The organism is Actinomycetospora chibensis (assembly GCF_028737215.1).
Classification (GTDB): Bacteria; Actinomycetota; Actinomycetes; order Mycobacteriales; family Pseudonocardiaceae; genus Actinomycetospora; species Actinomycetospora chibensis.
Genome location: NZ_JAQZAM010000009.1, coordinates 1 through 225,557, shown reverse-complemented (window position 1 = coordinate 225,557; position 225,557 = coordinate 1). Strand labels below are relative to the sequence as shown.

Annotated in this window: 221 protein-coding genes, 2 tRNA genes and 3 pseudogenes (1 of these 226 running past the window's edge); 117 read left to right on the top strand and 109 right to left on the bottom strand. The window is 73.5% G+C overall.

Annotation, left to right across the window (positions count from 1 at the left end; all coding sequences use genetic code 11):
* From PH189_RS16010 to PH189_RS15990, 5 genes are all read left to right on the top strand, one after another.
* Window positions 1-107, top strand: partial view of a cytochrome P450 gene (locus tag PH189_RS16010; protein WP_274189799.1) — the final stretch only. It extends 1,165 nt beyond the left edge of the window; 107 of the gene's 1,272 nt are visible here — the last part of the coding sequence; the start codon falls outside the window, past its left edge; the stop codon is at window positions 105-107.
* 30 nt (window positions 108-137) lie between these two features.
* Window positions 138-332 (top strand): ferredoxin, encoded by a 195-nt coding sequence (locus tag PH189_RS16005; RefSeq protein ID WP_274189798.1) that lies wholly within the window; start codon window positions 138-140, stop codon window positions 330-332.
* 4 nt (window positions 333-336) lie between these two features.
* A complete protein-coding gene (locus PH189_RS16000; protein WP_274189797.1) occupies window positions 337-1,602 on the top strand; it encodes an NAD(P)/FAD-dependent oxidoreductase in 1,266 nt (421 codons plus the stop codon).
* Window positions 1,603-1,646: 44 nt separating this feature from the next.
* The gene (locus PH189_RS15995) at window positions 1,647-2,456 is read left to right on the top strand and encodes an enoyl-CoA hydratase/isomerase family protein (protein ID WP_274189796.1); all 810 of its coding nucleotides are present in this window, start codon (window positions 1,647-1,649) and stop codon (window positions 2,454-2,456) included.
* A 105-nt stretch (window positions 2,457-2,561) separates the two neighbouring features.
* Window positions 2,562-4,109: an acyl-CoA synthetase gene (locus PH189_RS15990; RefSeq protein ID WP_274189795.1), complete on the top strand. Its 1,548-nt coding sequence runs from the start codon at window positions 2,562-2,564 to the stop codon at window positions 4,107-4,109.
* Here PH189_RS15990 and PH189_RS15985 read toward each other — a convergent pair.
* The 5 genes from PH189_RS15985 to PH189_RS15965 form a co-directional block, all read right to left on the bottom strand.
* On the bottom strand, window positions 4,079-4,762 hold the full coding sequence (locus PH189_RS15985) for a TetR/AcrR family transcriptional regulator (protein ID WP_274189794.1): 684 nt from the start codon (window positions 4,760-4,762) through the stop codon (window positions 4,079-4,081). The genes PH189_RS15990 and PH189_RS15985 overlap by 31 nt on opposite strands.
* A 104-nt stretch (window positions 4,763-4,866) precedes the next feature.
* A complete protein-coding gene (locus PH189_RS15980; protein ID WP_274189793.1) occupies window positions 4,867-5,148 on the bottom strand; it encodes a hypothetical protein in 282 nt (93 codons plus the stop codon).
* Between the two features lie 12 nt (window positions 5,149-5,160).
* Window positions 5,161-5,703 carry an aromatic-ring-hydroxylating dioxygenase subunit beta gene (locus PH189_RS15975; RefSeq protein ID WP_274189792.1) on the bottom strand — a complete coding sequence of 181 codons (543 nt, stop codon included), beginning with the start codon at window positions 5,701-5,703 and terminating at the stop codon, window positions 5,161-5,163.
* The gene (locus PH189_RS15970; protein WP_274189791.1) at window positions 5,700-6,995 is read right to left on the bottom strand and encodes an aromatic ring-hydroxylating oxygenase subunit alpha; all 1,296 of its coding nucleotides are present in this window, start codon (window positions 6,993-6,995) and stop codon (window positions 5,700-5,702) included. The genes PH189_RS15975 and PH189_RS15970 overlap by 4 nt, the downstream gene beginning before the upstream one ends.
* Window positions 6,996-7,006: 11 nt before the next feature.
* Window positions 7,007-7,732 carry a TetR/AcrR family transcriptional regulator gene (locus PH189_RS15965; RefSeq protein WP_274189790.1) on the bottom strand — a complete coding sequence of 242 codons (726 nt, stop codon included), beginning with the start codon at window positions 7,730-7,732 and terminating at the stop codon, window positions 7,007-7,009.
* 67 nt (window positions 7,733-7,799) lie between these two features.
* Between PH189_RS15965 and PH189_RS15960 the strand changes: the two genes are divergently transcribed.
* The 6 genes from PH189_RS15960 to PH189_RS15935 are packed head-to-tail and all read left to right on the top strand — an operon-like array spanning window position 7,800 to window position 11,597.
* A complete protein-coding gene (locus PH189_RS15960; RefSeq protein ID WP_274189789.1) occupies window positions 7,800-8,591 on the top strand; it encodes an enoyl-CoA hydratase/isomerase family protein in 792 nt (263 codons plus the stop codon).
* A 22-nt stretch (window positions 8,592-8,613) separates the two neighbouring features.
* The gene (locus PH189_RS15955) at window positions 8,614-9,066 is read left to right on the top strand and encodes a MaoC family dehydratase (RefSeq protein ID WP_274189788.1); all 453 of its coding nucleotides are present in this window, start codon (window positions 8,614-8,616) and stop codon (window positions 9,064-9,066) included.
* 41 nt (window positions 9,067-9,107) lie between these two features.
* Window positions 9,108-9,971 (top strand): SDR family NAD(P)-dependent oxidoreductase, encoded by an 864-nt coding sequence (locus tag PH189_RS15950; protein ID WP_274189787.1) that lies wholly within the window; start codon window positions 9,108-9,110, stop codon window positions 9,969-9,971.
* 2 nt (window positions 9,972-9,973) lie between these two features.
* A complete protein-coding gene (locus PH189_RS15945) occupies window positions 9,974-10,738 on the top strand; it encodes a hypothetical protein (RefSeq protein WP_274189786.1) in 765 nt (254 codons plus the stop codon).
* Window positions 10,735-11,334 carry a cytochrome c oxidase subunit 3 gene (locus tag PH189_RS15940; RefSeq protein WP_274189785.1) on the top strand — a complete coding sequence of 200 codons (600 nt, stop codon included), beginning with the start codon at window positions 10,735-10,737 and terminating at the stop codon, window positions 11,332-11,334. The genes PH189_RS15945 and PH189_RS15940 overlap by 4 nt, the downstream gene beginning before the upstream one ends.
* A gap of 5 nt (window positions 11,335-11,339) precedes the next feature.
* The gene (locus PH189_RS15935) at window positions 11,340-11,597 is read left to right on the top strand and encodes a cytochrome C oxidase subunit IV family protein (RefSeq protein WP_274189784.1); all 258 of its coding nucleotides are present in this window, start codon (window positions 11,340-11,342) and stop codon (window positions 11,595-11,597) included.
* Window positions 11,598-11,601: 4 nt separating this feature from the next.
* Here PH189_RS15935 and PH189_RS15930 read toward each other — a convergent pair whose 3' ends face one another.
* From PH189_RS15930 to PH189_RS15920, 3 genes are read right to left on the bottom strand one after another with little or no spacing between them, the layout of a single operon-like run.
* Window positions 11,602-13,323 (bottom strand): AMP-binding protein, encoded by a 1,722-nt coding sequence (locus tag PH189_RS15930; protein ID WP_274189783.1) that lies wholly within the window; start codon window positions 13,321-13,323, stop codon window positions 11,602-11,604.
* A gap of 55 nt (window positions 13,324-13,378) precedes the next feature.
* Entirely contained in the window at window positions 13,379-14,020 is a 642-nt protein-coding gene (locus PH189_RS15925; protein ID WP_274189782.1) for a TetR/AcrR family transcriptional regulator, read from the bottom strand.
* A 38-nt stretch (window positions 14,021-14,058) separates the two neighbouring features.
* Entirely contained in the window at window positions 14,059-14,829 is a 771-nt protein-coding gene (locus PH189_RS15920; RefSeq protein WP_274189781.1) for an SDR family NAD(P)-dependent oxidoreductase, read from the bottom strand.
* 56 nt (window positions 14,830-14,885) lie between these two features.
* Here PH189_RS15920 and PH189_RS15915 point away from each other — a divergent pair, with 56 nt between their 5' ends.
* The 6 genes from PH189_RS15915 (at window position 14,886) to PH189_RS15890 (ending at window position 22,031) form a co-directional block, all read left to right on the top strand.
* Entirely contained in the window at window positions 14,886-16,013 is a 1,128-nt protein-coding gene (locus PH189_RS15915) for an LLM class flavin-dependent oxidoreductase (protein ID WP_274189780.1), read from the top strand.
* The gene (locus PH189_RS15910) at window positions 16,010-17,260 is read left to right on the top strand and encodes an enoyl-CoA hydratase-related protein (protein ID WP_274189779.1); all 1,251 of its coding nucleotides are present in this window, start codon (window positions 16,010-16,012) and stop codon (window positions 17,258-17,260) included. The genes PH189_RS15915 and PH189_RS15910 overlap by 4 nt, the downstream gene beginning before the upstream one ends.
* Window positions 17,257-18,429: an acyl-CoA dehydrogenase family protein gene (locus PH189_RS15905; RefSeq protein WP_274189778.1), complete on the top strand. Its 1,173-nt coding sequence runs from the start codon at window positions 17,257-17,259 to the stop codon at window positions 18,427-18,429. The genes PH189_RS15910 and PH189_RS15905 overlap by 4 nt, the downstream gene beginning before the upstream one ends.
* Before the next feature lie 29 nt (window positions 18,430-18,458).
* Window positions 18,459-19,805, top strand: a complete 1,347-nt coding sequence (locus PH189_RS15900) for a phytoene desaturase family protein (RefSeq protein ID WP_274189777.1) — start codon at window positions 18,459-18,461, stop codon at window positions 19,803-19,805.
* A gap of 78 nt (window positions 19,806-19,883) precedes the next feature.
* Window positions 19,884-21,284 carry a WS/DGAT/MGAT family O-acyltransferase gene (locus tag PH189_RS15895; RefSeq protein WP_274189776.1) on the top strand — a complete coding sequence of 467 codons (1,401 nt, stop codon included), beginning with the start codon at window positions 19,884-19,886 and terminating at the stop codon, window positions 21,282-21,284.
* A 66-nt stretch (window positions 21,285-21,350) separates the two neighbouring features.
* Window positions 21,351-22,031: a TetR/AcrR family transcriptional regulator gene (locus PH189_RS15890; protein ID WP_274189775.1), complete on the top strand. Its 681-nt coding sequence runs from the start codon at window positions 21,351-21,353 to the stop codon at window positions 22,029-22,031.
* A gap of 3 nt (window positions 22,032-22,034) precedes the next feature.
* Here the strand turns inward: PH189_RS15890 and PH189_RS15885 are convergent, their stop codons facing one another.
* A complete protein-coding gene (locus PH189_RS15885) occupies window positions 22,035-23,672 on the bottom strand; it encodes a class I adenylate-forming enzyme family protein (protein ID WP_274189774.1) in 1,638 nt (545 codons plus the stop codon).
* Window positions 23,672-24,079, bottom strand: coding sequence for an SCP2 sterol-binding domain-containing protein (locus PH189_RS15880; protein WP_274189773.1), 408 nt, complete (start codon window positions 24,077-24,079; stop codon window positions 23,672-23,674). Before PH189_RS15880 ends, PH189_RS15885 begins: the two co-directional genes overlap by 1 nt.
* A 158-nt stretch (window positions 24,080-24,237) precedes the next feature.
* Here PH189_RS15880 and PH189_RS15875 point away from each other — a divergent pair, with 158 nt between their 5' ends.
* Both PH189_RS15875 and PH189_RS15870 read left to right on the top strand, forming a co-directional pair.
* Entirely contained in the window at window positions 24,238-25,407 is a 1,170-nt protein-coding gene (locus PH189_RS15875) for an acyl-CoA dehydrogenase family protein (RefSeq protein ID WP_274189772.1), read from the top strand.
* Window positions 25,391-26,368, top strand: a complete 978-nt coding sequence (locus PH189_RS15870; protein WP_274189771.1) for a MaoC family dehydratase — start codon at window positions 25,391-25,393, stop codon at window positions 26,366-26,368. Before PH189_RS15875 ends, PH189_RS15870 begins: the two co-directional genes overlap by 17 nt.
* 55 nt (window positions 26,369-26,423) lie before the next feature.
* Here the strand turns inward: PH189_RS15870 and PH189_RS15865 are convergent, their stop codons facing one another.
* The 3 genes from PH189_RS15865 to PH189_RS15855 all read right to left on the bottom strand — a co-directional run bounded on the left by PH189_RS15865 (window position 26,424) and on the right by PH189_RS15855 (window position 28,844).
* Window positions 26,424-27,578 (bottom strand): acetyl-CoA C-acetyltransferase, encoded by a 1,155-nt coding sequence (locus PH189_RS15865; protein ID WP_274189770.1) that lies wholly within the window; start codon window positions 27,576-27,578, stop codon window positions 26,424-26,426.
* Between the two features lie 78 nt (window positions 27,579-27,656).
* Window positions 27,657-28,451, bottom strand: a complete 795-nt coding sequence (locus PH189_RS15860; protein ID WP_274189769.1) for an enoyl-CoA hydratase-related protein — start codon at window positions 28,449-28,451, stop codon at window positions 27,657-27,659.
* 18 nt (window positions 28,452-28,469) lie between these two features.
* Window positions 28,470-28,844, bottom strand: coding sequence for a hypothetical protein (locus PH189_RS15855; RefSeq protein WP_274189768.1), 375 nt, complete (start codon window positions 28,842-28,844; stop codon window positions 28,470-28,472).
* Between the two features lie 115 nt (window positions 28,845-28,959).
* Here PH189_RS15855 and PH189_RS15850 point away from each other — a divergent pair, with 115 nt between their 5' ends.
* From PH189_RS15850 to PH189_RS15835, 4 genes are read left to right on the top strand one after another with little or no spacing between them, the layout of a single operon-like run.
* A complete protein-coding gene (locus PH189_RS15850; protein ID WP_274189767.1) occupies window positions 28,960-30,180 on the top strand; it encodes an acetyl-CoA C-acetyltransferase in 1,221 nt (406 codons plus the stop codon).
* Between the two features lie 30 nt (window positions 30,181-30,210).
* Window positions 30,211-31,383: a thiolase family protein gene (locus PH189_RS15845; RefSeq protein WP_274189766.1), complete on the top strand. Its 1,173-nt coding sequence runs from the start codon at window positions 30,211-30,213 to the stop codon at window positions 31,381-31,383.
* A 2-nt stretch (window positions 31,384-31,385) separates the two neighbouring features.
* Entirely contained in the window at window positions 31,386-32,522 is a 1,137-nt protein-coding gene (locus PH189_RS15840; RefSeq protein WP_274189765.1) for a CaiB/BaiF CoA transferase family protein, read from the top strand.
* Window positions 32,523-32,561: 39 nt separating this feature from the next.
* Window positions 32,562-32,726: a hypothetical protein gene (locus PH189_RS15835; protein ID WP_274189764.1), complete on the top strand. Its 165-nt coding sequence runs from the start codon at window positions 32,562-32,564 to the stop codon at window positions 32,724-32,726.
* A 10-nt stretch (window positions 32,727-32,736) separates the two neighbouring features.
* Here the strand turns inward: PH189_RS15835 and PH189_RS15830 are convergent, their stop codons facing one another.
* Both PH189_RS15830 and PH189_RS30520 read right to left on the bottom strand, forming a co-directional pair.
* Window positions 32,737-32,982, bottom strand: coding sequence for a hypothetical protein (locus PH189_RS15830; RefSeq protein WP_274189763.1), 246 nt, complete (start codon window positions 32,980-32,982; stop codon window positions 32,737-32,739).
* A 63-nt stretch (window positions 32,983-33,045) separates the two neighbouring features.
* Window positions 33,046-33,639: an alpha/beta fold hydrolase gene (locus tag PH189_RS30520; protein WP_378014902.1), complete on the bottom strand. Its 594-nt coding sequence runs from the start codon at window positions 33,637-33,639 to the stop codon at window positions 33,046-33,048.
* Window positions 33,640-33,685: 46 nt separating this feature from the next.
* Between PH189_RS30520 and PH189_RS30515 the strand changes: the two genes are divergently transcribed.
* Together PH189_RS30515 and PH189_RS30510 are read left to right on the top strand one after the other, a co-directional pair.
* Entirely contained in the window at window positions 33,686-34,201 is a 516-nt protein-coding gene (locus PH189_RS30515) for an IS5 family transposase (RefSeq protein WP_420791497.1), read from the top strand.
* Entirely contained in the window at window positions 34,198-34,653 is a 456-nt protein-coding gene (locus tag PH189_RS30510; RefSeq protein WP_420791496.1) for an IS5 family transposase, read from the top strand. The genes PH189_RS30515 and PH189_RS30510 overlap by 4 nt, the downstream gene beginning before the upstream one ends.
* On the opposite strand, the gene PH189_RS30505 is transcribed toward PH189_RS30510, so the two are convergent.
* Both PH189_RS30505 and PH189_RS15820 read right to left on the bottom strand, forming a co-directional pair.
* Window positions 34,601-34,891 carry an alpha/beta fold hydrolase gene (locus PH189_RS30505; RefSeq protein WP_378014903.1) on the bottom strand — a complete coding sequence of 97 codons (291 nt, stop codon included), beginning with the start codon at window positions 34,889-34,891 and terminating at the stop codon, window positions 34,601-34,603. The genes PH189_RS30510 and PH189_RS30505 overlap by 53 nt on opposite strands.
* Before the next feature lie 52 nt (window positions 34,892-34,943).
* The gene (locus tag PH189_RS15820; RefSeq protein ID WP_274189762.1) at window positions 34,944-36,428 is read right to left on the bottom strand and encodes a wax ester/triacylglycerol synthase family O-acyltransferase; all 1,485 of its coding nucleotides are present in this window, start codon (window positions 36,426-36,428) and stop codon (window positions 34,944-34,946) included.
* 273 nt (window positions 36,429-36,701) lie between these two features.
* On the opposite strand from PH189_RS15820, the gene PH189_RS15815 reads away from it, so the two are divergent.
* From PH189_RS15815 to mobF, 5 genes are all read left to right on the top strand, one after another.
* A complete protein-coding gene (locus PH189_RS15815) occupies window positions 36,702-37,874 on the top strand; it encodes an acyl-CoA dehydrogenase family protein (protein ID WP_274189761.1) in 1,173 nt (390 codons plus the stop codon).
* 1,041 nt (window positions 37,875-38,915) lie between these two features.
* A complete protein-coding gene (locus tag PH189_RS15810) occupies window positions 38,916-39,179 on the top strand; it encodes a hypothetical protein (RefSeq protein WP_274189760.1) in 264 nt (87 codons plus the stop codon).
* 370 nt (window positions 39,180-39,549) lie between these two features.
* The gene (locus PH189_RS15805; protein ID WP_274189759.1) at window positions 39,550-40,122 is read left to right on the top strand and encodes an RNA polymerase sigma factor; all 573 of its coding nucleotides are present in this window, start codon (window positions 39,550-39,552) and stop codon (window positions 40,120-40,122) included.
* A 17-nt stretch (window positions 40,123-40,139) separates the two neighbouring features.
* Entirely contained in the window at window positions 40,140-40,508 is a 369-nt protein-coding gene (locus PH189_RS15800; protein ID WP_274189758.1) for a DUF2742 domain-containing protein, read from the top strand.
* A 131-nt stretch (window positions 40,509-40,639) separates the two neighbouring features.
* Window positions 40,640-44,845, top strand: a complete 4,206-nt coding sequence (gene mobF / locus PH189_RS15795; RefSeq protein WP_274189757.1) for a MobF family relaxase — start codon at window positions 40,640-40,642, stop codon at window positions 44,843-44,845.
* A gap of 136 nt (window positions 44,846-44,981) precedes the next feature.
* On the opposite strand, the gene PH189_RS15790 is transcribed toward mobF, so the two are convergent.
* From PH189_RS15790 to PH189_RS15780, 3 genes are all read right to left on the bottom strand, one after another.
* Window positions 44,982-45,629 (bottom strand): DUF4190 domain-containing protein, encoded by a 648-nt coding sequence (locus PH189_RS15790; protein WP_274189756.1) that lies wholly within the window; start codon window positions 45,627-45,629, stop codon window positions 44,982-44,984.
* Window positions 45,630-45,962: 333 nt separating this feature from the next.
* Window positions 45,963-46,613, bottom strand: coding sequence for an HAD family hydrolase (locus tag PH189_RS15785; protein ID WP_274189755.1), 651 nt, complete (start codon window positions 46,611-46,613; stop codon window positions 45,963-45,965).
* 11 nt (window positions 46,614-46,624) lie between these two features.
* Window positions 46,625-47,947, bottom strand: coding sequence for a helix-turn-helix domain-containing protein (locus PH189_RS15780; protein WP_274189754.1), 1,323 nt, complete (start codon window positions 47,945-47,947; stop codon window positions 46,625-46,627).
* A 192-nt stretch (window positions 47,948-48,139) separates the two neighbouring features.
* On the opposite strand from PH189_RS15780, the gene PH189_RS15775 reads away from it, so the two are divergent.
* Window positions 48,140-48,379: a hypothetical protein gene (locus PH189_RS15775; RefSeq protein ID WP_274189753.1), complete on the top strand. Its 240-nt coding sequence runs from the start codon at window positions 48,140-48,142 to the stop codon at window positions 48,377-48,379.
* A gap of 115 nt (window positions 48,380-48,494) precedes the next feature.
* Here the strand turns inward: PH189_RS15775 and PH189_RS15770 are convergent, their stop codons facing one another.
* The 7 genes from PH189_RS15770 to PH189_RS15740 form a co-directional block, all read right to left on the bottom strand.
* Window positions 48,495-49,028: a hypothetical protein gene (locus PH189_RS15770; protein ID WP_274189752.1), complete on the bottom strand. Its 534-nt coding sequence runs from the start codon at window positions 49,026-49,028 to the stop codon at window positions 48,495-48,497.
* 27 nt (window positions 49,029-49,055) lie between these two features.
* The gene (locus PH189_RS15765) at window positions 49,056-49,352 is read right to left on the bottom strand and encodes a hypothetical protein (protein ID WP_274189751.1); all 297 of its coding nucleotides are present in this window, start codon (window positions 49,350-49,352) and stop codon (window positions 49,056-49,058) included.
* Window positions 49,349-50,017 (bottom strand): hypothetical protein, encoded by a 669-nt coding sequence (locus tag PH189_RS15760; RefSeq protein ID WP_274189750.1) that lies wholly within the window; start codon window positions 50,015-50,017, stop codon window positions 49,349-49,351. Before PH189_RS15760 ends, PH189_RS15765 begins: the two co-directional genes overlap by 4 nt.
* Window positions 50,014-51,639, bottom strand: coding sequence for a type IV secretory system conjugative DNA transfer family protein (locus PH189_RS15755; RefSeq protein WP_274189749.1), 1,626 nt, complete (start codon window positions 51,637-51,639; stop codon window positions 50,014-50,016). Before PH189_RS15755 ends, PH189_RS15760 begins: the two co-directional genes overlap by 4 nt.
* Window positions 51,640-51,752: 113 nt before the next feature.
* On the bottom strand, window positions 51,753-52,154 hold the full coding sequence (locus PH189_RS15750; RefSeq protein ID WP_274189748.1) for a hypothetical protein: 402 nt from the start codon (window positions 52,152-52,154) through the stop codon (window positions 51,753-51,755).
* Entirely contained in the window at window positions 52,154-52,372 is a 219-nt protein-coding gene (locus tag PH189_RS15745) for a hypothetical protein (RefSeq protein ID WP_274189747.1), read from the bottom strand. Before PH189_RS15745 ends, PH189_RS15750 begins: the two co-directional genes overlap by 1 nt.
* Window positions 52,372-52,674, bottom strand: a complete 303-nt coding sequence (locus tag PH189_RS15740) for a helix-turn-helix domain-containing protein (protein WP_274189746.1) — start codon at window positions 52,672-52,674, stop codon at window positions 52,372-52,374. The genes PH189_RS15745 and PH189_RS15740 overlap by 1 nt, the downstream gene beginning before the upstream one ends.
* Before the next feature lie 144 nt (window positions 52,675-52,818).
* Here PH189_RS15740 and PH189_RS15735 point away from each other — a divergent pair, with 144 nt between their 5' ends.
* Together PH189_RS15735 and PH189_RS15730 are read left to right on the top strand one after the other, a co-directional pair.
* Complete coding sequence (locus PH189_RS15735; protein ID WP_274189745.1) at window positions 52,819-53,205, top strand: XRE family transcriptional regulator; 387 nt, start codon at window positions 52,819-52,821, stop codon at window positions 53,203-53,205.
* Window positions 53,206-53,372: 167 nt separating this feature from the next.
* On the top strand, window positions 53,373-54,497 hold the full coding sequence (locus PH189_RS15730) for an NsdA family TPR-like regulatory protein (RefSeq protein ID WP_274189744.1): 1,125 nt from the start codon (window positions 53,373-53,375) through the stop codon (window positions 54,495-54,497).
* Here PH189_RS15730 and PH189_RS15725 read toward each other — a convergent pair.
* The 3 genes and pseudogenes from PH189_RS15725 to PH189_RS15715 form a co-directional block, all read right to left on the bottom strand.
* Entirely contained in the window at window positions 54,486-55,040 is a 555-nt protein-coding gene (locus PH189_RS15725) for an NUDIX hydrolase (protein WP_378014904.1), read from the bottom strand. The genes PH189_RS15730 and PH189_RS15725 overlap by 12 nt on opposite strands.
* Window positions 55,041-55,242: 202 nt before the next feature.
* Window positions 55,243-55,356, bottom strand: a pseudogene (locus PH189_RS30500) (TadA family conjugal transfer-associated ATPase); the annotation flags it as partial.
* Between the two features lie 534 nt (window positions 55,357-55,890).
* Window positions 55,891-56,163, bottom strand: a complete 273-nt coding sequence (locus PH189_RS15715) for a hypothetical protein (protein ID WP_274189742.1) — start codon at window positions 56,161-56,163, stop codon at window positions 55,891-55,893.
* An 832-nt stretch (window positions 56,164-56,995) separates the two neighbouring features.
* Here PH189_RS15715 and PH189_RS15710 point away from each other — a divergent pair.
* From PH189_RS15710 to PH189_RS15685, 6 genes and pseudogenes are all read left to right on the top strand, one after another.
* Window positions 56,996-57,730: a hypothetical protein gene (locus PH189_RS15710; RefSeq protein WP_274189741.1), complete on the top strand. Its 735-nt coding sequence runs from the start codon at window positions 56,996-56,998 to the stop codon at window positions 57,728-57,730.
* Between the two features lie 46 nt (window positions 57,731-57,776).
* On the top strand, window positions 57,777-58,325 hold the full coding sequence (locus tag PH189_RS15705; RefSeq protein WP_274189740.1) for a hypothetical protein: 549 nt from the start codon (window positions 57,777-57,779) through the stop codon (window positions 58,323-58,325).
* 83 nt (window positions 58,326-58,408) lie between these two features.
* A complete protein-coding gene (locus PH189_RS15700; RefSeq protein WP_274189739.1) occupies window positions 58,409-58,987 on the top strand; it encodes a hypothetical protein in 579 nt (192 codons plus the stop codon).
* A 79-nt stretch (window positions 58,988-59,066) separates the two neighbouring features.
* Window positions 59,067-59,900: pseudogene (locus tag PH189_RS15695) on the top strand (recombinase family protein); the annotation flags it as partial.
* Entirely contained in the window at window positions 59,901-60,635 is a 735-nt protein-coding gene (locus PH189_RS15690) for a recombinase zinc ribbon domain-containing protein (protein WP_274189844.1), read from the top strand. It begins immediately after the preceding pseudogene.
* 347 nt (window positions 60,636-60,982) lie between these two features.
* The gene (locus PH189_RS15685) at window positions 60,983-61,450 is read left to right on the top strand and encodes a hypothetical protein (RefSeq protein WP_274189738.1); all 468 of its coding nucleotides are present in this window, start codon (window positions 60,983-60,985) and stop codon (window positions 61,448-61,450) included.
* Between the two features lie 45 nt (window positions 61,451-61,495).
* Here PH189_RS15685 and PH189_RS15680 read toward each other — a convergent pair whose 3' ends face one another.
* Together PH189_RS15680 and PH189_RS15675 are read right to left on the bottom strand one after the other, a co-directional pair.
* Window positions 61,496-61,918 (bottom strand): hypothetical protein, encoded by a 423-nt coding sequence (locus tag PH189_RS15680; RefSeq protein WP_274189737.1) that lies wholly within the window; start codon window positions 61,916-61,918, stop codon window positions 61,496-61,498.
* A gap of 88 nt (window positions 61,919-62,006) precedes the next feature.
* Window positions 62,007-62,564 (bottom strand): hypothetical protein, encoded by a 558-nt coding sequence (locus PH189_RS15675; protein ID WP_274189736.1) that lies wholly within the window; start codon window positions 62,562-62,564, stop codon window positions 62,007-62,009.
* An 862-nt stretch (window positions 62,565-63,426) separates the two neighbouring features.
* Here PH189_RS15675 and PH189_RS15670 point away from each other — a divergent pair.
* The gene (locus PH189_RS15670) at window positions 63,427-64,320 is read left to right on the top strand and encodes a hypothetical protein (protein ID WP_274189735.1); all 894 of its coding nucleotides are present in this window, start codon (window positions 63,427-63,429) and stop codon (window positions 64,318-64,320) included.
* Between the two features lie 809 nt (window positions 64,321-65,129).
* Here the strand turns inward: PH189_RS15670 and PH189_RS15665 are convergent.
* The 5 genes from PH189_RS15665 to PH189_RS15645 form a co-directional block, all read right to left on the bottom strand.
* Window positions 65,130-65,402, bottom strand: a complete 273-nt coding sequence (locus tag PH189_RS15665; protein WP_274189734.1) for a hypothetical protein — start codon at window positions 65,400-65,402, stop codon at window positions 65,130-65,132.
* An 834-nt stretch (window positions 65,403-66,236) separates the two neighbouring features.
* Complete coding sequence (locus tag PH189_RS15660; protein WP_274189733.1) at window positions 66,237-66,512, bottom strand: hypothetical protein; 276 nt, start codon at window positions 66,510-66,512, stop codon at window positions 66,237-66,239.
* Window positions 66,509-66,712: a hypothetical protein gene (locus PH189_RS15655; protein ID WP_274189732.1), complete on the bottom strand. Its 204-nt coding sequence runs from the start codon at window positions 66,710-66,712 to the stop codon at window positions 66,509-66,511. The genes PH189_RS15660 and PH189_RS15655 overlap by 4 nt, the downstream gene beginning before the upstream one ends.
* Window positions 66,709-67,020 (bottom strand): hypothetical protein, encoded by a 312-nt coding sequence (locus PH189_RS15650; protein WP_274189731.1) that lies wholly within the window; start codon window positions 67,018-67,020, stop codon window positions 66,709-66,711. The genes PH189_RS15655 and PH189_RS15650 overlap by 4 nt, the downstream gene beginning before the upstream one ends.
* 1,449 nt (window positions 67,021-68,469) lie before the next feature.
* Window positions 68,470-69,072: a hypothetical protein gene (locus PH189_RS15645; protein ID WP_274189730.1), complete on the bottom strand. Its 603-nt coding sequence runs from the start codon at window positions 69,070-69,072 to the stop codon at window positions 68,470-68,472.
* A gap of 505 nt (window positions 69,073-69,577) precedes the next feature.
* Between PH189_RS15645 and PH189_RS15640 the strand changes: the two genes are divergently transcribed.
* Window positions 69,578-69,775, top strand: a complete 198-nt coding sequence (locus PH189_RS15640; protein ID WP_274189729.1) for a MerR family transcriptional regulator — start codon at window positions 69,578-69,580, stop codon at window positions 69,773-69,775.
* Here PH189_RS15640 and PH189_RS15635 read toward each other — a convergent pair.
* The 4 genes from PH189_RS15635 to PH189_RS15620 all read right to left on the bottom strand — a co-directional run bounded on the left by PH189_RS15635 (window position 69,772) and on the right by PH189_RS15620 (window position 73,434).
* Window positions 69,772-70,062, bottom strand: a complete 291-nt coding sequence (locus PH189_RS15635) for a hypothetical protein (protein ID WP_274189728.1) — start codon at window positions 70,060-70,062, stop codon at window positions 69,772-69,774. The genes PH189_RS15640 and PH189_RS15635 overlap by 4 nt on opposite strands.
* 286 nt (window positions 70,063-70,348) lie before the next feature.
* Window positions 70,349-71,743 carry a tyrosine-type recombinase/integrase gene (locus PH189_RS15630; protein WP_274189727.1) on the bottom strand — a complete coding sequence of 465 codons (1,395 nt, stop codon included), beginning with the start codon at window positions 71,741-71,743 and terminating at the stop codon, window positions 70,349-70,351.
* A 92-nt stretch (window positions 71,744-71,835) separates the two neighbouring features.
* Window positions 71,836-71,908 (bottom strand) — tRNA-Arg (locus PH189_RS15625).
* 221 nt (window positions 71,909-72,129) lie between these two features.
* Entirely contained in the window at window positions 72,130-73,434 is a 1,305-nt protein-coding gene (locus tag PH189_RS15620; RefSeq protein ID WP_274189726.1) for a cation:proton antiporter domain-containing protein, read from the bottom strand.
* 458 nt (window positions 73,435-73,892) lie between these two features.
* On the opposite strand from PH189_RS15620, the gene PH189_RS15615 reads away from it, so the two are divergent.
* Complete coding sequence (locus tag PH189_RS15615; RefSeq protein WP_274189725.1) at window positions 73,893-74,096, top strand: hypothetical protein; 204 nt, start codon at window positions 73,893-73,895, stop codon at window positions 74,094-74,096.
* On the opposite strand, the gene PH189_RS15610 is transcribed toward PH189_RS15615, so the two are convergent.
* Window positions 74,072-74,974: an EamA family transporter gene (locus PH189_RS15610; RefSeq protein WP_274189724.1), complete on the bottom strand. Its 903-nt coding sequence runs from the start codon at window positions 74,972-74,974 to the stop codon at window positions 74,072-74,074. The two genes, PH189_RS15615 and PH189_RS15610, sit on opposite strands and share 25 nt — an antisense overlap.
* Window positions 74,975-75,049: 75 nt before the next feature.
* Here PH189_RS15610 and PH189_RS15605 point away from each other — a divergent pair, with 75 nt between their 5' ends.
* From PH189_RS15605 to PH189_RS15595, 3 genes are all read left to right on the top strand, one after another.
* A complete protein-coding gene (locus tag PH189_RS15605) occupies window positions 75,050-75,961 on the top strand; it encodes a LysR family transcriptional regulator (RefSeq protein ID WP_274189723.1) in 912 nt (303 codons plus the stop codon).
* A gap of 151 nt (window positions 75,962-76,112) precedes the next feature.
* Window positions 76,113-76,472: a hypothetical protein gene (locus PH189_RS15600; RefSeq protein WP_274189722.1), complete on the top strand. Its 360-nt coding sequence runs from the start codon at window positions 76,113-76,115 to the stop codon at window positions 76,470-76,472.
* On the top strand, window positions 76,469-76,891 hold the full coding sequence (locus PH189_RS15595; protein ID WP_274189721.1) for a hypothetical protein: 423 nt from the start codon (window positions 76,469-76,471) through the stop codon (window positions 76,889-76,891). The genes PH189_RS15600 and PH189_RS15595 overlap by 4 nt, the downstream gene beginning before the upstream one ends.
* A 74-nt stretch (window positions 76,892-76,965) precedes the next feature.
* On the opposite strand, the gene PH189_RS15590 is transcribed toward PH189_RS15595, so the two are convergent.
* Entirely contained in the window at window positions 76,966-77,484 is a 519-nt protein-coding gene (locus PH189_RS15590) for a hypothetical protein (protein WP_274189720.1), read from the bottom strand.
* Window positions 77,485-77,661: 177 nt separating this feature from the next.
* Between PH189_RS15590 and PH189_RS15585 the strand changes: the two genes are divergently transcribed.
* Window positions 77,662-78,438: an SIR2 family NAD-dependent protein deacylase gene (locus PH189_RS15585; protein ID WP_274189719.1), complete on the top strand. Its 777-nt coding sequence runs from the start codon at window positions 77,662-77,664 to the stop codon at window positions 78,436-78,438.
* Between the two features lie 3 nt (window positions 78,439-78,441).
* Here PH189_RS15585 and PH189_RS15580 read toward each other — a convergent pair whose 3' ends face one another.
* Window positions 78,442-79,212 (bottom strand): bestrophin-like domain, encoded by a 771-nt coding sequence (locus PH189_RS15580; protein ID WP_274189718.1) that lies wholly within the window; start codon window positions 79,210-79,212, stop codon window positions 78,442-78,444.
* Window positions 79,213-79,304: 92 nt separating this feature from the next.
* Here PH189_RS15580 and PH189_RS15575 point away from each other — a divergent pair, with 92 nt between their 5' ends.
* The 4 genes from PH189_RS15575 (at window position 79,305) to PH189_RS15560 (ending at window position 82,734) form a co-directional block, all read left to right on the top strand.
* Window positions 79,305-79,829: a hypothetical protein gene (locus PH189_RS15575; RefSeq protein WP_274189717.1), complete on the top strand. Its 525-nt coding sequence runs from the start codon at window positions 79,305-79,307 to the stop codon at window positions 79,827-79,829.
* Window positions 79,830-79,913: 84 nt separating this feature from the next.
* On the top strand, window positions 79,914-80,744 hold the full coding sequence (locus tag PH189_RS15570; RefSeq protein ID WP_274189716.1) for an oxygenase MpaB family protein: 831 nt from the start codon (window positions 79,914-79,916) through the stop codon (window positions 80,742-80,744).
* A 59-nt stretch (window positions 80,745-80,803) separates the two neighbouring features.
* Complete coding sequence (locus PH189_RS15565) at window positions 80,804-81,970, top strand: acetyl-CoA C-acetyltransferase (RefSeq protein WP_274189715.1); 1,167 nt, start codon at window positions 80,804-80,806, stop codon at window positions 81,968-81,970.
* On the top strand, window positions 81,970-82,734 hold the full coding sequence (locus tag PH189_RS15560; RefSeq protein WP_274189714.1) for an SDR family oxidoreductase: 765 nt from the start codon (window positions 81,970-81,972) through the stop codon (window positions 82,732-82,734). The genes PH189_RS15565 and PH189_RS15560 overlap by 1 nt, the downstream gene beginning before the upstream one ends.
* On the opposite strand, the gene PH189_RS15555 is transcribed toward PH189_RS15560, so the two are convergent.
* A complete protein-coding gene (locus tag PH189_RS15555; RefSeq protein WP_274189713.1) occupies window positions 82,731-83,030 on the bottom strand; it encodes a DUF1330 domain-containing protein in 300 nt (99 codons plus the stop codon). The genes PH189_RS15560 and PH189_RS15555 overlap by 4 nt on opposite strands.
* Window positions 83,031-83,075: 45 nt before the next feature.
* On the opposite strand from PH189_RS15555, the gene PH189_RS15550 reads away from it, so the two are divergent.
* The 3 genes from PH189_RS15550 to PH189_RS15540 all read left to right on the top strand — a co-directional run bounded on the left by PH189_RS15550 (window position 83,076) and on the right by PH189_RS15540 (window position 85,292).
* Window positions 83,076-83,711, top strand: coding sequence for a maleylpyruvate isomerase family mycothiol-dependent enzyme (locus tag PH189_RS15550; protein WP_274189712.1), 636 nt, complete (start codon window positions 83,076-83,078; stop codon window positions 83,709-83,711).
* A 374-nt stretch (window positions 83,712-84,085) separates the two neighbouring features.
* Entirely contained in the window at window positions 84,086-84,499 is a 414-nt protein-coding gene (locus tag PH189_RS15545; protein WP_274189711.1) for a superantigen-like protein SSL4, read from the top strand.
* Window positions 84,500-84,572: 73 nt separating this feature from the next.
* Window positions 84,573-85,292, top strand: a complete 720-nt coding sequence (locus PH189_RS15540) for a DsbA family protein (protein WP_274189710.1) — start codon at window positions 84,573-84,575, stop codon at window positions 85,290-85,292.
* A gap of 74 nt (window positions 85,293-85,366) precedes the next feature.
* Here the strand turns inward: PH189_RS15540 and PH189_RS15535 are convergent, their stop codons facing one another.
* Window positions 85,367-86,467: an NYN domain-containing protein gene (locus PH189_RS15535; RefSeq protein WP_274189709.1), complete on the bottom strand. Its 1,101-nt coding sequence runs from the start codon at window positions 86,465-86,467 to the stop codon at window positions 85,367-85,369.
* 135 nt (window positions 86,468-86,602) lie between these two features.
* Between PH189_RS15535 and PH189_RS15530 the strand changes: the two genes are divergently transcribed.
* Together PH189_RS15530 and PH189_RS15525 are read left to right on the top strand one after the other, a co-directional pair.
* Entirely contained in the window at window positions 86,603-87,634 is a 1,032-nt protein-coding gene (locus PH189_RS15530) for a 2,5-dihydroxypyridine 5,6-dioxygenase NicX family protein (protein ID WP_274189708.1), read from the top strand.
* Entirely contained in the window at window positions 87,631-88,413 is a 783-nt protein-coding gene (locus tag PH189_RS15525) for a maleate cis-trans isomerase family protein (protein WP_274189707.1), read from the top strand. Before PH189_RS15530 ends, PH189_RS15525 begins: the two co-directional genes overlap by 4 nt.
* 62 nt (window positions 88,414-88,475) lie before the next feature.
* On the opposite strand, the gene PH189_RS15520 is transcribed toward PH189_RS15525, so the two are convergent.
* From PH189_RS15520 to PH189_RS15470, 11 genes are all read right to left on the bottom strand, one after another.
* The gene (locus PH189_RS15520; protein ID WP_274189706.1) at window positions 88,476-89,336 is read right to left on the bottom strand and encodes an alpha/beta fold hydrolase; all 861 of its coding nucleotides are present in this window, start codon (window positions 89,334-89,336) and stop codon (window positions 88,476-88,478) included.
* Window positions 89,333-90,016, bottom strand: coding sequence for an isochorismatase family protein (locus PH189_RS15515; RefSeq protein WP_274189705.1), 684 nt, complete (start codon window positions 90,014-90,016; stop codon window positions 89,333-89,335). The genes PH189_RS15520 and PH189_RS15515 overlap by 4 nt, the downstream gene beginning before the upstream one ends.
* Window positions 90,003-90,695, bottom strand: coding sequence for an SRPBCC family protein (locus PH189_RS15510; protein ID WP_274189704.1), 693 nt, complete (start codon window positions 90,693-90,695; stop codon window positions 90,003-90,005). Before PH189_RS15510 ends, PH189_RS15515 begins: the two co-directional genes overlap by 14 nt.
* A complete protein-coding gene (locus tag PH189_RS15505) occupies window positions 90,692-91,177 on the bottom strand; it encodes a (2Fe-2S)-binding protein (RefSeq protein WP_274189703.1) in 486 nt (161 codons plus the stop codon). Before PH189_RS15505 ends, PH189_RS15510 begins: the two co-directional genes overlap by 4 nt.
* Entirely contained in the window at window positions 91,174-93,627 is a 2,454-nt protein-coding gene (locus tag PH189_RS15500; RefSeq protein WP_274189702.1) for a xanthine dehydrogenase family protein molybdopterin-binding subunit, read from the bottom strand. Before PH189_RS15500 ends, PH189_RS15505 begins: the two co-directional genes overlap by 4 nt.
* Window positions 93,624-94,499: an FAD binding domain-containing protein gene (locus PH189_RS15495; protein WP_274189701.1), complete on the bottom strand. Its 876-nt coding sequence runs from the start codon at window positions 94,497-94,499 to the stop codon at window positions 93,624-93,626. Before PH189_RS15495 ends, PH189_RS15500 begins: the two co-directional genes overlap by 4 nt.
* Before the next feature lie 132 nt (window positions 94,500-94,631).
* On the bottom strand, window positions 94,632-96,029 hold the full coding sequence (locus PH189_RS15490; protein ID WP_274189700.1) for an MFS transporter: 1,398 nt from the start codon (window positions 96,027-96,029) through the stop codon (window positions 94,632-94,634).
* A 44-nt stretch (window positions 96,030-96,073) separates the two neighbouring features.
* Window positions 96,074-97,342, bottom strand: coding sequence for an FAD-dependent monooxygenase (locus PH189_RS15485; protein ID WP_274189699.1), 1,269 nt, complete (start codon window positions 97,340-97,342; stop codon window positions 96,074-96,076).
* A 172-nt stretch (window positions 97,343-97,514) separates the two neighbouring features.
* On the bottom strand, window positions 97,515-98,024 hold the full coding sequence (locus tag PH189_RS15480; RefSeq protein WP_378014905.1) for a MarR family winged helix-turn-helix transcriptional regulator: 510 nt from the start codon (window positions 98,022-98,024) through the stop codon (window positions 97,515-97,517).
* 156 nt (window positions 98,025-98,180) lie between these two features.
* A complete protein-coding gene (locus tag PH189_RS15475; protein WP_274189698.1) occupies window positions 98,181-98,798 on the bottom strand; it encodes a TIGR03086 family metal-binding protein in 618 nt (205 codons plus the stop codon).
* A 24-nt stretch (window positions 98,799-98,822) separates the two neighbouring features.
* Window positions 98,823-99,749 carry a DNA-3-methyladenine glycosylase family protein gene (locus tag PH189_RS15470; RefSeq protein WP_274189697.1) on the bottom strand — a complete coding sequence of 309 codons (927 nt, stop codon included), beginning with the start codon at window positions 99,747-99,749 and terminating at the stop codon, window positions 98,823-98,825.
* Here PH189_RS15470 and PH189_RS15465 point away from each other — a divergent pair.
* Complete coding sequence (locus PH189_RS15465; protein WP_274189696.1) at window positions 99,717-100,790, top strand: helix-turn-helix transcriptional regulator; 1,074 nt, start codon at window positions 99,717-99,719, stop codon at window positions 100,788-100,790. The genes PH189_RS15470 and PH189_RS15465 overlap by 33 nt on opposite strands.
* Window positions 100,791-100,801: 11 nt before the next feature.
* Window positions 100,802-101,377: a hypothetical protein gene (locus PH189_RS15460; RefSeq protein ID WP_274189695.1), complete on the top strand. Its 576-nt coding sequence runs from the start codon at window positions 100,802-100,804 to the stop codon at window positions 101,375-101,377.
* Between the two features lie 39 nt (window positions 101,378-101,416).
* Here the strand turns inward: PH189_RS15460 and PH189_RS15455 are convergent, their stop codons facing one another.
* A complete protein-coding gene (locus PH189_RS15455) occupies window positions 101,417-102,556 on the bottom strand; it encodes a L,D-transpeptidase (protein ID WP_274189694.1) in 1,140 nt (379 codons plus the stop codon).
* A 300-nt stretch (window positions 102,557-102,856) separates the two neighbouring features.
* On the opposite strand from PH189_RS15455, the gene PH189_RS15450 reads away from it, so the two are divergent.
* Window positions 102,857-103,558 (top strand): response regulator transcription factor, encoded by a 702-nt coding sequence (locus tag PH189_RS15450; protein WP_274189693.1) that lies wholly within the window; start codon window positions 102,857-102,859, stop codon window positions 103,556-103,558.
* Window positions 103,559-103,602: 44 nt separating this feature from the next.
* Here the strand turns inward: PH189_RS15450 and PH189_RS15445 are convergent, their stop codons facing one another.
* Window positions 103,603-105,147, bottom strand: a complete 1,545-nt coding sequence (locus PH189_RS15445; RefSeq protein WP_274189692.1) for a HAMP domain-containing sensor histidine kinase — start codon at window positions 105,145-105,147, stop codon at window positions 103,603-103,605.
* Between the two features lie 74 nt (window positions 105,148-105,221).
* On the opposite strand from PH189_RS15445, the gene PH189_RS15440 reads away from it, so the two are divergent.
* Window positions 105,222-106,952, top strand: a complete 1,731-nt coding sequence (locus PH189_RS15440) for a trypsin-like peptidase domain-containing protein (protein WP_274189691.1) — start codon at window positions 105,222-105,224, stop codon at window positions 106,950-106,952.
* A 38-nt stretch (window positions 106,953-106,990) separates the two neighbouring features.
* Here PH189_RS15440 and PH189_RS15435 read toward each other — a convergent pair whose 3' ends face one another.
* The 3 genes from PH189_RS15435 to PH189_RS15425 form a co-directional block, all read right to left on the bottom strand.
* Window positions 106,991-107,713 carry a class I SAM-dependent methyltransferase gene (locus PH189_RS15435; protein WP_378015051.1) on the bottom strand — a complete coding sequence of 241 codons (723 nt, stop codon included), beginning with the start codon at window positions 107,711-107,713 and terminating at the stop codon, window positions 106,991-106,993.
* The gene (locus tag PH189_RS15430; RefSeq protein WP_274189689.1) at window positions 107,710-108,408 is read right to left on the bottom strand and encodes a TIGR04282 family arsenosugar biosynthesis glycosyltransferase; all 699 of its coding nucleotides are present in this window, start codon (window positions 108,406-108,408) and stop codon (window positions 107,710-107,712) included. Before PH189_RS15430 ends, PH189_RS15435 begins: the two co-directional genes overlap by 4 nt.
* 65 nt (window positions 108,409-108,473) lie before the next feature.
* Window positions 108,474-109,166, bottom strand: a complete 693-nt coding sequence (locus PH189_RS15425) for a glycosyltransferase family 2 protein (RefSeq protein WP_274189842.1) — start codon at window positions 109,164-109,166, stop codon at window positions 108,474-108,476.
* Window positions 109,167-109,336: 170 nt separating this feature from the next.
* Between PH189_RS15425 and PH189_RS15420 the strand changes: the two genes are divergently transcribed.
* A complete protein-coding gene (locus tag PH189_RS15420) occupies window positions 109,337-110,716 on the top strand; it encodes a hypothetical protein (protein ID WP_274189688.1) in 1,380 nt (459 codons plus the stop codon).
* 96 nt (window positions 110,717-110,812) lie between these two features.
* Here the strand turns inward: PH189_RS15420 and PH189_RS15415 are convergent, their stop codons facing one another.
* On the bottom strand, window positions 110,813-111,871 hold the full coding sequence (locus PH189_RS15415) for an NAD-dependent epimerase/dehydratase family protein (protein WP_274189687.1): 1,059 nt from the start codon (window positions 111,869-111,871) through the stop codon (window positions 110,813-110,815).
* A 59-nt stretch (window positions 111,872-111,930) separates the two neighbouring features.
* Between PH189_RS15415 and PH189_RS15410 the strand changes: the two genes are divergently transcribed.
* Window positions 111,931-112,449 (top strand): MogA/MoaB family molybdenum cofactor biosynthesis protein, encoded by a 519-nt coding sequence (locus PH189_RS15410; RefSeq protein WP_274189686.1) that lies wholly within the window; start codon window positions 111,931-111,933, stop codon window positions 112,447-112,449.
* A 183-nt stretch (window positions 112,450-112,632) separates the two neighbouring features.
* Here PH189_RS15410 and PH189_RS15405 read toward each other — a convergent pair whose 3' ends face one another.
* Window positions 112,633-113,289, bottom strand: coding sequence for an SAF domain-containing protein (locus PH189_RS15405; RefSeq protein WP_274189685.1), 657 nt, complete (start codon window positions 113,287-113,289; stop codon window positions 112,633-112,635).
* 231 nt (window positions 113,290-113,520) lie between these two features.
* On the opposite strand from PH189_RS15405, the gene PH189_RS15400 reads away from it, so the two are divergent.
* Window positions 113,521-114,423: a DMT family transporter gene (locus tag PH189_RS15400; RefSeq protein ID WP_274189684.1), complete on the top strand. Its 903-nt coding sequence runs from the start codon at window positions 113,521-113,523 to the stop codon at window positions 114,421-114,423.
* Window positions 114,424-114,555: 132 nt separating this feature from the next.
* Entirely contained in the window at window positions 114,556-114,858 is a 303-nt protein-coding gene (locus PH189_RS30325) for a hypothetical protein (RefSeq protein ID WP_337994161.1), read from the top strand.
* Between the two features lie 62 nt (window positions 114,859-114,920).
* On the opposite strand, the pseudogene PH189_RS30320 reads toward PH189_RS30325, so the two are convergent.
* The 3 genes and pseudogenes from PH189_RS30320 to PH189_RS15385 all read right to left on the bottom strand — a co-directional run.
* Window positions 114,921-115,013, bottom strand: a pseudogene (locus PH189_RS30320) (FmdB family zinc ribbon protein); the annotation flags it as partial.
* A 202-nt stretch (window positions 115,014-115,215) separates the two neighbouring features.
* Complete coding sequence (locus tag PH189_RS15390) at window positions 115,216-115,854, bottom strand: 5-formyltetrahydrofolate cyclo-ligase (protein WP_274189682.1); 639 nt, start codon at window positions 115,852-115,854, stop codon at window positions 115,216-115,218.
* Window positions 115,851-117,212, bottom strand: a complete 1,362-nt coding sequence (locus PH189_RS15385; RefSeq protein WP_274189681.1) for a UTP--glucose-1-phosphate uridylyltransferase — start codon at window positions 117,210-117,212, stop codon at window positions 115,851-115,853. The genes PH189_RS15390 and PH189_RS15385 overlap by 4 nt, the downstream gene beginning before the upstream one ends.
* 125 nt (window positions 117,213-117,337) lie before the next feature.
* On the opposite strand from PH189_RS15385, the gene glp reads away from it, so the two are divergent.
* The 4 genes from glp (at window position 117,338) to PH189_RS15365 (ending at window position 120,751) form a co-directional block, all read left to right on the top strand.
* Window positions 117,338-118,591 carry a molybdotransferase-like divisome protein Glp gene (gene glp / locus PH189_RS15380; protein WP_274189680.1) on the top strand — a complete coding sequence of 418 codons (1,254 nt, stop codon included), beginning with the start codon at window positions 117,338-117,340 and terminating at the stop codon, window positions 118,589-118,591.
* A gap of 5 nt (window positions 118,592-118,596) precedes the next feature.
* Window positions 118,597-119,271: a GNAT family N-acetyltransferase gene (locus PH189_RS15375; RefSeq protein WP_274189679.1), complete on the top strand. Its 675-nt coding sequence runs from the start codon at window positions 118,597-118,599 to the stop codon at window positions 119,269-119,271.
* Between the two features lie 223 nt (window positions 119,272-119,494).
* Entirely contained in the window at window positions 119,495-120,628 is a 1,134-nt protein-coding gene (gene sepX / locus PH189_RS15370; protein ID WP_274189678.1) for a divisome protein SepX/GlpR, read from the top strand.
* 50 nt (window positions 120,629-120,678) lie between these two features.
* Window positions 120,679-120,751: transfer RNA gene (locus PH189_RS15365), tRNA-Ala, on the top strand.
* A gap of 53 nt (window positions 120,752-120,804) precedes the next feature.
* Here PH189_RS15365 and PH189_RS15360 read toward each other — a convergent pair.
* A complete protein-coding gene (locus tag PH189_RS15360; protein ID WP_274189677.1) occupies window positions 120,805-123,849 on the bottom strand; it encodes an ATP-binding protein in 3,045 nt (1,014 codons plus the stop codon).
* 96 nt (window positions 123,850-123,945) lie between these two features.
* On the opposite strand from PH189_RS15360, the gene PH189_RS15355 reads away from it, so the two are divergent.
* Window positions 123,946-124,557 (top strand): hypothetical protein, encoded by a 612-nt coding sequence (locus PH189_RS15355; protein WP_274189676.1) that lies wholly within the window; start codon window positions 123,946-123,948, stop codon window positions 124,555-124,557.
* Here PH189_RS15355 and PH189_RS15350 read toward each other — a convergent pair.
* Complete coding sequence (locus PH189_RS15350) at window positions 124,540-126,105, bottom strand: dolichyl-phosphate-mannose--protein mannosyltransferase (protein WP_378015052.1); 1,566 nt, start codon at window positions 126,103-126,105, stop codon at window positions 124,540-124,542. The genes PH189_RS15355 and PH189_RS15350 overlap by 18 nt on opposite strands.
* Before the next feature lie 25 nt (window positions 126,106-126,130).
* On the opposite strand from PH189_RS15350, the gene rsmI reads away from it, so the two are divergent.
* On the top strand, window positions 126,131-126,988 hold the full coding sequence (gene rsmI, locus PH189_RS15345; RefSeq protein ID WP_274189675.1) for a 16S rRNA (cytidine(1402)-2'-O)-methyltransferase: 858 nt from the start codon (window positions 126,131-126,133) through the stop codon (window positions 126,986-126,988).
* Here rsmI and PH189_RS15340 read toward each other — a convergent pair.
* From PH189_RS15340 to PH189_RS15325, 4 genes are read right to left on the bottom strand one after another with little or no spacing between them, the layout of a single operon-like run.
* On the bottom strand, window positions 126,977-127,912 hold the full coding sequence (locus PH189_RS15340) for an NADP-dependent oxidoreductase (protein ID WP_274189674.1): 936 nt from the start codon (window positions 127,910-127,912) through the stop codon (window positions 126,977-126,979). The two genes, rsmI and PH189_RS15340, sit on opposite strands and share 12 nt — an antisense overlap.
* A gap of 60 nt (window positions 127,913-127,972) precedes the next feature.
* Window positions 127,973-128,449, bottom strand: coding sequence for a flavodoxin family protein (locus PH189_RS15335; protein WP_274189673.1), 477 nt, complete (start codon window positions 128,447-128,449; stop codon window positions 127,973-127,975).
* Window positions 128,450-128,501: 52 nt separating this feature from the next.
* A complete protein-coding gene (locus PH189_RS15330) occupies window positions 128,502-129,335 on the bottom strand; it encodes a purine-nucleoside phosphorylase (RefSeq protein WP_274189672.1) in 834 nt (277 codons plus the stop codon).
* 11 nt (window positions 129,336-129,346) lie between these two features.
* Window positions 129,347-132,271, bottom strand: coding sequence for a serine/threonine-protein kinase (locus PH189_RS15325; protein ID WP_274189671.1), 2,925 nt, complete (start codon window positions 132,269-132,271; stop codon window positions 129,347-129,349).
* A 287-nt stretch (window positions 132,272-132,558) separates the two neighbouring features.
* On the opposite strand from PH189_RS15325, the gene PH189_RS15320 reads away from it, so the two are divergent.
* A complete protein-coding gene (locus PH189_RS15320) occupies window positions 132,559-133,782 on the top strand; it encodes an amidohydrolase (protein ID WP_274189670.1) in 1,224 nt (407 codons plus the stop codon).
* A gap of 65 nt (window positions 133,783-133,847) precedes the next feature.
* Window positions 133,848-136,631 (top strand): Tex family protein, encoded by a 2,784-nt coding sequence (locus PH189_RS15315; RefSeq protein ID WP_274189840.1) that lies wholly within the window; start codon window positions 133,848-133,850, stop codon window positions 136,629-136,631.
* A gap of 59 nt (window positions 136,632-136,690) precedes the next feature.
* Here the strand turns inward: PH189_RS15315 and PH189_RS15310 are convergent, their stop codons facing one another.
* A complete protein-coding gene (locus tag PH189_RS15310; RefSeq protein WP_274189669.1) occupies window positions 136,691-137,161 on the bottom strand; it encodes a gamma-glutamylcyclotransferase family protein in 471 nt (156 codons plus the stop codon).
* Window positions 137,162-137,297: 136 nt separating this feature from the next.
* Here PH189_RS15310 and PH189_RS15305 point away from each other — a divergent pair, with 136 nt between their 5' ends.
* Window positions 137,298-138,695 (top strand): NAD(P)H-quinone dehydrogenase, encoded by a 1,398-nt coding sequence (locus PH189_RS15305; RefSeq protein WP_274189668.1) that lies wholly within the window; start codon window positions 137,298-137,300, stop codon window positions 138,693-138,695.
* Window positions 138,696-138,813: 118 nt separating this feature from the next.
* Here the strand turns inward: PH189_RS15305 and glpK are convergent, their stop codons facing one another.
* Both glpK and PH189_RS15295 read right to left on the bottom strand, forming a co-directional pair.
* Entirely contained in the window at window positions 138,814-140,316 is a 1,503-nt protein-coding gene (gene glpK / locus PH189_RS15300) for a glycerol kinase GlpK (protein WP_274189667.1), read from the bottom strand.
* An 84-nt stretch (window positions 140,317-140,400) separates the two neighbouring features.
* A complete protein-coding gene (locus PH189_RS15295) occupies window positions 140,401-141,126 on the bottom strand; it encodes an MIP/aquaporin family protein (protein ID WP_274189666.1) in 726 nt (241 codons plus the stop codon).
* Window positions 141,127-141,534: 408 nt separating this feature from the next.
* Here PH189_RS15295 and PH189_RS15290 point away from each other — a divergent pair, with 408 nt between their 5' ends.
* Window positions 141,535-143,262 carry a glycerol-3-phosphate dehydrogenase/oxidase gene (locus PH189_RS15290; RefSeq protein WP_274189839.1) on the top strand — a complete coding sequence of 576 codons (1,728 nt, stop codon included), beginning with the start codon at window positions 141,535-141,537 and terminating at the stop codon, window positions 143,260-143,262.
* Between the two features lie 180 nt (window positions 143,263-143,442).
* On the top strand, window positions 143,443-143,904 hold the full coding sequence (locus PH189_RS15285) for an anthrone oxygenase family protein (RefSeq protein ID WP_274189665.1): 462 nt from the start codon (window positions 143,443-143,445) through the stop codon (window positions 143,902-143,904).
* Between the two features lie 30 nt (window positions 143,905-143,934).
* Here PH189_RS15285 and PH189_RS15280 read toward each other — a convergent pair whose 3' ends face one another.
* The 3 genes from PH189_RS15280 to PH189_RS15270 form a co-directional block, all read right to left on the bottom strand.
* Window positions 143,935-145,347 carry an MDR family MFS transporter gene (locus PH189_RS15280; RefSeq protein WP_378015000.1) on the bottom strand — a complete coding sequence of 471 codons (1,413 nt, stop codon included), beginning with the start codon at window positions 145,345-145,347 and terminating at the stop codon, window positions 143,935-143,937.
* Between the two features lie 279 nt (window positions 145,348-145,626).
* A complete protein-coding gene (locus tag PH189_RS15275; protein WP_274189664.1) occupies window positions 145,627-146,052 on the bottom strand; it encodes a DUF1707 domain-containing protein in 426 nt (141 codons plus the stop codon).
* A 28-nt stretch (window positions 146,053-146,080) separates the two neighbouring features.
* Complete coding sequence (locus PH189_RS15270; protein ID WP_274189663.1) at window positions 146,081-147,892, bottom strand: acetyl/propionyl/methylcrotonyl-CoA carboxylase subunit alpha; 1,812 nt, start codon at window positions 147,890-147,892, stop codon at window positions 146,081-146,083.
* A 240-nt stretch (window positions 147,893-148,132) separates the two neighbouring features.
* Here PH189_RS15270 and PH189_RS15265 point away from each other — a divergent pair, with 240 nt between their 5' ends.
* Complete coding sequence (locus PH189_RS15265) at window positions 148,133-148,900, top strand: hypothetical protein (RefSeq protein ID WP_274189662.1); 768 nt, start codon at window positions 148,133-148,135, stop codon at window positions 148,898-148,900.
* A gap of 12 nt (window positions 148,901-148,912) precedes the next feature.
* Here the strand turns inward: PH189_RS15265 and PH189_RS15260 are convergent, their stop codons facing one another.
* From PH189_RS15260 to PH189_RS15235, 6 genes are all read right to left on the bottom strand, one after another.
* Window positions 148,913-149,542, bottom strand: coding sequence for a Maf family protein (locus tag PH189_RS15260; protein WP_274189661.1), 630 nt, complete (start codon window positions 149,540-149,542; stop codon window positions 148,913-148,915).
* A gap of 156 nt (window positions 149,543-149,698) precedes the next feature.
* Window positions 149,699-151,567 carry an HNH endonuclease signature motif containing protein gene (locus tag PH189_RS15255; protein ID WP_274189660.1) on the bottom strand — a complete coding sequence of 623 codons (1,869 nt, stop codon included), beginning with the start codon at window positions 151,565-151,567 and terminating at the stop codon, window positions 149,699-149,701.
* A 59-nt stretch (window positions 151,568-151,626) separates the two neighbouring features.
* Window positions 151,627-152,370: a DUF899 domain-containing protein gene (locus tag PH189_RS15250; RefSeq protein WP_274189659.1), complete on the bottom strand. Its 744-nt coding sequence runs from the start codon at window positions 152,368-152,370 to the stop codon at window positions 151,627-151,629.
* A 70-nt stretch (window positions 152,371-152,440) separates the two neighbouring features.
* Window positions 152,441-153,331: a YceI family protein gene (locus PH189_RS15245; protein ID WP_274189658.1), complete on the bottom strand. Its 891-nt coding sequence runs from the start codon at window positions 153,329-153,331 to the stop codon at window positions 152,441-152,443.
* A gap of 18 nt (window positions 153,332-153,349) precedes the next feature.
* Window positions 153,350-153,577 carry an acyl-CoA carboxylase epsilon subunit gene (locus PH189_RS15240; protein ID WP_378014999.1) on the bottom strand — a complete coding sequence of 76 codons (228 nt, stop codon included), beginning with the start codon at window positions 153,575-153,577 and terminating at the stop codon, window positions 153,350-153,352.
* A gap of 83 nt (window positions 153,578-153,660) precedes the next feature.
* Window positions 153,661-155,304: an acyl-CoA carboxylase subunit beta gene (locus PH189_RS15235; protein WP_274189656.1), complete on the bottom strand. Its 1,644-nt coding sequence runs from the start codon at window positions 155,302-155,304 to the stop codon at window positions 153,661-153,663.
* Between the two features lie 79 nt (window positions 155,305-155,383).
* Here PH189_RS15235 and PH189_RS15230 point away from each other — a divergent pair, with 79 nt between their 5' ends.
* Both PH189_RS15230 and PH189_RS15225 read left to right on the top strand, forming a co-directional pair.
* Window positions 155,384-156,220: a biotin--[acetyl-CoA-carboxylase] ligase gene (locus tag PH189_RS15230; RefSeq protein WP_274189655.1), complete on the top strand. Its 837-nt coding sequence runs from the start codon at window positions 155,384-155,386 to the stop codon at window positions 156,218-156,220.
* 47 nt (window positions 156,221-156,267) lie between these two features.
* A complete protein-coding gene (locus tag PH189_RS15225; protein WP_274189654.1) occupies window positions 156,268-156,951 on the top strand; it encodes a PH domain-containing protein in 684 nt (227 codons plus the stop codon).
* On the opposite strand, the gene PH189_RS15220 is transcribed toward PH189_RS15225, so the two are convergent.
* The gene (locus PH189_RS15220) at window positions 156,905-157,378 is read right to left on the bottom strand and encodes a MaoC family dehydratase (RefSeq protein ID WP_274189653.1); all 474 of its coding nucleotides are present in this window, start codon (window positions 157,376-157,378) and stop codon (window positions 156,905-156,907) included. The two genes, PH189_RS15225 and PH189_RS15220, sit on opposite strands and share 47 nt — an antisense overlap.
* Before the next feature lie 73 nt (window positions 157,379-157,451).
* Here PH189_RS15220 and PH189_RS15215 point away from each other — a divergent pair, with 73 nt between their 5' ends.
* Window positions 157,452-157,721 carry a hypothetical protein gene (locus PH189_RS15215; RefSeq protein WP_274189652.1) on the top strand — a complete coding sequence of 90 codons (270 nt, stop codon included), beginning with the start codon at window positions 157,452-157,454 and terminating at the stop codon, window positions 157,719-157,721.
* On the opposite strand, the gene hisN is transcribed toward PH189_RS15215, so the two are convergent.
* Complete coding sequence (hisN, locus tag PH189_RS15210) at window positions 157,718-158,557, bottom strand: histidinol-phosphatase (RefSeq protein WP_274189651.1); 840 nt, start codon at window positions 158,555-158,557, stop codon at window positions 157,718-157,720. The two genes, PH189_RS15215 and hisN, sit on opposite strands and share 4 nt — an antisense overlap.
* Window positions 158,558-158,606: 49 nt before the next feature.
* On the opposite strand from hisN, the gene PH189_RS15205 reads away from it, so the two are divergent.
* Together PH189_RS15205 and PH189_RS15200 are read left to right on the top strand one after the other, a co-directional pair.
* A complete protein-coding gene (locus tag PH189_RS15205; protein ID WP_274189650.1) occupies window positions 158,607-159,284 on the top strand; it encodes a response regulator transcription factor in 678 nt (225 codons plus the stop codon).
* Between the two features lie 10 nt (window positions 159,285-159,294).
* The gene (locus PH189_RS15200) at window positions 159,295-160,575 is read left to right on the top strand and encodes an ATP-binding protein (protein WP_274189649.1); all 1,281 of its coding nucleotides are present in this window, start codon (window positions 159,295-159,297) and stop codon (window positions 160,573-160,575) included.
* Between the two features lie 160 nt (window positions 160,576-160,735).
* Here PH189_RS15200 and PH189_RS15195 read toward each other — a convergent pair whose 3' ends face one another.
* From PH189_RS15195 to PH189_RS15185, 3 genes are all read right to left on the bottom strand, one after another.
* Window positions 160,736-160,993: a hypothetical protein gene (locus PH189_RS15195; protein WP_274189648.1), complete on the bottom strand. Its 258-nt coding sequence runs from the start codon at window positions 160,991-160,993 to the stop codon at window positions 160,736-160,738.
* Between the two features lie 264 nt (window positions 160,994-161,257).
* The gene (locus PH189_RS15190; protein ID WP_274189647.1) at window positions 161,258-161,773 is read right to left on the bottom strand and encodes a GtrA family protein; all 516 of its coding nucleotides are present in this window, start codon (window positions 161,771-161,773) and stop codon (window positions 161,258-161,260) included.
* Window positions 161,770-163,479 carry a sigma-70 family RNA polymerase sigma factor gene (locus tag PH189_RS15185; protein ID WP_274189646.1) on the bottom strand — a complete coding sequence of 570 codons (1,710 nt, stop codon included), beginning with the start codon at window positions 163,477-163,479 and terminating at the stop codon, window positions 161,770-161,772. Before PH189_RS15185 ends, PH189_RS15190 begins: the two co-directional genes overlap by 4 nt.
* A gap of 173 nt (window positions 163,480-163,652) precedes the next feature.
* Between PH189_RS15185 and PH189_RS15180 the strand changes: the two genes are divergently transcribed.
* The 3 genes from PH189_RS15180 to purE are packed head-to-tail and all read left to right on the top strand — an operon-like array spanning window position 163,653 to window position 166,322.
* Entirely contained in the window at window positions 163,653-164,600 is a 948-nt protein-coding gene (locus tag PH189_RS15180) for a GGDEF domain-containing protein (RefSeq protein ID WP_274189645.1), read from the top strand.
* 23 nt (window positions 164,601-164,623) lie between these two features.
* Window positions 164,624-165,811, top strand: coding sequence for a 5-(carboxyamino)imidazole ribonucleotide synthase (locus PH189_RS15175; RefSeq protein WP_274189644.1), 1,188 nt, complete (start codon window positions 164,624-164,626; stop codon window positions 165,809-165,811).
* Window positions 165,804-166,322 (top strand): 5-(carboxyamino)imidazole ribonucleotide mutase, encoded by a 519-nt coding sequence (purE, locus tag PH189_RS15170; RefSeq protein WP_274189643.1) that lies wholly within the window; start codon window positions 165,804-165,806, stop codon window positions 166,320-166,322. The genes PH189_RS15175 and purE overlap by 8 nt, the downstream gene beginning before the upstream one ends.
* 18 nt (window positions 166,323-166,340) lie before the next feature.
* Here purE and PH189_RS15165 read toward each other — a convergent pair whose 3' ends face one another.
* A complete protein-coding gene (locus tag PH189_RS15165) occupies window positions 166,341-166,952 on the bottom strand; it encodes a TetR/AcrR family transcriptional regulator (RefSeq protein WP_274189642.1) in 612 nt (203 codons plus the stop codon).
* 93 nt (window positions 166,953-167,045) lie between these two features.
* On the opposite strand from PH189_RS15165, the gene PH189_RS15160 reads away from it, so the two are divergent.
* Window positions 167,046-168,314 carry an FAD-dependent oxidoreductase gene (locus tag PH189_RS15160; protein WP_274189641.1) on the top strand — a complete coding sequence of 423 codons (1,269 nt, stop codon included), beginning with the start codon at window positions 167,046-167,048 and terminating at the stop codon, window positions 168,312-168,314.
* On the opposite strand, the gene PH189_RS15155 is transcribed toward PH189_RS15160, so the two are convergent.
* Complete coding sequence (locus PH189_RS15155) at window positions 168,301-169,515, bottom strand: glycosyltransferase (RefSeq protein WP_274189640.1); 1,215 nt, start codon at window positions 169,513-169,515, stop codon at window positions 168,301-168,303. The two genes, PH189_RS15160 and PH189_RS15155, sit on opposite strands and share 14 nt — an antisense overlap.
* Before the next feature lie 162 nt (window positions 169,516-169,677).
* Between PH189_RS15155 and PH189_RS15150 the strand changes: the two genes are divergently transcribed.
* Together PH189_RS15150 and PH189_RS15145 are read left to right on the top strand one after the other, a co-directional pair.
* Window positions 169,678-170,835: an acyl-CoA dehydrogenase gene (locus PH189_RS15150; RefSeq protein ID WP_274189639.1), complete on the top strand. Its 1,158-nt coding sequence runs from the start codon at window positions 169,678-169,680 to the stop codon at window positions 170,833-170,835.
* A 106-nt stretch (window positions 170,836-170,941) separates the two neighbouring features.
* On the top strand, window positions 170,942-171,430 hold the full coding sequence (locus PH189_RS15145) for a DUF805 domain-containing protein (RefSeq protein ID WP_274189638.1): 489 nt from the start codon (window positions 170,942-170,944) through the stop codon (window positions 171,428-171,430).
* Between the two features lie 93 nt (window positions 171,431-171,523).
* Here PH189_RS15145 and PH189_RS15140 read toward each other — a convergent pair whose 3' ends face one another.
* Genes PH189_RS15140 through PH189_RS15130 form a run of 3 tightly spaced genes read right to left on the bottom strand, consistent with a single transcriptional unit; the run spans window position 171,524 to window position 175,534 of the window.
* Complete coding sequence (locus PH189_RS15140; protein ID WP_274189637.1) at window positions 171,524-172,666, bottom strand: GDSL-type esterase/lipase family protein; 1,143 nt, start codon at window positions 172,664-172,666, stop codon at window positions 171,524-171,526.
* Window positions 172,663-173,382, bottom strand: a complete 720-nt coding sequence (locus tag PH189_RS15135; RefSeq protein ID WP_274189636.1) for a TIGR03089 family protein — start codon at window positions 173,380-173,382, stop codon at window positions 172,663-172,665. The genes PH189_RS15140 and PH189_RS15135 overlap by 4 nt, the downstream gene beginning before the upstream one ends.
* A gap of 34 nt (window positions 173,383-173,416) precedes the next feature.
* Window positions 173,417-175,534: an LCP family protein gene (locus PH189_RS15130; protein ID WP_274189635.1), complete on the bottom strand. Its 2,118-nt coding sequence runs from the start codon at window positions 175,532-175,534 to the stop codon at window positions 173,417-173,419.
* Between the two features lie 274 nt (window positions 175,535-175,808).
* On the opposite strand from PH189_RS15130, the gene rfbD reads away from it, so the two are divergent.
* From rfbD to PH189_RS15110, 4 genes are all read left to right on the top strand, one after another.
* Complete coding sequence (rfbD, locus tag PH189_RS15125) at window positions 175,809-176,723, top strand: dTDP-4-dehydrorhamnose reductase (protein WP_274189634.1); 915 nt, start codon at window positions 175,809-175,811, stop codon at window positions 176,721-176,723.
* 70 nt (window positions 176,724-176,793) lie between these two features.
* Window positions 176,794-177,054, top strand: coding sequence for a hypothetical protein (locus tag PH189_RS15120; RefSeq protein WP_274189633.1), 261 nt, complete (start codon window positions 176,794-176,796; stop codon window positions 177,052-177,054).
* A gap of 40 nt (window positions 177,055-177,094) precedes the next feature.
* Entirely contained in the window at window positions 177,095-178,006 is a 912-nt protein-coding gene (locus tag PH189_RS15115) for a tetratricopeptide repeat protein (protein WP_274189632.1), read from the top strand.
* Window positions 178,007-178,016: 10 nt separating this feature from the next.
* Window positions 178,017-178,919, top strand: a complete 903-nt coding sequence (locus PH189_RS15110) for a glycosyltransferase family 2 protein (protein WP_378014998.1) — start codon at window positions 178,017-178,019, stop codon at window positions 178,917-178,919.
* A 6-nt stretch (window positions 178,920-178,925) separates the two neighbouring features.
* On the opposite strand, the gene PH189_RS15105 is transcribed toward PH189_RS15110, so the two are convergent.
* On the bottom strand, window positions 178,926-179,372 hold the full coding sequence (locus tag PH189_RS15105) for a hypothetical protein (protein ID WP_274189630.1): 447 nt from the start codon (window positions 179,370-179,372) through the stop codon (window positions 178,926-178,928).
* A 210-nt stretch (window positions 179,373-179,582) separates the two neighbouring features.
* Between PH189_RS15105 and manB the strand changes: the two genes are divergently transcribed.
* Together manB and PH189_RS15095 are read left to right on the top strand one after the other, a co-directional pair.
* Complete coding sequence (gene manB, locus PH189_RS15100; RefSeq protein WP_274189837.1) at window positions 179,583-180,674, top strand: mannose-1-phosphate guanylyltransferase; 1,092 nt, start codon at window positions 179,583-179,585, stop codon at window positions 180,672-180,674.
* Window positions 180,667-181,602: a DNA-3-methyladenine glycosylase family protein gene (locus tag PH189_RS15095; protein WP_274189836.1), complete on the top strand. Its 936-nt coding sequence runs from the start codon at window positions 180,667-180,669 to the stop codon at window positions 181,600-181,602. Before manB ends, PH189_RS15095 begins: the two co-directional genes overlap by 8 nt.
* Before the next feature lie 48 nt (window positions 181,603-181,650).
* On the opposite strand, the gene PH189_RS15090 is transcribed toward PH189_RS15095, so the two are convergent.
* Genes PH189_RS15090 through PH189_RS15075 form a run of 4 tightly spaced genes read right to left on the bottom strand, consistent with a single transcriptional unit; the run spans window position 181,651 to window position 185,391 of the window.
* Entirely contained in the window at window positions 181,651-182,247 is a 597-nt protein-coding gene (locus tag PH189_RS15090; RefSeq protein WP_274189629.1) for an NUDIX hydrolase, read from the bottom strand.
* Entirely contained in the window at window positions 182,244-183,593 is a 1,350-nt protein-coding gene (locus tag PH189_RS15085; protein WP_274189628.1) for a coenzyme F420-0:L-glutamate ligase, read from the bottom strand. The genes PH189_RS15090 and PH189_RS15085 overlap by 4 nt, the downstream gene beginning before the upstream one ends.
* Entirely contained in the window at window positions 183,583-184,584 is a 1,002-nt protein-coding gene (gene cofD, locus PH189_RS15080; RefSeq protein ID WP_274189627.1) for a 2-phospho-L-lactate transferase, read from the bottom strand. Before cofD ends, PH189_RS15085 begins: the two co-directional genes overlap by 11 nt.
* A gap of 42 nt (window positions 184,585-184,626) precedes the next feature.
* A complete protein-coding gene (locus PH189_RS15075) occupies window positions 184,627-185,391 on the bottom strand; it encodes a site-2 protease family protein (RefSeq protein ID WP_274189626.1) in 765 nt (254 codons plus the stop codon).
* A gap of 351 nt (window positions 185,392-185,742) precedes the next feature.
* On the opposite strand from PH189_RS15075, the gene PH189_RS15070 reads away from it, so the two are divergent.
* From PH189_RS15070 to PH189_RS15060, 3 genes are all read left to right on the top strand, one after another.
* The gene (locus PH189_RS15070) at window positions 185,743-186,003 is read left to right on the top strand and encodes a WhiB family transcriptional regulator (RefSeq protein ID WP_274189625.1); all 261 of its coding nucleotides are present in this window, start codon (window positions 185,743-185,745) and stop codon (window positions 186,001-186,003) included.
* A gap of 118 nt (window positions 186,004-186,121) precedes the next feature.
* Complete coding sequence (locus PH189_RS15065; protein ID WP_274189624.1) at window positions 186,122-189,709, top strand: glycosyltransferase family 2 protein; 3,588 nt, start codon at window positions 186,122-186,124, stop codon at window positions 189,707-189,709.
* Between the two features lie 32 nt (window positions 189,710-189,741).
* Window positions 189,742-190,128 carry a VOC family protein gene (locus PH189_RS15060; protein WP_274189623.1) on the top strand — a complete coding sequence of 129 codons (387 nt, stop codon included), beginning with the start codon at window positions 189,742-189,744 and terminating at the stop codon, window positions 190,126-190,128.
* 3 nt (window positions 190,129-190,131) lie between these two features.
* Here the strand turns inward: PH189_RS15060 and PH189_RS15055 are convergent, their stop codons facing one another.
* A complete protein-coding gene (locus PH189_RS15055; RefSeq protein WP_274189835.1) occupies window positions 190,132-190,539 on the bottom strand; it encodes a metallopeptidase family protein in 408 nt (135 codons plus the stop codon).
* 180 nt (window positions 190,540-190,719) lie between these two features.
* Here PH189_RS15055 and PH189_RS15050 point away from each other — a divergent pair, with 180 nt between their 5' ends.
* From PH189_RS15050 to PH189_RS15020, 7 genes are all read left to right on the top strand, one after another.
* Window positions 190,720-191,190: a DUF3499 domain-containing protein gene (locus PH189_RS15050; protein WP_274189622.1), complete on the top strand. Its 471-nt coding sequence runs from the start codon at window positions 190,720-190,722 to the stop codon at window positions 191,188-191,190.
* A gap of 95 nt (window positions 191,191-191,285) precedes the next feature.
* Window positions 191,286-192,719 (top strand): phosphomannomutase/phosphoglucomutase, encoded by a 1,434-nt coding sequence (locus PH189_RS15045; protein ID WP_274189621.1) that lies wholly within the window; start codon window positions 191,286-191,288, stop codon window positions 192,717-192,719.
* 23 nt (window positions 192,720-192,742) lie between these two features.
* The gene (locus PH189_RS15040; RefSeq protein WP_274189620.1) at window positions 192,743-192,952 is read left to right on the top strand and encodes a Trm112 family protein; all 210 of its coding nucleotides are present in this window, start codon (window positions 192,743-192,745) and stop codon (window positions 192,950-192,952) included.
* 4 nt (window positions 192,953-192,956) lie between these two features.
* Window positions 192,957-194,081 (top strand): SIS domain-containing protein, encoded by a 1,125-nt coding sequence (locus tag PH189_RS15035; protein ID WP_274189619.1) that lies wholly within the window; start codon window positions 192,957-192,959, stop codon window positions 194,079-194,081.
* Between the two features lie 116 nt (window positions 194,082-194,197).
* Window positions 194,198-195,448 carry a mannose-6-phosphate isomerase, class I gene (manA, locus tag PH189_RS15030; RefSeq protein ID WP_274189618.1) on the top strand — a complete coding sequence of 417 codons (1,251 nt, stop codon included), beginning with the start codon at window positions 194,198-194,200 and terminating at the stop codon, window positions 195,446-195,448.
* 47 nt (window positions 195,449-195,495) lie between these two features.
* Window positions 195,496-196,458: a cation diffusion facilitator family transporter gene (locus PH189_RS15025; RefSeq protein ID WP_274189617.1), complete on the top strand. Its 963-nt coding sequence runs from the start codon at window positions 195,496-195,498 to the stop codon at window positions 196,456-196,458.
* Window positions 196,459-196,612: 154 nt separating this feature from the next.
* Window positions 196,613-198,175: an amino acid permease gene (locus tag PH189_RS15020; RefSeq protein WP_274189616.1), complete on the top strand. Its 1,563-nt coding sequence runs from the start codon at window positions 196,613-196,615 to the stop codon at window positions 198,173-198,175.
* Between the two features lie 47 nt (window positions 198,176-198,222).
* Here PH189_RS15020 and PH189_RS15015 read toward each other — a convergent pair whose 3' ends face one another.
* The gene (locus tag PH189_RS15015; RefSeq protein WP_274189615.1) at window positions 198,223-199,857 is read right to left on the bottom strand and encodes a long-chain fatty acid--CoA ligase; all 1,635 of its coding nucleotides are present in this window, start codon (window positions 199,855-199,857) and stop codon (window positions 198,223-198,225) included.
* Window positions 199,858-200,386: 529 nt separating this feature from the next.
* On the opposite strand from PH189_RS15015, the gene ahcY reads away from it, so the two are divergent.
* The 8 genes from ahcY to secA all read left to right on the top strand — a co-directional run bounded on the left by ahcY (window position 200,387) and on the right by secA (window position 212,199).
* On the top strand, window positions 200,387-201,871 hold the full coding sequence (gene ahcY, locus PH189_RS15010; protein WP_274189614.1) for an adenosylhomocysteinase: 1,485 nt from the start codon (window positions 200,387-200,389) through the stop codon (window positions 201,869-201,871).
* Window positions 201,872-201,999: 128 nt separating this feature from the next.
* Window positions 202,000-202,716 carry a dTMP kinase gene (locus PH189_RS15005; RefSeq protein ID WP_274189613.1) on the top strand — a complete coding sequence of 239 codons (717 nt, stop codon included), beginning with the start codon at window positions 202,000-202,002 and terminating at the stop codon, window positions 202,714-202,716.
* Window positions 202,713-203,390: an MtrAB system response regulator MtrA gene (gene mtrA, locus PH189_RS15000; protein ID WP_274189612.1), complete on the top strand. Its 678-nt coding sequence runs from the start codon at window positions 202,713-202,715 to the stop codon at window positions 203,388-203,390. Before PH189_RS15005 ends, mtrA begins: the two co-directional genes overlap by 4 nt.
* A 103-nt stretch (window positions 203,391-203,493) precedes the next feature.
* On the top strand, window positions 203,494-205,281 hold the full coding sequence (mtrB, locus tag PH189_RS14995; RefSeq protein WP_417281531.1) for an MtrAB system histidine kinase MtrB: 1,788 nt from the start codon (window positions 203,494-203,496) through the stop codon (window positions 205,279-205,281).
* Between the two features lie 14 nt (window positions 205,282-205,295).
* On the top strand, window positions 205,296-207,098 hold the full coding sequence (locus PH189_RS14990) for an LpqB family beta-propeller domain-containing protein (RefSeq protein ID WP_274189611.1): 1,803 nt from the start codon (window positions 205,296-205,298) through the stop codon (window positions 207,096-207,098).
* Window positions 207,099-207,187: 89 nt separating this feature from the next.
* On the top strand, window positions 207,188-207,952 hold the full coding sequence (locus PH189_RS14985) for a ComF family protein (RefSeq protein WP_274189610.1): 765 nt from the start codon (window positions 207,188-207,190) through the stop codon (window positions 207,950-207,952).
* A 231-nt stretch (window positions 207,953-208,183) separates the two neighbouring features.
* The gene (hpf, locus tag PH189_RS14980; protein ID WP_274189609.1) at window positions 208,184-208,894 is read left to right on the top strand and encodes a ribosome hibernation-promoting factor, HPF/YfiA family; all 711 of its coding nucleotides are present in this window, start codon (window positions 208,184-208,186) and stop codon (window positions 208,892-208,894) included.
* 119 nt (window positions 208,895-209,013) lie between these two features.
* Complete coding sequence (gene secA, locus PH189_RS14975) at window positions 209,014-212,199, top strand: preprotein translocase subunit SecA (RefSeq protein ID WP_274189608.1); 3,186 nt, start codon at window positions 209,014-209,016, stop codon at window positions 212,197-212,199.
* A 35-nt stretch (window positions 212,200-212,234) separates the two neighbouring features.
* On the opposite strand, the gene PH189_RS14970 is transcribed toward secA, so the two are convergent.
* Entirely contained in the window at window positions 212,235-212,783 is a 549-nt protein-coding gene (locus tag PH189_RS14970; protein ID WP_274189607.1) for an Rv3235 family protein, read from the bottom strand.
* A 108-nt stretch (window positions 212,784-212,891) separates the two neighbouring features.
* Entirely contained in the window at window positions 212,892-213,677 is a 786-nt protein-coding gene (locus PH189_RS14965; protein WP_274189606.1) for a TrmH family RNA methyltransferase, read from the bottom strand.
* A gap of 66 nt (window positions 213,678-213,743) precedes the next feature.
* On the opposite strand from PH189_RS14965, the gene PH189_RS14960 reads away from it, so the two are divergent.
* Genes PH189_RS14960 through PH189_RS14950 form a run of 3 tightly spaced genes read left to right on the top strand, consistent with a single transcriptional unit; the run spans window position 213,744 to window position 216,632 of the window.
* Window positions 213,744-215,159: a WS/DGAT/MGAT family O-acyltransferase gene (locus PH189_RS14960; RefSeq protein WP_274189605.1), complete on the top strand. Its 1,416-nt coding sequence runs from the start codon at window positions 213,744-213,746 to the stop codon at window positions 215,157-215,159.
* A gap of 7 nt (window positions 215,160-215,166) precedes the next feature.
* A complete protein-coding gene (locus tag PH189_RS14955; RefSeq protein WP_274189604.1) occupies window positions 215,167-216,132 on the top strand; it encodes a patatin-like phospholipase family protein in 966 nt (321 codons plus the stop codon).
* Entirely contained in the window at window positions 216,129-216,632 is a 504-nt protein-coding gene (locus PH189_RS14950) for a DUF6912 family protein (protein WP_274189603.1), read from the top strand. Before PH189_RS14955 ends, PH189_RS14950 begins: the two co-directional genes overlap by 4 nt.
* A gap of 25 nt (window positions 216,633-216,657) precedes the next feature.
* Here PH189_RS14950 and PH189_RS14945 read toward each other — a convergent pair whose 3' ends face one another.
* Together PH189_RS14945 and PH189_RS14940 are read right to left on the bottom strand one after the other, a co-directional pair.
* Complete coding sequence (locus tag PH189_RS14945) at window positions 216,658-217,428, bottom strand: DUF5710 domain-containing protein (RefSeq protein ID WP_274189602.1); 771 nt, start codon at window positions 217,426-217,428, stop codon at window positions 216,658-216,660.
* Between the two features lie 64 nt (window positions 217,429-217,492).
* Entirely contained in the window at window positions 217,493-218,800 is a 1,308-nt protein-coding gene (locus tag PH189_RS14940; protein ID WP_274189601.1) for an FAD-binding domain-containing protein, read from the bottom strand.
* A 17-nt stretch (window positions 218,801-218,817) separates the two neighbouring features.
* On the opposite strand from PH189_RS14940, the gene PH189_RS14935 reads away from it, so the two are divergent.
* Entirely contained in the window at window positions 218,818-219,411 is a 594-nt protein-coding gene (locus tag PH189_RS14935) for a nucleoside/nucleotide kinase family protein (RefSeq protein WP_274189600.1), read from the top strand.
* 3 nt (window positions 219,412-219,414) lie between these two features.
* Here the strand turns inward: PH189_RS14935 and rsgA are convergent, their stop codons facing one another.
* Window positions 219,415-220,458 carry a ribosome small subunit-dependent GTPase A gene (gene rsgA / locus PH189_RS14930; protein ID WP_274189599.1) on the bottom strand — a complete coding sequence of 348 codons (1,044 nt, stop codon included), beginning with the start codon at window positions 220,456-220,458 and terminating at the stop codon, window positions 219,415-219,417.
* Window positions 220,459-220,465: 7 nt separating this feature from the next.
* On the bottom strand, window positions 220,466-221,782 hold the full coding sequence (aroA, locus tag PH189_RS14925) for a 3-phosphoshikimate 1-carboxyvinyltransferase (RefSeq protein ID WP_274189833.1): 1,317 nt from the start codon (window positions 221,780-221,782) through the stop codon (window positions 220,466-220,468).
* A gap of 101 nt (window positions 221,783-221,883) precedes the next feature.
* Between aroA and PH189_RS14920 the strand changes: the two genes are divergently transcribed.
* Together PH189_RS14920 and PH189_RS14915 are read left to right on the top strand one after the other, a co-directional pair.
* Window positions 221,884-222,672 carry an SOS response-associated peptidase gene (locus tag PH189_RS14920; protein ID WP_274189598.1) on the top strand — a complete coding sequence of 263 codons (789 nt, stop codon included), beginning with the start codon at window positions 221,884-221,886 and terminating at the stop codon, window positions 222,670-222,672.
* Window positions 222,669-223,325 (top strand): alpha/beta hydrolase family protein, encoded by a 657-nt coding sequence (locus PH189_RS14915; RefSeq protein ID WP_274189597.1) that lies wholly within the window; start codon window positions 222,669-222,671, stop codon window positions 223,323-223,325. The genes PH189_RS14920 and PH189_RS14915 overlap by 4 nt, the downstream gene beginning before the upstream one ends.
* 13 nt (window positions 223,326-223,338) lie before the next feature.
* Here PH189_RS14915 and PH189_RS14910 read toward each other — a convergent pair whose 3' ends face one another.
* Window positions 223,339-224,295: a helix-turn-helix transcriptional regulator gene (locus PH189_RS14910; protein ID WP_274189596.1), complete on the bottom strand. Its 957-nt coding sequence runs from the start codon at window positions 224,293-224,295 to the stop codon at window positions 223,339-223,341.
* Window positions 224,296-224,357: 62 nt separating this feature from the next.
* Between PH189_RS14910 and PH189_RS14905 the strand changes: the two genes are divergently transcribed.
* On the top strand, window positions 224,358-225,503 hold the full coding sequence (locus tag PH189_RS14905) for an epoxide hydrolase family protein (RefSeq protein WP_274189595.1): 1,146 nt from the start codon (window positions 224,358-224,360) through the stop codon (window positions 225,501-225,503).
* The last annotated feature ends 54 nt before the right edge of the window (window positions 225,504-225,557 follow it).

Sequence of the window (225,557 nt, the reverse complement as noted above, 5' to 3'; positions counted from 1 at the left end):
AGCTGCTCACCCGCGCGCCCGACATCGAGGCCGACGAGCCGGTGTACCTCGCGGGCAACTTCATGCAGGCGATCAAGTCGATGCCCTGCCGCCTCAACCTGGGCTGAGCGCCCACCGATCCCCGGAGGGAGAACACCATGGCCTGCATCAAGGTGGACTACGACAAGTGCACCGGCCTCGGGATCTGCGAGTCCCTCGCCCCGGAGTTCTTCGAGGTCTCCGACGACGGCAATCTCACCCTTCTGGAGGAGGAGGCCGGGCCCGACGCGCTGGACGACGTCCGTGAGGCCGTCGCCGGCTGCCCCACAGAAGCCCTGTCGCTGAAGGAGTAGGGCCGTGGCATCACACCTCGTCGTGGTCGGGGCCTCGCTCGCCGGCCTCCGCGCCGTGGAGGCCGTCCGCAAGGACGGCCACGACGGACCCGTCACGCTCATCGGCGCGGAACGGCACCTGCCCTACGACCGGCCGCCCCTGTCGAAGGCGTTCCTCGAGGCTGGTGACGAGGACCCGGAGCACCCGCGGTTCCGCGAGGAGTCGCATCTCGCGCAGGAGCTGGGCGTCGAGCTGGTGCTCGGCGAGCCCGCGAGCGGCCTGGACACCGCGGCACGGGAGGTGCACGTCGCGGATCGCCGGATCGGCTACGACGCCCTGGTGCTGGCCACCGGTGCCCGGGCGAAGAGCCTGCCCGGCTCCCCGGACCTCGACGGCGTGCACACCCTGCGCACCCTCGACGACGCGCAGGCGATCCGGGCCGCCCTGGACGCCGGGGCCCGGACGGTCGTGATCGGCGCCGGGTTCATCGGGTCCGAGGTGGCCTCCGGGGCCCACAAGCGCGGCCTCGAGGTCACCGTCCTCGAGGCGCTACCGACCCCGCTGGGGCGCGCGGTCGGTGAGGAGATGGGCGCCGCGGTCTCGCAGCTGCACCACCGGAACGGCATGGACCTGCGCTGCGGTGTGACGGTCTCGGCCATCGAGGGCAACGGGTCGGTCGAGGCGGTCGTCCTCGAGGACGGCACCCGCCTGCCCGCCGACCTCGTCGTCGTCGGGGCGGGCGCGGCGCCGACCACGGACTGGCTGGAGGGCTCGGGCCTCGAGCTCGACGACGGCGTCGTCTGCGACGAGTACCTCGCCGCAGGCCCGCCCGGGATCTACGCGGCCGGGGACATCGCCCGGTGGCGCAACGCGCAGTTCGACGGCGACCTCATGCGCCTCGAGCACTGGACGAGCGCCGCCGAGCAGGGCGCCGTGGCCGCCCGCAACGCGCTGGACCCGGCGTCCGCCAAGCCTTACGCGACGGTGCCGTACTTCTGGTCGGACTGGTACGACTCCCGCATCCAGTTCGTCGGCATCCCCCGCGGTGACGAGGTCCGGGTCGTGTCGGGCCGCCCCGAGGACGGGCGGTTCGTCGCTCTCTACCGCCGTTGTGACCACCTCGTCGGCGTGCTGGCGGTGAACCGTCAGGCCGAGGTGATGAAGTACCGCGCGCAGATCAAGAAGAACATCACCTGGGACGACGCGCTCAAGTTCGCCGCGCAGCGGGAGGCCGCCGCGCAGGACAAGGCGGAGCGGGCGCGCGAGGGTGAGCACGCCGCCGCGGGGTGAGAGCACCTCGCGGCGCCGGGAACGACGACGAAGGAGGCGTCCGCGTGGGCGAGCAGTTGGTCAGCGAGGGTCCGGTCCTGCTGGACCTCGACGGCGACGGGGTGGCCCGGCTACGGCTGAACCGCCCCGAGGCGTCCAACGGGATGGACGTGCCGCTGCTGCGAGCCCTCTACGACGCGGTGATGCTCTGCTACGGCGAGCCGCGCCTGCGCGTACTGGTGCTCAGCGGTGAGGGGTCCAACTTCTGCGCCGGCGGCGACGTCAAGACCTTCGCCTCGAAGGGCGAGGCGCTGCCGGACTACCTGCGCGAGGCGACCTCGTGGCTGCAGGTCGCGGTCCAGGGCCTGCTCAACCTGCCGGCGCCGGTCGTCGCATCGGTGCACGGCTTCGCGGCCGGCGGAGGCGGGTTCGGGCTCGTCTGCGCGGCGGACCTCGTGGTGGCGGCCGAGTCCGCGAAGTTCCTCGGGGGCGCGACACGCGTGGGGATGGCGCCGGACGCCGGCACCACGGTGACGCTGCCGCAGCTCGTGGGCCTGCGCAAAGCCCTCGAGATCTCCCTGACGAACCCGGTCCTGTCTGCAGTCGAGGCCCTCGAGCTGGGGATCCTCACTCGCGTGGTGCCCGACGACGAGCTGACGAAGGCCACCGACGAGCTCGCCGCCCAGCTCGCGGCCGGTGCCCCGCGGGCTCTGGCGGCGACGAAGCGGCTCATGTGGTCGGGGCTCGGGTCCCGGGTCGAGGCGCAGCTGCCGGAGGAGGCCCGCACCGTCTCCGAGCTCTCGGGCACCGCCGACGCCCGCGAGGGTCTGGACGCCGTCATCGGGCGCCGCACGCCCATCTTCACCGGCCGCTGAGGGCCGACCGAGCCGGGCCGTGTCCGCTTCGTCCCGTCCTTGCTCCTGCCGCGGCCGCCTGTTCTAATCTACGATAGAAAAAATAGCCCGCCCGGGAGGACACCGATGTATCCACGGACGCACGCCGAGCGCAATCCGGACAAGGTCGCCGCCCGCCTGGTCGAGACCGGCGAGGAGCTGACCTACGCCGCGCTCGACGAGCGATCCACGCGCCTCGCCCACGTGCTGCGCGACGCCGGGCTCGAGCGCGGCGACACCGTCGCCCTGCTGTCGGTGAACGCGCTGGAGGCCCTGGAGGTCTACTGGGCCGGCGCGCGCTCCGGCTTCTACGTCACGGCGATCAACCACCACCTCGCGGTCGACGAGGTCGCCTACATCGCCGCGGACTCGGGGGCGCGGGCCCTCGTCGTGTCGGCCGACAAGGCGGAGATCGCCGCGGCCGTGCGCGAGCGGACCCCCGACGTGGTCCTGCGGCTGGCCTACCACGGCGCGGTCGAGGGTCACGACGACTACGAGACGGCGCTGGCGAACGCCTCGGCGGAGCCGTTGGAGTCCGAGCCCGCCGGGGCGCCGATGCTGTACTCGTCGGGCACCACGGGGCTGCCCAAGGGCATCCGCCCGCCCCTCGCCGAGGGCTCGATCACCGAGGCGCCCGACGCCCTGGTCGGTCTCATCCGGGCCTTCGGGGTCACCGAGGACACGGTGTACCTCTCGCCGGCGCCGATGTACCACGCCGCCCCGCTGCGCTGGGCCGCCGGCGTGCAGGCCCACGGCGGCACGGTGGTGATCATGCGGAAGTTCGACGCCGAGGGCGCCCTGCGCGCGATCGCCGAGAACGGCGTGACCCATGGCCAGTTCGTCCCCACCATGTTCGTGCGGATGCTGAAGCTCGACCAGTCGGTGCGCACCGCCTACGACGTCTCCTCGTTGCGGGTCGCCGTGCACGCCGCGGCGCCGTGTCCCGTCGAGGTCAAGCAGAAGATGATCGACTGGTGGGGCCCGATCCTCGTCGAGTACTACGCGGGCACCGAGGCCCACGGCATGACCATGATCGACAGCAAGCAGTGGGAGCAGAAGCCCGGATCGGTCGGGAAGGCCGTGCTCGGCACGCTACGTATCTGCGACGACGAGGGTGCGGAGCTGGGCGTCGACGAGGTCGGCACCGTCTACTTCGAGCGCGAGCGGCTGCCGTTCGTCTACCACAACGACCCGGAGAAGACCCGGGAGGCGCAGCACCCGCAGCACGAGAACTGGACGACCGTGGGCGACATGGGGCGCGTCGACGAGGACGGCTTCCTGTTCCTCACCGACCGCAAGTCCTTCACGATCATCTCGGGCGGCGTGAACATCTACCCCGCCGAGATCGAGAGCGTCCTCGCGCTGCACACGTCGATCGACGACGTCGCGGTCGTCGGGGTCCCCGATGAGGAGATGGGGGAGCAGGTGCGCGCGTTCGTCAAGGCCGCGGCCGACGCGACCCCGGGACTCGAGCTCGAGAAGGAGATCATCGAGTTCGTCCGCGAGCGGATCGCCCACTACAAGGCGCCGCGCGGCGTGGAGTTCGTGGACTCCCTGCCCCGGACCGAGACGGGCAAACTGCTCAAGCGGCAGATCCGCGACGACTACCTGGCGTCGACCAGCGCGGGCGTCTGACCGCCCCCGCGGGCGCGGCGGGGGCCGCCTCCGGCGAGGCCGTGCAGCACGAACCGCTGCGTGGTGGCGACGAGGGGCTCCAGCGGCCCGCTCGCGGGGTCGAACCACTGCGAGGCCCAGTTGAGCGCGCCCATCACGAGCATGCGGGCGGCGCCGGGGTCGAGGTCCGGCGCGAGCTCGCCGGCCTCGGCTGCGGCGTCGATCAGCCCCCGCCAGATCCCGATGTAGGTCTGCAGGCCGGTCACCAGGTGCTCCCGGATGTGCTCGGGGAGCTGGTCGGCGTTGCGCGTCGTGGCCGAGGCATAGTGGGAATGCGCGAGCACCACCTCGAGGTGCGCTCCCACCGCCTCCGCGATGCGGGTCATCGGCGGGGTGTCGGCGGGCAGCGCCTCGAGGCGGGCCGTGACATGGTCGATCGTCACCTGTTGGCCGGCGACCACGACGTGCTCGACGAGGTCGTCGCGCGAGGGGAAGTAGTAGTAGAGCGCGGGCGCCTGGACGGCGGCGAGGTCGGCGATGTCGGCGAGCCGGGTGCCGGCGTAGCCGTTCTGGTCGAGCACCTGGGCCGCGGCGTCGAGAATCCGGGCCCGGGTGCGGGCGGACTTCGTACCGGTGCCGGAGGCCTCCCCCCGGCCGGAGCGCTGACGTGCCATGGGGGCATCGTACGTGCCGGTCACGCCCCGGAGGGCACGTCGACGATCACGGTCGGCCGGTCGACTTTGTCCGATCGATCACGCCCGGACCCCGTCACAGCCGGTCAGCGGCCCGGTCGCTCCGGGCCGACGGCCTCGATGCCGGGCCCCGCGTCGGCGTCGCGCCACCGGTGCAGGGACGGGTCCATCAGGCGTCGGAACCACCCCTCGGGTGCCCAGACGATCGACTCCAGCTCCAGGGCGTCGACGAACCGGACCGCCCCCGAGCGCAGGTCCTCGAGGCGCAGCCGGGCGCTGTTGCCGTCGTGGTCGATCGACACCGAGACGGCGGCGAACTCACTGGACACGACGCCGGGCGACTCTCCGGACCCGGGCACCTCGAACACGGTTCCCCTCCTTCAGATGAGGAACGACAGCGACAGGAGCGGGCGGTCGGAGTCGACCAGCACGACCTTCTTGTACGCCATGGCCAGCCCGCCGTCGACACGGCGCAACTTGTGGGTCACGCGCCCGGCCCACGTCCGCGTGTCGCGCTCGCGGGACTCGATCACCTGGACCACGGACGACACCACGGTGTCGGTCCCCTCGGTGCCCACGATCTCGATGTTGGACACGATCCGCACCAGGCGCGACGGTGGACGCTGGGCGTGTCGCCGGCCGGTGTGCAGCTGCTTGATGCGCGTCGCGATGCGGCCCCGGTTGTCGAAGATGATCGACATGTGGGTTCGCGGGTCCCAGGAGTCGTCGACGGGCACGTGGTACACCGCGTCGTCGGTCCAGAGCGCCTCCCACGCGTCGAGCTCGTGGGTGTCGGCGAGGCGTGCCTCGCGGTAGAGGAACTGCTCGACCTCGAGGTGGCCGATCGGGCCGTCCACGGCGCCGGGCTTCTCCCCGACGGGGGCGGGGGTCCCGTCGATGACCGACTGCGCAGCGGCGGTCATGCCGCACCTCCCTGGGGGGCCATCAGCGTGAGGTAGTGCTTCCACATGGAGCGCATCGAGATCTCGTCGGTGGCGGTGCCGATGGTGAAGCCGTCGTCGTCGGTGCTCTCGCGGTGCAGGCCCCGGCGCAGGTCGAGCCACTCCGGCTGGAGCTGCGCGACGCCGCGCTGGTTGCGCTCGTACATCTCCGCGTCGTCGGCGAGCAGCATGCCCGCGGGCCCGACCGACCCCACGCACTGCGTGACGAGGCGGCGGTTGAGGTCGGGGGCGCCCTTGAACTGGATCGCGGTGACGTGCTGGATCGTGCGGTCGACCGCGAGTGGCTGGATCTGGAAGAGCTGGATCTCCGCGACGAACAGGTTCGGGAAGATCATGATGTGGGGCGAGCCATTGATCATGATCTCGTCGCCGGTCTGCGGGCCGTAGGTCTCGCGCATGCTCGCGACGTAGTCGGGGATCTTCGACTCGAGCGTGCCCGCCCAGCCCATCGGCACTCCGAGACGCCGGAACTCGGGGCTGAGGTCGTTCTCCGAGTGGCCGCCGCCGAGGGCGCGGGTGACGGCGGTGGACTTGTCGCTGTAAAGGTCGCCGATGCTGCTGCCGGAGATCGAGAAGATCGACGAATGCACGAACTGGGGGTGGTAGCCGTCGGTCTCGTTCTCGACGAGCATCTTCCAGTTGGCGTTCACCTCGTGCTGCACGAAGCCCGCGGTGAGCTCGACCTCGCCCTCGGGGGAGAGTCGGGCGAGCTGGTCGAGGCGGTCGGCGGCCGGACCGAGGTGCTCGGCGAGGCTCGGGCCGTCCTCCGCGAGACTGCCGAACACGAAACCCCGGTGGATGGCCACCCGCGGTACGCGGGCGAGGTTCCCGAGCTCCTTCAGCCCCTCCTTGCCGCCGTAGCCCTTGTTGAAGGGGGCGCCGAGGAGTTCGCCGGTGTTGCTGAAGGTCCACCCGTGGTAGGGGCAGCGGAACGAGCCCGAGTTGCCGCTCGGTGCCTCGCAGACGAGGTTCCCGCGGTGCGCGCAGCGGTTGAGGACGAGGTGGACCTCGCCCTCCCGGTCGCGCGTCATGATCACCTGCTGCGGCCCGATGCTCTTGCGGACGTAGTCCTTGGGCTGCGGGATCTCCGAGACGTGGCCGACGTAGACCCACGTCGTGTACCAGATGTGCTCGAGCTCCTGCGCGAAGATCGTCGGATCCGTGTACAGCGACCCGTGAACACGGTCCGGTCGCACGAGGCTCCGAACCCGCTCCCCGGGCGCCCGCTCCGGGGCTTCACCGACAGCGGTCATGACCGGCCTCCCTACTCCGACGGCCCAGGACTGTCGCCGCTACCGTCCCGCGTTTCGAATCCAGAGTCAAGACACACTGTCTGGACAGTATGTCCAGAGAGTCGGTCGTCCCTGGCGTCCCGGTAGAGCGCGTTCCAGACGATGGCCGTGAACGCGTCGACGGTGCGCCCTGCGGCCTCGTCGTCCGCGCCGCGCAGCATCTGGTCCAGGCCGCGCTCGGCCATCCACGTGAGCATCTCGGCGGTGCCGCGAGCGGGGAGGTCCCGGCGCACCGTGCCGGCGCGCTGGCCGCGCTCGATGTGGTCGGTGAGCTCCTCGACGTAACGGCCCGTGAGCTCCCGGAACGCCTCGCGCACCGCGGGGTCGTGCCCGGAGGTCTCGGTGAAGGCGCGCATCAGCTCGGCGTGCGGACGGTAGGTCTCGACGATCACGGCCGCCCGCTCGCGCATGTCCGCGTGCGAGCGGGGGGCGTCGCGCCCCCACCAGCCGCGACCGGCGGCGAGGAGGCGTTCGACGAGGTCGGCGGTGAGCTCGCGCAGCAGGGAGCCCTTGTCGGCGAAGTGCACGTAGAAGGTGGAGCGCGAGACCCCCGCCCGGGTGGCGAGGCGTTCGACGGAGAGCTCGGTGAAGCTGGTGCCCTCCGCGAGGAGCTCCTCGACGGCGCGCAGCAGGCGGCGAAGGTTCTCCTCGCGGCGCTGCGGCCGCGCGCCCTGGCTCCTCCTGGTCACCGACGCCACGTCCGCAGCGTAGCGGCCGACACACCCTGCGTTGACCGTGTCGCGGCCATCTTCTAACCTCCGTTAAATGACGACGGAGCACGGTGCGGTTTCCGACGAGGAGCCCGTCCTTGCCGAGGTGGACGGGGCCGTCGGCCGGATCCGCCTCAACCGCCCGCAGGCGCGCAACGCCGTCACGGTCGCCCTCGGGCGGGCGCTGCACGACCACCTCGTCGCCCTCGCCGAGGTCACCCGAGTGATCGTCATCCGTGGCGTCGGCGGTCACTTCTCGGCCGGCGGGGATTTCGAGGAGGTCCAACGACTGCGGGCCGACGGCCCGGAGGCCCTGCGCCCGCTGTTCGAGAACTTCGGCGCGGCCTGCTCCGTCATCGCCGAGCTGCCGGTACCGGTGGTCGCCGCCGTCGAGGGCTACGCACTGGCGGGCGGGTTCGAGCTCATGCAGTCCTGCGACGTCGTCGTGGTCCGCGACGACGCCACGATCGCCGACAACCACCTCAACTTCGGCCAGGTGCCCGGCGGCGGCTCCAGCCAGCGCCTGCCGAGGCTCGTCGGCCGGCAGCGCGCCCTCGCGCACATCCTCACCGGCGACCGGCTCTCCGGGGCCGACGCCGTCGCGTGGGGACTGGCCTACCGGGCGGCCCCCGCCGACGAGTTCGACGCGACCGTCGAGCGCGTCGTGGCCGGCCTCGCCGAGAAGGACCCGCGGGCCGTCGCCCGCACCAAGCGGCTCGTGCTCGACCACCTCGAGCGCCCGCTCTCCGAGGGACTCGCGGCGGAGCGCGACGGCGTCATCGACCACCTCGGGAGCGACGGCGCCGCCACCGGCATCGAGGCGTTCCGCGCCCGCCCCCGTTCCTGACAGCCCGACCCGGGAGGACCAGATGCGCACGTTCACCGGTACCGACGACCTCCTCGCCTCGGTGGGCGAGGAGCTCGGGCCCACCGACTGGATCGAGGTCGACCAGGACCGGATCGACCGGTTCGCCGACGCGACCAACGACCACCAGTGGATCCACGTCGACCCCGCCCGGGCGGCCGAGGGTCCCTTCGGCGCCACCATCGCGCACGGCTTCCTGACGCTGACGATGCTCCCCGAGCTACTGAACTCGCTCTACACCGTCGAGGGCGTCCGGATGGCGGTGAACTACGGGCTCAACAAGGTCCGGATGCCCGCCCCTGTCCTCGTGGGGTCGAAGGTCCGCGGCGTCTCGATCCTGAAAGAGGTCACGCCGTTGGACGGGGCCGTCCAGGTCGTCTTCGCGACGACGATCGAGATCGAGGGCTCGGCCAAGCCGGCCTGTGTCGTCGAGAGCATCGGCCGCTTCTTCCTGTAGAGGAAGACGCCGTTCACCAGTCATCGAGGAGGGAGATCGTCGTGTCGGGAGTCGAGGGCCGCGTCGTCGTCGTGACGGGCGCCGGAGGTGGACTGGGCCGGGAGTACGCGCTGCTGTTGGCGGGGTCCGGAGCGAAGGTCGTGGTCAACGACCTCGGCGGCGCCCGGGACGGCAGCGGCTCCGCCACCACCGCGGCGGACGCGGTGGTCGACGAGATCCGGGCGGCGGGCGGCGAGGCGGTGCCGTCGTACGACAGCGTCGCCGACGAGGCCGGCGGCGCCGCGGTGGTGCAGGCCGCCCTCGACGCCTACGGCCGGGTCGACGGCGTCGTGGCCAACGCGGGCATCCTGCGCGACGGCGCCTTCCACAAGATGACCGCCGAGGCGTGGGATGCGGTGCTCAAGGTCCACCTCTACGGCACCTACCACGTGGTGCGGGCCGCCTGGCCGCACTTCCGCGAGCAGCGCCACGGGCGTGTCGTCGTCGCCGGCTCGACCTCGGGCATCTACGGGAACTTCGGGCAGTCCAACTACGGCGCCGCGAAGGGCGGGATGATCGGGTTGATCCACACGCTGGCCATCGAGGGCACGAAGTACGGGATCCTGGCCAACGCGATCGCGCCGATGGCCGCCACGCGGATGACGGCCGACGTCGCGCCGCCGGAGGTGCTCGAGAAGCTCAGCCCCGCCCAGGTCGCGCCGGTCGTCGGCCACCTGCTCTCCGACGAGTGCACCGACTCGGGGTCGGTCGTCGTCGTCGGCGGCGGCCAGGTGCACCAGGTCAAGCAGTTCATGACGAAGGGTGTCACGTTCGCCGAGGTGCCCACCCTCCAGCAGGTCACGGACCGCTGGTCCGAGATCACCGACCTGTCCGGTGCCGTGCCGGGCGTCAACCCGGTGGGCTGACGATGACCGATCTCAGGGTGCGAGCCGCGACCACGGCCGACGCGACGGTCGACACCGTCCCCGACTCCGCCGGGCCGCGCGGGCTCACCGAGCTCCGCGTGCAGCAGTGGTGTGTGTGGAGCGCGCCGCTGTTCGTCGTCCTGCTCTTCGGGGGCCTCCTGCTCGCAGGCTGGGTGCCCCCGCCCGCACCGGGGATGACGGCGGCCGAGGTGGCGGCGATGTACGCCCAGAACCCCGACCTCAAGCGGCTCGGGTTCATCGTGGTCTTCCTCGGCGGCGGGGTGTCCGCGGGGCTCGTCGCCGCGATCCACCACCAGCTCCGCAGGATTCCGGGGGCGCGTCCGTTGGCGCTCCTCCAGGTGATGGGCGGGACGCTCGGGGTCGCTGCCGTATCGGCCCCGGCGATCGTCTGGATGGCCGCCGCCTACCGGCCCGGGCGCGATCCCGAGATCACCCAGGCGCTCCACGACATGGCCTTCATCCCCTTCATCGGCAACCTGGTCCCGTTCCTCGTCCAGGCCGTCGCCATTGGGGTGGCCGTGCTGATGCAGGACCCGGACCGGCCGCGGCTCCCGCGCTGGCTCGGCTTCTACAACCTCTGGACCGCCTTCCTGACGCTCCCCGGCCTGCTGCTGATCTTCTTCCACGGCGGCGCCTTCGCGTGGAACGGCCTGCTCGTCTTCTGGGTGGTGGCCACGGTGTTCGGGGGCTGGTTCCTCGTCATGTTCACGGTGCTGCGGGCCCGGCTGCGCGCGGAGGCCGCGTGACCGGGGTGCGGACGGAGCCCGACCGGGTCATCGCCGACGACGGGGAGCACATGCCCGGCGAGGCCGGCATCTGGATCTTCGTGCTCGGCGACATGGTCGTGTTCGCCGTCTGCTTCGCCGTCCTCGCGCTCGTGCACGCCCAGGACCCCGCGGGCTACGCCGTCGCCCAGGACGTGCTGCACCTCTGGCTGGGCGTGGTGAACACCGTCGTCCTCGTGACGAGCTCGCTGACGATGGCGCTGGCCGTCCACGCCGCCCGGGCGGGCCGCCCGCGGCGGGCCGCGTCGCTGGTTCTCGCGACCATGGCGGGCGCGGTGGTGTTCGTCGCCGTCAAGGCCGTCGAGTACACCGACCTCGTCGCCGCCGGGCACACCGCGCGCTCGAGCGACTTCTTCCTCTACTACTTCTGCTTCACCGGGCTGCACCTGCTGCACGTGGTGATCGGGCTCGGTGTGCTCGCGGGCGTGCTCCGGATCGTGCGGCGCACGGCGCCCACACGCCACGAGATGGGCCTCGTCGAGAGCGGGGCCGGCTACTGGCACATGGTCGACCTGCTCTGGCTCGTGCTCTTCGGCCTCCTCTACACGCTGGGATGACGGACATGGACCCAACGCGAACCCTCGTCACCGTCTGGGCGGCCCTGATCATCGCTACGGCGGTGTCGGTGGCGATCCACCTGGGACTCGGCGCCGGGGCGGCCGCGATCGTCGCGGTGCTCGTCCTCGCTTTCGTCAAGGTGTGGCTCGTCGGCCGCCACTTCATGGAGCTGCGCGACGCCCCGGCGATCCTGCGGCGGCTGTTCGACGGCTACGTGGTGGTCGTGCCCGTCGTGCTGGCCGGGATCCTCCTGCTCTCCTGAGGAATCACGGTGCCGCCGGCGCCACCTGCTCGGCCGCCATCCGGGAGAGCCGGAACTTCTGGACCTTGCCGGTGGGGGTCGTCGGCAGCTCGGTGGCGGCGAGGAAGAGCACCCGCTTGGGCACCTTGAACCGGGCGAGCTCGGCCCGGCACAGCTCGATGAGGTCCTCAGCGGTGACGTCGACCCCCGGCTTCGCCACGACCCACGCGACCCCGATCTCGCCCCAGCGGTCGTCCGCGACGCCCACGGCGTACGCCTGGCTCACCCCGGGGTGCCGGGAGAGCACCTCCTCGACCTCCTTGGGCATCACGAGCTCCCCGCCGGACTTGTAGAGCTCCTTGCTCCGTCCGGTCAGCTCCAGGTAGCGGTCGGCGCGGGCGATGCCGAGGTCGCCCGAGCGCACCCAGTGGTCCTCGCCCAGCGCCAGTGCGGTCTCTTCCGGCTTGCGCCAGAACCCGAGCATGTTGGTGGGGCCCCGGGCGATCAGCTCGCCCTCCTCACCGTCGGGCAGGTGCTCGCCGGTGACAACGTCGATCGTCCGGAACTCGGTGAGGTCGCCGTCCCGCTCCGGGATGCCCGCGGCTCCCGCGATCTTGACCCGCCCGACCGTGCTGGACATGACCTCGAGCGGGTCCTCGGGCAGCGAGAGGGTCATCGCGCCGCCCTGCTCGGTCATGCCGTAGCCGGTGACGATCTCGGAGACGCCGAGTCCGTCGCGCACCTTCTCCCAGAGCCAGACCGGGGCGGGCGCCGCGCCCGAGAGGATCGCCCGCAGCGACGACAGGTCCCGCATCGCGACGTCGGGGTGCTCGAGCAGCGCCACCGTCATCGTCGGGACGCACAGGATGTCGGTGGCCCGGTGGCGTTCGACGCCTGCGAGGTAGCGGCCGGGGTCGAAGGCGGTCTGCGGGATGATCGCCCCGCCGACCATCATCGCGGCCATCAGCCCCTCGACGTAGCCGAACATGTGGTAGCAGGGCAGCGAGAAGAGGATGCGCCGCCCGTCCTCGAACGCCCGGGTCAGCGCCGAGGCGTAGCCCGTGCGCTGCGTGGCGTCGTGGGTGATCAGCACGCCCTTGGGCGAGCCCGTGGTACCCGACGTGTAGAGGATGTCGGCGAGGTCGTCGGGCTGTGCCCGGGTGCCCGCGTCGGGGCCGGCGCCGCCGGGGTGGGCGCGTCCGAGTGCAGCGAGGTCGTCGACGGTGCGCACGCCGTCGCGGGTGCGCCCGTCGGTGGACAGGACGACGACGTCGCGCAGCTCGGGCAGTGCCCGCTGGCTCCCGGTGTCCCAACCGGGCGCGATCTCGTCCAGCATCCCGAGCTGGTCGAGGCTCGCGAACCCGGTCATCGTGACGAGGACGTGGCACCCCGACTGCTCGAGGACGTAGTGCAGCTCCTCGGTCCGGTAGAGGTAGTTGAACGGGATCGCGACTGCGCCGGCCCGGGCGATCGCGAACTTCAGCGGCACGAACTCGAGGTAGTTGGCCATCACCAGGCCCACCCGGTCGCCGGAGCGGACGCCGAGGGCGGCGAGCCCGTCCGCGAGCTCGGCGACCCAGGCCGCCGTCTCGGCGTAGGTGAGGGTGCGGTCGTCGGTGATGACGAACGGGCGGTCGGCGAACTCGGTCGCGCACGCCTCCAGTCGCGCGTCGAGGGTCATGGGCGTCCACGTCGCGAACCGCTCCCGCAGGGCCGCCCGGCGCTCCTCGAGGTCCGTGCTCGTCATCGTCGTCTCCGTGTCGTCGCCCTCGGCCCCCGACCCGGCAGAATTTAGCCTCTACTCAAAACTGCTGACAAGGGCCACCCAGGGCGTTGCGCACCAGCCGCCGCGCCGTCTCCTGGATGTCGTCCAGCGTGCCGCGGGCGGGGTCCCACCAGTCGGGCGCCCAGTTGAGCGCGCCGAGGACGAGCATCCGGGCGCCCCGGGGATCGAGGCCGGCGTCGAGCTCGCCGGCGCGGGCGGCCTCGGCGAACAGCTCGCGCCACAGCTCGCCGTAGCGCCGTTCCTCGGCCAGCCCCGCGGCGCGGAGCTCCTCGGGGAGCTGGGCGGCGTTTCGCATCGCCGCCGCCGCGAAGTCCGACTCGCGCAGCAGCATCTCCAGGTGCGCCGATGCGGCCGTGCAGATCCGGTCGGTCGGCGTCGCCGTCGCGTCGAGCGCGTCGAGCGCGGCGACCACGTGCTCCCGGGTCCGGCGGACGCCGGTGATCGTGACCTCCTCGACGATCGCGTCACGGGTGGGGAAGTAGTAGTAGATCGCCGGGAGGCGGAGGTCGGCGAGGTCGGCGATCTCGGCCATCCGCGTGCCGGCGTAGCCGCGACGGCTCAGGACGTGCGCGGCGGACTCGAGGATGCGGCGCCGTGTGCGCGCCGACTTGGTGTCCTGGTCGCCGGTGCCGGGCACGCGGGGGCTCCGTGGGGGCACGGCGGTCATGCTAGGTCTCCCGGACCGGGCGGGAGGGGTCACGCCCCGAGCCCGAAGCCGCCGTCGACCCCGAGCACCTGCCCGGTGATCCAGCCCGCGCGCTGGGAGAGCAGGAAGCGCACCGCCTCGGCGACGTCGTCGGCGTGCCCGAAGCGCCGCAGGGCGAGGTTGTCGCGGGCCCGGGCGAGGGTCTGCTCGGTGTACGCGCCGCTCTCCACGAGCGCGTCCCACATGCCCGGGCCTTCGAGGAGGCCCACGGCCACGGCGTTGGCGCGGACACCGAAGCGGCCCTCCTCGACCGCGATCCCGCGGACGACGGCCTCGATCGCCGCCTTGGGCGCCGAGGACAGCAGGTCCTTCTTGGCGTGCATCCGGACTGCGGGCGTGCTCACCGCGCACATCGCACCGCGGCTGCGGCGGAGCGGGGCGATCGCGGCCTGCAGCAGCGTGTAGCAGGCGACGGCGTCACCCTCCATGACCGCACGGAACCGCCGCGGGTCCGTGGCGCTGATGTACGCCATCGGGATGGGCGGGCCGGCCGCGTAGACGACGCCGCCGAGCAGGCCCCTGGACTCGACGGCGTCGAGCGCGGCAGCGACCGCTCCGGCGTCAGTGAGGTCGACCGGCACGGTCGTCGCGCGCCCGCCGCGGGTCCGTACCTCGTCGGCGACCTGCTCCGCTGCCTCCCTGCCCGTGCGGTGGGTGACCGCCACGTCCCACCCGTCCGCGGCGAGCGCGCGGCACACCGCGGCACCGATGCCGCCCGACCCGCCGCCGACCAGGACCCACCGTCGGTCGTCGTCCGTCACGCGTTCCTCCACCCCTTGCCCCGGCTCGACCTGCATGTTCTAGTAAGTACTAGAAAATGTCGACCGAAGGGAACCACGTGCACGTCGGGACGGGAGTCTTCTTCCAGGGGCTCGACGAGCGCGACGACGGTGCCGTGGTCCGCGATCACCTGGCCCTCGCCGACCAGGCGGAGCCGCGCGGATTCGACTCGGTGTGGACCGCCGAGCACCACTTCACGCGCTACCACATGATGCCGAACCCGACCCAGTTCCTGACCTGGGTCGCGGCGCGCACGACGCGCGTGCGGCTGGGCACGATGGTCACCGTGCTGCCGTGGCACGACCCCGTCCGCGTCGCCGAGGAGACCGCCTGGCTCGACCTCGTATCCGGGGGCCGGGCGCTGCTCGGACTGGGCCGGGGTCTGGGCTCGATCGAGTTCGACGCCTTCCGCGTCCCGATGGGTGACTCGCGGGTCCGCTTCGTCGAGCACGCCACCGCCGTGGCGCGTGCACTCGACACGGGCGTGCTCGAGTACGACGGAGAGCTCTACCGGCAGCCCCGCGCCGAGGTGCACCCCGCGCCGACGGCGTCGTTCCGCGGGCGGACCTACGCCGCCGCGGTGTCCCCGGAATCGGCGGAGATCGTCGCGCGGCTGGGGTTCGGCCTCATCCTCATCGCGCAGAAGCCGTGGGACACGACCGTGCGCGAGACCGCGGCGTACCGGGAGCTCTTCGCCGCGCTCCACGGATACGAGCCCCCGGCGCCGGTCCTGGTCAACTTCACGACCGTCGACCCCGATCCGGGCCGCGCCCGCGCGCTGCACGACGAGTACGCGACGGCCTATGCCCGATCGACGATCGAGCACTACGAGTTCACCAACCCCCGGCTGGAGACCGAGCCGGGCTACGAGTACTACGCCGGGCTGCGGCGCAACATCACCAAGCACGGGCTGCCGGCCTTCAACCGCTTCCTCGCCGACCTGCAGATGGGCGGCACCCCCGAGGAGCTCGTCGAGCAGACCGTGGAGCGGGTGCGGGCCCTCGACGCCGGCGGCGTCGTCAACGTGCTCGGCTTCGGGGGCATGCCCGCCGACGTCGCGGCGCGCAACGCCGACGTCTACGCCTGCGACGTCCTGCCCCGCCTGCACGCGATCGACACCCATCGCGAGCTCGGTGGCGTGCCGGTCCTGGCGCCCACCGCATGAGCGGCGCGACCGAGGAGGATCTGGCGCGGCGGCTGTACGCCGCGCTCGCCGGCGGGGACGCCGAGACCCTCAGGACGCTCCTGCACCCGCAGTTCGTCGGCGAGACCACCGAGGGGCTACCGCTGAGCCTCGGCGGCACCCACCTCGGCCCGGAGGCGATGGCCCGCGACTTCTGGTGGTCGATCGGCCGGCACTACCGGGCGCGCGCCGAGCCCGAGCGGTTCGCCCCTCTGGCCGAGGGTGGCATGCTCGTGCTCGGGCGGTACACCGGATCGGCGCGGGAGGGCGAGGGTGTCCTCGACGCCGCATTCGCCCACGTCCTGGACTTCGCCGAGGGACGGATCGCGGGCCTGCGGCAGTACACCGACTCGTCGCGGTGGGCGCAGGCACTGACCCCGGGCCCTCCCGTCCCCGCCGGCCGACGCCGGCTGCGGGTCGTCGAGCACGAGGTCGACACGACCGGTGTGGCGACGATCCAGCTGAACCGACCGGACGACGGCAACGCGATCGACCCGACGCTGGTCGAGGACCTCTACGAGGCGGTGTTCCGCACGGGGGAGGACCCCGCGGTGCGCGCGGTCCTGCTCTGCGGGGCCGGGCCGACGTTCACCACGGGCGGCGACCTCGCACTGTTCGGTGCCCTCGACCGTGCGGAGCTCCCGGCGCGGCTGCGGCAGATGATCGACGTCTACCACCTCGCCCTGGCTCGGCTCACCGAGCTCGACGCCCCCGTGGTGGCCGCGGTGCGCGGGGCGGCCGCCGGGGGCGGCCTGGGCCTCGTCCACGTGGCCGATGTCGTGGTCGCCGCCGAGGACGCCAAGTTCGCTCTCGGCTACGCCGCGATCGGCCTGGCCTCCGACGGGCTCAACAGCTGGTACCTGCCACGAGTGGTGGGGCTGCGGCGGGCGCAGGAGCTGTTCCTGCTCAACCGGGTCCTCTCGGGCCGCGAGGCTCTGGAGTGGGGCGTGGTCACCGAGGCGCGGCCCGCCGGCGAGGTCGAGGACCGCGCCCGTGCCCTCGCCGAGCATCTTGCCGCCGGCCCCACCCAGGCGTTCGGCCGGATGAAGCGGCTCCTGCGGGACTCGGCGGATGCCGACCTGGCCGCGCAGGCCGCCGCCGAGGTCACCGAGATGAGCGCGGCCGGGGCGAGCGACGACGCCGCGGAGGGCATCGCCGCCTTCCGGGCACGCCGCCGCCCCGCGTTCCGCGGCCGCCGAACCCCCACCGGAGAGCAGGAGCACCCGTGAACAGGTCCGTCATCGTCCCGGAGAGTGCCGAGCACGCCGAGCTGCGCGCGAGCGTCGCCAAGCTCGTCGGCGCCTACGGGCACACCTACTTCGCCGAGCGCTCGCGGCGTCACGAGCAGCCGACCGATCTGTGGTCCGATCTCGGAGCGGCCGGGTTCCTGGGGGTGCACCTTCCCGAGGAGTACGGCGGCGGAGGCGGCACGCTGGCCGACCTGTCGGTGGTCGTCGAGGCGGCCTCGGCGGCCGGGTGCCCACTGCTGATGACGGTGATCTCCCCGGCGATCTGCGGCACGATCATCGCCCGGCACGGTTCCCCCGAGCTCAAGGCGCGCTGGCTCCCCGGCATCGCCGACGGATCGACCAAGATGGCCTTCGCGATCACCGAGCCGGACGCCGGCTCCAACAGCCACGAGATCACCACCACCGCCCACCCGGACGGCGAGGGCTGGCGTCTCTCGGGCACCAAGTACTGGACCTCGGGCATCGACGAGGCCGACGCGGTGCTCGTCGTGGCGCGGTCGGGGTCTGCCGGGTCGCAGGGCGCGCGGAAGCCGCTGTCGCTGTTCATCGTGCCCACCCACAGCCCCGGCCTCACCTGGACCCACATCGAGGCCGCGCTGGTGCAGCCCGAGCACCAGTTCACCGTGTTCCTGGACGACGTCCCCGTCGGCCCCGAGGCCTTGATCGGCGAGGACGGCCACGGCCTGCGCCAGGTGTTCTCCGGTCTCAACCCGGAGCGCATCACCGCGGCGGCGATCTCGAACGGCATCGCGCTCTACGCGCTGGAGAAGGCTGCCGCGTACGCCAACGAGCGCTCGGTGTGGAAGGGCGCGGCGATCGGCGCCCATCAGGGCGTCGCCCACCCGCTCGCCGAGTGCTACATCGCCGTCACCCAGGCCCGGCTGGTGGCCGCCCGGGCGGCCGAGCTGTTCGACGCGGGCGAGGACGCCGCGGAGGCGTCCAACATCGCGAAGTTCGCCGCCGCCGACGCGTCGCTCAAGGCGCTGGACCAGGCCATGCAGACCCACGGTGGCAACGGCCTGGCGCTCGAGTACGGGCTCTCCGACTACTGGTTCCTCGCCCGCATGCTCAAGACCGCGCCGGTCAGCCGCGAGATGGTCCTCAACTTCGTGGCCCAGCGCAGCCTCGGGCTCCCCGCGTCGTACTGAGCAACCTCCCCGAGAATCGGAGAACGTCGATGACTGTCACGGACAAGACGGCCCCGGAGAAGACGACCCCGGAGAAGACCTTCGACGCTCTCGTGATCGGGGCCGGTGCGGGCGGGCTGTTCACCGCCGCCCTGCTGTCGCACCGCGGCTACCGCACCCTCGTGGTGGAACGCCTCGACCGCGTCGGCGGGCGGGCCTCGAGCGAGGACATCGACGGCTTCACGGTCAACAACGGCGCGATCGTGATCGAGGTCGGAGGGGTCACCGAGGAGACCTTCGCCGAGGTCGGCGCCCGGTTCGACGTCCGGCGCCCGTCGCCGCCGCTGCTCTACCGGATCGGTGGCAAGGACGTCGACGTCACCGGCGGCGGCTGGGGCTTCCTGCTCTCGAAGATCACCCGGCAGGGCGCCAAGGTGCTCGAGGGCCTCGGCGCCGCACGCACCGACGACGGCCTGCCCGAGGCCGGGATCTCGACCGCGGAGTGGCTGCGCCGCTACACGACGAACGAGAAGGTCCACGGGATCTTCCGGAACATGTGCGGGTCGATCTTCGCGGTGAGCTCGGAGGATCTGCCCGCCAAGGTCTTCCTGACCTACTTCACCCGGCGCAGCGCGTTCAAGAAGTTCGGCTTCTGCCCGGAGGGGACGATCGGGGTCTGGCGCGCGCTGGCCGACGTCGTCGAGGGGAACGGCGGCGAGGTCTGGCTCGACAGCGAGGTCCGCGGCCTCGCCCTCGGCGCCGACGGCACGGTCACCGGGGCCACCGCCACGCGCCCGGGGGAGACGGTTGAGATCGCCTGCCGTCTCGTGGTCAGCGACGCCGGGCCCGCCGCGACCGCCGACCTGATCGGCCGCGACCGCCTGCCCGCCGACTACGTGGCGACCGTCGACACGACGCCGTGCGCGATGATCGTCGTCAACTTCGCCAGCCGGACGCCGCTGATCGAGGCGCCGGGGATGCTCAGCTTCGCCACCACACGGCGGATGGCCTACGTCGCGAACTTCACCGCGACCTGTCCGGAGATGGCGCCCGAGGGCTGGCACCTCTACAACGGCACCTCGGTCCCCGAGCCCGCGACCGGCGCCTTCGACGAGGCCGCCGAGACCGCGCTGCTGCACGAGGACCTGCGCGAGCAGATCCCCGGGTTCGCCGACCACGCGCGGGTGCTCTCCACGAGCGTGTGGCGCGACGGCTGGCCGCCCCAGCGGGCGGTGGCAGGCTTCGACATCCCGCACTCCACCCCGATCGGCAACCTCTGGAACGTCGGTGACGCGGTGAAGCAGTACGCCAACGGCGGCACCACCGCCTGCGCCGAGACCGCGTGGCTGGTGGTCGACGAGATCGCGGCCCGCTTCCCGGCAGGCGCGCGGACCTGAACCGATCGGGCATGCCGCCGCGCGCTCCGGCATGTTTGAATGGGGGTTCGAAAATTCGCGACCTCCCGGGGGCGACCCGTGCAACTCGTACCGGCCATGGACGCGGTGTACCTGTGGGGCGAGGGGCCCGGCAGTCCCAGCCACGTCATCGCGCTGCAGCTCTTCCGACCGCCCGAGGGGGCCGGCCCGGAGCTGCTCGACGCCCTCCACGAGGGGATGACCGATCCGGAGCACGTGAAGCGCTCGTTCCGGCGGCGCCCGGTCCGGTCGTGGAGCACGGCGGGCCAGTTCGCCTGGGTCGTCGACGACGATATTGACATGGCGCTGCACGTCCACCGCGTCGGCCTGCCCCGGCCGGGCCGTGTCCGGGAGCTCTTCGAGCACCTGGGTGAGTGGCACGGCGTCCCGCTGGCCCGCGACCGGCCGCTGTGGGAGGCCCATCTCGTCGAAGGTCTCGCCGACGGCCGGTTCGCGCTGTGCACGAAGATGCACCACGCGAGCTTCGACGGCGTCAACATGGGCCGGCACCTGCTCGGCGGCCTCTCGACCGACCCGTCGGCCCGGGGCGGGACGGCCCCGTGGATGACGCCGCCCGCGCAGCGGGGCGTGCCCCGCACGCCGCGGCCGGAGAGCTCGTGGGGCGAGACGGCACGCGGGGTCGTCGACGCGGTCGGGTCCGTGGCCCGGTCGCTGCCGTCGTTGGCCGACGCCGGGTACACGGCGCTCCGCGAGCAGAGCGTGGCCCTGCCCTACGACGCGCCCGCGACGCGTCTGAACGGCCCGGTCAGCTCGGCGCGGCGCTTCGCCGGCGACTCCTGGCCGGTGGACCGTCTGCGGTCGGTGGCCCGGCGCACCGGCACGACGTCGAACGACGTGGCGCTCGCGATGTGTGCCGGGGCCCTGCGCACCTACCTGGACGAGCGCGGGGAGCTGCCCGACGAGCCCCTCGTCGGAATGGTCCCGGTCTCCCTCGAGGGCACCGATCCCCACGGGGCGGCGCGTGAGGGCAACGCGTGGGCCGCGGTGCTGTGCGGGCTGGCCACCGACGTCGACGACCCCCTGGCGCGCGTGGGTGCGGTCCACTCCTCGATGCGGCGCAGCAAGGACCTGATGGCGTCGCTGGACCCGGTGTCGGCGTCCACCGTGAGCGCGCTGACGATGGGCGGGGCGGTGCCGATCTCGGTGCCCGGGCTCCCGCGGCTCCCGCGCCCGCCGTTCAACTTGATCATCTCGACGGTGCCGGCAGCGCGGGAGACGCTCTACCTCGACGGCTGCGAGCTCACCGACAACTACCCGATCTCGATGGTGCTCGACGGTCAGGCCCTCAACATCACGATCATCCCGTACGCGGAACGCATGGCGTTCGGGATCACGGGGTGCCACCGGTCGGTGCCGCGCCTCCAGCGCCTCCTGGTCCACCTGGAGACCGCGCTCGCCGACCTGGAGAAGGAGACCGCGGACCTGGACGCGCCGGCCTGACCCCGACACGCGGGACCATGATCGTCCCGAGGTGCCGCTCCGGATGGCCTTGGTACCGTCGGAGTGGTGGTGCGATCACCGGCGCAGGACGAGGCGGCCCAGGAGGATCCGGCCGGGGCGGTCTCCGACGAGCCGGCCCCGAGGCGGCGCGGCCGCCCGCCGGCCACCGACGGGCCCAGCACCGAAGAGATCATCCTGCGGACCGCTCGCGAGGCTTTCGGCGAGCTGGGCTACGACCGCACGACCTTCCGGGAGATCGCCGAGCGGGCGGGGCTGACCCGCCCCGCCGTCAACCACTACTTCCCGGGCAAGCGCGCGCTCTACGACGCCGTGTTCGCCTCCACCCAGGACCGCGTGGTCACCGCGGGCATCCTGAGCGCGACCCCCGACCCGGACGTGTCGGTGCGGCTGTCCGCGTTCCTGCACGCCGCGGCCGACGTCGATTCCCAGGACCGGTCGTTCGCCCGCTTCATCACCTCGTCCCTGCTCGACGCGGTGCGTCACCCGGAGCTGGCGGACCACGCCGAAGGCCAGCTCGAGGCGCTGCGCACGTTCACCCGCTCGATCCTCGAGGAGGGGATCGCCGCCGGTCAGGTGCGCGAGGACCTCGACGTCCCCGCCGTCACCGAGATGCTCTTGGCGATCATGTGGGGGATGGGGCTGTACGCCGGTTTCGTCGGGACCCACGAGCAGCTGGAGTCGGTCGTCGACCAGTTCGCGATGCTGCTCGGGGGCACCCTCTGGTAGCGGTCAGGACGGCTCGCCGCTGAGCAGCTGGTCGCGCAGGGCGAACTTCTGCACCTTCCCGGACGCCGTGGTCGGCAGCTCGTCGACCACGAACCAGCGGGCCGGCACCTTGTACTTCGCCAGCCGCTCCCGGCAGAACTCCTCCAGGCGGCCCTCGACGCCGTCGGCCCCCGGCTCGCGCACCACCACGGCCGCCCCGACGATCTCGCCCCAGTGGTCGTCGGGGAGTCCCACCACCGCAGACTGGAGGACCTCGGGGTGGCCGGCGAGCGCCACCTCGATCTCGGCGGGCGCGATGTTCTCCCCGCCCCGGATGATGATCTCCTTCAAGCGCCCGGTGACGGTGATCAGGCCGCGGGCGTCCATGGTCCCGAGGTCGCCGGTGTGGAGCCAACCCTCCGGGTCGACGGTGGTGGCCGTGGCGTCCGGGTCGTCGTAGTACTCGATCATCTGGCCGTACCCGCGCGCACAGATCTCGCCCTGCACCCCGATCGGGAGCACTTCACCGGTGGTCGCGTCGACGATCTGGGCGTCGGTGTGCGGCAGGGGCCGGCCGACCTTGGTGACGAGGTCCTCACGGCTGTCGGAGCGGCGGGTCAGCGACAGCACGGGGGACAGCTCGGTCTGCCCGAACAGGTTGTGCACGGACGCGCCGAAGGTCTGCTCGACGGCCTCGATCATGCTCCCGGGCACCGTCGACGCACCGACGAGCACGGCCTCGAGCTGGGGGACGGGCCCCTCGGTCCGGCGCGCGGCCTCGAGGACGGCGCCGAGGACGGTCGGCACGCTGAACAGCACCGAGGCGTCCTCGGCGACCATCGTCCGCAGGACGTCGCCCGGGTCGAACTTCTCGATGAGGACCTGGGCCCCGCCCAGCCATGTCGGACCGAGCGTCGAGATGACGCAGGCGGCGGTGTGGAACATCGGCAGCGGGGCGATGGCGGCGGTGCCCGCCGGGACCTCGGCCGTGATGACGGTGAAGCGCGCGTTGTTCACGAGCGAGCGGTGCGCGAGCAGCACGCCCTTGGGCTTGCCGGTGGTGCCCGAGGTGAACTGCATCATCGCCGGCGTGGTCGGCGTGGCCCGGTCGAGCGGGCCGGTGGGGTCGGCCCGCAGGCGGTCGGTGTCCGCGAGGCTGATCGTCTCGCGCAGGTCGGGCAGGTCGCTCCGGATCTGCGCGACCCGGCCGGCGAGGTCGATGTCACGGCTCGTGTCGGCGTGCAGGAGCACCGAGGCGCGCGAGAGCGTCAGCGCGTGGGTCAGCTCGTGCGGTCCGAGGGCCGGGTTCAGCGCCACCAGGACCACCCCGGCGAGCGCGGCGCCGTACTCGATCACCGGCCACTCGACGACGTTCGGGGCGAGGAGGGCGACGTGGTCGCCGGGCTCGGCGACGCGCAGGAGCGCCGCGGCGACGACGCGCGCCTCGGTGAACAGCTCGCCGTAGGTGTAGCGCTGCTCCGCGGAGTCCCCGTGGCGGCGGCCGATCAGGGCGGGGGCGTCCGGCTGGTGCTCGGCGCGGTCGGCGAGGAGCCCCCCGATCGTGGCCTCGGCCAGCGGGACCGCCTCGTCGCGGTCCCACCGCGACCGTTCCAGGGTGCGCTCGGTGGTCGAGGCCGCGACCGGCGGACGATCGAGCGTCATCAGGTCACCACGAGGTCGTCGCGGCCGTCGCGCTTGAGGGTCTCGACGTAGGTCGGGAAGAGCTTCTTCGACAGCGGGGCCAGCGCGAGCAGCTTCGACATCTCGCCCTTCACCTTGACCTTGCCGCGGGCCATGGCGAACGGGAGGTTCACCTTGCCCTGCCAGTAGGCGTTCGCCGTCTCCGTCGACATGACCATCGTGGCGCCCGGCTCCGGCCCGTCGAGGCCCTGGTGGACGACCTTGCCCGGCAGGTCGATCGTCAGGTTGCTCTCCGGATCGGTGCACTCCATCCGGAGTACGAGGCCGGTGTCAGCGAGCTTCGGTCCCGTCTCCGGGTCGGCCATCGCCGCCTCGAAGATGCCACCCACGTAGCGGTTGAGCTCGTCCTCGTCGGCGAAGCCGGGCATGGTGCCTCCATCTCCAGGGATCCGGACCACTTTTTTATCCTGCAGTAGATCGGGGCACAACCCCATGCGTGTGAGGGAGCCAGAACTTCGAAGATGGATTAGAATCTTGAGGAGTGACGCCCCACGGCGTCGCCCCACCAGACGGACAGGAGTTCGCCATGGCCGCTCCGACCTCGCTGCGCCCGGGCAGCCGTGCGCTGTTCACCGAGGAGCACGACGCCTTCCGGGAGACCGTGCGCACCTTCATCGAGCGCGCGGTCCTCCCGCACGACCAGGAGTGGGAGCAGCAGCACCACCCCGACCGGAGCCTGTTCACGACGGCGGGCGAGCAGGGACTGCTGCTCTTCGGTGCGCCGGAGGAGTACGGCGGCGTCGGGATCGACGACTTCCGCTTCAACGCCGTGGTCTCCGAGGAGTTCGGCCGGCACGGCCTGTCCGCCCCCGGCCTCGCGCTGAGCCTGCAGAACGACGTGCTGGGGCCGTACTTCCTCGAGCTCACGAACGACGAGCAGAAGGCCCGCTGGCTCCCGGGTCTGGTGTCGGGCGAGCTGGTGTCCGCCATCGGCATGACCGAGCCCGGCACCGGCAGCGACGTCGCGGCGATCCGCACGCGCGCCGTGCGCGACGGCGACGACTACGTCGTCGACGGGGCGAAGACGTTCATCTCGAACGGGCTCAATGCTGACCTCGTCGTCACCGCGGTGCGCACCGGCGACGACCCGCACAAGGGCCTGTCGCTGCTGGTGATCGAGACCGACGCGCCCGGGTTCGACCGCCACCTGCTCAGCAAGATCGGCCTGCACGGTCAGGACACCTGCGAGCTGTCGTTCACCGGTGTGCGGGTGCCGGCGGCGAACCTGCTCGGCGCCGAGGGCGAGGGCTTTACCCACCTCATGCGCAACCTGTCCCAGGAGCGCCTCTCGCTCGCGGTGCTGGCCCTGGCGGCCGCCGAGGGCGTCCTCGAGAACACGCTGGACTACGTGCAGGAGCGCACGGCGTTCGGCCGTCCGGTCGGCTCGTTCCAGAACAGCCGCTTCGTGCTCGCCGAGGTCGCCACCGAGCTCGACGTCACCCGCACCTTCGTGGACGACTGCCTCGCCGAGCACCTGCGCGGCGAGCTCGGTGCGGCGCGGGCGGCGAAGGCCAAGTGGTGGTGCACCGACGTCCAGGCGCGCACCGCCGACCGGTGCCTGCAGCTCTACGGGGGCTACGGCTACATGTCCGAGTACCCGGTGAGTCGCGCGTTCGTGGAGGCCAGGGTCCAGAAGATCTACGGCGGGACGAACGAGATCATGAAGGAGATCGTGGGTCGTGACCTCGGGCTCTGACGGTCCGTACTTCGATGACCTGACCGTCGGCCTCGCGGTCACCGACGCCCCGGCCGCGACCCTGACCGAAGGGCGGGCGGCGGCGCACCAGGCGATCGTCGGCGACCGGCTGCGGCTCGCCCTGGACGACCGGCTCGCCTCGCTCGTCTCCGGCGGCCCGCTCGCCCACCCGGCGTTCGTGTGGGACACCGCGATCGGGCAGTCGACCCTGCTGACCCGCCGCGTCGTCGCGAACCTCTTCTATCGCGGGCTGGTGTTCCACCGGCTCCCGCGGATCGGCGACACCCTGTCCACGACCACCGAGGTCGTCGGGCTCGCGCAGAACCGGTCGCGCCCGAGCGGGCTGGCCGCCCTGCGGATCACGACCGTCGACCAGGCCGGGCGCACGATCCTCGACTTCTGGCGCTGCGCGATGCTGCCGCTGTCGTCGCCCGATGTCGTCACCGGGCACGCCGACGACCTGGCGGCCGTCGGCGCGAAGGTCTCCGACGACGACCTCGAGCGCTCGCTCGCGGGGCGGGACCTGGCCGCCGTGCCGGCGTCGGGCGTGCCCGCGGCGGGCGAGGTGTTCGCGGTCGAGGCCGGGGACGTCGTGTCGTCGGCGCCCGAGCTGGCGCGCCTCACGCTCAACGTCGCCCGCGTCCACCACGACCACCGGCCCGGCGGCGGGCGTCGCCTCGTCTACGGCGGGCACACGATCGGGATCGCGCTGGCCCAGGTCACCCGGGCGATCCCGGGCCTGGTCACCGTGCTCGCGTGGGAGGGCTGCGACCACACGGGCCCGGTGCACGAGGGCGACACGCTGACCTCGCGGATCGAGGTGGTGTCGGCGAGGCCCGGGACGGCCGGGGGGACGCTGCTCGACCTGCGGTCGGTGGTGTCCGCGATCTCGGCCGACGACGAGGCGGGCGAGGCGGCGCGTGACGTCCTCGACTGGAGGTTCTGCGCGCTCGCGATCTGAGTGCCCCGGCGCCGCCCGTGTGGTGCGGCGCCGGGGCTCCCTGGTCGGCCTCTGCTCAGCCCAGGCGCTCGATGATCGTCACGTTGGCCTGGCCGCCGCCCTCGCACATGGTCTGCAGGCCGTAGCGGCCGCCGGTGCGCTCGAGCTCGTGCAGCATCGAGGTCATCAGCCGGGCGCCGGTCGCGCCGATCGGGTGCCCGAGCGCGATCGCGCCACCGTTCGGGTTGACCCGGGCCGGATCGGCGCCGGTCTCCTTCAGCCACGCCTGGACGACGCTGGCGAAGGCCTCGTTGATCTCGATCGTGTCCATGTCGTCGATGGTCAGACCCGTGCGCTCCAGGGCCCATGCGGTGGCCGGAATCGGGGCGGTCAGCACCATCACCGGGTCGTCGCCGCGGGCGGAGACGTGGTGGATGCGGGCTCGCGGGGTCAGCCCGTGCTCGCGCACGGCCCGCTCCGAGGCGAGGAGCAGCGCGGCCGACCCGTCCGAGATCTGGCTGGAGACCGCGGCGGTCAGACGACCGCCGGGGGCCAGGGTCTTCAGGCCGGCCATCTTCTCGGGCGTGGTGTCCGTCCGCGGGCCCTCGTCGACCGCGACGTCCTTGTAGGGCGCGATCTCGCGCTCGAAGCGGCCCTCCGCGATCGCCCGCAGAGCCCGCTGGTGGCTCTCGTAGGCGAAGGCCTCCATGTCCTCGCGCGAGATCGCCCACTTCTCGGCGATCATCTCCGCGCCGCGGAACTGCGAGATCTCCTCGCCGCCGTAGCGGGCGTCCCAGCCTTCGCAACCCGTCCACGGGTCGGTCGAGCCGAACGGCTCGCCGGCCCCGAAAGCAGAGAGGATCGGGAACTGGCTCATGTTCTGCACGCCGCCGGCGAGAACGACGTCGGAGGTGCCGCTCATGACGGCCTGCGCCGCGAAGCTGACGGCCTGCTGCGACGACCCGCACTGGCGGTCGATGGTCACGCCGGGCACCGACTCGGGCAGGCCGGCCGCGAGCGCCGCCGTGCGGGCGATGTCGCCGGCCTGCGCGCCGATGTTGTCCAGGCAGCCCAGGATCACGTCCTCGATCGCGGCCGGATCGATGCCCGTGCGGGCGACGACCTCGCGGATCGGGTGGGCGGCCAGGTCCGCCGGGTGCACCGCGGCCAGGCCTCCCTTGCGTCGTCCGACCGGCGCGCGCACGGCCTCGACGATGTACGCCTCCGACATCTCCACCTCCGCTGAACGATTGTTCTTAATCCAGAGTAGAAGACGATGGCGCTGCGTGGGTGTGACGTCCTCGGTCGATCAGTGACCCTGGAATTCGGCTCGGCGCTTCTCGACGAACGCAGCTCGCCCCTCGGCGTAGTCGTGCGTCGTCGCATGACGCTGCTGCAGGGTCACCTCGAGCTCCAGGGCCTCGGCGAGGTGACGCTGGGACACGGCGTTCAGGGCCTGCTTGGTGCTGGCGTACGCGACGGTCGGACCGGCCGCGAGCCGCTCCACGAGGGCGACGGCATGTTCCCCGAGCTCATCGGCGGGGTGCACCGCGGTCACCAGTCCCCAATCCTGGGCACGCGCCGCGGGCAGCTTGTCGGCCAGCATCGCGAGCTCGGCGGCGCGAGTCAGGCCGACGCGTTCGGCGAGGAACGCCAGGGCGCCGCCGTCGGGCATGACGCCGATGCGCGTGAAGGCCAGCAGGAGGTAGGCGTCATCGGCCGCGAGCAGGAGGTCGCAGGCGAGGGCCAGCGAGACCCCGAGGCCGGCGCAGGCGCCGTGGATCGCTGCGACCACCGGCTTGGGTGCCTCGCGGACCGTCGTGACGATCGGGTTGTAGATCTCGCGGAGACGCCCCGAGAGGTCGGGAGCGCCGTCCGACGTCGTCTCGCGCGCGTTCTTCACGTCGGCCCCGGCGCAGAACGCGCGCCCGGCGCCCGTGATGAGGATGGCGCGCACGGCCGGGTCCGCCGAGGCGTCATCGAGGGCGTCCAGTAGCTCGCGCCCCATGTCCGGGGTCCAGGCGTTCAGGGCCTCGGGGCGGTGGAGCTCGATGTGGCGCGCTCCGGCGAGGTCGTGGCACCGGATGTCCTCGTACGGGGGCACGGTCTCGGCTCTCCTGTGTCAGTCGGCGTCGGTCATCGGACGTCCCGCCGCGAGGTTCTCCTCGAGGATCTGGCGACGCCGGCGCTTCTTGATGCGCAGCAACAGCATCAGCGTCGCACCGTGCGCGACGCCGATGACGATGAGGACGATGCCGAGCTTCAGCGAGACGTCGTAGATCCACGGCATCGGCGGCAGCGTCGTCGACGCGACGAGGGCGACCGTCCCCAGGCTCAGCAGGTGGAACAGGACCGTGAGCAGGGTCGCCCCAGCGTCGGCGACGCGCTCGTCGCGCAACACGTCGTCGAGGAAAGGTCGTCCCGCGCGTCGGAGCACTCGTCCGACCAGGAGCGACACGACGGTGCCGACCACCAGCACGGTGATGACTCCGGTCACCGCGTCCCACCTCCCCGTGGCCGGCGTGGCGAACGTCGCCCTGCGCCGGAACACGTCAGCGTGCCACGATTCTACGATAAATTAAACGCAACTCGCGACGAAGGAGCTGTTGGGTGTGGTCCATCCCCCGGACGTGGTGATTTGTGAGCCCCTTCGGACCCCGGTGGGGGGCTTCGGTGGGGCGCTGCGGGACGTGGCGGCCCAGGAGCTGGCGGCGACGGTGATCCGTGAGCTGGTGCGCCGGACCGGTCTGACGGCCGACCAGGTCGAGGACGTGGCGTTCGGGCACTGCTACCCGACGATGGACGCCCCGGCGATCGGGCGGGTGGCGGCGCTGGACGCCGGGCTCGAGGTGACGGTGCCGGGCATCCAGGTCGACCGTCGTTGCGGGTCGGGGCTGCAGGCGGTGCTCTACGCGGCGATGGCGGTGCAGACCGGCGGCGCGTCGCTGGTGCTCGCCGGCGGCGCGGAGTCGATGTCGGGCGCGACGTACTACAGCCAGGCGCCGCGCTGGGGCACCAAGGCGGGCGGGTTCCAGATGAAGGACGCGCTGGCCGAGGGCCGCGTGCACGCCGGCGGCAAGGACCACCCGGTCTGGGGCGGGATGATCGAGACCGCCGAGAACGTCCGGAAGCGGTACTCGATCGGTCGCGAGGAGCAGGACCGGCTCGCGGTGCGCAGCCACGAGAAGGCGACCGCGGCGGTCAAGGACGGGCGCTTCGCCGACGAGCTGGTGCCGGTGACGGTGCCCGGGCGCAAGTCGGACACGGTCGTCGAGGCCGACGAGCACATCCGCCCCGACGCGGCGCTCGATTCGCTGGCCAAGCTGCGCCCGATCATGGGCAAGCAGGACCCGGACGCGACGGTGACCGCCGGGAACGCCTCGGGGCAGAACGACGGCGCGGCGGTGTGCATCGTGACGACGCCCGACCGCGCGGAGCAGCTGGGCCTGCGGCCACTGGCGCGGCTGGTGTCGTGGGGCCTCGCGGGTGTGGGCCCGGAGGTCATGGGCATCGGGCCGGTGCCGGCGACCGAGGCGGCGCTGGGCCGGGCGGGGCTGTCGCTGGCCGACCTCGACGTGATCGAGCTGAACGAGGCGTTCGCCGCCCAGGCCCTCGGGGTCGGGCGGGAGTGGGGCATCGACCTGATCACCGACGAGCGCGTGAACCCCAACGGCTCGGGCATCTCGCTGGGCCACCCCGTCGGCGCCACCGGCGTGCGGATCCTGGCGACCATGCTGCACGAGATGCAGCGCCGCGAGGCCCGCTACGGCCTCGAGACCATGTGCATCGGCGGCGGCCAGGGCCTCGCCGCCGTCTTCGAGCGCACCGCCTGACGGCCTGCAGACCGAAGAGAGAGAGTTCTGATGCCCGACGCAGTCATCGTCGACGCCGTGCGCACGCCCGTGGGGAAGGGGAAGGGCAGCGGCGCGCTCGCCGGCGTCCATCCCATCGACCTGCTCGCCGGGGTCTACGAGGCCCTGGTCGCGCGCACCGGCATCGACCCGGCGCTGATCGAGGACGTCATCACCGGATGCGCCCAGCAGGTGGGGGAGCAGTCGGGGAACATCGGCCACAACGCCTCGCTCGCGGCGGGCTTCCCGGAGAGCGTGCCGGGCACGACGATCAACCGCCAGTGCGGCTCGAGCCAGCAGGCGGCCGCGTTCGCCGCCCAGGGTGTCGTCGCGGGCGCCTACGACGTGGTCGTGGCGGGCGGGATCGAGTCCATGAGTGCGGTGCCGATCGGGAGCTCGCGACCGAGGAGCCGGGGCGTGCGGACCGCGGAGCGCTACCCCGAGGGCCTGGTCAACCAGGGCGTCTCCGCCGAGCTCGTGGCCCAGCGCTGGAAGCTCGAGCGCAGCGACCTGGACGCCTACGCCGCGGAGTCGCACCGCCGCGCCGCGTCCGCCCAGGCCCACGGGACGTTCGACCGTGAGACCGTCCCGGTGCCCGTCGAGGGCGGCACCCACTCCGTCGACGAGACCGTCCGCGGCTCCACGACGGCCGAGGGCCTCGCGGGCCTGAACCCCTCGTTCCGCACCGACGAGATGGCCGAGCGCTTCCCGGACATCGACTGGAAGGTCACGCCCGGCAATTCCTCGCCGCTCACCGACGGTGCGTCGGCGGTGCTCATCATGAGCGCGCAGCGGGCCGACGAGCTCGGTCTGCGGCCGCGGGCGCGGTTCCACGCGTTCTCCGTCGTGGGCGACGACCCGCTGATGATGCTGACCGGGCCCATCCCGGCCACCCACAAGGTCCTGTCCCGGGCCGGGCTCTCCCTCGACGAGATCGACGCCTACGAGGTCAACGAAGCCTTCGCCTCGGTGCCGCTGGCGTGGTTGCGCGAGTTCGGTGCCGATCCCGACCGGCTCAACCCCCGCGGGGGCGCGATCGCTCTCGGCCACGCGCTCGGCTCGTCGGGAACGCGCCTGCTCGTGACCCTCCTGCACCACCTGGAGGACACCGGGGGCCGATGGGGCCTGCAGACCATGTGCGAGGCCGGGGGCATGGCCAACGGCACCATCATCGAGAGGCTGTGACCGTGGGCGGACCGCTGGCGGGCACCACCGTCGTCGAGCTCGCGGGAATCGGGCCAGGGCCCTTCGCCGGCATGCTCCTGGCCGATCTCGGTGCGGACGTCGTCCGGGTCGACCGGCCCACCGCGTCGGGAGGCGCGGCGCCGTCGTCGCCCGCCGACGTCCTCAATCGCGGGAAGCGCTCGGTGGTGCTCGACCTGAAGCGACCCGAGGCCGTCGAGGCGGTCCTCGCGCTCTGCGAGACCGCGGACGTCCTCATCGAGGGCAACCGGCCCGGGGTGACCGAGCGGCTCGGCGTCGGGCCCGACGACGTGTGGGCCCGCAACCCGCGCGTGGTCTACGGACGGATGACGGGCTGGGGCCAGGACGGGCCGCTCGCCGCGCGGGCGGGCCACGACATCGGCTACATCGCCGTGACCGGCGCCCTGCACGCGATGGGGGAGCACGGCGGGCCGCCCCAGGTCCCGCTCAACCTGGTCGGCGACTTCGGCGGTGGCGCCACGTACCTCGTCGTCGGGGTCCTCGCAGCGCTCCTCGAGGCGTCACGGACCGGGCGGGGACAGGTCGTGGACGCGGCGATCGTGGACGGCGCCTCGCACCTGCTCGCCGCGATCCACACCCTGCTCGGCTCCGGCCGGTGGCGCGACGAGCGGGGCGTGAACCTGCTCGACGGCAGCACACCCTGGTACTCGGTGTACGAGACCGCCGACGGCCGGCACATGGCCGTCGGAGCCATCGAGCCCAAGTTCTACGCCGAACTACTGGCGGTGCTGGGTGTCGACGAGGACCCGTCGCGCCAGCACGAGCGCGCGCATTGGCCCGAGCTGCGCGCGACGCTGGCTGCCGCCTTCGCCGGCCGGACGCAGGCCGAGTGGACCGAGCGGTTCGAGGGCACCGACGCGTGCGTCGCGCCCGTCCTGGGGCTGTCCGAGGCCGCGGCGCACCCGCACGTGGCGGCGCGCGGCAGCGTCGTCGAGCGCGACGGCCTCCTACAGCCCGGGCCCGCGCCGCGATTTCCCGCCAACCCCGTCGACGGAACGCCCGAGCCCTACGTCCCGGGGGCCGACACGCGCGAGGCACTGAAGGCTGCCGGCGTCGAGGTCGAGGACCTCCTGGCCCGCGGCTCCGCCGTCCAGTCGTGAGAATCTCGACGGGGTGAACCCCGCGTAAGGTGTCGACCGATGCTCGGGATGCTCTACATCGTCGTCACGGCAGTCTTGATGCTCGGCGCCGTCTTCGACCAGGAGGGATGGGCGGGCCTCGCGGTCGTCATCCTCATCGTGCTCACGACCGTCTGGCTGCTCCTGTCCCGTCGGGATGCGCCAGGTCGGCAGGAACGACGGTGACCGGGTCGGCTCAGGTTCGTCCCGCATAGATCACGTCACTGACGATCTTCGATGCGCCGATGGCACCGTCGGCGATCCCGGCGGGCACCGGCAGGGAGGCGACGCCCGGCACGGTGGGGTAGGAGTTGTGCGAGCTCGGGTCGTTCGGGCTCTCCGGGGGGATGGCCAGGGCGGTCCCGGCCCCCACCATGCACGTGGAAACCGCCGCAGCGCCCACCGCGACGCCGGCCAGTGTCCGACTCAGGATCGATGTCACGAGAGCCTCCTCGAGGTCGTCCGAATTTTCTACCGACCGTTCAACGAGTGGGAGCGCCCTCGGCTACGCGCTCCGACGACGTCTTCCGGGGTTCAGCCCGAAGGGACGCCGCCGGGATCGGGGCCGCTCCTCGCCCGCGTCGTGCTCCGCGGTGACCTGCAGGACGACGCGCGCCACGAGCTCCGGGTCGTCCCACATGGGAACGTGGCCGCATCCCGGGAGCCGGATGAACTCGGCGCCCGGGAGCGCACGACGCATCGGCGCCCCGTACCGCCCGTACGGAATCGTGCGGTCCCGCTCCGACCACACGACCCGGATCGGGCACGGGAGATCGTCGAACACGGGAAGGTCGTCGCCCTCCCGAGCCCCGTCGAGGAGCTCGTGGATCACGGCGCAGCCCAGGAAGTCCTCGAAAAGATCCGGAGCATCCTCGCCGGAACGCGTTCGCCGTGCTCCATCATCCCTTTCAGCAGCAGACGGCGGATGTGGTCGTGCCGGGCGATGCCGCGGATCCAGGAGGGTCGACCCGCCGCCGCACCGACGCGGAAGAGCCAGAGGAGCCGGGTGAGGTCCAGGGGCCGCTGCCACGCACCGGCCGGCGACAACGCCACACAGGTCCTCGCCCGCCCCCGTCGTGCGAGCTCCAGGGCCACCCACCCGCCTAGGGCGTGTCTGACGGATCTTGATCGCCGGATGGGTCAGGATGCGGGTTGTGGCAGCTGACCGGTCGGTGATCTCTGATGCGGCGTGGGCACGGTTGGAGCCGCTGCTGCCCGACCGGACACCGCGCCGTGGTGGGCGGTGGCGTGATCATCGCGAGGTGCTCGAGGCGATCGCCTGGAAGTACCGCACCGGGGCACCGTGGCGGGCGTTACCGGAGCGGTTCGGGCCGTGGCAGAGCGTCTACGACCGGCATGTGCGCTGGTCAGGTGATGGCACCTACGACCGGTTGCTGGCCGCGGCGCACACCGCCGCCGACGCGGCCGGCGAGCTGGACTGGCTGGTCGCGGCCGACTCGCTTGATGCGGGTCCACCAGCACGGCGCCACCGCCCGACGCACCAGCGGCAACGCCGCGACCGTCGAGACTGTGGAGGGCGTCGTCGGCGAGGCCGGGCCCGACACAGGGGGCCGGTCATAGATCCCGGACCGGTTGTCGAGGAGATCCCTGCTGGGTCGAGCCCGACGACCACGCCATCGGCCGCTCCCGGGGTGGCTTGACCACCAAGCTGCACATGCTCACCGACGGGCAGGCCCGTCCGCTGGTGCTGCTGCTCACCGCGGGCAACGTCAACGACAATCCGACATTCCCGCAGCTCATGGCCGGTCTGCGCGTGGCGCGGCCCGGCCCGGGCCGGCCGCGGACCCGCCCGGACCACGTGCTCGGGGACAAGGGCTACAGCTCACGAGCCAACCGCGAGCACCTGCGCCGCCGCGGCATCCCGCACACCATCCCCGAACCCCGCGACCAGCAGGCCAACCGCGCCCGCCGCGGCAGCCGCGGCGGGCGACCGGTCGGCTTCAACGCCGCGCGCTACAAGCGGCGCAACGTCGTCGAGCGCGGCTTCAACCAGCTCAAAGGCTGGCGCGGCCTGGCCACCCGCTACGACAAGCACGCCATCAACTACCGCGGCGCACTGACCTACCGAGCACTCCTGGCCTGGCTACCTTGATCCGCCAGACACGCTCTAGCGAGTTCCCCACCACATGCGCCGTCGCGATCCCGGCCTCGTCGAGCTGCTCGCACACACGGTCGACGATCTCGGGTACGGCGACCGGCACGCCCTCCGTCCAGCTTGCTCCACCCCGGTGGCCGACCAGAGTCGGCGCGAACACCTCGTGGTGGGCCTGGAGCCCGTCGAGCACCGGCCGCCACGCGCGCCAGGACATGTTCGCCCCGTGCAGCAGCACCAGGGGGTCCCTCGTCCTCCGCGGTGGTACGGCGTCAGCCCGTCCGGCACGATCAGCTCCTCATGATGGGGGTCGCGGTCCCGCCGCCCAGGGCGAGAACCTCGGTGAAGCCGTCGGCGAGACAGCGCGCGAACAGGTCGGGTTCACGCACGGCCGCGGCGTCGAGGTTGGCCCCGATACAGCAGGTGGTGCCGTGGGTGAGCAGCGTGATCATCGCGGCGCAGCCGGGCAGCGGCGCGAAGGGATAGATCCGCTCGATGCGTGCGCCGGCGAGAAAGACGTCCTCGCGCAGACCGGGAACATTGCTGGCCTGCAGGTCGTTGCGCGGGGTCATGTCGCCCGCGAGCTCGGCGACGAGCGCGCCGGGAAGACGCGCGAGCAGCGGGGTCAGGATGTCGGCGGACTCGAGGGCCGGCTCGGCGCGGACGCGCCGCATGGCTGCGGAGACGGCGGCCATGCGCGCGTCGGGCGCCACGATGCCGACCGGCGCGGCGAGGCGACCGGGCGCGAACCGGTTGCCGCCTGCGTCGTCGGCGGCACGGCGCACCGAGACGGGCACCGACACCGGCATCGTCGTCGCCTGGCCGATGGGGCGCCCCATCTCGCCGTGATAGCGGCGGAAGGCGCCCAGGAGCGCGGCGAGATAGGCGTCGTTGAGGGAGCCGTCGACGGCCTTCGCCGCGGACCGCAGGTCGGCGAGCTCGACGTCGAGCGTCCGGAATCGCCAGGACCCGTTGCGTGTCGCGAGCAAGGGCAACGGCGGGGCTTCGGGTGGCGAGAGCACGCGCCGCGCCGAGGCGAGCCAGCCGACGGCGGCGCGCGTGGACGTCGCGGGCCGCCGGACGAGGTCGCCGAGGCCGCGCCCGGCGGAACGGGCGAGAGAACCCAGTGCCGATCCCGCCGCGACCGCGTCCTCGCGGGCCTGGCGGGCGAGCGCACCGGCGACCGTCTCGGTCGCCGTCACCTCGGGCACGGGGGGCCACGGCTTGTCCTCGGTGTGTGCCCGGGTCCGGGAGTGCAGCCCCGACAGCAGCTGGGTGATCCCGAGCCCGTCGCCGAGGGCGTGGTGAAACTTGATCAGCAACGCCGCCCGGCCCCCCTCGAGGCCCTCGACGAGCACCGCTTCCCACAGGGGACGCCGCGGGTCCAGGGGCGTCATCGCGATCTGTTCGGCGGTCTCGAGCAGCGTCGTCCAGCTCCCCGGCCCGGGCAGAGCGATGCGGCGCGCGTGGCGGTGCAGGTCGAAGTCCGGGTCCGGTTCCCAGCGCGGGGTTCCGGCTCCCCACAGCGGAGCGGCCACCCGGTCCCGGAGCCGGGGCACCATCCGGACGGCCCACCGAAGAGCCGCCACGAGTCGATCCCAGTCCGGCGCGGCGTCCAACACCTCGACCGCCATCATGGTCGAGCGCAGGCGGCGGTCGACGTCGGCCCGCCACATGACGATCTCGAAGGGGCTCAGGTCGGGGTCGGTTCCCCAATCGAGCCCGGGACGGCCGGTGCGGTCCTCGCCAGACGTGGTGGCGCCTCGTCCCGTCACGTGCACCCCCGGTGGACGGCCCCGTCCGGCCTGTGGTCCGACGCCCACGGGCCGAGCTACAGGCAACGCGATCTTGTTTAATTGATATTAGAGGAGAGCGCTCGGTGACGACAGGGCTGCCGGGAGTGAGCGCCTCGCCGACGGTTCCGGACGAGGGTGCAGGGCGTCGGCACATCCCCACCGCTCCGTTGGTGCGCAGCGCACTGTGTTGCGCAGCTTTTGAAGGTGACTTCAAACTGAGGGCGGACGGTGGGTCGACCGGGAGGTTGGACGATGCGCAGGACCCTCTACACCGAGGACCACGAGCAGTACCGGGAGTCGGTCCGCGCCCTCCTCTCCCGTGAGGTGGAGCCCCATCTCGAGCGGTGGGAGGAGGAGCGGGCGATCGACCGCTCGGCGCTCCGGGTCGCCGCGCGGACGGGTCTCTACGGGCTGGCGGTGCCCGAGGAGTACGGGGGCGCGGGTGAGACCGACTACCGCTACCGCGTCGTGGTGCAAGAGGAGGTCGCTCGCATCTCCGCGACGGCCTTCGGGATGACCCTCGGGCTCCAGGACGACCTGGTGCTGTCGTATCTCCTCGACGCCACCTCCGAGGAGCAGCGACGCCGGTGGCTTCCCGGCTTCGTCGACGGGACGATCATCGGGTCGCTCGCCATGTCGGAGCCGAACACGGGCAGCGACCTCCAGGGGATCCGCACCTCCGCCCGTCAGGACGGCGACGACCCGGACGCGGACTGGATCCTCGACGGTCAGAAGACCTTCATCTCCAGTGGCATGTCGTCCGACCTCGTCATCGTCGCCGCACGCACCGACCCGGAGGCCGGCTCGCGCGGCTTCACGCTCTTCGTCGTCGAAGAAGGCATGGAAGGCTTCGTCCGCGGTCGCAAGCTGGCGAAGGTCGGGATGCACTCGCAGGACACGGCCGAGCTGTTCTTCGAGGGCGTGCGGGTGCCCACGGGAAACGTGCTCGGCGTGCCGGGGAAGGGTCTGTCGCTCCTGATGAGCCACCTCCCGCAGGAACGGCTCGCGCTCATCGCCGCGACCTACGCGTCCGCCCGGGCGGTCTACGAGCAGACCGCCCGCTACTGCTTCGAGCGCCAGGCGTTCGGACAGGCGATCGGCGACTTCCAGAACTCGCGGTTCGTGCTCGCCGAGATGGAGACCGAGCTCGACATCGTGGAGGCTTACCACGACCGCTGTGTCCGCGCGTTCAACGACGGGGAGCTCACACCCGTGGAGGCGGCGAAGGGCAAGTGGTACGTCTCGGAACTGCAGAAACGGTTGATCGACCGGTGCGTGCAACTGCACGGCGGCTACGGGTACATGCTCGAGTACCCGGTGGCGCGGGCGTTCGTCGACAGCCGCGGACAGACGATCTGGGGTGGCAGCACAGAGATCATGAAGGAGATCGTCGGTCGCGACATCGCTCGTCGGAGCCGGGCCTGATACGAGGATCGGACCGATCGGTGACGTCGCGGGACGCCGCCTGCGCCCTGGCTCTCCAGCAGTACGTCACTGAGCCGCTCGGCGGGATGTCGTCGGCCCGACTCCTCGCGATCGGTGTCGGACGCACCAGCCTCGGCCTCTCATGATCGTAGCGGCCGAGGACGAAGGGCTCGTGATCGGCGAGGGTGCCGAAGACCCCGCGGATGATGGCCTCGGCGGTGTAGCGAGCGCGCAGCTTCTGCCAGCCGCGGGCGCCGGGGGCGCTAGCGGTTCCGACTCGTCTCGGCACTGGCCGGTCCGACGAGCGGCGTTCCCGCTGGCTATGTCTGCCGACGGGACCCTCTCCGTCCGAACGTCCTACTGTCCGGTGCCCGCCGACACCCGTGCGCCCGCCTAAAGGTCGCCCCGCGCGAGGTAGTCCTCAGGGACCCATTTGGCGCGACGGCCGTAGTGGTCCCGTCTAGTGCGACCCGACGCCAGGCCCGCCCGTCGCCGTCGCGCACAGGTGCGGACCAGCACCCGGACCGAGTCCTCGCGCGGCAGGCAGTAGGAGAAGTTGTACTCGCTGATTCTCGCCGAACCGTGCTCCGAGCCCTGGAATGCGATGGAAAACCGGTGCGATCGACGTGGACGACAGGGCCGGACGGGCAGAAGTCGCCGTGGAAGCAGCCGCGACATCGGTCAGCGAGAAAATGGTGGACAGGGCCGGTACGAACCCGGCAGAGAACCTCCCCAGGCGTCGAATACGGTCAGTCATAAAATGAGCATCGCCCGGACCCGACTCTCTCGCACCCGAATTACCGAGCTGGTATAAGCGGTTGCGTAGCGCCACGTCCGGCGGATTGACCTTGTGGCACCTGGTTCAATGCGCAACCGCACGTCGAGCAAGACAACTCTGCGTTTCGAGGTATCTTGTGCCGAAGATGCACGACATCTCGGGAGGTCGGTGCGCCGGAGGAGGGACACCACTGCAGGTCCGACGCGGTCAGGCCTATCGACGCTGCTGGGAACCCGGACAGACGTGGCTGCGTCGATGTCGCCGTGACTCCCTTGCTCCCGCCTGACCTCCTCGACGGCGCCCCGCTGGTGGCCGACCTCTTTCTCGATGCGCTGGCCGGCAGCCCTACGGCCCTACAGGACCTGGTCGACGTGGCCCTGGGCGAAGCCCTCGCCGCGATTGCCCTCGAGGTCCTCATAGCTGTCGAGGCCGACACAGCACAGCGACAGGGCCGCCTGCCGGGCCTGCCGCCCGGTTGCGAGGCGCGACTCGTCGCGGCAGTCCGGCGGGAGCTGGCCGGCTCGTAGTCGCCCACGCAGGCGAGGTGGTTCGCCCCTGGTCGTCGTCGATGCAGCCGCCGCCCGGCGCGGGTTCGCGCTCAAGGCCGCGCGGGCCGAGAAGAACGACGGAACCGCCTCCGGCGGTCGGACCGCTGGGCCCCGCGGAGCTTGACCCGGCCGCTCTCACGATCAAGGGGTCGTCCGAGAACTTCTTCGTCGCGCGGTTGCCGACGTGCGCTCCCGACCACTGGTCAGGCGCGCCCAAGAACTTCTCGTCCTCTCCCCATGGATCGCGAGCCTCGGCGGCCGGGTCGGCGCCCTTCGGGCGGTGGAGGCAGAGAGCGCCTCCACCAATCGCCCTCGGGGCCCAGCGCCCCGATCGACCCGGGGAGGCCGCGTGCCCGCTTCCGACAACATCCGTCCCGACGACCGTCGGCTGGAGGACCGAGACGACCTGGACCTTCTGGACGCGCACCTGGCCGGGGACCCGGACGCCTTCGTCGTGTTGACGCGGCGGTACCTGCGGCTCATGGGGTTCATCGCGCGGCGTGTGCTCCACGATGGCCAGGACGTCGAGGACGTCGTTCAGTCCGCGCTGGCCTCGATGCTGCGAGGCGCGCCGACCTTCGACCGGCGCGCGGCCTTCCGGACGTGGTTGTCGACCATCACCTACAACGCGGCACTGGACGTCTACCGTCGTCGGGCTGCTCGTCCCTCCGTCCCGTGGCTGGACAACGACGAGCGCCACCCGCTCAGCACCGTCGACGTCGCGGCCGTCGCCGCCGACCGCTCCGTCATCGAGGACCTGCTCGCGGGGCTGCCCGAGGAAGCCCGCCGCATCGTCGTCATGGTCGATCTCCTCGACCTCGACCAGCAGCAGGTGGCCGACATCCTCAGGCTGCCGGTGGGCACGGTGAAGTCGCGCCGGTTCCGTGCCCTGCAGACGCTCGCGCGCAAGCTCGAGCGGTGAGCGTGGCGGAGCAGGCCGTGGCCATCGACGCCCCGGCCTGGTGCCCGGCGGCGGTCCCGTCCGCGATGGAGTGGCCGGAGGCCCTCGAGGAGGTACACCGCTGGTGCTCTGAGGCGATGACCGCCGGTCCGCTCCCGGTCTTCGGGTCGCCCGAGTGGTGCGCCCTCGACGACGGCCGGACCAAGACGCAGGCGGCCGTGCGGGCTGCACTCGCCTGGTGGGCCGAGCAGTGGTCGCGCGCCGACGCGGCCGCCCGCGCCCATGTCGAGGCGTCTTACGCGATTTCCGGCGCTACGGACTGGCGCCGCGTCGCCACCGACCTTCGAGCTCGGCGCGCGAATGGGTCCGCGCGCATTCCTCGTCAGTGCGATCAAGCGTCGCTCTGAGCATCTTCTGCAAGCAGAGTCTTGCAATGTCAAGATAGCCGGCGATACCCCCTGTGCCTGATGCTGGTGACCTCTGACTGAAAGAAGAGATACACCAAGGCATTAGCTAATGATCTTGGTAATTTCGATGAGTGCTCAGCATCACCCCGATCTCGGCGGGCGCGGCGGGTGTCGATTACCTCCTTCGCCAGTCGGGCTGCCGCGAGGGCGAGCGGAGCACGGAGGAACGACACCCCGAGCCGTCGGACCCCGAGAACGAGGAGCGCGAGTTAGGGGCCGAAGGCAGCGCTGGACCGGCTGAGTCCGGCGCCGACTACCTGCTCCGCTCGCGTGAGGCCGACGGCAGCGTGAGGTGGTGGGGTAGCGGCACCGACGACGTCGGCGTCGATCGCTCCGCGGCACCGCGTGACGACGAGGTCCGTGCGGTCTTCGGGCGCTTGGAGCACGCGTCGACCGGCGAGCCCCTCGGATCGCCGCCCCGGCGCTACCTCAGCGCCGAGGAGCGGATCGAGCGGGCGCTCGCCGCCGAACCCGACGCCACGCCGGAGCGACGGACGGAGATCGAGTGGCGGGTGCGCGGGAGCCAGCGCAAGGCCGTCGGCTACTACGACCTCACCTTCTCGCCGGCCAAGTCGGTCTCGGTGCTCTACGCCGCGCTGAGCGTGGCGGGCCGGCGCGAGGAGGCGGAGCAGGTGGGGGCCGCGCACCGGGCCGGCGTCGATGCGGCGATGAAGTACCTGCAGGAGGAGGCCGGCTACTCGCGCGCCGGCTACCACGGACGTGCGAAGGACGGCCGCTCCGTGGGGGAGTACGTCGCGGCACGGACATGGACGGCGGTGGAGTTCGACCACAGCACCTCGCGGGCGGGCGACCCTCAGCTCCACACCCACGTCGCCGTCCTCAACCGCGTGCGGTGCGAGGGCGACGCGGAGTGGCGCACGGTCGACAGTCGAGGGCTCTACCGCGCACGTGCCGCTGCCGGTGCGGCCTACGAGCGAACGTACGAGGAGGCGCTGAACCGCGCTCTCAGCGTCGAGTTCGCCATGCGGCCGGACGGAAAGGCCCGCGAGATCCACGCCATCCCGCCGGAGGTGCGCGACGCCTTCTCCCAGCGCCGCAGCGAGGTGGTGGCGGCGGTCGGCGACTTCATCGCCGACTACACGGAACGCCACGGCCGGCCGCCGAGCCCGTACGACGTCACAGTCGCCGCGCAGCACGCCGCCCGCTCCACGCGTCAGCTGAAGCAGGACGTCCCGGCCGAGGATCTCGAGCGGTCCTGGTCGCTTCGGCTCGAGGGCGTCCTCGACGGTGTCGACGCCGCACGGGAGGCGCCCGAGCACCAAGACCTGCCGAGGTGGAACCGCGACAGGGTCATCGCCGCAGCGGTCCACCGCGTCCAGAGCGCCCGAGCGACCTGGACGCACTACGACCTGTTGGCTGCTCTCAACGCTGAGCTCCCGGCCGGGCTCGGTCTGGAGCCCGCCGAGCACCACGAGCTGCTGGAGTCCCTCGCGACCGATGGCGAGGGCCTCGGCGCCGGCGTCGTCGCGCTGACCCCGGGCGAGGTCGTCCCCACTCCTGCGGCCCTGCGACGAGACTCCGACGGCCGCCCACGTTTTCGGCCGCACCGTGACGAGCGCTTCGCGACCCTCGACCAGCTCGACGCCGAGGAGCGGCTGTTGGGGCTCACCCGCACCGGCGGCGCACCCATGCTGATCGACGAGACCCTCGGCGCGCTCGACGCGGAGCTCGACGCTCTCGGACTCGACCCGCACCAGCGAGCCGCCGTCATCGGCATCCTCGGGTCCTCGCGACGGGCCGACGCACTGATCGGACCCGCTGGCACGGGCAAGTCCCTCACGATGGCGGCGCTGACCGCCGCCTGGGCCGAGAGCCACGGCACACCGGCCATTGGCGTGGCCACATCGCAGGCCGCCGCCGACGTACTCGCCGACGACGGGGTCGCGGCGGTCAACGTCGCCCGCTTCCTGCAACGGCACGAGCCACGGCCGGACGGTCGGGCAGCGGAACCCCTGCCGTACGGGTGTCTCCTCATCGTCGACGAGGCCGGGATGTCGGCGACCGACCAGCTCGACCGCGTGCGAGCCCTGATGGAAGCCGCCCACGGCAAGATCGTCCTGACCGGCGACGACAAGCAGCTCGGTCCCGTCGGCGCTGGTGGCGTCCTCGCCCACCTCGCTCGCGCGCATCCCGAAGACGTGCCCGCTCCTGGCGGGCCCGTGTTCCGTCTCGCCGAGCCGAGGCGCTTCCGTGAGAGCTGGGAGGGGGAAGCGTCGCTGGGCCTCCGCCGGGGCGACGTCGCGGCCCTCCAGACCTACGACGACCACGGGCGGGTCCGCGCCGGCCATGCCGACACCGTCGTCGAGAAGGCCACCTCGGCCTATCTCGCCGACACGCTCGCCGGCCAACGATCGCTCCTCATCACGGCCACCAACGGCCAGGCGGCGGACATCGCCGGACAGATCCGGACCCAGCTCATTCGACTCGGCCACGTCGAGCCCGACGCCGACCCGGCGGTTCTGCGGGACGGCAACACGGCCAGCCGTGGGGACCTCGTCCAGACGCGGCGCAACATGTGGGTCCCCGATCAGATGGCCGGCCCGGCCCGGCCCGTCGTCAACCGCGAGGTCTGGCGGGTGGAACGCCGGCTCGCGGACGGCTCTCTCGTCGTCGATCCCGCCGACGGGCGCGACGGCCCCCGCGTCGTCCTCGACCCCGAGTACGTCGGCGCCCACCTCACCCTGGCCTACGCGGGGACCGTGCACTCCGCGCAGGGCCGCACGGTCGATACCGCGCACACACTGGTCGACTCGGCAACGACGCGGGACGCGTTCTACGTCGCGATGACGCGGGGCGCCCGCTCCAACACCGCCTGGGTCACGACCGCGGCCGAGGTCGACGACGACCAGTACGTCGAGCCGCTGCGCGCCGACTACATGGAAGTCCTCACCGACGTCCTCGAGCGCGAGCGGGATGACCGCACGGCCACCGAGGTCCTCGCCGACGAGACCGACCACAGCGAGTCCCTCCTCGCGCTCGGCGTCGTGTGGTCCGGCGTCGGCGCGGAGTACCGGCGGGACATCAACACCGACCGACTGCTCAACCACGTCGGCCCGGAAGCCACCGAGGCGCTCGTCGACGAGCCGGGGTTCGGGAGGCTCCTCCGGGCGATGCACGAGATCGAGATCGACGGGCACGACCCCGACGATCTATTGGACGAGGCCGTCGGCCGCAGCGAGCTGAGCTCGGCGCGGTCGATGTCCCATGTCTTGCGCTGGCGCCTGCGGCAGGCCGCGGAGGAACGGGTCGCCGAACCGCGAGGTTCGACGTGGGCGGACAGGACGCCGCGGGGCGACGACAAGATCGCGGGCTACCTCGCCGGCGTGGCCGCCGAGATGGACCGCCGCCAGGAGCGACTCGGCGAACTCGCGGCCGCCGAGCCGCCGCCCTGGGCGCAGCAGCACCTCGGCGAGGTGCCGGACGACCCGCTCGCCCGTGCCGAGTGGTCCGGTCGCGCCGGCGCGGTCGCGGCGTACCACGAGCTCTACGCACCTCAGCGGGACGGCCTCGGTCCGGCGCCATCGCGGGAGAACCCGGAGGCGCGCGCTGCGTGGGTCCGCGCCTACGAGGCCCTTGGCGCACCTGAGGCGCTGCGCGACTACAGCGCGGCGACGGACGAGGAGCTCAAGGCGCTGGTCGCGGCGTACGAGCGCGAGGAGACGTGGGCGCCGCTGCACGTCGCCGACGTCCTCCGCGAGACACGTCAGCGCGTCGCCGACTACACGACGCGGGCCGAGCTTGCCCAGGCTGAAGCCGCCGTCGCGCCAGGTGACGAGGAGCGGTCCGCACTTCTCCAACGTGCTGAAAGCCATCGAGCCTTCGTGCAATGGCAGGCAGACCGCGCCGAGAAGTTGGAACTGATCCACGATGCCCGCGCGCGGTGGCACGACGAGACGGCCGAGTCTCGCGAGAAGGCCTCTCGTGCCCGACGAGAGCTGCACGAGCGCGAGGTCCCGCTCGAAGCGGATCAGGGCGAGGCCCCGCCCGTTGCGCGCACCGACCCACCATGTGAGCCCGAGTGGGTCGAGCGGGAGCCCCAACCCGAGCCTGTGAACGCGGCCGAGGAGGAGCGGCGCCCTGAACCAGGTCCTTCAGGTGAGCCCGCACCTCACGAGGACGACTTGGACGGCGCGGTCGCCCGGGCCCGCGAGGCGCTCGAGCTCCTCCAGCGACGAGGCGCATCGCACGCGGCTGTTGAGGAGCGTGCCCCATCGGTCGCTGAGCCGGAGCCGGACCGGGAGCCTGATCGCGCTTGATCTGCTGTCGTGAGCACGCAGCAAGCCGACGGTCGGCGGCCCTCTTTCGCTAGGGCCCTGGGAGGGGCTGCGGGCGCGACCAGAGCAGATAGCGCCCCACCCGCGAGGGCGGGTGGGGCGGAGGTTCAACGGCCGGTTAGCGGCGCGTCCAGGTACATCCGCCGGAGAAGCGCACCGCGTTGTCCGACGACTGCACCGTCATCGTGCTCGGGCCGGAGACCGCTTGGTTCGAGATGATTGCGCCGAACTCGCCTGAGGTGTCGCGCAGCCGCTCCCAGTAGCAGGAGCCGCCGGACCCGTCGGTGCGGTAGGTACCCGCGGTCAGCTCCGAGCCCACGAGGTAGGTGCCGTCCTCGAACGGCCCGTTCACCGAGGGCATCGCCTGCGTGGTGGGCGCTGTCGAGCGCGCTGGCGCCGAGTAGGACGGTGCGGAGTATGACCGCGGCGTCGTGTACGTCGAGCCGCTCGGCGGCGTGGTGGCGGCGGCGAGCCCGATCAGCCACAGCATGCAGATGAGGAGGCCCGCCGCGCCGAGGATGACTCCGCTGACGGCCATGCCGCGGCCGCCGAGCTGGCCCACGCGTGTCAGCCCGATGATGGAGAGCACGATGCCGACCGGTGCGACGATCCAGGCCACGATCCCGAGGAACGGGATGATCGAGAGGACCGCGCCGCAGAGCGCGACGACGAATCCGGCGGTCGCCATGCCGTTCGTGCGCTGCGACGCCGTGGGCGGCGGGTAGTAGGGCTGGTGGCCGGGCGGCGGCACGTACTGCTGGGTCATGGAGGTCCCCCCGAGACGTGGCGCGGCCCCGACGGCTCGAGTGCGCTCGGAAAGGATCTCGCGTGCCGGGCACGCTGCGTTACCGCGCTCAGGTCACGAGTCGGTCACCGCGGCGCGGGGGGCATGGCGACGCGCCTTGAGGGCTTGTGGCGCGCCGGGCGGCATGCCGCTCGAACTCGTGCCGGCGCGATCAGGATCAACCAGCTCGTGCCCGCAATGGCGCGCTACCGACCCGTGTTCGAGCACGGTCCACTCGACAGGCCGAGCGTGACCGACCGGCGACGTCGTCAGACTCGACGGAGCGGAGCCAGGTCCGGCTGTCGGGCTCGCGGCTCAGTACGCGAGTGCTGACGTCATCGTGAGGGCGGGAAGATCGTCCAGCGACGTTGTTGTTGCTGACGGCCCTACGAGACCGCGCTGAACGACGTGCGCCCAGGGTCCTCGACGCAGCTGAACGGTCCGTAGTCCGGCTTCGGCCGCCGGCGCGATGTCGTTGTCGAGCCGGTCGCCGACGTAGGCGATCTCGTTGGGCGGGTGGCCGGAGACGGCGACGAGCTTGTGGAAGAAGGCGACGTCGGGCTTGGCGACGCCCCAGTCGTCCGACGTGGCGAGTGCATCGACCGGCAGGTGAAGCTCGCGAAGGAATGCACCCGCTCTCACGGTCTGATTGCCGGCTACGCCCACGAACAACCCTCGGTCGCGGAGTGCCTGCAGACATGTCCGGACGTCGGGGTAGAGGTCGTGCGCGTTGAGGTACTCGCCGAGCCCGACCCGGACGCGTGCCTCGCGCTCGGCAGCAAGGTCGAAGCCTGGTCGGAAGTGTTCGAAGACCTCGCGATAGTCGCCGCCTCGAGCGATGACTGCGCCGAAGACGGCGGAGAAGGTGTGCCGGGGGACGCCGAGCCAGTCGGCCCAGGCGCCGTACTCGCGGGTCTCGTCGATGAGGACCTCGCCGACGTCGAACCACACGGCGCGGATGGTCATGCAGGCTCCGGTCAGTTGAGGGAGGACACGCGCTCGTTGAGCGTGCGGACCGCGGGCGACGAGGCGTGGGAGTGGACGAGGCGGAGGAACGAGCGCACTCGATCCGATCCTGTTGCGTAGCCCGCCTGCGCGAGCTCGTCGACCGCTGAGATCGCGATGCGGCAGGCCTCGTCGAGCTCGCCGTCCCGGTAGTGGACCGTCGCGAGATCGGATAGCAGCACCGAGCGCTGCTTCGCAGCAGCCAAGGGGAGGTTCAGCGCCTCCTCGAGCTCGGCCCGAGCCGCGTCGTAGCGCCCTGCGAGCAGGTTGGCGTAGCCGGCGAAGCCCGCGAGCCGCGTCGCGTCGTAGTAGTCGAACCACCGCGGCCCGTCGTCATCAACCGCTCCCGACGACAGCGCCTCTCGCGCCCGATTGATCGCGGACAGGGCGGCCATGTGCTCCCCGGCGTTGGCCAGCACCTCGGACTCGATCGCATCGACCCAGGAGCTGATCAACGGGTGGGGCTGACTGGCGAGCGCGACCCGCGCTGCGGCGAGGTGGTCGAGGGCCGCCGTTGACGCGCCCGCGGAGGCTGGGACGAACGCGAGGTGGGCGAGGGCTGCAGCTTCCTGCTGAGCGTCCCCCGCCTCGTGGGCCGCTTCGGCGGCGAGGGTGTAGTGACCTCGCGCGGCCATCGAGTCGTCGAGGTCGAAGAAGCTGAGCCGTCCGACCAGGGTCGCGCTGCGCGCCTGGTTGGCGATCAACCGCATCTGCTCTCGTCCCGACGTCCGCCTCGCGGCTGCGGAAACGGCATCGAGATGGGCGAGCGCGACGGTGAACAGCGCGACGGGGTCCGACGAGTGATATCGCTCCTGATAACGGTCGCTGAGGTCGTCGAACGTCCCACTGGTCGCAGCCGTCGCGTCTCCGGAGTCTTCGGCACTCATCGACAGCAATCCCATCACGGTAAGCAGCGTGCGTCGCCGTGCGACCTGGTCCTCGACGACCTGCACGACACGTGTCCGGATCACCTCAGCGCCCGGGCCGAGGTGATCGAGCAGCTGGTACGCGCCGCGGCTGAGGTCGTCGACCGCTGCAGCGACTTCCGGGCCGCGAGGGTTGGTGCGGAGCCCGAGCATGCGGGGTTCGACACCGAACAGGAGCGCCAGGAGCTCGCGGTAGTAGGCGCTGACACCCTTCGCGCCGCGTTCCCACTTCGCGATCATGTCCGCGTTAACGCCCACGTGGTCGCCGTGCTTCGCCCACGCGAGCCGCTGGACGTGCTCGGCGACGTCGCGCTGAGTCCACCCACGTTCCTCGCGGAAAGCGCGGAACCGCGCCGGCTGCCCGTCCATCAGCGGTCCTGTCTCGAGTCGTAACGACCGCTCGACGGTAGCCGTGACAAGGCGTCGAGGGGCTCGGGACTAGTCATCGGACTACGCCTGGACCGCCGTCGGGACTACGGGCGCGGACCTCGCCGGGACGACGGTCGGGAGCGAACGAGGTTCCTGGTCGCGGGAGCCCCCGAGTGCGTAGGAGTGATCCCTGTGAGCACGTTCCACCTGCACGCGCGGCTGGTCGAGGGATCGCTGGGGGCCTTCTCACGCGACGAGACGCGAGCCTCAACCACCGACAGCTGGCCCGCCGCGCTCACCGAGGCCGAGGAGCTGCGGGACACCGGGTTCACCGTGTGGATCTACGAGCACGGCCCGCAGCATCCCTTCCCTACGGGGAGCGACCTCCGCCTTGTGGAGTGCCTGGCGCCCGAGCGGTACCGACTCCGATGAGCGGCCGGCATCGTCCCGGGGCGGTGAGGCGGCCGTGGTCGATGCGTTCGCCGACGAACATTCGCAAGACCTCGCGCCGCGCTCACTGGTGGCGTTGGGCCGCGACGCCCCCTCGTCACCTCACCTGACGCACGCCGACCTGCACGCGGCACGCTGTGGGCGCGAACGAGGCGAAGGGGTCGTCGGGGATGCCCGCGAGCTGCAGCGTCCCGTCCAACTCGCGGACAGCCAGACCGAGGTCGGAGACGAGCCCGTCGGTCAGCGAGCGCTCGTAGCGGCCGCGGACGAAGGGCAGCGAACGCTCGAGCGCGGGCCGATCCAGGTGCGTCCCGTCTAGCAGACGGACGACGAGGTGCGCGTGCAGGCCCGGCTCGCGCTTCGCCTCGCCGGGCCCGTGCTCGACGACATCGATCTCGGCTGGCTGGTCGTCGTACCGGTACGGCGCCAACGCCCCGACCTGCGTGGCCGAGGACCACACGCCGGCGTGCTCCAGCGCGCTGCGGGCATCCTCGGACGCACGGCGATGCCTCTGCTGGAGCACGCCCACCTCGTAGCGACGGCCCGCCGAGAGCAGCGCCTGCAGGTAGATCGACACAGACGCGGCCGGTTCGAGGAGGATGTCGACTGCGACGTTCTCCGTCTGGGTCATCCCGCCACTCCTGCCCGCGGCTCGGCGTCAATAGCCCCAGGCTACGTTCACCGCGTTCTCGTGGGCGAAGTCGCACAGGCGCACGAGAGCGTCGATCTCGACCTGGAAGGTCACGGGCACCGGGTCGACAAGCCACTCGGCGAGGCGTGCGGGCTCCACCACCGCGTGGCCGGGGTCCGACTCGAGATGACGGTCGACGATGCCGAGCATGCACAAGAGCGAGGCGGCATCACGCGCGTCCATCTCGACTCCCGGTGCGCCTGCGTGTGGGTAGAAGGTGCCGCGGGGCGAGCGGTGGCCCGCCGTGAAGATCGTGATGGTCATGGTGGCCCCTCGGTCTCGGGGCGGCGGGTGACGTCGGCGCGCACGAAGGCCTCGAAGCGTGCATCGAAGCCGCGGTGCCGTTCCGGCGGAACGCGGCTGTCGTCGACGTGCTCGATGTAGCACGGCTTGAGGATTTCTCGCGCCCTCGTCAGAACGGTCGGCAGCCATCGGCTGTGCCATTCCGCCGCAGTGCTGATGGAAGCGCTCGGGTTGTGATAGGTGAGCGTCCAGGCGATGTGGAGCCACGACAGGTGCTCGACGAGCTCGGGGTGGCGGTACCAGCAATCTCTGATGACCTCGGTCGTCGGCGGGTAGCGGGCAAAGAGGACCGCCGTCATCCAACGTGCGAGTCGAGTCCAGGCGGTGCGAGCCTCTTCGGCCCGCAACTCCGTCCACGATGGCAAGCGCGGCGAGGTCTCCGGTCCGTCGACCAGGACCGCGATTTGCTCGGCGAGGGCGGCGAGGTGCGATCGGACGTCGGTGAGGCACGAGGCCAGGGCGGGGATCGCCCCGGTTGGCGCGCCCTCGTCCCCGACCGTCTCGTCGAGCAGCGAACCGAGGGCATTGATATCGGCGTCGACGGTGTGCCGCAGCCCCTCGACCTCCCGCCGGAGGTCGTCGATCTGCGCCGCCAGCACATCGAGGCCGGCCCCGGGCCGCGTCATCGGCCGAGCTTCCGGTCGACCAGCAGCTGGAGACGTCGGCCCCAGTACTCGGTGCGCCGCGCGAACGTCGTCCACGCGGTAGGCCACATCCGCGGACGCGACCAAACCAGTCGGACCCGCGCGATCGTCGGCGGGCTCGAGCGGTAGAGCACGAGGACGTGCCACGGGGGAAGGGTGCGCATGCCCTCCGGCGGGAGGACCGGAATGATGCGCGTCGAGTAGCTGATCGACGAGCGTCGGTCGCCGCCCTGGTTGATCGAGTCGCTGATCGCCGGTTCGTCCCGGCTGCCGCACAGGCGCGAAATCGCCTCGAGATCACGCTCGACCCCAAGCCCGCCGTAGTACAGGCGCAGGTTGGCGTTGTTGGTGATCGTCTCCGCGCCTCGTTCACCCCAGCGCTGCGCCAGCTGTGACGGCGATTGGACGGCGGTGAGGATGTGGATGCCTCGTCCGCCGGCGTCGGCCGTCCAGCGGTCGAGCGGGACCGGCGCGATGAGGGCGGCCTCGTCGAGAGCGAGCATCAGGGCGGGATCGAGCCGACCGTGAGGGAGGCGCGCCGCCAGCCGCTTGCTCGTCTCGAAGACGTGATCCGTGAGGGCAGCGAGGAGGGGCGCGATGGAGCCGTGGCCTCGCTCGGCGCCGATGAGGAACAACGTGCCGCGGGACGCGATGAAGCTCTCGACGTCGAAGCGGGGATCTGCCGCGGCCGGGCACACGACCCGCGCGACCTCGGGATCGCCCATGAACGCTGTCGCCAGGGCGAGGGTCAGATAGATCGACTCTCGGGTGCGATCCGCTCTGGTGTGGGCCACCTGAGCGAGGGCCCGCTCCCAACCGGGCGGAACATGGCCGCGATGCCGGGCCAGCTCCTTGAGCGCAGTCTGGTCATCCGGGTCGTTGACCCAACCGGCCACGGTGTCCATGCCGCGGCCGCTGAGCGCCGCCGCGAGGAGGTAGGCGCGCAGCACGACGGCGCCCTGCTCGGTGAAGAACTGGCCGTCACGCATGCTCTCGCCGGTCTGCGTGGCCGTCACCATCGCGCTCGCCCGCTCCTGGGCGACCGAGGGCTCGTGGCACCCGTCGACGGGCGACCACCGGAAGGTCGACGGGATGCCGCCGACTTGCTCAGGGTTGAACACCAGCACCGGACCGCGCGCCCGTCGAGCCCGCGCCACGTGCCAGAGCACGTCCGCCTTCGTCGAGGTCGACACGACTGCGCCGGGGAAGTCGCGGACCGCGGCCGCCAACCAGCCGGTCTTCCCGGTCTGGGGCGGAGCCACGATGAGCGCGACGTCGCGGTGGGAGCAGTAGAGGTCGCGTCCCCGGAGCGGACCGACGACGGATCGTCCGACGTAGGTACCGAACTCGACGTCCTCGAGCCCGGCGCGAACCGTCTCGGGAAGGGTGAGGGCGGACGGCCGGACCACGGAGGCGAGGCGGCGGATCGCGTGCGCGCTCATCGACCGTCGGAGGTCCCGCGCGGTGGCCCAGCCGGTGCGGCCGTAGGTGGTGCGCACGCGCCCGCGTGGCGTGTTCGGCCAGATGAGCCGCGCTCCGTCCAGGACAGCGACGGCGGTAGCGGCAAGAGCGATCACGTACAGCCCGATCGACAGGGCGATCACGGTGACGAGGCACCCGATCGCGAGACCTGCGCCAGTAGGGAGCGCCCAGGGCCACCCCACAACGCGGTGCCGTGCGAGGCGATGGCGCGTGCGCCTCCGGTCCTCGGTGAACATCAGGTCTCTCCTGGTCGGTCGAGCGAGGTGGTGAGCGTTCGGTGGGCCTCGACGAGCAGCCGCCGGCCTGTGCGGTCGGAGCAGCCGAAGAGGGAGCTGACGGTCTCGCCGGTCAGGACCTGGCCCGACTGGAGGAGCGCGACGAGACGGGAGACCCTCGGCGGGACGTCGGTGGGGTCGGGTGAGGCGCCGTCGCCGGGCTCCGAGGTGGGTCCGGTCGGTACTCCCGGGCCGAAGGCGGTCAGGTGCGGCGGGAGGCCGGTGCGCAGCGAGCGGAGCTCGGCCACCTTCTGCGCGAGTGCCTCGGCGCACGGGGGACACCGCGGCGTGCCGAGCGGGTAGGTCGCGCCGCAGCAGCAGCGCCAGCCCTCGCCCCGCCAGCGGTGATCGTCGGGCGCCATCAGCTGGTGTCCGCGGCATTGAGGAGCTGACCGGCGGTGTCGCCGACCCAGCCCGCGACCGACGCCGTCGCTTCGGGGACGCCGGCCCCGAGGGGGGTGGTGACGAAGAGGGCGATGGCGACCGCGCCGAACAGGAGCGCGGGACCGGCCGCACGCGCCCGGGCGCAGATGACGGCGGCCAGGGCAGAGAACACGACGAGCGCGGAGACGACGTCCATTAGGACTCCTTCAAGAAGGTCGGCGCCGGGATGGCCGGGCGGGGCTGGAAGGCGGTGCGGCCGCGCGCGTCGGGCTGCGGCAGGGCGACGTCGGTGACGTCGACACAGGCGCCGGTCTCGACGGCTCGGGTGGCGAGCTCGTCGACGGCGCGGGCGGGGACGACGTAGCGCCCACGCACGCGGACGGCGGGAAAGGTGCCGGCGCGGATGGCGCGGTAGATCGTGGCCGGGTCGACGCGGAGTGCGGACGCGGTCTCGGTGACGGTGAGGAAGAGGCGGGGAGAGCTGTCGTGGGCAGTCATGGAGCACCTTCAGAGAAGTGAAATCAACGTTCTCGTCGTTGATTTCGGCGACTTGTTCGCCGCGCGCCGCCACTCGCGCGAAATGGAAAGCCTGGTTCGAGGGCGACGATTAACGTCCGCGCTCGACATGAGCGAGGTGTGGCGGTGACGCAGGACTGGAAGGCGGTCGCGACCGCCATCGACCAGCGCCTGCTCGAGTTGGGCCTCGAGCTCCGGGAGCTCGCTCGCCGGTCCAAGGTGTCCGAGTCGACGCTGCGGGAGCTCCGATACAACTCGAAGCAGCGGCGTCGCTCCTCGCGAACGCTCTCCGACGTCTCAACCGGCCTGGAGTGGCCGCCGGGTCACCTGGAAAGCGTGCTGACGGGTTCGCCGACGTCCGAGGTCGGCGGCGTCGGGCTGGATGCTGTGGTCAACCGCCTCGACGCTGTCGATAGCCGGCTCGACGAGATGAACTCGTTGCTGCGGCAGTTGAGCAATGACGTAGGCGAGCTTCTTCGCACCGATCGCGGTGAACGGGATGCTGGCCGGTGACGCGGCGGGGGCTCGGCGCTGTTCGCGCCGCGGGCGGTGCTGGCGGGGGTTCTTCATGGCTACAGACCACTCGCTGGGCAGCAGTTCCAGAAGGTCGCGCCACCTAACCAGCACCTGGTTATGTGCGGTTATCTGCGCAGGTCACGGGCCCTTTGGGAGGGTCCGAAATGGCTGAAGAGACTGCGCTGAAGAAGGCGCGCCGCCAGCTCGGCTGGTCCGTCGCTCAGACTCTGCAGCGACTCGGGCAGCTTGCTCGTGCCCGTGGAATCGCCATCGCCTCCGAGTCGAGCATGCGGACCCTGCTCTCCCGGTGGGAGAACGGGCACCGGGCCGTGGGGGAGGCCCACTACCGGTCGTTGCTCTGCGAGCTCTACGGGCGGACGCCGAGGGAGCTGGGGTTCGTCGAGGACGATGAGCTCAACGAGGGCGCGGACGAGCTCCGGGCACGCCTGCACGTGGCCCGCTCCGTCGACGAGGCCACTGTCGAGCTGTTCCACGCCCAGATCGAGGGCGCGCGGCGGGTGGACCGCCGATTCGGTGGCCTCACCCAGCTCGCGGCGCTCAGAGGTCAGATCGAGGACGTGGAGCGGCTGCTGCGCTACGGCGTGCCTGCGCCACTGCGCGCCGCGCTCGCCGGCGCTCTCGTCGAGGCGGCCACCCTGGCCGGATGGGAGGCCCTCGACCGTCTCGCCCTTCGCTCGGCATGGGACCTGCATGAGACGGCGGTCGCGACCGCGCGTGAAGTCGGGTCGGCCTCGCGGCTCGCCCACGCGATGGCGCAGCAGGCGATGGTGGTCGTCGACCTCGGCGAAGCGAGCTTGGCCGTCGACCTCGTGGCTGAGGCGCGCGCTGTGGGAGCCGGAGCGTCGTCGCGGCTCCTGCGGTCGTGGCTGGCAGCGGCGGAGGGAGAGATCCGCGCGGCCGCTGGCGACCGAGACGGAGCCCTACGCTCCTTCGACGACGCCGACGAGCTGCTGCCCGAGGACCCACGGGAGCCGGACCTGCCGTTCCTCTTCCTCGCGGACGGTCATCTCGACCGGTGGCGCGGGCACGTGCTCGCGTCCGTCGGCGAACCGACCGCCATCGATCAGCTCGAGCAAGCCCTGCAGCGGTTGCCGAGCGACTTCGTCCGAGCGCGGGCGTCGACGCTGGTCGACCTCGCCGTGGCGTCCGCCGCGGCGGGGGAGCGGGACGCAGCCCTGGCCTACTCGCGCGAGGCGCGGCGTGTCGCGAACCAGGTGGCGTCTGACCGTCAGCTGCGCCGGCTGCGAGCGCTGCGCTTACCGGGCTGAGTGCCGGGTGCTGAAGTAGTACAGGAGGACCGCCGCGGTCGCGGCTCCGAGGACCTGGCCTTGGACGACGAGCTCGGGGATGCGCGCGATGTCGACCCACTCGATGTCGCCGACCTCCTCCGGGTCAGTCGGGTCGCCGACGTGCTCCGCCCCGCGCCACAGGTAGGCGTCGACGCGGGCCCGCACCTGGCCGGGAAGGGGCTCGATCGACAGCAGGTGCTCGGGCTCGCCGTGCACCTGCCAGCCGCTCTCCTCGGCGGTCTCCCGCGCCGCGGAGATCGGAGACTCCTCGCCGTCGTCGACCATCCCCCCGGGCATCTCATAGCCCCATTGGTCGGTCGGGAAGCGGTACTTGTGGAGTAGGAGGACCTGGTCGCGATCATTGACGATCAACGCAACGGCGATCCGGGCGAGCTCGACGACGTGGTACTCGAACCGGTTGCCGTCCGGAGCTTCGACGTCTACGAGCTGCACCCTGACCCATGGGTTGTCGTACGCCGGCCGCTCGCCGTAAACCGTCCACCCGCCCGCCGTGTCTGGCACGGCGCGACGGTACCGGTCCGCCTAATGCGCGTGATCGACGCGAGCAGGGCGGTCGAGCAGCGCGGGCGAGCAGCGCGCGGCCCGGCGCCGCACCCGTAGGAACGACTCGCACCGCGACGGTGAGGAAGAAGGTCGACCCGCCGCCGGTGACGGTGGGACGGGGAACCGCCTCGGCCAGCGCGTCCTACACGCGGAACTGGTCGATCAGGCCGCATTCCAAGGGCTCCGCTGGGCGCAGCTCCTTGGCGTCCTCGACGCACACGATCCGCTCGGTGGGCGCGACCTCGCCCAGCAGCGCCGAGAGCATCGTCGTCTTGACGAGAGGCGGGGCATGCGCGCGCAGAAGCGGGCGCTGCGACAGCGGCCCCGACGCACGACTGACCTCCACGCGCCCGGGCCTCGATCGGGAGAGGCCCGACCGTTGCCCGCATCCACCACCACGCCGCCGCCGATCCCGGTGAGCCGCCGAGCGGCCCCGGCGCCGTCTCGAACGCCTCAGTCTCGCCGACGTCCTCGGCTTCGTCGCCGCCTGGTGGCGCGCCCGCCGAGGCGGCCAGCGGTGAGCGCCGAGCGGGCCGCGACGCCCGAGCACGACCCCACCAGCGCCCTGGTGCGCCAGCTCGTCGAGCGCGCTGACAACGCCGAGCTCCTCTCCCTGCGGGTCGCGCTGCGCCTCGACCTGGTCACCCCCGGGCAGCCCCTGCCGACCACACCGAGACCGCCCGACGAGGCGACGCCGTCCCGGCCCGGGCGTACGACGTGTGGCGCGCCGGACAGCCCGACGGCGGACCCGACCCGCTCGACCCCTCCGAGGCCGCCACCGAACGGGACAGCCGCGCGATGGCACGCGTCAGCTGACCCGCGGCGACCGCCAGCGCTCGAACGCCGCCGAGAACGCCCGGTAGTCGTCCTCGTCGAGCTGACCGGTGAGGGTGCGGCTGTAGACCTGCAAGGCGTGCCCTTCCTCGGGCAGCGGGTCGCCGTCGTAGTCCTCCGGGCTCGCGTGCGACGCACGCCGGTAGGTGTCGTCCCACGCCGCCGAGACCAGCGCCTCGGCCGCCTGCTTGCGGGTCAGCTCGCCCGCCCGGCACCGGTCGATGATCACGCTCGGCAACTCCGTCACGGCTCCCCCTCCCAGCGACGCCTCGGCGCCGGACACCTCCATGATCCCCCGATCCCGGCTCGGTGGGGGGCCACGATCGGGCCGGCGCGCGTGACGGCGAACCGTTGACGACACTCGACGTCGATGCCCGCCACCCGTGCCGCCCTGCTCGCCGCCGGAGCCCTCGCCGGCCTCGCCGTCGGCGTCCCGGCCGGATGGCTCGCCGCCGAGGTCCGGCGCGGCTGGCGCGACGGCCGACATCCCCCGGAGCACGAGCCGCCACCTTTTCGCCGCCGAGCTGGCCAACGCGCCCCGGGCGCCTGGCGAGTGGTTGTAGTCGGTGGTCGAGTACTTCACGCGCACTCCGGCAACCTTCCCGGTCGCCCCTGGTGAAGTTCACTCTTCCGATGCTCCATTTGTCGGAGATTAGGCCGAACAGCCTTAGATGCTCACCCACACGCCGGCGTCTCGTTCGACAAGCCCCTGCTGAACGGACTAACGGTTGTCAGGACTCTTGATGCCGGTCCGGTCCGAATGGTCGCCGAAAGGCACTGGCCACGAATGAAGGCCCATTCCCGCGTGTAGCGTGGCGTGCAATCGCTCCCCGCGAAGAATGGCAGGCAGACATGCCGAAGTACGGCTACTCCATGTTCTAGTTCCAGGTGCACAAGGCGCGCGAGGTCAGTACCCCGATGCGACTCGGCGACCTGTTCGACGACGGCGGCTCGGTCGACGCGCTCCCGATCGTCGGCGCGATCCTCAACGGCATGACGGCGCGCAGCGCTCGACCGAGAGGGAGAAGCACATCCGCGCGCTGGCCGTCACCCCGCGCGGTCGCACCGTCCGGTTCGCGATGGAGCTGGGCAGCAGCGGCCAGCAGTCCCGATTCCACGACCCGGACGCCGCCGACGACGACGTTCCGGTGTTCGAGCGCGACGGGCGGCACATCGAGGTCGACGACCCCCGGCGGGAGCTGCTGTTCATGCCGGAACGCGCCGCCACCGGCCTGCTCGTGCTGGAGGCCAAGGGCCGGAGCACGGGCAAGGACCAGCTGACCGCCGTGCTCAAGCCGACCCTGCGTGCGCACAACGAGACGTCCGGGCTGATCATGGACTTCAACCCGCTCGTCGACGAGAAGGCGCTGGAGAAGTACCTGGCCGAGGCGCAGGTCAAGGACATCACGCTGCGGCGCAACAGCATCTCGCAGGACATCGCCAACGCCGTGTACGAGGACGCCTCGCAGTCCGAGCTGGTCGGCCGGATGGAGCTGCGGATCGACCCCGGCGCCATGGGCCCCGTGCGCAAGGCCCTCGCCTACTCGCTGCGCCGCGACGACGGCCGCCGCCGCAAGCTGCTCGCGGTGCACGGCATGGAGTTCGAGGAATTGAACGTCTCCATGGACGTCGGCGACCGACAGGTCCAGCTCAACGTGACCGGCGACCGCGTGCCCACGTTCGTGTACCACATCTCCGGCAACCGCCCTGACGACCAGCAGTTCTACCGCGAGGTCACCGCGATGGTGCCGGACACGGCCAAGGCGCTCGGCATCACTGTCGGACCCGAGTGGCAGGATGGCGAGTGGTCATAGGAGGCGACCGACCGGGTCATCCCGACGGTGGCCAAGGAGGGTCATCGTGAGTCACCCGAGGCGCCGGAGTAGCTCGAAGTTCTGGCCGTTCGCGATCGCGGCTGACCACTACCGCACGTTCAAAGACCACGGCACCGGCCGGTGGAGCGTTTCCGACTTCGTGACGTATCTCGGAATTCCACTGGCCGCTGTCGGGGTCGCAGCCTGGTTCGATGCGCGTGCGCAGGGCCTGCCGCAGGTACTGACGGCCGTGTCCATTCTGACCGGCCTGTCGTTCAGCCTGTTCACACTCGTGTTCACTCTTAGCGCCAGGGCGGTCGACGCCGACGACCACGGAATGCAGTCCCTCCTGCTCGACCTCGCCGACCAGGTGCGCGCCAACGTCAGCTACGGCGCACTCGTCGGCATTACTCTCACGGCACTGCTCGGCGCCCTAGTCATGTTCACCGACACGACGAAGCCCGCCGGGTCCGTCACCACCTGGCTCATCATCTTCCTCGGCGTCCAGATGCTGCTCACCATCTTCATGGTGATCAGGCGGGTGCGATCCCTGAACGACGGACTGCGGGCGAACCGGCGGGACCGCGTCCCGTAGCCGCTCTCGGCGGCCCCGAGGTTGACGACGACCCCGAGGTGGCCGCTCGCGCTCGCGCTCGTCTGCGACACCATTGGGGGCGCATGCGCAGAGCCGACAACGAGGGCGTCAGCACCGCGACGAGCACGGCGACCAGCGCGGTGATCGAGGCGGCGAAGATCGCGCTGACTGCGTCGAGCGAAAGCGTGGCAGCTTCTCGCGCGCGCGACGCCGGACGACGGCATCAGAGCCTCGGCCGCAGGTGTCGGTTGAGTTCCTCGCCGAAGCAGCTCGGCCAGGGGCGCCCGCTCGCCGGTGTGCTCGTCAGGGATCCGGACCGTGTTGACACCACGGCGGGACCAGTGCCGGTCCCGGGACGCGTCGTCGGCATGGCGGGTCGTCCTGCGGTGCGCCCCGCCGTCAACCTCGATCACTACGGCGCGGCCGTTGCCGATCACCAGAAAGTCCGGCGTGCGAGTTCCCGCGTCGCGCATGCGCACCCCAGCGCCAGGCACGATCGCGATCGTGTCGAGCGGCTTGAACTCGCGCTGCAGCTCGCACAGCAGCTCATAGACCACCAGGGCCACATCACCGACCGCTACACCAGTGCCAGGCGAGGTGGCACCCACCGAGCGGATCGTGTGCGTCGCAGACGCGACGGATGCGTACTTCACCCCTACTGAGAGGCTGCCACCGTGACCCGCGCACTCATCCTCGTACGACTGTCGCGTATGACGGACGCCACCCACCTCACCGGAGAGGCAGGAGCAGGACGCACGGCGTTACTGCCAGGCGCACGGGCTGACTGTGGTGGACGTTGCCAGCGACACCGATGTATCCGGCAGCGTTGACCCGCTCGACCGCCCGGCGTTGGGTCCCTGGTTGAGAAACAGGCTTCACGACTTCGACATTATCGTCGCTTCCAAGCTGGACCGGGTAGGCCGCAACGCAAGGCATATTCACCGGCTTATGGACTATCTCTTGGACGCAGGCAAGGCACTTGCCACCGCCGACGGTGAGCTGAACATCGGTAGCGCCATGGGCCGAATGGTCATCTATATCATGTCGACGCTCGCAGAGTTGGAACTGGAGGGTATCTCCGCCCGGAACTACAGCGCCGCTCAGTACAACATCGCTCGTGGCACGTATCGGGGTGGCACGGTCCCGGCCGGATACAAGCCTGTAAAGGATGCTTCCGGCGACTGGCGATTAGTCCCGGACGAAGAGGGTTTGGCGCCGGTTATCCGTGAGGTCATCACGCGACTCTCCGAAGGAGAGCGTCCCTCTGCGATCGTTGCCAACCTGACGGAACGGGGCGTCCCGACTCCGAAGGACCGACAGGATCAGCTAGCCGGACGGACTCCTAAGGGTCGGCCGTGGCGGTTGGCGAACTTCCGAAGCACCATGCTTTCCCCGTCCATCATGGGACAGTCCACCTATAGAGAGACGCTGACGGATAATAACGGGCAACTTCTGAAGGATGGCAAAGGCCGGAAAGTCTACGGGCAAGAGCGGGTCGTATTCAGAGACGGCGAGCCTTTGATTCGAGCTGAGCCTTTGGTTGCACCGACGGCTTTCCATGCGGCAAAGAAAGCCGTGGAGGATCGAGACACCGGGAGTAACGGCACCCGCCGCGCGACCACGGCGGCACTACTGACTGGTGTTCTGTTCTGCGGGAGGTGCGGGGGGAAGATGTACCGCAACGTCCGGAAGGATCGGCGCAACCTATATCACTGCCGTAGTAACAGCGGAAAGCATTGCGGCAATGGCACCGTTGCTTGTGACACGCTCGATGCTGTAGTGGCCGATGACTTGATGAAGAACTTTGGGGAGTTTCCCCACGGTAGACGTGAGTACGTCCACGGTACTGACAACGGGTCGACAATCGCGGAAATTGACGCTGAGCTGGAAAGCTATGCCGCAGCAGTGGGCCGTTTCCCTGCCGGCTCTCCATCCTGGAAATCGATGATGAGCAACGTGGACTCGCTGACGGCCAGACGGGGAGAGCTGATGGCGCAGCCGCAAGTCGCCTCAGGGTGGCAGCACGTCCGGTCCGGGCAAACATTCGCTGCGTTCTGGAATGGCCTAAACGAGGTCGGCCGAAACGATTTCCTACGGGACAATCACGTGCGCGTCGAGTTGGCCCGCGAACGAGGGGAGCAGCCAACGTGGACAATTTACTATGGTGACGTGCTTGGGATGATCGAAGCCGTGAACCCGGAGCTTGGAGAGACCACACGGGCGTGGCTTGAACGGGTGAGGGCAGGAACGGCCAAGCCGCGGGGGATCCCCGAAGTCGCCGCAGCAATGGAACGGTACAAGCGCGGGTAGCTCCCGACACGAATGCCCCGCCTCCCGAAGGGTGAGGAGACCGGGGCACTCGTGCTCTACGGCTTCGCCGGAACGTAGGTAAAGCCGGCTAGGTACTCGTGTGGCCGGCTGTCCTGCGGGAAGTGGTGACCGACGTACACGAGTTCAGAGCACGTCAGACAGTCATACGTGCGATGCCCTCGCCGGCCGTCTCGCGTGCCGGCGCACTGGCAGTGCGTGTAACTGATGATGACGTTGCCGTGCACGAGGGCATGACCCTGCGAGCAACGCTCAGGGGGTATCTCCTCTAACAACCCTGGCGGACGGGTAGGCATGCCGTCAGGATGCACGTGCGGCACACTTGCCGAATGGTGGGGACCGCAGGCGGGATGGTCATTATTGCCATCTCCAATATCATCATTTCGGCCGCAACGTCGTTTGCCGTTGCTCGATACACGCTCCGCCGTGATCGGGAAGCAAAGACGAGCGACGTGATCAGGGAATCTCGGTCTCGTTTGTTGCTTCAGCTAGAGCGGCTCCGCTTTTGGGATCCGTCTAGCGGTGACGAGGTCGCATATGACGCCGTAGCGAAAGTGCGTGCCATCATCGCGGAGGAACCGACGTGCGTCACCGACCGGGGACGCGCGCGTAGCGCCGTGGAGGACGTCGAGCTTAACGTCAACCATTCGCTGCGGTTGGAGGCAAGCGCCCGACAACTTGGCATGGCCTCGGAGGAGGACCAGGCTAGGTATGTCGCTCGGGGCGTCGGATACAAGTTCGCCATAGAAAACTCTTGCAACGCCATCCTCGAACTAGCCACACCTAGCGATTCCTAGCCCGAGAGAGCCCTGGCACCCTCAATGGGTACCGGAGCTTTGTTGCTATGGGAAGTACGGCGATGGCGGTCGCGGAGGGACAGGCTCCGACGGGAGCAGCTTGAGAATGCCAGGGTCGGTCAGGAAGTCCTTTAGCCGCTGCAAGTCCTCATAAGTGCAGGCGTTCCGCCACGGGAAGCCTTGCTCGAATACCAACCACCGTGAAATAGTCCGCCCATCAAGGCCAGACGAGGTCTCTAGCGCGGTGACAATTCGGTTGACTTCCTTCTTTAGATCGAAGTATCGCAGCCGCTGCTGATACTCCTCCTCGGATAGCCCCAACTCGATGCGTGTAGATTCACGCCCGTGCCACACGGCTGCCACGCCATAATCGCGCCAGTAGGCATCCTGGCCACCGGGATACTGCGATGGAATTCCGGCAAAGCGAGGGTCGTTGCTCGGATGAAGCGGAAGCTCACCGTTCGCCACGCTTCTCCTTCCCTGGCCCGCACGCAGGTCCGTACCAAGACGCTCGACGTTCAGTATAAGCCGGCCTCTCAATCCGTGCAGCCGCTCCCTATGACAAGCCAAAGAATAGCGCTGCGGTTTGGGTCACGATCCCTGCTCCTGTCACGAATAGACCGAGAAGGATGCCCCGGACGCCCTCGGTGACTAGTCTCTTTGTCTCCTCGCGCTGGCCGTCAAGTTCTGACTTTGCTTCGCGTCGAGCATCCTGAACTGCGTCGCGGATCGAGAAGGTCGAGTCGTTGACCCTCGCTTCAAGGTCGCTTAGATCACTGCGTGTCAGCCGGACCCGGCGGTCAAGTTCGAGTGCGAAATCCTCTGAGCGTGGTGAGTGAGCAATGGGCTGGTACTGGGTTCCAGGTGCTACCGGCGGTGCGGTGTCTGCTTCTCCCGCCCTGCCTACCGGCCGGGTACGTGGCGGAGGCTTGAGGTTTCGCTGCGCGTATGCGAGGAAGCGGACCACGAGGTAGTCGAGCTTGTGTTCGTGAGGGTCCAACAGCGGCTCGTTGGGACGGTAGGTGCGCCACGTCTGTAGCGCACCACGGCCAGCGATCACGACGCCAAGAAGTTGGAGCACGCCGCCAAGAGCACCGACGATGAGTTCCCACACCGAGCGCAAACCTCCACCGATAGTGAAGAGGGCAGCGTAACCACACCCTTGGTACGAGCGACACGGTCCCTCCTAGGACCGGACCCACTCGCAAGGGCCGGAGAACTCGACCTGCGCGTCACTAGGTCGGATCGTGATGAAGGCCGGGCCATCGTTCGTGGTCTCAGGGAATCCAATCCCTCGCCCGTCCGCCTCCTGTCGGCTCGCCATGCAGAACTGGAACACCGCATCAGGCGAGGCGCCCGACGTGCGGTAGCGGCCAGGCTGAATCTCCGACCCTACGAGGTAGGTCCCATCGGGAAACGAGGTACGCGGACCCGACTGCGTCGTCGTGGTGGGGGCCGCGCTGTAGGACGGGTAGGGCGAGGCGTAGGGCGCCGCAGACGTGGTGTACCGGGACGGGCTAGACGTCTGCGTGGACGACCTGTCGTCTTTGTTGACCGACCCGATGACCACCAGCAGGAGGAAGACGCCTCCGACCACGAACGGCCACTTGCGGCTCTTTTTCGGGGGGAGCTGCGGGGGACCCTGTCCGTACGGCTGCCCGTACGGCTGCCCGTACGGCTGACTTGGCATCGGCCCGCTTGACTGTCCGTACCCGTAGGTGCCGGTCTGACCATACGGCTGTCCCTGACCTGTGGGCTGCGGCTGCGGCTGCGGCTGTCCGGGGAGCACCCACTGCCCCTGCTGAGCGTCCCACTGCGGCTGCGGCGGCTGGCGCGGGTCCTGCGTCATCGAAGCGTCCCCCCGGATCGACGGATCTTGGCACCATCGCCCGTATCGGACAGAAGGCGGCAGGCGTTACGACAGCCCACGGATGGCCGCAGCACGTCGCTCTCCCTGCTCGCTACCGTCACTTGTCGTGTCACGGCTGCTCACGTGGGTCCTCCGCCTACTCCCCTTGCTCGGAGTTGCGATTGCCCTTGTCGGGTGGCAGGAGTGGTACCCCGCGGGATGGCTAGATACCAAGGGATTCACAATAAATCTCGCCTCCAGCTTTACGGCCGCATGTTTCGGCGTGCCCCTAGCCTTCTTCGTTTTGCAACGTCTCGTCAGAGGCCAAGACGCTATTCGCGAGAAGCGAAGACTACTGCGCCGACTCAATTACGTCTTGGATGAGCTAGCCAATGAGAGGACATTTCTATTGTCGCCGTACCTGACTGACGAGCAAGCGTGGTGGGCGCATGTCTACGCCTGGCGTTCGATGAATGGGGCCGGCCAGGTCGCGCAGGCAATCTTTGAAAACGCGACGGTAAGCAAAGCTACTATCGCTGACTGCGCGAACTGCATTGACTCTCTGGTCGAGGCGCTTATACACACCCTCGCAAGCCCTGCCTACCTCAGGTCGCATTCTTGGGTAACCCTCGCTGCTGCATGGAGGCTGCTCGTAGAGGAGCTGGTCCCCGAAGCTGCTCTTGAAGGTTTCCAGCCAATTGATCCAAAGCTAATCTTCGCCTTAACGGCCTGGTTCGACTCAGGACGCGAGGGCTTCTCCGAACTTGATCACCTTCGGCCTGGCGGGGCCATTCGATACGTCGAGGCTTGGATTCTAGAATTTCAAGAGTCTGAACAGTATCTCAACGCCGCCGACGATGAACAATTTTCGTTGGAGCACCGAGACGCAGACCGAGTGCGATTCGAGGAGGCTTGTCGAGCTTTACGGTCGATTCAATACCGAGTCGCGGGCTACGAGAGGCTAGGTTGGGCAATTACTTTCGCTCGTAGTAAGTGTCGGGAATGGGCCTCGGTCGAGTAGCGTTTGGTACGAACTGGAAGTTCTGAACCTGACAGACCCCGGAGAGCCCTCCCCGGCGGTCCCGCCCGGTGCCGGTCGGTGGGGCACCCCCCGTAGGGCAGGGGGTAGGTGTCGCTAGATCGGCGCGAGTCGGTGGCGTTGCTCGACGAGGTCAGCGACGAGATAAGAAAACAAAGAAAAGTAAAGAAAGAGAGAGAAAAGGAAAACGAACATTGATTGACAATCGTTGTGCGTTGGCATGGTGCATGCCATAGGGCATGGCATCGGGGTATGGCAGGGGGGTATGGGCATTGGGGTAGGCGTGTGCCCTTGTGTATGCCATAGCCATACCCATTAGTGCATTAGCTAGTGCGTGTATGGGTTGTGCATTGCATCAAAAGCTGTGCTGTGCAAGGGGTAGCGATAAGGGGTAGCACACACAAGGGGGTATGTGCAGGGGGTACCTCGTGCGGAAGGGCTAGGAGAGAGAGGCAGGCGCACAGCCTCATACGATGCGCCTACCTCGTCCCCTCGCCGGGCGCAGGGATCATCCCGCTCGGATTCCCACAGTTCGTACCCGTAGCTCCGTTGTCCTCTAGCCACACCGGCAATAGAGGCGGTGACCTTGACGCCCGTACTCGTGCCCTTGCACGAGTGGTCTGTGATTGGCTAGCTATCGCGCTTAGGCTTCAGAAGGTCATCGTATCGACCCTCCGCAAACTCCCGCATGATGTCCTCAGGAGTCTTATCGGCCAAGTCCTCGCGGGTGAGCTGCCAGGTAGAGCCGTTCTGTGTACTGTCCGTACCGCTATTCTGAGTGTCCGTCATGATTACCCCATCCCCTTAGCGCGCTTCTGCTCAACGAGGCTCTGACCCATGCCGAGACGGGTAGCCGTGTCGCCTTCCCATGGGTGCATGAAGCCGGCAAAGTCGCTGAGCGCGTATCGACGCCGGTTCGGCTCGGAGTTGCGCACACGATCCGAGTAGTCGATCAGGTAACTCTGTCGCTTCACCGGGTCGCTAATGTTATAGGGGAACTCGAACGGCTCCGGGTCATCGGTGCTGACAGACTCAATGTGCCGCTCTCGAATGAAGGCGCGCACGTCATTGAGCTTACAATTCAGGTGGTCAGCGAGTTCAGTGACAGTCATAGTCTGCTGAGTCTTTGCCATAGGTTTAAACCCTTCTTTGATGGAGTTACGCGACTAGAGCCGGCCGGCCCTCAGCGAGGGCTAGGGCCGTCTCGGTCTGATACAGCGTCAGTGGCTTACCGCTCGGCGGGAAGTACGTCCCTGCCTCGTGGAGGTCGCCGGCAGCAACCCACCGACGCACACGATCGGCAGCGTTGCGCACGCCGAGTGCGGTCAAATCGGCCACGCTCGACAGGGTGGGAAGGTCAGCCGGCCTGAGCCGGCGGGACGGGGCAGAATCTATGTTTCTAACGTTGCTGTTCATAGCGTTGTCCGTTTTCCTCATTGAGCCGTAGCCGGCTCGAACGGCCCTCCCTAGTGTGGTGGGGCCGGGAAGGCTGTTGATGTTGTTAGAGAGCAAATGTGATGACCCGGAGAGCGAGCGCAACCGCAACGGAGAGGAAGCAAAGCGCTCAGCACCCAGAATCGTGACATAAAGAAGTGCCCGACGACCGACCGTCGAGCCCTCCGGGTCAAGTCTTATCGGTCGAACGGAGTCACGCGGTTGTCGTCAGCGGAACTCACGTCACCGCCTGGCCGGCGAACGCCCTTAGGCAAATCCGGCCGATGCGTCTCAGCTCGACAGCGAAGGCAGAGCCGGCCACCATCGGGCACCGGCTCAACGCAAGCCTCATATCGGCACAGACGATTCATGGCGACTCCTAGATTCCTGGCCCTGAGTTCAACGGTGCCGGCCTCGCAGGGCCGACCCGGTAGGGCGGTAAGGGTAAAAGCTCTCAGGGCAACTCAGGCCGATTTCCGATCGGTGATCGCAGTGCCCGTGAACGGATTGCGGTAGTGCCGGCGGCCGGCGTTGAACTCGTGAGTGCCCCACACGCCAACTAGCGCGTCCTCGCGGGACGCCCCGGCTCCGTCCTCGTCGACATAGCCGACGGTTGCCGGCGCTCGCTCCGGGAGAGGCCGGCGCTCCATGCGCTCGACGTAGCTGCGTAGGGCTCGTGCCTCGTCCTCTAGCGAGTCGAACGGGCAGGACAGCTCCGGCGGTGGGTTGGAGCCGGTCACGCAGCCTGCCGGCTAGCGGCCAGGTCATGCACGGCCTGCACGAGGTCATCCCAGCGGTAGGCCGGCCGCATCGGGCCGGACTCGTCGGAGCCGTACGCGACGATCGGAGGCCGGGCGTGCTCGATGGCCTGGCGGACGACAGCCGGCGGAAGCTGAGACTCAAAGCTGAAGTCCAGGCCGGTCATAACCTCGTAGGTCATGCGGCACGTCCGTAGCGAGGATCAGTCGCAGCCTCAGCGGCAAGCCGCTCTAGCTCCGTCACGAGGTAGCACGGACGCTGATCGGCATTCCAGACGACGGGGCGCAGCCGGCCACGAGCGCGCCACGAGTAGACCTGGCCTCGTCGAGCGAGGCCGGCACGCTCCGCAGCCGTGGCGGAGACGACGCGGGTCCCGTAGTCCTCGCCGGCAAACGGCATGTTCGCTAGGTAGAAGTCATCCGACTGGCCGGCTCCGTAGCCGAGCCGGGCCGGATAACCGTTTTCGTCATAGACGGTTTCATCAAGCATGGACATCTTTTCGTTCCAAACTAAGTAATGGGACCTTCACACTCCGCACAAAGGAAGTCATCCGTCAGCTTTCCACAGGACATGCATTGAAGCTGACGCGCAGCGTCGGCCGTGGAGTAGTCGACGAGGTCAGCCGGTCTCAGAGGGCCGGCTTCCCATCCCATGCCATCCGGGGGACGTTGAATGACACTCTTGTCGCCGAGCGTCGATAAGGCTCGGCGAGCCTTATTCAGTCCCATGCCTAGATCACGGACTAGATCAGCCGGGTAGCAAACCCGGCCTGAATCTAGGACATAGGCATAGGTACGGAGTTGCTTAGGATTCAACGGAGGACGGACCGGACGTCCGTCCTCGTCCTGTGACATAGGTGGCATGATGGTAAACAGGAAATCCTTCAACAGGGTTAGTTGCTGGACGGGGGAGGCTTCAGAGCCTCCCACGGATAGACCTTTGTAGTTGATATTGCCGGTGCCTCGTTCATTGCTCCCAAGGGGTCGCTTATCACTCGGCCCCGGCTTATCTATGACATAGTCATAGATACCCTGTGTGCAAACTTGGTGTCCCCCGGAAGAGTGACGCAGCTCGTCACCCCGTAAAGCTTGGGTAGGGGCAGCCTCTTTGCCTGCAAACTTGGGTAGGGGTGTAACTAGTGTGCCGCCGAGCCGGAGCACGGTTGCGGTCTCCCGAAGGTTGCTCTTCTGCGCCCATGCGTGCGTGTAGCGACCCGTCGGATCGTCGGTGACGTCATCGAAGTGACCGGCCTCGACGAGCCGGTCAATCACGGTGCTCGCCCCGCGCTCAGAAACGCCGGCCTCACGAGCCACGTAGCCGCGCGTGGTCAGTACCGCTCCCCGGCCACGCTTGATCATGTTCCGGAGGATCACGACGGCTACAGTGAAGTTGTGATCCGGCTTCTCGCCGGGTCCCTGCATTGTGCCGTTCAGAACGGCAATCATTCGATCGTACATTTGGCAATGTCTCTCTGTGGCGGCTACGTCTACGCAACGTCGGCATCCGCCCATAGCCGTAGGGCGGAGTGCCGGGTACCTTCAAGATTCATATTAAGCGCGTCTAACAACATACGTGCAGGGGCCTATTATATCATGGGGTCCGGGAAAGCGGACCCATTTTAGGGCACTTGTTGATCTACGGCTTGCTCAATCGGCCTAACGCTCCCACGAATGTTGCTGGTCAGCATTAGTGCGAAAATAGTTAAGTGCTTTCCGACACACATGCTAATTGGAACTTCGTTCCTGCGCTTCGTCTGTCAGACGAGCTAGCGTTCCTTTCGCGGCCATGGCAGTTCCGTTCACCGGAACCTTGTTCTCGCCGTGGCGTGGCCCCACTCGCTCACTCGTGACCCCAGTCCTCAACCACGTCCAAGGTTGTGGATTAGGTGAACCTCTACGCCCGGCATCGGGGCGACAGAGTGCCGCTCATCAGAGAGCGTCACGCCTTTGGGGGCTCCACGTTTCCAAAATCGGTGTCACTGAAAACTTCTGGCCTGAAGATTCGCTCCACCATGAAGACGCGAGAGTGCCACTCGCGCTCCCGGGTCCTGTTCGTCCACGGGTCCATGCTCACGAAGACGCTGATCTTCTCCCGCCTTCGGCCGTCTCCCATCGGCTCGGCGTATTCCATGAGTGGATCAAACATCCAACCTGGAATTGAGAAGCTGACTTGGCCACCTTTGGGCTCTACGCGGGTAGGGAACTTATCCTCGGCGACATTGGTACCCCCGCCGCCACGCTTCCCTCCCTCCACGAAGGCTGCGTGATTCAAAGACACCGCTTCGGATGATCTATTCTCCACGGTTACCAGCACTTCGCCAGTTTCCGCTGGTTGTTTGCGTATTTCTTCGTCGTCGCTGAAGAGATGTTGAAGATCCGTGATCGGCTCGGCGGTCACGACGAAATAGGGCTGGGCTTCTCTGCGCTCTTGTTCGCGCCAGGTGCCGGCACGCACGTAGGCGGCGATCGCAAAGCTGACACTTACAAGGGAGATGAGGAGCGCGAGCCATGGAAGGAGTGCGACCAGCCACGGCGGGATCATGGTTGGGAGGTTAGCGAAGGCGTGACCCATCGGCTCGCCACTCCGCTACAACGCGATACGGCGAGGACGAGGCCGGGTCACCGGGCCGGCCGGCGTGCGCGAGGTGATCGTGCCGGTAGACCCAAACAGCGAACCCTCGTGCGGCCAACTCCTCAGCGAGGGCCACGGCAGCCGCGTAGTCGTCGCTCTCCCGCGTCTGTAGTTCGTCGCGGGTGGGTGCGGCTAGCGAACCCTCGAACAGACGGGCATGGAGGTGATAGGTCGCCACCTCACCGCCCCCACAGACGCCGGAGACGGGCGATCAGCGTGACCCGTCGGCGGGTGTCCCCGCGCATCGTCCATTGACCGGGTGAGCGGCCGAGACGGTGCCGGCTCGGAGCCGGCAGAGAGGTAGAGGACACCCAGCGAGACTAGGTCAAGCCAGTCAATTCAGCCAAATCGGCAAGTGCTGTCAGGTCAGCCACGCACGGCCTAGTGAGCCAACTCAGCCACTACCGTCCGCCGCGTGGCGCCCAACTACCTGACGACCGCGCAGGCGGCCCGTGAGGTGGGCATGTCCTCGCGGACCCTCGCCCGGTACGCGGCCAACGGGGTGCTCGTGCCGGCAACAGTGCTGCCCTCCGGTCACCGTCGATGGGACTTGGGCGAGCTTCGCCGGCAGCTCGACGAGCTACAGCGGCGCGGCGAGGACGGCGACAGCTAGCGGGTCGTGGCCGCAAATGCTGTAGAGCATGCGAAAGCGCGTTTTTTTTGAGGCGGCTTGTCGTCCATCGCGAGGGCAACCGCGAACGACGCCACCACGCCAACCGTGTAGGCGGTGAGCTGTATGTGCGTGGGGTGCTCATGGAAGCCCGCGACCATCGTGGCGGCGTTGACGACCGGGAAGCCGACGAAGCGCACCGTGCTTCGCCACCCGTCACGCCGCCGCTGCATGGCAGTCACCGTACCACGGCCGCAGTGGTCCGGCGGGTCGCTGACCTGCGGAAACATGCTCTAGAGCATAGCCAGGCAAGGTCATCAGCGGCGGGTGCACTAAGTTTTCGTGGAGGACGCCGAGGAGCTGCGCCCGCAGCTTCCGCCCTCCTGGGGCAGGATTACGTGATTGGGTGTGACGACCTCTCCTGCTCCCGCCACGCCGACGATGCTCGTCAGGCCCAAGACTCCGGCCGGGTCATGCCACCGGGAAGCTTGGTGTTCGAGTCGTCGTGTGCGGAGGCGATCTGAGCCTGAGTCCGCCCCTCGGCGTTGTTCAAGTTGGTGTTCGACCCGCGCCGGCTCAGACGACGGTGGTTCGACGACCTGGCGCTGTCCTGACAAGTCCTTCGCTGCTCAGCGTCGCAACGGCTCGTTGAGCAGTTCCGACGGATACGGCGGAGGAGAGGGCGAGATCTGCCACGGGCGGCAACTCGCTTCCGCTGGAGAGTTCGCCAGTGCGTATCCGATTCCGTAGTGCTGCCGCTACCTCTTCGTAGGGCGCTCGAGGCCCTCGAGCTGAGGCCCGCGGCTGCGGGACGATCGATCCCATGGCGGCGGCGGCTCGCTTGTCCGCTTCGGCCACCCAAGCGGCGTACACCTTCAGCGTCGTCGCGCCGCCGTCCCCGTGACCCAAGCGGCCAGCGACGGTGCGGATGTCGACGCCGGCGGCGATTAGCTCAGTGGCGGAGTAATGGCGCAGGGAGTGCAGCCGCGTGCTGCGGAGACGGAGCCGCTCGGCAAGACGCCGGTAGCGCTGGGTCGCTGTCGCCGGCCGCAACGGTCGCGAGCCATCTGGTGTCAGGGAGAAGACGAAGCCGTCGTTGAGGAGTTCCACGCCGAGCTTCGCGCAGAGCTCGACCCGCTGCTCCCGGTGTGCGCGAAGCATCTCGACGGCCTTCTCATCGATCGCGAGCCGTCGACCCTGATGCGTCTTGGTGTCCTTCTCCCGTCGACCGTTGGTGGCCCTCGTGACGGAGAGGACCTTCCGCGTCAGGTCGAGGTCCGACCACCGCAGCGCACACATCTCCCCGCGGCGCGTGCCCGTGACCATGGTCAGCCAGAGGAACAGGCACCACTCGGGATCCGACGCCGCCTCGTTCAGCAACGCCGCGGCCTCCTCGGTCGACGGAGGGTCGGGATCGTGCCGCTCGAAGGCCGGCGGGCGGGCGATTTCGGCCTCGTTGACGCCAAGGTGTCGCCACCGGACCCCGAGGCCGAGCGCTGCACGCACGACGAAGTGGAGCTTGCGCACGGTGTTGGCCGCGAGCGGCCGGCAGACGTGGCCAGGCCTGGCTCTGCCCGAGCACAACTCGCGGCACCTGCGAAGCCGCGCGTAGAAGAGCTCGAGGACCTCTGCGTCGAGCTTCCCGGCGGGCATCGTGCCGAAGGTCGGGCGGAGGTAGATGCGGATCAGCTCCGCGTACCTCTCCGCGGTGCTCTCGTGGTGGTGGGAGACCTCCATCCACTGGTCGAGGAGCGCGCCCAAGGTGGTGTTCGTCCGGGGGTGGCGCTTCTCATCGACCTTGGTCTGGAGCCGCGCGAGAGCGGCTTGCGCCTCCTTGCGGGTGGGAGCGGACTCCCGTAGGTAGCGCTCCTTGCCGGTGAGTGGGTCGAGGCCGGCGTAGATCACCGCGCGGTAGGAGCCGCTCGAACGCTGCTCGACGTACCCCCGGCTTCGGCTCTTGGTGGCGCCCACGGGAAGGAGGTTAGGCCGATTTCATCCCCCGAGTCCCTCCCATTACGGGGTGAGCGTTGGGGTCGAACGGTGAACGTGCAGGTCAGGCCCGGCGCCCCCGGCAGGATTCGAACCTGCGACACCCGCTTTAGGAGAGCGGTGCTCTATCCCCTGAGCTACGGGGGCCCGGACGCAGCGTAGCTGCACGTTCGTGATCACTGGTCGCCTCCTCGGCGTCGCGGGTGTGCTCCTGGTTCACACGCGGCGTCGTCGGAGCGGTCGGACAGCTCGTCCCGCCCGTCGGGAACAGGGGCCTTCCAGGTCCAGGGTCATCGTCGCGGTCTCCGGGACGAGCATCAGCTGCAGGACCGTGACGTCCGCGCCGGACGCGATCGCCAGCGACGCTGTCAGTCCGGTGGGGGCGGGGGCGTGGGGCCGGTCTTCTGGACCTCGTCGGTCTCGCGCCGCCGCGGCAGTCCTCGAACAGGGATGTCGGGGATCGCGCCCTGGGGCTCGGTGCCGTGGGCGCTCACGGCGTTGCCGTAGCGCACGGCCGGGGGTGCGGCACTGATCCCGTGCGCGAGCACGCTGATGAGCACGGTCATCCCGATGGCCAGGACGGCCGGGTCCGCCCGCGGGCCGAGCTCCTCCACGGCGAGCAGGGCGAACACCAGGGACGCCAGGCCACGGGGGCCGAACCAGCCCACGAACAGCACGGTCCGTCGATCGAGGCCGGTGCCGATCAAGGCGAGGGCGACGGGCAGCATGCGCACCAGGGTGAGGCTGAGTACCGCGTACACGACGACGATCAGATCCGGGCCTCTGAGCATGATGGGTACCGCGATGAAGCCGAACGCCATCCACACGAGCAGGGACACCAGGCCGCTGGCCTGCTCGAGGAACACGGTCTCCGCGCGCTCCCGCCGGCCCGCCGCAGCGCCGAAGGCCAGCCCGCCGCAGAAGGCGGCGACGAACCCGTTCCCGCCGACGGCGACGGCGCCCAGGTAGCAGCCGATGGCGAGCGCGAGGACGGCGATACCCGCGAAATCCTCGGCGGACCATCCCCTGCGACGCGCCCACCTCAGCAGGGCGCCGCCGCCGAACCCCAGAGCCACGCCCACGACCACGCCGATGGCCAGCTCCGCCACCGCCATGCCCACACCGCCCGCCCCGGCGAGTCCCTCGGCGGACGCTGCCCCGGCGATCGCCGCCACGACGAGGGGGGTCACGATGCCGTCGTTGAGGCCGCTCTCCACCGTGATGAGCCGGCGGACGCGCGCCGGCACCGCGCGGTTCGTCACGACCGGCACGCCCAGCGCAGCGTCGGTGGGCGCGAGCGCCGCGGCGACGAGCAGGGCGAGCCACACGTCGAGCCCCGGAACGAGCCAGAGCGCCAGCACCCACCCGAGGGCGACCGAGAGCGGCAGGCCGATCCCGAGCAATCGCACGTCACGGCCCATGTCGCGACGGAGGTCGGAGACCCGGACCCGCGCCGCGTCGCAGAAGAGCACCCAGACGAGAGTGAGCTCGACCAGAGGCTTGAGGCGCTCGGGAGCAGTGAACGGGTCGACCAGCCCCAGCACGGCGATGATCGAGCCGATGGCGACGAAGACGATCGGGGCCGTCACGTCCGCCCGCTGGAGGCGCGCGGACACGAGCCCCCACGCGAAGATCGTGGCGGTGACCACCAGGATCGCGGTGGTCACGGGCACCGCGGTCGACCGTCGTTCCCGCGAGCGCGGTCGACGCGCGGCACGTCGGCCCACGCACCGGGAGCGGACCCACGTCCGCGGCGCAGAGTGCCTCCGGGCGCGGGCGATACCGCACATCGCGCGTCGTCGAGCATCGTCGAGTCCTCTCGCCGACCAGGCCGGGTCGCGCACCTCCCGCCACCGTGCAGGAGAGGGCAGCGGGGTGCCTCACCCGAGAGGGATGAGCGCACGTCCGCCGCGACGAGGTGGGGCGGACGCGACACCTCGGCGAGGGGGACCTCCGGTGGTGCCGGCCCGGGGCACCCACCGTGGGGTGCCGGTGTCGGACGGCGCAGCGGCGTCGTCGTCCTCACCCTGCCGTAGATGTCGCGAGCAAGCGCTTGCTGCCTCAGACGGGCCGCGACACACACCGGTAGTGAGGTGGATCCCAGGGCGGGACACGTGCACCCTGGTCTCTCGTGGCCGACTCACCGAACGGCGCCCAGCCTCCGGGCGAGCAGGACGACAGCGGCGCCCCCGCCCAGGTGCACCTCGACGACATCTACGACAGCGCCGCGCTCGCCGTCTTCCGGACCGCCGAGTGGATCCCGCCGGCGTACCGGCAGGCCTACCTCGAGGGCGCCGCGAGCGTGCTCGGCTACGACGCACTCGTGGAGAACTGAGCCCGCCGCGCCCCGGCCCGTTCCGCGCCGATCCCCGCGAGGACGACGGCCGCGACGCCGGCCGCCGCGGCCGGTGACGGTGTCTGGCTCAGGAAGAGCACGCCGACGCCGAGGGCGATGGCGGGCTCGAGGCACATCAGCGTGCCGAAGGCGGCGGTGGTCAGCCGGCGCAGGGCCAGGAGCTCGAGGCTGAAGGGCACGACGGGGAGCATCACGGCGATCCCGAGGCCCGCGAGCAGCACGGACAGGTCCAGCGCTCCGGTCTCGATCGAACCCACCAGGCTCGGCCCGGCGACGATGGTGGCGACCAACCCGGCCACCGGCATCGACACCCCGAGCCCCGTCAGGCCGGCGACCTGGTCGCCCACGCGCCGGGTCAGCAGGATGTAGCCCGCCCAGCAGGCCGCGGCGGCGAGGGCGAAGGCGACGCCGGCCGGGTCGAGGCCGCTCTGCCAGGGGTTGGTCAGCAGGAGGACGCCGAGCGCGGCGAGCAGGGCCCAGCCGCGCGCCCGTCCGCGGCCGCGGAGCAGCGCCACTCCGAGCGGGCCGAGGAACTCCAGCGCCGCCGCCGTGCCCAGCGGGATACGGGCGAGCGCTTCGGTGAACAGGATCGTCAGGCCGGCGGTCACGGTGCCGAGCGCGGCGGCGGCCGCGACCCCGGACCGGGTGAACGCCGACGGCCGAGGACGCGCGATCACGGCGAGCAGGAGCCCGGCCCAGAGCAGGCGCAGCGCGGCGGTGCCCGTCGACCCGATCCGGTCGAAGAGGCCGACGGAGGCGGCGAGCCCGACCTGGACGCACAGCATCGAGCCCGTCGCCATGAGAGCGCCGGTGCGGGGCGAGGACGGGAGGACGAGCGGAGAGGTCGGGGCGGCCACGACGACCAGTGAAAGCGAGTCGATCGTTCGCGTCCACGTGAGGATCGTGGACACAACGTCCGCAGGTCACGGACGATGGCGGATGTGGACACCCGCCGCCTGCCCTACCTCGTCGAGTTCGCGCGGCACGGCTCGATGCGGGTGGTGGCGGAGATGCTGGGCACGAGCACGTCGGTGGTCTCGCAGCAGATCGCGGCGCTGGCGCGGGAGGTCGGCGCGGCCCTGGTGGAGCCGGCAGGACGCCGGTCTCGGCTCACCCCGGAAGGTCGCCGTCTGGCCGAGCACGCCCGCTCGATCCTCGCCGCGGTCGAGACCGCCGAGCTCGATCTCGACCCGGACGCCGAGCCCCACGGCGTCGTCCGCGTGGCCGGGTTCGCGACGGCGGTCCGGCGGGGGGTGGTCCCGACCGTCACAGCCCTGGCCGTGACCCACCCGCAGGTGGCGCTGACGATCCGCGAGTACGAGCCGGCCGAGGCGCACGCGATGCTCGCCGCCGACGAGATCGACCTCGCCCTGACCTACGACTACGACCTTGCTCCCACCGCGCTCGACCCCGATCTGACCGCGATCCCGCTGTGGTCGGCGGACTGGGGGCTCGCGGTCCCGAGCGCGGAGGTGCCGCCCGCCGCCGGCGCCCTCGACGCCCTCGAGGTGGTCGCGGCGTTCGCCCACCGGGACTGGATCGGCAACTCCCGCAACCGGGCCGACGAACAGGTGCTGCGCACCCTCGCCTCGATGGCCGGCGTGGCGCCGCGCCTCGCCCACGAGGCGGACAGTCTCGAGCTCGTCGAGGACCTCATCCTCGCCGGGCTCGGCGTCGGTCTCCTGCCGCGCGACCGTCGTCCCCGGCCCGGCGTCGAGGTCCTCGCGCTGACCGGACCCGGCGTCCGGTTGCGCGCCTACGCGGTGACCCGCCGCGGACGCGCCGGCTGGCCCGCACTGGCCCTGGTCCTCGACCGGATCGTGCGTCGAGCCGACGACGGGTGAGCCGCGTGTCCGCCACTCCTGCGAAGGCTGGACCAATCCACGGCGCTGCGCGAGGCTGTCCGGACACACCTCGGCTCGGACCCCGCCGAACGGCACGACACGCGCGCCCCAGGGCGCGGTGAACGCTCGTCGAGGGGGTCCGGCTCGTTCCGTGTACGCACACACTCCGCGCACGCTCGTCCTCGCCGGCCCGCTCGACGCGGCCGGGACGAACAGCCTCCTGGACTACTGCCGGCTGCTGTACGGGAGCGGGCAGACCAGGCTCCACATCGACATGGCCGGCGTGACCGAGTGTCACAGGGCCGCCCTCGACGGTCTTCAGGCCCTCTCCACGGGGGCCACCGGTCTCGCGGTCTCGCTGGCCGGGGCGCATCCCGGCCAGTTCACGGCCCTGCTGAGCACGGCCGCGCCGTCCGATGCCGAGGACCTCGGCGACTCCGTGCGTGCACTCTGCTGTGCACCGGCCGACCCGGAGATCGCGGCCGGCACCTTCCCCGGAAGTGAGCGATGAGCACCTCCCAGCACGCCGAACCCCACGTCAACGCCGAGCCCGGCGTATCGGCCACCGCGCGCCTCCGGGGCGCCGCCCGCGCGGTCCTGCACTGGACCGACGAAGGGGGCGCGGACGACCCGGACGTCGCGCGCGTCGGCCGGATCCGCCACGAGGCCGCGGTCCTCGTGGACCTCGGCGACGGCGCGCCCACCCCGTCCGCCTCGATCCGCTCCTACGCGTCGAGCCTGCGGGACGACCTCATCGAGATCGGCACCGAGCGGTCGCTGAGCCTCGTGCTCCGGATCGACGACGCCCTGGGTGTCGCCGAGCGCAGGGACTGTGGGCGCCCGACCCGTTTCGGCACCGGGACGGATCGGGAAATGCCCGTCGGCCGTCGGCCGACGCCCGACGGTCGGGGCGGCCTCGCCGAGGGTTGAGCAGACAGCACCGGCGGGGCCGTCACCGCTCACGCGACGTCTCGCCTCGTGTCGTCCCGACGGGGCCCGACGGGTCAGAACAGCTCGCGCGAGTACGAGCCCACCGACTCCGCGTCCGAGGGCACACGCGACGACGGGACGGCGGACGGGGCCACCTCGGCGACGCGGCGCGAGCGCTCGGCGGCCTCGAGGACGGCGCCGTGGAAGCGGGCCACCTCCGGGCCACCGTCCGACGGCACGTGCCGGGAGCTGCGCTCCGTCGAGCCGACGGGCGTGCTGAGCAGGCTCAGGCCCGGCTCCGGGACGTCCACGGCGGTCACCTCGAGCTGGTGCACCCGGTGGAAGGTCACCTGGGCGTCGGGGTCGGGGCCCTCCCGGTCGGGGTCGCGGTCGGTCACCACGAGGACGTCCGGGGTGAGCAGCAGCTCGACGGTGCGCCGACGCGTGCGGCTGCGGCCGAACCACCGGCCGGACTCGACGACGTCGTCGGTGCGCACCGCGTGCGTGACCTCCGGCAGCGGGTCGCGGACGAGCCCGCGGACCTCGGCCTGCTCCTGGACCAGCGAGATGACGGCCGTCGGGAGGCTGTGCACACCGATGACTCGAGACGACGTGTTGCGGTGGGTCCCCACGACACCCCTCCACTCCGCGGCGGGAGCCGGGGGTTCCATCACCCGGAGGTGCTCGCGACGCCGCACGGGTGAGGTCGGGGTGAATCATGCGCGCGTTACACACGTCACCCGATCCAGCGAACATGCGACCGTGTGCGCATGCGTGACGACTCTCCGGACCGGGATGTGGCGCACGCGGCGGAGCTCGTCGCCCGCGCCCGGCGCGTGACCGTGCTCAGCGGCGCGGGGGTGTCCACCGACTCGGGCATCCCGGACTTCCGCGGGCCGCAGGGCGTGTGGACGCTCAACCCCGCGGCCGAGCGTCTCTCGTCGCTCCAGGCCTACGTCTCCCACCCCGAGGTACGGCGCGAGGCCTGGCGGCAGCGCGCCACCCACCCCGTCTGGACCGCGCGCCCCGGCCCCGCGCACGCGGCGCTGGTCGACCTCGAGCGCTCCGGCCGGCTGCTCGCGCTGCTGACCCAGAACATCGACGAGCTGCACCAGGCGGCCGGGTCGTCGCCCGAGCTCGTCGTCGAGCTGCACGGGACGATGCACTACACCGAGTGCCTGTCCTGCGGTACCCGCGCGCCGATGGCCGACACGCTCGCCCGCGTCGCCGCCGGCGAGGAGGACCCGCCCTGCCGGCACTGCGGCGGCGTCCTCAAATCGGCGACCATCTCGTTCGGCCAGGAGCTCGACGCCGGCGTGCTGATGCGGGCCCGGCGGGCCGCGGTCGACACCGACGTTCTGCTCGCCGTCGGGACGTCGCTGGGCGTGCACCCGGCGGCCGGGGTCGTCGACCTCGCCGCGGCCGCCGGCGCCGCGGTGGTCATCGTCAACGCCGAGCCGACGCCCTACGACGACGTCGCGACCGTGGTGCTGCGCGGCGGTGCCGGCGAGATCCTCCCGCGGCTGGTACCCGGTCCGCCCGACTGATCGTCAGCGCGAGAAGTCGGACAACACACGCTCCAGGGGCGCGGGCTGCACGGCGACGTCACCGCGGAACGGCTGGTCGATCGCGATCGCGACGAACAGGAGCACGCCGATCGTCGCCGCGAGGCTGCCCGTCATGAACAGGTGCAGGGCCGTGCTGCGCAAGCCGAAGATCATCCCGAAGCTGATCGTGACCACGCCGCCGAGGACCAGCGCGACCCACAGGACACCGGGGAGCCCCTGTCCGACAAAGTCGAGGCGCTGCGAGCGGAACGAGAGGACGTCGGCGAAACGGTCGGCCTCGACCGCGACGTACGCCTGCTGGATGGCCGTATCGGCCGGCAGGGTGGCGAGGTGCTCCGCGGTGCGGTCGAGCACCGCCGCGACCGCCGGGGACCCGGGTTCGCCCCGGCTCATCGCCGGCCACTCGTACGCCACCACGGCCGCGGCGTAGTCGCGCACGTCGGCCTGGACGCGCTCACGGACCTCCGGGGGGAACGCGACGGTCTCGCGGTAGAGCCCACGCAGGGCGCTCGCCTCCTGCCCGACGGTGCTCGACGCAGCGCTGAACTGCTGCCACGTGACGACGACGACGAACGCCAGGAGCACGGCGTAGATGACGCCCACGATCGCGATGAGATAGCCCGCGACGTCGTTGTGCTCGCCCTCGGCGAGGTGGGGCCACTGCCGGCGCACGAGCACCTGGATGCCGGTGACCAGCAGCGGGACCACGACCACGAGCAGGACGAACAGCACCCAGATCGGCAGCATGGTCATCGGGGGTCCGGGTCCGCGGCGGACACGCGCGGGAGACTAGCGGGAGCGACCCCCTGTTGGCGCGCGAGGAGCCACGGGCGGACGATCGCATCATGACCTCTGTCGACCTCGCCCAGGTGCCGCAGCGTCTCGCCACCGGTGCCTTCATCCTCAACTCCGGCCTCCAGAAGTGGTCCGGCGACGAGGAGACCGCGGCCGGGCTGCACGGCTTCGCGTCGGGCACCTACCCGTTCCTCAAGGACATGGACCCGCCCACGTTCCTCAAGGCCCTCTCCGTGGGCGAGATGGCCGTCGGCGCCACCCTGCTCGCGCCGTTCGTTCCCGGCCGCCTCGCAGGCGCCGCGCTGACCGGCTTCTCCGCGGGGATGCTCGGGCTCTACCTGCGGACGCCGGGGATGCACGACGGGAACCTGCGTCCGACCCAGCAGGGCACGCCCATCGCCAAGGACATCTGGATGCTGGGCATCGGCGTCGCACTCGTGCTGGGCAACGGCCACCGGCGCGCGGAGAAGAAGGCGGCGAAGAACGCCGAGAAGGCGGTGCGCAAGGCCGAGAAGCGCGCGGCGCAGGCGGAGGCGAAGGTGGAGAAGAAGGCGGCGAGGCTCGCGCGGGACTGACCCGCGGGACGCGGCGTCGAACGCGCCACGAACGAGGTTGGACCCACCGGGATCGGTGACCCCAGCGGTATGGCGGTGGATGTCGTGAGCACGGGCACGGACGAGATCGACGACGGCCTGTTCGGCCCGTCGTCGGTGACGTGGCGGGTCCAGCTGGAGCCCGTGCTGTGGGTCGCGGGGATGCGGGCGCTGCTGCTGCAGTCGTTGCACCCCCGGGTGATGCGCGGGACGTTCCAGAACTCCGCGCTGTTCGACCCGAAGAAGGCCTGGCCGCGCTTCCAGCGCACGGTCGGCTTCGTCGGCACCCGCACCTTCGGCACCCACGACGACGTCGAGGCCGCCGGAGCGCGGGTGCGGCGGATGCACGCGACCTTGAAGGGCCGCGCGCCGGACGGCACGTCGTTCGCCCTCGACGATCCGGAGAACCTGCTCTGGGTGCACAACGCCGAGATCGACTCGTACGTCGACGTGGCCCGCCGGGCCGGGGTGGTCGACGACGCCGAGGCGGACACCTACGTCGCGGAGAGCGTGCGCGCGGCCCAGGTGGTGGGCCTCGACCCCGCGATCGTGCCGGCGTCGCGGGCCGAGCTCGCCACCTACTTCGACCGCGTGCGCCCCGAGCTGGCGCTCACCGACGAGGCGCGTCGTGGCGTGGGCGGCCTGCTCACGCCGCAGCCGAGCGCCCCGACGGGGATCGCGCTCGCGCTCTCCTCCATCGCCGCGATCTCGTTCACGACCCTGCCCCGGTGGGCGCGCCGGATGTACGGCCTCCCGGGTCTGCCGACGACCGACGTCGGCGTGACCCTCGCCCTCAAGGCCCTCCGGACCGCGTCGGACCTGCTCCCCGACATCCCCGCCCCGCCGGAGATCGCCCGCGCCCGGCGCCTGGTGCGCGAGGCCCGCGCCGCGGGGTGACGCGAGACCTCTGGTGTCGGCCTGGGGCCACGCTGACACTGGGCGTCAGCAGATCCCCCATGATCACCGGAGGCACCGTGGCCGCGACCGAGGCGTACATCGTCGACGCCGTCCGCACGCCGGTCGGGACGCGCAAGGGCGCGCTCGCCGACGTGCACCCCGCCGACCTCGGCGCGCACGCGCTGAAGGCCCTCGTGGAGCGCACGGGCATCGACCCGGGCGCCGTCGACGACGTCCTCATGGGCTGCGTGAGCCAGCTGGGCCCGCAGGCCGGGGTCATCGGGCGCACCGCCTGGCTCTCGGCGGGCTTCCCCGAGCACGTGCCCGGGACGACGATCAACCGCGCCTGCGGGTCGTCCCAGCAGGCACTGCACTTCGCCGCGCAGGCGGTGCTCTCGGGCACGCAGGACATGGTGATCGCGGCGGGCGTCGAGAACATGGCGATCGTCCCGATCGACGCCAACGCCGCGGTGCTCGAGCGCATGGGTACCCGGCGCGAGGGCGCCGGGTGGATCGAGCGCTACGGCGAGCAGGAGATCAGCCAGTTCCGCGGGGCGCAGCTGATCGCCGAGAAGTGGGACATCAGCCGGGAGCGCATGGAGGAGTTCGCGGTGGAGAGTCACCGCCGCGCCGCCCGCGCCACCGACGAGGGCCGCTTCACCTCGCAGATCGCGCCGCTCGAGGGGCTCGACCGCGACGAGGGCATCCGGCCCGACGCGAACGTCGAGAGGATGTCGACGCTGCCGCCGCTGCGCGAGGGCTACGCCCTGACCGCCGCCGTCTCCAGCCAGGTCTCGGTCGGCGCCGCCGCGCTGCTCGTCGCGTCCGAGGACGCCGTGCGCACCCACGGGCTGACGCCGGTGGCGAAGGTGACGACGCTGTCGGTGGTGGGCGAGGACCCGGTGCTCATGCTCACCGGCCCCATCCCGGCGACGCGGGACGCACTGCGCCGCGCCGGCCTGACGATCGACGACATCGACCTCGTCGAGTGCAACGAGGCGTTCGCCTCCGTCGTGCTCGCCTGGGCGCACGAGACCGGCGCGGACCTCGAGCGCACGAACGTCAACGGCGGCGCCATCGCCATGGGCCACCCGCTCGGCGCGACGGGCGCGATCCTCGCGACCAAGCTGATCCACGAGCTGCGGCGCACCGGTGGCACCCGCGGGCTGCAGACGATGTGCGAGGGCGGCGGCCAGTCCAACGCGACGATCATCGAGACGGTCTAGTGGAGCTGCGTGATCGCACGGCCGTCGTCACCGGGGCCGGCGGGGGGATCGGGCGGGCGCTCGTCGCCGCGCTCGCCGAGGCCGGCGCCCGCGTGGTGGCCACCGACCGCGACGCCCCGGACGTCGAGGGCGCCGCGGAGTCCCGCGCCCTCGACGTCACCGACGCCGACGCGACCGCCGCGCTGCTGGACGAGGTGGGCCCGGTCGACGTCTACCTCGCGAACGCGGGCGTCGGCGCCGGCACGGACCCCGTCGAGACCCCCGATGCCGTGTGGGACACGGTGCTCGACGTCAACCTGCGCGCCCACATCACCGCCGCGAGACTGCTCCTGCCCGGGTGGCTGGAGCGCGGCGAGGGCTACTTCGTCTCGACGGCGTCGGCGGCCGGGCTGCTGACCCAGATCGGCTCGGCGCCCTACGCGGTGAGCAAGCACGCGGCGGTGGCGTTCGCCGAGTGGCTCTCGGTCACCTACGGTTCGCGCGGTGTCCGCGTCAGCACCGTCTGCCCGATGGGCGTGGCGACGCCGATGCTCGAGACCGACCCGGACGGCATGGGCGCATTGGCCACGGGGACGGTGAAGGCGGCGGGCGAGGTGCTCACGCCCGAGGCCGTCGCCGCGGCCGTCGTCGAGGGGATCGGACGCGAGGAGTTCCTCGTCCTGCCGCACCCCGAGGTGCTCACCTACTTCCGGCGCAAGGGCGAGGACTACGAGCGCTGGCTCGCCGGGATGCGCCGGCTGCAGTCGGCGGTCGGCGGCGGTTAGTCGGGGAGCCCCTCCACGATCCGGATCTCCCGCTCCGCGCCGTCGCCGAGGGCGCGCAGGGCCTCCTGGTAGGCGGGGGAGTGGTACGCGGCCACCGCGGCGTCGGCGTCCGGGAACGCGATGAGCGTGGTGCGCTGCACCGTCCCGGCGCCCTCGAAGACGGCGGCCGCGGGGCCGCGCGCCAGGAAGCGCCCGCCGGCCTGCGTGATCGCGGGCCCGGCGAGTGCGGCGTAGGCCGCGACCTTCTCCTGGTCGTGCACGGCGGTGAAGTAGTTGATCCAGTAGGCGACGGCCATCCGGGGGCTCCTCTTCTGGGCGACAGGAGGGGACGATCCCAGGCCATGGCCGACACCCGCGCTCTGGCCCGCGAGGAGCGGGCGGAGTTCGCCGCGTTCCTCGCGACCCTCACGCCCGAGCAGTGGGACGCCCCGACGCTGTGCACCGCGTGGCGGGTCCGCGACGTCGTCGCGCACGTCATCGGCTACGACCTCGAGGGCATGACCGGCTTCGTGCGGGCCATGGCGGGCGCGGGGCTCTCCCCGGACCGCGCGAACCAGCGCGTGGTCGACGACCTGCGCGACCTCGAACCGTGGGGGTTGCTCGACCTGGTGCGCCGGTACGAGACGCCGGCGGGTCTCCCGTCGCGCTTCGGCGGCCGGATCGCGCTCACCGACGGGGCGATCCACCAGCAGGACATCCGCCGCCCGCTCGGCCTCCCGCGCGAGATCCCGCCCGAACGTCTGCGGGCGGTCCTCGACTTCGCGATGGTCGCACCGCCGGTCCGGGCCTTCGTGCGCACCCGCGGCCTGCGTCTCGTCGCCACCGACCTCGACTGGTCCTCCGGACGCGGCACCGAGGTCCAGGGGCCCGGCGAGGCGCTGCTCATGGCGGCAGCCGGGCGACCCGATGCGCTCGACGAGCTGGAGGGGCCGGGTCTGGGCGTCCTCGCGGGTCGGTGTCGTCCGGTTCGAGGCTGACCGGTTACCGAACGTGACACCGAGTGTCGGTGCAGACGTGACGTCGTGATCTGCGACGATGGCCTCGGTGGCCCGGCGCCGCGTGGTTCGCACTCCGTCGTCGCCGGGCCGCCCTCACTCCCTGTCACTCTTCAGAGTGAACATCTCCGGATGCTCTCACGCGTTGTGTGATCGAGTCGATCCGTCGGTTGCGAACCACGCAAGCTCGGTTGCCCTCGGGGCAACCCTGACCGACGGAGTCGATGTGACCTCACGTCTCGACCAGTCCCCGGCCGCTCGCCCAGCCGGCCCCGGAGCCGGGGAGGCCGAGAAAGGCAGGCCGCGTCCTCGCGGTCATCGCCGGGCTCTTCGCCGCCTACTTCATCGGCCTCGCCATGGGCACGTCGAACTCGACGGTGCAGGCCCAGCCGGTGGCCCAGCCCGCGCCCATCGTCACCACCCGCACGGTCACCGTGCCGGGCCCGACCGTCACCGTTCCCGGTCCGACCGTCACCGTCCCCGGCCCGACGGTGACCGTGCAGGCCTCGCCGCCCGCCTCCACTGCGACGACGCCTTCCGCCGGGACGAGCTTCTCGGCCGGGACCTACGAGGTCGGCACCGACATCCAGCCCGGCACCTACCGGACGAGCGGGTCGGGCTACTGCTACTGGTCGCGGTTGTCGTCCAACGACGGCGAGCTCGGCTCGATCAACGCGAACGGGTTCGCCGAGGGCCCGGGCTCCATGAGTGTCAAGTCGAGCGACGAGTGGATCGAGTTCTCCGGGGACTGCACCTGGACGAAGCGCTGACCCCTCGCCTCGTGCGTGATCTTCTGAGCCCTGGCTCAGGAGATCGCGCACGAGGCCGTTCTAGGCTCGCCTCATGGACGTCCGCCTCTGGTTCGACCCGGTCTGCCCGTTCTGCTGGATGACCAGCAAGTGGCTGCGTCTGGCCGCCACACAGCGGGACCTCGCGATCGAGTGGCGCTTCATCTCGCTGCGGCTGCTCAACGCCGGCGTCGACTACGACGCCCGGTTCCCCCCGGAGTACGAGGCCGGACACACGGCGGGCCTGCGGATGCTCCGGGTCGCGGCACGGGTGCGCAAGGAGCACGGCACGGAGGCGCTCGACCGGCTGCAGGACGCGTTCGGCCAGCACGTCTTCGAGCAGGAGCCGGTACCCGACACCGCGGATGCGCGCGAGCGTCAGGGCTCCGAGGCGTTCGTCGCGGCCGTGCTGGCCACCGCAGGCCTGCCGGCCGCGCTCACCGAGACCCTCGAGGACACCGTGTGGGACGGGGTCGTGCAGGCCGAGACCGACGAGGCCCTCGCACTGACCGGGCGTGACGTCGGCACCCCGATCATCCAGGTCGACCCGCCCGACGGCCTCGCGTTCTTCGGGCCGGTGATCAGCCGGATGCCCACCGAGGAGCAGGCCGGCGAGCTGTGGGACCACGCCGTCGGGCTGGCCCGCTTCCCGGGCTTCGCCGAGCTCAAGCGCAGCCTGCGCGAGCAGCCGCAGCTGCCGTCGTTCGGCGTCTCGACCGACCAGGTCGGCGTCACCGAGGACTGGCACGGCGGGCGCCGCCGCCAGCACCGCTGACGATGGCCTCCGCCACGTGAGTGCTTCGGGTCACCGGGACGACCCAGATCACTCACGTGGCCGGAGGCCATCGCTCAGTACACCGACAGCTGGTAGTCGCCGCGGCCCTCGTCCCAGTCCATCGTCACCAGGTCGCGAGCGCGCGCGGCGCGGGCGAAGGACAGGAAGCCGTTGAACCCGTAGCGCTTCTCGGAGAAGTCGGGATCGCGCTTGCGCATCTGGTCCTTGAGACCGGAGAGCTGGGGCGGCGCGCCGGCGGCGGCCTCCAGGTCGCGCACGGTGGTGGCGAACAGCGCGAACGCCTCGTCCTCGGCCGAGGTGTCCTCGGGGAACGACACCTCGGGGTCGCCGGCGGCGGTGCCCGGAGCGAGCGCCAGCACGCCGCGGCCCTCGAGGTAGCGCAGGAGCTCCCCGAAGCCGCGGAACCCCTGGTCGCCCTCGTCGAACGTGGGGTCCTTGCGGAGGATCGCGCGCTTGAGCGTCGATGCGCGGACGGGTCCGTCGGTGGCCCGCGCGAGGCCGGCGAGCGTGCTGGTCACCACCGCGGTGACGTCGGTGTCGGACCCGCCGGCCGTGGTCTCCTCGGGCACGGGGGCCGCGACCGGCTCCGGCTCGACGGGTACCGGCTCGGCGGCGAGGGCGGCCGCCGCCGCGGCCGGCCGTCGCCGCGAGGTCTTCAGGGGGACCGGACGCCCCTCGACACCGGGCAGGCGGTCGTAGAACAGGAACTCGTCGCACGCGGCGGGGAGCAGCTTCGAGGTCGACGACTGCACGCCGATGCCGATGACGCGTTTGTCCATCTCGCGCAGCTTGTGCATCAGCGGGGTGAAGTCGGAGTCTCCGGTGCCGATGGCGAACGTCGTCACGAACTCGCGCTCGAAGGCGAGCTCGATCGCGTCGACGGCCATCTTGATGTCGGCGGCGTTCTTGCGGGAGCCGCCGATGCGCTGCGGGATCTCGATGAGCTCGACCTGCGCGCGGGCCAGCAGCCGGCGGTCCTCGTCGAACGATGACCAGTCCGCGTACGCCCGCCGCGTCACCACCCGGCCGCGCTCGGCCAGCGCGTCGGCGACCGGCCCGAAGTCGAACGGGCTCACCCCGAGCCCGTCGCGGGCGCCGATGGCCAGGTTCTCGTAGTCGAGGAACAGGGCGATGCGTTCGTCCTCCGGGGGCATCGGGGCAGCCTAGGCGGCGGTCCCGGGACGGACGCGTGGGCTCCGCCGTGCGGCCCCACCTCGATGACGATCTCGTTGCAGTCCTTGCGTGCTCGGATAGTACGTGCTCGGATTGTGGACGGAGGTGGTCGACCGATGGACCAGAACCTGTTCAACGACATCTGCCTGGCGCAGCTGCGGCTCTCCGGGGTCCACGAGGGCGAGACCGTGGCGGTGCTGACCCGGGGCGCCGAGCGCGGGGAGTACGCCGATGCGTTCCTGTGGGCGGCGCAGCAGCTCGGGGCGGCGACCTTCCACCTGCGCCTGCCCCCGCCCGCGAGCGCGTCCGGCGCGTGGGCCGTCGGCGACTCCGGTCTCGGGGACATCCCGCTGGCCGTCGAGGCGCTGAAGTCGGTCGACATGCTCGTCGACTGCACCTTCCTGCTCTTCAGCCCCGAGCAGTTCGCGATCCAGGACGCGGGCACCCGCATCCTGACCGCCGTCGAGCCGCCCGAGCTGCTCGCCCGGCTGATGCCGACCACCGAGCTGCGCGAGCGCGTCGAGTACGGCGCGGATCTGCTGGCCAAGGCCTCGTCGATGCGGATCACGAGCCCCGCCGGCACCGACGTCACCTACCGGCTCGGCGTCTACCCCACGATGAGCGAGTACGGCTACACCGACACCCCCGGGCGCTGGGACCACTGGCCGGCGGCGTTCGTGTTCACCGGCGGCGCCGACGACGGCGTCGACGGCCAGATCGTGCTCTCGCCCGGCGACGTGCTGCTGCCGTTCAACACCTACGTGCAGACCCCGGTGACGCTGACGATCGAGCAGGGCTTCATCCGGGACATCCGGGGCGGCCTGGACGCGGACCTGTTGAGCTCCTACATCCAGAGCTTCGACGACCCGCGGGGCTACGGCATGTCCCACGTCGGCTGGGGTCTCGACGAGCGCGCCCACTGGCACGGGCTCACGCAGTTCGGCGGCGGCATGGGCATGGAGCTGCGCAGTTTCTACGGCAACGTCATGTTCTCGATCGGCCCGAACAACGAGCTCGGCGGCCCGAACGACACCCCGTGCCACTTCGACATCCCCATGCGCGGCAACTCGCTCTACCTGGACGACGAGCTGATCGTGGACAAGGGTGGGTTGACGATTCCGGAGATGCGTCCCACGGGGGCCCGATGACCGACCACCACATCGGCATGATCGTCCCGAGCTCCAACCTCACGATGGAGACCGAGCTGCCGCGGATGCTGGCGGCGCGGGAGCAGGCGATCCCGGAGGACCGTTTCGTCTTCCACGCCGCACGGGCGCGCATGCAGCACGTGACCCCGGAGCAGCTCCAGGCGATGAACGCCCAGGCGGTCCGCGCGGCCACCGAGCTCGCGGACGCCCGCCCCGACGTCGTGGCCACCGCCTGCCTGGTGGCGATCATGGCTCAGGGGCCGGGGTTCCACTGCAGCGCCGAGGACGACATCACCGGTGCCCTGCGCGCGGGGGGCGCCGACGCCCCGGTGATCTCGTCGGCGGGCGCCCTGCTCTCGGGGCTCGCGGCGCTGGACGCGCGGCGGGTGGCGATCGTGACGCCGTACATGAAGCCGCTGACCGCCGCCGTGGTGGCCTACCTGGAGGACGCCGGCATCGAGGTCGTCGATTCCCTGTCGCTCGAGGTGCCCGACAACCTCGCCGTCGCCCGCCTCGACCCGGCGGACCTGCGGGAGCACTACAAGAAGCTCGACCTGACGGGGGCCGACGCGCTCGTGCTCTCGTGCTGCGTGCAGATGCCCTCGCTGCCCGTGGTCCAGGCCGTGCAGGACGAGGTGGGCATCCCCGTGCTCTCGGCGGCCACCGCGACGACGTTCCGGATCCTCTCCGAGCTCGGCCTCTCCACCCACGTCCCCGGTGCGGGGGCGCTGCTCTCCGGGAGCGTGCACGACCCGGGGGCGGTCACGCGCGTCGCCTGACCGCGAGGGGCACGTCCCGCAGGACCGACCGGCGTCGGGGCCTGCGGGACGTGCCCGTCGCGTCAGAGCAGCGAGTGCAGCGCGCCGCGGACGGTGGTGCGGGCGGCGGCGGGTTCGTCCCAGAAGACCATGTGGCCGGTGCCGGGGACCTCGACGACCGACGCCTCGGGGTTCGCCTTCGCGGCCTCCTCGGCGCCGGCGGCCGTGACGACCGGGCTGTCGCCGCCGTGGATCAGCACGGTCGGCGCGGGCACCGCGGGCCAGACGGCGAAGAAGTCGTCGGACTCGAAGCCGGCGTGCGTGGCGACGATCGCGTCGCGCGAGATCGAGCCCATCCAGCGCGCGCGCAGCTCCTGCTCGCGGCGGGGCCAGCGGGGCCAGGACGCGGCGACCTCGTCGGCGTCCGTGCCGCGGCGTGCCTGGTCGAGCTGGCCGAGGAAGGCCTCGAGCGTGGTGGGGTAGGGCCCCCGCCCCGGGCCGCTCATCGGCGGGTCGACGAGCACCGTGGCGCGCAGGTCGAGGCGGGTGGCGGCGACGGCGGTGATCCGCGCGCCCATGGAGTGCCCGAGCACGAGCGGGCGGCCCAGCTCGAGGCCGTCGACGACCGTGGCGACGTCGCCGGCGTAGGTGTCGAGGTCCCAGGCGTCCCCGCTGTCGGAGAGGCCGCGACCGCGGACGTCGAGAACCACCGGCCGCACGAGGTCGGTGAGCTCGCGGGCGACGAAGTCCATGGCGATCGCGGGGCTCGTGATGCCGGGGACGATCACCAGGGGGACGCCGTCGGCCGGGCCGTAGTCGAGGAGGTGCAGGCGGACGTCCCCCGAGCGCACCCAGCGGCTCACCGCCGGAACGTCGGCGAGATCGGCCAGGGCCGGCTGGGTGAGGACGCGGGCGTCGGGGGACTCGAGGGACGTACCGGTCACGAATCGGCCTTCCGGAAGGGGTCGTCGAGGTAGGACACGGCGTCGTCGAGGGTGACGACGTCGGCGTACTTGGCCTGGAGGTCGAACAGGGCGGCGTCGTGCGGGCCGCGTGCGCGGTCGCCGCACGCGTCGGCGACTACGAGCGTGTCGAAACCGCTCTGCACGGCGTCGACGGCCGTCGCGCGCACGCAGCCGGAGGTGGTGGCGCCGCAGACCACGGCGGTGTCGATGCGCAGGCCGGCGAGCAGCGCGGCGAGGGACGAGCCGTGGAACGCCGAGGCGCCCTTCTTGAGGATGCGGTGGTCGTCGGGGGCGAGGCCGAGACGGTCGTCGAGGGCGACGGCGTCGCTGCCCTCCCGGAGCGCGCGCACGCCGGGGGCCTTGCGGAGCCAGGCGACGGCGTCGCCGTCGGCCTCGGCGGCGGTGAACGAGACGGCGGTGGCGATCACCGGGACGTCGCGCCGGTGGGCGACCTCGATGAGCTGCGCGGCCGCGGCGACCTCGGCGGTCAGGTCGGCGCCGAGCGGGAAGCCGGGCTCGGTGAAGCCGCGGGTGAGGTCGACGACCACGAGCGCGGGCCGGGGTCCGCGGGGGACCGTGGCCCCGAAGCCGGCGCGGTCGTAGACGTCGTCGGTGGCCGAGCCGTGCAGGCCGGTCGTGTCGGTCTCAGCGTCGGGCATGGCGTCGCAGCTCCTCGATCAGCATCTTCTGTCCGCGCAGGCGGCCGAGCAGGTAGCCCTGGACCAGGCCCACGCCGAGCGCGCCCGCCAGCGCGGCCCAGCGCCCGGTGCCCGGAGGCAGGAGCATCGCGAGGCCGTCGAGGGCCTCGTCCGCGGGGGTCGACGGCGTCGAGCTGGGGGATTTCCTGACGTCCGACGTCAGCGTGGCCCCCACGCCGGCGCCGGAGGTGCCCGATCCCTGGTGCAGCTCGCCGGCGAGGTTGCGCGCGAACTGGTCGAGCAGGCGGCTGGAGACGGTGGTGATCGCGCCCTTGCCGAACTGGGCGATCTTGCCGCGCACCAGGAGGTCGGTGTGCAGGTCGAGGGTCGAGCCGCCGGGGGCCTCGAGCACCGACAGCACCACGTCGGCCTCCGCGTCGCCCGCGCCGTGGGCGTCGGACGCGCGGGCCGACAGGCGCAGGGTCCGCTGGTCGGGGGAGACGTCGGTGAAGCGCAGGGTCCCGGCGTAGGCGGCGCTGATCGGGCCGACCTTGACCTTCACGCGGCCCGTGTACGCCTCGCCGTCGCGGCCCTCCAGGGTCGCGCCCGGCAGGCACCCGGCGACGCGCTCGACGTCGCCCAGCAGCGCGAACACCGCGTCCGGGTCGGCGGGCACGTCGAGCTTGTTCTCGAGGATCACGAAGCACTCTCCCGGCGCGCGCACGCCGTCGCGTGCACCGCATCGACGATGGTCTGGTAGCCGGTGCAGCGGCACAGGTTCGCCGAGAGCCCCTCGCGGATCTCCTCGCGGGAGGCGTCCGGCTGCTCGGCCAGCACCCCCTCGGCCAGCATGAGGAAGCCGGGCGTGCAGAAGCCGCACTGCAGGCCGTGGTGGTCCGAGAACGCCTGCTGAAGGTCGGAGAGCTCGCCGTGGTCGGCGAGCGACTCCACGGTGCGCACCGACGACCCCTCCGCCTGCACGGCGAACACGAGGCACGCGCGCACCGGGGCCTCGTCGAGCAGCACGGTGCACGCCCCGCACACCCCGTGCTCGCAGCCGACGTGGGTGCCGGTGAGGAGCAGGTCGTGGCGCAGGACGTCGGCGAGCGTGCGGCGGGGCTCGACGACGACCTCGTACTCGGAGTCGTTGACCGTCAGCGCCAGCAGGTGCGGATCCCTCACAGCTCGCCCTCCAGTGCGGCCAGCACGGTGCTGGGGTGGATCGGTGTGGTGTCGAGCTCGACGCCGGTGTGGCGCAGGGCATCGTTGACGGCGTTGAGCACCGCGGCAGGGGCGCCGATCGTGCCGCCCTCGCCGGCGCCCTTCGCGCCGTTGGCGGTGAACGCGCACGGGGTCTCGAGGTGCTGTATCGAGACGTCGGGGATCTCCGTGGCCGTCGGCACCAGGTAGTCGATGAACGAGGCCGCCGACGGCTCGCCGTGGCCGTCGTAGGTGACCTCCTCGAACAACGCACCGGCGATGCCCTGCGCGATCCCGCCGCGGCACTGCCCGTCGACGACCTTCGGGTTGATCACGACCCCGCAGTCCTCCACGCAGACGTAGCGCAGGATCCGGATCTCCCCGGTGCCCGGGTCGACCTCGACGACGACGGCGTGGGAGGCGTTGGAGAACGTCCCGTCGCCGGGGACGTCGAAGCTCGCCGTCGCGGTGAGCGCGGGCTCGACGTCCTTGGGCAGCAGGTGCGAGCGCAGGTGGGCGACGTCGGCGATGTCCTCGAACGGCAGCCGGCGCGCCGGGTCGTCGAGCTGGACCACCCCGCCGTCCCCGTCCAGCGCGACGTTGTCCGGGCGGGTCTCCAGCAGGTGCGCGGCGATCCGGCACAGCAGCTCGCCGAGCCGCTCGGAGGCCAGCGCCACGGCGGAGCCGCCGATCGTCACCGACCGCGAGGCGAAGGTGCCCCAGCCGTAGGCGATGCGCTCGGTGTCGCCCTGGCGCAGCTTCACGCGCGCCACGTCGAGGCCGAGCCGGTCGGCGACGATCTGCGCGAACGTCGTCTCGTGCGACTGCCCGTGGTTCATCGTGCCGCTGGTGACCACGACCGAGCCGGTGGTGTCCATGCGGATCTCGGAGAGGTCGAACCCCGGGACGACGGTCATCTTGCGCTTCGCGAACGCCTCGGACCCGTAGCCGGTGCGCTCGGAGAAGCAGCAGAAGCCGATCCCGAGGTGCCGGTCGCCGGCCTCCCGCGCCTCGTACCAGCCCTCGTCGCGGATCGTCGCCTCGGCGAGGTCGAGCGACTCGAGGTAGGTACCGGGGTCGTAGGTGACGCCGTTGACGCCCGTGTACGGGAACTCGGTGATGACGTTGCGACGGCGGACCTCGACCGGGTCCAGGCCCAGCTCGCGCGCCGCGCGCTCCATCACGCGCTCGATCGCCATGACGTACTGCGGGCGGCTCACCCCGCGGTAGGGCGCGGTGGGGGCCTTGTTGCTGGTGATCGCGCGGCCCCGGACCCGGTAGGCGGGCACCCGGTACACGCTCGGCATCTCCGCCGAGGCCATCAGCGGCTCGATGCCCGCGGTGAAGGGGTAGCAGGAGTACGCGCCCATGTCGCAGACGACGTCGACGTCGAGCGCGGTGATCCGCCCGTCGGCGTCGAACGCCGCGCGGGTGCGGTAGCGCTGCTCGCGCGCCAGGAACCCGGCGGTGAGCGCCTCGCGCCGGTCCTCGATCCACTTCACCGGACGGTCGAGACGCTGCGCGGCGGCCGCGACGGCGATCTCCTCGCGCCCGACGACGCACTTCTGCCCGAACCCGCCGCCCATGTCCGGCACGGTCACCCGCACCGTCCGTTCCGCGATCCCCAGCGAGCGCGCGAGCATCGTGCGGACCTGGTGGGGCACCTGCGAGCAGGTCTGCACGAGCAGCTGGTCGTCCCGCGCGTCCCACGACGCGACGACACCCCGCGTCTCCAGCGGCAGCGCGTTCTGGCGGCCGCTGCGGGTGGTGACGTCGACGGTCAGGGCGGCGTCCGCGAACGCCTCGTCCACCCCCGGGGTGTCGAACATCGAGACGTCGAGCAGCACGTTGTCGGGGGCCTCGTCGTGCACGGCGGGCGCACCGGGGGCGAGCGCGGTCTCCTCCGAGACGACGGCGTCGAGCGCGTCGTAGGACACGCGGGCGGCCTCGATGCCGTCCTCCACGGCGTAGGGGTCGCGGGCGACGACGAGCGCCAGCGGCTCGCCGACGAAGCGCACCTTGCCGCGGGCGAGGATCGGCATCGCGGTGGGCGTGAACTCCTCGGCGGGGCGGTCGAGGACGGCGACGATGTCGCCGAGCGCCAGGTCCGCGGCGTCGTAGGCCGCGACGACGCCGTGGACCTCGCGGGTCGCGGCGAGGTCCAGCTCCGTGATCGCGGCGTGCGCGACCGTGGCACGCACGAAGCCCGCGTGCAGCATCCCGGACAGGGCGATGTCGTCGATGAAGCGGCCGCACCCGGTCAGCAGGCGCGGGTCCTCGTGCCGGGGGATCGAGGCGCCGACCCAGCGGCCCCGGCGGCCGTCGAAGCGGGGCTCGCCGGCGGGGCGTCCGCCGTGCTCACGGGGCTCATCGGGCTCGGGCTGGTCGGGGTCGACCTCGGGCGGGATGCCTGGCAGGTCGGTGGTGGTCATCGGGGGCCTCCCGCGGCCTGGGCGCAGGCGTCGGCAACGAGCGTGCGGGTGAGCCGGCGGCGGTAGGCGGAGGTGACCTGCGGGTCGTCGGGCGGGTCGATCGCGGCGGCCGCGGCGTCGGCGACCGCGGCGAACAGCTCCGGGCCCGGCGCGCCGCCGGCCGCGAGGACCGCCTCGGCCTCCGGCACCCGCACCGGGGCGGGCGCCACGCCGCCGAGGACGACGCGCCCGCCGGCGACCCGGTCGCCGGAGACGTCCAGCGCGACCGCCGCGTCGACGATCGCGAAGTCCCCGTGCCGACGCGCGAACTCGCTGAGCGCGGCGTGCGGGGCGGGCCGGGTGAACCGCACCTCGACGACGACCTCGTCGGGCTCGACCGCCGTCGCGTAGAAGCCGTGGAAGAGCTCGTCCGCGGGGATCTCGCGCCGGCCCGACGGGCCCTCGGTGACGACCACCGCGTCGAGCAGCAGGGCGAGCAGGCACCACTCGGCGGTGGCGTCGCCGTGCACGAGGCTGCCGGCGACCGTGCCGCGGCTGCGGATCGGCAGGTGCCCGACCCAGCGCATGGCCCGTGCGAGCACCGCGAAGCCGTCCGGGAGCGTCGCGGTCTCCACGGCGTGGTGGGTGACGAGCGCGCCGACGGTCAGGGTCCCAGCGTCCGCGTCGAGCGCGGTCATCGACGGCAGCCGGCGCAGCGGGCCGAGGTCGACCAGCGCCGACGGGCGCGCGAGCCGGAAGTTCATCATCGGCATGAGGCTCTGTCCGCCGGCGATCAGCTTCGGGTCCTCGCCCGCCGCGGCGAGGTCGGAGAGCAGCCCGACGGCGTCGGTGACGTCGTGCGCGCGGTGGTAGGTGAACGCGGCGGGCTTCACGTCGCGGGCCTCCTGTGCGGGTGCGGGCTGGTCCGGGTACGGGCTGGTCGGGTGCGGGGTGACGTTCTGGCGAAGGGCACCATCGGCCGCTCTTGTCGGCCGATGGTGCCCTTCGCGCGGAACGGGGTGCGCTCAGGCGCGGGTGGGCTCCTGGTCGGCGGCGGGCTCGTCCGGCACGTCGGTCGTGATCCGGTCCAGCTCGCGGCCCGCGGTCTCGGGCGCCGCGACCCACATGAAGACCACCGCGGCCACGACGAGCACGCCGAGCAGCGTGAACGTCAGCGGCAGGCCGAGCACCGGCCAGAGCACGCTGCCGAAGAGCAGCGGGGCGAAGCCCGTGATGGCGCGGCTCGAGGACGACGCCCAGCCGAAGCCCGAGGCGCGCAGCTCGGTCGGGTAGAGCTCGGAGACGTAGGCGTACATGACCGGGATGACGATCAGTGCGAACATCCCGAACGCGCCGATCGCGACGACGGCGAGCGTCGGCGTGCCGAGCAGCAGGGAGAACAGGACCAGGGTCGCGGAGGCCACGGGGCCGGCGATCGCGATGACGCGCTTGCGTCCGTAGCGGTCGACGACGAGCACGGAGATCGCGACACCGACGATGCCCAGTGCGTTCATCAACGTCGTCGAGGCGAACGCGGCGATCTCGCCGAAGCCCTGGGCCTTGAGGATCGAGGGCATCCAGCTCAGGGCGGCGTAGTAGACGAGCATGACGGCGATGAACAGCGACCACGCGACGCCCGTGATCTTCGGGTTGAACGCCCAGACGCGGCGCAGCTGGTCGACGGCGGCGGCCCAGGCGCCGCCCCGCTTGTCCTCGGCGACGGCGGCCGGGATGACGTACGGCTCGGGGGTGCTGCCGGTGCGGGCGACGAGGTCGTCGATCACGCGGCGGGCTTCGGCCTCGCGCCCCATGCGCGAGAGGTAGATCGGCGACTCCGGCACCCCGCGCCGGACCCAGAACAGCAGGAGCGCGGGCAGGATCATCAGCACGAGCATCCAGCGCCAGTTGCCGGTGACCGGCACCAGCAGCGTGGCCGAGACGCCGGCCAGGGTGGCGCCGATCGGCCACCAGCCGTCCATCGCCGACAGCACGCGCCCCCGGCTCTTCCGCGGCGAGAACTCGCTGACGATCGCGTAGTCCACCGGGATACAGCCACCGAGCCCGACGCCGGCGAGGAAGCGCAGCGCCAGGAACAGCTCGATGTTCGGCGAGAGTGCCCCGAGCACCGAGAACAGCGCGAAGATCAGCAGCGTGATGCTGAAGGCCTTCTTGCGCCCGATGCGGTCGGCCACCGTGCCCCAGGCGACGGCGCCGACGGCCATGCCGATGAGGTTCGCCGTTGCGACCAGGCCCTTCTGGCCCGCCGTGAGGCCGAACTCGGTGCCGACGAGCGGGGTGAGGAACCCGTTGAGGGCGACGTCCCAGGCGTCGAACATGTAGCCGAGGCCGCCGATGAGGAAGATCTTTCCTTGGACTCCCCAGCGCCAGGGCAGGTCCTGGACGATCTGGTCTCCGGTGCGCATTGCGGTCGCTCCCGTCGCGGGTGGTGTGCTGATCGGTCCGCGCGTCAGCGGGCGAACTGGTAGTGGATGGACTCGGTGTCGGGGTCGTGCAACGGGCTGCCGTTCCACAGCCAGTCGTACGACAGGTCCGACTCGCCGTCGAAGCGGCGCAGCTTCTCGTCGCGCTCGCGCTGCTCGGGGCCGTCGGGCAGGTGGTAGAAGGCCATGTTCTGCAGCGAGGCGTCCTGCACCATCCCGGCGTGCTTGGCGCGACGGTCGACGTAGCGCACGAGCGCGGCGTCGATGCCGTCGCGGGTCACCCGGCCGAGCTCCTCGGCCAGCACGGCGGCGTCCTCCATCGACTGGGACGCGCCCTGGGCCTGGTAGGGGAGCATGGCGTGGCAGGCGTCCCCGAGCAGTGCCACCCGCCCGTCGACCCACACCGGGTCGCGGCGCCGCCGGTACATCGCCCACACCGAGACGTCCTCGGGCTTGGCCTTCGACAGCATCGCCGGGACGCGGTCGTCCCAGTCGGCGAAGTCGGCCGCGAGCTGCTCGGGGGTCGCCGGGCCGCTCCAGTCGCGCTCGATGGTGTCGGTGCACGGCACGATCGCGACGACGTTGAGGTACTGCCCGCCGCGGATGATGTAGTGCACGAGGTGCTTGTCGGGCCCGTACCAGATCGTGGAGTGGTAGCGGTCGACGAGGAAGCGGGTGGCCGGGTCGGCGGCGATCAGGTCGCCGGGGATCAGGGCGCGGTAGGCCATCTCGCCGGAGAACACGAGTGAGTCGTCGAACCCGGCGAGGTCGCGCACCGCCGACCGGATGCCGTCGGCGCCGACGAGCACGTCGCCGGCGAAGCGGCGGCCGTCCTCGGCGACCGCGACCGGCCGCGCCGGGTCGGAGCGGTCCAGCTCGACGACCTTCGCGCCGGTGGCGAGGACGACCGTCGGACCCGGGAGCTCGGGGTCGGCGCAGGCGTCGAGCAGCACGCGGTGCAGGTCGGCGCGGTGGTAGTGCCAGTACGGGGCGCCGTACTGGTCGATGACCCGCTGGCCCAGGGGCAGCTGGGCGATGATGCTGCCGTCCGCCCAGCGCCGGCGGACCTGGTCCTCGGGCTGGGTCCGGATCGCCTCGAGCTGGGCGCGCAGCCCCAGCCCGATCAGGATGCGGCTCGCGTTGGGCGCGGTCTGGATGCCGGCGCCGATCTCGCCCAGCTCCGGCGCGGCCTCCACGACCGTGACCCGCAGGCCGCGCTGGCGCAGGGACAGCGCCGCGCAGAGCCCGCCCAGACCTCCGCCGACGATGGTGACCTCGAACGACTGGCTCGCCATCTGGCCGCCTCCCGGTGTCGCACTTCACGTTCGCTCGAGTTCAATCCGAGCACGTACTATCCGAGGACGCAATACCTGGAGCATCTCGAAACGAACCCGTCACGGAGTCGGGGGCCGGCGGGAGGAGCCGGTTCCGTCCCGCGAGCCCGGGGTCTTGCTCTGCGCGGACCCCTCAGAGGGTGTCGCGCTCGGCGACGCGCTCCCACTGCTGCCCGAGGTCGTTGAGCAGGGACGCGAGCTGTGGACGCTGCTCGGGAGGGCAGCCGTCGAGCAGCGCTTCGTCGAGGGCGCGGGCGCGGCGGTTGGTCTCGGTGAGGGCCGCGGCGCCGTCCTCGGTGAGGGTCAGGACCTTCGCCCGCGCGTCGTGCGGCGCGGCGGTGCGCGTGATGAGCCCGCGGCGCTCCATGCGGCGGCAGACGTCGGCCATCGTCGAGGTGTCGAGGGCGACCGCGCCGGCCAGGGCGGTCTGGTCGGCGTCGGGGTGGGCCCGGATCGCCGAGAGCACGGCGAACTGCGGGCCGGTGAGCACGGCGTCGACGTGACGGTTCCAGGCCGCGAGATAGGCCTGGTAGAGGCGCCGCGCGCCGTACCCGGGGGCGGCCACGAGGTCCGGGGGTGGGCTCATCCGGACCCGGCCCCGGGGACCGCCCTGGCCGCCGTTCGCGCGCGCCGACCTGGTCACGGCCCACCTCGTCATCCGGTCCTCGGGCGCATCCGCCGGGCGATGGCCCCCCTGGCCCCGTCCGCCGCACCCGCCCCGATCGTACGTGCCCGGAACGGATGGAGCGCGCCCGTCGCGCGCCCTCCGGCACCCGAGGACGCCCACCCCGGCCGACGCCTACCGCCCGGCGGTGGTCCCGTTCGTCGCGAATGCCGGGTCGCGACCCAGCCATGCGATCAACCGGAGGGTCGGTCCGGCATCGTCGGCGACCGCGACGGGCGGCCCGAACGGGACGGGCCCGCCGCGGGGTTCGGCCGGCAGCACCCGGCGCGCGGTGTCCTCGATCGCGGAGGCGAGGCCCTCGTCGAGCCCTCCGGTGCGACCCGTGGCCGCCGCGAGGTCCCACGCGTGGACGGTGAGCTCCTGGACGTAGCCGAACCCGACGAACCGGCCCGGCATCGTGCCCCAGGGGACCGTGAGGACGCGGTCGAGCACGGCGGCGTCGGAGCCGTCGAGACCCCACGACGCGTCGACGTCGGCGCGCGCGGCGGTCAGCTCGGCGAGGTGGCGGCCCGCGGCGACCTCGGGCATGGAGTCGACCTCGGAGAACAGGCCCCCGGCTCCGACGTGGGCGATGCGGCGGTGCACGCCGACGAGGTGGTCGAGCAGGGTGCGGACGTCCCAGTCGTCGCACGGGGTGGGGCGGTCGAGGGCGTCGGGCGTCGTGCCGGCGACCAGCTCACCGACCTGGTCGAGCGCGCGGGTGAGCAGGGGGCGGGGGTCGGGAGCAGACATGTCGATCTCCTTCTGGTGGTGGGCTCAGGCAGCCACGCGCAGCAGCAGCGCGGTCCAGGTGCGGTAGGGGCGCAGGCGCTCGATCAGGTCGTCGAGCGGGTCGTCGGGGTGGCGGTCGTGGATCCGGGCGAGCACGGCGCGACAGCGGGGCTCGTCGGGGAACTCGTCGACGACGCCGCACGCGCGCAGCCAGATGCCCGAGGCCCAGAACTCGCCGATCCCGCGCAGCCGGCGCAGCGCCGCGCGGGCGCCGTCCGGGCCGAGGGCGCGGAGTCGCGCGACCTCGAGGTCGCCGGCCAGCGCGGCGTCGGCGATCCCGTGCAGGCGGTGCACCTTCTCCTGCGGGAGCCCCGGGAACTCCTGCAGCGCGCGCAGGGCCTCGGGCCGGGGGAACGCGTCGACCTCGGCGCCGCCGACGGAGAGCACCTCGCCGTGCGCGACCGAGAGCCGCCGGAAGATCGTGCCGGCCTGGCGCCTGCTGATCCGCGCCGAGATCACTCCCCACGCCGCAGCCTCGTAGGGCGCGCCGAAGAGCGTCGGCCGCAGGCCGCGGTGCTCGTCCATCAGGGCGCCCACGGCGGGGACCTGCCGGCCGACCTCGGGGTGGTCGCGGGCGTCGTGGTCCAGGGAGAGCAGGCGCGCGATCTGGGCGAGCGCCCTGTCCTCGAGGCCCTCCGCGCCGGCGATCTCGACGTGCACGTCGGCGTCCGGTCCGGCCTGCCGCAGGGCGAAGGCCACGGGGCGCTGGTCACCGTCGAGCGGGGCGGTGAGGCGCAGCGGCTCGTCGGGTCCGGGCGTGTGCCGCGTGATCGGGTCCCAGCGTCCGACGAAGTCGCGGGTGCGCTCGAGGTCGAACGGCCCGAGCGGCCGGAGGGTGTGGCGGCGGCGGTGGCGCCGGTGGGGGTGGTGGCGGCGGTCATGAGGAGCATGCTGCTCGGCGATACACGCCACCTGCTGTCCTGTTTCTCGGGCATTCTCGAGAACGTGCGCTCGGACCGTCTGCTCGCGACGCTGCTGCTCCTGCAGAGCCACGGACGCCTGCCCGCGCCGGAGATCGCGCGGCGCCTGGAGGTCTCGAGGCGCACGGTGTCCCGCGACGTCGAGGCGCTCTCGGCGGCGGGGGTGCCCGTCTACTGCGAGCGCGGGCGGAACGGGGGCGTCGCCCTGCTCGAGGGCTACCGCACCGACGTCACCGGCATGACCGACGAGGAGCTGCGCGCCCTGGTGGCGCTCGGGTCGTCGGCCGACGGGGGCGCGCTCGGGTCGTCACTGGCATCGGCGTCGCGCAAGCTGCTGGCCGCGCTGCCCGAGGCCCGTCGCGCCGGGGTCGACCGCGCCCGGCGGCGCCTGCTCGTCGAGCACCAGGGGTGGCGGCGCGCGCCCGAGGCCCTGCCCGCCCTGCCGGCGCTGGACGCCGCGCTCGTCGCCGACGAGCGGGTGCGGCTGCAGTACGCGACGGGCGACGCCGCGCACGCCACGTGGCGCACCGTCGACCCGTACGGCCTGGTCAGCAAGGCCGGCACCTGGTATCTCGTCGCGGCTCACCGTGGTCGGCCCAAGATGTACCGCGTCAGCCGGGTGCGTGCGGTGGCCGCCACCGGGACGCCCGCGCGGCGTCCGGACGAGCGCGACCTCGCCGAGGTGTGGACCGAGCTGCGCGAGCGCCTCGAGACGCCGACCGCCGAGATCGAGGTCCGGCTCCTCGTCGATCCGGCGTGGGCGCCGACCCTGCGTCGCGTCCACCTGGCCGTGCTCGCCGGCCCGTGGCGCACCGAAGGCGTCGACCCCGGCGGGCGGGAGATCCTCGTGGCCCCGTTCCGGTCGCTCATCGGCGCCCGGGCCGGCCTCCTGGGCTACGGCGAGGCGGTCGAGGTGCTCGAGCCGGCGGCGCTGCGCGAGGAGATGGCCGACGCCGCGGCGCGGGTGGTGGCGATGTACACGCGATCAAGTGTGCCGGAGTCGTCCCTGCGAAATGTCCTGGGCGCCGATTAGGGTCACACGCCATGACGACGGTGTTGGTGACCGGTGGCGGCGAGCGACTGGCAGAGGTGGCGAAGGCCATCGAGGCGGCCGGGGCGGAGACCACGGTGGTCGACACCCTGGACCGCCTCGGCGAGGCGGTCAGCGGGAAGACGTTCGACGGGTACGTGCAGCTGCCGGTGGCGATGACGCCGCGGCACGGCGGCAGCCTCGTCTCCCGCGTGGAGCAGTTCCTCTCCGAGGGTCTGCTCAGCAGGTTCCGGGCCGCCGAGACGGTACTGCCGTCGCTGGCGGAGTCGGCGAACGTGCTCCTCGTGGGTGGTCAGACGAACGTCGACTCCGACGCGCCCGACGACCAGGAGGCGCGGACCGCGCTGATGCGGGTGCTCGCCCACGCACTGCGCGCCGAGCGCGCCCCGAGCCACCTGCGGGTGCGCACGGCCGGGCCCGAGTGGTCCGCGACGGACATCGCCGCGAAGATCCTCAGCGCCGGCGGGAGCGAGTCCGAGGCCGAGCAGACCGGCGAGCGCCAGGCCATCGGCAAGGCCTACGCCGACTGGCGCGCCGAGGTCCTCGGGCTCGTGCGGGTCGAGTTCTGACCTCGGGGCGGAGCCGTAGGTGACCCGGAGCCCGGGCGCCTACGGCAGCGCCGACCCCTGGCGGTACTCCTCCCAGGGGATGGTCCAGTCGGCGATGTCGCCGTCGCGGGTGGTCAGCGGGCGGCTGGAGCCGACGATCTCGACCGGGTCGCCCATCTGCACCCAGTTGTAGAAGAACTCGCCGTTGGCCGGGGACAGGTTGACGCAGCCGTGCGAGACGTTGCGCCGACCCTGGGCGCTGACCGAGTCCGGGTTGACGTGCACGAACTCGCCGTTGTTCGAGATGCGCACCGCGAGCGGCAGGTTCTGGTCGTAGAACCCGGGCTGGCCCTCGCCGGGGCCGCCCCAGGTGTCGGAGCGCATGCGCTTGATCTCGTGCTTCTCGAACGCCACGTGCACGCCGTACTGGGTGGGGTAGATGTCGCGGCCGTAGGACGCGGGCAGGCTCCGCAGCTCCTGGCCGTCCTGGTAGAGCACGAGGGTGTGGGCGTTGACGTCGCCGCGGGCGCGCTGGTCGCGGCCGACGGTGAAGGAGAACGAGCGGTCCTCGGCGCCGAACAGGCCCTCGCCGCTGTGGACGCCGAACAGGCGCGCGTCGACGCTGACCTGGGTGCCGGGGCGCCAGTAGTCCTTCGGGCGCCAGTTGAGCTGCTCGTCGGACATCCACCGGAAGGAGCCCTCGGTGGGCACCGAGGTGGTGACCGCGACGCGCCGTTCGACCGCGGCGCGGTCGGTGACGGGTGCGTCGAAGGTGATCGAGATCGGCATGGCGATGCCGACGGTCTGGCCGTCGGTGGGCCGGATGCTGGCGATCTCGAGGGTCTGTTCGGGCTCGACGGTGGTGAAGGTCTGGTCGAGCGGGGCGCCGGGGGCGCCGCGTTCGTCGACGCCGGCGGCCTGCACCCGGTACTGGGTGCGGTAGGCCAGCGTGGCGCTGGTCCAGCGGGTGCCGGTGGGGTCGAGGGTGCCGGTGAGCGCGGGCGCGCCCGCCGGGGTGACGGTGACCGAGGTCAGCCGCCCGCCCGCCGCCGACACGACGAGAGGCTCGGCCGGCGCGACATCCACCGCGCCCGGCGCCACCGAGGCGGCCAGCGCGACCGGGGGCACGGGCGGTGGCGGCGGGGCCGACGTCACCCCGGCGCAGCCACCCAGGAGGGCGACCAGCGCCAGCAGGACCACGATCGGTCCCGTCGACGCCCGATCGAGCCCACGTCCCCGCGCTCCACGAGCGCGCTCTGTCCTCGCCACACCGCCCCCAAATCCCGTTCCGGGGAGATTCTCCCCGGACATCCTCGCCCGATCGAGACGTCGCGGACGCTCCGGGGGTTGCGTGTCGCGGGTGTCGAATCGGTCTCGGTCGGCCTGCGCGGCGTGGCGTCACCGCGTGTCGGATCGGGCAGAACGGACACTGCGCCGAACGGGTGAGTCTGATGCTCTCGTCTCAGGGCCGTCTCAGGCCGTGCGGTCACACTGTCCGGCATGCGCATCCTCGTCGCGGACGACGACCGGGCCGTGCGGGACTCCCTGCGTCGCTCGCTCGCCTTCAACGGCTACCAGGTCGAGCTGGCGTCGGACGGGCAGCAGGCGCTGGACGCCATGTCCGGCGAGACGGGACAGCGCCCCGACGCCCTCGTGCTCGACGTGATGATGCCGCGGGTCGACGGCCTCGAGGTGTGCCGGCGGCTGCGCAACGCCGGCGACGACATCCCCGTGCTGGTGCTCACGGCGCGCGAGGCGGTCTCCGACCGCGTGGCCGGTCTCGACGCCGGCGCCGACGACTACCTCGCCAAGCCCTTCGCGCTCGAGGAGCTCCTCGCCCGGCTGCGGGCGCTGCTGCGTCGCCGGGTGCCGGACGAGCCGGGTACGCCCGACCCCGAGCCCCTGCGCTTCGCCGACCTCTCGCTCGACCCCGTGACCCGCGAGGTCCGCCGCGGTGAGCGCCCGATCAGCCTCACGCGCACCGAGTTCTCGCTGCTCGAGCTGTTCATGGCCAACCCGCGTCGCGTGCTGACGCGCAGCCGCATCCTCGAGGACGTCTGGGGCTACGACTTCCCGACCACCGGCAACGCCCTCGAGGTCTACGTCGGCTACCTGCGCCGGAAGACCGAGGCGGAGGCCGAGCCCCGCCTCATCCACACCGTGCGAGGCGTCGGCTACGTGCTGCGGGAGACGCCGCCCTGACCCGTGAGCGAAGTTCGGGCCTATAGCCCCGAACTTCGCTCACGTCAGCTGCGCGGGATCCAGAAGCGCAGGAGCGCGCCGCCCTCGGGGGCACGGCTGGCCGAGACGCCGCCGTGGTGGCGCTCGGCGACCTGGGCGACGATCGAGAGCCCGAGCCCCGAGCCGCTCATCGTGCGGGCGTCCAACGAGCGGTAGAAGCGCTCGAAGACCAGGTCGAGCTCCTCGTCGGCGATCCCGGGGCCCGCGTCGGCCACCTCGAGCACCGCCGTCCCGGGTCGTTCCGGAGCGACGCCGGCGCGCAGCGTCACCCGCACCCGCCCGCCCGGCGGGCTCCACTTGGCGGCGTTGTCGAGCAGGTTGAGGGCCGCCCGCTCGAGGGCGTTCGCGTCCCCGGTGACCTCGCACGACGCGAGGTCGACGTCGAAGGTCACGTTCTCGGCCACCCCGCGGCGCCGCGCGCGGTCGAGCGCGCGCTCCACGACGTCGGCGAGGTCGAGGGGCTCGGCGGCCACCTCGGGCGGGTCGTCGCGGGCGAGCTCGACGACGTCGCCGATGAGGGTGGCGAGCTCGTCGACCTGCGCGCGCAGGTCGGCCTGCAGCTCGGCGCGGTCCTGCTCGGAGAGCCGGGGCGCGTCGGGACGGTGCGACGCCTGCTCGGACGCCATGAGCAGCTCGAGGTTCGTCCGCAGCGAGGTCAGCGGCGTGCGCAGCTCGTGCCCGGCGTCGGCCACGAGCCGGCGTTGTCGGTCGATGGACGACGAGAGCGCCGCGAGCATCGCGTTGAAGCTGCTGGTCAGGCGGGCGATCTCGTCGCCGCCGGAGACCGGGATCGGGCGCAGGTCGCCGGTGCGCGCGACGCGCTCGGTCGCCGAGATCAGCCGCTCGACGGGCCGGAGCCCGGCGCGGGCGATGGCCACGCCGGTCAGCGCGGCGAGCAGGACGCCCGAGGCGCCGGCGACGAGGAGCACCACGGCGAGCTTCGACAGCGTCCGCCGCGTCGGGTCGAGCTCCTGGGCCAGCACGAGCGCCCGGTCCTCGCCCGCGTAGACGGCGACGACCCGGTAGACCTCGCCGTCGATCACCCCGGTGCGCACCGACGTCGGCGGGCTCCGGCGGGCGGCGGACACCTCGGCGGCGCCGAGGGGCGGGCTGTTGCCCCGGAGCGTCACGAACTCGCCGCCGGCGGTCACGATCGCCACCCGCACCTCGCCGGCGGCGAGCGCGTCGGACGAGACCCGCAGAAGCAGCGAGGGATCGGCGAGGTCGCCGGACGCCGCGACCGTCGCGCGTTGCACCAGGCTCTCGTCGAGCTGGTCGTAGAGCGCGCGCTGCGCGGTGAAGAACACCGCGGCGGCGATCAGCGCCACGAGCAGCCCGCCGCCGACCGAGACGAGGATGCCCACCCGCCGCCGCAACGGGATGCCCTGCAGGACGTGGCGGATGAGGCCGGGCGGGGCCGCCTCCTCCTCGTCGTCGCGCCGCTCGCCGGGCGCACCGGTGGGTGCCACGGACCCGTCGGCCGAGGTGTGGGCCGGGTCCTCGAGGGTCGTCCGGCCACCGCTCGTCGGGCCGGCTCCGAGACGCTCCACCCCACCAGCTTCCCCCATGCGGTCGACGGCGCCCGTGTGGGCGAAGCACGGGGTCGGTGCGAGAGGCTGGGGGGATGAGCGAGAACGACGCCGCGTCCGCCGCCCCGAACGGGTCCGGCCCGTCGGGATCCGACGTGCCGCCCGGACCGACGTCCACCGCTCCCACGGGTCCCTCGTCGCCGACGTCGTCCACGGCCATGGGCCCGACGGCCACCGGTCCGGCGGCGCCGGGTCCGGACGGTGGCGACGGCCCGACCGGCCGCCCGGCCGGGCCCGGCGGTGTGCGCTGGGCCGAGGGCACGGGTCGCGAGTACGACGCCCAGCCCGGGGCGCAGCCCACCGGCGGTGCCTCGCCCTACAGCGCGCCCACCCAGGTCACCCAGCAGCCCCAGGGCCTCGGGAACCCCTCCGGCGCGGCCGGCGCGACGGCCTTCGGTCCGATGCCGTCCTACCCCGCGACCGCGCCGCAGACCCGTGAGGCGCCCGTCGGCACCTACGACGGCCCCGGTGGCTACGGCGGGCAGGGTGGCGGGCAGGGTGGCGGGCCGGTGGGCAGCCCGGGCGGGTACGGCGGCCCCGCGCAGGGCCCCCCGACCGAGCAGGGTGGCTACGGCTGGGGCGCGGTGGGCGCCGGGCCCGTCACCCCGCCCGGCGGCCACCCCCGCGACCCGGGCGGCGGCTGGGGCGGCGGCGCGGCCCCCGGGGGCGGCGGTGGATCGACCCCGCCCCGGCGGCGGCTCGGGACCCTCGCGCTCGTCGCCCTGGCGCTCGTCGCGGGCCTCATCGGTGGGGCCCTGTCGGCCGTGGCCATCGGCGGCATCGGCAGCTCGTCGAGCTCCTCGCAGGGCACCGCGCTCGACGAGCCCGTGCCGAACGAGGGGCCCACCGACGCGGCGCCCGGATCGATCGAGGCGGTGGCGGCGAACGTGCTGCCCAGCGCCGTGCAGATCCGCGGCGCGGCCGGCGAGGGCTCGGGGGTCGTGCTCTCCGCCGACGGCCTGATCATGACCAACAACCACGTCCTGCAGGCCGGCCAGGGCGGGGGGTTGGAGGCGATCTTCTCCGACGGCCGCGCCGCGCCCGTCCAGATCGTCGGCACCGCGCCGGCGGCGGACATCGCCGTCGTGCGGGCGAGCGGCGTGACCAACCTGCGGGCCGCGAGCCTCGGCAACTCCGACGAGCTCGTGCAGGGCCAGACCGTCATCGCGGTCGGCTCCCCGCTGGGGCTCTCCGGCACGGTGACCACCGGCATCGTCAGCGCGCTCCAGCGCCCCGTGCAGGCCGGCGGCTCCGGGTCGGGCCAGAGCAGCGTCCTCGACGCGATCCAGACCGACGCGGCCATCAACCCCGGCAACTCCGGCGGCCCGCTCGTCGACGACCAGGGCCGCGTGATCGGGGTCAACACCGCGATCGCCAGCGTCACGGGCGGCACGGGCCAGGAGGCGGGCTCGATCGGTCTCGGATTCGCGATCCCGATCAACCAGGCCCGCCGCCTGGCCACCGAGCTCGTCGACACCGGCCAGGCCACCCAGGCCGTCATCGGCGTCGGGGTGGCCGACGCCCAGCCGCGCGGCGCCGCCATGGCCGACGTGCAGCCGGGATCGCCCGCCCAGACGGCGGGCATCGTCGCCGGCGACGTCGTCGTCCGTGTGGACAACCGGGTGATCGAGGACGCCAACGCGTTCGTCGCGGCCATCCAGTCGCGGCCGCCGGGTCAGACCGTCACCCTCGCCCTGCAGACGCCCGGCGGTGCCCCGCGGCAGGTCACCGTCACGCTCGGGAGCCGGTTGATCGGCGGGCGCTGACGCCCCGCAGGGGCCTCCAGCGGCCCGCCACCCGGCTGTCAGGCGGGGACGAGCTCCACGAAGCACCGCTCGCCCTCGGCGCGCGCGACGACGACGAGGCCGGCCTCGGCCGCCACGTCGTCCACCGCGAGCGGTCCGAGCACGGCCCAGGGGAACCAGGGGCCGCCGTCGACGAAGGGGTCGAGGACGGTCAGCGGGTCCGCCGAGGTCTCGGCGGCCTCGGTGGTCTCGAGGTAGGCAGTGCCGCACCAGAGAGCGGCGCCCGCCGTGAGCTCGAGGAGCACACTGCCGCCGTCGGCGAGCAGGGCGCGGCAGCGGCGCAAGAGCGTGACCGGGTCCCCGCCGATGCCGATGTTGCCGTCGGCAAGCACGACGTGCTGCCAGCGGCCCTCGCCCGGCAGGCGCTCGAACGCGTCGCGGTGCAGCACGGCGGCGCCGCGCTCGAGGCAGCGCTGGATGGCCTGCACGGACACGTCGACGCCCAGGGCCGGCACGCCGCGGTCCGCGAGCGCCACCACCAGGCGGCCGGGGCCGCACCCGAGGTCGAGCGTCGGGCCGGTACACCGTCCGAGCAGCCAGGCGTCGTCGTCGTCGGCGTCGTCGTGCCAGCGCTGCACGGCGAGCGGCAGCACGACCCCGTCGCCCCGCACCAGGCGCTGGCAGTGGCCCGCGAGGGCGGCGTCGAACACCGAGCCCACGTCGGCCGGGCGCTCCTGGAGGAACAGGGCGGCCTCGTCGGGAGCGGACGTCACGCGGGTCATCGTGGGAGGCCTCCGGAAAGGGGGAGCAGGTCCGAGACCGCACGGGCGAAGCGGCCGGAGGGGACGAGGTCGGCGACGGCGACGGCGTCGTCAGGGGTGTCGACGTCCGAGAGCGGCGGCAGCTCGAGCACCCGGGCGGGTGAGAGCCCCGGGTGGCCCGCGCGGAGCGCCGAGAGGGTGGCCACGCCGGTGTCGTCCCGCGAGGTGGGGACGTCGGCGATGTGACGGGCCCGACGTGGATCGGCCAGGGCCAGGGCCCACCACCCGCCGTCGAGGGCGAGGCCCAGGGCGGCGTCCGCGTCGGCGGTGACGAGGTCGAGTGCGTCGGTGAGCAGCGCGGCGTCGACCTGAGGGGTGTCCATCCCGATCTGCACGCTCACCGCGGCGGGGAAGAGCTCGGCGACGTCGCCGTGCGCCGCCGTGATCCGCGGCCCCAGGGTGTCGCCGCGTTGGGGGACGACGACGGTGCCGGCCAGCGCGTCGGCCAGCTCGGCGTGGCGCTCCGCCCGGGCGACGTCGCCCTCGAGGGCCACGACGACACGGGCGTCGGGCACCGAGCGGGCGGCGTCGAGGGTGTCGAGCAGGGCCGCCGCGGCGATGCCGGCCGCTCCGGCCGGGGTCGCCGCGGGCATGAGCCTGGTCTTCGCCCGGCCGGCCACGGGGGCCTTCGCGAGCACGAGGACGACCCTCGTCACCGGCGCACTGGTCCGCATGGTGGGCGCGTTCGTGCGCGGGCTCGTCAGCGGTTCGACCGTCCCCCTCATCGGGCGGTGGTCCGGCCGTCGGTGCGCCCGGCGGTCGTCGGGCGGGTGCGAGCGACCGCCCGGGCCATGTCCCGCACCGCGCGCACGGTGCCGCGCACCGAACCGGAGACCTTCGACCGCCCGCCCGCCCGCGGCCGGTAGGCGACGTCGACCTCGCGGATGCGCCAGCGGGCGGCGCCGGCGCGGATGAGCAGCTCGAGGGGGTAGCCGAACGCGCGGTCGGTGATCCCGAGGTCGAGCAGAGCCTGCCGGCGGGCGACGCGGATGGGGGCGATGTCGCGCACTCCGACGCCGCGGGCCCGCATGAGACCGGAGAGCACGAGGTTCCCGGCGCGCGCGTGCCAGGGCCAGACCCCGCGCGACGAGGGGACGCGACGCCCGACGACGAGGTCGGCGTCGGTGTCGAGCAGCAGGCGCACCATCGCCGGGAGCTCGGCCGGGTCGAGGGAGCCGTCGGCGTCGATCACGGCGACCACGTCGGTGCGCGTCGCCTCCAGGCCGGTGTGCACCGCGGCGCCGTAGCCCTTGCGGGCCTCCCGGACGACGAGGGCGCCGAGGCGCTCGGCGAGCTCGGGGGTGCCGTCGGCCGAGCCGTTGTCGCAGACCACCGCGTCGAACCCCTCGGGCAGGGCGGCGAGGACCCCCGGCAGCGCTTCGACCTCGTCGAGACAGGGCAGCACCACGTCCACGCGACCATCCACCCGGTCACGCTATGAGGTCGCTGGTGAGCCCGCCGTTCGGGGTCCGGTCGCCCACTACCGATCGAGAGCACGCCGTCCACCCCCGGACGGGTGACCCGGGGCGCCCGTGCGGCCCTCCTCACCGGGGGGTCACGGCGCGTCCGTACTGTCCGCCGGTGATGACGACCGTGTTGCGGGACCGCCCCGGCGCTGCCGACGAGCCCTCGTCCACGCCCCGCCGCCCGTTCCGCCTGCGCGGCGACCTCCTCGCGGTCGCCGTGGCATCGCTGCTGGTCACGGGCGCGGCGCTCGCGGGCTGGGCCCTCATCGACGCCGGCGTCCCCGTCCTCGTCGGCTGGCCCCCGCTGCTGGCGCAGTGGCTCCCGCACGTCGGTCCGGGCACCGTCCCGGCGGTCCTGGTGGCCCTCGTCGTCGCCCTCGGTGGCCCCGCGGTCGCCCGGTCGTGCCGCTGGGGCCCGCTCCTCGCCGTGGCCTACGTCGCGTCCCTGGCGTGGACCTTCGCCCTCGCGACGATCGACGGGTGGTTCGTCGGGGTCGCCGAGCGGCTGGCGACGCCGACCGAGTACCTCGCCGAGATCCCGCGCACGCCGGACATCGCGGTCTTCCTGCAGACGTTCGCCGAGCGGATCGCGGGGCAGACCCCGGACACGCTGGTGACGCACTCGTCGGGCCACCCGCCCGCCGCGACGATCTTCTACGTCCTGCTCGACCGCGCGGGCCTCCCCGGCGGGGAGTACGCCGGTGTCGTCACGGCGGCGATCGGGGCGTCCGCGGTGGTCGCGGTGGCGATCACCCTCGCCGCGCTCGGCGACCGCGACCTCGCCCGCACCTACCTGCCCTTCGGCGTGCTCTTCCCGGGCGCGGTGTGGGTGGGTGTCTCGGCGGACGGGATGTTCGCGGCGATCCTGGCCTGGGGCGTCGCGCTGCTCGCGCTCGGCGCGGTGCGCCGTGGCCTCGGGGGGCACGCCCTGTGCCTGCTCGCCGGCGTCGTCCTCGGGCTCTCGCTGTTCTTCTCCTACGGGCTCGTGCTCGCCGGGCTCCTGCCCGTCGCCGTCGCGCTGTGCAGCCGCCGGATCCTCCCGCTGGTCACCGGCGGGATCGGCGCCGCGGCCGTGGTCGCCGCCTTCGCCGCCGCCGGGTTCTGGTGGTACGAGGGCTACGAGCAGGTGACGGTCCGGTACTACCAGGAGGGCGAGTACGGCCTCCTGCGCCCGTACGAGTACTGGGTCTGGGGGAACATCGCCGCCCTGCTGCTGGTGCTCGGTCCGGCCGTCGTCGCGGGTCTGCGCCGCGCGGCCTGGCGTCCGCGCGCGGTGCCGCACGCCCTGCTGGCCCTCGCCGCGGCGGGGCTGATCGCCATCGCCGTCGCCGATCTGTCGGGGCTCTCGAAGTCCGAGGTCGAGCGGATCTGGCTGCCCTTCGCGGTCTGGATCGTGCCCCTCGCCGCCCTCCTACCGCGCCCGTCGGCACGTTGGTGGCTGCTCGCCCAGGCGACCCTCGCGCTCGTGATCAACCACCTGCTGCTGACGGTCTGGTAGCTGCTCGCCGGGTCGGTGCAACGAACGCCCTATCGGCGTGCTCCCCCGACTCGCTGCTCCTCTGCGCGCGAACTCCCCGTTCGCGCGTCCCGGTGGTCAGCCGACGGCGTCGCGCAGAGGGTCCGTCGCGAAGGCCGCGATCCCGTCGGCGAAGCGGGTGCGCGCGCGGTAGCCGAGCAGCGCGGCGGCGCGCGCCGGGTCGGCGGTGACGTGGCGGACGTCGCCGGGCCGCGCCCCGCCGACCACCTGCGGCGCCGGCCCGTCCATGGCGGCGGCGAGGGTCGTCGCCAGGTCGCCGATGGTGCGCGCCTCGCCCGAGCACACGTTGAGCGGGACGCAGCGTCCCTCCTCCGCCGGGGTCTCCAGCGCGGCGAGATTGGCCGCGGCGACGTCGCCGACGTGCACGAAGTCCCGGCGCTGGCGGCCGTCCTCCATCACGCGCGGGGCCTCGCCGCGCTCGAGGGACGACCGGAAGATCGACGCGACGCCCGCGTACGGCGTGTTCTGCGGCATCCGCGGGCCGTAGACGTTGTGGTAGCGCATCGCCCAGACCCGCCCGCCGGTGGCGCGCGCCCAGGCGACGGCGAGGTGCTCCTGGGCGAGCTTCGTGGCCGCGTACGTGCTGCGGGGCTCGAGCGGGGCGTCCTCGGGGATCAGCTCGCCGCCGAGGTCGCGGCCGCAGTGCGGGCACGGGAGGTCGTAGCGGCCCGCGTCGACGTCGGCCTGGGTGCGCGCGGGTGCCGGGACGATCCCGTGCTCGGGGCACGAGTAGCGGCCCTCGCCGTAGACGACCATCGAGCTCGCCATCACCAGGTCGCGGTGCCCGGACCGGAACATGGCCGCGAGCAGGACCGAGGTGGCGACGTCGTTGTTCTGGGTGAAGTCCGGCCCGTCGTTGGGGTCGACGCCGTGGCCGACCATCGCGGCCTGGTGGCACACGGTGTCGACCCGGGGGAGCAGCCGGTCGAGCAGTCCCGCGTCGCGGACGTCGCCGTGCACGACCTCGTGGCGGTCGAGCCAGGCGGGCGCCTTGCCCTCCGTGTGCGCCTGGGGGAGCAGGGCGTCGAGCAGCACCGGGGTGTGACCCCGCTCGACCAGGAGATCGGCGATGTGCGAGCCGATGAACCCGGCACCGCCCGTCAGGAGTACGCGCACCCCGGAAACGCTAACGACCACCCGGCGGCACCGGATCCACCCCTACTACGTTGGGCGCCATGGAGAACCAGCCGCTGCACGGCGGCACGGAGGAGTTGCTGGGGCGGGCCCTCGTGGTCGTCGTCGACGACCGGGTCAGCCGGGGGGAGAGCTCGGACTCGATCGGTCCGCTGGTCACCGAGCTGCTCGGTGAGGCCGGCCTGGTGGTGGACGGGACGATCGTGGTGCCCGGGGAGTCGGTCGCCATCCGCAACGCGCTCAACACCGCGGTGATCGGCGGCGTCGACCTCGTCGTCACCGTCGGCGGCACCGGGGTGTCGCCGCGCGCGGTGACCGCCGACGCGACCGCCGGCGTGCTCGACCGCCCCATCCCCGGCATCGCCGAGGCCATCCGCGCGTCCGGCCTCGCCGCCGGCGCCGTCGACGCCGGGCTCTCGCGCGGGCTGGTCGGCGTGTCGGGCAGCACCCTCGTGGTGAACCTCGCGTCGTCGCGCGCGGCGGTGCGCGACGGCATGGCCACGCTCACGCCGCTGATCTCGCACGTCGTCGCCGAGCTCTCCGGGATGGAAGAGCACTGAGCTCCGGCGGGCACGAGGACGCGGAGGAGGCCCGGCGGCGCGCCGCCCGCCGGGCGGCGATCTTCGGCGACGACCCGGTGTCGTCGACCGACGAGCGCGACCCCTCGGACGTCCCCGCGGGCGACGAGGACCGCCGCCGCTACGACGCCGAGCGCCCGCCGCACCACGACCGGCCCTGAGCGCTCATCGCAGGGTCACGGTGACCTCCTCCCGGAGTGACACCGTCGCCACCCGCGCGGCGAGCGCCGCCGGGAGGGCGACCACCACCACGGGCGCCGACCCCGCGGTGCGCTCCGGCGCGGGGAGCACGGCGAGCACCACCGCGCCGGGGGCGAGGAGAGCGGGGTCGGCAGGCACGAGCCCGGCGTCGTCCGCGCCCGCCGCCACCAGATCGACGCGCGTCCCCGGCGTGAGCAGCGCGGCCACGCCCGCGTCCGCGAGGCGCACCGGCACACCGGCGGCGTCGGGCACCCCGGCCGCGGCGACGGCGGCGACCGGGCCCAGGAGCCGCACGTCGGTCAGCGCCTCGCCGGCCCGGACCCCGCCGACCACCTGACGCCCGGCGACCGCGCCCGGCTCGGTGAACGCCCCGGCCGGGACCAGCTCACCCGGGAGCAGCCGCACCGTCACGTCCGCCGGACCGAGCGCGACCCCCGGTGCGAGGTCGCGGGCGGCGACGAGCACCGGCGTGCCGGCCGGCGCGACCGACGGCGCCGCGAGCAGCCCGAGCGCGAGCACCACGAGCAGCCCGGCGGCGGCGCGCCGCAGCGCCACGGTCCGTCGCCATCCCGGCGGCGGGAGCCGCCACCGTCGAGGGCCCCGCCTGGTCTCGTCCGCCACACCCCGACGCTAGGACGGGCTCGCGGTGGACACCCAGTCCTGTCTCCGGGCCTGTGGACGCATCCGGACGATGGGGACGGCGAACGGGACCAAACCGCCCGCGACCATCGACGCGGCAGTGATCATCCCGTCCACCGGCCCGGCGCGGCGGGCGCACCGGACCGGGCGGTAGTTTGCGGCCGAGGGCGACCCGTCCACGGGGGCCGGGAGCGGGAAGAGGCGGGCGCTGGCATGGCCGTGGTGCTCGTGCTGCTGGCCACGATCGCCAACGCGATGGCCCTCGTCCTGCAGCGCAAGGCCGCGCAGGACAGCGCCCGCTCCCGCGGCATCAGCGCCGGCACCCTGCGCGACATGGTCCAGCGGCCGGCGTGGCTGATCGGGACCTCGATCTTCTGCGTCGCCGTCGCGCTGCAGGCCGTGGCGCTGAGCCTCGGGTCGATCGCCCTGGTGCAGCCGGTGCTGGTCATGGAGCTGCCGTTCACGCTGCTGCTCGGCTGGTTCGTGCTCGGGGGTGCGCTGCGGCGACGCGAGTGGATCGCCGTCGCGATCATGTCGGTCGGACTCGTCGTCCTGCTGGTCAGCCTGCAGCCCAGCGGCGGCGACGCCCTGGGCGCCGGGGCCGTGACGTGGATCCTCGGCACGATCGTGACCCTGGGCCTGCTCGGCGGGGCCAGCGCGATCGCCGAGCGGTCGCGTCCCGTGGCGCGCGCCGCGTGGTACGGGATCGCCGCCGGCATCGGCTCGGGCTTCGTGGCGGTGATCGTCAAGGCGATGTCCGAGGCGCTGGCGGAGGGCGGGATCGCCGGGGTGCTGACGACCTGGCAGAGCTACCTGCTCCTGCCCGTCGCGCCGGCGGCGTTCCTGACGCTCCAGTACGCGCTGCGGGCGGGGCGTCTGCTCGCCTCCCAGCCGGGCCTGATCCTCGGCAACCCGCTGCTCTCGTCGACGTGGGGCATCGGGCTGCTGGGCGAGGAGGTCAACGGCGGCGCGGCCCTGCTCGGCGGGTTCATCGGCGCCGGGCTGATGACGGTGGGCGTGTTCCTGCTGTCGCGCTCGCCGCTGCTGGCCGCCCAGGAGGGCGGTCCGCGGGACAGGTCGGGGACGAGCCCCGGGTCCCGTCGCCGCCCCCTCTGAGCCTTCTGGACCAGCCCCGAAACCTCGAGACCGTCACCCGAAAGGGTGGTCCTGCTCGATCAGGGGAACCATCGAGGCGTGTCGGCCGTCATACAGGGTGCGAGGACCCCGATGCCGGCCGCTGGGGAGCGGGTGGGCGTCAGGCAGGTCCGGGACGTCGGCTCGGGGCCGACGTCCCGGACCACCCCTCGGCCCTCTCAGGCCGACTTCGCGGACGATCCCGAGGAGCTCGAGGAGCCCGACGACCCGGACGAGCTCGACCCGGCGGTCGAGGAGCTCGAGCCGGAGCTGCTGCCGGAGTCCGACGCGCTCTTCGTCTCGGTCTTGGTGCTCGTCGACTCGCCCGAGCCCTTCGGGTCGCCCGAGCCGGACTCCGCCGACGCCGAGGCCTTCTCCGAGCTCGCGCCGGAGCCGGCGCGGGCGTCGTTGCGGTAGAAGCCGCTGCCCTTGAAGACGATCCCGACCGACGAGAACACCTTGCGCAAGCGTCCGCCGCACTCGGGGCACTCGGTCAGCGAGGGGTCGGAGAACGCCTGGACCTGCTCGAAGCGGTGATCGCAAGCGGTGCAGGCGTAGGGGTAGGTCGGCACGTGCACTCCCGTTCTCGTCCGCCCCCGCGGGACGGGCGGGGGTGGTGATGTCCGCGCGCAGTGTAGATGGCACTCGCGCTACCCGAGTGCCAACGCCGCGAGAGTCACGGCTGTTCCGTGGGGGGTGGGCGCCGCCTCGCCGTCACCGAGAGCTCGTCGCCGTCGAGAGGGGAATGCCCTATCGGCGTGCTGTGCTGGATCGTCAGCGTGGTCCCCAGGCTGGACCACGGGGCCGGCGACGGGCCGACGAGAGCGGGAGCGGGGTCACGCCCGTGCGGGGGCGCCAGACGGCGTGGACGGCGACGTCGTGGGGCTCGGCGGGCAGGGGGCCCTCGACGAGCTCGTCGTCGCCCACGAGGGCCACCAGGCGGGTCGCCGCGCCCGCGAGGGGCAGCGTGCGGTCGTAGTGCCCGCCGCCCCGGCCGAGGCGCACGCCACGGTGGTCGACGGCGAGCGCCGGGACGACGACCAGGCCGGCCCCGGCGACGGCGGACGGCCCGAGCCGCGGGCCGGTCGGCTCGAGCACCCCGTGGGGCCCGGGACCGAGGGCGTCGGGGCCGTCGTACGACGCCCAGTCCAGCGGCGCCCCGCCGACCGTCACGGGCAGGAGCACGCGACGTCCCAGCGCGCGGGCGACGTCGAGCACGGGCAGCGCGCCGTCGGGGGTCGCGCCCGGCTCGCCGCGCACGGCGACGAACAGGCAGACCGGGTCGCCGACGCCGTCGAGCACCGCCGGCAGGCCGGCCGCCAGCGCCGCCGCGTCGGCCCGGCGTGCCTCGTCGGACCGGCCGCGCCGTGCCTCCAGCAGCGGGCGGCGCCACTCGGCCTTCGAGCGGGTCACCCCCGCAGCGTCTCGCCGTCGCCGACGTGGCGCGGCCCCTCGACCGTCACGTCGCCCTCGACGGCGACGTCGGCCCCGAAGGTGACGTCCCCCGAGACGGTGAGCGACGACGCCCGCGCCAGCGACGGCGCCCCGGCCGCGAAGCGGCGCTCGAAGTCGTCGAGCATCCCGAACCGGGCCTTCTCCAGGCCGACGACCGGGAACTCGGCGCGCGTGGGCACCATCCGGCCGTCGTCGGTGAGGTCGTAGAGGTCCGAGCGCGCGACGAGCAGGTCGTCGGTGGTCTTGACCGGCGCGAATCGGCTGCGCGGCACCTCGATCGCCCGCGCGTCCTCGATCGACCCGATCGCCGCGCCCATCGCGGTTTCGAGCTGCAGCACGGCGGTCGACGCCGTGTCCGTCGGGTCGACGGTCTTCTTGTTGACGATCAGTGGCAGGAACGGCGCCGCCGGGTCGGCCTGCTGGAGCGTGCGCAGGTGCTCGAGGTCGAACCACAGGTTGTTGGTGTTGAAGAAGCAGAACCGCTCGATGTCGGTGAACGAGTCGTCGCCGTCGGGCACCTGGGCGGTCTCGCGCAGCACCAGGGCGTCGGCCCGGCGGGCCAGGTGCCCGCCCTTGCGGTCCATCGGGGTGCGGCGGGCGACCTCGAGCGCGAACGGCACGCCCTGCTCGGCCATCCATGCCGCGATCCGTACGTCGGGGATCGCGCCGAGGTTGTCGGAGTTCGACACGAAGCACCAGCGCACCCCGGCGGCGAGCAGCGCCTCGAGGGTCCCGGACGCGGCCAGCGCGGTGTAGAGGTCGCCGTGCCCCGGCGGGCACCACTCCAGGCGCGGGTCGGCCGGCCACGAGACGGGGTGCCAGTCGTCGGCACGCAGCTTGGGCTCGGAGCCCTGAAGGAAGTCCAGCGGCAGCTCGGGATCCTCGAGGCCCTCGTGCCGGCGCAGCGCGGCGAGCGAGGGCTCGCGGGTGCCCTCGGAGTTCATCACCAGCAGGGGCAGGCGCGCGCCGTGGCGCTCGCGCAGCGCGAGGGTCTGGCGGGCGACGGCGTCGAGGAAGCTCGTGCCGGGCTTGATCTCCAGCAGCGACTTCGGGCCCGCGAGGCCCATGCTCGTGCCGAGCCCGCCGTTGAGCTTGATCACGGCGAGGCGGTCCAGCGCGGCGCGCGCCGCGGCGTCGTCGGGCTCGCCGAGGTCGTCGAGCGCAGGCAGCTCGCCCACCTCGGCGAGCTCCTCACCGGGGACGACGGCGCTCTCCGGCTTCGCCAGCTGCTCGAGGCGACGGCGGAAGGCCTCGACCTCCGCGGGGTGCGCGTCACGCTCGGTCAGGGTCGCCAGGGCGGCGTCGACGTAGGTCATGCGGCTCTCTCACCAACGGGGCGCGGGACCCGTCCCACGATATCGGGCGCGTCGGTCCCCTCCGCCCGACGCCCGGCGTAGGACGATGGGCCCATGAGGAGCCGGCCAGAGGGAAGGGGCAGGCGGTGAGGACGGTCGAGGCCCAGCTGCGCCGTGTGCTCGACGCCGCGGTCCGCCCCGCGCCGATCCGGGTCGACATCTCCTCCGCGCAGGGCCTGCTGTGCGCCGAGGAGGTCGTCGCCGACCGGGCGCTGCCCGGGTTCGACCAGGCGGCCGTCGACGGCTTCGCCGTGCGCAGCGTCGACGTGCGCGCCGCGGCCGAGGAGCCGGTCGAGCTGCCCGTGGTGGGCGAGGTGGCGGTCGGCTCCCGGCAGGCGCACCGCCTGCAGCCCGGCCAGGCCGTGCGGGTCGCCACCGGCGCGCCCCTGCCGACGCTCGCCGACGCCGTCGCCCCGCACGACCACACCGACGCGGCCGACGACCCGGGCAGCAAGGGCACCGGGCACCGCGCCCGGCTCACCGTCAAGACGCCCGTGCCGTCGGCGGCGTGGGTCCGCCGCGTCGGCGAGGACGTCGCCCCCGGGGACGTCGCCGTCCGTCGCGGCGCCACCGTCGGCCCCGCCCAGGTGGGCCTGCTGGCCGCGGTCGGGCGCACCAAGGTGCTCGTGCATCCGCGCCCGCGCGTGTCGGTGCTCGCCGTCGGCGACGAGCTGGTCGACCTCGACCGCACGCCGGGCACCGGCCAGGTCGTCGACGTCAACTCCTACGCACTGGCCGCCGCGGCCGCGGACGCCGGCGCGGAGGTGACGCGCCTGCCCCTCGTCTCCGCCGATGCGACGGCCCTGCGCGAGGCCGTCGAGTCGGCGCTCGCGCGCTCCGAGATCGTCGTCCTCGCGGGCGGCGTCGGCGGGCGCCTGGGGGAGGACGTCCAGGACACGCTGTCCGCCCTCGGCCCCGTCGACATCTCGCGGGTGGCCATGCACCCCGGCTCCGTCCAGGGCTTCGGCCGCCTCGGCGCCGAGGAGATCCCGACGTTCCTGCTCCCCGCGAACCCGGTGTCGGCCCTCGTCGCGTTCGAGGTGCTCGTGCGCCCGCTGATCCGGCTGGCGCTGGGCCGCCAGGAGCTGCACCGCCGCGAGGTCATGGCCTCGCTGCTCTCGCCGGTGTCGTCCCCGCCCGGGCGCCGCAGCTACGTGCGCGGGCGCCTGCTGCGCGACCGCGGCACCGCCGACTACCTCGCCCAGCCGCTGGGCGGCTCCGGCTCCCACCTGCTGTCCTCCCTGGCGGAGGCCAACGCGCTCATCGTGATCGACGAGGACACGACCGAGGTCGGCATGGACGCCCCGGTGCGGGTGTCGTTCCTCGCGCCGCGCACCTGACGCTCGTGTCCCGACCCCCGTGGGGCGGGCCCCGGCCGACCGGGCGTCACCCCGGCTGGCCCGCGCGCACCCGGGCCCTGAGGGTGCCGGCGGGCGTCGTCGAGCTGCGCCCGGTGCGCCTGCGGGACGGCCGGGCCTGGTCGCGCATCCGGCAGCGGGACGAGGAGCACCTCGCGCCGTGGGAGCCGACCCTGCCCGGCCCGTGGGCGGAGCGGAACGCGCTCTCGGAGTGGCCCACGCGATGGAGCGCGCTGCGCGCGATGGGCCGCGCGGGGCAGGCACTGCCGTTCACGCTGCTCGTCGACGGCGAGTTCGCAGGCCAGGTCGTGGTCGGCAACGTGGTGCGCGAGCCGTTGCTCTCGGCGTACGTCGGCTACTGGGTCAGCGCGCAGGTCGCGGGTGGCGGTGTCGCGACGGCGGCCGTCGCCCTGGCCGTCGACCACTGCTTCGCCCGGGTGGGCCTGCACCGCATCGAGGCGACGGTGCGGCCGGAGAACGTGCGCAGCCGGCGGGTGCTCGCGAAGCTCGGTTTCCGCGAGGAGGGGCTGCTGCGCCGGTACCTGGAGGTCGACGGCGACTGGCGCGACCACCTCGTCCTGGCGGTCACCGAGGAGGACGTGCTGCCCGACGGCCTGGTCGCCCGGGTGCTCCGGGCCGGCCTCGCCGAGCGAGATCGATAGTTACACCCACATGGCGCAGGGGTTGAGCCTTCCCGACCATCCGGTCGAGTGCTAAGGGACCCAAACCTGCTGGCGTCTGGTTCCCCTACTGGAGGGATCTCGTCACCGCTCGCACACGACACGCCGCGTCGGCTGCGAGGCCCACGGGACTCGTGTGACTAGCGTGGCGCCTGCGACGAACCGGATCCGGCCCGTCGCGGTCGTCCGAGGTGGGGGGTGTGCGGTGCCGAGCTCGGTCGTGTTCGCGGCCCTGGTCCTGGCGTGGCTGGTGGTCCTCGTCCCGGTCGTGGCCCGGCGTCGCCAGATGGTTCCCCGCCCCGCCGAGGCCGACCTGAGTGCCCGGGTGCTGCCGCGGACGGCGGGCGCACCCCTGATCGAGGAGGTCCCCGTGACCACTGCGCAGGCGGACGCACGCACCGGACGCACGGTGGCGGCGGGAGGCGGCGGGACGGGGGGCACGGGCGGTACCGCGACCGGCACCGTGCTGGCCGAGCGCGCGGACGAGACCCCCGAGGCCCTCGACGCGGAGCTCGACCTCGACGCCCAGCACGACGAGGACCTCGACGACGAGCTCGAGGACGAGCGGGCCGAGCTCGACGAGTTCGACGACCGCGACGACGACCCCCGCCCCGCCGGGCGCGAGCGGGTCCTGCGCCGGGCCCCGCACCCGGACGACGAGTACCTCGATGACGAGTACCTCGACGACGAGTACCTCGAGGACGACCTCGAGGACGACCTCGAGGACGACGAGCCGGTCGCCGAGCGCGCCCTGCGCACCTACCGGCCGGGACGGGGCGGCTTCGACCCGGACGCCGCGGCCGCCGCGGCGCGCGCCCGCTACACGTTCCGTCAGCGCGTCGCGCTCGGCCTGATCGCGGTGGCGGTGCTCTCGGCGCTCGCCGCGCTGGTCGTCTCGAGCGCCATGTGGTGGCTGCACGTGGCCGCCGACGTCATCCTGGTCGGCTACCTCGCCTTCCTGCGCCGCCAGACGCGCATCGAGGAGGAGGTGCGTGTCCGCCGGGCCGCCCGCCTGTCCGGGGAGCGGCGCGCGCTGGAGGCCCGCCGTGCCCGCCAGGCCGAGCACGAGGCGCGGATGGCCGCGCTGCATGGTCAGGGCTGGGGCGAGCGGGACTGGATCGACGGGGAGTACGAGGCCGACGACCTCGACGACGAGCAGGTCCGGTTCGAGGACGAGGAGCTCCGCGCCGCGTCCTCGCCCCGCTGGGCGGCCCCGCGCACGCCGGCTCCGCCGGTGCCCGACGATCTCGAGCTGGTCGACGACACCGACGACGACCCGGCCTTCCACGACCTCGACGGCGAGCGCTCCTACGGCTACCGGCGGGCGGCCGGGGCCTGACCCGGCATCCGGTCGCGATCGACGGCGTTGCTAGAGTTGGCGACGCACCAGGGGCTGTGGCGCAGTTGGTAGCGCGACTCGTTCGCATCGAGTAGGTCAGGGGTTCGATTCCCCTCAGCTCCACCCTTTCACCATCTCCGCTCGCCGGGCGATCGCCGCGAGCTCCACCGGACGGTTCAGCCCGGTATCCGCGGTTCGGCCGCGGGGTGCGCCGGACGCTCACCGATCAGCCGACGGGCCCGCTGCGCGTCCACCCGGTCGGCGTCGATCACGGCGTGGACGCGCGCGGCGAGGGCGTCGGCGTCCGCGAGGAGGTCGGCGGCGCGCTCGGCCTCGCCCCGCTGCGCGGTGAGGAGCGCCAGGGCGTCCACCGCGGCGAGCTCGGCCTCGTCGTCACCCGCCTCCCGCGCCTCGGTGCGCAGACCACCGAGCAGCCACCACGACGTCTCCGGGTCCTCGGCCGCGGCCAGGGCCGCGAGGAGGCACCGGGTGAGCAGAGCGCCGTCGCCCCCGCCCGCGTCGCGGTACCAGCGGTCGTTCTGCTCGATCAGCGCGAGCGCGACGACGTCGTCGCCGGACGTGCGCAGGACGCGGGCGAGCGTCGTCCGGATCGTCGCCGCGATCCGCGGGTCGCCGCTCCGTCGTGCGGCGGCGAGGGCCCGGTCGAGGGTGGCGACGGCGGCGGCGCGGTCGCCGCGCTGCTGCTCGACCCGCCCGAGCCGCGACAGGTGCAAGGCGGCCTGTCCCCGGAAACCGAGTCGTTCGGACTCGGCCGCGGCGCCCGCGAGCTCCGTCGCAGCCGCGTCGAACCGTCCCTCGGCCTGCGCGATCGCGCCGAGCATGCCGCGGGCGTGGACGAGCCCCCACGGGTCGCCGAGGGGCTCGAGCAGCGCGACGGCGTCGGCGGCCGACCGGCCGGCCGTCCTCGTGTCACCGAGCATGACCGCGCCGTAGGAGGCCAGGAGCAGTGCCGCCGCGGTCTCCCAGGCCCGTCCCTGATCGCGGTACGCGGCGACGGCGGCCTCCGCCTCGGCGACGACGTCGGTGGGACGGCCCTGCTGGATGCGCAGGAACGCCCGGTGGCGGTGGAGGTCGGGCCGCAGCCGGTCGTCGTCGACCAGCACCTCGGCGCGGTCGAGGTCGCCGGCCGCGAGCTCCAGGTCCCCGGCGGAGGCCTCGAGCCAGCCGGCGAGCAGGAGCGCGGTGGCGGACGTCGAGGTGTCGGCCTCGGGCGTCGCCATGAGGGCGCGCCGGACCCGCGCGGCCCCGGCCTCGCCGTCGCCCAGCACCACCCACGTCCACCCGAAGCCGACGGCCGTCCGCAGGCCCTGCGGCGGGTCGTGGACGGCGCACCACGCGAGCGCGGCGTCGATGTTGGCGCGGTCGACCCGGACGGTCTCGAGGCACGCGACCTGCTCGGGGCCGCGGACGGTGAGGGCGTGATGGTCCGCGACCTCGGCGAACCACGCCGCGTGCGCCGCGCCCGCGACGTCCGCCAGCCCGGCCTCGGCGAGCCGGTCGCGGGCGAAGGCCCGGATGCTGTCGAGCAGGCGGTAGCGGACCGCGCCGTGCCCGGAGACGTCGACGGTGACCAGCGAGCGGTCGACGAGGCGTCCGACGACGTCGAGGGCCGCCGGTGCGGGGATCCCGAGCGCGCCGATCACGTGCTCGGCGGCGGACAGGGGCGCGCCCTCGGCGAACACCGCGAGCGCCCACAGCCCGCGACGGTCGTCGGGTTCCAGGAGGTCGTGGCTCCAGCCGATCGCGGCCTGCAGACCGCGACGCCGGGCGGGGCCCCGCCTGGTCGGGTCGTGGAGCAGCGCGAACCGGTCGTCCAGCCGACGGGTGAGCTCGGGCACCGACAGCGACGCCAGCCGGGCCGCCGCGAGCTCGAGGGCCAGCGGCAGCCCGTCGAGGCGCCGGCAGAGCTGATCGACGGCGTCGGCGGTCTCGTCGGTGAGGGTGACGGGACGCGGCAGGCGCGCGGCCCGGGCCGCGAACAGGGCGGACGCGTCGTCCGGCGCGAGCGGCGCGAGGGTGAACGCGGCCTCGGCGTCGAGCGCCAGCGGCACCTGGCTCGTGACGAGGATCCGCAGCCGGGGTGCGCCGACGAGCAGGAGCTCGACGAGGTCGGCCACGGCGTCGCGGAGGTGCTCGGCGTTGTCGAGCAGCAGCACCGACGCGGGCCCGGCGAAGCGCGCGGCGAGCTCGCCCGCGGGGACGTGCAGCGCCTCGGCCACGGCGCGCGGGACCGACGACGGGTCGCTCACGCCGTCGAGGCGCACCAGCCACGCGCCGCCGGGTTCGTCGCGGCCGTGCGCGACGGCGAGCGCCGTGCGGCTCTTGCCGACGCCGGCCGGGCCGACGACGGTGACCACCCGGTGCTCGGTGAGCAGCGCGTGGAGCGCGGCCGACTCCGTCGCGCGGCCGACGAGGCCGGGCGCCACCGGCGGGAGGTTGCCGGGCCGGCGGTCGGGGGCGGGTCCGAGTCCGGCCAGCGAGGCGCTCTGGGCGAGGATCTCCTCCTCGAGCCGGCGCAGACCGGGGCCGGGATCCACGCCGAGGTCCTCGAGGAGACGGCGGCGGACGCGGGCGTAGGCCGCCAGCGCGTCGGCCTGCCGACCGGCGCGGTACAGCGCGGTGACCAGCGACGACCACAGTCCCTCGCGCAGCGGGTGGCGCTCGGTGAGCTCCTCGAGCTCGCCGACGACGTCCCCGCCGGCGCCCAGGGCGACCCGGGCGGCCAGGTGGTCCTCGACCAGCCCCAGCCGGACCTCCTCCCAGCGACGCCGGTGCGGCTCGAGCCAGGCGCCGTCCCCGGCGCCCTGCAGGACGTCCCCGCGGAAGTGCGCGAGCGCCGCCGCGGCGCGGTCCCGGACCAGCTCGAGGTCCCCGGCTCGCCGGGCCTCCGTGACCTGCCCGGCCAGCCGCTCGACCGCGAGCAGGTCGACGTCGTCGACGTCGAGGCGGTAGCCACCGTGGCCGAACGACACCGGCGCGGGCCCGCCGAGCGCGCGACGCAGCTGCGACACCTTCGACTGCAGCGTGTTGCGGCCCTCGCTCCCCGCCCACAGCTCGTCGAGGATCTGCTCCGCCCGCACGCTGCGCCCGGCCTCGAGGGCGAGCCGGACCAGCACCTCGGTGGTGCGTCCGGACGGCACGGGCACCGGCTCGTCGTCGCGCCGGACCTCCACGGGTCCGAGCAGGGCGACGGTCAGCACGCCAGCGAGCCTAGGACCGGCCTCAGCGCACCGTCAGCGTTCCGTCAGCGCCTCCCGCGACCCTCGGCGCATCCCCACCGAACCCCGGGAGCGACGATGACCGATCTCCACACCGCCAGCCGCGTGCCGGTGCGCACGACAACCCGGCGACGCACGCTCGCCTGGCTCGCCACGTTCCTCGGCTTCCCGCTCGGCGGGCTGGTCGCCGAGCTCGCCGGCCCCGTGCAGGGGCCGGTCCCGGCCCTGCTCGGCGGGCTGCTGACGGGCGCGGTCCTCGGTGCCGTCCAGGCCCTCGGGCTGCGGGTGGGCTTCGGGGCGCCACGGGTCCCGGTGGTCACCTGGACCCTCGCGACCGGCGTCGGGCTCGCCGCGGGCCTGGCGGTCGGTGCCGACGCGGTCTCCTACCGGGTGGGGCTCGCCGACCTCGCGATCCAGGGCGCCGTGTGCGGCGCCGCGGTCGGACTCGCGCAGGCGCTCGTGCTCGTCCGGCGGCTCGGGGCCGTCGCCGCGGCCTGGCCTCTCCTGCTCGGCGCCGCGTGGGCCCTCGGGTGGACGGTGACGACCGTGATCGGCGTCGACGTCGAGGCCGGCTACACGGTGTTCGGCTCCAGCGGGGCGCTGACGGTCACCGCGCTGACGCTGGTCCTGCCCGCGATGCTCGCCCGGCGGGGTGACGGCATGAGCTCGCGCTCAGCGCCAGGACGGTAGCCACAGCTCCGCGTTCCAGCGGTCGGCGGTGACCCAGGCGCCGACGAGGATCGGCCACAGCCACGCGAAGTTGGCGACGACGAGGCCGGTGTAGATGCCGACCACGAGCGTCCCGACCCGACGACGTTCGAGCCCCTGCTCCCGCCGTCCGAGGAACTCCCCGAGGGCCAGCACCACCGCCAGCACCAGGAACGGCGCCACGGGCGTCATGTAGAAGAAGTACATCTGGCGGTCGAGGTTGGTGAACCACGGCAGGAAGCCCGCGCCGTAGCCCACGAGCACGGCGGCGTGGCGCCAGTCGAACGTCGTCACGACGCGCCAGATCGACCAGCCGAGCGCCGGCACCGACGCCCACCACAGGGCGGGCGTCCCGATCAGCATCACCGCGGACACGCAGGACGGGCCGCCGCAGCCGGCCTCGGCGGTGCCGGACTCGTAGGAGTACAGCATCGGGCGCAGCCCCATCGGCCACGTCCACGGCTTGGACTCCCAGGGGTGCGGCGACCCCCGCGGGGTGTCGAGCGTGGCGTGGAACTCCAGCACCTTGGTGCTGTAGTAGGCCAGCCCGCGCAGCCAGTCGGGCAGGAAAGCCGCCGCCCCGCCCACGGGCAGCTGCTGGCCGACGGCGTGCCGATCGGTGCCGGTCTCGCTGGCGATCCAGGGCAGCCAGCTCGCGAGGTAGCACAGCACCGGGACGGCGAGGAACGCCCACACCGCCGGCGCGACGTCGCGGACGAGGGTGCCGACGAACGGGCGCGCGACGCCCGCGGCCCGCCGGGCGGCCATGTCGAAGCCGATCAGCAGGGCGCCGAAGAAGACGATGTAGTACAGGCCCGACCACTTCGCGGCGAGCGACAGCCCGAGGCACGCGCCGGCGGCCAGGCGCCACCACCGCACGCCGAGACGCGGCCCGTACACCGTCTGCGCGATCCGGCCCTCCGCGACGACGACCGCGAGCCGGGCCCGCACGTCGTCGCGGTCGACCAGGATCGCCGCGAACGCGAGCAGCACGAACAGCGCCGGGAAGATGTCGATCATGCCGACGCGCGCCGACACGTGGCTGACGCCGTCGGCGATCAGCAGGACACCGGCGAGGGCGCCGAGCAGCGTGGAGCGGGTCAGGCGCCGGGCCACCCGGACGATCGCCAGGATCGCGATCGTGCCGGCGAGCGCCGACGCGGCGCGCCAGCCCACCGGGTCGTACCCGAACACCCACTGGCCGACCGCCATGAGCTGCTTCGACAGCGGCGGGTGGACCACCAGCTCGTAGCCCGGGTTGTCCTCGTACCCGCCGTTGCGCAGGACCTGCCACGCCTGCGGCACGTAGTGCTTCTCGTCGAAGATCGGGGTGCCCTGGTCGGTGGGCCACCCGACGTCCCAGAACCGCACGATCCCGCCGACGACGGTGAGGACGAGCGCCACGATCCAGCCGCGCAGGCGGTCGGTGGGCATCGGTCGCCCGAGCAGCTGGGCGACGGCCGGCGCGTCCTTCGGCGACGGGAGCACGCTCGCCGCGTCCGGCGCCGGGCGCGCGATGGTGGCCGTCACGGCTGCCGATCGTATGGTCTCGGAGATGGCCGGAGCATCACACGGGGCCCCCGACGGGGTGCTCCTCCTGGCGGGCGTCCCGCTGGGCGATCCCGCGGACGCCTCCGCGCGGCTGCGCGACGCGCTGGCCACGGCCGACGTCGTCGCCGCGGAGGACACCCGCCGGCTGGCCCGTCTCGCCTCCGCGCTCGGGGTGACGGTCGGCGGGCGTGTCGTCAGCTTCTACGAGGACGTCGAGGCCTCGCGCGTCCCCGGGCTCGTCGCGGCGGTGCGCGACGGCAGCACGGTGCTGGTGGTCAGCGACGCCGGCATGCCCACGGTCTCCGACCCCGGCTACCGGCTCGTCACCGCCTGTGTGGAGGCCGGTCTCGCCGTGCGCTGCCTGCCCGGCCCGTCGGCGGTGCTCGCCGCGCTCGCGGTCTCGGGGCTGCCGACCGACCGCTTCTGCTTCGAGGGTTTCGCGCCCCGCGCCGACGGACGTCGCCGCACCTGGCTGCGGTCCCTGGCGACCGAGTCGCGCACCGCGGTGTTCTTCGAGTCCCCACGCCGGCTCGCGTCGCTGCTGGCCGTGGCCGTGGAGGTGCTGGGAGGAGACCGCGCGGGCGCGATCTGCCGGGAGCTGACCAAGACCCACGAGGAGGTCGTGCGCGGCCCGCTCGCCGACCTCGCGGCGTGGGCGGGCGCCCGGGACGTGCTGGGGGAGGTCACCGTGGTGCTCGGTCCCGCGGTCGTGGTGACGCCGGAGCCCGAGGACCTCGCGGAGGAGGTCCTCGGGCTCGTCGCCGACGGCCGGCGCCTCAAGGACGCCGCCCGCGACGTCGCGACCGTCCACGGCGTCTCGACGAAGGCGCTCTACGACGCGACGGTGCAGCTACGGAAGTAGGACGAGCTTGCCCGCCACGCGGCGGGTCCGGTTGTCGTCCTGGGCCCTGCCCGCCTCGGCGAGCGGGTAGGTGACGACGGTCGGGGCCCGCAGCCGCCCCTCGGCGAGCAGGCCGAGGGCCTCGGCCAGGGCGCGGCTCTCGTCGTCCGGGTCGCCGCCGGAGGTGAAGGTCACGCCGAGCTCCTGCGCGCCGGCGTAGTCGGCGATCGTGATCGCCTTCTCCGGGGAGCCCGTCAGCGCGACGAGGTCGCGGAGCCCGCCGTAGCCCGAGGTGTCGAAGCCGAGGTCGACGCCGTCCGGGGCGACGGCCCGGACCCGGTCGGCGAGGCCCTCGCCGTAGACCACCGGAGTGGCGCCGAGCGCGCGCACCTCGTCCTGGTGGGCCTCGCCCGCACTGCCGATCACCGTCGCCCCGCGTGCCACCGCGAGCTGCACCGCGACGACGCCCACGGCCCCGGACGCGCCGTCGATGACGATCGTGGTGCCGGTGTGGTCGCCCTCGCCGAGGCCCAGCAGGGCGAGCGCGCGGTACGCCGTGGTCGCGACCACCGGCAGCGCCGCAGCGGTCTCCCACCCCACCTCGGCGGGCTTGCGCACGAGTGCCCGGACATCGGCCACGGCCTCCTCGGCGTAGCCGCCGCCGGTGGCCTTGCCGACGACCTCGTCGCCCACGGCGAATGCGGTGACCCCCTCACCGAGCGCGTCGACGGTCCCGGCGACGTCGTACCCGGGCACCTGGGGTGCGCCCGGTGCGTCCCCGGACGCCATCGCGCCACCACGGAGCTTCCAGTCCAAGGGGTTCACGGCGGCGGCGCGCACGGCCAGGCGGACCTGGCCCGGGCCGGGCGTCGGGTCCTCACGGTCGACGAGCTCGAGGACCTCGGGACCGCCGTAGCGGCGGTACTGCACGACCTTCGATGTCATGTCCCGCGCAACGCCCGCGACCGCCACCGCATGCCCGGTTCCGCAGCGCACGCGCCGCCCCTATGCGCCCGACGTCCCCGTGCGCTCGGCCGCCCGGAGCGCCACCGTGGCGCCGAGCTCCCACGCCGCCTCGCGCTCGGCGCTGCCGATCTCGCCGGTGGACGCGCAGACCTCGGCGACCTGCTCCCAGCCGAGCGCGCCGGTGATCCGCAGGACGTCACGGACGGCACCGGCGACGTCCGACCCGCCGTGCACGTACAGCCCGAACGGTCGCCCCGCGGTCGCGTCCAGGCACGGGTAGTAGATCTGGTCGAAGAAGTGCTTGAGCGCGCCCGACATCGTCCCGATGTTCGCCGGCGTGCCGAGCACGATGCCGTCGCAGGCCAGCGCATCCGCCGCGCCTGCGGTGAGGGCCGGCCGGCGGACGACCTCCACCTCGGCCTCGATCTCCTCGGTCCCCGCGCCCTCGACGACGGCGCCCAGCAGCTCGTGCAGGCTCGGCGACGGGGTGTGGTGGACGACCAGCACCGTGGTCATGGTGTCGGGGTCATGGTGTCGGGGTCATGGTGTCGGGGTCATGGTGTCGGGGTCACGGGGTCGGGCTCTCCCGCAGCGCGGCCTCGACGAGCCGCACCAGGAGCGCGCCGGTGCGCGCGGCGGAGGCGTGCACGGCGTCGATGACGGCGAGGTGGTCGACGGCCGCGTCGGTGGTCCCCGCCGCCGGGTTGCTCACCAGCGCGACCCCCGCGACCCGCACCCCGGCGGCCCGCGCGGCGATCGTCTCGAGCACCGTCGACATCCCGACGAGGTCGGCGCCCAGGGTGGCCAGCATGCGGATCTCGGCCGGGGTCTCGAAGTGCGGACCGGGCAGCCCCGCGTACACGCCCTCGGCGAGCTCCGGGTCGATCGCGCGGGCCAGGGCGCGCAGCCCCGGGTCGTAGGCGCCGGTGAGGTCGACGAACTCGGGTCCGACGAGCGGCGAGCGGCCCGTGAGGTTCAGGTGGTCGGCGATCAGGACCGGCTGGCCGACCGCGTACGACGGGTCGATCCCGCCGGCGGCGTTCGTCAGGACGACGCTCGTGGCGCCGGCCGCGCAGGCCGTCCGCACCGGGTGCACGACCTGCTCCGGGCCGTGGCCCTCGTAGAGGTGCGTGCGCCCCAGGAGTACCAGCACCCGCCGACCGCCGAGCTCCACCGAGCGCGCCACCCCGGCGTGGTCGGGCGCGCCGGGCGGGGTGAAGCCGGGCAGCTCGGAGAACGGGACCTCGGCGACGGGCGGGCCGAACGCGTCGGCCGCGGGCCCCCAGCCGGAGCCGAGCACCACGGCGACGTCGTGGGTCAGGGCGCCCGTGCGCCGGGCCAGCTCGGACGCGGCCTCCTCGGCGGAGGGACGGGGCGGCGCGAGCGGCTCGATCTCGGTCATCGGCGGCGAGCCTAGGGGGGCGGTGCGGCGAAGCTGTCGGCGACGGCCTGGAACTGGTCGGGCGCCCCGACGACGTCGGTGCTCGTGGCGGTCAGCCGGATCACCCACAGGCTGGTGCCCGAGGGCACGAGGCGCGTCCAGGTCGTGCGGTCGTCGGTCGGCCCGGAGGTGGTGCGGTAGACGGTCTGCTGGGGCGACTCCCCGCCGGGGGTGCCCGCGCCGACCGTCTCCACCGGGCCGACCGACGAGCCGTCCACGCCGAGGCTGTCCGGCCGGGAGAGCAGCGCGATGTAGTCCGCGGCGCGCTGGGACGGGTAGAAGCCGGTGACGCGGTCGATCCGCAGCTCGCGGCCCGCGTCGGGCGACACGAAGCGCACCGTGACGTCGCCGCCGGGCTGCTCGAGCCGGAACTGCTGCCAGCCGGCGGGCACCAGCGCGCTGAAGTCCAGGCCGGTGCCCGCGTAGCGCTGGTCGGTGTCGGCGTGCGCGACGAGCACCGTGCCCGCGACCTCGGGGCCGGCGGGCGTGAGATCCGTCGACAGCGGCCCCTGGCCGGCCAGCGAGCGGGTCAGGGCGTACGCCCCGACCGCCCCGAGCGCGGCCATCAGCACGAGCAGCGCGACGACCCCGGCCACGGCCCAGGGCGACCGGCGCGGCGCCGGTGCGGGCCGCGCCGACGGCGTGAACGGCAGTGGGCCCGGGTCGGCGGCGAGCCGCTGCCCGGTGGCGCCCGGACCGCCCGGAGCCGCCGCGGCGGGCCTCTGCGGCGGGGGCCGCCATCCCGGGGCCGGGGCACCGCCGGGTGGGGTCCAGCGCCCGGGCGTCGGCGGGCCGACGGTGCGCGGCGGCGGAGCCGGAGGGCGGCGCACCGCCCGCGTGACGTCCTCGGAGCGCGGCACCCGCGGGCCGACCATCGTGGTCTCGGCGTCGCCCGGTGCCGACGCCGCGGCCCGCGCTGCCGCCGGCCGGGCCCGGCCGTTGCCCGGGGCGGCGGGCGCAGGCTTGTCCGTGGGCCCGGCGGCGGGCTCGTCGGCCGGCTTCTCGGCGGGCGCGGGCGAATCCGTCTTCCCGTCCGTCTTCCCGTCCGACGTGGACTCGGCCGTCGACGGCGCTTCCGGCTGGGCCCCGGACCGGGCCTCGGCGGGTCCCTTCGCCTCGGCGTCGGTGACCGCCGGCACCGCTGCGGGCGACGCGTCGTCGTCGGCGCGCACCGGCTCCGGCGCCTCGGTGTTCGTGCTCGCGGGGGCCTCGTCGGCCGCCGCTCCCGTGGCCTCCGGGGCGTCGGCCTCCTCGAGTGCCGCGGCGTCCGCCGCCTCGCCCTCGGTCTTCCCCTCGGTCTTCTCCCCGGTGGACGCCGCCTCGGCCGGCTCGTCCTCTTCGTCCGTGCCCGCCCCGACCTCGGCGGCCTCGACGACCTCGCCCTCGGACGCCTCGGGGTCGGACGCGACCTCGGCGTCCCCGGCAGCCGTGACCCCGGCAGCCGTGACCTCGGCAGCCGTGACCTCGGCAGCCTTGCCCTCGGACGCCTCGGCGGCCTCGGGTGCCTCGGACGCTTCCGGTGCCTCGGCGAGCTCCGCGTCGCCCGCCGCGTCCTCGGACTCCGCGGACTCCCCGGACTTCGTGGACTCCCCGGACTCCCCGGACTTCGTGGACTCCTCGACCTCGGACGCTGCCTCGGCCTTCTCGTCGTCCCCGTCCTCGCCCGCCGCCGCACCCGCCGCGACCGCCGCGCCCGCCGCCACCGCCGCGCCGGCGGCCGCCTGCTCGCCCGGGACGGCCTCGTCCTTCTTCTCGGGCGCCTCCTGCGGCGGGTCGGTGACGCGGGCCTCGTCGACCGCGGGGCCCACGGCTCCCGCGGGCCCGCTCGCGGCGTCGGTCCCGGACCGTGGGGTGGGGGAGGGCTTGGCGTCCGGCGTCGGGGGCGGGCTCGCCGGCACCTCGCCCGGGGCGTCCGGCGACCCCTCGACCAGCGTCCCGGCCGGCCCCCGCGAGGAGGACGCCGGGACCGGCATGATCCCGGCCTGGTCGCTGACCTCGCCCGCCCGCGGCACCCGGAACGCCGCGGTGCGCGGCGCGGACGGGGCGGCGAGGACGGGACCCTCCGGGTCGGACAGCAGCGGGCGCAGGCGCCGGCGGACCGCGGCGAGCGGCATACGCAGGGCGGGATCCTTGACCATCAGGCCCCGGATGACGTCGACGACGGGTCCGCGCCCGGTGGGCACGGGCACGTCGCCGTGCACGACCTCGGTGACGGTGCCGACGGGGTCGCCCGCGTCGTAGGGCGGGCGTCCCTCGAGGCAGGCGAAGAGGGTGGCGCCGAGCCCCCAGAGGTCGGCGGCCGGCCCGACCGCGCGCCCCATCGCGACCTCGGGCGCGATGTAGGGCGGGGAGCCGAGCACGGTGCCGGTCTGCGTCATCGACTGCTCGGCCGCGTTGCGGGCGATCCCGAAGTCGGTGAGCTTGATCTGCCCGTTCTCGCCGATGAGCACGTTGCCGGGCTTGACGTCGCGGTGCGTGATGCCCGCCCGGTGGGCCGTCGTCAGGGCCGACGCCACCGCGGAACCGATCTCGGCCGCCTCGGGCTGGGTGAGCGTGCCGCGCTCGCCGATGTAGCTCGCGAGGCTGCGCGAGGGCAGCAGCTCCATGACGACGTAGGGCTCGGAGTTGACCTCGACGACGTCGTAGAGGGTGACGACGTTGGGGTGGCTGAGCATGGCCGTGGCCCGGGCCTCGCGCAGCGTCCGCTCCCGGACGATGCCGCGCTCGTTGACGGGCACGGACGACAGCCGCACCTCCTTGACCGCGACGGCGCGGTGCAGGACCTCGTCGTACGCCGACCACACGGTGCCCATGGCGCCGCGTCCGAGCTCGTGCTCGAGGCGGTAGCGCCCGACGAGCCGGCGCGGACCGGGGGCGTCGGCGGGTGCGGGGGTCACGTCTCCATCATGGCAACGCCGACCGTTGGGCGGACCGCCCCCGGGGTACCCCCCTTGTGAGCGATGTGCGACGGACGGGCGGCGACCGCCGGGCAGCGGCCCGGGACACCGGTGACCAGCACCGTCCGTCCGCTCGTCGGACTGTCCCGGGGGGTGGTACACCGCACACAGCGCGGTCGCGACCCCTCGGCGCGAGGGCGGTCTCGTTGCCCACAACCGCCGTCCGGCGCAGGCATGCTGGGCCGGACAGTCGGACTGGCAACGGGTTCGGCAGGGAGGTGTGTTCGATGACTCTGGCACAGCCACGCCCGGTGACGGCCCCCGTGGCCGATCTCGGCGCGGGCCACGGCCCGGAGTGGATCGATCGCTGGCTCGCCGCGCACGCCGACGACGTCGTCTCCTGGCGCCGGGCGATCCACGCCCGCCCCGAGCTGGCCCGTCGCGAGCACGAGACCACCCGTCTCGTGGCCGAGACCCTGGCCGGCGCGGGCCTGCGCCCCCGGCTCCTGCCCGGCACCGGCCTGGTCTGCGACATCGGCCAGGGCCCGCGCACGGTGGCCCTGCGCGCCGATATCGACGCCCTGCCGCTGACCGAGCAGGTCGAGGTGCCCTGGGCCTCCCAGGTGCCGGGTGTCGCGCACATGTGCGGCCACGACGCGCACACCGCCATGGTGCTCGGCGCGGGGCTCGCGCTCGCCGCGTCCCCGGAGGAGCTGCCCGGCCGGGTGAGGCTGATCTTCCAGCCCGCCGAGGAGGTGCAGCCCGGGGGTGCGCTCGACGTCATCGCCGCCGACGGGCTCGACGGGGTCGACCGCATCTTCGCGCTGCACTGCGACCCGCGTCTCGAGGTCGGCAAGGTCGGCACGCGCACCGGGGCGATCACCTCGGCGTGCGACATGCTCGAGCTTCGCCTCACCTCGCCGGGCGGGCACACCTCGCGCCCGCACCTGACCGCGGACCTCGTGCACGCGCTCGGCACCGTGATCACCGGCCTGCCCGACCTGCTGTCCCGCCGGGTCGACCCGCGCTCGGGCACCGTCCTGGTCTGGGGCACCGTCCAGGCCGGCAACGCCACGAACGCCGTCCCGCAACAGGGCGTGCTCGGCGGCACGCTGCGCACCGCCCAGCACGCGACGTGGAACGAGCTCGAGCCGCTGGTCCGGTCGCTGGTCACCGCGCTGCTCGCACCCACCGGCGTCGGCTACGTGCTCGAGCACCGCCGCGGGGTCCCGCCGGTGGTCAACGACGCCGTCTCGGCCGACCTGCTGGCCCGCGCGGCCGAGCGGGCCGTCGGGCTCGACGCCGCAGTCGGCACCGAGCAGTCCAGCGGTGGCGAGGACTTCGGCTGGTACCTCGAGCACGTCCCGGGTGCGATGGGCCGTCTCGGGGTCTGGTCGGGGTCGGGCGACATGTCCGACCTGCACCAGCCCACGTTCGACCTCGACGAGCGTGCCCTGCCGGTCGGTGTGCGGACGCTGGCGCACGCCGCGCTGGCCACCCTCGCGGGCTGACCCGGACGCATCTGCTTGGCGCGCCCGGCGAACGGTCGGGCACGATGGCGGCCGTGAGCGATGCAATGGTGACCGCCACGGACGTCCCGACCGCCGGAGTGGGTGGTGCGGGCGCCTCCGTCGCCCCTGTCCTGCCCCCGGTCACCCGCCGCATCGCCGACGAGCTCGGCGTCGTCGAGGGCCGGGTGCGCGCGGCGGTCGAGCTCCTCGACGGCGGCGCGACGGTGCCGTTCGTCGCCCGCTACCGCAAGGAGGCGACGGACGGTCTCGACGACGCGCAGCTGCGCACGCTCGAGGAGCGCCTGACCTACCTGCGCGAGCTCGAGGAGCGCCGTTCCGCGGTGCTCGAGTCGGTGCGCGGCCAGGGCAAGCTGGACGACGAGCTCGCCGCACGGATCCTCGGCGCCGAGACGAAGAGCCGCCTGGAGGACGTCTACCTCCCGTTCAAGCCGAAGCGGCGCACGAAGGCCGCGATCGCCCGCGAGGCCGGCCTCGAGCCGCTGGCCGACGCGCTGCTCACCGACCCCACCCACATCCCGCGCACCGCGGCCGGCGCCTACGTCGACCCGGACCACGGCGTGCCCGACCGCGACGCCGCCCTCGAGGGCGCCCGCGCGATCCTCGTCGAGCGTTGGGCGGAGGACGCCGACCTCGTGGGCGAGCTCCGCGAGCAGATGTGGCGCCGCGGTCGCCTCACGGCCACCTACCGCGAGGGACGCGGCGGCGAGGGGGACACCGCGGCCGCGAAGTTCTCCGACTACGGCGCCTTCGACGAGAAGTTCACGCGCCTGCCGTCGCACCGGATCCTCGCCGTGCTGCGCGGCGAGACCGAGGAGGTCCTGGCGCTCTCGCTCGACCCGCTCGCCGCGGACGACGACGAGAGCGCGATCTCCGACGTCTACCTCTCGCGCATCGCCGCGGCCGTCGGCGTCGCCGACCGCGGCCGACCCGCCGACCGCTGGCTCACCGACGCGGTGCGCTGGGCGTGGCGCACGCGCATCCTGTCCCGCCTGGTCGTCGACCTGCGGGTGCGGCTCCGCGAGGTGGCCGAGGAGGGCGCGGTGCTGGTGTTCGCCGGCAACCTGCGCGACCTGCTGCTCGCCGCCCCCGCGGGCGCCCGGCCCACCCTCGGCCTCGACCCGGGCCTGCGCACCGGCGTGAAGGTCGCGGTCATCGACGGCACGGGCAAGGTCGTCGCCACCGACACGATCCACCCGCACGTCCCGCGCCGGCAGTGGGAGGCCTCGCGCGCCCGCCTGGGCGAGCTGGCCCGCGAGCACGGGGTCGAGCTGGTCGCCATCGGCAACGGCACGGCCTCGCGCGAGACGCACGCCCTGGTCCGCGACCTCATCGCCCGCGAACCCGACCTCGGGCTCACCGCCGCGGTGGTCTCCGAGGCCGGCGCGTCGGTGTACTCGGCCTCGGAGCAGGCCTCGACCGAGCTGCCCGACCTCGACGTGTCGCTGCGCGGCGCGGTCTCGATCGCACGGCGCCTCCAGGACCCGCTGGCCGAGCTCGTGAAGATCGACCCGAAGTCGATCGGCGTCGGCCAGTACCAGCACGACATCGCCGGCACGGCGCTGTCGCGCTCGCTGGACGCCGTCGTCGAGGACGCGGTGAACGCCGTCGGCGTCGACGTCAACACCGCCTCTGCGCCGCTGCTGCGCCGCGTGTCGGGCATCAGCACCGGGCTCGCCACCACCATCGTCGGCTACCGCGACGAGCACGGGCCGTTCGCGTCGCGCACCGCGCTGCGCGAGGTGCCGCGCCTGGGCGCCAAGGCGTTCGAGCAGAGCGCGGGCTTCCTGCGCATCTCCGGCGGCCCCGACCCGCTCGACCGCTCGGCGGTGCACCCGGAGTCGTACCCGGTGGTGCACCGCATCGCGGAGTCGACCGGCCAGGACGTCGCCGGCCTCGTCGGCAACACCGCCCTGCTCACGAGCCTGGACCCCGACACCTTCACCGACGAGCGCGTCGGGCGCCCGACGGTCGTCGACATCCTCGCCGAGCTGGACAAGCCCGGGCGTGACCCGCGCCCCGAGTTCACCACCGCGGAGTTCGCCGAGGGCGTCGAGGCGATCACCGACCTGACGCCGGGCATGGTGCTCGAGGGCCAGGTCACCAACGTGGCCGCGTTCGGCGCCTTCGTCGACGTGGGCGTGCACCAGGACGGCCTGGTGCACATCTCGGCGATGTCGAAGGACTTCGTGTCCGACCCCCGCTCGGTGGTCGGCCCGGGCGACGTCGTCCGCGTCCGGGTGCTCGACGTCGACGTCGAGCGCAAGCGCATCTCGCTGACCCTGCGCCTCGACGAGGAGCAGCCCGCCGAGACCGGCGGCGCGCGACCCGGTGGTGGCGGTGGTGCTGGCGGCGGCGGCCGGGGTGGCCGCGGTCGTAAGGGGCGCGGACGTCCGGGGGCCGCCCCGACGGCCGAGGCCACACCCTCCGACGCTGCGTCCCCGCCCACCGAGGGCGGCGGCGAGCGCCGACGCCGCGGTGGTCGTGGCGGCCGGGGTGGCGGACGGGGCCAGGGCGAGCCGAAGCCCGCCGAGCAGGCGCCGGCCGCTCAGGCGCCGCCCGCGGAGGCGCCCGCCGACCAGAAGCCCGACGAGCGTGGTGGCCGGGGCCGGCGTGACGGCGGCCGGGGCCAGGGCGGCCCGGGCGAGCGCGGTGGTCAGGGCCGGGACGACCGGGGCAAGGGCGGCGACCGGGGTCGGGGTGGCGACCGGGGCAAGCCCGGGCAGGGCGGTCAGGGTGGCCGCGACCAGCGCGGCTCGCGCGACCGTCGGCCCGCGCCCACCAACGGCGCCATGGCCGAGGCCCTGCGCCGCGCCGGCTACAACAGCTGACGCCGGCTTCGGTGGCGTCTCCCGCGCTGAGCGCGGGTCTCGTCACCGAGGTCGGGGGTCTAGAGGTCCGAGCCGGGCCCCGGTCCGACGGAGCGGCAGGGGCGCTCGCGCAGGGCGCGCACGTAGTCGTCGGGGGCCCCGGCGCCCTCGGCGGCGTCGGAGAGCACCCCGATGTAGCGCGCCGACGGCAGGCCGCCCTCGTAGGCGTCGAGGACGTAGACCCAGGCGAGCTGCGGCCCGTCCATCGTCTGGATGCGCAGCCGGAGCTTCTTGTGCATCCCCAGCTCGCCCCCCTCCCAGCGGTCGAGCTGGTCGACGTCGAGCGGGCTGACGTCGTAGAGCACGACGAACACGCGGGAGTCGGGCTCCTCGACGACGGTGGAGAGGGCGCCCTCCCAGCCGAGGTCCTCACCGCCGAAGGTCAGGCGCCACCCCTCGAGCCACCCCGTTCCCGACATCGGGGAATGGGGCGCCCGTTGCATCATCTGCTCGGGGTCCATGTTGGATCCGTACGCGGCATAGAGCGGCACGGCGGACAGGGTAGTCAGCTGGGGCGTGCTCCGGCCGTGACCCGGCCCGTCGAGTCCCGGAACATGATCGGTGCGTGCCGGACATCGGGGTGGGGGACACTGGGAGTCACCACCGGTTGCAGGAGGGATTCACCGCATGACCCGCATCGTCATCCTCGGTGGAGGGCCGGCCGGGTACGAGGCGGCCCTCGTCGCCGCCCAGCACGAGGCCGACGTCACCGTCGTCGAGGAGGACAGCCTCGGCGGCAACTGCGTGGCCTACGACTGCGTGCCCTCCAAGACCTTCATCGCCTCGGCGGGGGTCCGTGCCGGGTTCCGCGCGACGGCCGAGATGGGTGTCGACGTCGACGACCCGCGCGTCGACCTGCCGCGCGTCAACGCCCGCGTGCGCGGGCTCGCCCTCGCCCAGTCCGCCGACGTGCGCACGAAGCTGCAGGCCGAGGGCGTGCGCGTCGTGCAGGGCCGCGCGTGGTTCGAGGAGAGCGACCGCAGCAGCGCCACCCACGACGTGTGCATCGCATACCCCGACGGCTCCACCGAGACGGTCACCGCCGACGTCGCCCTCGTCGCCACCGGGGCGTCCCCGCGCGTGCTGCCCGACGCGCAGCCGGACGGGAAGCGGATCCTGACCTGGCGCCAGATCTACGACCTCGACGCGCTGCCCGAGCACCTCATCGTGGTCGGCTCCGGGGTCACCGGTGCCGAGTTCGTCTCCGCGTACGCCGAGCTGGGCGTGCCGGTGACGCTGATCTCGAGCCGCGACCGCGTCCTGCCGCACGAGGACCCGGACGCCGCGACGACGCTCGAGGCCGTGTTCACCGAGCGCGGGGTCACCATCGAGCCGCGCTCGCGGGCCGACAAGGTCGTCGCCACCGCCGACGGCGTGCGGGTGACGCTGTCCGACGGCCGCGAGGTCGAGGGCTCGCACGCCCTGATGACCGTCGGCTCGGTGCCCAACACCGCCGACCTCGGCCTGGCCAACATCGGCCTCGAACTGCGCGAGACCGGCCACATCACCGTCGACCGCGTCTCCCGCACCGCGATCCCCGGTGTGTACGCCGCCGGCGACTGCACCGGCCTGCTGCCGCTCGCGTCGGTGGCCGCCATGCAGGGCCGGATCGCCATGTGGCACGCGCTGGGCGAGGGGGTCGCCCCGCTGCGGCTCAAGACCGTCGCCTCGGCGGTGTTCACCCGCCCGGAGGTGGCCACCGTCGGCATCAGCCACGCCCAGGTGGAGAGCGGGGAGTTCCACGCCCGCGAGGTCATCATGCCGCTGGGCACGAACCCCCGCGCGAAGATGTCGGGCCTGCGCGAGGGCTTCGTCAAGGTGTTCTGCCGGCCGGCGACGGGCGTGGTCATCGGCGGGGTGATCGTCGCGCCGGTGGCCAGCGAGCTGATCCTGCCGCTGGCCATGGCCGTGCAGAACAACCTGACGGTGAACGACCTCGCTCACACGTTCTCGATCTACCCGTCGCTCTCGGGCTCGGTCACCGAGGCGGGCCGTCGCCTCATGCAGCACGACGACCTGGACTAGACGACCTGGACCGGGCGGGCCGGGGAGGTCGCACCGGCACCGGCACCGACACGGGCGCCGGTGCGGCGTGCCGTGTCGGCGCCTGCGTGCCGGGACCGGCCGCTCGGGCGACCTGCCGTCAGACCCAGTCGAAGGTGCGGGTGACCGCCTTCTTCCACTGCGCATAGGTCTCGTCGCGCAGCGCCGGGTCCATCTGCGGGTTCCAGACCTTGTCCTGGGCCCAGTTGTCGCGGATGTCCTGCTCGGAGTCCCAGAAGCCGACGGCGAGCCCGGCCGCGTACGCAGCACCGAGCGCCGTGGTCTCGGCCACCTGGGGCCGGATGACCTCGACGCCGAGGAGGTCGGCCTGGAACTGCATGAGCACCTCGTTGCCGACCATGCCGCCGTCGACCTTGAGCGTCGTGAGGGGCACGCCCGAGTCGGCGTTCATGGCGTCGATGACCTCGCGGGTCTGGAACGCCGTCGCCTCGAGCACCGCGCGGGCGAGGTGGCCCTTGTTGACGTAGCGGGTGAGCCCGACGATCGCGCCGCGGGCGTCGGCGCGCCAGTACGGCGCGAACAGACCCGAGAACGCCGGCACGAAGTAGGCGCCGCCGTTGTCGTCGACGGTCTTGGCGAGCTCCTCGATCTCCGGCGCCGAGCCGATGATCCCGAGGTTGTCGCGCATCCACTGCACCAGCGAGCCGGTGACGGCGATCGAGCCCTCGAGCGCGTAGATCTGGGGGGCGTCGCCGATCTTGTAGCAGACGGTGGTGAGCAGGCCGTTCTTCGACTCGACCTTCTCGGTGCCGGTGTTGAGCAGCACGAAGTTGCCGGTGCCGTAGGTGTTCTTGGCCTCGCCGACGGCCAGGCAGGCCTGCCCGAACGTCGCCGCCTGCTGGTCGCCGAGGATGCCGGCGACGGGGACGTCGCGGAACGTGCCGCGCGCCCGGATGGGGGCGTAGTTCTCCGAGGAGGACCGGATCTCGGGGAGCATCGCCATCGGCACCCCGATCTCCTCGCAGAGCTGCGGGTCCCACTCCAGGGTGTCGATGTTCATCAGCAGCGTGCGCGACGCGTTGGTCGGGTCGGTGACGTGCAGCCCGCCCTCGGCACCGCCCGTGGCGTTCCACAGCACCCAGGTGTCCATCGTCCCGAACGCGAGCTCGCCGCGCTCGGCCCGCTCGCGGGCGCCGTCGACGTTGTCGAGGATCCACCGCGCCTTGGGCCCGGCGAAGTAGGTGGCCAGGGGCAGGCCCGTCTTCGCGCGGTAGCGCTCGGCACCGCCGCCGAGGGCGCCGAGCTCCTCGCAGATGGCCTGGGTGCGCGTGTCCTGCCAGACGATGGCGTTGTGGATGGGCTCGCCGGTCGCCTTGTCCCAGATGACCGTGGTCTCGCGCTGGTTGGTGATGCCGACCGCGGCGATCGAGGAGGCGTCGAGGTCGGCACGAGCGAGCGCCCCGCCGCAGACCTGCCGGGTGTTGACCCAGATCTCCGCGGCGTCGTGCTCCACCCACCCCGCCTTGGGGAAGATCTGCTGGTGTTCGAGCTGGTCGACCGCGACGACCTGGCCCGAGTGATCGAAGATCATGCAGCGGGTCGACGTCGTGCCCTGGTCGATCGCTGCGACGTACTGGGTCATGCGAGCACTCCTGGCGATGTCGGGAGGACGATGTCGTGAGGACGATGTCTCGGAAGGTGCCCGCCGCGTGGTCGCGACGGGCCGTCAGCCCCCGGTCTTGACGGGCGCGATCATGGCGACGAGGGCGGCGAGCGTCGCGCCGATGAGGGGGGCGACGACGGGCACCCAGGAATAGCCCCAGTCCGGCTTGCCCTTGCCACGGATCGGCAGGACCGCGTAGGCGATGCGCGGACCGAGGTCACGGGCCGGGTTGATCGCGTAGCCGGTCGGCCCGCCGAGCGACTGCCCGATACCGACGACGACCGCGGCCGCACAGGCGTAGATCGCGGGGCTGTCGCCGTAGGGCGCGACCAGTAGGAAGAGGACCAGCGCGAACGTCGCGATGATCTCGGTGACCACGTTCCACACCGGGCTCTTGATCGGCGGGTTGGTCGAGAAGATGTTCAGGGTGCCGGAGTTGTCCTCGTTGGCGTCGAACTGCGCCTTGTAGACGAGCCAGGCGAGGACCGCGCCGACGAAGGCGCCGAGGAACTGGCCGATCAGGTACCAGGGCACCTGCGACCACGGCGTGCCGCCGCTGATCGCGCTGCCCAGGGTGACGGCGGGATTGATCGCGCCGCCCGAGGCGTCGGCGATGCTGGCGCCGGCGAAGACGGCGAACCCCCACCCGAGGGTGATGAGCACCCACGATGCGGTGTCCCCGTCGGCATTCGTTCGTGTCAGCAGCACGTTGGCCACGACACCGGCACCGAAGAGGATCAGCACCATGGTGCCGAGGCCCTCGGACAAGATGATGCTTCCTGCGCTCACGAAGACCCCCGTCGACGGCGACCGGCCAGTTGACGCGCCCGTGGACCCGACCCAGTGGGAGTCGAGGTCGGACGTGATCGTCAGGACGCTAGTGGCGTGTTCCACACGTGTAAACGCTTGCGGCCGATCCCAGGGTGGCGTCGTCCGACTCGGGGCACTCCATGTGGGGGAAGGAGCAGGGAGCTGATCCGGCTGCACGGTGCTGCGGCGGCGACGGCGCGTTAGCGTGGAACACGAGAGCGTCCTCGGGGGCGCCGGCGCCCGCGGTTCGTCGCGGCGCGCGGTCGGGCCCTGTGCCACCTCGGAGACAGTGACGGCAGAGAGGGGTCGGACGTGGACGCTGGACGAGGCACGCAGGACGGCAGCGCGGCGGGCCCGGACGCCGGGACGGCCGCGCCGGCCGAGGAGCTGGACGCGGCGGCGGAGCCCGCCCGTCTGGGACCGGGGGATCGCGCGCGGTCGTGGGACCGTCTCGCCTCCGAGCAGTTCGACGTCGTCGTCGTCGGCGGCGGGGTGGTCGGCACCGGGGCGGCGCTCGACGCCGCGACCCGCGGGCTGAAGGTCGCCCTCGTCGAGGCCCGTGACCTCGCCTCGGGCACGTCGAGCCGGTCGTCGAAGCTCTTCCACGGCGGGCTGCGCTACCTGGAACAGCTGGACTTCGCGCTGGTGCGCGAGGCCCTGCGGGAGCGCGAGCTGAGCCTGACCCGCCTCGCCCCGCACCTGATCAAGCCGGTCAGCTTCCTGTACCCGCTGACCAAGCACTGGGAGCGTCCGTACGTCACCGCGGGCGTCACGCTCTACGACACGATCGGCGGCAAGAGCTCGCTGCCGCACCAGAAGCAGCTGACCCGGTCCGGGGCGCTGCGGATGGCGCCGGCGCTCAAGCGCAGCGCGCTGGTCGGGGCGATCCGCTACTTCGACGCCCAGGCCGACGACGCCCGCCACACGATGATGGTGGGCCGCACCGCCGCCCAGTACGGCGCCGTCGTCCGCACCTCCACCCAGGTCGTCGAGTTCCTCCACGAGGTCGACCGGGTCGCCGGCGTCCGGGTGCGCGACGTCGAGACCGGTCGCGAGACCGACGTCCGAGCGTCCGTGGTGGTCAACTGCACCGGCGTGTGGACCGACCAGATGCAGCACGCCGCGGGGACCCGCGGCCGCTTCCGGGTCAAGGCCTCGAAGGGCGTGCACTTCCTCGTCGCCCGCGACAAGATCCCGTCGGACACCGGGATGATCCTGCGCACCGAGAAGTCGGTGCTGTTCGTCATCCCGTGGCGCAACCACTGGATCGTCGGCACCACCGACACCGACTGGAACCTCGACCTGGCCCACCCCGCGGCGACGCGCAAGGACCTCGACTACCTGCTCGAGCACGTCAACTCCGTGCTCGTGACGCCCCTGTCGCACGACGACATCGAGGGCGTCTACGCGGGTCTGCGGCCGCTGCTGGCCGGGGAGAGCGAGGAGACCTCGAAGCTCTCCCGCGAGCACGCCGTCTCCCGGGTCATGCCCGGTCTCGTCGCGATCGCGGGCGGCAAGTACACGACCTACCGCGTGATGGCCGCCGACGCGATCGACGCCGCAGCCGAGGACATCCCGAGCCGGGTCGCGCCCTCGGTCACCGACCGCGTGCCGCTCATCGGCGCGGACGGCTACTTCGCGCTGGTCAACCAGGCCGAGCAGCTCGGTCAGCAGCACGGGCTGCACCCGCACCGCGTGCGCCACCTGCTCGACCGCTACGGCTCGCTGCTGCACGGCCTGCTGGCCATGGGCGACGACGACCCGACGCTGCTCGAGCCGGTAAAGGCGTCGCCGGACTACCTGCGCGTGGAGATCGCCTACGCGGTCGCCTACGAGGGCGCCATACACCTCGACGACGTCCTCACCCGCCGCACCCGCATCTCCATCGAGTACGCCCACCGCGGCGTCGACTCGGCCGAGGCCGTCGGGGCGCAGATGGCGACCCTGCTGGGCTGGTCCGACGAGCAGCGCGACCTCGAGGTGAGCTCGTACATCGAGCGCGTGCAGGCCGAGCGCGAGTCGCAGTCGGTCGACACCGACGTCGAGGCCGACAAGCTGCGCGTCGCCGCCCCGGACCCGCGGGCCCCGAGGCTCGCGGCGCTCGGCACCGGCTGAGCCCGCCCCCCGGGGGAGCGAGGGTCACCCTCGCTGCGTCCTGCGCAGTCGAGGACGCCCTCGCTCCGGACGGGCGGGCCCCTCGCTCCGGACGGGCGGGCCCCTCGCTCCGGACGGGCGGGCACGGACCCCGGACGCCCGGCACTGGCTGCGGCCGGTGCCGGGCGCTGAGCTGTCGTTATGACGATCGCGAACCCCGCCGTGACCCTGCTCGCGGGTGTGCTCTCCGCGCTGCTCGCGGGGTTCTACCTCGCGTTCAGCGTGGTGATCATGCCGTCCCTCGCCCGCCTGCCCGACCGCGTGCTCGTGTCGGTGATGCAGACGATCAACCGGGTCATCGTCCGGCCGGCGTTCGTGGTGCTGTTCCTCGGCGCGCCCGGGGTGGCGATCGTGGCCCTGGTGTCGGCCCTGGTGACCGGCGCGCCGGTGCTCGCCGTCGCCGTGGGCGCCGCCGGGCAGGTCGCGTCGATCGTGACGACGGTGGCGGTGAACATCCCGCTCAACACCGCCCTCGACCGCGCGGACCCCGACGATGCCGGCGACATCGTCCGGGCCCGCGAGGCCTTCGAGCGTCCGTGGGTGCGCGCCCACCTCGTGCGCACGGCGTTCACCACCGTCGGCGCGGCGGCGCTCCTGCTCTGACGGATACGGACTCCGGCGGACCGGAGGGGCTCAGTGCCCCGCCACCGGCGCCGGCGTCGTCTCGTCGGTGCCGACGCTCTCGATGTCGGCGTCGGTCCGCTCCGATTTGGGCCGCACCATGAACGAGACGCCGACGGCGATCAGGCCGATGACCCCGGCGGCCATGAACGCGAGCCGGAGGCCGGCCGCGTCCGGCGATCCGGTGGCCGCCGTCGACCCGATGGCCGCGATGGTGACGAAGCCGGCCGTGCCCGCCGCGCCCGCGACCTGCTGGAGCGTCGTGAGGATCGCGCTGCCGTGCGAATAGAGGTGCTCCGGCAGCACCGAGAGCCCCTCGGTGAGCAGCGGCGTCATCATCAGGCCCAGCGACCCCATGAGCACCAGGTGCCCGGCGATGACCATCCACAGCGACGCCGAGGCACCCAGCGCGGCGAACAGCCACATCGACACCGCGAGCCCGATGGCGCCCGGGATGACGAGCGGTCGGGCGCCGACACGGTCGAACAGCCGGCCGACCGGACGGCCCATGAAGCCGAGCAGCAGACCGCCCGGCAGGACGGCGAGACCCGTGACGGCCGCGCTCACCCCGAGGACGTTCTGCAGGTAGATCGGCAGCAGGATCGCGCCCGCGCCCAGCAGCGTCATGAACAGCAGGGCCGACAGGATGATCGCGACGACGAAGGGCTTGTGGCCGAACGGCCGCAGGTCGAGCAGCGCCGACTCCGTCCGCTGCAGCCTCATCTGGCGCAGGACGAAGACGACCAGCGCCACGGAGCCGATGAGCAGGGCCGCCCACGGCGGGAGCGCGGCGTCACCGCCGTGCCCGAGCGTCGAGAACCCGTAGACGATGCCGCCGAAGCCCACCGCCGACAGGGCCACCGAGAGCAGGTCGAGCGGCGTCGACCGGGTCTCGCTGGACAACCTGAAGATCACGAAGCCGACGACGAGCGCGGCCACCGAGAGGGGCAGGACGCTCCAGAACATCCAGCGCCAGTCGAGCGAGGTGAGGATCAGCCCGCCGATGGTCGGCCCGATCGCGGGCGCGACGGCGATGACGATCGAGATCGTGCCCATCGTCGCGCCGCGGCGGTCGGCCGGGATCAGCTTCATGACCGAGGTCATGAGCAGCGGGATCATCACCGCCGTGCCGGTGGCCTGGACGATGCGGCCGGCGAGCAGCAGCGGGAAGCCGGGCGACAGCGCACAGATCAGCGTGCCGAGGCTGAACAGGGTCATCGCGGCGAGGAACACCTGGCGCGGCGTGAACCGCTGCAGGATGTAGCCGGTGGTCGGGATGACCACGCCCATCGTGAGCAGGAACCCGCTGGTCAGCCACTGCACCGTCGTGGCCGAGACGCCGAGGTCACCGGTGAGGTGCGGCAGCGCCACGCTGAGGATGGTCTCGTTGAGGATCATCACGAACGCCGAGACGACGAGCGTCATGATGATCACCATCGGCCGCGCGGACCCACCGGTGGTGCTGGGTCCTGCGGTGTCGGACCCGGCTGGGGTCTGGCCGGTCATCGTTCCCCCTCGGGGCGACGGCCGTGGCGGTCACGGCCGGTCTGGAAGAGCATCACACGGACCCCCGACAGGCGAGCGGTTTACGGACGGGCGGTGGCCGGGCGCGCAGCCACCCGGCCCCCGGCGAACGACGGCGTCAACGCCTGGTCGGACGATCGTGTTCCGGGATCGGGGGAGATTGCGCCGAGCGCGAACGCCTCACTGCTGGTGGCGGTGGGAGACGAACGCCACGGCGGCGATGACGATCGGGACGAGGAGGAAGACCCACGGGAACCGCCCGCCGCTCGCCGCGAAGAGCAGCGCGGCGGCGACCGGCGTCAGCATCGAGATCATGCCCGCGTGCCGGGCGACGGCGGCCCCGGTCGGCGCCACCAGCTCGGGCAGGTCCGGGGCCGCGGGTGGGCCGGTCGGCGTCGGGGCCGGCGCGGTGGGGGCGCCGGACGGGTAGGCCGGGTGCGGCTCGGGCAGGTCCCGGAACAGGGCGTCGAGCTGGGAGCGCGAGGCGGCCCGCGAGGCCGCGGCGCAGCGGCTGGCGTGCTCCTCGCGCTCGAGGCGACCGGCGCGTCGGTGCGCGTCCAGGGCCTCCATGGCGAGCTCGCGCTCGTGCGCCCCGACATCGGCCATGGAGCCAGTATGCGCCGGGCGAGAAGGATCAGCCCGCGTCGGGAATCTCGCAGATGACGACACCCTGGTTGACGCTGGCGCCGGCCTCGAGGGTGAGGCCGGTGACGACGCCGTCCTTGTGGGCGGTGACCGGGTTCTCCATCTTCATGGCCTCGACGACCACGACCAGGTCACCGGCGGCGACCGTGTCGCCCTCGGAGACCGCGACCTTGACGACGGTGCCCTGCATCGGGGCGGTGACCGCGTCGCCGGAGACCTTCGCGCCGCCGCCGGAGCGCTTGCGCGACTTCTTCTTCGGCGCCGCGCCGCGGCCGACGCCCCCGCCCCCGCCGATGGCGAGATCGCCGGGGAGCGAGACCTCGAGACGCTTGCCGCCGACCTCGACGACGACCGTCTGTCGCGGCGCGCTCTCGTCGTCCTCGGCCGGCTCGGCGGCTGCGAAGGGCTCGATCCGGTTGTCGAACTCGGTCTCGATCCAGCGGGTGTGGACCACGAACGACTCGGTGCCCTCGGGAGCCGTGAACGCCGGGTCCTCCAGCACCACGCGGTGGAACGGGATGACCGTCGGCAGGCCCTCCACGACGAGCTCGGCGAGGGCCCGGCGCGAGCGGGCGATGGCCTGCTCGCGGTCCTCGCCGGTGACGATGAGCTTGCCGACCATCGAGTCGAACTGCCCCCCGATCACCGTGCCGGTCTCGACGCCCGAGTCGACGCGGACGCCGGGGCCGTCGGGGGCGACGAAGCGGGTGACCGTGCCGGGCGCGGGCAGGAAGCCGCGTCCCGCGTCCTCGCCGTTGATCCGGAACTCGATGGAGTGCCCGCGCGGCGCCGGGTCCTCGGAGAACCGCAGCTCCTGGCCCGCGGCGATCCGGAACTGCTCGAGCACCAGGTCGATCCCGCTGGTCTCCTCGGAGACGGGGTGCTCGACCTGCAGGCGGGTGTTGACCTCGAGGAAGGAGATCGTCCCGTCCTCGCCGACGAGGAACTCGACGGTGCCCGCGCCCGAGTAGCCGGCCTCGACGCAGATGTCGCGGGCCGAGGTGTGGATGCGCTTGCGCTGCTCGTCGGACAGGAACGGCGCCGGCGCCTCCTCCACGAGCTTCTGGTGACGACGCTGCAGCGAGCAGTCGCGGGTGCCGACGACGATGCAGTGCCCGTGCTGGTCGGCGAGGACCTGCGCCTCGACGTGGCGCGGGCGGTCGAGGTAGCGCTCGACGAACGACTCGCCGCGCCCGAACGCCGACACCGCCTCGCGCACCGCGGCGTCGAACATCTCGGCGATCTCGTCGCGCTCGCGCGCCACACGCATGCCGCGCCCGCCGCCACCGAACGCGGCCTTGATGGCCACCGGCAGCCCGTGTTCGTCGGCGAACGCGATCACCTCGTCGGCGTCGGCCACCGGGTCCTTCGTGCCGGGTACGAGCGGTGCGCCCGAGCGCTCGGCGATCTTGCGGGCCGTGACCTTGTCGCCCAGGTCGCGGATCGCCTGCGGTGACGGCCCGATCCAGATCAGCCCGGCGTCGATCACGGCCTGCGCGAAGTCGGCGTTCTCGGAGAGGAAGCCGTAGCCGGGGTGCACCGCGTTCGCGCCCGAGTCGCGCGCGGCCTTCAGCAGCTTCTCGACGTCCAGGTAGGAGTCCGCCGCGGTCTCGCCGCCGAGCGCGAACGCCTGGTCGGCCATCCTCACGTGCGGGGCGTCGCGGTCCGGGTCGGCGTAGACGGCCACGCTGACCAGTCCCGCATCGGCGCACGCGCGCACCACCCGCACCGCGATCTCGCCACGGTTGGCGACGAGGACGGTGTGCAGCGGGTCGAACCCCGAGGGGGCGGACGCGGCCATCGAGAGACCTCCTGGGGATCGTCGCTGAGCCGGGGGCGGTCGGGGCAGTGTAGGGGCGGCCGGACGGTCGCCCGCCGGGGTCACTCTCTCGTACTCCACTCGCCTCCGTGGCGCCGCCGGGCGTGGTCATGACCACATGCGTGACCGCGGGGTGACCCTCTGTTCCCGGTGCCCGGGTGCGGATCACACCGGTCGCGCGGATACCGTCGGCGATCGATGAGGCCTTGGTGGTGGCGGTCCGTGGCCGCGTGCGTGTCCGTGCTGGTCCTCGCGGGCCTCGTCGCGGTGATCGCGGGCGCCGTCGGGGCCGACCGCTCGACCGCCTCGCGCCTCGCCGCGGAGGACGGTGCGGGGACGTCGGAGAGCGACGCCCCGCCCTCCCCGGCCGCGGCGACCGGTGCCGAGGAGCCCACCGAGCCGACCGATGCTCCTCCTGAGCCTTCCGAGCCCCCGGCCGAGCCGGTCGCCGGACCTGGGCCCGGGCGCGTCCCCGACGCGGGCACCACCACGACCCTGGCGGTCCTGCCCGGCTGGCGGGTGACGCCGACCCAGGACGTCGTCGAGGTGCCGCCCGGGCGCTTCGAGGGCGCGACGATCCTGCAGCGCGGCGCGGGCACCGTGGTCCTCGTCGGCCTGGCCGACCCCGAGCGGGTGCCGGCGCGGGTCGACCCGGCGCGGCCCGACCCCGCCCAGGAGGAGGCCCTTGCCGCCGAGGCGGGCCGGCTGGCCGACGCGTACGCCGACCTGCTCGCGCCGGGTGCCGAGACCGGCGCCCTCACCGACAACGACACGTCGATCGCGGACCTGCCCACCCGCACCTCGGTGCGCCGCGTCGAGGGCGGTGCGCTCGACGGCGCCCTGGTGCGCGTCAGCACCCTCGCCGCGCCGGGCCGCACCGTGACGGTGCTGGCGGTCGCGCGGCCGGCGCCGGACATCGACGCCGAGGGCGACGCCGCCGACGAGGTGGTGCGCTCCCTGCGCCTCGAGGATCCGGCGCCCGCGCCCTGACCGGTCCGAGTTCTAACCGGTGCGAGCCCAGAGGGCGTCGACGCCGATGCCGATCTCGGCGAGCAGGCGCCGGGTCAGCGGCAGGCTCAGGCCGATCACGTTCGAGGGGTCGCCCTCCACGCCCTCGACGAACCAGCCGCCGCGCCCGTCGAGCGTGAACGCGCCCGCCACGGCCAGCGGCTCGCCGGTGGCGAGGTAGGCCTCCAGCTCGCCGGTGGTCGGCACCCCGAAGGCGACGGCCGTCCGGGCGTGACCGATGACCTCCCGCCCGAGCTCGCCGCCGCCGACCGCGACCAGGGCGTGGCCCGTGAACAGCTCGGCGCTGCGGCCGGCCATCTGGTCCCAGCGCCCGCGGGCGGCGTCGAGGTCGCGCGGCTTGCCGACGAGCTCGCCCTCGAGGAACAGCATCGAGTCGGCGCCGATCACGACGCACTCCCGCTCGGTCGCGCCGACCCGGGCGGCCACGCTGCGGGCCTTCGCGAGCGCCAGCGCGGTGACGGTGTCGACCGGCTCGGCGTCCGCGCCCAACTCGGCGAGGAGCGCGTCCTCGTCGACGTCGGACACCTCGACCAGGGGTTCCACACCGGCCGCCCGCAGGATCGCGAGACGGGCGGGGGACGCGGAAGCGAGGACCAGACGCACGTCGCGGAACCCTACGTCGCGCCCTGGGGGCCGGCTGCGGTGCGGTCCGCGGGTGGCGTCGGCGAGTCGTCCCGGCCGCCGAGGTCGTCGTCGGACACCCGTGCAAGGACGGCCCGCCACGACGACGCCCAGCACTGATCAGGTCGGCGGATCGGCTCAGAACGTCGGGTTGTCGGGCAGGCGGCTGGTGCGGGGCGGCGCGCGACCGGGCGGGGGTCGGCCAGGCGTGGGCCGGCCGGTGCGGGCGTCATCCGGGTACGGATCGTCGGTCCAGATCGGCTCGTCCGACGCCAGCCCCTCCGGGGCGGTGCTCGAGCGGTACCGGCCCGGCGCCGGGTCCGGGACGTCGGGAACGACGCGGCGGGGCGGACGCTCGTAGGAGTGGCCGGTGGGGCTGGTCCAGACGAAGGTCCCCGCCTCGGGCTGGGCGAGGTGCCAGCCGGCCTCGTGCTTGACGCGGTGGTCGTGCCGGCAGGCCGGGTCGAGGTTCGCGCCGACCGTGAGCCCGTCGTCGACGACGGCGACCGTGTGGTCGATGTCCGAGGTCAGCGCCGACGCCCGACAGGGCGGGAACACGCACGTGCGGTCCCGCATCTGGATCCACCGGGCCAGCGCGGCGGGAGGGACGCGTCGTCGCGCCTCGTCGGGCGTGCGGGGCTCAGGTGGTCGCCACGCCCCGAGTTGCTCCTGGAGATCGGTCAGCATCGGGACCCAGGCTGGATGATCACGAAGGCGCAGCGCGCGGAGCTCGGACTCGCGGACGTGCAGCTCGACGACCGGGCGCGGCAGGGTCGGTGGAACGTCGCTCGGTGTCGTCGCGTACCCCGGGGGGCGGCGCGGGGTGAGGAGCGCGGCGGTCAATCGGCCCTCCTCGTCGGTGACCGCCACCCGCCACTCCGCTCCGCACAGCTGCCGAGCGAAGTTCCGCGCGAACGGCGCGTGGACGACCCCGTAGCCGGGCAGGAACCCGGGCTTCTCGTCGGCGCCGAGCAGGGTCAGCAGGCCGACCCGGAGCTCGATGCGCGACCGCCGCGTGCCGCCGCCCCGGGGGAGGGAGGGGGCCGTCGCGGTGCCGTCCGTCGCGGTGGCGTCCGGCTTCGCGTGGTCCGGCTCGGCACCTCGGGGTTGGGCGTCGGCGCGGTCGTCGGTGGGGTCGCCGGCGGGCGGGGGGCCGCCGACGTGCACCGGGGCCCGCCGACCGCGGGGATCGGTGGGGCACGCGTTCGCCGCGACGTGGGCCACGAGGGCGTCGTCGTCCCACCCCTCGGGGCGGGGGCTCAGCAGCGCGAGGTAGATGTCGGCGCGGATCGTGTCGATCAGCCCCGGGTGTCCGAGGGCCTTGGCGCGCAGGGCGAGCGCCTCGACGTGCGCGGTGGAGAGCGCCCCTGCGTCGAGCGGCAGGTCGAGCCCCGAGAGGTTGACCGTGCCCGACTCGGTGCGCCGCGCCCGCACCCGCCGCTGACGGCGCGAGTTCTCGTAGAGTCGCTCCGCCCAGAGGGGGTCGAGCGCGGTGGCCAGCTGCTGCAGGCGCTCGATCAGACCCGCGAGCGTCAGCCGGGGCGCCTCGGGCAGCACCCGGCGCACCACGCTCGCGGCGTGCTCCGCCGAGAGCGAGGACGTCCAGGTGACGCAGAGGCGTACCCGGTCGGTGTCGATCAGCCCCGCGTCCCAGGCGGCCCAGAGCTCGGGGATCGCCTCGATCGCGGTCTGGGCCTGGCCCAGGAGCTTCGACACCCGCGTGCGCGACTCGACCAGCGCGACCCGCAGTTCGTCGCCGCCGAACTCGCCGTAGCCCTCGCGGCGGCCGCCCGGCAGATCGGGATCGGCGAGCGCCGCCTCGCGGGCGGCGCGGGCGTACCGGGCCTCGTGGTGCGAGAGCTGGCGGCGCCATGCGAGCGCGAGCGTCACGGCGTCGTGCGGCGACACGGCCCGCGGATCGACCTGCTCCAACAGGACGCCCAGCGTCGCGCCGGGTGGGGTCGTGGCGATCCCCTCCGGCAGCGATGCGAACACCTGTTCGACCATGCTCCGACACTAGCGGGGACCCCCGACACCGACGGCCCGTTCCGGGAAGACGGCCGGCGTCAGGCCATGTACCCCGGCGCGGCCGAGTGGATCACGGGTGCGCGACCCGCCGGCTGCTCCCAGTCCTCCTGGCGGCCGAGAGCGGTGAGGTCGAGCAGGTCGTAGGCCTGCATCATCACCTCGACCCCGCGCCCGTAGGTCGAGTAGGTGTGGAACACCTCGTCGCCCTCGCGCAGGAACGTGCTGATCCCGGGCTGCTCGCCCACGTGGTCGACCAGCCAGGCCCACTCGTCGGTGGCGGCCAGCTCGTCGGCGTCCCGGTAGTTGTAGTGCGCGGGCGCGACGGCCGGGTCGAAGGAGACGTGGAAGTCGTAGTTGAAGGTGCTGCCCTCGGACGAGAACCAGGGGAACGTCCAGCCCCGGGCCGCGGCGACGTCCTCGAGCATCGGGTAGGGCGCCCGCGACACGGCGGCGAACGCGGTGTCGCGCCGGGCGAGGTGGTCGCGGGTGCCCGCACTCGTGTCGCGGGCCATCCCGCTGCAGCTGCCGCAGGGCGCGTCCCAGTCCGGGGCGAACATGAGGTGCTGGAGCACGAGCTGGCGGTGGCCCGCGAACAGGTCGAGCAGTCCGACCTCGCCCTCGGCGCCCATGAAGCGGTAGTCCTCCTCGACGCGGACCATCGGCAGCGCCCGCCGGTCGGCGTGCAGCGCGTCCCGCGCCCGGCTGAGCTCCTTCTCCCGCTCCAGCAGCGACCGGCGCGCGGCCACCCACTCGTCGCGGGAGACCACCTGTGGAAACGCCATCGTGCCCACCTCGTCCGATCGAGTTGCGTGACGCAACGACGGTAGGGGCGCGACTTGCATCACGCAAGCGCTAGAGCTGCAGGACCGCCTGGACGTCGAGGTGGATCTGGATCGTCGAGCCGACGACGGGCACGCCGCGGGCGACCATCTGCTGCCAGTTCAGGGTGAAGTGCTCACGGTGCAGCGAGGTGCTGGCCGTGGCGCCGATCCGTGTGCCGTTCCAGGTCTGGGTGCCCAGATAGGTCGTGTCGAGCCGCACGTCGTTGGTGCGCCCACGGATCGTCAGGTCGCCGTCGATGGTCCAGGAGTTGCCCGATCGCACGACGAAGCGTGTGCTGGAGAACTGCAGCTGCGGGTGCTCGTCGACGGCGAGGAAGTCCTGGGAGCGCAGGTGGGCGTCGCGCTGGGGATTGTGGGTCTCGATGCTGGCCGCGTCGATGACGACGTCGATGCTCGAGTCCTCGATGGCCTCGGCGATCTGGATCGACCCGCGGAACCGCGTGAACTGCCCGTAGACGCGGGAGAGCGCGATATGGCGCGCCACGAACCCGAGCCGGCTGTGGGCGTCGTCGATCACCCACTCGCCGGGTGACGGGCGCGTGCTGCCCTGGTCGGCGTTGAGGATCAGGGCGCCGAGCGCGGCGTGCTCACCACGCCCGACGATGAGGTCGCGGGTCAGGGCGCTGTAGCCGCCGAGGCTCGCGCGCAGCGTGTACGAGCCGCTGGGGACGGCGGCGGTGTAGAAGCCGAACGGATCGGTGGGCGACTCGGTGACCACCCGTCGCAGGCCTTCGCTCTCGACGATCGTGACCGTCACCCCCGGGAGGGGGCGGCCCTCGACGTTGCGCAGCTGGAGGCTGACGAGCCCGCCGGTGGGCGGGATCGGCATGAGGGCGTGGTCGGAGTCGCGATACGACTCGCCCCCGATCGGTGTGCGACGTCGTCGGCGCAGCAGGGCCATCAGGTCACCGGCCCGCTCTCATCGGGGCCGGGCGGAGGCGCGCCAGCCGCCGGGGCCGGGGTGGACGGAGCCGCGGACGAGGTCGACGCGACGCGCCCATCCCGAGGTCGGGGTGGGCTCCGGGGGCTCGTCGCCCCCGCCGCCCGCCGCGGCCAGCACGGCCGTCAGCGCCGCCAGCTCCGCCGCGTCGGGCTCGCCGCGCACGATCCGCAGGGTCGGACGGGACGGAGCGTCGTCGTCGCTCACAGCCACACCTCCGCGTTCGCTGCGCTCACAGCCACATCTCCACGTTCGCTGCGCTCACAGCCACACCTCCGCGTTCGCTGCGCTCACAGGGGCACGTTCCCGTGCTTGCGCGGCGGCAGCGTCTCGCGCTTGGTCTCGAGCATCCGCAGCGAGCGGGCCACGTACCCGCGGGTGTGCGACGGGGGCACGACGGCGTCGACGTACCCGCGCTCGGCCGCGACGTACGGGTTGGCCAGCGTGTCCTCGTACTCCTGCTGGAGCTCGGCGCGGCGGGCCTCGACGTCGCCGCCGGAGTCGGCCACCTTCGAAAGCTCCTTGCGGTACAGGATGCTGACCGCGCCGGACGCCCCGGTGACCGCGATCTGCGCGGTGGGCCAGGCGATGTTGACGTCGGCGCCGAGGTGCTTGGAGCCCATGACGTCGTAGGCGCCGCCGTAGGCCTTGCGGCAGATGACCGTGACCAGCGGGACCGTCGCCTCGGCGTACGCGTAGATCAGCTTCGCGCCGCGCCGGATGATCCCGTTGTACTCCTGGTCGGTGCCGGGCAGGAATCCCGGGACGTCGACGAAGGTGAGCACCGGGATGTTGAACGTGTCGCAGGTGCGCACGAACCGCGCGGCCTTCTCGCTGGCCCCGATGTCGAGGCAGCCGGCGAGCTGCGTCGGCTGGTTGGCGACGATGCCCACGGGGCGGCCCTCGACGCGCCCGTAGCCGGTGACCATGTTGGCCGCGTAGAGCGCCTGGACCTCGAGGAAGTCGCCGTCGTCGACGACGCGGGTGATCGCCTCGCGGATGTCGTAGGGCTGGTTGGGCGAGTCGGGCACCAGCGTGTCGAGCTCGAGGTCGGTCTCGGTGATCCCGTCCGGGACCGAGCCCGACTCCTCCTCGCCCGCGATGCGCGGCGGGTCGGTGAGGTTGTTCGACGGCAGGTAGCTGAGCAGCTCCTGGACGTAGGAGATCGCGTCGTCCTCGTCGGAGGCCAGGTAGTGCGCGTTGCCCGAGGTGGCGTTGTGGGTGCGGGCGCCGCCGAGCTCCTCGAACCCCACGTCCTCGCCCGTCACGGTCTTGATCACGTCCGGGCCGGTGATGAACATGAAGGACGTCTCGTCGACCATGATCGTGAAGTCGGTGAGCGCCGGGGAGTACACCGCGCCACCGGCCGCCGGGCCCATGACGAGCGAGATCTGGGGGATGACCCCCGAGGCGTGCACGTTGCGCCGGAAGATCTCGCCGTAGAGCCCGAGGGCGACGACGCCCTCCTGGATGCGCGCGCCGCCGCCGTCGTTGATGCCGACGACGGGGCAGCCGATCTTCATGGCGACGTCCATGACCTTGACGATCTTCTCGCCGTAGACCTCGCCGAGCGCCCCGCCGAAGACGGTGGCGTCCTGGGAGAACACGCACACCGGGCGGCCGTCGATGGTGCCCTGGCCGGTGACGACCCCGTCGCCGTAGGGGCGGTTCTGCTCGAGGCCGAAGTTGGTGGACCGGTGCCGGGCCATCGCGTCGAACTCGAGGAACGAGCCCTCGTCGAGCAGCAGGTCGAGTCGCTCGCGGGCCGTCTTGCGGCCCTTGGCGTGCTGACGCTCGACGGCGCGCTCGCTGCCGGCGTGGATGACGTCGTCCTGGCGCCGGTGCCAGTCGGCGAGCTTGCCCGCCGAGGTGTGGATGTCCGGCTCGCCCGAGGCGTCATCCGGCTCCGGCAGCGGCTCCGTCGCGGCGGTCATGGCCCGGCACTGTAGCGACCGGCTCCGACACGGCCCGGCTTCGTGCCGTTGAGGTGATCAGCGGCACTACGGTGCGCGCGTGGCACCCGGACCGCTGGACCAGGACGCGCTGCGTCACGCCGTGGGCCCGCCCACCGGGCCGTGGGCGTCGCTCGACGTCGTCGCGCGCACCGGCTCGACGAACGCCGACCTGCTCGCGCGCGCCTCCGGCCCGGACGCGGCTCCCGACCGCACCGTGCTGGTCGCCGAGCACCAGGACGCGGGACGTGGTCGGCGCGACCGCGTGTGGTCCGACCGCGCGGGGGAGGGTCTGACCTTCTCGATCCTGCTGCGCCCGCGCGAGGTGGCCGTCGAGCGGTGGGGCTGGGCGCCGCTGCTGGCCGGGCTCGCGCTCGTCGAGGCGGTCGACCGGGTCACGGGCGGGGAGGTGCCCGCGGCGCTGAAGTGGCCCAACGACCTGCTGCTCGGCACCGACGCCGCGAAGGGCGCCGGGATCCTCGCCGAGGTCGGCGGGGGACGGGACGACGACCGGACGCTCGTCGTGGGCATCGGGCTCAACGTCGGCACCGCGGTCGCCGATCTGCCCGCCGGGGCGACGTCGTTGGCCGCGGAGGGCTTCGGGCACCTCGACCGGGAGGCCGTGCTCGTCGCGGTCCTGCGCGCGCTGGCCGACCTCGACGCCCGCTGGCGCGGTGCGCACGGCGACGTCGTCGCGGCCGGCATCGTCGAGGACTACCGGGCGCGGTGCGCGACGCTCGGGCGCGAGGTGACCGTGACGCTGCCCGGCGGGCGGGTCCTCGACGGCCGGGCCGTCGACGTCGACCGCGACGGGCGCCTGGCCGTGAGGGAGCCCGGGGGCGACACGACCGTGGTGTCGGCGGGCGACGTGGTCCACGTGCGGCCCGCGGCTCGTTAGCCTCTGGCGCATCCCCGGCGACGGCCGGGCGGGTCGAGGGGGTGCGCGTGGCCTACCCCGACGCGGTGCTGCGCCGTGGCGAGCACGTGCTCGCCCACCGTCGGCCGCACTGGCGCATGCTGCTCGTGCCCGCGGTGGTCCCGCCCGTCGCGGTGTTCCTCGCCGCGTTCCTCGCCGCGCTCGCGGGATCGATCCCCACCGGATCCACCCGCACCGCCGTGCGCCTGGCGCTCGTGCTGCTCGCGGTGATCGCCATCGTCTGGCTCGCGGTGCTCCCGCTGGTGCGCTGGCGCTGCACGCACCTCGTCGTCACCGACCGGCGGCTGCTCGTGCGGGAGGGCGTGCTCTCCCGGGAGAGCGTGGTCGTGCCCGGCGCGACGATCACCGACGTGCGCACCCGCCGGACCTCGGTCCTGGGGGCGGGCACGCTGATCGTGTCCACGGCGGGGACCCGGGAGCCCTGGGAGTTCGTCGGTCTGGGCGACGTCGAGCGTCTGGCCTCGCTCGTCGAGGGCGTCGCCGACGAGCGGGGCGGCCTGGCCCTGGCCGAGGCGGACGACGACTGGGGGTCCTGGCCGTCGGACCCGGAGGACCCGGGGGACACGGAGGACACGGACGGTCCGGAGGCTCTCGAGGACGGGAGCGACGACGACCTCGAGGAGCCGGCCGGGGAGGCCGCGCCGGTCAGGCGGGGTCGGTGGCGCCGTCGCGCCGCCCGAACATCCCGGTGAAGCGGGAGCGGAAGACGACGGCCTCCGGCTCGGCCCTGGTCAGCGTGCCCGTGAGGGTGATGAGCCCGAGCTGCGGGCGACTCGCCGACACGCGGGCGGCGACCACCTCCATCGTCGCGTCCAGCCGGTCGCCCGGGAACACCGGCGCCGGCCAGGCGATCTCGTCGCCGCCCGGGGAGCCCAGCGACGCCGACCGGGACAGCAGGGCGTCGACGTAGCACCGCATCCACAGCGAGGCGGTGAACCAGCCCGAAGCGCACAGCCCGCCGAACAACGACGCCGTCGCGGCGTCCTCGTCGACGTGGAAGGGCTGTGGGTCGAAGCGGCGGTTGAACGCGAGCATCTCGTCGCGGTCGACGACCACCGAGCCCAGCGCGATGCGCCGACCGGCGGGCAGGTCCTCGAAGTACACCTCGGGGTCGGGCACGGGGGGATGGTGCCACCGGACGTCCGCGACGACCCGACGGAACCGTTCGGGCCCCGGCTGCGTCGGACCCCGTGTGCGAGCCGGTGAGCTGGCGGGGTGGCTGGCCGCGGCCGGGGTGGCCGACGCGGCCGTCAGCGTGGACGCGGAGGCCGATCGGGCGTGGTGCGTGCGCGCCGTGGCCGCCGAGGACGGGACCGCGGACGGGACCGCGGACGGGACCTGGGAGGTGTTCTGGTGCGAACGGGGTGGACGGTTCGAGTGGACGCGGTTCGACGACGAGTCGGCCGCCTGCTTCTCGCTGTTCGGGCGGCTGGTGTGGGCGCGGCTCGCCGCGTCCGGCTAACGGTCCGGCGTCAGGATCGCGAGGGCCGCCTCGTGCAGGTGCCCGTTGGTCACCAGGGCGTCGCCGCCGTCGCAGCGGACGGCGCCGGTGAGATCGGTCAGGCGCCCGCCGGCCTCCTCGACGATCACCTGGGCGGCGGCGAGGTCCCAGGTGTTGGCCCCGGGGTCCACGGCGACGTCGATCAGGCCCTCGGCCACCAGGCAGTGGTGCCAGAAGTCGCCGAAAGCGCGGCTCTCCCAGCACGCCTGCGTCAGGGCGAGCCAGCGGTCCTGGAGTCCGATGGTGCGCCAGTGGTCGAGGTCGGTGGTGGACGCGTAGGCGTCGGCGAGGTCGCCGACGCCGGACACCCGGATGCGCTCGTCCTCCACCCCGCGGGCGGGGTCGGCGGTGTGGGCGCCGGCGCCGGTGGCGGCCCACCACCGCCGCCCGAGGGCCGGCGCGGACACGACGCCGACGGTGGGACGGCCGTCCTCGACGAGGCCGATGAGTGTCGCCCACACCGGCACGCCGCGGGAGAAGTTCTTGGTGCCGTCGATCGGGTCGAGCACCCACACGCGGCCCGCCCCGAGCTCGCCACCGCGTTCCTCGCCCAGCACGGCGTCGTCGGGGCGGTGGTCGGCGATCACCGACCGCAGGCGGTCCTCGCACGCGGTGTCGGCGTCGGTGACGGGCGTGCGGTCGGGCTTGCGCTCGACGCGCAGGTCGGCCGCCCGGAAGCGCGGCAGGGTCACCGCGTCGGCGGTGTCGGCGAGGGCCAGGGCGAGGGCGAGGTCGTCGGAATGTCCGCCTCGTCCGCCTCGTCCGCCTCGTCCGCCTCGTCCGTCCGTGGGGCTCATGGCGGGCGATCGTGCCAGCAGACGCCGACCACCGGTCTACTGTGGCGACGTGACCACGGTGCTGCTCGTCGAGGACGACGCGGCGATCGCCGGACCCCTGTCCCGGGCGCTGCAGCGCGAGGGCTACGAGGTCGACGTCGTCGGCGACGGTCAGGCCGCGCTCCACCGCGCGGGTGCGGCGGGGCCGGACCTGATGGTGCTCGACCTCGGCCTGCCCGGCATGGACGGCCTCGAGGTCTGCCGGCGCGTGCGCGTCGACCAGCCGGATCTCCCGGTCCTCATGCTCACGGCGCGCACCGACGAGGTCGACTTCGTCGTCGGGCTCGACGCGGGCGCGGACGACTACGTGGGCAAGCCCTTCCGGTTGGCCGAGCTGCTGGCCCGGGTGCGGGCGCTGCTGCGACGCCGGGCCCCGGAGGTGCTGGACGCTGGCGGGGTGCGGCTCGAGCCGTCGGCGCGCCGGGTCACCGTCGACGGGGTCGAGGTCGGGCTCGCGAACAAGGAGTTCGAGCTCCTGCGGGTGCTCATGGCGCACGCCGGACAGGTGGTCACCCGCGAGGAGATCCTGCGCGAGGTGTGGAACGACCCGGAGATGAAGACCTCGAAGACCCTCGACATGCACATGTCGTGGCTGCGGCGCAAGCTCGCCGACGAGGGCGGCACCGGGGCGGGCGGCGGCCGTCGCATCAGCACGGTGCGCGGCGTCGGGTTCCGCTTCAACACCTAGGTCGTCCCGCGTGCGCCGTCGGATCCTGATCTCCACGCTCATCGTCGTCACCATCACGGTGGCGGTGCTGGGCGGGCCGCTGGCGCTCACCACGTGGCGGCTGGTGGAGGACTTCACCCGCGCGGACATCAACTCCCGGCTGCGCCAGGTGGTCGCGACGCTGGACACGCAGGTCTCGGCCGACCGGCCGGTGGACCTCAGCGCGGTGGGCATCGCGGTGCCGCCGGGCGGGTCGCTGGTGGTGCGCACGCCGCGCGGGGTCAGCACGCTGGGCGTTCTCGAGCCCGGCGCCACGGTCAGCGAGACGCTGCCGTTCGGCCTGTCCGGCTCGGCGGTGCTCTCGGAGCCGATCACGGAGATGCGCAACCGCCAGCTGCAGGCGACGGCGCTGGTGCTGGCCGCGGTGCTGCTGTCGGTGGGCGTGGGTGCGGTCGTCGCGACGCTGACCGCCCGGCGTCTCGCGGACCCGCTGCAGCAGGTGGCGGGACGGGCGGCCCGGCTCGGTGCGGGCGACTTCCGGCCCGCGCCCCACCGCCACGGCATCCCCGAGCTGGACCGGGTCTCCGACGTCCTGGACTCCTCGGCCACCGCGCTCGCCGAGCTCCTCCAGCGCGAGCGCGAGCTCGTGGGCGACGTGTCCCACCAGCTCCGCAGCCGGTTGACCGCGCTGCAGCTGCGCCTCGACGAGCTCGCCGCCCACCCCGACGACGACGTGGCCGGCGAGGGGGCGGCGGCCCTCGAGCAGGCCGAACGTCTCGCCGAGGTGCTCGACGAGCTGCTCGCGTCCGCCCGCGAGGCGCGCGCCGCGGGGGCGGCGCCGGTCGAGGTGTCGGGCGAGCTGGAGGCGGTGGCCGCCGAGTGGCGCGACCCGCTGCGCGCCGAGAGCCGCACGGTGCGGGTGCGGGCGCCGGAGGGGCTGGTCGCGCGCGCCACGTCCGGGCGGCTGCGTGAGGCGCTGGGGGTGCTCGTCGACAACGCCCTGCGCCACGGGCGGGGGACGGTCACGCTCGCGGCGCGGCTCTCGGACAACGACATGATCGTCGTCGAGGTCGGCGACCACGGGGACGGCGTCCCGCCGGAGCTCGCCCCGCACGTCTTCGACCGCGGGGTCTCGGGGGCGGCGTCCACGGGGGTGGGACTCGCGCTGGCCCGCGCGCTCGTCGAGGCCGATGGCGGGCGCCTCGAGCTCGCGCGCACCAGGCCGGCGACCTTCGCCGTGTTCCTGCCCGTACCGCGCACCGACCGCACCGTCGCCGCCCCGCGCCCGCTGCCCACGACGGGACCGCGGTAGAGGGCCCGGCCGGGAGATCCGCAGGCCGGCAGGCACGTACGAGGCGGATCTCGCGTGTCCTTCGCCCCGGTGACCTCCGGGCGTGGCTGATCCCCGGCGGCGCCCCCGGGACGGCGTCAGCCCGAGCCGCGAGGACCTCCCGGCACGCGCCGGAGGGGCTTCAGCGGGGGCGGTGGTGGCGCACGAGCGCCACGGTGACCTCGGTGAGGTCCTCCGCGTCGAGCTCCTGGCGTCGGCCGTCGGCCTCGGCGCGCGCCCGTCCGGCGGGGTACGGGCCGTAGGTGTCGGCGGCGCCGGTGACGGGATCGAGGACGAGGACCATGAGGCCGTCGCAGTGTTCGAGCTCGTCGGGTTCGAACAGAGGATCCGTGGTCGCGGGCCGGCCGGCGGGCCGACGGGGGCACGGCAGTCTGGGCACAGCAGGTCCTCCTCCGCGTCCTGGTGTCCCGAACCACCCGACCGACCGGTCGGGAGCGCGGTACCGAAGGTATCAAGAACCTTGCGTTTCCTTCCGCGATCGGGCGGTGACCGGCCCCTGGTCGGAGACCGACGGTCGTCGAGTGGCGACCGTGCGATGACCGGCGCCTCCGTCGGGGCCAGCCCGGTGCCCCGATCGGGCCCCGGGGCGATCACGACGGGCGAGGCCCCGGGCCCAGCCCGACCTCAGCGCAGCGGGCCGACCTCAGCGCAGCGGGCCGACCTCGTCGGGGAACACCCAGCGCCGGAACGCCCACCACCGGAAGACCATGGCGAGCAGGGTGCCGATGATCTGGGCACTGACCAGGTCGGCCACGTGCTCGGTGAGCGCCGACACTGCGGGCTGCGCGAGGTCGAGCACGTAGCGGGAGACCCCGAGCGGGGCGGCGTTGATGCCCAGCGCCACGCCGGCCACCGCGAAGTAGAGGAGGGCCTCGTGCGGGCGGCCGCGGCCCCCGCGGAGGCGGAACGACCACTCGCGGTTGAGGACGTACCCGACGATCGTCGCCACGAGCACCGCGACGACCTTGGCGGTGACGGGCTTGGGCTCGAGCACCGTCGACTTGGCGGTGACGAACACCGCGGTGTCCACGACGAACGTGATCGCCCCGACGGCCGCGAACTTGAAGAGCTCGCCGTGACGCTCCGCGAGCCGGCCGAGCCACCCCTGTCGTGGCCATGCCCGCAGCAGCGGCACGCCGCGCGTCCGGTGCTCGGTCATCGACGCGAGTCTAGTGACGCCTCCCGCTCCGCACGGCCGATCGGGCAGACCAGGCCCGCGGATCCCAGCACCGGCAGGCGGGTCGTCACGGTGCAGTCGGGCGCGTCCGCCCGGCGGCTGCGCTCCGGGGCGGGGACCACCAGTGCCGCGCCGGAGGCGCGCGCCGCGGACTCCCCGTCCGGCCCTGCCGCCATCGCCGGCGCGGACCGAGCGGGGGAGCGCGCTGGGATCCGGTCCGAGGAACGCGTCGGAGTCCGCTCGGCGGCCCTCGGGGTCGGGTCCGACGACGACCTCGCAGTGGCGCGTCCCGACCCCGGGGACACGGCTCCCGCGGAGACCATCGCCGTGACCCGGCCCCCGGTGCCCCCGGCGCCCCCCGCCTCCCCGGCGCCCCCCGCCTCCCCGGCGCCGGCACCGGCCCCGGGGTCGGCGAGATCGGGCACGGCCAGGGCGGGATCGTGGGGGGCTGGCGGCGGGGACACCGGGGGCGCGACCGGCACCCCGGGCAGCCGCGGCGGCAGCAGCGCGAGCGGCGGCAGGGCGAGGCCGGGGGCGGCCTGCGGCGGCGACGCCGGTGGCTCGACGACGTCGCCGACGACGAACGCGGCGACGCTCACCACGCCCGCGAGGCCGAGGGCGCCGGCGACACCGATCCGGGTCGGCGCGGCCGGGCGCGGCGCGGCGGTGATCCCGGTGAGCGCCCCGAGCACGCCCAGCGCGCCACCCCCGGCGACGGCGAGCTCGCCCGTGCTCGCGTCGAAGGCCAGGGGGCCGGTGGAGCCGCGGGAGGCCAGGTAGCCGACGAGCCCGGCGCCGAGCACGAGCGGCGCCACGACGGAGCGGATCATGCCGGCGTTGACGTCGCGCAGCTCGTCGGCGAGCGCGCGGCACTCGTCGCACTCGGCCAGGTGCGCCTCGACCCGCTGCGCCTCCCGGCGGGCGAGCCCGCCGCGGGTGTAGGCGCCGAGCTTCTCGCCGGTCTCGCGGTGCCGCCGGTCCCACCGCCCGGAACCGGACGCGAGGTGCTCCTGCAGGTAGGCCTGCCGCAGCCCCTCCCGCGCGCGGTAGCCCAGCGCGGAGACGGCGTTGGGGGTCAGGCCGAACAGCGGCGCGATGTCGGCCGGGCTGTCGCCCTCGACCTCGATGTGCCAGAGCACCGCCTGCCAGCGCTCGGGCAGCGTCGTGAACGCCCGCGCGGCGAGGGTCCGCTCGAACCCCGCGAGCGCGGGGTCGGTGAACGGGACGATCGTGCCGTCGGGGTCGATGCCGTGGACGTCGGCGATGTCGTCGGTGAGGTCCAGGCGACGCTCGGCGCGGCTGCGGTCGTAGGCGAGGTGCCGCACCGAGGTCAACAGGTACGCCCGGAACGCCTCGGTGGGCCCGCGGCCGGCGCGCAGGATCTCGAGCAGGCGTGTGAACGCGCCCGCCACGAGGTCGTCGGCGTCCGCGGGGGAGCGGGCGAGCTGGCGGGCCAGGGCGCGCGCGGCCTCCTGGTGGCGCCCGTAGAGCGTCGCGAAGGCGTCGGTCGAGTCCCGGTCCGCGCCGCGGCCGCGCAGGCGGGCGATGAGCTCGGCGTCGCTGCGCAGGTCCTCCCCGGGACGTCCGCCGGTGTCGGCAGCGGCGTCGGCAGCGGCCTCCGCACGGGCGTCGGCACTGCCGTCGGCGGGGTCGGAGGCGTCACCGACCTGCCCGTCGTCCTGCGGCATCGCCCCTGACCACCCCCCTCACCCGTCCGGCGCAGTCTGTCCTGCAGCGATCGGCCGAACCGGTGACCGTCACCGTCATGGGCGACGTCCCCGCGCGTCTCCTCCCCGTGGACCTCACGCGAGGCCTACGACGGCACGCAGCAGAACGACGAACGCCGGAGGTCGGCGCGGGGATGGACGCCAGGACGAACACGGGTGGCCCGGCGGGCAGCGGGCCCGGTCGCGGCGCGGTGGACGGGGCGGCCCCGCGACCCGGGCGTGCGGCCGCGCTGCGCGAGCGGTGGTTCGCGTGCAGCTGCGCGCTGGGCTGGGGCGCAGCCGCCGAGTGGCCCGACCCGGCGGTGGACGCGGTGTGCGCCGTGGTCACCGCCCGCCATCCCGGCGGCACGGCCGCCCGCGACCGCGCGGTGGAGCGGGCCCTCGCCCGGTGGGCGGGTGCCCGGGCCGGCGCGGGCGTCGGGCTGGCCGAGACCCTCACCGACCTCGCCGCCCTCAACACCGCGGTCTCCGGGGGCGGCTCCGACACGCCGGGACGGGACGATCCGACGGCGTCGGCGCTCGACGTGGCCCCGCCCGGTCGCGGGCCCGACGGCGTGCGGCTGCTGCGCGCGGTCTCGGTGGCCTGGACCGACGTGGCCTGCGGCGACCTCGCCGAGACCGCCGCCGTCGACCCTCTCTCGGGGCTCGCGAGCGTCCGCTACCTGCGGACCCGGCTGGCCGAGATCTACCGCGCCGCCCGCGCCCACGGCCACGCCGCGGGCGAGGAGCACGCGCTGGTGGTCCTCGCGCTCGACGTCCGCGACTGGCGGCGCGTCGCGCCGCTCACGATCGCCGGGGAGGCGGCCGGGGTCGTGTTCGACGCCGGCGAGTCGATCGCGGTCGTGGGGCGCGGCACGGTGGTCGTCCTCGCCCCGCGCGGCGGCCTCGCCGAGCGTGCGGCGGTGCTGCGCCGCCTGCTGGGGCGCAGGCTCGCCGCCGCCGAGGGCATGGTCGGGACGCCCTCGGTGCGGATCGCGCGCCTGCCCGCCACCCACGACGGTGCCTGCGCGCTGCTCGAGCGGCTGCGTGACGAAGGCCCCGACGAGCCGGGCCCTGACGAGCCGGGCCCAGCAGAGGTCTGAGCAGCGCGTACTGTCTCCCGACCGTGGACGAGCGCACCGGCCTGCCCGTGGTGACCATGATCGGCGCCGGTCAGCTGGCGCGGATGACGCACCAGGCGGCGGTGGCCCTCGGGCAGTCGCTTCGGGTGCTGGCGGCGGGCCCCGACGAGCCCGCGGCGCTGGTGGCGCCGGACGTCCTGCTGGGCGACCACCGCGACCTCGACGCCCTCCGCAAGGCCGGCGCCGGCGCCGAGGCGATCACCTTCGACCACGAGCACGTGCCCGGCGAGCACCTCCGCGCCCTGGTCGAGGAGGGTCACACCGTCCACCCCGGCCCCGACGCGCTGCTGCACGCCCAGGACAAGCTCGTCATGCGCACCCGGCTCGCCGAGCTCGGGGAGCCGGTGCCCCCGTTCGCCGCGGTGTCGGGCCCCGAGGACGTCCTGACCTTCGCCGCCGACCACGGCTGGCCGGTGGTGCTCAAGGCGGTGCGGGGCGGCTACGACGGGCGCGGCGTGTGGGTCCTCGACGACGCCGAGCAGGCGCGGAGCACCGTCGACGAGCTGCTGGCCGCCGGCACCCCGCTCATGGTCGAGCAGCGGGTGGCCCTGCGCCGCGAGCTCGCGGCCCTGCTGGCGCGCTCGCCGTTCGGACAGGCGGCCGTGTGGCCGATCGTCGAGACCGTCCAGGAGCAGGGCATCTGCACCGAGGTGCTCGCCCCCGCACCGGGGCTCGACCCGGAGCGCGCCGAGGAGGCCGGCGAGCTCGCCCTGCGCGTCGCCGCGGCGCTCGGCGTCGTCGGGCTGCTCGCGGTGGAGCTCTTCGAGACCGAGGAGGGGCTGCTCGTCAACGAGCTCGCCATGCGCCCCCACAACTCGGGCCACTGGACGATCGAGGGCTCGGTGACCTCGCAGTTCGAGCAGCACCTGCGCGCGGTGCTCGACTACCCGCTCGGCGCGACGTCGACCACCGCGCCGGTCACCGTGATGGCCAACGTCCTCGGCGGCGACCCGACGCCCGCGATGCGCACCGACGAGCGTCTGCACCACACCTACGCGCGGTTCCCCGACGCGCGCGTGCACCTCTACGGGAAGGCCGAGCGTCCCGGCCGCAAGATCGGCCACGTGACCGTGCGCGGGGACGACCTCGACGAGGTGCGCACCCGCGCCCGCCTCGCCGCCGACCACCTCTCCACCGGCGTGTGGAGCGACGGATGGACAGCGCATGAGTGAGACGATCCCGCCCGTCGCCGTCGTCATGGGCAGCGATTCCGACTGGCCGACGATGAGCGCCGCCGCGACCGCGCTCGACGAGTTCGGCGTGGGCTGGGAGGCGCGGGTGCTCTCGGCGCACCGCACCCCGCGCACGATGCTCGACTGGGCCGGCGCCGCCGCGGGCCGCGGCGTGCGGGTGGTCATCGCGGGCGCGGGCGGGGCGGCGCACCTGCCCGGCATGGTCGCCTCGGCCACCGTGCTGCCGGTGATCGGCGTGCCGGTGCCGCTCGCGCACCTCGACGGCATGGACTCGCTGCTCTCGATCGTGCAGATGCCCGCCGGCGTGCCCGTCGCGACGGTGTCCATCGGCGGGGCGCGCAACGCGGGGCTGCTCGCGGTGCGCATCCTCGGCGCGTCGGACCCGGAGCTCGCCCGGGCGATGGAGCGCTTCCAGGCCGGGCTCGCCGAGACCGTCGCCACCAAGGACGCCGCGCTCGCGGCCCGCGCCCGCGGTGAGGCCCAGGGGTGATGGGCCCCGGGGTGAGCATCAGCGAGGGTCCAGCGGCTCCGTGAGGTAGCGCTGGATCGTCCGGCCGTACACCCCGACGAGGGTCTCGCGGTCGGCGGCGGCGAGCTCGGGCAGCGCGAGGATCTGGCGGGCCATCAGGATCCCGACGATCTGCGAGGCGCAGAGGTCGGCGCGCAGGCGCGGTCGGTCGGCCTCGATGGCGGCCGCCACGCGGTCGAGGATCGCCTCGCCGAGGAACTCCCGCATCATCCTGGCCGCATCGGGGTGACCGACGGCCGAGCGCACGAGCCCGAGCATCGGATTGGCCTCGCCGAGCTCGTCGACCAGCCCGAGCAGGAACCGGACCAGCCGCTCGCCCAGCCCGTCGATCCCGGGCCCGACGATGTGGGGCACGACGTCCGCCGGGTTGATCGGGAACTCCATGGCGGCCACGAACAGCGCCTGCTTGGTGCCGAAGAAGTGCATGACCAGCGAAGGGTCGACGCCCGCGTCGCCGGCGATGGCCCGCACCGTGGCCGAGCGGAACCCCTCCGAGCTGAACCGGCCGCGCGCCGCGTCGAGGATCGCCTCCCGGGTGCCGGAGTCGCCGGGGCGTCGCCCCCGCCGGGCGGACCCCCTCGTGTCGGTCACGTGCCCGACCCTACCCGTTTTTCCACACCCGTTGATTTCGTGCGCGGACGCGCGCACACTCGGATTCAACAGACGTTGAGATCAGGAGATGGGGTGGGGACCGTGGAGCGCACGACGTGCTGCGTGGTCGGGGGCGGCCCGGCGGGGATGGTGCTCGGGCTGCTGCTGGCCAGGGGCGGGGTCGAGGTCACCGTGCTCGAGAAGCACGCGGACTTCCTGCGGGACTTCCGCGGCGACACCGTCCACCCGACGACGCTCGACCTGCTCGACGAGCTCGGCCTGGGGGAGCGCTTCGACGCCCTGCCGCAGAGCCGGATGGAGGAGGTCGCGTTCCCGGTCGGGGACGGGGACGGGGACGGGGAGAGCCTGGTGGTCGGCGACTTCCGCCGGCTCGCGGGCCGCGTCACCCACCCCTACGTCGCGATGGTCCCGCAGTGGGACCTCCTCGACCTGCTCGCCGACGCGGCCGAGGCCGAGCCGACGTTCACGCTGCGCCGCAGCACCGAGGTCACCGACCTGCGTCGCGACGCCACGGGACGCGTCACCGGGGTGGCGTACCGGACCGCGGACGGCACGACCGGAGAGCTCGCCGCGGACCTCACGGTGGCCTGCGACGGACGCGGCTCGACGGCGCGCGCCCGGGCGGGCCTCGAGGTGGTCGAGTACCCGTGCCCCATGGACGCCTGGTGGTTCCGGTTGCCCCGGCACGACGTCGAGGACCGCCCCGCGCTCATCCCGCGTATCGGGCCGGGGCGTATGGCCGTGGTGATCCCGCGGGAGGGCTACCTCCAGGTCGGCTACCTCACGGTCAAGGGTCGTGACGCGGAGGTCCGTGCCGCGGGGATCGAGGCCTTCCGCGCCGACGTCGCGGACCTCGCACCCGACCTCGCCGACCGCCTCGAGGCCCTCGAGAGCATGGACGATGTCAGGTTCCTCGACGTGCGCCTCGACCGGCTGCGTCGCTGGCACGTCGACGGGCTCCTGTGCATCGGCGACGCCGCGCACGCGATGTCGCCGATCGGCGGGGTGGGGATCAACCTCGCGGTGCAGGACGCCGTCGCCACCGCGACCCTGCTGGCGGAGCCGCTGCTCGGGCGACGGGTCACCGGTACCGACCTCGACCGCGTGCGCCGTCGCCGCCTGCTGCCGACGATCGCCGTGCAGACGCTCCAGCGCCTCCTGCACCGGGCGATCGTGACGCCGGCCCTCGAGGGGCGGATGGCGGGCCCGCCGCGGATCGTGCGCCGCATCGCCGCGGCGTTCCCGTCCGCGACGGCTGTTCCGGCCTACCTCATCGGGGTCGGCCTGCGCCCCGAGCGTGCCCCCGACTTCGCCCGCCGGGCCCCGGTCACGGCCGCCTGAGGCCCGCCGTCTCCTCGAGCACCGCCCACGCCGCGCCGACCCCGTCCTCGGCCGCCATCCGAGCGGCGGGACCGGCCAGGTCTGTGCGGGGCGGAAGGGCGTCGAGGGCACGGTCCAGCCGCGCGCCGGTGAGACGCCCGGCCGGCACGGGCGGCGCCGCCAGCCCGGCCGTGTGCAGCCGCCGCGCCCAGAAGGGCTGGTCCGCGAACATCGGCACGGGCACCGACGGCACGCCCGCGGCCACCACGGCGTGGGCGGTCCCCGCGCCGGCGTGGTGGAGCGCGGCGGCGCAGCGCGGCAGCACCGACGCGTGGTCGACGGACCGGCGGACGAGCACGTCCGGACCGGCGAGGTCGTCGGGCACCTCGAGCCCGCCCCACCCCGTGACCAGCAGGACCCGTGCACCGCGGGCGCGCAGGACGCCGACGATCGTGCGGGCCCGGGCGCGCGGGTCGCCGCGCGCCATCGAGCCGAAGCCCGCGTAGTGCACGTCGCCGGCGGCGAGGAAGTCGTCGAGCTCGGGGTCGGGCGGGCCGGCGGTCCCGTCCGGCGGGTCCACCCAGCGCCCGGTGACGACGGTCGTGGCGGGCCAGTCGTCCGGCCGGGGCAGCAGGACGGGGCTGACCGGTACGACGGTGCGGGTCGGGGCGGCGCCGGGCGGCAACGGTCCGATGTCGCGCTCGACGCGCCGCCGGGCCGCGCGCTCGCCGAGCCGGGCGCCGGCGGCGAGCGCGCGGAAGGTCAGGGGGTTCAGGGCCGGGACGTCGGGGACCGGGAGGCCTGCGGCGGGGAAGTCGCGGGTGGGCGTCAGCGTCGGCACGATCTCCGCGCGCACCCACGGCCGTCCCCGGCGGGCCGCGATCGCGCCGGCCGTGAGGATCTTCGGGTGGGTGAGCAGCACGTCCGGCGCCGCGGCGAGCGCCGCGGCGACCGCGGAGCGCTCGATGGCCGCGAGCATCGGCGCCATCGTCGTCCGGTACGTCCGCAGCGCCGTCCACGGCGAGGTGCCCTGAGTCGCGATGAGCGCGGCGAAGTCGCCGTCGAGACCGTGCACGACGGCGCCCGTGCGGGCGGCGTCGTCGCGGGCCTCGCGCGTGACCGCGAGGTGCACCTCGTCGCCCCGGGCGACCCCGTGGCGCGCCAGCGCGAGGAACGGTGCCACGTCTCCCCGCGAGCCCGCCGTGACCAGCAGCGCCCTCATCCGGCCTCCTCGCACCTCGGGGTTGTGGAGGTGACGGTGCGGGCGGAGCGTAGCCGGGGCCACAGTCCTCCGGGGTCGTTCGAGGGCCACGATGGTCGGACGTCCGAGTATCGTGAGGTCGCGCTGCAGTCAGAGCAAGGGCACGTCCTATGGAGGATCGCTGTGGACCCGGATTTCGACCTGTACAGCCTCGGCGAGGAGCGCGACGCGCTGCGTGAGTCGGTCCGGGCGCTCGCCGAGAAGGAGATCGCGCCCCACGCGTTCGAGGTGGACCAGACGCCCCGGTTCCCGGAGGAGGCCCGCACGGCCCTCGTGCAGGCGGGGTTCCACGCGATCCACATCCCGGAGGCCTATGGGGGCGAGGGCGGCGACTCGATCGTGGCCTGCATGGTCATCGAGGAGATCGCGCGCGTCGACGCGTCGGCGTCGCTGATCCCCGCGGTGAACAAGCTGGGCTCGATGCCGATCATCCTGAGCGGCTCCGAGGAGCTCAAGCAGCAGGTCCTCCCGACCATCGCCTCGGGCGAGTCGATGATCAGCTACGCCCTCTCCGAGCGCGAGGCCGGCTCGGACACGGTCTCGATGCGCACCCGCGCCCAGCAGGACGGGGACGACTGGGTGCTCAACGGCACCAAATGCTGGATCACCAACGGCGGCATCTCCGACTGGTACACGGTCATGGCCAAGACCGACCCCGACAAGGGCGCCAACGGCATCTCCGCGTTCGTGGTGCACAAGGACGACCCCGGCTTCTCCGTGGGTCCGAAGGAGCACAAGCTCGGCATCAAGGGCTCGCCCACCACCGAGATCTACTTCGAGAACTGCCGCATCCCGGGCGACCGCATCATCGGCGAGCCCGGCACGGGGCTGAAGACGGCGTTCGCCACGCTCGACCACACCCGGCCCACCATCGGCGCGCAGGCGGTCGGCATCGCGCAGGGCGCGCTCGACGCGTCGGTCGACTACGTGCGCGAGCGCCGGCAGTTCGGCAAGGCCGTCGCCGAGTTCCAGGGCGTCCAGTTCATGCTCGCCGACATGGCGATGAACACCGAGGCCGCGCGGCACCTCGTCTACGCCGCCGCCGCCCGGGCCGAGCGCGGCGTGAAGAACATGGGCCTCATCGCGTCGGCCTCGAAATGCTTCGCCTCGGACACCGCGATGTCGGTGACCACCGACGCGGTGCAGCTCTTCGGTGGCGCCGGCTACACGGTCGATTTCCCGGTCGAGCGGATGATGCGCGACGCCAAGATCACGCAGATCTACGAGGGCACCAACCAGATCCAGCGCATGGTCATGGCCAGGAGCCTCCTCAAGAAGTAACCCGTTCGGGGTACTCCTCACGGAGCGTGAGAGTAGCTAGTCTAGCCGGGCGAAAGGGACCGCCAGAACGGAGCGGCCCCGCCCACGCTCCGTGAGAGGTCTCCCCATGCAGTGGTACCTGAAGGTGCTCAAGCAGTACGCCGACTTCAGCGGGCGTGCGCGTCGCACCGAATTCTGGATGTTCGTCCTGTTCAACGCCATCGCCTACGTCGTGCTGGCCCTCATCGACGTGCTGATCGGCACGGCGAGCTTCGCCTCGACCGGTACCGGGTTCCAGTTCGGAGGGGGTCTGCTGAGCGGCCTCTACTCGCTCGGCGTGCTGATCCCGTCTCTCGCGGTCGCCGTCCGCCGGCTCCACGACACCGACCGCACCGGATGGTGGCTGCTGATCGGCCTCATCCCGATCGTCGGCGGCATCGTCCTCCTGGTGTTCTACTGCATCGAGGGCACCCGCGGCCCCAACCAGTACGGCATGGACCCGAAGCAGGACGCCATGGGCGGCGGCTACCCGCAGGGCGGCGCCCCGCAGCAGGCGCCCGGCTACCCGCAGCAGGGTGGCTACCCGCAGCAGCAGGGATACCAGGGCCAGCCCTGATCTGATCCCGGCCCCACCCGCACGACGCAGCACGACCCGACACCGGATCCGGCACCCGCCGGGTCCGGTGTCGTCGTGTCGGGGGTATGGGGGTCAGGCGAACGGCCCGCCGGGCGCGAAGACGCGGGCGGCGAAACGGTCGGCGATCCGGACGTGGGTGGCCGCGTCGGGATGCAGACGGTCGGGCAGCGGCAGCTCGGCGGCGTCGGCCTCCCCGTAGAGCTCGAGGCCGTCGAGGTGGTGCAGAAGCGGGTCGTCGGGGATCCGCTGGGCGAGGACGCGCTCGATCTCCTCGCGGATCACCCGCAGCGTGAGACGCCCGGCGGGGACCTCGGCGGGGTCGCCCGTCGCGCGGAACGACATGGCCCCGTGCTCGTCGAGGTCGACGGCGCCCGGGCCGGGGGTGTCCTCGTGGATCGGGCACAGGATCGGGGACACGACGAGCAACGGCGTCGTCGGGCGGCCCTCGCGGATCGTGTCGAGGAACCCGTGCAGCGCGGGGCCGAGGGCGCGCCGGCGCATGACGTCCGCGTTCACGAGGTTGATGCCGATCTTGATGCTGATGAGGTCGGCGGGGGTGTCGCGCAGCGCCCGGGCGACGAACGGGTCGATCATCGCGCTCCCGCCGAAGCCCAGGTTGACGAGCTCGACGCCGCCCGCCGCGGCCGCGAGGGCGGGCCAGGTCGTCGACGGGCTCGCGGCGTTCGAGCCGTGGCTGATCGAGCTGCCGTGGTGCAGCCAGACCGGGCGCTGCGCGGGCGGCACCGTGACCGGAGCGTCGGTGCGCAGGGCGACGAGGTCGGTGATCTCGGTGTGCGGGAGCCAGACCACGACCTCCTTGTCGTGCTCGGGCAGTCCGTCGAACCGGACCGTGCCCGCCGGCCCGGGCTCGGTCTCCGCCGCGCCCGTGGTCGGGTCGAGACGCAGGACCCGCCCGCCCGAGGTCCCCGCGCGGGCGACGAGCCGGCCGTCGACGTGCAGGTCGTAGACGCCGTCGGGGCGCAGCGGCAGGCCCCGGTAGCCGACGCGGGTGCGCAGCGTGTCCAGCTCGACGACCGACGCCCGCGTGCGCAGGACCAGCCGCACCCCCGACGGCTGCGCCTCCGCCATGAGGAGCTGCCCATCTGCTTGCGCGCGGGCCCGGCCGGGCAGGCGGTGCGGGCGCAGGCCGTCGGCGGTGGGCTCCAGCTCGAGCGCCCCGCGCACCAGCTCGGGGGTGATCTCGGTGGTGATCACGCGTCGAGGACCCTGGTGACCTTCTCGGTCCCCGCGCGCCGTTCCTGGTCGCCGGCGGGGTGGCGGACGTGCACCAGCGAGGCCCCCGCGGCGAGCACGGCCAGGAAGCCGTCGACGAGGCCGCCGGTGCTCGTGACGGGCCAGGCGGCGGTGCTGAGGACGCGGTCGTCCGGGCCGAGGCCGAGCTCGGCGGCGCGCCTCCGGGCGCCCGCGACGACGCCCGCGACGTCGACCCCGGCGAGCGCGGGGGCGTCGTCGGGCACCGGGGTCAGCGGGTCGAAGTGGTCGCCCTGCAGGCGGACCTCGGTCGCGTAGTCGACGGCTCCGGACGGCAGCCCGTCCCCGAGGCCCCGCCCGAACGCGTCGAGGGAGAACCCGACGACCAGGCCGGCGCCGGCCGCGGCGTCGAGCGTGTCCTCGGTGGCGAGGGCGACATCGGCGCCCGCGGGGTCGGCGACGGCCTCCGCGCCGCACCACCAGATCGCGCACAGGGCCGCGGCGGCCTGCCAGTGCGCCGGCAGCAGGACGGCCACGGTCGTGCCCGGCTCGACGTCGCACTCGTCGCGCAGCAGGTTGGCGGTCTTGGCGACCCAGTTGCCGAACGTCGCCCCCGAGAGCTCGATCCGCTCGCCGGTGGCGTCGTCGTAGAAGGTGATCAGGGGGCGCGCGGCGTCGGCCGCGAGCACGGGGTTCAGCAGGGCGTCGGTCACGGTCATCGGGCGCGACGGTATCGGTGGGCCGTCGGTGGGCCTAGTCGACGCAGGCGACGCCCTCGGCGGTGATCGCCGGCTGCGGCGGGGGCACAGGCGCGGGGGTCTCCGCGGTGCCCGAGAGCCCGTTCGAGGACTCGCCGCCGGAGCCGCCCAGGCCACCCAGACCCGTGGCCTGGGGCGGCGCCGCGCCGGGGCCGTCGTAGTCGTTGCCGAGCACGACGCGCACCGAGTTCGGTGGCACCGCGGGGTCGAAGCGCGCCGGCAGGTCGCCGAGACTGCGCGCCACGCGGGCGCCCGCGGCGTCGCCGGCGGGACCGAACAGCACCTCGGAGCGCGGGGCCGGCGCCTCGGCGTTGCCGGCGACCGTGCGCGCGTACCCCTGCGCGGACAGGACCGCGACGACGCGGGCCGCGGCGCCCTCCGCGCCCGAGGCGTTGCGCACGTCCACGGGGATGGTGCTCGGCGCCGGCCCGTCGTCCTCGGCGGCCGAGTTCTCGGGGCCGATGGCGTCGGCGACGAACCGCTGGACGGCGGTGGGGTCGACGGCCACCACGTCGCCGCGGCCGTCGATGTTCTGCGTGCCCTGGGTGGGGATGGTCAGGAACGCGACGGCGCCGCCGCTGACGTCCTGCATCTGCTGGCCGAAGCGCAGGAGGTCCCAGTTGCCGTCGAGGACCACGGACCCGCGGACGGCGTCGAGCAGCCGGGCCAGGGTGAGCGGGTCGGCGAGCGTGCCGCTGGAGAGGATCTTGCGGGACATCGACGCGAGGAACGCCTGCTGGCGCCGGATCCGGTCGAGGTCGCCGTTGGGCAGGCCGTGGCGCTGGCGGACGAAGGCGAGCGCGTCGTGCCCGGCGACGGTGCGCGGGCCCGCGGGGAAGCGGGCGCCGGAGAGCTCGTCGTCGACAGGGTTCTTGAGGCACACGTCGACCCCGCCGATGGCGTTGGTCAGCGTGTAGAAGCCCATGAGGTTGACCTCGGCGTAGTGGTCGACGGTCAGCCCCGTGAGGTCGGCGACCGCGCGCACCAGCTCCTGGCGACCCGCCTCGGAGGAGCGGACGTCGACCTCGCGCGGGTCGGTGACGCCGGACTGCACCAGCCGGTTGGCCTCGTCGGCCTTCGCGCCGGGGTACGCCGAGTTGATCTTGTCCCGGCGGAAGGCCCCGGGGATCGAGACGTAGCTGTCGCGCGGGATCGAGAAGGCCACCGCGCGGCTGCCGTCGTTGGGCACCCGCACCAGGATCATCGTGTCGGTGTTGACCACGCCGTCCGCGGCGCCGGCGCCGATCGCCCGCAGCGCGTCGTCGGGCAGCGCCTGGCCCTGCGCGTCGGTGCGGCTGTCGACCCCGACGAGCAGGATGTCGGTGGCGCCGTCCGCGGCGTCCCCGACGGGGCCGTCGCCGAGCGCCCCGGACGATCCCATGGAGCCCGAGAGCGCCGCCCACGCCGTGCCGGACAGGGCGAACACGAGCACCGAGAGCACGATCATCGCGAGGCGCAGCGTGCGCCCGATCGACCGCCGGCCGCGCTCGGGCGGGAGGTCGCCGCGGCCCGGGGCGGGCGGGCGCGGGGCCCGCGGCGGCGGGGACCCCGGACGGCGGTCGCGCTCACGCTCGCGCAGCGCGCGGGTCTCGCGGGGGTCGCGGTCGCGGGGGTCACGGTCGCGCGGGTCGCGGTCCCGGGGCGGGGGAGCCGGGCGGCGGGGGCGGTCGTCGGGCGGGACCGCGCCGTCGGGGCGCCGTGCCCGGGCCTTGGTCGTCCCCGGGGCGGACCGTGCCGACCCCCGCACCTCGACCGACGGGGTCGAGAGCTCCGCGAGGTCGCGGCGGCGAAGGCGGGCCCCGCCGCGCTCGGGCTCCCGACGGACCGGCTCGCGCTCGGGGACGGTGGGGTCGACGTCCACGTCGGGCGGCCCGCCCGCACGACCGGGGCTACGGCGGGCGGCGGTGGGCCCGTAGCGGCGGGCCGGATCGCGACGGGGCTGTTCGGGACGGGGCTGTTCGGGACGGGCCTGTTCGGGACGGGTCTGGCCGGGCTCGTCGTCGTTCATCGGCCCGGCCTCCCTCCACGTGCGGGCCCACGGGCCGCCCTCGATCTCGTCCATGTCTCGCCCCGGCGTCCGCAGCACCCCGGCGACCGGATCGGTCCGGGGCACGCGATCCCTGGTCACCGGCGTTGCGCGGCCCGGGAGGACGTCCGGATCGCAGATTAGACGGCGCCCGACCGGTTCGGGGCTTCTCACCCGTCCGACGGCCCGTCGGCGCGTCGTGGACACGGCGGGTCAGCCCTCGATCGGGAATCCGCTCCCGAGCAGGGGCTCTCACGGCGGACGGGACGCACCGGCGGTGACCCGCCGCGTCCGGTGCCCTCCGTGACCGGTGGGAGACTCCCTGTGAGTGATCGACGGGTGGGGGGTTCCTGTGCGGTGGATGGTGACCGGGGCCGGCGGAGCCCTGGGCAGCGAGCTCGTCGCACGGCTGACCCCGCCCGACGCCCCATCGGCCGGCTGGGCGTCGGGCGGGGTCGTCGCCGTGACGCGGGCGGAGCTGGACGTCACCGACCCGGTGGCCGTCCGCGACGCGGTGCACGGCGGGCTGGGCTCGGGCGACGGGCCTGCGGTGCTGCTGAACGCGTCCGCGTTCACCGCGGTGGACCGCGCCGAGACCGATCCCGAGGCGGCTGCCGACGCCTGGGCCGTGAACGCCGAGGCGCCCGGCCTGCTCGCGGCGGCGTGCGCCGAGGTCGGCGCGACGATGGTCCACGTCTCCACCGACTACGTCCTCGGGCCGCTGCCGGGCGGCGCGCGCCGCCCCCTGGAGCCGGACGACCCCGTCGGCCCGGAGGGCGTCTACGCCCGCAGCAAGCTCGCGGGTGAGGAGCGGGTGCGCGCGGCCCTGCCCGGCGCCCACCAGATCGTCCGGACCGCGTGGGTCTACGGCCCGACCGGGGCGAACTTCGTCCGCACGATCGCCCGGCTCGCCCGCGAGCGCGACACCCTGACCGTCGTCGACGACCAGCACGGTTCGCCGACCTGGGCCGGCGACCTCGCCGACGGCCTGCTCGCCCTCGCCCGCTCCGCCGCGCCCCCGGGGACGCGGCACGCGGCCGGCGGCGGGGCGACGACCTGGTGCGGCCTGGCCCGGGCCGTGCTCGAGGAGATGGGTGCCGACCCGTCGCGGGTGCGGCCGTGCGACACCGCGTCGTTCCCGCGCCCCGCGCCGCGTCCGGCCTGGTCGGTGCTCTCGGACGCCTCGTGGCGCGCGGCCGGCCTCGCGCCGCTACCACCCTGGCGGGACGCCCTGCACGCCGCCGTCGTCCGCCATCCGGACCTCCTGCCGGACTGAACGGCCCTGCTCGTTAATCCCATCGGTGTCATTTTCGTGTCCTCGGCGCACCGTCGCGCGTTGAGCGGCCATGGCTGTGGAGACGGTGCTCCTCGCGCTGCTCGGTCTCGTCGCCGTGTGGTTGGTGATCGACGCCGGGCGTGAGCGTCATCGGTTGCGTGCCCGCGTGGCCCGGGACGAGCGGTGGCAGGCCGAGCGACGGCGCAGTGACCGCCGCGCGGCGCGCCTCGCGGGCCCGACGGCCTCGTCGGTCCCGACGCCGAACTCCTGGCGGTACTGGCCGATGACCCTGCCGTCCGCCGACGACACCTCGAGCGGTCCACGGCTCTGAGTTCCTGGGTATGAGCGCCCTCGCGTGACACCCTGAGGCGATGACGGAGCAGGCCGCGCCGGGGACGACCACCTCGTCGGGATCGGACTCCGCGGACGAACCCCTCTGCGCCCAGGCGCGCGCGCTCCGGGCCGCGCCGGGCGACGACCAGGACGAGCACCACGAGGACCTCGTGGCCCTGCTCCGGCGGGCCCACGCCAGCGGTGAGCACTCCGCACCCGGTCTGCTCGCCGACGCCCACCTCGACCACGGCGAGCGTCGCGAGGCCGTCGAGGTCCTCACCCCGGCCGTACACGCCCGCGGGCGCAGCGACCTCGCCGGTCTGCTGGGCGAGACGCTCGAGGCGCTCGGCGACCACGAGGGCGCGGAGGCGGCGTTCCTCGTCGGGATCGACGGCGGCCACCCCGACGCGATGAACGACTACGGCGTCTTCCTGCGCGGTCGCGGCCGCACCCAGGAGGCCGCGTACGTCCTGGACCGCGCGGCCCGGCTCGGCGACGACCTCGCCCCGCTGAACCTCGTGGCCCTGCACCTCGAGGAGCTCGACGACCCGTTCACGGCCACCGAGCTCGCGGAGGCGTACCGGGACGACGCCAAGCCCTCCACACTCGTCGCGCTCGCCGACTGCCGGCTCGCGGAGGACCGCGTCGACGAGGCCGAGGAGCTCTACCGGCAGGCCGCGGCGGGCGGCGGGGCGTGCGCGCACATCTACTACGGCTGGTTCCTGCGCGACCGGCGCGGCGATCCGGAGGGCGCCGAGGAGCAGCTGCGCCGGGCCCACGAGGTCAAGGAGCCCGGCGCCGCGTTCCACCTCGCGCGCTTCCTCTACGACCACGGGCGCACCGAGGAGGCCCAGCCGTTCTTCGAGGAGGCGGCCTGGCGCGGCGACCCGGACGCTCTGGCGGTGCTCGAGGCCGAGTACCGCGGGCTGGTCGACGAGTGGGACGACTGAGTCGGCCACAATGCGGGCCGTGCCCGATCCCGTCGCGACCGATCCCGTGACCGCCCCCTACGGCTCCGGACTGGCCGTCGTCTGCGTGACCTACTCGCCGGGCGACTCCCTCGCCGAGCTCCTGACGTCCCTGGAGAAGGCCACGACGCGCCCGTACCGGGTGGTGCTCGCCGACAACGGCTCGGTCGACGGGGCCCCCGAGGCCGCGGCGGCCGCCGACGAGCGGGTCGAGCTGCTGCGCATCGGCGAGAACGTGGGCTACGGCGCGGCCGCCAACCGCGGCGTCGCGGGGCTGCCGGCCGAGGTCGGCTGGGTGCTCGTCGCCAACCCCGACATCGTCGTCGACCCCGGCGCGCTCGACACGCTGATCGAGGCCGGGGACCGCTGGCCGCGGGCGGGCGCGCTCGGGCCGCTCATCCGCACCGGGGGCGAGGTCTACCCGTCGGCGCGCCTGCAGCCGTCGCTGGGCCGCGGTGCCGGCCACGCGCTGTTCGCGGCGGTGTGGCCGGCGAACCCCTGGACGCGCTCCTACCGCCAGGAGGGCTCGGTCGCCGAGCGCACCGCGGGCTGGCTGTCGGGCTCGTGCGTCCTGCTGCGCCGCGAGGCCTGGGACTCCGTCGACGGCTTCGACCCGCGCTACTTCATGTACTTCGAGGACGTCGACCTCGGCGACCGGCTGGGCCGCGCGGGGTGGCTGAACGTCTACGTCCCCGACGCCGAGGTCGTGCACACCGGCGGGCACGCCACCGAGCGCGACGCCCCCACGTCGTCCCGGATGCTCGCCGAGCACCACCGCAGCGCCTACCGCTTCCTCGCCGACCGCTACCGCGGCGCGCGCTGGGCCCCGGTGCGGTTCGGCCTGCGGGTGGGGCTGGGGCTGCGCGCCCGCACCGGGGTGCGCGCGGCACCCTGATCGCGGTCAGCCGCCGAACAGGCGGCGCCACCACGGGCGCCGCGGCGTCTCCTGCGGGCTCCCGGCCTGTGCGCCGTCGTCGCCGGCGGGGAAGGGGCCGGAGGTGAACGGGCTGGCGGGGAACGGCGAGGTCCCCGGGTGCGTCGGACCGGTGCCGAAGCGCACGGTGCGGGCCTCGCTGTCGTCGTGGGCGCCGCGGTCGTCCTCGTCGGGCCGCCGGTGGTGGCCGTTGGTGCGGCGGCCGCCGTTGTTCTGCGGCAGCCGCTGGGTGAGCTCCGGGTCGACCGGGACGCCGCGACGGGCGGCCAGCCCGCCCGGGAGGACGGTGGTGGCGGAGGCGTCGAACGGCGACTCGGCGTTGTCCGGCGTGATCACATCTTCGTCACGCTCCGTGGCCCGCTGGGAGGCGTGCGCGATGGCGTCCTGGGCACGCTCCCACGCATTCGAGGCCACCACGACCCTCCTGCTCGTTCCCCCGACGGGCGGGTCCGTTCCGGGTCACTGCCGTCGGCGGCCCCGGGAGGGTCCACACTATCGCCCTCGGTCACGATTCGTCATCGACGAGGGGGGTCTCGAGTGGAGCACTCGGGGGACACGACAGGGCGTACGGCGGGACACGCGGCAGATCGCACCGCAGATCACACCGCAGATCACACCGTCGAGATCGACCCGGCCCGGACGGCCGCGGTCGTCCTCGTCGGCGGTCAGGGGAGCCGGCTGCGGCCGCTGACGCTGACCACACCGAAACCGATGCTGCCGACGGCCGGGGTGCCGTTCCTGGCCCACCTGCTGTCGCGGATCGCGGCGGCCGGGATCCGCCGCGTCGTGCTCGGGACGGCCTACCGGGCGGAGGTCTTCGAGGCGTTCCTCGGCGACCAGGCCACCGGCGGGCTGGAGGGGCTCGAGCTCGAGTGCCGTCCCGAGCCGGAGCCGCTGGGCACCGGCGGCGGCATCCGGTTCGCCGCGGACGCGCTGGAGCCCGGCTACGACGAGGTCGTCGTGTTCAACGGCGACATCCTCTCCGGCGTCGACGTCCGCGCCGTCGTCGCCGAGCACCGGGCCGCGGGCGCGGACGCGACCCTGCACCTCGTGCGGGTCCCCGACCCGACCGCGTTCGGCTGCGTGCCCACCGACGACGACGGGCGCGTCCTGGCGTTCCTGGAGAAGACGCTCACGCCGCCGACCGACCAGGTCAACGCCGGCTGCTACGTCTTCCGCCGCGACGTGCTCGACGCGATCCCCTCCGGGCGCCCGGTGTCGGTCGAGCGGGAGACGTTCCCCGGGCTGCTCGAGAGCGGCCGGCGCCTGCAGGCCCACGTCGAGTCGTCGTACTGGCTCGACCTCGGCACCCCCGCGTCCTTCGTCCGCGGCAGCGCCGACCTCGTCCAGGGGGCGGCGCCCACCGCCGCGCTGCCCGGCCCCGTCGGCACCGCGCTGCTGCTGGCCGGGGCGAAGGTGGCGCCGTCGGCGTCGCTCACGGACGGCACGACGGTGGGTGCCGACGTGCAGATCGGCGACGGCAGCCGGGTCTCCGGATCGGTGCTCATGGACGGCGCCCGGATCGGCGACGGCGCCGTGATCGAGCGCTCGGTGATCGGTCCCGGCGCGTCGATCGGCGACGACACGGTGGTGCGCGACGCGGTCGTCGGCGACGGCGCCTCGATCGGGGCGTCCTGCGAGCTGCTGGCCGGGCTGCGCGTCTGGCCCGGACTCGTCGTCCCGGACGGCGGTCTGCGATTCTCGGGTGGTGCCTGAGGTCCTCGCTGCCGCCGCGGAACGGGTGTGGCGGCCGGAGTTCGTCCTCGACGTGCGGGCGCTGCTCGCGCCGCTGCGACGCGGGCGGGGCGACCCGACCTTCCACATGGAGCTGGAGGGGAGCGAAGGTGGGGAGATCTGGCGCTCGACGCCGACCCCCGACGGTCCCGCCACGCTCGCGATCTCGCGGCGCGACGGGGAGGTCCGGGCCCGCGCCTGGGGTCCGGGCGCGCAGTGGGCCGTCGACGGCGTGCCGATGCTGCTGGGTGCCGAGGACGACGACTCCGGCTTCGTCGGCCACCACCCGCTCGTCGCCGAGACCCGGCGGCGCATGCCGGGCCTGCGCCTCGGCGGCACACGCACGGTGTGGGATCTGCTGGTGCCCGCGATCCTCGAGCAGAAGGTCACCGGCACCGAGGCCCGCCGGTCGTGGCGCGAGCTGTGCTGGCGGTTCGGCGAGGACGCCCCGGGCCCCTGCCCGCGCCGGATGAAGCTCCCGCCGACGCCGCGGCGCCTGCGCGAGGTCCCCGACTGGGAGTGGCACCGCGCGGGCGTCGACCAGTCGCGGCGCCGGGCGATCCTCGCGTCGGCGACGGTCGCCCACCGCCTGGAGAAGGCCGCGGAGCTGCGGGGCGAGGCCGGGCGCGCGCTGCTGATGAAGATCCCGGGGATCGGCGTGTGGACCGCCGCCGAGGTCGCCCAGCGCTCCTGGGGGGATCCGGACGCGGTGAGCGTCGGCGACTTCCACATTCCCTCGACCGTCGGCTGGGCCCTGGTGGGGCGCAAGCTCGACGACGACGGGATGCTCGAGGTCCTGGCCTGCTACGCCCCCCAGCGCCAGCGGGCGGTGCGCTACATCGAGGCCTCCGGGTTCCGCCGGCCCCGCTTCGGGCCGCGCTTCTCGCCGAAGGACTACCGGAGCTACTGACCCGGAGCCCGCGTCGGTGGTGACGATGCTTCGGAAACCGAAGCATCGTCAGGAGCGGTTCCGACCCGGAGCGGCACGGACCAGCGACCGGCCGAACGCGACCTCGTCCGGGAGCTCCGCCAGCGGCCACCAGCGCAGGTCCAGCGACTCGTCGCTGATCGCCTCGACGGCGCCGGGCGGGGCGTGGGCGACGAAGCGGACGTCGAGGTGGCGGGTGGGGACGCCGAGCGAGCAGGTCAGGGCGTGGATCTCGACGTGCAGGGGCTCGGGGTCGAGGGTCAGGCCCTCGATCCCCGACTCCTCCTCCGCCTCGCGCAGCGCGGCACCGGCGAGGGTCGTGTCCTCCGGCTCGATGTGCCCGCCGAGCTGGATCCACGCCCCGACCCGGGGGTGGAGGGTCAGCAGCGCCCGCTCGCCCGCGGCGTCGAGGACGAGCGCCGAGGCCGTGAGGTGACCGGGCGCGCAGGAGCGCGAGCACGCGTCGGGGCGGGCGGCGAGGTAGGACACCAGCCCCAGGCGCACCGACTCCAGCTCGCGCGTCCCGGCCCGCCACCGGCCCAGGACCTCGCGGGCGTCGGCGTGCACGGCGGCCGTCGAGACGGCCGCGCGCGTGGTGGACGCCAGCGTCCGCTGCGTGTCCGTCATCGCTCCACCCACCGGTCGTCGACGGCCAGTCCGCCCCGCGGCGGCGGCTCGGACGCGGGGTGCCCGATCGCGACGGCGCCCAGGGGCTCCCAGTCGGCGGGCAGGTCGAGCACCTCGCGCACGATCTCCGGCGCGAAGATCGTCGACGACACCCAGCACGACCCCAGCCCCTCGGCGGCCAGGGCGACGAGCAGGCTCCCGACGGCGGCGCCGCCGGCGACGGTGAACATCGTGTGCTCGGCCGCGGCCCGGCGCGCGTCGGGGTAGGCGTGTGCACCCTCGGGGACGAGGAACGGCAGCACGACCTCGGGCGCGGTACGCAGCAGGTCGCCGCGGGCGACACGGCGCTCGATCGCGTCGGGGGAGAACCCGTCGCCGCGCAGGTCGGCGCGCCACGCCTCGGCCATGGCGTCGAGCAGCCGGACGCGCAGCTCCGGCGACACCAGGCGCACGAAACGCACCGGGCGGGTGTGGTGCGGGGCGGGCGCGGTGAGGCCCGCGGCGCCGGCCCGGCGCAGCGCCTCGGGATCGACCGGGGTGTCGGCGAACGCGCGCACCGAGCGTCGCGCCGGCACCGCCTCGCGCCGCCCCCGCGCGAGCGCCTCGTCCGTCCCGAGCCAGAACAGGTCCTCGTCGACCGACCGCACGAGGTCGCGACCCCGCGCCGTCTCCGACCGCAGGGAGGAGGGCAGGCCGCGCACCACGGCGACGGGCACGCCGCCGAGCTTGCCCTTGACGAGGTCGGCGGCCGCGGCGACCTCGTCGGCGACGGCGACCTCGGTGACCACGAGCTCGTTGCCCTGGCTGTCGACGGCACCGCCGTAGGCGTGCACGACCTCCAGCCCGGCGGCGCCGATCGCGGCGTCGGTCTGCCCGACGCGCCAGGTGCGGCCCATGGTGTCGGTGACGACCACGGCCACGTCCACGCCGAGCCGCTCGCGCAGCGCCGCGCGCAGGGCGGCGGCCGAGGCGTCCGGATCCTCGGGGAGCAGCGCGACCTCGTCGCCGGCGACGTTCGAGGCGTCGATCCCCGCGGCGGCCTGCACGATCCCCAGGGGATTGGCGACGATCTTGGTGCGGCCCTTGGTGGCGAGCAGCCGCACGGTCTCGCGGTCGACCAGCGCGCGGCGGGCGGCGTCGCGCTCGTCGGGATCGGTGGGCACCGGCACGAGGCGGCCCTCGACCTTCGAGAGCACCTTCGACGTCACGACCACCACGTCGCCGTCGGCGAGCGAGCCGGCGAGGGCATCGGCCAGCGCGCCGGCGAGGTCGTCGCCGGGGCGGAACTCCGGCAGACCGGGGACGCCCCAGAGGGTCAGCCCGTCGGAGGCGTGATCAGCTGCCATCGACGGTCCGGCTCCGCTCCGCTCCGCGGACGCCGGCGAGCTCGTAGGCCGCGCGCACCATCGCCGCCGTGGCGTCCGGGTCGGTCATCATCAGCGGCACCTCGCGGACCTCGACGCCCGGCACCTCGGCCCCGTCGCCCGGGGCGACGAGCCACCCGTCGAGCAGGCCGCCGGTGGTGCGCGCGCCGTACCAGCGCCCGACGCCCTCGGCGCTGACCGGCACGTCCACCGCCGTCAGGCACGCCTCGGCCATCCCGCGCACCGCGTGCCCGTCGACGATCGGCGACACCCCGACGACCCGGCCCGCCGCGGCGGACAGCGCGGGCCGCATGGCGGGGACGTCGACGATCGTGTGGATGCTGACCACGGGGTTCGACGGCGCCACGAGCACGACGTCGGCGTCGGCGATCGCGGCGAGCGCGGCGGGGCACGCCGTGGCCTGCTCGCGCCCGACCGAGGCGAAGGAGTGCGCCGGCAGGGCCGCGCGGTGGCGCACCCACCACTCCTGGAAGTGGATGGCCCGGCGGGCGGGTGGGTCGTCGGCACTGTTCGGGTCGTCGACGACGACGTGGGTCTCGATCCGGTCGTCGCTGGCCGGGATGAGCTCCACACCGGGCGACCAGCGGTCGCACAGCGCGGCGGTGACCTGGGAGAGCGGGTAGCCCGCCCGCAGCATCCGGGTGCGCACGAGATGGGTGGCGACGTCGCGGTCGCCGAGCCCGAACCACGTCGGGTCGGCGCCGTAGGCCTCGAGCTCCTCGCGGACCGACCAGGTCTCCTTGGCCCGGCCCCAGCCGCGCTCGGTGTCGATGCCCGCGCCGAGGGTGTACATGCAGGTGTCGAGGTCCGGGCAGACGCGCAGCCCGTGCAGCCAGATGTCGTCGCCGACGTTGACCACCGCACGGATCGCGTCGCCCGGTGCGGCGGCGGCCAGGACGCCCTGCAGGAAGCGGGCGCCGCCGACCCCGCCGACGAGAACGGTGACCTTCATGCCCCGATCGTCCTCCCGGTCCCGAACCCGTCGAGCAGGCGGTCAGCCGAGCAGCCGGGCGAACTGCACGTTGCCCAGCCGCGCGAGCGTCCCGTCACCGCCGACGAGGGCGAAGACCCACTCGGCCGCCGCGAACAGCAGCGCCGAGGCGCCGGGGATCAGGAACAGCAGCAGGATGATCGCGAAGGGGGCGAACGGCGCGATGCGCGCCGCGCCCGCCCGCGTCCCGTAGCGCAGGTAGGGGTCGATGACGCCCCAGCCGTCGAGCCCCGGGACGGGCAGCAGGTTCAGCACGAACGTCAGGACCTGGATGATCCCCAGGAACGACAGGGCCGCGGCCAGCGGCAGGGGCGGGGCCGTGAGCGCCACGCCGATCGCGATCGCGGCGGCGAGCACGAGGTTGGCCATCGGCCCGGCCAACGAGACCGCGCTGATCGCCGGCCGCGACCGCAGCGCGCCCCGCTGGATCCAGACCGCGCCGCCGGGCAGCGGGATCCCGCCGATGACGAGGAACAGCAGCGGCAGGACGAGCGTGAGCCCGATGTTGGCGTAGCGGCGGATGTCCAGGGTCAGGTAGCCGAGGGCACGCACCGAGTGGTCGCCGCAGCGGTCCGCGGTGAGCGCGTGGGAGAACTCGTGCAGGCAGAGTGAGACCGCCCACCCGGCCAGGACCAGCAGGACCGTGCCGCCGATCACGGTCCCCCGGGCGGGCACGAGCGTCAGGGCGCCCCCGGCGACGGTGAGCGCGACCAGCACCAGGAAGATGGGGCTGACCGGCGAGCGCAGGCGCGAGACGCGGGATGTCACGCATCCAGTCTCCCCGATCACCGGCGGGCGCCTCGAAGGCGTGGTGACAGCTCATTGCTACGGACAGCGCAGTGACGCTCACCGCACGTGACGACCGCCCGCCGCGACATGCGGCCGGACGTGTCCCCCGGCTTGACCCGGATGGAACGACACCGGTGTAATTCCTACGCGATGACACGTCGGTGCGGGGCCGACGCCTCGTCCACTCAGTGGGGGCCGGGGGGAGTCGAGGCGAGGGAGGTGTCCGTGAACGGTGCGGAGAGCGGGTCGGTGGTGCTGGGTAGCGATGCAGTGAGGGCCTTCGGTCCGGTGGGGCAGCCTCCTCTGAGGGATGTCCTCTCGGAGCTGGCGATGGTCACCGAGGACGAGCAGGAATGGCAGGAGCGCGCCCTCTGCGCGCAGACGGACCCGGAGGCGTTCTTCCCCGAGAAGGGTGGGAGCACCCGGGAGGCCAAGCAGATCTGCAACAGCTGCGACGTCCGCTCGGAGTGCCTCGAGTACGCCCTCGGGCACGACGAGCGCTTCGGGATCTGGGGTGGCCTGTCCGAGCGGGAGCGCCGGCGCCTGAAGCGTCGGGCGTTCGACACGATGGACGCGGTCGACGCCGTCTGACCTCGTCCCCGGCACGGACCCGGCACCGGACAGTCCGCCGGGGGGCCCTACCCTCGGCGGCCGGACCGGTGGAGGGGCGCCCCGCGGGGAGGTCGCCCGAGGAAAGGGCGGCTCGTCGGTGGCTGGAACCTCGCCCGTCCTCGCGGTGCTGGTGTGCCACGACGGCGAGTTCTGGCTGCCCACCGCCCTGGACTCCCTGGCGCGCCTGACCCGCAGGCCGCGCTGGGTGATCGCCGTCGACACGGGCTCCACCGACGGCACCTCCGGGCTGCTCGCGGCGAGCAACCAGGTCGACGTCGTGCTGCGCATGCCCCGCGACACCGGGTTCGCCGAGGCCGTGCACACCGCGGTCGACGACGCCGACCGGCGCTGGGGCCGCAACGCCGAGGGCGCAGGCCCCTCGGGGTCGGGCGACTGGCTGTGGGTCCTGCACGACGACGCCGCCCCGGCCCCGGACTGTCTCGAGGTCCTGCTCTCCGTCGCCGACGCCTCGCCGTCGGCCGCCGTGCTCGGCCCCCTGTGCCTCGACTGGGACGAGCCCCGGCTCGTGGTCGAGGCCGGCGTGTCCATCGACGCGTCGGGGTCGCGGCAGACCGGCATCGGGGCCGACGAGCTCGACATGGGCCAGTTCGCGACGAACTCCGAGGTCCTCGCCGTCGGGTCCGCGGGCTCGCTGATGCGCCGCCGCGAGTGGGACGGGCTCGGCGGCTACGACACGGCCCTGGGCCTGCTGCGCGAGGACGTCGACTACGGCTGGCGGGTCAACCGCGCCGGCGGTCTCGTGCTCTGCGCCCCCTCGGCCCGGCTGCGCCACGCCCGCGCGCTCTCCGCCCGCACCCGCCCGCTGGACACCGCCGGGGTCGACCATCGCTACCGTGCCACCGACCGCGCCCACGGCATCCGGACCTTCCTGGCCAACTGCTCGTCGCCCGCCTTCGTGCTCGGACTCGCGCGCCTGCCCGTGCTCGCCGTGCTCCGCGCCCTGGGCCTGCTGCTCGTGCGCCGGGCGCGGGCCGCGGGCGCCGAGCTCGCCGGCCTGTCGCGGGTGCTCGGCTCCGGTCCGGGCATCGCCGACCTCGCCGACGCGCGCCGCCGGCGCAGCACCGGGGCGACGGCCCTGCCCCGCGAGCTGCGCGGACTGCTGACGAGCCGCACCACACGGCTGCGCAACGCCGTGCGCGGCGGGCTGACCTCGCTCGTGCGCGGCCGCCTCGCCGACGAGCTCTCGCTCGGGCGGCTGCCCGAGTGGGCGGAGCGGGAGTCGCGCGAGGACGCCGCCTCCGACGGCGGGGACGCCGCCCGGCGCCCGGCCGTGGGGCCCGGCGCGCTGGCCGTCGGCGCCGCCCTGCCGCGCAGCACACGCAGCACACGCAGCACCCGCAGGACCGCGGGCCTGCGCCGCCCCGGCGAGTCCCTGGCGGTCGCGCTGCCGGGACCCCGCGCCCCGGCCGACGCGGCACCCGTGGGGCCGGCTCCCACCCCGGCCCCGCGCGCCGAGGGCCGGTCCGGCGCGCCCGGCCAGGACTGGGAGGACCCCCCGACCGCGCCCGGCGAGCGGGTGGTCGTCGTCCCCGTCACCGCGGGACGGGTCGCGCGCGAGCTCCTGCTGGCCCCGCCGTTGCTGCTCGTCGTCGGCCTGACGGTCGTCGCGCTCGTGACGCAGTGGTCCCGGCTGGGCCTCACGCTCGTCGGCGGGCGGATCGCCGAGGTCCCGGGGCTGCGCGAGCTGTGGTCGTCCTACCTCGCGGCGTGGCACCCGGCCGCCGGCGGCACCGGCGCGCCGGCGCCCGCCGCGCTGGCCGTGGTCGGGGTGCTCGGGGGTCCGGTGGCGCCGCTGGGCGGGCCGCCGGCGGCGGTGTCGCTCCTGCTGCTCGCGGCGCTGCCCCTCGCCGGCCTCTCGGCGTACCTCGCGACGCGCGAGCTGCGGGTCGGCCGGGTGCTGCGCGCGCTCGCCGGCGCGGTCTACGCGCTGCTCGGGGTCACGGCGGGCGCGGTGGCGCAGGGCCGGCTCGACGGCGTCGTCACCGTGGTGCTGCTGCCGCTCGTGCTCGCCGGCGTCCTCGCCGTGCTGCGCGGGGTCCGCGTCTCCGGCCGTCGCGGCTCGTGGTGGAGCACCGCGGCGGGCACCGCGCTGGCGCTCGCGGTCGTGGGCGCCTTCGCGCCGCTCGTGTACGCGCTCGTGCTCGTCGTCGTGGTGGTCGGCTTCGTGCTCGTACCGTCGCCGCCGCGGGCGGCGGGGCGCCGGGCCATGGCCCTGGCCGTGATCGTCGTCCTGCCGGTGCTGCTGCTCCTGCCGTGGCCGACGGTGCTGCTCACCGCTCCCGAGATCCTCCTGCACGGCACCGGCGCCCCGGTGGCCGAGCGGTTCGCGGGCGCGCTCGACATCCTGTCGCTCGACCCCGGTGGGCCGGGGACGGTCCCGTGGGCGGGCCTGCTGCTGGTCGTCGTCGCGGTCGGCGGCGCGCTGCTGGCGCCCCGCCGGGCCGCGGTCCCGGGGCTGGCGCTCCTGCTGCTCGGGGTCGGCGCCGCGGCGCTGGTCGGCTCGTTCGCGCTGCCGCCGCTCTCGGGCGGGGACCCGCGCCCGGGCTGGACCGGTCCCGCGCTCGCGCTGGCGGCGTGCGGGGCGCTGTGGAGCCTGCTCGCCCAGGTCGCGGCCGCCCGGGCCGAGCCGCTCGGGCAGCTCCTCGGCCGCCGCGAGCGCAGCGGTCGCGCGCCGGACCGTCGCGGCGAGTCCGAGCTCGACCTCGGCGGAGCGGGGTTCGGAGGTCGCCTCTCGGACGCCGCCGAGCGGGTGGGCGCGAGCGCGACGGGCCTCGCGAGCCGGTTCCGGGCGCGCGACCGCGGGGACGACCGCAGCGAGCGGGCACGGGGCGTCGCGGTGCCGGTGCTCGCGCTCGCGGTGGTGGCGCTCGCCGTGGTCACCGTCCTCGGCGGCGGGGCCGGACCGCTCGCCGCCACGCGCCCGGCCACCCTCGCCGCCCCGCTCGCCGACGAGCTCGCGCGCAGCGGCGCGGGCGTCGTCGTCCTCACCCGCGACCCCGACACCACCCGCCGGTCGGGCCCGACGCTGCCCCGCTACGGCGACGACGACTTCGCCCCGGTCGGCGCCGCGCCCGCCCGGCTGCAGCGCGACGTGCGCGCGCTGCTCTCCGGCGACCCGGCCACCGCGCAGGCCGGCGTCGCGGAGCTCGCCACGGCCGGGACCGGTGCCGTGGTGCTGCCCGACGAGCAGACCGCCCGCTCGGTGCGCACCTCGGCCGGTCCCCTGCTCGCGGACGCCCCGCCGGCCTCCGACGGGCGGCCCGTCGCCCGGGTCGCGCTGCCGGTGGGCGGTGCGGTGCTGCTCGAGCCCCCGGTCTCCGACGACGCCACCGAGGCCCGGGCGGCCCCGCGGCGTCCCGCAGGCCTCACGCCGGTGCCGTCGGACCTGCCGACCGTCGGCGTGCGGGTCTCGCCGGGCGCCGACCGCCGGCTGCTCGTGGTGGCCGCCGAGCTGGAGTCGGGGTGGACCGCGACGGTCGGCCGCGCGCCGGTGTCGGTCGTGCCGGCCTGGGGCCATCTCGTCGGCGTACCCGTCGGGGACGCCGGCGGCCCCGTGGTCGTCGGACGCGACGACACCGCACGGCTCCTGCTCCTGCTCCTGCAGCTCGCGCTCGTGCTCTTCACGGCGCTCTCGGCGCTGCCGTCGCGGACTCGTCTGGACTAGCGGTGTCGGGGGTCACCCCTAGGGTCACGACCGTGTTCGACCACCTCGGTTTCCCCAGCGGCGACGTCGAGACCTCCGTCGCCTTCTACACCGCCGCCTTCGCCCCGCTCGGCATGGCGGTGGCCGTCCGGATCCCCACCGGCCCGCCCGGTGCCCCGGAGGTGGTCGGCCTGTCCACGGGCGGCGGCCACGCCGGCTTCTGGCTCGCCCCGGGCGGCGCGGTGGAGCAGGAGCTTCACGTCGCGTTCGCGGCCCCGGACCGCGCGGCGGTGGACGCGGTGCACGAGGCGGCCCTGGCGCACGGCGCCGAGGTGCTCCACGCGCCGAGGATCTTCCCCGAGTACCACCCGGGCTACTACGCGGTCTTCCTGCGCGACCCCGACGGCCACAACGTCGAAGCCGTCCACCACAGCTTCTAGCGCCTATTCCTCGCCGGCGATGGTGTCGGGCTCGACGCCCAGGTAGCCCGCCACCTGCTCGACGAGCACGTCGTGCAGCAGGTCGGCGAGGTCCTCGCCGTCGAGCGCGCGCGCCTCGAGCGGGCGGCGGTAGAGCACGATGCGAGCGCGGGTCACCGCGCCGCGGCGATCCATGCCCGCGGGGACGAGGCGCGCGAGCGGCACCTCGCCGTCGCCGAGCACCGCGTCGTCCTCCACCGGCGAGCGCTCGGAGCCCGACGGCACCTCGGGGACGTCGTCCACGGCCACGTCGAGATCCGCGAGCTCGGTGCTCCAGCGCTCCTCGATCGGCTCGAGGGCCTCGAGCACGAGGGCGTCGAACCGCTCGGCGCGCGTGCGGGCGGCGGGGGAGCCCGACGGGTAGAGCGGCATCCGCAGGCCGCGTCCTCGCCGGTCACGGCGCCGCCGGCGCGCCCCGGACGACGGGGTGGGGCCCCGACGGCTCGCGCTCCTCGTCACGGTCCGGAGCCTACGCGGGCCTCACCCCCACGGGGCCGACGCGCCCCGCGCGCCTGCACGATCAATGCGGGCGACCGGGCTATCGTTCGGTCCGTGCGAGGAGTGCGGAAGTGCTCACGGACCGGGTGTGGTCACGCGGCCGTGGCCACCCTGACCTATGTCTACTCGGACTCGACCGCCGTGGTCGGGCCGCTGGCGACGAGCGCCGAACCGCACTCCTACGACCTCTGCGAGCGACACGCCGTGCGTCTGACCGCCCCCCGCGGATGGGAGGTCGTCCGGTACGAGGGCGAGTTCCCGGCCGAGCCCTCCGCCGACGACCTCACCGCCCTCGCCGAGGCGGTCCGGGAGGCCGGGCGGGCCGACCGCCCGCTGGAGGAGAGCCGCGACGGACGCACGCGGATCACCGCGGGCCGCGGCGCAGCCGCCGCCTCGGGATCGGCCGCGACCTTGTCCCCGGGTTCCCCCGCCGCCATGCCGCCGGGCCTCGCGGCGGGCATGCCCGCCGGCTCCACGGGCCGTCGCGGCCACCTCCGCGTCCTGCCCGACCCCGCCGGCTCCTGAGGAGCTCTCCCGCACACCGCGGATCGGGGCACCGTTCGACGGAGGTGCCCGCCCGGCGGGCGCAGCCCCCCGGCACCGGCCGATAGGCTCGGGGCGTGGCCACTGCAGCGGACACGACCCCGGACCGTGCCCAGGTGATCGACCAGGTCGTCAAGGCCTACGACATCCGCGGTCTCGTGGGCTCCCAGCTCGACGAGACCTTCGTGCGTGACGTCGGCTCGGCCTACGCGCGCATCCTGCTCGACGAGCAGGCGGACGGCAGCGGCTCGGGCCTCGGCGGGGGCGGGGCGGTCGTCGTCGCGCACGACATGCGCGAGTCCTCCCCGGGGCTCGCGGAGGCGTTCGCCGAGGGCGTCACGGCGCTCGGGGTCGACGTCGTCCACATCGGCCTGGCCAGCACGGACATGATGTACTACGCGTCCGGCGCCCTCGAGATGCCCGGCGCCATGTTCACCGCCAGCCACAACCCGGCGAGCTACAACGGCATCAAGCTCTGCCGGGCCGGGGCGTCGCCCGTCGGCCAGGACACCGGGCTCGACGAGATCGCCGCGCTGCTCGACCGCGGAGCCGGCGCGGTGGCGGGTGACGCCCACGCGCGCGGCACGGTCGGCCACCGCGACATGCTCGCCGACTACGCGGCCTTCCTGCGCTCGCTGGTCGACCTCTCCGGCATCCGCTCGATGTCGCTCGTCGTCGACGCCGGCAACGGCATGGCCGGGTACACGGTGCCCGCGGTGATGGACCCGCTACCGCTCGAGATCGAGCCGCTGTACTTCGAGCTCGACGGCTCGTTCCCCAACCACGAGGCGAACCCGCTGGACCCGGAGAACCTCGTCGACCTGCAGCGCAAGGTGGTCACCCTCGGCCGCGTCGACGCGGGGCTCGCCTTCGACGGTGACGCCGACCGCGTCTTCCTGGTCGACGAGAAGGGCGACGCGGTGAGCCCGAGTGCGATCACCGCGCTCGTGGCGACGCGGGAGCTCGCGAAGCACCCGGGCTCGACCGTCATCCACAACCTCATCACCTCGCGCGCCGTGCCCGAGATCGTGGGCGAGGCCGGCGGGACGCCCGTGCGCAGCCGTGTGGGCCACTCGTTCATCAAGGCGACGATGGCCGACACCGGTGCGGTCTTCGGTGGTGAGCACTCGGCGCACTACTACTTCCGCGACTTCTGGCGCGCCGACTCGGGGATGCTCGCCGCCCTGCACGTGCTGGCCGCGCTGGGGGAGCAGGACAAGCCGCTGTCCGAGCTGATGGCGCAGTACGACCGCTACGCGGCCTCCGGCGAGATCAACTCGACGGTCGCCGACGCCGCCGCCGCGATGGCGGAGGTGGAGCAGGACTTCGGGGCCCGGGACGGCGTCACCACCGACGACCTCGACGGTCTCACCGTCGTGCTGCCGGACAACAGCTGGTTCAACCTCCGCCCGTCCAACACCGAGCCCCTGCTGCGGCTCAACGTCGAGGCCGCCGACGACGAGGCCGTCGCCGCGCTGCGCGACGAGGTCCTCGCGCTCGTGCGCGGCTGATCCGCACTTCAGAGGAGATCCCGATGCCGCTCGGCCTGGACCCCGACCTGCTCGACATCCTGGCGTGCCCCGCGCCCGACCACGGCACGCTGCGCCCCGGGACGCCCGACGACCCCGAGGCCGCGGCCCTGACCTGCACGTCGTGCGACCGGCGCTACCCGGTCACCGACGGCATCCCGGTCCTGCTGTTGTCCGAGGCGACCGGGGGACCGGCCACCGCAGTGCAGGGGTGAGCGCGTGCTCGACGACGCCCTTCTCTCCGACGAGCCGCGCCTGCTCGCCGCCGACCACGACGGGGTGCTGCGCGCGGTGGCGACCGCGGGCGCCCAGGTACGCGCGACGTGGGCGGCCGCCCGCGACGTCGGGGTGCCCGACGAGCTCGCCGGCCTGCGCCCCCGCGCGCTGATCCTGCTGACCCGCCCGGGCACCACCGAGTCCGCGTGCCGCCTGCTCGCCGCGCTCCTGACGCCGACGGCCCCGCTCCCGGTGATCGTCACCGGGGTGGCCCCGCCGTGGCTGGGGCCGCTCGACGTCGTCGTGGCCACCCATCGCGGACGCGAGGGCGACCCGGTCGAGGCGGACGTGGCCGAGTCGGTGCACCGCGCCGTGCGCCGCGGGGCCCACGTCGTGCTCGCCGGCCCGGGCGAGGGGCCGGCGGCCGCCGCGGGCGCCGGACGGGCCCTCGCCGTCGTGCCCCGGATGTCGCTCGGCGTGCCGGGGGAGGACCTCGACGGCCTCGACACCGCGACGGTGCTGGCCGCCGGCCTCGCCGTCGCCCGGGCGCTCGAGCTGCTCGACCTCGACCTCGACGTGCTCGCCGACCGGCTCGACGCCGAGGCGGAGCGCGACGGACCGCGCGGCGAGGCGTTCGTCAACCCGGCGAAGAGCCTCGCGCTGCGCCTGGCCGAGCGCACGCCGCTGCTGTGGGGCGCCGACCCGGTGGCCGCCCTGCTCGCGGGGTACGGCGCGACGGTGCTGGCCACGCACGCCGGAGTCGTCGCCCAGGCCACCTCGGTGGCCGCCGCGACCACCCAGCCGGCGCTGCGGGCCCGGCTCCAGGAGACCTCCGGGGAGGCGTCGATCTTCGCCGACCCCTTCGACGACCCGTCCCCGGCGGCACCGCCGCCGCGGCTGGTGCTGCTGGCCGCCCGCGAGGATCTCGCGGTGCGGCGGCTGGTCGCCGACGTCGGTGCCCGTCACCCGGGGGCCGACGTGCTGGAGATCGACGATGTCGACCTGGCCGGCGAGGGCCCCGTCCCGGACGCGATGCGCGCGGCCGTGCTGGCCACCCGGCTCGACTTCACCGCGGTGTACCTCGGCCTCGCGCTCGGAGCGCGGGCGCCGGGCGTCCACACCGGCTGAGTCGGCGCCCGGACCCCCTCCGACCAGCCCCCTCCGACCAGCCCCCTCCGACCGGCCCCCTCCGACCAGCCCCCCTCCGACCAGCCCCCCGTCCCGACCAGAGAGGCCCGACCGTCGTGGAGACCCTCAGGGGCAGCGTGCGCACGTACGCGTGGGGCTCCCGCACGCACCTGGCCGAGCTGCTCGGCGAGGAGGTCCCCTCACCCCACCCGCAGGCCGAGCTGTGGCTCGGCGCGCACCGCGACGAGCCGTCGCAGCTGACGGGCCGCGGGACGAACCTGGCCGACGCGCTGGCCGAGGACCCGGCGGGCGGGCTGGGCCCGGAGCGCCGCGAGCGGTGGTCCGACCGGCTGCCCTACCTGCTCAAGGTGCTCGCCGCCGAGGAGCCCCTGAGCCTGCAGGCCCACCCGTCGGCGGAGCAGGCGGCCGCCGGCTGGGCCCGCGAGGAGGCCGCGGGCGTGCCCCGCACGGCCGCCGAGCGCAACTACCCCGACCCGCTGCCCAAGCCCGAGCTGCTCTGCGCGCTCACCGAGTTCCACGCCCTCGCCGGGTTCCGGGAGGCCGCGACGACCGTGCGGCTGCTGCAGGCGCTCGACGTGCGCGCGCTCGAGCACCACACCGGCCTGCTCGCCGCCCAGCCCGACGGCGACGGCCTGCGCGCGGTGTTCACCACGTGGATCACGCTGCCCCAGCGGGCGGTCGACGAGCTGGTGCCCGCGCTGCTCGACGGCTGCGTCGCCCACGTCCGCGCCCGCGGCGAGTTCACCGGCGAGGCGCGGACCCTGCTCGACCTCGGCGAGCGCTACCCCGGCGACGCCGGGGTGCTCGCGGCGCTGCTGCTCAACCGGGTGACGCTCGCGCCGGGGGAGTGCCTCTACCAGCCGGCGGGCTCGCCGCACTCCTACCTGTCGGGTGCCGGCGTCGAGCTGATGGCCAACTCCGACAACGTCCTGCGCTGCGGGCTGACCCCGAAGCACGTCGACGTGCCCGAGCTGCTGCGGGTGCTCGACTTCGCGCCGGGCCTGCCGACGCTGCTGCGCGGCGAGGGCAAGGGTCCGGTCACCCGCTACGCGCCGTCGGAGTTCTTCACCCTCGCCCGCTGTGACTTCGAGGAGGGGCACCTCGACGAGGCGGCCATCGACGAGGCGGGAGCCGAACCCGCCGACCTCGGCCTGGAGGGCCCGCGGATCGTGGTCACCGTGCGCGGCTCGGTGCGGCTGCGCACGGCGGGCGGACGGTGCCACGAGGTGTCGCAGGGGTCCGCGGCCTGGATCCCGGCCTGCGACGGCCCGGTGACGATCGCCCCGGTCGACGGCCCGGCGCTGGCCTTCGCGGCGGCCGACGGGCTCTCCGGTCGCGGGGGTTAGCCTTCACGGCGACCCCACACGCCCGGTCCATCCCCTGGAGGCTTCCCGTGTCCGCATCCGGAGGCGGCAAGGCGATCGTCGCCGCGCTCGCCGCCAACGCCGGCATCGCCGTCGCCAAGTTCGTCGGCTTCGCGATCACGGGCTCGTCCTCGATGCTCGCCGAGGGCGTGCACTCGGTGGCCGACACGAGCAACCAGGGGCTCCTGCTGTTCGGACGGAAGCGCGCGCGGCGCGATGCCGACCGGGAGCACCCCTTCGGCTACGGGCGCGACCGCTTCTTCTACTCGTTCATCGTGGCGCTGCTGATCTTCAGCCTCGGCTCGGTGTTCGCCCTCTACGAGGGCATCCACAAGCTCACGGCGGGCTCCGAGGACCTCACCAGCCCGTTCGTCGCCGTGGCCATCCTCGTCGTCGCCATCGCCCTGGAGACCTACAGCTTCCGCACCGCCATCAAGGAGTCGCGGGAGCTCAAGGGCGACCAGTCGTGGTGGGGCTTCATCCGCACCTCGGTCAACCCCGAACTGCCCGTCGTCCTCCTCGAGGACTTCGGCGCCCTCATCGGTCTGGTCCTGGCCCTCGCGGGCGTCGGGCTGTCGGTCCTGACCGGCGACGTCGTCTTCGACGCGATCGGGACGATCAGCATCGGCGTCCTGCTGGGCGTCATCGCGGTCATCCTCATCGTCGAGACGAAGAGCCTGCTCATCGGCGAGGGCGCGTCGGCGCCGCTGGTCCGCACGATCACCGGCGCACTCGTCGGCGGGCCCGTCGAGCGGGTGATCCACCTGCGCACCCAGTACCTCGGTCCCGAGGAGCTGCTGGTCGCCGCCAAGATCGCCGTGTCGTCCTCGCTGCCGACCGAGACGGTCGCCGAGGCGATCGACCACGCCGAGGCGCGCCTGCGCGACGCGGTGCCCGAGGCCCGGCTGGTCTACCTCGAGCCCGACCTCGACCGGTCCGACGGCTCCCCGGTCGGCGAGGCGCTCGACCCGACGCCGGACCGCGCGGGCTGACCGGCCGAGCCGCTGCGTCCTGCCGGCGCAGCGAGGTGAACTCGCCGTCACGGATCTGGTCGTCTCCGTCGTCATACCGGGGGTCTGCGGGCGTAAGGTGCCGCCGACCCCCCGGATCATGACGGACGGACCGGTCGGACCTTCAGGAGTGCCCATGACGTCGACCCAGCCGCAAGGCGGGCTCTTCCGGACCAAGTCGGTGGAGCAGTCCATCGCCGACACCGACGAGCCGGGCAGCAAGCTCCGCCGCGAGCTCGGCGCCTTCGACCTCACCGTCTTCGGCGTCGCGGTGCTCATCGGCGCCGGCATCTTCACCATCACCGCGCGCGTAGCCGGGGACATCACCGGCCCGGCCATCGCCATCTCGTTCGTCATCGCCGCGATCGCCTGCGGGTTCGCCGGCCTCTGCTACGCCGAGTTCGCCTCGACGGTGCCGGTGGCGGGCAGTGCCTACACGTTCTCCTACGCCACGTTCGGCGAGTTCATCGCCTGGATCATCGGCTGGGACCTCATCCTCGAGTACGCCCTCGGTGCCGCGGTGGTGTCCAAGAGCTGGGCGCAGTACCTGGGCGAGCTGTTCGGGGGCAGCAGCACCTCCGCGTCCCTCGAGCTGGGTCCGGTGACGTTCGACTGGGGCGCCGTGCTGGTCATCGCCGGCCTCACGGTGGTCCTCGTGCTCGGGATCAAGCTCTCGAGCCGGGTCTCGACGATCATCACCTCGATCAAGGTGCTCGTGGTGCTGCTCGTCATCGTCGTCGGGCTCTTCTACGTGCAGGCCGCGAACTACACCCCGTTCATCCCGCCGCCCGGGGGCGAGCAGGAGAGCGGTGGCGGGGCCGACGCGTCGCTGCTGTCGCTGATCGCGGGCAGCGAGGGCTCGACCTTCGGCATCTACGGCCTGCTGGCCGGCGCGTCCCTGGTCTTCTTCGCCTTCATCGGCTTCGACGCGGTCTCCACCACCGCGGAGGAGACCAGGAACCCGCAGAAGGACCTGCCCCGCGGGATCCTCGGCTCCCTCGGCGTCGTCACCGTGCTCTACGTCGCCGTCTCGCTGGTGCTGGTGGGCATGGTCAACTACACCCAGCTGGCCACGCCGCCCGGCAGCGAGGAGAGCGCGACGCTGGCCACGGCGTTCACGCTCGTCGGCGCGAACTGGGCGTCCACGATCATCTCCATCGGTGCCCTGGCCGGCCTCACCACCGTGGTCATGGTGCTCATGCTCGGCCAGAGCCGGGTGTTCTACGCGATGAGCCGCGACGGGCTGCTCCCCCGCGGCCTCGCCCAGACGGGCTCCCGGGGCACCCCGGTGACCATCACGATCATCATCGGTGCGCTCTGCGCCGTGCTGGCCGGCTTCTTCCCGATCGACGAGCTCGAGTCGATGGTCAACATCGGCACGCTGTTCGCCTTCATCCTGGTCGCGGTCGGGACGGTCTACCTGCGGCGCAACCGGCCCGACCTGCACCGGACCTTCACGGTCAAGGCCCTGCCGCTGGTGGCCACCCTCGCGGTGCTCAGCTGCCTCTGGCTGATGCTGAACCTGACCGTCGAGACGTGGATCCGGTTCATCGTCTGGATGGTCCTCGGCGTCGTGATCTACTTCGCCTACTCCCGCCGGAACTCCGTGCTCGGCAAGCGGGAGCGCGGGGAGGAGTCCTCGGTCACCAACCCGGGCGGCCCGGCCGGCCCGGCCGCGCGGCAGACCGAGCCCGGCTGATCGGACGGCCCCGCCGGCGGTCGTCACGACTGCCGGCGGGCCTCCGGTCAGGCCTTCGCCGGCGCCTGGTGACCCGCGAACTTCTCCCGCAGCGTCTTCTTCGAGAACTTGCCGGTGGAGGTCTTGGGCACCTCGTCGATGAACACCACGTCGTCGGGCACCTGCCACTTGGCGACGCGCGAGGCGATGTGCTCGAGCACCGCCTCGCGGGTGAGCTCGACGCCCTGTTTCGGGACGACGCAGGCGAGCGGGCGCTCCGACCACTTCTCGTCCGGGATCGCGATGACCGCGGCCTCCGCGACGCCCTCGAGCGACATGATCTCGTTCTCGAGGTCGACCGACGAGATCCACTCGCCGCCGGACTTCACGAGGTCCTTGGTGCGGTCGACGAGCTTGACGTAGCCGTAGCGGTCGATCACCGCGACGTCACCGGTCTTGAGCCAGCCGTCCTCGGTGTACTGCTTGCCGCCGTCCTCGTTGCGGTAGTACGACGCGGCGATCCAGGGCCCGGCGGCCTGCAGCTCGCCGGAGGTCTCGCCGTCCCACGGGAGCACCTCGCCCGAGTCGGGGTCGCAGATGCGCAGGTCGACCAGCGGCGAGGGGGTGCCCGCCGTCGCGCGGACGTCGGCGAGCTCGTCGTCGGACAGGCCGTCGTGGACGCTCTTGAGGACCCCGGTGGTGGCGATCGGGCTGGTCTCGGTCATGCCCCAGGCCTGCGTGATCGGCAGCCCGATCTTCGCGCGCCACGCCTCGGACAGCGACTTCGGTACCGCGGACCCGCCGCAGAGCAGCAGGCGCAGGTCGGGTAGGTCGCCCTCGGAGAGCTCGGGCAGCACGCCCATCCAGATCGTCGGGACGCCCGCGGTGACCGTGATGTGGTGGTCGCGCAGGATGCCGGCGATGGCCTTGGGCGTCATGTTCGGACCGGGCATGACCAGCGACGAGCCGGCGAACACCGCCGCGTACGGCGTGCCCCAGGCGTTCGCGTGGAACATCGGCACGATCGGGAGCAGGACGTCGCGCTCGACGAGCCCGGCCACGTCGGCCATGAGCACCGCGATCGAGTGCAGCACCGTCGAGCGGTGCGAATAGACGACGCCCTTCGGGTTGCCGGTGGTGCCCGACGTGTAGCACATCGCCGCGGCCTGGTTCTCGTCCGCGACGTGGAACCGGCCCTCGTGGGGCTCGACGGAGTCGAGCAGGGTGTCGTAGTCGGAGATGCGCTCGTCGTCGGGGATCGTGACGTCGGCGCCGTCGTCGATGACGATCACCTTGCGGACCGTCTCCATCTGGTCGATGTGCGGCCAGAACTGACCGAACAGCGAGCGGTCCACGAAGACGACCTCGTCCTCCGCGTGGTTCGCGATGTAGATCAGCTGCTCGGTGAACAGCCGGATGTTGAGGGTGTGCAGCACCCGCCCGCTGCACGGCACCGCGAAGTAGAGCTCGAGGTGCGCCGGGCTGTTCCAGCAGAAGGTGCCGACGCGGCCCTCGGGAGAGACGCCGAGGGCGTCGAGGGCGGCGGCGGCACGACGGACCCGGACGGCCCAGGACGCGTAGTCACCGCGGTGCACCGAGCCACCCGCACCCACGCCGGTGATCGGCTTGTGGCCGAAGAGCTGCTCCGCGCGGTGGAAGACGTGGGGCAGGGCGAGGGGGTAGTCCTGCATCTGACCGAGCACTGGCGGGGCCTCCCTGATCGGTGTTGTCGCGGTCACACATCCTACGGCGATCCCGCGCGGCGTCGCCCGCTCGCCGGGATCGGCCGACGGCTGATCACCTTGCGCGCCGGAACGTGTGACCCGGGTGACCCGTACGGCGGCGCAGCGGTCGCGACCTGCGCGAACGCGGGTCACCGTACGGACGGTCGGCGCCGGAGCGGCCCGGCCCCGGCCCGTCGCGGTTGACCGGGTATGGGGCCTGTGCTGGACTTGGTCCACGGCATCGATCGCACACCTGGTGCGAACGGGAGCTGCCGAGTGGCGCTGCAACGGACGGCTGAGGTTCTTCTCCACGGCCTGTCCGCCACGCTCGGTAGTGGTCCGTACCTTCGCAAGGGCGCCTGCGGATGGTGATGAAGCGTGTTCTGAGTCCTCGTGCCCCGGCGTGCCGTCCTTCCGCCCGCGCGATGAGCGAGCGACGGCGACACCCGGACGTTCACGGACTCGGGACCGGTTCGCACGGTCCAACGATCACCGACCAGAGGGAGTCATGACGAACGCAGTAGGCACCGTCGACCAGAAGCACGACACGCGCAACGGCATCGATTTCGCCGTCGCCGATCTCGGCGAGGCCGACTTCGGGCGCCGCGAGATCCGCCTCGCCGAGCACGAGATGCCGGGCCTGATGGCCCTGCGCCGCGAGTACTCCGAGGCGAAGCCGCTGCACGGCGCCCGGATCTCCGGCTCGCTGCACATGACGGTGCAGACCGCCGTCCTGATCGAGACCCTGGTCGAGCTGGGCGCGGAGGTCCGCTGGGCCTCCTGCAACATCTTCTCCACGCAGGACCACGCCGCCGCCGCGGTCGTCGTCGGCCCGCACGGGACCGCCGAGAAGCCCCAGGGCATCTCCTGCTTCGCCTGGAAGGGCGAGTCGCTGGAGGAGTACTGGTGGTGCGCCGAGCAGATGCTCGCGTGGAAGGACGCCGACACCCGCGGCCCGAACATGATCCTGGACGACGGTGGCGACGCCACCATGCTCGTCCACAAGGGTGTCGAGTTCGAGAAGGCCGGCGTCGTGCCGACCACCGAGATGGACGACCCGGCCGAGTACCAGGTCGTGCTGGCCACGCTGCGTCGCAGCCTCGAGAACGACAGCCAGCACTGGACCAAGGTCGCGTCGGGCATCAAGGGCGTCACCGAGGAGACCACGACGGGCGTCCACCGCCTGTACGAGTTCTTCAACGAGGGCAAGCTGCTCTTCCCGGCGATCAACGTCAACGACTCGGTCACCAAGTCGAAGTTCGACAACAAGTACGGCTGCCGCCACTCGCTCATCGACGGCATCAACCGCGCCGTCGACGTGCTGATCTCGGGCAAGAAGGCCGTCATCTGCGGCTTCGGCGACGTCGGCAAGGGCTCCGCCGAGTCGCTGCGCGGCCAGGGCGCGCGCGTCACCGTCACCGAGTCCGACCCCATCTGCGCGCTCCAGGCGCTGATGGAGGGCTACGACGTCAACACCCTCGAGAACGTCATCGAGGAGGCCGACATCGTCATCACGACGACCGGCAACAAGGACATCGTCACCCTCGAGCACATGAAGCGGATGAAGCACCAGTCGATCCTGGGCAACATCGGCCACTTCGACAACGAGATCCAGGTCGAGAAGCTCGAGAAGTCCGGTGCGAACCGCATCAACATCAAGCCGCAGGTCGACGAGTGGAAGTTCGAGGACGGCCACTCGATCATCCTGCTGTCCGAGGGCCGGCTGCTGAACCTCGGCAACGCCACCGGGCACCCGAGCTTCGTCATGTCGAACTCGTTCGCCAACCAGACGATCGCGCAGATCGAGATCTGGACCAAGCCGGACGAGTACCCGATCGGCGTCTACCGCCTGCCGAAGCACCTGGACGAGAAGGTCGCGAAGGTCCACGTCGAGGCGCTCGGCGCGGAGCTGACCAAGCTCACCAAGGAGCAGGCCGAGTACATCGGCGTCGACGTCGAGGGCCCGTACAAGCCGGATCACTACCGCTACTAGTCCGCCGCGCGAAGCGCGACCCGGCGGTCGCGTGACCGCGTGACGTTCTGACCGAAGGGCACCTTCGCCCGCTCTATGCGGGTGGAGGTGCCCTTCGGTCGTTCCGGGGGCGCGCATAAGGTGCCACGGTGGGTGTCGTGGTGGCCGTCGAGGGGCTCGACGGAGCGGGCAAGGCGACGCTGGTCGCCGCGCTCGCCGATGCCGCCCGCGCCCGCGGGGCGACGGTCGGGGCGTTCGCGTTCCCCCGCTACGACGCCGACGTGCACGCCGCGCTCGCCGGCGAGGCGCTGCACGGCGGGCACGGCGACCTGCGCGGTTCGATCCACGCGATGGCCGTGCTCTTCGCGCTCGACCGGGCCGGCGCCGCGGTCCCGCTGCAGGCCGCGCGCGAGGAGCACGATCTCGTGCTCGTCGACCGCTACGTCGCCTCCAACGCCGCGTACGGGGCGGCCCGGTGCGGCGAGGACGTCGACGGGCCGTTCGTGGCCTGGGTGCACGCCCTCGAGATCGGCCGTCTCGGGGTGCCGGCGCCGGACGCGCACGTGCTCGTCCGGGTCCCCGGGGAGCTCGCCGCGCAGCGCGTCCGCGACCGCGCCGCGGCCGACCCGACGCGCGCCCCGGACGGCTACGAGGCGGACGCGGCGCTGCAGGCGCGATGCGCCGCGGTGTACGACCAGCTCGTCGAACGCTCCTGGCTGGCGCCCTGGGCGGTGGTCGGCACCGACGGAGACCGCGCCTCGCTCACCCGAACGGCGGAGTCATGGGTGTCCGACTGGCTCGGAACCGGCTCGTCGGGCGACATCGGCCCCGGATCGTCGGTGAGAAGTGACACCATTGAGACATGACCTCTCGGATTCTCGTCGTGGACGACGACGCCTCGCTGGCGGAGATGTTGACGATCGTCCTGCAGGGCGAGGGATTCGAGACGACGGTGGTCGGCGACGGACCGGCGGCGCTGCCGGCGCTGCGGGAGAGCGCGCCGGATCTCGTGCTGCTGGATCTCATGCTCCCGGGGATGAACGGCATCGACGTGTGCCGGGCGATCCGGGCCGAGTCCGGGGTGCCGGTCGTGATGCTGACGGCGAAGACCGACACGGTGGACGTCGTGCTGGGTCTGGAGTCCGGCGCCGACGACTACGTGGTCAAGCCGTTCAAGCCCAAGGAGCTCGTCGCGCGGATCCGCGCGCGCCTGCGCCAGTTCCCGGCCGAGCCCGCCGAGCAGATGCAGATCGGCGACGTCACCATCGACGTCCCGGCCCATCAGGTGCGCCGCAACGGGCGCACGATCCCGCTGACGCCGCTCGAGTTCGACCTGCTGGTGGCCCTGGCGCGCAAGCCGCGCCAGGTGTTCACCCGCGAGGTGCTGCTCGAGCAGGTCTGGGGCTACCGGCACGCGGCCGACACGCGGCTGGTCAACGTCCACGTGCAGCGGCTGCGCTCCAAGGTCGAGATCGACCCGGAGCACCCCGAGGTCGTGCTGACCGTGCGCGGCGTCGGGTACAAGGCCGGGCCACCCTGAGCCCGGGCCGCCGGGGGACACCGTGCTGACGGGTCTGCGCCTTCGCCTCGAGCGCTTCGCCGCCGAGCGGGTGGGTCAGGTCCGGGTGCTCTGGCGGCGCTCGATGCAGCTGCGCGTCGTGCTCTCGACGCTGGCCATGTCCGTGGTCGTCGTGGCCGTGCTCGGTCTCGTGCTGCAGACCCAGATCGCCGACCGGCTCGTGCAGGGCAAGGAGCAGGCCGCTCTGATCCAGGCGGACATCGCCCGCCAGGCCCTGGAGCGCGACCTCGCGCGCATCGACCCGGACCGCGACGGCGCCCAGGCGGTGCTCGACGACGTCCTCGACCGGCTGTCCACCAGCGGCCAGGGTGCCGACCAGGACGGTCTGGCCCGGGGAAGCGACCCGACGAGCGACGCGGGCGCGTTCGACGCCGTGCTCATCGCCGGCTCCGACACCGTGGGCGCCGGCGCTCCGGGCGCCCTGCCCACGGTGCCGGGCGGGGCCACGAGGGAGGTCAGCGCCGGGCCCGCCGAGGTCATCCCGCCGCAGTTGCGGGCCCCGGTGCTGCAGGGCTTCCTCGCCACCAAGTACCTCACCGTCGCCTCGGCGGGCCAGGCCGCGCCCGTGCCCACGCTCGTCGTCGGCCAGCCGGTGCGCACCGCGGGCCGCAACCTGCAGCTCTACCTGCTCTTCCCGCTCTCGGCCGAGCAGCGCACGCTCGCCCTGGTCCAGAGCACGCTCGCGCTCGCCGCCGGGGTCCTGCTCGTGCTGCTCGCGGGCATCTCGTCGGTGGTCACCCGCCAGGTCGTGCGCCCGGTGCGCCAGGCCGCCGACGTCGCGGAACGGTTCGCCGACGGCCATCTCGACGAACGCATGCCGGTCCACGGCGACGACGAGGTGGCCCGGCTCGCGGAGTCGTACAACGAGATGGCGGCGAGCATCCAGTCGCAGATCCGCCAGCTCGAGGAGTTCGGGGCGCTGCAGCGCCGGTTCACCTCCGACGTCAGCCACGAGCTGCGCACGCCGCTGACCACCGTGCGCATGGCCGCCGAGGTCCTGCACGCCCAGGTCGACCCCGCCGAGGTGACCGCGGCGCGCTCGGCGCAGCTGCTGGTCGACGAGCTCGACCGCTTCGAGACGCTGCTCGCCGACCTGCTGGAGATCAGCCGCCTCGACGCCGGCATGGCCGAGCTCGGCCTCGAGGAGGTCGACGTCGGCGCGATCGTGCGACGGTCGGCCGAGACGGTGCGGCACCTCGTCGAGGCCACGGGCACCCCGCTGCTGCTCGACCTGGGTGATCAGGTCCTCGCCGAGGTCGACCCGCGCCGCGTCGAGCGCATCCTGCGCAACCTGCTCGCCAACGCCATCGACCACGGCGAGGGCCGGCCCATCGAGGTGCGCCTGGCCGCCGACGAGGGCGCGTTCGCGGTCGTGGTGCGCGACCACGGCGTCGGGCTGAAGCCGGGCGAGGCCGGGCTCGTGTTCAACCGGTTCTGGCGCGCCGACCCCTCGCGGCAGCGGCGCAGCGGCGGCACCGGGCTCGGGCTGGCGATCAGTCTGGAGGACGCCCGCCTGCACGGCGGCTGGCTGCAGGCCTGGGGCGAGGTCGAACAGGGCGCCGTCTTCCGCCTCACGCTGCCGCTGCGCCATGGCGAGCGCCTGCGCACGAGCCCGCTGCCCCTGCTGCCCGTCGCGGCCGCACCGGCCGCCGCCGAGCCCGGCATCCACGATGCCGCGCCGACGACGGGCACCGCGCTGCCCCCGCCCGAGGCCGACGCGGGCGAGGGGGACACGACGAACGGCGGGGCGGACATGCCCGAGCCGACCCTGCCCGAGCCCACCCTGCCCGAGCCCACCCTGCCCGATCCCGCACCGCCCTCGGGCTCGGGCACGTCCTCGGTGATCCGGTGACGCGGGTGCGCCGGGTGGTGCTGCTCCTCCTGACGGTGCTGCTCGCGGCCGGCTGCGCCTCGGTGCCCGGCTCGTCCGACGTCACCGTGCTGCGGCAGGTCGGCGACGCCGCCGAGCCGACCGCGCCGCCCGGCCCGGCGCGCGACGCCGGGCCGCTGGAGACCGTCCGGGGCTGGGTGCTCGCCTCCGGCGCCACCGCCGAGCGCCACCGCGCCGCGCGGGGGTTCCTCACCTCGGCGACGGCCGGGACGTGGGACGACGGGGCCAGCCCGGTGGTCGTGTCCGACCAGGTGGACACGGTGTTCGTCGACCGCCCGGTGCCCGTGGGCGAGGCGCGGGTCCGCGTCCGGGCGACCGCGCTCGGGGTGCTGACGCCCGAGGGGGTCTTCGACGCCGGCGTGAGCCCCGTGGAGGTCGAGGTCGGGCTGACCGAGCAGAACGGCCAGTGGCGGATCTCCTCGCTGCCGACGGGCACGATCGTGCGGCGCTCGGACCTGCGCGCCAACACCCGCCCGGTACGCACGTGGTTCCTCGATCCGCAGCGCGCGAGCCCCGTCTCCGACCCCCGCTACCTGGCCACCACCCCGGCGCGCTCGGTGCCGACGCGCACGATGCAGTACCTGCTCGCCGGCCCCTCGGAGTCGCTCGCGGGCGCCGCCGTGAGCGCCCTGCCCGTCGGCACCGCGCTCCGCTCCGACGTCTCGCTCACCCCCGAGGGCACCGCGGTCGTCGACCTCACCCGCACCGGCCCCCTCGACGACCGCCGGCGCCGCGACGTCGCGCAGCAGGTGACGCTGACGCTGGCCGGCATCGGGGTGCCCCGGGTGCAGCTGCTGGTCGACGGCGAACCCCTGCTGCCCGGCGTGCCCGAGGTCGACGTCGCCGCCGCGCTCGCCGGCCTGCCGCCCGAGGTCGCCCGGCGCCCCGACCTGCCCGTCGACCCCGTCGTCGGCGGTCCGGGCGAGTCCGACGTCCCCGTGCTCGTCGCCGACGACGGGCGCCTGCGCCTGCTCTCCGGGGAGCCCGCGGGTGGCCCGGCCGGGCGCGGCACGTACCGGGCGGCCTCCGCGTCGGCGAGTGCCGACGGCAACGTCGCGCTCGTGGCGCAGGACGGGGCGCCCGCCGACGCGGCGGTCCCCCGGATGCGCCTGCTCACGGGCGTCGGCGGCTCGGAGCTCGCCGCGAGCGGCATCGAGGGCCGGTCGCTGGCCAGGCCGTCGTGGACCCCGGACTCGAGCGAGGTGTGGTCGGTCGCCGACGGCGCCACCGTCGTGCGGGCGACGCGGGACGGGCCCCCCGGGGCGGTGCGCCCGCTGCCGGTCGATGCCACCGGGCTGGCCGCGGCGGGGGTGACCGTGGCGCCGGGGGCGCTCGGGCCGCTGTCGGCGCTGCGGATCTCGCCGGACGGGGCCCGGGTGGCGCTCGTGTCCGGGGGCCGGGTGCTCGTGGCGGCGATCGCCCGCGACGGCGCGGGCAACGCCCGGCTCGGCTCGGTCGCGGCGCTGCGTCCCGAGTCGCTGGACCAGGTGTTGGACGTCGGCTGGACCCGCACCGACCAGATCGTCGCCGTCGGCAACCGGGCCGACCGGCCGGTCACGCTGGTCTCGGTCGACGGCCTGGACCTCGAGTCCCTCTCGACCACCAACATCACACCGCCGGTGACCGCGGTCGCGGCACGCCCCGGGCGCCCCCTCGTCGTGGCCGACCAGGGCGGCACCTGGACCCTGCCGCTGGGCGGCGAGAGCGGGTCCGGCACCGACGTGTGGCAGGCCGTGCCGGGCTTCGGCGCCTCCACCGTGCCGGCGTACCCGGGCTGACGCAGCAGTCCGTCCCCATCGGCCGGATGCGTCCCCAGGCACGGACGCGACCCTGGCCGTCGGGGCACCCCCGGCGCGAGCCTGGCGGGGTGCCCCAGCGCGCCCAGCACGCCCAGCACGCCAAGCAGGCGCCCCGAGCCCGGCACGCCCTGCTCGCCCTCGCCGACCTGCTGCTGCCCGCTCCCTGCCCCGGCTGCGGGGCCGAGGGCGAGCGCTGGTGCGCCGGCTGCCGGGACCGCTGGCGACGCCCGGCGCTGCTCGACCTGCCCGGCCTGCCCCCGGTGATCGCCCTCGCGCCGTACGGCGGCAGCGCCCGCGAGGCCCTGCTGGCCTACAAGGAGCGAGGTCGGCGCGAGCTCGCCCGGCCGCTCGCGGAGCACGTCGCCGGCGGCCTGCGCGCGCACGGTGTCCCGCCCGCGGCGCTCGTCCCCGCCCCGTCGCGTGCCGCCGCGGCGCGTGCCCGCGGCGGCGACCACGTGCTGCGCCTGGCCCGGGCGGTCGTCCGGGGCGCGGCACGCAGCGAGCCCGGGGTGCCCGGCGTCGCCCGGGCGCTCGCGCTCGGCCGGAAGGCCGTCGACGCGGTGGGCCTCGACGCCGCCGCCCGGGCCGAGAACCTGGCGCGCCACCTGCGCCTGCGTCCGCGGGGCCTGCCGCCGCCGGGATGCGCGGTGGTGCTGCTCGACGACGTCCTCACCACGGGGGCCACCGCCCGTGCGGCGACGCGCCTGCTCGCCGCGGCGGGCCGGCCGGTGGACGCGATCGTGGTGCTCACCGTGGCCGACCCGCGCGCCCGGCGGTCACTCGTCCGGGTGGGTGCGGACCCGGCGCCCGTCCCACCCGGCCGGTGCCCGTGACCACGGGCGCACCGTCCGGTCGAGTAGCCGCCGGAAGCTCGCACCCGGGCAGATCGGACCTTCCGCAGGAGCGGCAGGAGTCACTACGGTGACGCCTCACACCCGCCGAGGTGAACGACAGGAGGCGCGAACGTCGCAGTTCGACGCGGTCGCGGGCCCCGACGACGGGGTGCCCCGAGCTCCTCGGAGGAGACGGCCGCGCATCGTATTCCCCCAGATCGGGAGGTCGTCTTGGAGACCGTTCTCTGTGGACGCAACGTCGAGGTTCCCCAGCACTTCCGCGAGCACGTGGCCGACAAGTTGTCGCGTCTCGAGCGCTACGACCACAAGATCGTGCGGATGGAGGTCCAGCTCTCCCACGAGCCGAACCCCCGCCAGTCGAAGAGCTGCCAGCGCGTGGAGATCACCGGCCGCGGCCGCGGCCCCGTGGTGCGCGGCGAGGGCTGCTCCGCCGACTTCTACTCTGCGCTCGACCAGGCCGTGGCACGTCTCGAGGCCCGGCTGCGCCGCGCCCACGACCGACGACGTGTGAGCCACGGCCGTCGCGTCCCGGTGTCGGTGGCCCGGGCGACCGGCACGATCTCGGTGACCGAGGAGCTCGAGGGCACCACGGGGGCGGCGACCGACCTGCTCGAGCCCGCGGACCCGGCCACCAACGGCCACTCGCACGGTCGCGACTGGGGCGTGGACGTCCCGGCGGCCCGGGAGCCCGAGGACGACGTCCCACCCGGGGACGACGCCGCGGAGGACGGCGAGCGTCGGCTCGGCCAGGTGGTGCGGACCAAGGAGCACCACGCGGTCCCGATGAGCGTGGACGACGCCCTGTCGCAGATGGAGCTCGTCGGCCACGACTTCTTCCTGTTCGCCGACGCCGCCACGGGGCGGCCGAGCGTGGTCTACCGCCGACACGGCTACGACTACGGGGTGATCGCGCTCGCCTGACGGCACGGGCACACAGGGCCCGTCCCCGTTGCACCTACGATGGGGGCGGGCCCGTGCCGGTGCGCGCGCCGGGGCCGGCCCGCACCCGAGCGCCGACGAGCACGAGCGAGGTCACCACCGTGGTCCTGAACCGACTGCTGCGGGCGGGTGAGACTCGGACGGTCAAGCGCCTCGGCAAGATCGCGGACTACGTCGACACCTTCGCCGACGAGATCGCCGAGCTCACCGACGCCGAGCTGCGGGCGAAGACCGACGAGTTCCGCGAGCGGTACGCCGACGGCGAGTCCCTGGACGACCTGCTGCCCGAGGCCTTCGCCGTCGTCCGCGAGGCCGCCTCCCGCACGCTGGGCCAGTTCCACTACCCGGTGCAGATCATGGGCGGCGCCGCCCTGCACGAGGGCAACGTCGCCGAGATGCGCACCGGCGAGGGCAAGACCCTGGTCTCGACGCTGCCCGCGTACCTCAACGCGATCGCCCAGGAGGGCGTGCACGTCGTCACGGTCAACGACTACCTCGCCCAACGCGACTCGCAGTGGATGGGTCGTGTGCACCGCTTCCTCGGCCTCGAGGTCGGCGCCATCTTCGCGGGCATGCCGGCCGCCGACCGGCGCGCGGCCTACGAGGCCGACATCACCTACGGCACGAACAACGAGTTCGGCTTCGACTTCCTGCGCGACAACATGGCCTGGTCGAAGGCCGAGTGCGTCCAGCGCGGCCACGCCTTCGCGATCGTCGACGAGGTCGACTCGATCCTCATCGACGAGGCCCGCACCCCGCTGATCATCTCCGGCCCCGCGGAGCAGAGCGCCCGCTGGTACACCGAGTTCGCGCGGCTCGCCCCGAAGATGACCAAGGACGTCCACTACGAGGTGGACGAGCGCAAGAAGACGATCGGTGTCACCGAGGACGGCGTGTCCTTCATCGAGGACCAGCTGGGCATCGACAACCTCTACGAGGCCGCCAACACCCCGCTCGTCGGGTACCTGAACAACGCGATCAAGGTCAAGGAGCTCTTCCTCCGCGACAAGGACTACATCGTCCGCGACGGCGAGGTCCTGATCGTCGACGAGTTCACCGGCCGCGTACTCGTGGGCCGGCGCTACAACGAGGGCCTGCACCAGGCGATCGAGGCCAAGGAAGGCGTCGAGATCAAGCCGGAGAACCAGACCCTGGCGACGATCACGCTGCAGAACTACTTCCGCCAGTACGAGAAGCTCTGCGGGATGACCGGTACCGCCCAGACCGAGGCGGCGGAGCTCTCGAAGACCTACAAGCTCGGCGTGGTCACGATCCCGACCAACAAGCCGCCCCGGCGCGTCGACCAGGCGGACCTCGTCTACAAGACCGAGCCCGCCAAGTTCGAGGCCGTGGCCGACGACGTCGCCGAGCACTTCGAGCGCGGCCAGCCGGTGCTCATCGGCACCACCAGCGTCGAGCGCTCCGAGTACCTGGCGAAGCTGCTGACCTCGCGGGGTGTGGAGCACTCGGTGCTCAACGCCAAGTTCCACGAGCAGGAGGCGCAGATCATCGCCGAGGCCGGGCGGCGCGGCTCGGTCACCGTCGCGACGAACATGGCCGGTCGCGGTACCGACATCGTGCTCGGCGGCAACCCCGACTTCATCGCCGACCAGCGGCTGCGCGCGAAGGGGCTCGACCCCGTCGACACCCGCGAGGAGTACGAGGCGGCGTGGGACGAGACCCTCGCCGAGGTGAAGGAGGAGGTGTCCCGCGAGGCCGTCGAGGTCAAGGAGGCCGGCGGGCTCTACGTCCTCGGCACCGAGCGCCATGAGTCGCGGCGCATCGACAACCAGCTGCGCGGCCGCTCCGGCCGTCAGGGCGACCCCGGGGAGTCGCGCTTCTACCTGTCGCTGGGCGACGAGCTCATGCGGCGGTTCAACGGCGCGATGGTCGAGTCGATCATGACCCGGTTCAACCTGCCCGAGGACATGCCGATCGAGGCGAAGATGGTCTCCCGGGCCATCCGCAGCGCGCAGACCCAGGTCGAGCAGCAGAACTTCGAGGCCCGCAAGGACATCCTCGAGTACGACGAGGTCATGAACCAGCAGCGCACGGTGATCTACGCCGAGCGCCACCGGGTCCTCGAGGGCGAGAACCTGTCAGAGCAGGTCCAGAACATGATCGTCGACACCGTGACGGCCTACGTCGACGGCGCGACGTCCGAGGGCTACAGCGAGGACTGGGACCTCGACAAGCTCTGGACGGGCCTGGGCCAGCTCTACCCCGTGGGGGTCCGCTGGCAGGACCTCGTCGAGGAGCAGGAGGACATCGACCGCGACATGCTGGTCGAGCTCCTCACCTCCGATGCGCTGGAAGCCTACGCCAAGCGTGAGGAGGAGATCGACGCCATCGCGCCCCAGGGCGGGATGCGCGAGCTCGAGCGGCAGGTCGTCCTGTCGGTGCTCGACCGCAAGTGGCGCGAGCACCTCTACGAGATGGACTACCTCAAGCAGGGCATCGGTCTGCGGGCGATGGCCCAGCGCGATCCCAAGATCGAGTACAAGCGCGAGGGCTTCGAGATGTTCACCTCCATGATGGAGGGCATCCGCGAGGAGTCCGTCGCGTTCCTGTTCAACCTGACCATCCAGGTCGAGGAGCAGGCCCCCGTCGACGCCGTGCCCGGTGCGAACCCGACGACGGACACCAGCGTCCAGGCGGCGATCACCCCGGACACCCCCGACCCGCGCACCAGCCAGACGCGGACCACGGCGGGCGCCGCCCCGCTGCCGGTCGACCCGCGGGTGGCCGGCGCGCCGACCAGCGCGATCCCGGTGCCGCCGCGCGGACCCGCCGCGCCGGCCCAGCCTCCCGCCGCGGCCCAGCCTCCCGCCGCGGCCCAGCCTCCCGCCGCGGCCCAGCCGGCGGCGCGGGGCGGGCGAGGCCGTCCGGGTCGCGGGCCCGCGCCGCAGTCGCAGCGTCCCGGTGGTGGCCAGCGCAACGGCCAGCGGGACGGCCGGCGCTCGGGGGCTCACTCCGCCCCGGAGGCGGTCGGCCCGCCCACGGCCTCCGGTCCGGCGCTGTCCCAGCTGGGGCAGGAATCGGTGCCCGAGGCCTTCCGGGGCGCGGGGCTCGGCGGGCGTCGCCCGCAGCAGCTGGACTACATCGGGCCCGACGAGGACGGCCAGGCGGCCCGGCACGCGGCGGCGGACCCGGGCGGGGGCGCCGCCCGCGTCAACCCCGGGCAGGCCCGTCGTGCCGACACCCCGTCGCGCAACGCGCCCTGCCCCTGCGGCTCGGGCCGCAAGTACAAGCAGTGCCACGGGGCCCCGCCCCGGACGCCGGGCTAGAGGCCCGGACCCGCCGGCTCACCCGGGCCACAGCGTCACCCGGGCCACAGCGCCACCGCGCGCCAGTGGCCCGGGTCGGCCGGGCCGTCGCCCGCGCGCTCCAGGCGTGCGGCGAGGGCGCGGACACGCTGGGGGCCGTGCACGACGGCGACGACCTCGACCGTCCGTGGCCCGACGGCGCACACCCGCAGGCCGCGCAGACCCGCCCGAGGGGCGGGGCCCGTGGCCGCGCCGACAGTGCCGCGCCGCGGACCCGCGGGCTGCCGCGTGGCCCGGACCAGGGTCGCGAGGGCGTCGGGGTGCAGGAGCGGGCCGAGGTCGCCGTGCGGCCGCCGGCCCGCCAGCACGTCGGCCACGGCCGTCAGCAGGCGCAGCGCGACGGGCCGCAGGCTCGCCGCGAGCCGGTCGAGCTCGTCCTGGGCCCGGCGGGTGCGGGCGCCGTCGTCCGGGTCGACGAGCACCGCCGGCCGGTCCGGGGGCAGCACCTCGGCGAGCGGCCGGACCCGGGGCGTCGGCACCGCGCCGACCCGGCGCGCACGGGCGGGGGCGGTGCAGGGGGCGAGCGCGAGCGGCGTGACGGACACGGGTCCTCCCGGCATGGCGGAGCACTGGCGGGGCGCCCGGGGGAGGACCGGGTCCGCGGGAACGGCGGCCAGCCTAGGCGCGCCCGTCCGGGAGGAGTGGCGGTTCCGTCAGGCCCGTCGGCGTGCGAGCTCGAAGCAGGCCACCGTGGCCGCGCAGGCGGCGTTGAGCGACTCGACGCCGTCGGCGAGGGGGATCGTCAGGGTCCCGTGCAGCTCGTCGCGCACGCCGTCGGTGAGCCCGTCGGTCTCGCCCCCGACGACCAGGGCGACCCGGTCGGGCAGCTCGGCGTCGAACAGGGACTCCCGTGCGGCGCCGTCCAGCCCCAGGAGCACGAACCCCGCCTCGGCCAGGGCCGCGAGGCCGGTGGCGGCCGTCCGGGACCGGAGGACCGGGGCGTGAAAGGCGACCCCGGCCGAGGCCTTGATCACCAGGGGGTCGATCGCCGGTACGCCGCGGCGGGGCAGCAGCACGCCCTCGAGGCCCGCGCCGGTGGCCGAGCGCAGGATCATCCCGACGTTCGCCGGGTTCGTCAGGCCGTCGAGCACCAGCACCCGCGCGGGGGCGGCCGGGTCCAGGTCGGCGAGGAAGTGCTCCACCGGACGCATCCGCGGGGCGACGACGTCGGCGAGCACGCCCTGGTCCTGGCGCCCGTTGCCGGCGAGCACCTTCACCCGCTGGGCCGTGGCGCGCTGCAGCACCAGCCCCCGCGCCCGGGCGGCCTCGGTGAACGTGCGCACCGCCTCGCGGTCGGCCCCTTCGGCGAGGACGACCTTGTCGACCGCCAGCGCCGGGTCGCGCAGCGCCTCCAGCACCGGCTTGCGCCCGTAGACCGTGACGAAGGTGTCCTTGGGGGAGACCGGGGGCCCGGCGTCCGACACAGGTGAGGGGGTCATCACCTCCAGCCTGGCAGAGCGCCCGACCCACGGCCGCCGGTCCGGCCCTGTGCGACGATCGCGCCCATGCCGGACCGCTTGTCGGCGCTGGACGCCTCGTTCCTCTACATGGATCAACCGACCACGCCGATGCACGTCGGGAGCGTGTCCCTCTTCCGGAAGCCGAAGTCCGGGTTCGACTACGACGGCCTCGTCGACCTCATCTCGAGCCGCATCGGCCTCGTGCCGCGCTACCGCCAGAAGATCCGCGAGGTGCCGGGCCGGATGGCGCGGCCGGTGTGGATCGACGACGTCGACTTCGACGTCACCTACCACGTCCGGCGCTCCGCGCTGCCGCCTCCGGGCACCGAGCGCGCGCTGTGTGACCTCGTGGCCCGTCTCATGTCTCGCCCGCTCGACCACACCCGCCCGCTGTGGGAGATGTACCTGGTCGACGGCCTGTCCGGAGGCCGGGTCGCGCTCGTGACCAAGACCCACCAGGCGATGGTCGACGGCGTCGCGTCGATCGACATCGGTCAGGTCGTACTCGACGACACCGCCTCGGGGCGCTCGACCCCCGAGGACGTCTGGGTGGCGCGCAGCGAGCCGTCGTCGTGGCGGCTGATGTACGACGCGTTCAGCGAGAACGTCTCCCGTCCCGGCAACGCCGTCGAGGCCGCCCGTGACGCGGTGCGCGACGCCGCCGACACCGTCACCAAGGTCGCGGGCGTCGCCGGGGGCCTGTTCTCCGCGGTGCGCACCGCCGTCCGGCCGGCCCCGGTGAGCCCGCTCAACGTCCCGATCTCGACCCAGCGCCGGTTCGCGATGACCCGCACCGACCTCGAGGACTACCGCGCCGTGCGCCGCGCCCACGGCGGCACGATCAACGACGTGGTGCTCGCGGTCGTGTCCGGTGCCCTGCGGAACTGGCTGCTCACCCGCGGTGCGTCGGTGACCCCGACGACGACGATGCGGGCGATGGTGCCGCTGTCCGTGCGCGGGGACGCCGAGACGACGGGCTCGATCGTGGGCGCGGGGCTCCTGGGCAACCAGATCGCCTCGTACCTCGTCGACCTGCCCGTCGGGGAGCCCAACGCCGTGCTGCGTATGCACCACGTGGCGCACGCGATGCGCGAGCACAAGGAGTCGGGTCAGTCGGTGGGGGCGAACGCGCTGGTGCGCGTCGGGGGCTTCGCGCCGCCCACCCTGCACGCGCTCGGGGCGCGGGCGGCCAACGGCTTCGCGCGCCGGCTGTTCAACCTCGTCGTCTCCAACGTCCCGGGCCCGCAGCACGCGCTGTACGCGGCGGGGGCGCGGATGCTCGAGATGTACCCCGTGGTGCCGCTGGCGAAGGGCCAGTCCCTCGCGGTGGGCCTGACGTCCTACGACGGCGGGGTCTTCTACGGCTTCAACGCCGACCGCGACTCGATGGCCGACGTCGACGAGCTCGGCCCGCTGGTGACGGAGGCCCTCGCCGAGCTCGTCGCAACGGTCCCGCGGTGAGTCGGCCGTGAGTCTCGGCCTCGTCCTCGGCACCGGTGGCCAGCTGGGCTACGCCTGGACGGTCGCCGCGCTGACGACCTGGGAGCAGGCGACGGGGCGTGACGCCCGCGAGGCCGACGTGATGGTCGGGACGTCGGCGGGCTCGGTGGTCGCCGCGGCGCTGGCCAGCGGGGTCCCGGTGGCCGACATGCTCGAGCAGCTGCTCGACCCGCCCCCGCCGCGACCGCGCCCGAAGAGCGCGCCGCCGTCGACGGCGCGCCGCGGCCGGCCGCCGATGCCGCGGGTCGGGCCCGGCTCGATGCGCCTCCTGGGCGAGATCGCCCGCCGCCCGCGGCGCTTCCCGCCGCTCGCCTTCGGCGCGGCGCTGCTGCCGACCGGCCGGGGCGACACCACGGGACTGCACCGCTGGGCCACGAAGTGGTCCAGCGAGACGTGGCCCGAGCGTCCGCAGGTGCGGATCGTGGCGATGGACTACGACAGCGGGGCGCGCGTGCCCTTCGGCCGGGACGGCGCACCGCCAGCGTCCATGGCCGAGGCGGCGACGGCGTCGTGCGCGGTGCCGGGCTGGTTCTCGCCGGTGCGGATCGCGGGGCGCCGCTTCGTGGACGGCGGGGTGTGCTCGGCGACGTCGGCGGACCTGCTGCTCGACGACGACCTGCCCCGCGTCGACGAGGCCCTCGTGCTGGTGCCCCTGGCCCGGTCGGGACCGACGTCGAGGGTGTGGTCGGATCCCGTCGCGGCCACCGACGGGTGGCTGCGGGGGCTGATCGGCGGCCGCTCGACCCGTGAGATCGAGCGGCTCCGCGAGGCCGGCATCGCGGTGACCGAGCACGCCCCGGGCGCCGAGGACCGGGCCGTGACCGGCTGGAACGTCATGGACCCCCGCAAGCAGGCCGAGGTCGCGCGGGTGGCGCTGCGCACCACGGCGGCGCGGTGGGCCGGGGCGGACGACGACAGGGCAGGAGAACGGTGAGGATCTACGTACCGGCCACGGTGGCCGGTCTGCGGCGGCTGCTCGACACCGAGGCGCTCCAGCCCCTCTCGGGCACCGCGTTCGCCCTGACCCCACGGCTGCGGGAGTCCTACGCGGCGGGTGACGACGAGGAGCTCGAGTACGTCGCCATGTCCGAGGCCGCGCGCGCGTCGCTGCGCCTGCTCGCCGCCGAGCTCGCCGACGACCCGGACGCGTCGCCCCGCCGGGCGGTCGTGAGCGCCGACGTCGAGGACGTGACCCTGCGTCCCGACCTCGACGACGCCGTCGTCCGCGTCGGGGGCCCGATCCCGATGGCGCGTCTCGCCGCCGTGCACCTCGATCTCGTCGATGCCGCGGACGCCGTCCGCGCCGCGGCGGCCGTCGTCGACGCCGCGGACCTCGGCGACCCGGACGCCGAGTTCATCCTCGGTGACGTCGAGGACCATGAGCTCGCCTGGTACGGCGTCCAGGAACTGCCGTTCGTGCTGGAGCTCCTGTAGGACCCCTGTCCCCGGTGCCAGCGGGTCAGAGGTCGCGGGTCCAGGTGCCGAGGCGTCGCGCCACGGCGTAGAGCTCGTCGATCTCGCGGTCGTCGAGCGCGGCGGGCAGGGCGGTGACCAGCCGGGACAGGCTCGCGGGCGTGGTGACCAGCACGCCCGCGGGGAGCTCCCCGCCCGGCGCGGGCGTCACGGACGCGGCGTCGACCGCCAGCGCGGCGACGACGGGCGGCGCCGCCCCGGCGTCGGAACCCAGGGCGACGGCGAGGAGCCGGCCGGCCCGCTCGGCCTGGGCCCGCGCCCGCGGCACGTGCTCCACGTGCTCGCCGTCGACGGTGAACCGGTCGCCGTCGACGCGCACCGCCGCCCCGGGATGACGTTCGACGGTCACGGTCACCACGCCGGGCGGGCCGATCAGCACGTGGTCGAGGTCGGCGTGCCCCTCGCCGACGGGCACGGCATGCAGCACGCGCCAGGGCGGACGGCGCCGGGTGAGCCGGGCCAGGACGTTCGGCTCGGTCAGCCACCGGATGGCCTCGGCGAGCAGGACCTCGGGCGGGGTCGGCTCCGGAGGAGACACCTCGTCCGGTGCCGACCCGTCGGCCGCAGCCTCGTCGGACGCGACCTCGGCCGGGGTCGCCTCGTCCCGGTGGGCCGGGAGCCACCGGGCGAGCTCGGCCATCCCGGGCCGCGGGGCGTACCAGCGCTTGGCCCGCCGGTCCCACAGGGCCCCGGCGGCCTTGGCGTCGTCCTTCTCGCCGAACGGCACGTCCAGCCACGGCTGCTGCTCGCGCACCATCCCGACCCCCTCGGCAGCTCCTGCCCGGGAGGATGGCAGGTCGCCCCGACCCCCGGGGGCGCGCTCAGCGGTCGGGCTGCGCGGGCATCCCCTTGCGCCACGCCGAGTAGGACTGGATGCGACCGGCGCGCGGGCGGAAGAGCCAGGGCCACGGGTGGACCACCGCGGGCTCGAGCTTGGCGGCGCGGCGGCGGAACCCCGGCACCGGCGCGAAGGTCACCGCGAGACGACGCCCGGCGAGCTCGTCGGCGACCCGGCCCCGCCGGATCTCGACGGGACGCCGGGTGGCGAGGTCGGCCAGGGTCTCGACGAGGAACACCAGCCGCTTGCCCGAGAGCATCAGCCCGCTCAGCAGCGGTTCGTCGAAGCAGAACACCGCCGGAACGTCGGGATGGGCCACCAGCGCGCGGTCGGCGTCCCCGAGCGACTCGCCCGTCAGCCACACGGCGTCGACCGCGGCGTCGCCGTCGGCGGACTCGGGCCCGCCGGACTCCGGGCCGGCGGACTCCGGCCCGTCTGACTCCGGCCCGGCGGTCACGGCCGGGTCGGGGTCGCCGCGCAGCAGGTCCGAGACCGCGACCCGCGAGGTCCGCTGGTCGGCGGGCCACGACGCCACCGGGCAGGCGTCGCGCAGGGCGCACTCCCGGCACAGGGCCGGCGCCCGCTTCTCCACCTGCCAGCGGGAGAACGCGTAGGCCTTGCCGTTGCCGGCGCCGGTGGTCCACTGCCAGTTCAGGCGGTTGGCGGCGCGGGAGCCGTCCAGGAGGTGGGTGAAGAACTCCTCCTCGCCGTCGCGCCACCGCGCCCCGGCCCGCACGGTCCACTGGCTGGCCAGCCACATCCGCGTCTGGTTCACCAGCCAGCCGTCGGCGTGCAGCTCGCCCACCGTGGCGTCCATGCACCGCATGTCCCGGGGCCACGGCTCGTCCCACACCTTGGACGGCTGCGGCGGCAGGGCCCGCAGCTCCTCGCGCAGCGCCGGCCGTCCGTCGCGCCCGAAGCGGGCGTAGAGGTGGCGGGTGAACTCCTGCCAGGCCAGCTCGTCGCGGTACTTCCGGCGGTCGTTCGACGGCGCGTCCGCGACGTGGTCCCACAGCGTGGGCAGGTCGACGAGGTTGTAGCGGACGTAAGGGGACATCCGCGACGCCCCGCGGCGCTCCGGCGGCCACACCTGGTTGCGGCTCCCGGCGTAGCCCGTGACGTCGAGCGCGGCCAGGGCGGCGTCCGCCGCGGTCTGCCCGCCCCGGATGTTCTCCGAGGCCGCCGGGGTGTCGCACGTGAGGTCGGCGAGGTGCTCACGGACGAATCGCACCGCGGCGTCGGGCCCGGGAGAGGGAACGGGGAGCTGCACCGGCCGGGCGTACCCGCTCATCGGCGATAGTGCGCGTCGTGACCGATATCGCGCACCTCCTCGACGCCGCCCGCTCCGACGGCCGCCGCCGCCTCCTCGGCATCGTCGGCGGGCCCGGCGCGGGCAAGTCCACGCTCGCCGCGTCGCTGGCCGGTCCCGAGGTCGCCGTGGTGGGGATGGACGGCTGGCACCTGGCGAACTCGGTGCTCGACCGCCTGGACCGCCGCGACCGCAAGGGCGCCCCGGACACCTTCGACGCCGCGGGCTACGTCGCCTTCCTCGACCGCGTGCGCTCCCGCGCGGCGACGGTGTGGGCGCCCGAGTTCCGGCGAGAGGTCGAGGAGCCGATCGCCGGGGCCCTCGAGGTCCCGCCCGGGGCGCTGGTCGTCGTCACCGAGGGCAACTACCTGCTGCTCGACGAGCCCCCGTGGGACGGCATCCGGGCGTTGCTGGACGAGGCCTGGTTCCTCGCCCCCGACGAGGACGTCCGCCGCGCCCGGCTGATCGCGCGCCACGAGCGGCACGGCCGCGGCCACGCCGAGGCGGTGGCCCGGGCGGACGGCAGCGACGGGGCCAACGCCCGGATGATCGCCGCGACGGCGCACCGGGCCGACGTCGTGCTCAGCGGTTGACGCTCACCCTCCGGTCTCCCACGCCGGGGTCCGCAGCGCGGTGAGCACCCGGCGCAGCGCGTCGAGGCGCCCGGGGCCGAGGCGGCCCGCCGCCACCTCGGTGTCGAGCGCGCACTCCGGGTCCGACGGCGGGCCCAGGTGCGCGCAGCCGCGCGGGCACTCCTCGATCGCCGCCGCGAGGTCGCCGAACGCCGCCACCACGTCGTCGGGGGCGATGTGCGCGAGCCCGAAGGACCGGATGCCCGGGGTGTCGACGACCCACCCCGAGTGGTCGGGCAGCGGGAGGGCCACCGCCGAGGTCGACGTGTGCCGCCCCTTGCCCACTCCGGAGACGACACCGACGGCGCGGTCGGCGTCGGGGACGAGGGTGTTGACCAGCGTCGACTTGCCGACCCCGGAGTGCCCGATGAGCGCCGACACCCGACCGGTGACCACCTCGCGCAGCTCCCCGGGATCGCGGTCGGACCGCGTCACGACCACCGGCAGGTCGAGCTCGGCGTAGTTGCCGGCGAACTCGGCCGGGTCGGCGAGGTCGGCCTTCGTCAGGCACAGCACCGGCGTCAGCCCGCCCGCGTAGGCCGCGACGAGCGCGCGGTCGACGAAGCCGGTGCGGGGCACCGGGTCGGCCAGCGCGGTGACGATCACCAGGTGTGACGCGTTGGCGACGACCACGCGCTCGTAGGGGTCGGTGTCGTCCGCGGTGCGGCGCAGGACGCTGCTGCGCTCGGCGACGCGGACGATGCGCGCCAGGGCGTCGTCACCACCCGAGACGTCGCCGACGAGATCGACGCGGTCGCCGACGACCACCGGCGTCCGGCCCAGCTCCCGGGCCCGCATCGCGACCACGCGCCGGGACGGGTCCTCGTCGGGCGCGCAGGTCCAGCGCCCGCGGTCGACGGCGACGACCATCGCCGCCTCCGCGTCGGCGTGGTCGGGGCGTCGCTTCGAGCGCGGGCGGGTGCCGCGCCCCGGACGGACGCGGACGTCGGACTCGTCGAGGCGCGACGTCTCCCCGCGCCCGCCACCCCGCGCCCCGCTCGGTGACATGGGCCGCTCAGGCCCCGGCGCCGACGAGCATCGGCCAGTCGGCGGCGAAGTCGGGCAGGGTCTTGGTGGTGGCCGCGACGTCGTCCACGCGCACGCCGTCGACGACCAGCCCGACGATCGCGCCGGCGGTGGCCATCCGGTGGTCGGCGTAGGCGCGCCACGGCCGGGTCGGCGCCGACAGCGGCGCCGGGGCGATCTCCAGCCCGTCCTCGGTCTCGGTGACCCGGGCGCCCACGGTGCCCAGCTCCGCGGCGAGTGCGGCGAGGCGGTCGGTCTCGTGGCCGCGGATGTGGCCCACGCCCCGCAGCCGCGACGTCGCCCCGTCCCTCGCGGCGACCGCCGCCAGCGCCGCCACGGTCGGCGTGAGCTCGCTGACCTCGGTGAGGTCCACGTCCACGCCCCGGAGCCGGTCGGGTCCGCGCACCGTGAGCCCCGCGGCGCCGAGCTCGACGCGGGCGCCGAAGGCCTCGAGCACCCGGAGCACGATGCCCCCGGGCTGCAGGTCGGTGTCCGGCCAGCCGGCCACCGTCACCTCGCCACCGGTGGCGACGGCCGCGGCCAGGTACACGGCGGCGCCCGAGAGGTCGGGCTCGACGTCGAGCACCGCCGGCGCCTGCACGGGGCCTGGCGCCACGTGCCAGCGCGCGGCGCCCTCCCCGCCGTCCTGCCCGACGGTGACCCCGGCGTCGCGCAGCATCGCCACGGTCATCGCCACGTGCGGCAGCGACGGCACCCCGCGCTCGCCGGCGTGGACGACGGTCACGCCGCGGGTGTAGCGGGCCCCGGAGAGCAGCAGCCCGGACACGAACTGGCTGGACGCCGACGCGTCCACGGTCACCTCGCCCCCGGCCGGCTGCGGGCCGCCGGTGACGGTCAGCGGCAGGGTCTCGCCCACCACCCCGACGCCGAGCCCGCGCAGGCCGGCGACGATGCCGCCCATGGGCCGCTCGCGGGCCCGCGGGTCGCCGTCGAGCACGACAGGCCCGTCGGCCAGCGCGGCGACCGGCGGGACGAAGCGCATGACGGTGCCGGCCAGCCCGCAGTCGACGTGCCCGCCGTGGAAGGTGCCGGGGGCGGTGACGGCGAGGTCGACGGTGCCGGTGCGGCCCTCGGTGAGGGTGACGGTGGCCCCCAGCGCCTCGAGCGCGCCGGCCATGAGTGTGGTGTCGCGCGAGCGGGCGGCCCCGCGGACGTGCCGGGTGACGCCGTCGGTGCCGAGCGCGGCGAGGACCAGCGCCCGGTTGGTGACCGACTTCGACCCGGGCACCGACACCGTCCCGCGCACGGGCCCGCCCGCGGTCGGGGCGGGCCAGGGCTCGAGCACGTCGGTCATGACCCCATCCTCCCGCGCCGGAGCGACACCGGGGGAGCGGACCCGCGGGTGATCGTCCGCAGGGTGTCGGCGTCCGGTGCCAGGATGGAGGCATGTGCGGCCGCTACAGCCAGGCGAAGGACCCGGCGACCCTCGCCGAGGAGTTCGACGCCGTCGACGCCACCGAGGGCGCGTGGCCCGGACCCGAGCACAACGTCGCGCCCACCACGACGGTGCTCGCCGTCGTCGACCGGCACCCGCGCGACGGCGCCGGGAAGGCCGACCCCCAGCGGCTCGAGCGCAGCCTGCGCGCCATGCGCTGGGGTCTGGTGCCGGGTTGGGCGGACGACCCGAAGGTCGGCAGCCGGATGATCAACGCGCGGTCCGACTCGCTGACCAGCAAGCCCGCGTTCCGCCGTGCGGCCAGGGGGCGACGCTGCCTGCTCCCGGCCGACGGCTGGTTCGAGTGGCAGCGCGACGGCCCCGGCGGACGCAAGATCCCGTACTTCATCACGCTGCCCGGCGGACGCTCGATCGCCTTCGCGGGCCTCTGGGAGACGTGGCGGCCGAAGGACGCGCCCACGGGGACGTCACCGCTGATCAGCACGACGGTCGTCACCATCGACGCCGCGGGCCCGCTCACCGAGATCCACCACCGGATGCCGCTCGTGCTCCCGGCCGAGCGCTGGAAGGCGTGGCTCGACCCGGACAACGACGATCCCACCGACCTCCTCGAGCCGCCCCCGCCCGAGCTGCTGACATCGTTCGAGCTGCGCCAGGTCTCCACGAAGGTCAACAACGTGAAGAACCACGGGCCGGAGCTGCTCGAGGAGACCCACGAAGAGCCCGAGCAGGTGGGCCTCGACCTGGATCTCGAGGCCGACGTCCCGGCGACGCAGTGATCGTCGACGTCGACGAGTTCGAGGTCGCCACACCGCACGGGCCCGCCCGGGTCGCCCTGGAGGCGCCGAACCTCTGCTTCGGACTCCTGGTGCTCGGCCACGGGGCGGGCGGGGGCATCGAGGCGCCCGATCTGCTGGCGGCGCGGCAGGCAGCCGGGCTCTTCGCCGTGGCCCGGGTGCTGCAGCCGTACCGCGTCGCCAGACGGAAGGCCCCCGCGCCGGCGGCGCAGCTCGACGAGTCCTGGGCGTGTGTCCTCGCGGCGCTCACCGACCGGTTCCCGGACACCCCGCAGATCCACGGCGGCCGCTCGTCCGGCGCCCGTGTCGCGTGCCGGGGTGCCGTGTCCGCCGACCCGGCCCCGGTCGGGGTGCTCACCCTGGCGTTCCCGCTGCTCGCCCCGGCGCGTCGGGACGGCACGCGTCCGGACCGCGGTCCCGAGATCGACGCCGTCGACGACGCGGGGATACCGGTGCTCGCGGTGTCGGGGGAGAACGACCGGTTCGGGGTCCCGTCGCCGGGGAAGCACCGCCGGGTCGTCACCGTGCGCGGCGATCACTCGCTGAAGGCGAAGGGCCTGGTTCGCGACGCCGTCGCTTCCTGGCTCGACGAGCTCGTTCCCGAACGCCGGCGCCTCTCCGGCCGCGTCGACTGAGCCGTCGGCCGTCTCACTCGCCGACGGCCCGCAGGTAGCGCTCGCCGGTCGTACGCAGCTGGGCCACGAGCTCGGGCGGGCCGTCGACGTGGAAGTCCATGTCCAGCATCCCGATGTAGGCGGACACGGTGGCGACGCTGTCCGCGCCGGTCACGAGCACGCAGCTGTGCTCGTCGCGCGGCTCGACCACACCCACCGCGGGATTGATGTGCGCGAGCACCTCCGCCGCTGGGGCGTGGACCACGATCCGCGCGTGCACCGACCACCCGGACGCCGCGACCTCGCGGAGCACCAGATCGGTGAGGTCCTCGGGTGGCTCGACGGGCGTGAAGCGTCCGCCGCCCGGCGTGCGCAGGTCCAGGCCGTCGGCGCGCAGCACCGTCCAGCGGTCGTCCCGGGGGTCGCGCACCACCACGTACCAGCGGCGCTGCCAGCTCACGAGGCGGTAGGGCTCGAGGAGCCGGGTGGGTCCGTCGGCACCCCCGCCGACCCGCAGCGACGTCCGGTCGCGGATCGCCTCGGCGAGCGCGCGCAGCAGAGCCGGGTCGACCTCGGGGTCGGGCGCGTCGGACCCGGTGTTCTCCGGCCCACGGTCGGTGGCCTGGGTGAGGGCGGCGAGGGTGCGGCGCAGGCGATGGGGCAGGACGCGGTCGAGCTTGGCGAGCGCGCGGTCCCCGGCCTCCCGGGTCCCGGCGAGCCCGGTGCCGGCGCGCAGCCCGAGGGCGATCGCCACGGCCTCGTCGTCGTCGAGCAGCAGCGGGGGCAGGGAGGCCCCGACCCCGAGCCGGTAGCGCCCGGTCCGGCCCGTCTCCGCGTCGACGGGGTAGCCGAGCTCGCGCAGCCGCGCCACGTCGTTGCGGATCGTCCGGGTGCTCACCCCGAGGCGGGCGGCGAGCTCCGGTCCCGGCCAGTCGGGGCGGGACTGGAGCAGCGAGAGGAGGGCCAGCATCCGGGCCGAGGTGTCGCGCACGAGGTGAATCCTGCCGGTAAACGAGGAACGAAACGTGCCTGGTTGGTTCCTATCGTTCTCCCATGAGCAGCGACACCAGCAGCAGCACCGCCATCGGCCGCTTCACCATCGAGGTCCCGCAGGCCGAGCTCGACGACCTCGCCGACCGGCTGGCCCGCACCCGCCTGCCGCGCCCGGCCCCCGGGGACGACTGGGACTACGGCACGCCGAACCACTACCTCGCCGCGATGGTCGAGCGGTGGCGCACGACGTTCGACTGGCGCGCCCAGGAGAAGCGGATGAACGCCGTGCCGAACTACCTGACCGAGATCGACGGCCAGACCGTCCACGTCGTCCACGTGCCGTCGGCCGAGGCGGACGCGACGCCGCTGCTCCTGCTGCACACCTACCCGGGCTCGTTCGCCGAGTTCCTGGACATGATCGGCCCGCTCACCGACCCCGTCGCCCACGGCGGACGCGCGCAGGACGCGTTCTCGGTGGTCGTGCCGTCGATGCCGGGGTTCGGGTTCTCGACGCCGGTGGCAGACCGCGGCTGGACGATGGCCCGGGTCGCGCGCACCTACGACACCCTCATGCGCCGGCTCGGCTACGAGTCCTACGGCGCCCACGGCAGCGACGGCGGCGCCATGGTCGCGCGCGAGCTCGGCCTCCTCGACCCGCCCGGGTTCCTCGGCCTGCACGTCCTGCACCTGTTCAGCTTCCCGTCGGGCGACCCGAGCGAGTTCGAGCGCCTCGAGCCGTCGGACTACGCCGGGCTGGAGCACATGCAGTGGTTCCAGGCGGTGGGTGGCTACAACCAGATGAACGGCTCGCGCCCGCAGACGGTGGCCGTCGGGCTCGCCGACTCCCCGGTCGGCCAGCTCGCGTACAACGAGCTGTTCACCTCCTTCGGCAACGGGACGAGCCTGGTCGGCGAGGAGCAGATCCTCACCCAGGTCTCGCTCTACTGGTTCACCAACACCATGGCGACGGCCGCGCGCTACCACTTCGAGGAGGCGCACTCGGGGGTCGAGCCGCGGGTCAGCGCCGCGCGGACCGGCGTGCAGGTGTTCGCCCACGACTTCCAGACGATCAAGGTGTTCGCCGAGCGCGACAACACGAACATCGTCCACTGGAGCCGTCACGAGCGGGGCGGTCACTTCGCGGCGATGGAGGAGCCGGAGGCGATCGTCGCGGACCTGCGGGTGTTCTTCGGCCCCGTGGAGTGAGCGCTAGCGCGTGTCTGGTGGTTCATGAGAGCCAGGCCAGGGTGGCGCGGAAGG

What these genes read in the sequence shown, in the direction of transcription:
- PH189_RS16005 (WP_274189798.1), top strand. Translation starts at nt 138, where the DNA reads ATGGCCTGCATCAAGGTGGACTACGACAAGTGCACCGGCCTCGGGATC.
- PH189_RS15990 (WP_274189795.1), top strand. Translation starts at nt 2,562, where the DNA reads ATGTATCCACGGACGCACGCCGAGCGCAATCCGGACAAGGTCGCCGCC.
- PH189_RS15985 (WP_274189794.1), bottom strand. Translation starts at nt 4,762, where the DNA reads ATGGCACGTCAGCGCTCCGGCCGGGGGGAGGCCTCCGGCACCGGTACG.
- PH189_RS15975 (WP_274189792.1), bottom strand. Translation starts at nt 5,703, where the DNA reads ATGACCGCCGCTGCGCAGTCGGTCATCGACGGGACCCCCGCCCCCGTC.
- PH189_RS15970 (WP_274189791.1), bottom strand. Translation starts at nt 6,995, where the DNA reads ATGACCGCTGTCGGTGAAGCCCCGGAGCGGGCGCCCGGGGAGCGGGTT.
- PH189_RS15960 (WP_274189789.1), top strand. Translation starts at nt 7,800, where the DNA reads ATGACGACGGAGCACGGTGCGGTTTCCGACGAGGAGCCCGTCCTTGCC.
- PH189_RS15955 (WP_274189788.1), top strand. Translation starts at nt 8,614, where the DNA reads ATGCGCACGTTCACCGGTACCGACGACCTCCTCGCCTCGGTGGGCGAG.
- PH189_RS15945 (WP_274189786.1), top strand. Translation starts at nt 9,974, where the DNA reads ATGACCGATCTCAGGGTGCGAGCCGCGACCACGGCCGACGCGACGGTC.
- PH189_RS15935 (WP_274189784.1), top strand. Translation starts at nt 11,340, where the DNA reads ATGGACCCAACGCGAACCCTCGTCACCGTCTGGGCGGCCCTGATCATC.
- PH189_RS15930 (WP_274189783.1), bottom strand. Translation starts at nt 13,323, where the DNA reads ATGACGAGCACGGACCTCGAGGAGCGCCGGGCGGCCCTGCGGGAGCGG.
- PH189_RS15915 (WP_274189780.1), top strand. Translation starts at nt 14,886, where the DNA reads ATGTCGACCGAAGGGAACCACGTGCACGTCGGGACGGGAGTCTTCTTC.
- PH189_RS15910 (WP_274189779.1), top strand. Translation starts at nt 16,010, where the DNA reads ATGAGCGGCGCGACCGAGGAGGATCTGGCGCGGCGGCTGTACGCCGCG.
- PH189_RS15900 (WP_274189777.1), top strand. Translation starts at nt 18,459, where the DNA reads ATGACTGTCACGGACAAGACGGCCCCGGAGAAGACGACCCCGGAGAAG.
- PH189_RS15885 (WP_274189774.1), bottom strand. Translation starts at nt 23,672, where the DNA reads ATGACGCTCGATCGTCCGCCGGTCGCGGCCTCGACCACCGAGCGCACC.
- PH189_RS15880 (WP_274189773.1), bottom strand. Translation starts at nt 24,079, where the DNA reads ATGCCCGGCTTCGCCGACGAGGACGAGCTCAACCGCTACGTGGGTGGC.
- PH189_RS15875 (WP_274189772.1), top strand. Translation starts at nt 24,238, where the DNA reads ATGGCCGCTCCGACCTCGCTGCGCCCGGGCAGCCGTGCGCTGTTCACC.
- PH189_RS15865 (WP_274189770.1), bottom strand. Translation starts at nt 27,578, where the DNA reads ATGTCGGAGGCGTACATCGTCGAGGCCGTGCGCGCGCCGGTCGGACGA.
- PH189_RS15845 (WP_274189766.1), top strand. Translation starts at nt 30,211, where the DNA reads ATGCCCGACGCAGTCATCGTCGACGCCGTGCGCACGCCCGTGGGGAAG.
- PH189_RS15835 (WP_274189764.1), top strand. Translation starts at nt 32,562, where the DNA reads ATGCTCGGGATGCTCTACATCGTCGTCACGGCAGTCTTGATGCTCGGC.
- PH189_RS30515 (WP_420791497.1), top strand. Translation starts at nt 33,686, where the DNA reads ATGCGGGTTGTGGCAGCTGACCGGTCGGTGATCTCTGATGCGGCGTGG.
- PH189_RS15815 (WP_274189761.1), top strand. Translation starts at nt 36,702, where the DNA reads ATGCGCAGGACCCTCTACACCGAGGACCACGAGCAGTACCGGGAGTCG.
- PH189_RS15790 (WP_274189756.1), bottom strand. Translation starts at nt 45,629, where the DNA reads ATGACCCAGCAGTACGTGCCGCCGCCCGGCCACCAGCCCTACTACCCG.
- PH189_RS15785 (WP_274189755.1), bottom strand. Translation starts at nt 46,613, where the DNA reads ATGACCATCCGCGCCGTGTGGTTCGACGTCGGCGAGGTCCTCATCGAC.
- PH189_RS15780 (WP_274189754.1), bottom strand. Translation starts at nt 47,947, where the DNA reads ATGGACGGGCAGCCGGCGCGGTTCCGCGCTTTCCGCGAGGAACGTGGG.
- PH189_RS15770 (WP_274189752.1), bottom strand. Translation starts at nt 49,028, where the DNA reads ATGACCCAGACGGAGAACGTCGCAGTCGACATCCTCCTCGAACCGGCC.
- PH189_RS15765 (WP_274189751.1), bottom strand. Translation starts at nt 49,352, where the DNA reads ATGACCATCACGATCTTCACGGCGGGCCACCGCTCGCCCCGCGGCACC.
- PH189_RS15760 (WP_274189750.1), bottom strand. Translation starts at nt 50,017, where the DNA reads ATGACGCGGCCCGGGGCCGGCCTCGATGTGCTGGCGGCGCAGATCGAC.
- PH189_RS15750 (WP_274189748.1), bottom strand. Translation starts at nt 52,154, where the DNA reads ATGGCGCCCGACGATCACCGCTGGCGGGGCGAGGGCTGGCGCTGCTGC.
- PH189_RS15745 (WP_274189747.1), bottom strand. Translation starts at nt 52,372, where the DNA reads ATGGACGTCGTCTCCGCGCTCGTCGTGTTCTCTGCCCTGGCCGCCGTC.
- PH189_RS15740 (WP_274189746.1), bottom strand. Translation starts at nt 52,674, where the DNA reads ATGACTGCCCACGACAGCTCTCCCCGCCTCTTCCTCACCGTCACCGAG.
- PH189_RS15730 (WP_274189744.1), top strand. Translation starts at nt 53,373, where the DNA reads ATGGCTGAAGAGACTGCGCTGAAGAAGGCGCGCCGCCAGCTCGGCTGG.
- PH189_RS15710 (WP_274189741.1), top strand. Translation starts at nt 56,996, where the DNA reads ATGGAGCTGGGCAGCAGCGGCCAGCAGTCCCGATTCCACGACCCGGAC.
- PH189_RS15700 (WP_274189739.1), top strand. Translation starts at nt 58,409, where the DNA reads ATGCGCAGAGCCGACAACGAGGGCGTCAGCACCGCGACGAGCACGGCG.
- PH189_RS15685 (WP_274189738.1), top strand. Translation starts at nt 60,983, where the DNA reads ATGGTGGGGACCGCAGGCGGGATGGTCATTATTGCCATCTCCAATATC.
- PH189_RS15655 (WP_274189732.1), bottom strand. Translation starts at nt 66,712, where the DNA reads ATGACCTACGAGGTTATGACCGGCCTGGACTTCAGCTTTGAGTCTCAG.
- PH189_RS15650 (WP_274189731.1), bottom strand. Translation starts at nt 67,020, where the DNA reads ATGCTTGATGAAACCGTCTATGACGAAAACGGTTATCCGGCCCGGCTC.
- PH189_RS15645 (WP_274189730.1), bottom strand. Translation starts at nt 69,072, where the DNA reads ATGATCCCGCCGTGGCTGGTCGCACTCCTTCCATGGCTCGCGCTCCTC.
- PH189_RS15635 (WP_274189728.1), bottom strand. Translation starts at nt 70,062, where the DNA reads ATGTTTCCGCAGGTCAGCGACCCGCCGGACCACTGCGGCCGTGGTACG.
- PH189_RS15605 (WP_274189723.1), top strand. Translation starts at nt 75,050, where the DNA reads ATGGCGGATGTGGACACCCGCCGCCTGCCCTACCTCGTCGAGTTCGCG.
- PH189_RS15595 (WP_274189721.1), top strand. Translation starts at nt 76,469, where the DNA reads ATGAGCACCTCCCAGCACGCCGAACCCCACGTCAACGCCGAGCCCGGC.
- PH189_RS15585 (WP_274189719.1), top strand. Translation starts at nt 77,662, where the DNA reads ATGCGTGACGACTCTCCGGACCGGGATGTGGCGCACGCGGCGGAGCTC.
- PH189_RS15580 (WP_274189718.1), bottom strand. Translation starts at nt 79,212, where the DNA reads ATGACCATGCTGCCGATCTGGGTGCTGTTCGTCCTGCTCGTGGTCGTG.
- PH189_RS15575 (WP_274189717.1), top strand. Translation starts at nt 79,305, where the DNA reads ATGACCTCTGTCGACCTCGCCCAGGTGCCGCAGCGTCTCGCCACCGGT.
- PH189_RS15565 (WP_274189715.1), top strand. Translation starts at nt 80,804, where the DNA reads ATGATCACCGGAGGCACCGTGGCCGCGACCGAGGCGTACATCGTCGAC.
- PH189_RS15555 (WP_274189713.1), bottom strand. Translation starts at nt 83,030, where the DNA reads ATGGCCGTCGCCTACTGGATCAACTACTTCACCGCCGTGCACGACCAG.
- PH189_RS15550 (WP_274189712.1), top strand. Translation starts at nt 83,076, where the DNA reads ATGGCCGACACCCGCGCTCTGGCCCGCGAGGAGCGGGCGGAGTTCGCC.
- PH189_RS15545 (WP_274189711.1), top strand. Translation starts at nt 84,086, where the DNA reads ATGGGCACGTCGAACTCGACGGTGCAGGCCCAGCCGGTGGCCCAGCCC.
- PH189_RS15540 (WP_274189710.1), top strand. Translation starts at nt 84,573, where the DNA reads ATGGACGTCCGCCTCTGGTTCGACCCGGTCTGCCCGTTCTGCTGGATG.
- PH189_RS15535 (WP_274189709.1), bottom strand. Translation starts at nt 86,467, where the DNA reads ATGCCCCCGGAGGACGAACGCATCGCCCTGTTCCTCGACTACGAGAAC.
- PH189_RS15530 (WP_274189708.1), top strand. Translation starts at nt 86,603, where the DNA reads ATGGACCAGAACCTGTTCAACGACATCTGCCTGGCGCAGCTGCGGCTC.
- PH189_RS15525 (WP_274189707.1), top strand. Translation starts at nt 87,631, where the DNA reads ATGACCGACCACCACATCGGCATGATCGTCCCGAGCTCCAACCTCACG.
- PH189_RS15515 (WP_274189705.1), bottom strand. Translation starts at nt 90,016, where the DNA reads ATGCCCGACGCTGAGACCGACACGACCGGCCTGCACGGCTCGGCCACC.
- PH189_RS15500 (WP_274189702.1), bottom strand. Translation starts at nt 93,627, where the DNA reads ATGACCACCACCGACCTGCCAGGCATCCCGCCCGAGGTCGACCCCGAC.
- PH189_RS15490 (WP_274189700.1), bottom strand. Translation starts at nt 96,029, where the DNA reads ATGCGCACCGGAGACCAGATCGTCCAGGACCTGCCCTGGCGCTGGGGA.
- PH189_RS15485 (WP_274189699.1), bottom strand. Translation starts at nt 97,342, where the DNA reads ATGGCGAGCCAGTCGTTCGAGGTCACCATCGTCGGCGGAGGTCTGGGC.
- PH189_RS15475 (WP_274189698.1), bottom strand. Translation starts at nt 98,798, where the DNA reads ATGTCTGCTCCCGACCCCCGCCCCCTGCTCACCCGCGCGCTCGACCAG.
- PH189_RS15465 (WP_274189696.1), top strand. Translation starts at nt 99,717, where the DNA reads ATGAGGAGCATGCTGCTCGGCGATACACGCCACCTGCTGTCCTGTTTC.
- PH189_RS15460 (WP_274189695.1), top strand. Translation starts at nt 100,802, where the DNA reads ATGACGACGGTGTTGGTGACCGGTGGCGGCGAGCGACTGGCAGAGGTG.
- PH189_RS15450 (WP_274189693.1), top strand. Translation starts at nt 102,857, where the DNA reads ATGCGCATCCTCGTCGCGGACGACGACCGGGCCGTGCGGGACTCCCTG.
- PH189_RS15440 (WP_274189691.1), top strand. Translation starts at nt 105,222, where the DNA reads ATGAGCGAGAACGACGCCGCGTCCGCCGCCCCGAACGGGTCCGGCCCG.
- PH189_RS15435 (WP_378015051.1), bottom strand. Translation starts at nt 107,713, where the DNA reads ATGACCCGCGTGACGTCCGCTCCCGACGAGGCCGCCCTGTTCCTCCAG.
- PH189_RS15420 (WP_274189688.1), top strand. Translation starts at nt 109,337, where the DNA reads ATGACGACCGTGTTGCGGGACCGCCCCGGCGCTGCCGACGAGCCCTCG.
- PH189_RS15410 (WP_274189686.1), top strand. Translation starts at nt 111,931, where the DNA reads ATGGAGAACCAGCCGCTGCACGGCGGCACGGAGGAGTTGCTGGGGCGG.
- PH189_RS15400 (WP_274189684.1), top strand. Translation starts at nt 113,521, where the DNA reads ATGGCCGTGGTGCTCGTGCTGCTGGCCACGATCGCCAACGCGATGGCC.
- PH189_RS15385 (WP_274189681.1), bottom strand. Translation starts at nt 117,212, where the DNA reads ATGACCTACGTCGACGCCGCCCTGGCGACCCTGACCGAGCGTGACGCG.
- PH189_RS15355 (WP_274189676.1), top strand. Translation starts at nt 123,946, where the DNA reads ATGACCGATCTCCACACCGCCAGCCGCGTGCCGGTGCGCACGACAACC.
- rsmI (WP_274189675.1), top strand. Translation starts at nt 126,131, where the DNA reads ATGGCCGGAGCATCACACGGGGCCCCCGACGGGGTGCTCCTCCTGGCG.
- PH189_RS15340 (WP_274189674.1), bottom strand. Translation starts at nt 127,912, where the DNA reads ATGACATCGAAGGTCGTGCAGTACCGCCGCTACGGCGGTCCCGAGGTC.
- PH189_RS15335 (WP_274189673.1), bottom strand. Translation starts at nt 128,449, where the DNA reads ATGACCACGGTGCTGGTCGTCCACCACACCCCGTCGCCGAGCCTGCAC.
- PH189_RS15330 (WP_274189672.1), bottom strand. Translation starts at nt 129,335, where the DNA reads ATGACCGAGATCGAGCCGCTCGCGCCGCCCCGTCCCTCCGCCGAGGAG.
- PH189_RS15320 (WP_274189670.1), top strand. Translation starts at nt 132,559, where the DNA reads ATGACTCTGGCACAGCCACGCCCGGTGACGGCCCCCGTGGCCGATCTC.
- PH189_RS15315 (WP_274189840.1), top strand. Translation starts at nt 133,848, where the DNA reads ATGGTGACCGCCACGGACGTCCCGACCGCCGGAGTGGGTGGTGCGGGC.
- PH189_RS15305 (WP_274189668.1), top strand. Translation starts at nt 137,298, where the DNA reads ATGACCCGCATCGTCATCCTCGGTGGAGGGCCGGCCGGGTACGAGGCG.
- glpK (WP_274189667.1), bottom strand. Translation starts at nt 140,316, where the DNA reads ATGACCCAGTACGTCGCAGCGATCGACCAGGGCACGACGTCGACCCGC.
- PH189_RS15285 (WP_274189665.1), top strand. Translation starts at nt 143,443, where the DNA reads ATGACGATCGCGAACCCCGCCGTGACCCTGCTCGCGGGTGTGCTCTCC.
- PH189_RS15280 (WP_378015000.1), bottom strand. Translation starts at nt 145,347, where the DNA reads ATGACGCTCGTCGTCTCGGCGTTCGTGATGATCCTCAACGAGACCATC.
- PH189_RS15275 (WP_274189664.1), bottom strand. Translation starts at nt 146,052, where the DNA reads ATGGCCGATGTCGGGGCGCACGAGCGCGAGCTCGCCATGGAGGCCCTG.
- PH189_RS15270 (WP_274189663.1), bottom strand. Translation starts at nt 147,892, where the DNA reads ATGGCCGCGTCCGCCCCCTCGGGGTTCGACCCGCTGCACACCGTCCTC.
- PH189_RS15255 (WP_274189660.1), bottom strand. Translation starts at nt 151,567, where the DNA reads ATGGTCGAACAGGTGTTCGCATCGCTGCCGGAGGGGATCGCCACGACC.
- PH189_RS15250 (WP_274189659.1), bottom strand. Translation starts at nt 152,370, where the DNA reads ATGGCGTTTCCACAGGTGGTCTCCCGCGACGAGTGGGTGGCCGCGCGC.
- PH189_RS15245 (WP_274189658.1), bottom strand. Translation starts at nt 153,331, where the DNA reads ATGGCCCTGCTGCGCCGACGACGTCGCACACCGATCGGGGGCGAGTCG.
- PH189_RS15235 (WP_274189656.1), bottom strand. Translation starts at nt 155,304, where the DNA reads ATGACCGCCGCGACGGAGCCGCTGCCGGAGCCGGATGACGCCTCGGGC.
- hisN (WP_274189651.1), bottom strand. Translation starts at nt 158,557, where the DNA reads ATGAGCCCCACGGACGGACGAGGCGGACGAGGCGGACGAGGCGGACGA.
- PH189_RS15190 (WP_274189647.1), bottom strand. Translation starts at nt 161,773, where the DNA reads ATGACCGAGCACCGGACGCGCGGCGTGCCGCTGCTGCGGGCATGGCCA.
- PH189_RS15185 (WP_274189646.1), bottom strand. Translation starts at nt 163,479, where the DNA reads ATGCCGCAGGACGACGGGCAGGTCGGTGACGCCTCCGACCCCGCCGAC.
- PH189_RS15180 (WP_274189645.1), top strand. Translation starts at nt 163,653, where the DNA reads ATGGACGCCAGGACGAACACGGGTGGCCCGGCGGGCAGCGGGCCCGGT.
- purE (WP_274189643.1), top strand. Translation starts at nt 165,804, where the DNA reads ATGAGTGAGACGATCCCGCCCGTCGCCGTCGTCATGGGCAGCGATTCC.
- PH189_RS15155 (WP_274189640.1), bottom strand. Translation starts at nt 169,515, where the DNA reads ATGAGGGCGCTGCTGGTCACGGCGGGCTCGCGGGGAGACGTGGCACCG.
- PH189_RS15145 (WP_274189638.1), top strand. Translation starts at nt 170,942, where the DNA reads ATGCAGTGGTACCTGAAGGTGCTCAAGCAGTACGCCGACTTCAGCGGG.
- PH189_RS15135 (WP_274189636.1), bottom strand. Translation starts at nt 173,382, where the DNA reads ATGACCGTGACCGACGCCCTGCTGAACCCCGTGCTCGCGGCCGACGCC.
- rfbD (WP_274189634.1), top strand. Translation starts at nt 175,809, where the DNA reads ATGGTGACCGGGGCCGGCGGAGCCCTGGGCAGCGAGCTCGTCGCACGG.
- PH189_RS15120 (WP_274189633.1), top strand. Translation starts at nt 176,794, where the DNA reads ATGGCTGTGGAGACGGTGCTCCTCGCGCTGCTCGGTCTCGTCGCCGTG.
- PH189_RS15115 (WP_274189632.1), top strand. Translation starts at nt 177,095, where the DNA reads ATGACGGAGCAGGCCGCGCCGGGGACGACCACCTCGTCGGGATCGGAC.
- PH189_RS15110 (WP_378014998.1), top strand. Translation starts at nt 178,017, where the DNA reads ATGCGGGCCGTGCCCGATCCCGTCGCGACCGATCCCGTGACCGCCCCC.
- PH189_RS15090 (WP_274189629.1), bottom strand. Translation starts at nt 182,247, where the DNA reads ATGACGGACACGCAGCGGACGCTGGCGTCCACCACGCGCGCGGCCGTC.
- PH189_RS15085 (WP_274189628.1), bottom strand. Translation starts at nt 183,593, where the DNA reads ATGGCAGCTGATCACGCCTCCGACGGGCTGACCCTCTGGGGCGTCCCC.
- cofD (WP_274189627.1), bottom strand. Translation starts at nt 184,584, where the DNA reads ATGAAGGTCACCGTTCTCGTCGGCGGGGTCGGCGGCGCCCGCTTCCTG.
- PH189_RS15070 (WP_274189625.1), top strand. Translation starts at nt 185,743, where the DNA reads ATGGTCACCGAGGACGAGCAGGAATGGCAGGAGCGCGCCCTCTGCGCG.
- PH189_RS15055 (WP_274189835.1), bottom strand. Translation starts at nt 190,539, where the DNA reads ATGCCGCTCTACCCGTCGGGCTCCCCCGCCGCCCGCACGCGCGCCGAG.
- PH189_RS15040 (WP_274189620.1), top strand. Translation starts at nt 192,743, where the DNA reads ATGCCGCTCGGCCTGGACCCCGACCTGCTCGACATCCTGGCGTGCCCC.
- PH189_RS15020 (WP_274189616.1), top strand. Translation starts at nt 196,613, where the DNA reads ATGACGTCGACCCAGCCGCAAGGCGGGCTCTTCCGGACCAAGTCGGTG.
- ahcY (WP_274189614.1), top strand. Translation starts at nt 200,387, where the DNA reads ATGACGAACGCAGTAGGCACCGTCGACCAGAAGCACGACACGCGCAAC.
- mtrA (WP_274189612.1), top strand. Translation starts at nt 202,713, where the DNA reads ATGACCTCTCGGATTCTCGTCGTGGACGACGACGCCTCGCTGGCGGAG.
- mtrB (WP_417281531.1), top strand. Translation starts at nt 203,494, where the DNA reads ATGCAGCTGCGCGTCGTGCTCTCGACGCTGGCCATGTCCGTGGTCGTC.
- PH189_RS14965 (WP_274189606.1), bottom strand. Translation starts at nt 213,677, where the DNA reads ATGACCCCCTCACCTGTGTCGGACGCCGGGCCCCCGGTCTCCCCCAAG.
- PH189_RS14960 (WP_274189605.1), top strand. Translation starts at nt 213,744, where the DNA reads ATGCCGGACCGCTTGTCGGCGCTGGACGCCTCGTTCCTCTACATGGAT.
- PH189_RS14945 (WP_274189602.1), bottom strand. Translation starts at nt 217,428, where the DNA reads ATGGTGCGCGAGCAGCAGCCGTGGCTGGACGTGCCGTTCGGCGAGAAG.
- PH189_RS14940 (WP_274189601.1), bottom strand. Translation starts at nt 218,800, where the DNA reads ATGAGCGGGTACGCCCGGCCGGTGCAGCTCCCCGTTCCCTCTCCCGGG.
- rsgA (WP_274189599.1), bottom strand. Translation starts at nt 220,458, where the DNA reads ATGTCACCGAGCGGGGCGCGGGGTGGCGGGCGCGGGGAGACGTCGCGC.
- PH189_RS14920 (WP_274189598.1), top strand. Translation starts at nt 221,884, where the DNA reads ATGTGCGGCCGCTACAGCCAGGCGAAGGACCCGGCGACCCTCGCCGAG.
- PH189_RS14905 (WP_274189595.1), top strand. Translation starts at nt 224,358, where the DNA reads ATGAGCAGCGACACCAGCAGCAGCACCGCCATCGGCCGCTTCACCATC.